Source organism: Clostridium sp. LIBA-8841 (assembly GCF_034439435.1).
GTDB lineage: Bacteria > Bacillota > Clostridia > Clostridiales > Clostridiaceae > Sarcina.
Genome location: NZ_JAPCKJ010000003.1, coordinates 288,358 through 519,043 on the forward strand (window position 1 = coordinate 288,358; position 230,686 = coordinate 519,043).

Here is a 230,686-nt window from a genome sequence, read left to right on the forward strand (position 1 = left end):
TAAAAAAGAAAACAACTCTTTTCATTAGCATAGGAGTTGCCTTATGTATGGTTGGCATTTCTTTGCTTATATCGGTATATCAGCTTATTGAAGATAAGGTAATTTTACCAAATGTTCCTTTAAGAGTTACTGAAATAGTACCATTAATTCCTTTATTTATATTATTGGTACCTGCAATTGGTCTGTTTATCTATTCAGGATTTCAAAGAGAAAAATATAAATATGTAGAAAAAGGAGAATTTGATATAACACTTGATGCTAAGTATTACCTAGAAAATTCTTTATCATTATTTAAACCAAAATTTACATTAGGCTGCATAATAGGTGTTTCTTTATGTGTAATCTCACCATTAATACTATTTATAGGATCAGCTATAAGTGAAAGCACTGCTGTATATTGTACTTCATTAATAATACTAATAGTTGCAATAGCAGTTTTCATATTCACACACATAGGAACCCACAAAAGTGACTTACAGGCTTTATTAAAAATAGGTGACTTTTCTCCTAAAAAGCGTGAAGAAAATAAAGTTGTAGCTGCCGTCGCTTCAGTAGTCTGGCCACTAACTGTATGCATTTACTTAGTAACAAGCTTTGTATTCGGAAATTGGCAAATCTCATGGGTTATATTCCCTGTTGTAGGCATACTTTTTGGAGCATTTTCTGCTGTCTGCTCTATAATTAAAGGTGATTCTAATAAGATTTCTTAGTTATATTAAATAAAAAAACTTATAAATAATACGAAGAGAATGATTAAAGTACTAGCTATAAATACTTAGTTAAATACAAAATTCTCTGAATATATTTATAAGTTTTTTTAAAATATAATCTCTTTATTTAATTTATAAATCTACTTATTGGATACTTATAGCAAATAATGATATAATATATTTATAAACTTAAAAATTTAAGAAAGGCGAAGGTAGTTTCAACAATGGAAATATAATCTATTTTTCAAATTTTAATTACAACAAAAAGCAGTTATTTTTAGCTTTAAAAATGATTTATTTTAAGCTTTTTTTGTTGTGTTTAACTTTATGGAGAGTAGATTATAGTGAGATAGGTATATTTTTGTCTTTTTTATGACTATATGTACTCTCCTGTAATTTATAGGAGGGATTTTTTTATGTCTTTAGCAAGGTTAAATAAAGTAAAAAAATATTATGGCGACAGATTAATTCTAGATATAGATAAACTAGAAATTTTAGATGGTGATAGGATTGGATTAGTTGGAGTTAATGGTGCAGGTAAAACCACACTTATTAAATCTTTACTTGGATTACTCCCTATTGATGAAGGGAATATATTTCTAACTAAAAGCTTTGCTTATATAAGTCAAAGTGAAAATTCTAATGAAGAAACTTTAAATAATAACTTTAAAAATGTCTTTAATGCTCCTTTTGAATACCATGAGTTTTTATCTGGTGGAGAAAAGGTCAAATTTAAGATAGCACAAGCGCTAAGTGAAAATAAACATTTAATTATTGCTGATGAACCAACAGCAAACTTAGATGAACACAGTATTGAAACTCTTGAAAATATGCTGAAAAACTATAATGGTGCACTACTTTTAGTATCTCATGATAGAAGATTTCTAGATTCATTATGTAACACTATTATTGAAATCGAAGATGGAAAAATCAAAGCTTATAAAGGAAATTATTCTAAGTACTTAGAATTAAAATCTTTAGAAAGACAAAGAGCTGAAACTGAGTACACTTCTTATATAAATGAAAAAAAACATCTTGATGATGCTATACTTAATAAACAAAACTTAAAAGATGGTCTTAGAAAAACCCCTAAAAGAATGGGTAATTCTGAAGCTAGACTACACAAAATGGGACCTCAAAGAGCAAAGAAAAATCTAGATAATAATATAAAAGCCTTAAGAAGTAGAATTGATCAACTTGAGGCTAAAGAGAAACCTAAAACCATAAAAGAGATTAAAATTAGAGTTCAAGATAATTTGAAAATAGCTTCTAAAAATCTTATAGAAGCTAAAGATTTTACATTATTTGTAGGTAATAAACTACTACTTAAAGATTCTAAATTTAAGATAAAAAATGGTAAGAAAGTAGCTCTTATTGGTAATAATGGTTGTGGTAAAAGTACCTTACTTAAAAATATTATTTCAAGAGAAAGCAATATAAAAGTCTTAGAAAATGTTGTTATAGGCTACTTTGATCAATCTCAACAAATATTAAAAGATGATGAATCAATACTAAAAAATATCCTTGAAGACTGCTCTTATGATGAAAGCTTTGTGAGAATAAACTTAGATGGTTTTGGTTTTAAAGGAGATACTGTCTTTAAGAAAGTTTCCTCCTTAAGTGGTGGTGAAAAGGTAAAAATAGCACTTTGTAAAATATTATTATCTGATAATAATCTAATCATTTTAGATGAACCAACAAACTATCTTGATATCAAATCTATGGAATCACTAGAAACAGCACTAATGAGCTGTAATAAAACATTGATCATAGTTTCTCATGATAGAAAATTCATCTCTAATGTATGTGATCATATTTTAGAAATAAAAGATAATGTTGTTCATGAATTTTCTGGTACCTATGATGAATATATAAACTTTAAGAATAAACCTAAGTTAGATTTAAAAGAAAGAGAAAATAAAGATAATATTCTTTTACTAGAAACTAGACTTTCTAATGTAATCTCTTTACTTTCAGTAGAAACTGATAGCACTAAAAAAAGTTTATTAGAAAATGAATACTCCGATTTACTTAAAGAATTAAAGAATTTTAAAAGATAAATTAGGTTAGGTCTGGAAAACTATTCAAAATAACCTTTCACTTAGAACAGAATTACTAACTTAAATATATAAAAATACCCTTAACAGAATTAAATTGTTAAGGGTATTTTTTATGTTTTTATAATAAATCGAATAATTTTTTACCATGTGTTTTTAATCACATTCAGTTATTTTATTATGTTTTAAACTAAAGTTGTAGATTTTCAGAAGATAAATTTAATAGGGAGGATGCTTATGAATACAGAAGTTAAGTTAAAAAATGATATTTACTCAGTAGGTGTTATAGATGATAGACCTGTTCCATTTCACAGATTAATATTAGAAAAAGGAACTACATATAATAGTTATTTATTAAATACTAAAAAACCAACAATTATTGATACAGTAGATTTAATATATACAAAAGATTTTTTAAATAATTTGAAAGAAATTATTGATTTAAAAGATATAAGTTACATAGTAATTAACCATACTGAACCTGATCATTCAGGTGCATTAGGTGGACTAGCTAGACAAGCTACTAATGCTAAAATAGTTTGTAGTGAAAAGGCTGTCTATCACCTAAAAGAATTATATAAATTACATGATAGAGAATTCATAGTAGTAAATGATGGATATACCCTTGATATAGGCGGAAAGACATTATTATTTAAAATGACTCCATATCTACACACAGAAGAGACAATGATTACATACTGTATAGAAGACAAAATTTTATTCCCTTGTGATATTTTTAGTACTCATCTTACTGCAAAAGAACATTTCTCAAGTAAGGCAAAAGAAGATATTACTGATGACTTTATAACTTACTATAAGCTTATAATGGCACCACATAGAAAATATGTTAGACCAATGATTGATATAGTAAAAAATTTAGATATAGAAATGATTGCTCCATCTCATGGTTATATACTAGATGAAGATATTCAAAAGTATATTGATATATATGATAAATATAGTAAGGAAACAAAAAAAGGTAAAAAAGCTACTATAGTTTATACTACAATGAGAAATGCAACAAAAAGAATAGCCGAAAAATTCAAAGCTGAATTAGAAAATGAAGATATTGAAGTTGCTATTTTTAATGCAGATAAAACTAATAAAGAAGATATATTAAACTCAATAAAAGAATCAGATGCCATATTATTTGGTACTTCAACTAAATATGGAGATTTAATAGGTTCTATTGAAGATATATTAAAAGAATTACCTAAATTAGATTTAAGTAACAAAATTTTAGGTGCCTTCGGTTCATTTGGCTGGAGTGGTGAACCTATAGAGATAATACAAGATTATTTAAATTCTACAAACGGTAATGTTTTAAATACTTCATCAATAATAAAATCTACTGGTATGATTGATGTTCATTTCCCAGTAAGAATTAGATTCTCATTAAATGAGGAATCAGAAAAAGAAGTTGTAAGAGCTGCTGATTATATCAGTTCAATAATATAATAATTACATTTTAGGAGGAATTAATTATGCAAAAATTTATATGTGATGTATGTGGATATATTTATGATCCTGCAGTAGGAGATCCTGATAATGGTGTAACCCCTGGAACTGCATTTAATGATATTCCAGACGATTGGGTATGTCCTCTTTGTGGAGTAGATAAATCACAATTTTCTGAAACTGAATAGTATTATATTATTAAAGAGACTAATAAATCTCTAGGGTTTATTAGTCTCTTTACTTTATTCGGCTAAACTTAATAAAGCTTCTTTATCTTTAACTATAATAGCCTTATTTCCTTGCAGATTTATTATTCCTGTTTTATCAAATTTTGATAGTTTTCTACTAACAGTTTCTCTAGTTATACCACAATAATTTGCCATTTGCTCTCTATTGAGTGGCAACTTTACATACACTCCTTCTTCAACTTCACAGCCATACTTATACATAAATTCTATTAATACATTAGCTATTCTTACTTCCACATCCTTAGTAGCTAAATTCTGTGCCAAATTTTCTGCTAAGTTTATTCTATTAGCCATTTCCTGTATTATTTTTATTGATATTTCTGGGTTTTCTAAAAGTATTTTATCCAAGCTTTTTTTATTTAATATGCACATTTTACCTGAAGTTATTGCGTAAGCCGAAAAATTACTAATATTACCATCAACAAAAAGATTATTTTCTCCAAAGAAATCCCCTTTAGATAATATATAAACAATCTGTTCTTTTCCTTCTTTAGTAATTTTGCATATTTTTACTTCTCCTTCTCTAATTAAGAAAAGCTTATCTGATATTTCACCTTCTCTACACAAAACATCATCCTCATCAAAAGCTTTATGTTCTGTCATATGAACTATTTTAAATAACTCTTCATCAGATAAGGATGAAAAAATAGCTATATTCCTAGCACAAGGTCCTTTATCAACTGCACAATTACAAATTCTAATCACGACTATATACTCTCCTTTTATCTTTTGGTATTCTATATTAATTTTAACAAATGATACAAATTATTTACAATACATATTTAATTAAATTACTATAAGTTTATATAAATTCATAAAAAAAGTAGCTAGCTAAAAAACTAACTACTTTACTTTTAATATTTTATCAAATTCTAAAATATAATAAATTATTTATCTATTGAAATCTTAAAAATAATTGTTAAAACTCTTCTTCCCCAAAAAATTCAAAGTTAATATTCTCCTCACTAACCCCTAAATTCTTTAAACTAGTATTTATACTCTTCATAAATAAAGTTGGTCCACAAAAGAAAAATTCTCCATTTAAAGGTAAGTTATTTTTAATCCACTCTTCTGTTATGAAACCTTCTTCATCATAATCTTTACCCTTAATATCACTTTTTAATGGATCACTAAAAAACTTGATTTCTTTAAAGTTTTTTATTTTCTTAATTTCTTGTACATCTGAATTTAAAGCCAAGTTTTCTGAATTTAAGACAGCTTCAACAAAATAAACCTCTCTATTTTGATATCTAGCTCCATACAGCATTGATAAAATAGGAGTTATTCCTATCCCTCCTGATAGTAGAACTAAAGGCTTATCACTATCTTCTGTTAATGTAAACTTCCCAAATGGAGGCATTGCTAATATTGTATCTCCCACCTTAATAGATTCATGAAAATATCCACTTACTTTTCCATTAGGTACTTTTTTTATTGTTAATCTATAATAATCCTTTTTTGGATCACCTGATAAGCTATATCTTCTCATTTCTTTTTTTATAACTTCATCATCTGTTTCTATTTTAAGTGGTAAAAATTGACCACATTTGTATTCTTTTAATGTTTCTTTATCAGTGGCTCTTAAATAAAATGATTTTATATCTTTTGCCGCTTCTTCTATTTTAAATATCTCTAATTGTCTAAATCCATTCCAAACATTTTCCATATTATCACCTCATCTACTTTATCCTGAGTTTCTAAGTCATTTTATAAAATAAGCAACAATATATGATTTAATTGAATATTTGATATAAATCCATATACTGTTACTTACAATTAAATTCATAATTTTAACTTCATATTTTTTATTGTATTCTAAGCTTAATAGATAAGTAAGAACTAAATTACTTTAAATTTGTACATCGAAATTCTTAATTTATAGGTTTTATACATTTTTCAGGGTTTAATAAAAATAGAAACTAAAATTATAAACTTATTAAGCTTTAAATATTATACATATTAAGCTATTAATTTGTGCCCATATACTAATAATATGTAATATGAACTTCTTAGTTTCTTACTTCTCTATTACAAGGTTATTATATCCAGAATAATTAATTTGAAATATGATTGGTGTCACATTAAATAAATTATATTTATTAGATATTAAATCTTCTATTTAAAACATAATTTATTTAATAATTAAACATACTAAAATAATATGATTACTATAAAATTTAAGGAGGTCTTAATTATGGAAAAATATATTTGTGATGTTTGTGGATATATTTATGATCCTGCTGTAGGAGATCCTGATCACGGTGTAGCACCTGGTACTGCATTTAAAGATATTCCAGATGATTGGGTATGTCCACTTTGTAAATTAGATAAAACTCATTTTTCTAAAGTTGAATAATATTAAGAGCTATATCAAATCTCAAAACTTATAAATACTCTAATTCTATTTAAAAAGTTTTGAATCATTTGATATAGCTCTTTTACTTTACTCAGCTAAGCTTAATAAGGCTTCTTTATCTTTAATAATAAGCCCCTTATTACCTTTTAATTTTATTATTCCCATCTTATCAAATTTAGAAAGCCTTCTACTTACTGTTTCTCTTGTTATACCACAATAATTTGCTATTTGTTCTCTATTAAGTGGCAATTTTATGTATATCCCTTCTTCTTTTTTCTGACCGTATTTATCCATAAATTCTATTAATACTGTTGCTAGCCTTGCTTCAACATCCTTAGTTGCTAAAGTCTGTGCTAAATTCTCAGCTGAATTTATTCTATTAGCCATTTCTTGTATTATTTTTAATGATATCTCTGGATTTTTTAGAAGTATTTTTTCTAAATTTTCCTTTTTTAAAATACATAACTTTGCATCTGTTATTGCATAAGCTGAAAAATTACTAATGTTATCACTTGTAAAAAGATTATTTTCTCCAAAGAAATCTCCTTTAGATAATATATAAACTATCTGCTCTTTTCCTTCTTTAGTAATTTTACATATCTTTACCCTTCCTTCTCTAATTAGGAAAAGTTTATCTGATTTTTCTCCCTCTCTACATAAAACATCATTTTCTTTAAAGCTTTTATGCTCAGTCATATTGACTATTTTTAATAACTCTTCATGAGATAGTGTTGAAAAAATAGCTATATTCTTAGCACAAGGTTCTTTACATGAGCCACAATTACATGATTTCTCCATACTCTTACCCGCTCCTTATTATTCTTTAACTTATTCTATATCTTTAATATACCTCTAATCAAATAATAGTATCATATCATTCCATTTTGCTCCACCATGTGAAGAATCTGAAACTCCATGATTCTTAAATCCAAACTTCTCATAATAGTGTACTAAATGGTCTTTACAAGTAAGCACCATTCCCTTTTTCCCACGCTCTTTGGATAATTCTATAAGACGATTTAATAGTTTTTCTGCAACGCCATTCTTTCTGAATTCTAGTAGTACATCAAGTCCAAATACAGTTTGGTAATCTCCATTTGGATTATGTAATTTAGTATCATGATACAGTTCATCTGGTAATTCAGGTTTATCTGTAGTGCATCCATTAATAAAACCAATTACCTTTCCATCTTTAACTGCAACAATAAAATTTTCTTTAAAAGCATCAAATCTTTTACGAATATCCTTTTCCTTTGCAGCTTCTGCTACTGGGAAACATTCACCTTCAATAACTATGATTTCTTCTAAGTCTGCTCTATTAGCCTCTCTAATTTCCATAATCATTCTCCTTTTCAGTTTTTACATAACTATATATACATTATAAGAAAATATATTAGAAATTAACAATTTTAATATATAACAAATACCAGGTTGAAAGTAAATATTATACTTTCAACCTGGTATTATTATAAACTAACTTAACTTTATACATGTTTATACACAATACTAATATCTTGGGAATAATATATTATTTTCTTTATGAATGTGTATAAATAAATCTTTTTCTAAGTCATGTAGATTATCATATAATAATTTGAAACTTACACATCCCCACTCTGGAACTTTATAATCATCAGTTACTTCTGCTAATTCTTTTAATATATCACCAGCAGCCTCATGCTCACTAACAATCATTCTTATATCTTCTTCTATTTCTTTCTTTTCTTTTTTATCATTTGTTTGATCATATTTCATCATTAATGGGAATAAAATCTCTTCTTCTTTAAGTAAATGTTCTTCTAATTCACATTTTAATTGTCCAAAAAGTTTATGAACTTTCATTAAAAGCTCTGGTCCATGTGAAAAGTGAACTCTGAATACTTTAACCATTAATGGATCTATCTCTTTTAATAATCTAAAAGTAGTTGCATGATGAGTTTCAACTATATGTTTTATTAACGCTTCTGAAGATTCTTCTCTCCAATCTACATATTGAGAATTTTCAAATTTAAATTCTTTAAACTCTTTATTTAATTCTTCAACAAATTTATCAGTATCAATACCTTTTTTCTTAAGAGCTGATTCTAAGCTCTCACTTCCACCACAGCAATAGTCTAATTCCATATCATTAAATTTTTTAACAACTGCTGGGTAAACAGTAACAACCTCTCCTAAACTAAAGTCTTTTCTAATTAATTTTTCCATAGTACTTTCCTCCTAATTCTTCATTAACATCTTTTTATCTTAAACCTATTTTTCTATACATTCTTTTGGAGTAAATGGACAATATCCTATCTCATCACATTTTTCTCTCATACTCTTCCAAAGATTTTCATCCTTTATAGCTTCTAAAGCTGTTGGATATAAAATATAATTTTCTTTAAATATATGATCCTTAAGTTCAAAGCAAATTTCTTTAGATAAAGATTGCATATTATCTTTAAAGTCTTCAAAATCAAGATATTCAACTACTTTTATTAATTCTTTTAATCTTCTCTTTTTCTCTCTTAATTGATCATGTTCTAATCTCATTATTCTTGTTGGTCCAGTAATTTCTCTTTTTTCTAACTCTGGGAATAACACATCCTCTTCTCTCTTATGATGAAGTTCTGCATCTAAAATACCTTGTACTATTTCTAAAGCCTTTGAGAAATCTTCACTTTCTTTACTGTACTTGTCCATCTTTACTATTTTATTAGTAACTACTTCAAGCTCTTCTAATAAACCTAATATCTTTGTATGCTCTTCAACTAAAGTATCTAAGACATGGCCCCTTGATATATTACTTTTTAACTTTTCAAGTTCATCTTTAAGTATTTCCATATGTATATCACATAAATGTCTTAATTCACTAGGTTCCATTCCATCATCTATTAAGTTTTGCTCTGCAATTGATAGTTCTAATGGATCTATTGCCTTTACAATATCTAATCCTTCTTCTTTTAATTCTGGAGTTATTCCATCTTTGTTTATTCTTCTTAAGAAATCTGTTAACATATTGATTCTTTCAGAATCAATAACCTTTGTTTGTCCATTTTTTAATAATATTTTTTTATTTTCCATATATAAATTTCAATAGCACATTAATTTATGCTAATTACTTCCTCCTATAAAATAAAATTTCCTCGTTACTTATTGGCTTATTGCCTCTCTCTTATGATGCTATTATAATTTCAAAGTACTAATTTGAAATATGACTGGGGTCACATTAGAAAAATTATATAAAAAAACATGTAGAATATTTAATCTACATGCTTTTTTTATTGAATATTATTTATTAATTTAATTACATATTAGAAATTCTAACAACTCTATCTTCACCTGATTTCATATTTTTTATCTTAATACTATTATCTCTCTCCTCTTCGTCACCAATTAAGATTACATTTTCTACTCCTAATTTATTGGCATACTTCATTTTTTTCTTTAAAGAATCCTCTTCAAAATAAATCCATACATTATATTTTTTTTCTTGCAGGTAATTCATAACTTTCAAACTATACTCTATAGTCTCTCCTATAGGTATTATTAAGTAATCTTTATCACTCTCAAAGCTATAATCATCTATAAAACCAATTTCTTTTAAAACAAAAAACAATCTTGTTATTCCTATTGAAATACCCACTCCTGGCAATATATTCTCAGTGTAATTCTCTGCTAGATTATCATATCTCCCTCCTGAACAAATAGATCCATAAGTTTCATTTCCTAATAGCAATGTTTCAAAAACCGTTCCAGTATAATAATCTAACCCTCTTATTATTCTTAAATTTATATCAAACTCACTTTCAGTTACACCTAATAAGTTTAAAGTTGATATAACTATTTTTAATTCTTCTACTCCATCAGTAAAATATTTATTTTTAATATTAAGCCCATCTAACTTATTAAATATATCCTGGCTATTTCCTTTTGTGCTTAATATATTACTTAAATAATTACTTTTTTCTTTGCCAATAAGATCATTTAGTTCTAACTGAAAATTTTCCTCTCCTATTTTGTCAAACTTATCAATTAATATCATTACTTCATTTAAATTTTCAATTTCAAGTTCATTTAATACTCCTTTTAATATTTTTCTATTACTTATTTGAAATTTATAGTCTTTTAATCCAATCTCTTTAAAAGCTTTAAAGGCTAGACTAATAACCCACGCATCATTTCTTAAACTTAAGCTTTCCTTTCCAATAACATCAACATCACATTGGTAAAATTCTCTATATCTTCCCCTTTGATTCCTCTCTCCCCTATAAACCTTACCTATTTGGTATCTTCTAAATGGGAAAGCTAATTCATTATAGTATTGAGCAACATATCTAGCAAAAGGAACTGTTAAATCAAATCTTAATGCTAAGTTATTCTTTCCTTTTTGAAAACTATATACTTGTTTTTCTGTTTCTCCTCCACTTTTAGCAAGTAATACATCTGCCTTTTCTATTATTGGTGTATCTATAGGTAGACATCCATTTTTCTCATAAACATTTGTGATTTTATTTACTATATCATTAAATATTTCTTGTTCTCTTGGTAATAACTCCATAAATCCTGGTAATATACTTGGTTTAATTATATTCTTCTTCATCTTTATCACTCCATTCAAAATCTTATTAATAAAAGTCTACATTTAAAATTTATTTTCAACTAAAACTTACTTTTATTTTTAACTCTATTTTAAGTGAGTGTTGATTTCTAGCTATACCTAAAAATCAATACTAGTTCAAAACAGAGCCTTATCTTTAAATCAATACTGATTTAAAACTGTACATCAATAAGTAATTTACTTAACTAATAATAAAATAAAAAGCCATGTAGGCAAAATATCCTACATGGCTTAATAAATTATGATTACACTTAATTTATCATTACCAGAGTAAGATACAAGCCTACTTGAAATAGACTTGTATCCCATCCGGACCAAGTCTCTAGTAATGATGATGTATTTTATTTTCTTTAATCATATTAAGTGTTCTCATAATTATCCTCCTAAAATTTATTAGTATTATTATATGCTATACTTTAGCATAATTCAATTATTAAATATATTAATGCTATCAAATTTTTATTATAAGTTATATAAAATTTGTATTACCACTTGCTCTTTTAGCTGCACTTATTATAACTATATCTCTACCATTTTGCTTTAACATATTGCTGTCTACACAAATTATTTTTAAATAATCTATGAGACAGCAATATACTTACCATATATTTAATTATTTTTTATATCATCTTTTACAAATTTCAAGTAAAAATCATAAGAAAATTCTTTTTCATTAAGTCTATATTCTTCATCTAAATCAGGACCACAGCTGTTTGAGCCTATACCACTTTGCTTATAATCTATAATTAAATAAGTTGCCTCCTCTTCATTTAACTCAAAATTATGTTCTACATTAGTTAATTGATTTAGAGAAAAGTGTGAAACATTGAAAGCAAAGTCATCTTCTGATAAAACATAAACTTTACTTTTTTCATTATTAATAGATACTTCTCTACAAAAATGATGACTACCATTCTCTTGAGGTCTTATATAATCTTCGTGCATTTCAGAAACTTTTGAATTAAATCTCCCTAAATAGCAAGATGAGTTTTTATCTATATAATTTTCATATGGTCCAAATCCAAAGTAACTTACTTCTTCATAGGACTTGTCTAGCTTAAGTTCCACACCGAATCTTGGTAAATAAGGTGTTTTCATATTTTTATTACCTTTAACATGACACTTAATTAATCCTTCTGAATAAATACTCCATGTTACCTTAATATCTAAGACTCTTTCTCTATATGGTGGTATCAAGCTTAAATCACTAGTTATCTCCACCCTATTTGAAAACTCCTTAATTTCGCTATTATATACTCGTGTAGTAATTTGATTAAAACCAGCTTCAATCCATTGATTTTTAATCTTTCTATCATTATCTGTAGGTGCTCTCCAAATAATAAACTCCATTGGATCACTTATAAATACTTCTCCTAATGATTCAATAAAATCAAAAGTTCCTGTATTCTTATTGTAATTATAATTAAACTCATTATTTATAACTCTAATTTTATTAACTGTTTCTTCTATATAAAACTTTTGTTCATTAATAGTAGTTTTTATAAATTTATTAACAGATGCGATCTTCTCTACTTCATTCTTTATTATAAACTGGTCATGCCCTAGTACAACCCCCTGTTCATAAAGAGAGTTATTATATATTATTTTATACTCAAATAATATAGTGATAATTGCATTTGGTAATCCTGATATATTTAAATCATACCATTTTTCCTCTTTTGCCTTTAAACTTTCTAAACTTATCTTATCTAAGAAAATTATCTCTCCATCTAAAAGTACTTTATAGGTAACATCTAAAAATTCACCAGCATTCTTAAAATCAAGCATATTTTTTAATTTAACTCTTCTATTAACTTGATCAAATTCTAATGCTCTTATAGGTCTATTAATGTTTTTATATTCTAATAATCCAGTATGAGGAGTTCTATCTGGATAAACTAAACCATCAACACAGAAGTTTCCATCATGATTTTTCTCTCCAAAATCTCCTCCATATCCATATGCTTTTTTGCCCTTCATATCCTCTTTAATAAGTATTGCATGATCACACCATTCCCAAACATATGCTCCTGCAAACTGATCATATTTTTGAATCATTTCATCATAATCTTTTAATCCACCAGGACCATTTCCCATAGCGTGGGCATATTCACATAATATTAATGGCTTGTCTATTCCTTTTTCAAAATAATCCTTAATTTCCTCTATACCTATATACATACGACTAATAACATCAATATTAGTAAAATCATTTTTTCTTTCTTTACTAGCATAATATGCACCTTCATAATGAAGTGGACGTGTAGGGTCTAATTCCCTAGCATATTCTAATCCTCTTTCAAAATTACATCCAAATCCTGATTCATTTCCAAGAGACCACATAAAAATACAAGATCTATTCTTAAAAGGAACTATAGATGAATCAACTCTATCAATAATAACCTTCTCATAAACTTCATCATCAGCTATCATATTATAATTATCTAAATATCCTAATCCATATAATTCAACAACTCCATGAATTTCAATATCAGCTTCATTCATAACATAAAAGCCGTACTCATCACATAACTCATAAAAAATTGGAGATTTAGGATAATGAGCAGTTCTTATAGAGTTGACATTACACTCTTTCATTATTTTTAAATCCAAAATCATATCATCATATGTCATAACATATCCTTTAGTTGGATTGCTGTCATGATGATTAACTCCTCTTAACTTTATTGGAGTATTATTAATTTTTAAAATAGAATTCTCTATTTTAATTTCTCTCATACCTATTCTTTCTTTTATAACCTCATGCTCTGTTTCAATTAACAAAGTATATAAATTAGGTATCTCAGCACTCCAAAGTTCTATATCTTTAATATTTATTTCTGCTTTATTATTATCTATATTTCCAGATGAAACTATATTACTTTTAGGATCTAACAAATAATATTTAACTTCTGGATTTTCTATCGTAGATAAAATCTCAATATCTAACTTTCCTTCTTTAACTAAAAAATCTATACTTTGAGTTATTTTATAATCAACAATTCTTGACTTTGCTCTTCTCAATATATACACATCTCTAAAAATTCCAGACATTCTAAATTTGTCTTGATCCTCAAAGTAAGTACCATCACACCATTTTAAAACTAAGACTGTAACTGTATTTTTACCATTTACCAAGAACTCCGTAATATCAAACTCAGATATGCTATGAGATATCTGACTATATCCAACAAACATTCCATTTATCCAAAAATAAAAGCATGAATCAACCCCTTCAAAATTTATATTATAATCATACTTTTCAGGAAGTATCTCAACTTCAAAATCTTTCTTATAAATTCCACATGGATTATTTATAGGAACAAAAGGTGGATCATAAGGAATAGGATATTTAACATTAGTATATTGATTATAATCATATCCATTTAATTGCCAAAGAGAAGGCACATCAATATTGTCTTTAAAACTAATTTCGTTTATATCCTTAAATTCTTTTACTTTTTGTAAGCTATCGAAATAACTAAATTCCCATTTACCATTAAGTAAAAAAAAATTATCTTGCTTACTTCTATCTTTAATATTAAGAGCCTCATCAGTGTTTACAAATGGAATATAATAACTTCTTCTTGGCATCATATTTACATGTAGTTTAGAAATATCTTCATGGTATTCATTTTTTAGTATCATTTTACCCTCCTAATACATTTAGCATCATTATGTACTTATGAATCATAATTATATATTTATGAAACATAACTCCATATAAATCATTTAAAAAAATATTTTTCACCCATAATTTAATATTAATATGTAAATTAATCTTTTAAAATAGTTATAAAGTTCTAAAATATGTTATAATGTTTCTTATTAAATTCAGATTTTTTCAAACACTATAGATAATTAATATATTATTGTATCAAGACTTTATTTATATGTTTGATATAAAAACTTAATATAAAATTAGCTAGTTTTATAGGTTTAGGAGGTACAAATGCAAATACTGTGGAAAAAATATACAAAAGAAAACTTTGAAATGAATGTAGATGAATGTGGTATAGAACAAGGTATCCCAGGCTTAGGCTATAAATATGAAGTATCTAAAAATGCCGTTATACATTATGTAACTAAAGGATATGGTACATTTAAATTTAATGGTAAAGTATATAATTTAAAACAAGGTGATATATTTATACTGCTAAAAGGGATGAATGTTGAATATGTAGCCTCCATAGATGATCCTTGGGAATACTACTGGATAGGATTTAGTGGTTCAAATGCTAATGAATATTTAAATAGAACTTCTATTACTAACTCTTATGTTGCTAATTGTAAATCAAATTCAAAAATCTCCCACATAATATTAAATATGTGTGAAATATCAAAGACTTATAATCCCTCATGTTCCGATGACATACTATTATTAAAGGAACTTTATTCATTATTGTACACACTTATAGAAGAATTCCCAAAGCCTTTTGATTACAAAGATAAAGAATTACATACATATATTCAAGATGCTCTTAATTTCATTAATTCTAATTATATGAATAGTATAACTGTTCAAGAAATTGCTGATTATGTAAACCTAAGTAGAAGCTATTTATATAAAATGTTCATAAAAAACCTTGGAATTTCTCCTCAAAAATATTTAATAAATCTTAGAATGTATAAAGCAACTCTTTTATTAAAAAGCACTAAACTACCTATAGGAGAAGTTGCCAACAGTATAGGATATAGTGATTCCTTATTATTCTCAAAAACTTTTTCAAAGCATTTTTCAATGTCTCCATTACATTACAGAAATAACCAAATGAATAAAGTTAAGTAATAGTTTTATGTTATTTTTTATATAGATATTGATTTTGAACTGACCTTTTAGATTAAAAATCACACAAGTTAAAACAAAATCTAAAAATAGCTGAAAATAATTTCTTATATAAATCTAAAATCAATACTAATTTAAAATCTATCAAAAACTTAAAATATAAAAAGTATAAATGAAGCTTAACTAAAACTTCATTTATACTTTTCTTTAAACCTATTATTAACTTACTCTTGTAATACCATTTTTCAAATCATCAACTATTGCTTCATATTCTGCCTCTGATAAATTATATCTTCTTAATAACATAAAGCTTATTATTACAATAACACATGGAACCAAAGTCTGTATTAAATGAATTCCATTTAAAGTAAATGTAGATTGAGTTGAATCTGCTGTATAACCAATATATGCTAATATGTATCCACATAAGGATCCCCCAATAGCACTAGCAATTTTACTTTTAAATATATTTAAAGAGAATATCATTCCCTCTGATCTCTTTCCTGTCTTCCATTCACCATACTCAACACAATCAGCAACCATTGAAGTTAGAGTTATATATCCTGCTCCATCAAAAATTCCACTTATAAAGTTTATAACTATCATTAAAGGTAATGAAGAATATGATAGTAAAAATATTAAAAATGATCCAGCTGCACCAGCTAATAATCCTAAAAGTGCAGTATTTCTTTTACCTAACTTTTTTGTTAAAAATGGTGACATTACTCCACCTAATATACTTGCTCCCATACCAACTGAACTAACTACTGGAATCATCATTTCTGCATTAAAATTATATTTTACATAATATATAGCTATTGTATTTTTTATTGATCCACTTAGTTCTAACACTAACATTGATAATAAAACTATTCTTAAAGGCTTATTTGTTTTTAATAGATTTATAAATTGTTTAAACCCTTGTTTTTCTTTTTTCTTAGCAGCCTTATCATTAATTTCTCTAATTCCAAAGGCAGTAATCCAAGTAAATATAGTAGCAAAACAAACATATATTATTGTCACAGTTGTCCAACTTCCAATAATTGATACAAGAGGTATAGTAAGTGTTAGAATTATAAAATTACCTACATACGCTATTGTTCTCGCTGATGTAACAATCTTAGTTTTTCCCTCAGAAGATCTTGTAATATTGGCAGATAATGACCAATATGGTATATCCATAGCAGTAAAAGATATGCCCCAAAATATATATGCTATGTATATCCATATAATTTTACCACTATAACTTAAATCTGGTGCTGAAAAGCACATGATTGTTGCTATTCCCATGAAAATAGGAACAACAAACAGATAAGGTCTACTCTTTCCAATTTTAGTATTAGTATTATCAACTATAACCCCCATTATAGGATCTGTTATTGCATCTATAACCCTTGCCACCAGAAATAATGTTCCTATGGCAGCCGCTCCTACTTTAAAACTATCTGTTAAAAAAATTAAAAGATAGGAACTAATCAATGCATATATCATATTATTTCCTAAACTTCCCATACTATAAGTAAGTAAAGTCTTTATAGAAACATCATCACTTTTGTCAATTTGTCTATTTCTTAGTGTATTCAAACCATCACCTCTATATTTTACTAATAAAATCTTTGTAATACCCGTTTAATTAAACCACTTAAAAGAAATCGATTTCTTAATCTTCGTATATATTATTACAAAATTTTGTTAATAATCAAATAGAATTAAGTTTCTAAAATATTGATTTATATTTCCTAATTAAATATAGAGTGTATTTATAAACTTTAAACTCTGAATTATAATATAATTTATATTTTGAATTTATAATGAAATATAAAAAAGGCTGTAGTTTAAAACTACAGCCTATAACAATCTAAAATTATCTTCTATTTTGTTGTTGTTGTTTCTTAGCTCTTCTACAAGCTAAACATCTTGTTGGCTCGTTATCGAATCCTTTTTCTTTGTAGAATTCTTGCTCTCCTACTGTAAATACGAATTCACTTCCGCAATCTCTACATACTAATGTCTTATCTGTCATATTATATTCCTCCTAAAATTAAAGATTCTAAATTGATATAATAATCTCTAATCTACGAGAAACTATTTATCTAATTAAAACTTTTTTCTTTTTTATTAGCATTTCTGCTACTCATTTATAATAACATGCTATTTATTTTTTTGCAATACTTTTTTAAAAAATTATTCAAAAAAATTTTTAATTAATAATTGATAGCTTATATAACTATAATCCTTTTAAATAATGTTGTAATTTAATTATTTACTTTATCAATGTATTTTAAGTTTTTTATTTATAAGTTTAATATCTACTCTACTTTAACTAAATAGTTTTAAATATTACGCTTATTTCACTACCAATACCTATAATACTATTAACATTAACAACCCCATCATGTCCTTCAATAATTTCCTTACTAATAGCCATACCAAGACCTGAAGACTTAATTCCTTCAATAGTATTTTTTCCTCTATAATATCTATTAAAAATATTTTCAAGGTTTTCTTTTGATATTCCTTGTCCATTATCTTTAATATTAATGACTACCTCTTCCTTTATCTTTTCAATTTTAATATTGATAATAGTATCTTTAGAATTATGAACTAATCCATTAATAATAAAATTATTTAATGCTCTCTTTATATACTTCTCATCACATAAAATATTTATATCTTCATCAATATAATCAATCTTTATCTCTCTATCTGAAAACTCTAAAGAATTTAATATATCAATAACTACCTCTCTTGTAATATCTACAATGTTATTCTTTTTCATATTAAAAGGTAAGACTTTATTTCTAAGCTTATAAATTAAAGATAAATCATCTATAAGGCTCTGCATGTACTCTGCTTTATCTTCCATTATTTCACCATATCTTTTTGCCTCTTCAATAGTTATTTCATAATCCTTAGAGGATAATAATTCTGAATATCCCTTTATAGAACTTAAAGGTGTTTTTAAATCATGAGCGATATTAGCAATCCATTGTTCCTTTGCTTCTTCTATTTTTTCTCTCTCAATTTTATTTCTGTTTAAAGCTTCAGAAAGGCTGTGTATATTTTCATCTACATTTTTATATACGAAATCCCTACTTCTTCTCTTAAGAAATTTACCTTCCTTTAATGTCTCAATATCATCCATTATATCTCCAATAGGTTCAACTAATATCTTACTAAAGAAATATCCTATAACTAAAGTTAAGGCTATTGCTAATATTCCCATATAAATAATTTGAAACTTAAAACCTTCATCAGTAAATGTAAATTTGTGACTAAATACTTTATCTATTGGAAAGCCAATAACTAAAGTATTATTAGAATCTACTTCATTAATTTCATCTATAGCTAAAGTGGCTGGGTGGGAATAATTCCAAGGATATGTCTTATAATCAACAATCTCTACCGTTGTGTATTTATTAGGCACACTTTCTGGCTTATTTACTTCAAATATCTGCTTATTATCTTTATCTAAAATCTGCAACCATATATTATTTTTAATTAATAAGTCTTTTCTATTATTATTAATAACATATTTACCATCTAAAAAACTAATATCACCCTTAGTTGCTTCTGTGAATTCATTGACATTAAAGCTTGTATTAAATAATTCTTCTCCAAAAGAAATATTGTTTTTCATTGTAAAAACATTCATTAATCCAAAAATTAAAAACCCTATTTGAAATAAAATTATATTACTTAGAAGAAACATAAATATTAATTTTTTCTTCATTTTACTTTACCACCAACTTATAACCTAACCCCTTAAGAGTTTTTATATATTCAGGATTACTTGAATCGTCCTCAAGCTTTTCTCTTAAATGTCTTATATGAACCATTATAGTATTGTCATTACCATCATAATCATAACCCCAAATCTTTTCACAAAGGGTATTTTTGCTAAATATTTTATTTTTATTTTTAGCTAAAAATAATATAAGAGTATATTCCTTAGCTGTTAAGTTTACTATCTCTCCTGCTTTTTTAACTTCTCCAGCATCTTCATTTATAACAACATCTCCAAATATTATTAATTCACTTTTACTCTTTACTTTGACATAACTACTTCTTCTAATTTGAGCCTTTATTCTTAAAACTACCTCTCTTAAATTAAAAGGTTTTGTAACATAATCATCTCCTCCTGACTCTAATCCTTGAAGTTTATTATTATCCTCATCTTTTGCAGTTAAAAATATTATGGGACAAAATGAAAAGCTTCTAATTTTTTCACAAACCCTATAGCCATCTATATCAGGTAAGCTTACATCTAAAATGATAATATCAGGATTTAAATCCCTTGCCATCAATATTCCATCTATGCCATTAGTGGCTTCATATATATTTTTAAAACCTTCTTTACTTAAAACTTCTCTTAAAAGATCTAATAACTGTTTTTCATCATCTACTAATAAAATTTTCTTATCTAAAAAAATACTTTCATCTATCATCTTATTCCCCATTTTTCTTTTAAACTTCACATTTATTTTATCATAATTTCTTATTGCTAGTTAATGAGGTACTTAGCTTATAAAAACCCTAATCTCTTGATAAATATTCTTAAATAAGCATCCTCAAATTTTAAATTAAACTGCCAAGTCTTCAGAAGTAAACTTTATTAAATCTAGACAAAAGATTAATACTGATAAAATAATTGATAAGATTATTACAAAAACTAATTGCCAATTATTTAAAGTTCCAGATGATACAACTAAGGAATATGTCCATGGTGCAAAGATCCAATAATCACTTTGTACAATGAAAAACCCAGTTATCAAAAAAAATAGCCCTAATACTAAAGGTGCAATCACTGAAATAAAATTTCTTGCTACTACGAAAAGTAATAAGACTATAGGCATAGTTGTTAAAAACACTAAAATAAGATTTATAAGTATTGAAAAATTTATACTTCCACCTAAAAAAACTGTAACTAACATAGTGAAAATTAAAAATGCCAATAGTGAAATTCCTATTAATATAAATATTGTGAATATCTTTGAAATATATATTTTCCATCTCTTTATAGGTAGTGTTAATAATCTCCTCCAACCATTATCAGCATTTTCTATTTTAGTTATGGTACAAACCAAATAAATTATTAATAAATTCAATAGCATCCCTATATAAACCGATGATGATAATCCAAAAACAACTTCCATTATTGCAGTTGAATCTATTTTATCTCTAACCACATTATATAATCCTATTGCTATAGATATTGCTGGCAAAGATGTTATAACCGCTAATAAAAAAAGATTAAACTTTTTAATTTTCAAAAATTCTATTCTTAGTAAATCCATAATACCTCTCCCCTTAATATATTTTCTTAAACTTAAAATACTTGCAGATTATAAAAGCGCCTATTACTATAACTATTGCTGAACCACCCGAAACATAAATAATCTCTTGCCTCTCTTGAGTTATGGAAAACATTGCATAGTTATATGGGTTAAAATATCTTATTGGATTTTCATTATAATATATATTTGATGATAAAATACTTAGCAATGCTGCAATTCCAAATGATATTAATACATTCTTATTTTTTATACTGAAAAATAATTGTATTATCATCACAGCAGAACTTGCTACTAATTGTATTGCCATCATGTTTAAAAAATAGTCCCATGGAATAGCTTCTGGAAAGTTAAATACCTTTCCTACCATAATTAATGCTATTATATTAATTACTAACATCATAATTAATATTATTAAAGCTGTAATATATTTTGAAAATAATATTTGCCACATTTTAATCGGCTTAGTTAAAGTCAATGTCCAACCATTGTTCTTGTATTCTGTTTCAAATAATTGTCCTAAGATAATAGCAGCAAATAAAGGCATAAAATCATTAAAATAAAGTATTCTTTGCTCCTTAATTAATATATTCCAAGATGTTAGTTCCTTTCCAGCAGCATTAGGTAAAAGCCAACTTTCATACCTTACTGACAAATCGAAGACTAAAAGAAATGCTATTCCAATAGGTAAAAGCATCATCATTAATAATAATAAATTTCTTTTTTCCTTTAAAAACTCATTTTTAACTAAAGTGAAAATCATAACTCTTCCTCCTTAGTTAAAGCTAAAAATATATCTTCAAGAGAGTTGCTTTCACAACTTAAATAATTTACATCATAGCCTGCTAATATAATCATTCTGCATATTTTACTAGCTAATACTTTATTACCTGAAACAATTAACTTATCTTCATTCTCATTTACTCTATAATTCTTAGAAGTTAATATTTTTCTTACTTCCTTCTTACAATTTTTAAAATCCTCTAATCCTAAAACTACATTATCTGTGCCTTTTTCTTTTAATTTTTCTAATGTCCCTTGATATATTAATTTTCCCTTATTTATTACACCAACATTATCTGCTATAAGCTCAATTTCGCTTAAAATATGGCTAGATATAATAACTGTAATACCTTTTTCCTTAGGTAGAGATTTTATAAGCTCCCTAATTTCCAAAATTCCTGCTGGATCTAATCCATTAGTTGGTTCATCTAAAATAAGCAACTTAGGGTTTCCAATAAGAGCTTCCGCAATCCCAAGCCTTTGTTTCATCCCTAAAGAAAATTCTCTAACCTTTTTATTTCTCACATCCCATAGTCTTACTGTCTTTAATACTTCTTCTATTGATTTTTTTTCTAGCTTTAATACTCTTCTTACAATGTCTAAATTTTCATATGCCGTTAAATGTCCATAATAAGATGGACTTTCTACCAATGCACCTATCTGACTTAAAATCTCCTCCCTGTTTTTGTTTATATCCATATTTAATATTTTTACCTGCCCTTTAGTAGCCTTTACTAATCCAAGTAAAATCTTCAAAGTAGTAGATTTTCCTGCTCCATTAGATCCTAAGAATCCATAAATCTTTTCTTCCTCTATTTTTAAATTAATATTATCTATTGCCTTAAACCCTTTAAATTCTTTACTTAAATCTATAGTTTCAACTATATAATTTCCCATGTTATTCCTCCTACATTAAACTTCATGAAAATTATATTATTACAAGCTTAAACCCTCTTTTTGTTCACCTTAATTCTTCCTTAATTTTCTAAATTATCATCTAATTTATATCTAGTTAAATAATAAAAAAAGAAAAAAATCTACTTTTTAAAATTCTTCTAGCAAAATCTTATTTAACTAAAAAGACTTTATCTTTACATAATAAAATCTTTAATTAGTTTTAAAAAAATAATATACTTAATAATGACAACATATTAATTAGATTAGATTGAGGAGTTTATATATGAGAAAAAAAGATATACTTGAATTAAAAAAGCGTTTTAAAAAAGATCACTGCACCTTTACTAAAATGTGTGGTTGCTATGTTAATGGAGAAAAACATATTATTTTAAATTTTAGAGAAACTTTTCTAAATTTAGATGAAGATGAATACTTTAAATACTTAGAGATTGCTAAAAAAGTTATGTCTGGAACTATTGGAAATAACATTCTAGAACTTAACTTTCCACTAAATGAGGATCTTGTGAACGAAAGACAGGTTTCTCTTATGCAATTAAAAAATAGTCAATTAAAGGATGATGAACTTCTTAATGATTTTTATAAATTAGTTATAGATAATTATGATTATACAGGTAACTTTTTAATACTTCTTTTCCATGATGCTTATGATGTTATCACTAAAACTAAAGATAATCTTAAGGTAGATGAATCTGAAGAAGTATATGAATACATCCTATGTGCAGTATGTCCAGTTTCCCTTTCAGGTCCTGGTCTTAGATACTTTGAGGAAGAAAACCAAATAAAAGCACGTATTAGAGATTGGGTAGTTGAAGCCCCTGCTAATGGCTTTGTATTCCCTGCGTTTATTGATCGTAGTTCAGATGTTAACTCTGTTATGTACTACACTAAAAATGCCAAGGATACTCACCCAGAATTAATGGAAAATGTCTTAGGCTGTGCCTCAAGACAAACTGCTACTATACAAAAACAAACATTCCAATCAATTATCAAGGATTCTTTTTTAGATGAAGAAAAAGCTGAAAAAGTCTTTATGGAAGTACAAGAAAACTTAAATAATATGATAGAAGAACATAATTCTATGTATGAAGATACTCCAGACAGTGAGCCTATAGCTTTAACAGAGAAAGATATTCAAAGCATATTAATAGAAAGTGGTATTTCTGAAGATGTTACTACTCAGATTGAAAAATCTTATTTAGAAAACTTTGGTGAAGATCTTCCTCTAGCAGAAAGCTTACTTGATACAAAAACACTTAAAGCAAATGAGCAAAGAAAAAAAGAAGAACGTCTTGAAAAACAAGTGGAAGTACTTAAAACTAGACTTGAAGAAGTAAAAAAGGAAGCTGCTATAGATAAAGAAGTTGATAATTTTACAGAAGTTGATGATGATAGCATAGTTTCAGATGAATCTCTAGAAACTGATTCTGAAGAAATTTCAGATATTAATCTAGAAGATGACATTAATAACAATGAATATGATGTTGTGCTTCAAGTAAAACCTGAAAAAATACCTCAAATAAAATCTCAAATAATTGATGGTCAAAAATGTATAGTTATTCCTGTTGATGAGGATGAACAAGCTACAGTCAATGGCTTAGATGATTTAATTTAGATTATCTAAATTAATAAGTAAAATTATATTATTTCTTTTCAGTTCTAATATTAATCTTTTATATTAAAAATAGTAGATAATTTTCGAAAATTATCTACTATTTTATCTTTAATATGTTATATCTTTATCATTACATATCTTGGTTAACTTTTGTATTTGGCTATGTTTTAAACTAGTGTTGATTTTTAGATAGAACTGTAAGACCATCTTAATGAGTAGTTAGTATTGCATCATTTACGTAAGAATAATAGCGTTAAGAAGCTTTTTATGTTTGAGCGGATCGAGTTTAAAAGCTTTAGCTATTATTCTGGAGTAGATGATAGCAATACTTTTCGAAATTAAGTTAGGTCTGAATGGCTAGCTAAAAATCAACATTCACCTAAAACAGAACCTAATATTTTAATCTCATTGATATATTGTAATATTTTAATTTAAGTATAAAATATCTTGTTTTTCTTCTAAATCAAAATATTTTATGTCTTTATTTTTCTTCTCACAATTTAAGTTAATTGCACAAATTCTTCTATTAGTAGAAACAGTATAATAATATGTCAAACTTTCAGAACAAATAGCTGACATGCATAAGGTTTTCTCATAATAAGTTCCCTTATAGTCCCCACTTGGTACATTAACTGCCTTTATGCCATCTGGTATATCTACCGTTGAAAAACAATGAAACATTCTTGTTATTCCATCTATCTCATTTTCTCCTAATGGTGCAAAGTTTTTCATTAATGCAACCTTTATAAATCTTGATGGTGAAGAATAATCTCCTGGTATAACCATTCCTGTAATCTCATATTGATTAAAATTTTCTCCACAAATCACCTTAGATTCAATAGCTTCGTTGTTTACCCAAGAATAATTATTTAAATTCTGTTTATGCCAAACATAATTAGGGCTATTAGTCATAACTCCAATAGTTTTTCTATGAACAGTTAGTCCATCTTCATCTGGCTCAATTATTATTGTTTCTCCACTTCTATCAGAAAATATATAATGAACTGGTATAGGTTCTCCAAAGACATTTTCATCTTTTAAATTTATTTTTTTAACTATCTTAATTATATCTTCTATATTAGAACATCCCCCTAATATATAGCTTATAAAAAATCCTGGATTAATATCTATTGCATCATGAACTTTGTTCCTATCATACTTTGCAAACTGTGGATAATGAAGTAAAGCTCCCATAAGTCCTTTATCATTTACTCCATCAACTAATATTGGCGTTTTTAGTCCTAATATTGCCATTCCAACAAATGGATGTTTAACAAAAACTTTATTCTCCTCTACTGTTTCATTATCTAAATAAATCTCATATCCTTTTGGAACAACAATAATTTTATTTCTATCTAAAGTTCCAAATTGATCATAAGTTCTTCCTAATAAATGTTTGTTATTATTTGTTTTCCATGTAAAACTACTACACCCTAAGTTCATAATTATACTCTCCCTTCAACCTTGTAAATATATTTTTATTTTTTACTTAGTTAAGGTGGCCACCTAACTTATTTTTGATTATAAACATTAGAGCTAGTCCATGGTCAATAATTATTTTTCTGTTTTTAAATATATTTTTACAAAATACTTTACTTCCTTGTTTTTCTTAGGTAAATAAAATTCATATTCTATAAAAACAAAGTTGTCTTTATTACATTTAAAATACTTATTAATACTCAATATATACTTATTAATTTCATCTACTGTTCCATAAAAATCTGTTACAACAAATTTTCCATCTATGTTTTTGCAAACAATTTTATCTTTATTCTTTGATTCGTCTAAAAATTCATCTATACTCTTATTCGACTTTATAAAAAGTATATTTTCTTCTTCAATGATCTCTTTATCATCATGTATCTTATAAAAGTATAAATAAGCCTCATCCTTTAAATCTATTAACCTATTTTCTAATTTAGAGTCATTATCTAAACTTAGAGCACTTTTTAACTTTACTTCATAAAGCTTTAAACTTATATTTTCTATATTCAAATTAGAAAAGTCATACTCATTTTTAAAATTAATTATTCTATTTATTATCTCTCCACTGATATTTAATGATGCCTCTAATTTTTTAAGTTCCAAAACCTTTTGTTCTATTATTTCCTTTTGTCTTTGTATTAGATTATAGTAATCTTCTATTTCTCCACTTTCTATAACCTCCTTTATGTCACTTAATGATATTCCTAAATATTTTATTCCCAAGATTAACCCTAATTGTTCTAAATGTCTCATATCATAAAATCTATAACTATTTTCTTCATTGATCTCTGGTGTTAAAATCCCTATTTTATCATAGTATCTTAAAGTGTCCTTACTTATATTAAATAATCTTGCTACAGTACCTATAGATAGTTTCATATTTGTCACCTCTCATTAATCTTATATATCCAATTATATAGTATGGAGTTACTCAAATGCATATATTTTCAATTGCTTATTGACCTTAGAGTTACTCTATTGTTTATAATTATTAATTGTAGACAACACCTCTTGAAAGGATGATATGATTTATGAAAAATGTAATATATAGAGATATAAAAAAAGAAGATTTAAAAGAAATTGAAGAATTAATTAGAGATGCCTTTGGATTTAACAACTTTATTCATAATAAAGAACTTTTAGATATGATAACAACTCTTTATCTTGAAGAAACCATTGCTGAAAGCTCTTTTATTAAAGTTGCATCTAAAGATGATAAAGTTTTAGGAGTTATATTATGTAATGCCACTAAAGACTCAACTAACTATAATCATCTTTTTATCCATTTAAATCAAGAGAACTTTCCTACTACTCTCCCTATAAAAAATGATAAAGACAAAAATGAAACCAATGAGTTTCTTAAAATAAAAGATGCTTATTATGAACTATTAAAAGGAAAAGAATCTCTTTTTGATAGCTCTATTAATTTATTTATTGTATCCAAAGAAGCTAGAGGACTTGGAATTGGCAAAACTTTGTTAAGCTATTCTCTCAAATATATGAATTCTGTGGGTACTTCTTCTCTCTATTTATTTACAGATACTAGATGTAATTATGGATTTTATGAAAGCCAAGGTTTTAATCGCTTAGAAGAAAAAAATGTTTATATAAAAACTATGGAATCAAATATTAAAACATTCTTATACAGTTATTCCCGTTAGTGATGATGAACAATCTACAGTTAAGGGCTTAGATGATTTAATTTAGCTTCATGTATAAGATTAAACTCTCTATATAAACATATATAAAATTAAACTATCGATATAAAATAGTAGGTAATTTTCCACAAAAAATTATCTACTATTTTTTTATATCCACTATTTGAAAACCTAAAAGTAAATTGCTTCTTCACTGCTTGTAATATAAAGCATAACTGTAAAAATATTCTTGACAATATCATATAACGATATTACACTGATAGTAGAAATATCGATTAACGATATTATTCTTTATAAATGATTATAAAGGGGGGACCTTAGTGCCACGAAAGCAATTTCAAACCTTAACTGAACAAATGTACTATATACTACTCTCTCTACTTCAAGAAAGATGTGGAGTTGATATTATGAATTCAGTACAGGAAATTTCTAATGGACATATTAAACTGGGACCTGGAACACTATACACTCTTCTTAGTAAATTTGAGAAAGAAAAAATAATTATTGAGACCTCAATAGAAGGAAGAAAACGAAGTTACATTATTAGTGATTATGGCAAAGAAGTTTTGCATGCTGAATACAAAAGATTAAATACTTTAGTTAAAGATGGAGAATTGTTTATTCAGGGGGAAAACTATGATAAATAAAGATAAGAAAAGTAAAACTTTTGTATTCTCAACCTATGAATGTACTGCCATTGAAGAATATCTAGAAGAAATGGCACGTGAAGGTTGGTTCTTAGAATCCATAAGTGAATCTAGATTTAAGTTTAATAAGATTAAACCTAAAAATCTAAAATATTCAGTAGAACCTGTTTATCAAGTATCTACATTAGATACTCCAGATTCAAATACAGCTCTTGAATACAGAGAATACTGTGAAGCTACTGGGTGGAAATATATATGTGAAAAAGGAAAATTACAAATATTCTACTCTGAAGAAAACTCTGATTTACTACCAATTCACACAGATCAAAATGAAAAGTTTAAATCTGTTTTCAAATCATCCTTATTTGAAATATCACTTAAATTATTGCTTATATTGCTTTTATCTTTTAATATATATAATTCAGTTTTCAATGGTAATATATCATATATTTTAACATCCAATCTTAGCCTATTGTCAGTAGTCTTACTATTCATATTAATTGTAATGAATACTGTTGAAGTTATATCATTTATTAACTGGAGCATAAAAGCAAAAATAGCAATAAACAATGGGTTCCCTATTCCTTATAATACACTTAAGCAATTTAAAAGAAAAAATGTAATAACTAAAATAATTAATATAAGTATGGTGTTTTTCTTTTTAATTATTTTGCTTATAGACAAAAGTAACTTTTTAGATACCTCTACATCAATACTATTAGCTCTATTGATGATTCTTACAATATTTATAGTAGATAGATTAACTAGAAAATTTCTACAAAAAGCTAAGTATTCAAAAAAAACCAATATTCTTATAAGGTCTGGAAGTATTATTTTATCTTTTTTCTTAGTTATTTTCGTTACATTAAATACTGTTATGGGAATAGCAGGTGATGGCTTTATAGGTGAGAATGATATATCCGAAACTAACTTACCTTTAACATTAAGTGATTTCAAACTATCTAACAGTAAATCTAATGATTTATATATAAATGAAGATAGCAGTATCATAGCAAAAGAAATCTATTACTCTGATTATATAGGTGATAATCATTTAAATTATTCATTATTTGAAAGTGATTATGGTTTTGTAATATCTGCTATGGAAAAATCATCAGTTAAGTTTGAAACTAGATTTGAAAAAAAAGATAATCCTAACTTTGTTATTAAAGAACCTGTAATAATAGATGGCATAAAAATATACTCATTGGATAATAATATAAAATCATTTATTTTTGTTTCAAATAATAAGATTCTTAATATTAACAACTCTCTTGAAAATGTTAGTAATGAAGAGTTTGTAAAAATAATTCTTAAAAATATATTTAATAAAAATATAAACATATCTAATAGTTAAATATTATAAATAATAAAGAGAGTAACTGATTTTGTTTTTACATAAAATCAGTTATTCTCTTTTTATCTTGACTCTAATAAATAACTTTACAAACTTATAAATTTCATATTTTTCTTTTTAAGTTAACATTACCTCTTTTGAAGTTTTATTATTAGGTTATGTTTCAAATTAGTGCTGATTTTTAGATAGAACTATAATACTATATAAAAATCAACACTCAACTAAACATAGTCTATTATTAAAATTCACTATATTATTATACCTTCAAAGTGATCCACTTCATGCTGAATAATCTGTGCAGTAAATCCTGTAAATGTTTCTTTGTGCTTCTTGAAATTTCTATCAAAATATTCTACTTCTATTATTTCATATCTAGTAGTTTTTCTGAAACCAGTTAAAGATAAGCAACTCTCTTCAGTCTCATAACTTTTCTCTTTCTTTAATATAACTGGATTAACCATAGGGACTATAATATTTCCTACACTAAATACAAGTATGCGTTTTTTTACTCCTATCATATTAGCAGCCATACCAACACAACATTCTAAATTTGCTCTTAAAGTATCTATTAAATCATCAATAACCTCTATATCAGCTTGAGTGGCAGGTTCTGATTTTTGCCCTAAAAATAATACATCTCTAACAACTGGTCTTATCATATTTATTCCAACCTTTCTAATTTTCTTTACCTAACAATCTTAATCATATAAAGCTTCATTTCTTATTAAGATCATATCCCTTAAAATTATACTCCATCATAAATAATTTCAAAACAATTTTACTTAAAAATGCATATCTATTAATTTAAATCATCTTTTTTATTTTTAGGTTCTGCTTTAGGTAAAGGTTGATTTTAGCTAGCCCTTCAGACCTACTTAATTTCGCCGAGAGTTTCTATTAAGATGCTCTTACAGTTCTATCTAAAATCAACACTTGTTTAAAACACAGCCTATTTTTATGGACCTATAGAGATTATTTAGAGCTTCTGCATATCCTACGTACTATTAAAGTGGAATTTAGAAAGCATTCCATATGAAACAAAACACAAATACACATCCCCATGCATTATTAGTTTGTCCTTTTACTATAAGCATCCCATAAATAGCTATGGATGTAGTGATTATTTCAACAATACCCCAAAATGATATGCTTAATGGATGAAATAAAATACATATTATAGCACAAACAATGGCGCCAACATTAAACCATTTATTTTTAGATGGATATCTACTGTTCAATTTATCACTAATAACAACATAATTAAATCCTTCAAAAAATCCCCATACTATAATAATTAATATCATTCCTAAAATATTCATTGGAATACTACTCTTTAATACATCATTGGTAAGAATAATGCTGAATGGTCCATAACCTTTATATTGCCCTGATAAAAAAATATATATTAAGTATGGCACAAAACATATAATTGAATATAAAATAGTTTTAATTGTATTTCTTTTCACTAATCCAAAGTCAGAAAATCTTTCCTTTCTAAAAATACATACTACTGTAATTCCTAATCCAGCAATACCAAATTGAACACCTGCATTAAGTAACAAACGTAAAATAATAGAGTTGTTAGAATTTTTTATATACTCCATCATCTGATTTCCAAACACCATATATAATAAAAATGCACCCATTGTTATTAATGCGATAATCCATATATCAGTATCAAGCTTCTTTTGTTCTAAAGTTAAGTTTTTATTACCCATATTACACTTCCATTACAAATAACTAATCTTATTTATATACTTAATTTTTTCAAATATGTTATTTTATCTATGTAGATTTATAAATAATTTAAAGAATTTAAAAATCACTTTAATAAGTATTCTTGTTAATGTAAAATATTATAAAATACATAAATAAAAAATTTTTAAGTTAATTTTAAATTAAGCTATTATATAAAATTTGGAGGATATATTATGAAATATGAAGTTATAATATTTGATGCAGACGAAACCTTATTTGATTTTAAAAAATCTGAAAGAGAAGCTTTTAAAAACACAATGCTTAAATTTGATATAAAATATGATGAAAATTATCATTTGAAAATATATAAAGAAATAAATACTGGCATATGGAAAGAGTTTGAGCAAGGACTTATTACACAAGAAAAATTAAAGATAGAAAGATTTAAAAGATTATCAGATAAGTTAAATATAAAATTTGATGAAATTAATTTTGCTAAATCATATATGGAGCATTTAGCTGATGCATCATTTTTATTTGATGATAGTATAGATCTTATAGAAAATCTAAATAAATCTTATAAACTCTCAATAGTAACTAATGGTCTTACTTCTGTTCAAGATAAGAGAATCAGAAAATCTACTATAGCAAAATATTTTGATACCATAGTAATATCTGAAGAAATACTAATAGCAAAGCCTGATCCTAAAATATTTGAACATACATTAAAACATATGAATTTCTCTGATAAGAGTAAAGTTTTAATGGTAGGAGATAGCCTAACTTCTGATATTCAAGGTGGAATAAACTTTGGTGTAGATACTTGTTGGTACAATCCTAATAAAATAAAAAATGAAACTTCAATCAAACCTACTTATGAAATTTCTAGCTTTGATGAACTAAAATCTTTACTACTTAATTCATAAATAATAGCAAAAAGGTATAGAATTAAATCTAAATCTATACCTTTTAAATATTTATAAAGACTTATTTATTTATGATATGATTATTTTTACATTACCATACGTAGCTTGATTTCTTTATATACAAAATCATTTTGAATTATACTTCTTTTATTGAATTCTCATAATAAAAGAATATTTATTAATCCTATTGACTAACTCCTTAATTTTCTATATCTATTTTACCCTTTTCTACTTTTTCCATATTTTTAGTTGCAGTAGAAAGCATAAGCTTTATTCTGTTTAATTGGTTTACTTCACTGGCACCAGGATCATAATCTATTGGAGTAATATTTAAATAAGGATGTCTTCTTTTAATTTCTCTAATCATGCCTTTTCCATTCACATGGTTTGGTAAACATGCAAAAGGCTGTATACAAATCATGTTACTAACTCCAGACTTCAACAACTCAATAATCTCTGCGGTTAATAACCATCCCTCTCCAGCTTGATTACCAATAGATAAGATATCATCAGTTTCTTTAGCTAATTTTTCAATTCTTTGTGGTATCATGAATTTTTTACTATTACTTAGTGCCTTTCTCATTTGTTCTACATAAAATTCTATGTATTTAGTAGCCAATCTACCACCTAATAAGCTTTTTAAGTTTCCGCCTAGCTTCTCATATTCAAATTTCTGATTATAAGCACAATATAATAGAAAATATACTAAATCTGGTATTATTACTTCTGCTCCTTCTTCCTCTAGTATTTCTATAATATTGTTATTAGCTAAACTGTTATACTTTAAGAAAATTTCTCCCACTACTGCTACCTTTGGCTTAATTACGTTTTTCATTTCCAAGCTATCAAATTCATTTACCATTTCATTTGTAATATTTTTAAACTTCTTAAAGCTTCCACTAGCTATACTATTTTTACATATACCCAACCATTTTAAATAAAGTAAATTTGTTGAATTTTTTATTTTTTCATAAGGCCGTACTCTATTTGTCATGTTTAAAAGCATATCGCCATAAGCTAATGCCATTAATGCTCTATTAATCAATGGCAATGTTATTTTAAACCCTGGATTCTTCTCTATTCCTTGAACACTTAAAGATATAACTGGTATTTTTTCATATCCTGAATCTTTTAATGCTTTTCTTATAAGAGCAATATAGTTGGATGCTCTACAAGTGCCTCCTGTTTGAGAAATCACTACAGAAGTATTGTTTAAATCATACTCCCCAGACTTAAGTGCATTTATAATTTGACCTACTATTACAATGGCAGGATAGCAAGTATCATTATTTACATACTTTAATCCTTCTTCTATTGTCTGTCGATTAACTGTAGGTAATACCTTTAAATTATATCCTGAGCTTTTCAAAGCGGCTTCTAGCAATTCAAAATGTATTGGAGAAAATTGTGGGCAAAGTATTGTATGCTTTTCTCTCATTTCTTTTGTAAATATAATTTTATCATAGGGTTTGGTGATTTTTGAATTTGAATTGGAAACTCTCAACTTATTTATATCATCCATAGCAGCTTTAAGAGAACGTACTCTGATTCTAGCTGCCCCTAAATTATTAACTTCATCTATTTTTAGTAGTGTGTATATTTTACCACAGCCCTCTAATATTTCTTGTACTTGATCTGTAGCAATTGCATCTAATCCACATCCAAAAGAGTTTAATTGGATTAACTCTAAGTTTTCTCTAGTCCCTACAAACTGTGCTGACCTATATGCTCTTGAATGATAAGTCCATTGATCCAGTACTCTTAATGGTCTTGAAAGTTCTACTAAATCTGCTACAGAGTCCTCTGTAAACACCGCTAATCCTTCTTGTGATATCATATCTGCTATACCATGATTTATTTCTAAATCTAAATGATATGGTCTGCCACTTAACACAATCCCTTTTCCACCATTTTTATCTAAGTCTTCTAGAATTTCTAACGCTTTATTTTTTATATCTTTTTTAACATTGTTAACTTCTTCATAAGCTTTATCAACTGCAATGTTTATTTCCTTTTGACTTATATTAAATTCCTTTAATTCATCATATAAGTTCTTTTTCATTGACTTTATATCATTAAAATTCAAAAATGGATCTTTATATATCATGTCTTTGCTTCTCAAAAAGCTAATATTATTTTTAACAACCTCTGGATAAGAATTTACTATGGCACAATTATAGTGATTATCTGCACTTTTACCTTCTAGTCTCTCATAAGAAACGCATGGATAAAATATAAAATTCAAGCCTTTCTTTATAAGACTTGCTATATGTCCATGAGCAATTTTAGCAGGATAACAAAGAGACTCTGATGATATAGTATCAATACCTTCATTGTAAATTTTCTTTGTAGAATTTGGAGATAATACTACTCTAAAACCTAGTTCTGTAAAAAAAGTGTACCAAAAAGGATAGTTTTCATACATATTTAAAACTCTCGGTAGGCCTACTTCTCCTCTTGTTGCTTCTTCTATTGAAAGAGGTGTATATCCAAAAATTCTTTTATATTTATAATCAAATAAATTTGCTGCTTTTTTTGTATTTTTAGTACCTCTTACCCCTCTTTCGCATCTATTCCCTGAAATAAATTTTCTACCATCAGAAAATTTATTTACAGTAAGTAAACAATTATTGCTACATAATCCACAATGCCTAAATTCATTTGACACTCCAAATTTTTCAAGATCAGATTCCCCTAAAATATTAGAAATCTCATTTTCATTATGATTGTCCTTTGCAATAAGAGCAGCTCCGAATGCTCCCATGAGGCCAGCAATATCAGGTCTTACAGCTTCCTTGCCAGTAACTTTCTCAAAGGCTCTTAAAACAGCTTCATTATAGAAAGTTCCTCCTTGAACTATAATTTTTTCTCCAAGATCTTCAGGTTTTCTTATCTTTATAACTTTATAAAGAGCATTTTTAATTACAGAATAAGATAACCCAGAAGATATAGATCCAATATCAGCACCTTCCTTTTGAACTTGCTTAACCTTAGAATTCATAAATACAGTGCATCTTGACCCTAAATCCACTGGACTTTTTGATAATAATCCTTCTTTTGCAAACTCTTCAATGTTCATGTTTAAAGATTGTGCAAACACATCAAGAAAAGAACCACAACCTGATGAACAAGCTTCATTTAATTGAATAGAGTTTATTACTCCATCTTTTATCTTTATGCACTTCATATCTTGACCACCTATATCAAGAATAAAGTCCACATCTTTTAAAAAATGTTTTGCTGCTCTATAATGTGCAATGGTTTCAACTTCTCCAATATCAATATTTAAAGCTGACTTTATAAGAGCCTCTCCATACCCAGTAACAGTAGCTTTAGCAATTTTTATTTTTCCATTAATTTTACTATATATATCTTTTAATATGTTTATAGTAATTTGCATAGGATTACCCTTATTGCTACCATAAAAAGAATATAATATAGCCCCTTCATTATCTATTAATATAGCTTTAGTAGTTGTTGAACCTGCATCTATCCCTAAAAAAGCATCTCCCTCATATGTAGTTATATCCCTTGTCTTTGCTTTGTAACTGTAATGCCTTTGTCTAAATCTTTGTAATTCCTGTTCATTTTCAAATAATGGCTCTAATGTATCTGAAGTAGATATATTGTTATCTAAACTTTCAATAGCTTTTAACAATTGTTCAAAATTTATAATTTTCTCTTTTTTGGATTCAATAGCTGCACCAATAGCTACAAATAATTGAGGGTCTTTTGGAAATAATATTTCCTCCGGCTTTAATTTTAAGGTATCAATAAACCTTTTTCTAAGCTCTGATAAAAAGTATAAAGGACCTCCCAAAAATGCAACCTTTCCCTTTATTGGCTTTCCGCAAGCAAGCCCACTTATAGTCTGGTTTACAACAGCCTGAAATATAGATGCTGCTATATCTTCCTTGGTAGCTCCTTCATTTATAAGAGATTGAATATCTGTTTTTGCAAAAACTCCACACCTTGCAGCAATTGGATAAATTATCTTATAATTTTTAGCTAATTCATTTAATCCTTTAGCATCTGTTTCAAGTAATGTAGCCATCTGGTCTATAAAAGCGCCTGTACCACCAGCACAAACTCCATTCATACGTTGTTCTAGACTACCTTCAAAATATGTTATTTTTGCATCTTCTCCACCTAGCTCTATTACTACATCAGCATTATTTATAAAAACTTCAACAGCTTCTGTACAAGCAATAACCTCTTGAATAAAAGATAACCCTAAAACCTTTGACAGCGATAATCCACTAGATCCTGTTATCATTGCTTTAATGTCATAATCTTTATATTTTTTAAAAACTTCTTTTATAAATGAAGCTGTAGTCTCCTTTATATTAGAATAATGTCTTTCATACTTACTATAAATAATATTGTCATTAGTATCTAACAATACAAGCTTAATAGTAGTTGATCCTATATCAACTCCTAAATGTAATACTTCTTTCATAAACTTCTCACCCTAACATAAATTATTAATATAATTAAAATGATGTTTAATATTTAAACACTATTTTATAGTTCTGCCCTTTTCAAGGCATAATATACCTATTTTGGGTATAAAAAAAGAGAGGTCATAAATATTTAATTACATCTTACGCTTTAGACTACTAAGATTGTCTAACTTAGTAAATATTATAAATTAAACCGATATGATTGTAATTCAACAATGCAAGCCATAGCTATTGGTTTTATTATTTCTGTAATTTTAAATAAGTCATAAATTATTAGTGAGCAACAATAATATATGATAAAAAAATCTATGAATTAACAAAAGAAGAAGTAGAATATATGTTGTAGAAAGAGTCTAACAAAGGATTAATAAAAGAACAAGTGAATAAATCGCTTAGATAATTTAATCATAATTGCAATTTTCCATATAATCAAACTGCAATTTCGTATTAAAAATTATATAAAAACTTCATAAATACATCAAATTAAGGTTTAATATTAAAACGTATAAAATATTTATTTTTTTATATAATATTCGTTATATCATTCTATTTATTAATGTAAAACTTGCATTTTTTTAATCAAACGAAAGATTTCCATCAATTATTTTTATACCAACTTAATTTTTTTTAATTTTAATTTATAAATACATATATTAAATTAATTTTTTTAAAAAATATAAAGCTAATTTTATTTTTTTGTGATATACTATATCCTATAAAATGAAATTTTCATTATTCATTTCTTGCATATATTTAATTCAGCAAAATTTTAAACAAATGACTTTTAAGTTATAAACTACTCAAGGGGGCTATTAAACAAATGAAAAAATTAGGACTAGCATTTCAAATTATACTTGGACTTGTACTAGGTATTATAGTAGGAGCTGTTTTTTATGGTAATCCAGTTGTTACTTCATATTTACAGCCATTTGGAGATATTTTTATAAGATTAATTAAAATGATTGTCATACCTATCGTCTTTTCATCACTTGTTGTTGGTGTTGCTGGCGTTGGAGATGTTAAAAAATTAGGGAAAATCGGCGGAAAAACAATACTTTACTTTGAGATTGTAACTACATTCGCTATTATAATAGGTTTAGTCGTAGCTAATTTATTTCACCCAGGAGACGGAGTAAACATTAGTACTCTTGCAACTACTAATATTGATAAATATATGAGTACAGCAGAAGCTGCATCTAACCATGGATTTATGGATACATTTATAAATATTGTTCCAACTAATATTTTTGAATCTCTTGCAAAGGGAGATTTACTTCCTATTATTTTCTTTTCAGTTATGTTTGGATTAGGTGTAGCTGCAATTGGAGAAAAAGGAAAACCTGTCCTTGCAATATGTCAAGGTATAGCTGATTCAATGTTTTGGATGACTAATCAAATTATGAAGCTTGCACCACTTGGCGTATTTGGATTAATAGGTGTAACAGTTTCTAAATTTGGATTAGCTTCATTAATTCCTTTAGGAAAGTTAATAATTACTGTTTATGGTGCCATGTTCTTCTTTGTATTTTTTGTTCTTGGCTTTATTGCAAAAATGGCTGGAACAAGCATTATATCACTTATAAAACTTTTAAAAGATGAACTTATTTTAGCTTATACTACAGCAAGTTCTGAAGCAGTTTTACCAAAACTTATGGAAAAGATGGAGAGGTTTGGCTGTCCTAAGGCAATTACATCTTTTGTTATTCCAACAGGATATTCATTTAACTTAGATGGATCTACTTTATATCAATCTATTGCAGCACTTTTTATTGCTCAAATATATGGAATTCACTTACCACTTTCTGCTCAAATTAATTTAGTGCTTGTGTTAATGCTTACTTCAAAAGGCATGGCTGGAGTTCCTGGTGCATCTTTTGTAGTACTTTTAGCAACTGTTGGTTCTTTAGGAATTCCAGTAGCAGGAGTTGCGTTTATTGCTGGTATAGATCGTATTGTTGATATGGCTAGAACGCTTGTCAATGTACTTGGAAACTCATTAGCTGTTGTTGTTATATCTAAATGGGAAAAGGAATTTAACGCTGAAGAAGGACAAAAATATATTAAATCAGTTAGTGAAATAGCGTAATTTAAATTTACTGAATTATGATTTTATTTAATTACAAAATAGCCTTAGGCAAGTTATATCAATGCCTAAGGCTATTTTTTCTTATTCACTTATGGTACAGTTCTCTGTAAAAGTTGTCATACCTGATAAAGGGAATGTTAATGTAACTTTAGTTCCTTTACTAATCTCAGAGTCAATACTTATTTTCAATCCCAATTTAGAACAAAGCTTTTTACATATGTATAAACCCATTCCTGTACTTTTACTAAATCTTCTTCCATTCTCACCAGTAAATCCTTTGTCAAAAACTCTATTTATATCTTTATCTACTATTCCTACTCCGTTATCTTCTATAGTTAACATTACTGAATTGCTTGTCTTAGTTGCATAGATACTTATTTCAGGTTCTCTATTACTTGAATACTTTATAGAGTTTGCTATTATTTGATTTAGTATAAACTCAACCCATTTTCCATCACTATATACAACTTCATTAATATCTTTTATATCTATTTTTATTTTCTTATAAATAAAATCTCTATAATTTCTTTTAACTACATTTCTTACTAAGTCATCAAGATTAACTTTTTTTATAATATAATCCTTACTAACATTGTTGCTTCTAGAATAATAAAGTACTTGATCTACAAAACCCTCAACTCTATGAATTTGAAAATCAATTTTATTAGTCACTTCATTTTCATTATTTGCAATTATTAGTTTTGAAGAGGCTATTGGTGTCTTAATTTCATGTACCCATGTTTCTATATATTCTCTATAATCTTCCTGCATCTCTTTATGATATTTTACATTTTCATGCATGTCACGACTTATTTCTCTAAGTATATAGTTTACTTTTTCAGCATGAATAAAATTTGCTTTCTTTATTATCTCTGGGAGTAGATATTTTTTATCCAAGTTTTCTAATACACTATTAATTTCATCATAATAACTTTTACTTTTAATAAATTCTAAAACCACATAAGAAATTAATGGTAAAAACCAAATACAAAATACAAATATAATTATAATGAAATTAACATCTATAGTAATCAAAAATCCTAATAATACAATAAACATTAATATGTTAACTATTAGCACACTTATTTTATCTTTAATAAATTCTCCTATATTCATGGCATTATATATCCTAACCCTCTTCTTGTTTCTATTGGGTTTTCTATACCTATTCCTTCAAGTTTCTTTCTTAGTCTATTAACATTAACTGTTAATGTGCTCTCATCAACAAAATAATTTGATTTCCATAAGTATTCCATAAGGGAATCTCTCTTCACTATGTTTCCCTTATTATTTATTAAATAAGAAAGAATCTTTAGTTCATTTTTAGTCACTTCTACATATTTATCTTCATATTCAACAGTTGCATTTAAAAGATTTAGTTTAAAATTTCTATAACTTAATACACTATTAGTCTTTAAATTTCCATACACTCTTCTTAATATATTATTTATTCTGGATAATAATATTTCTAAATTATAAGGCTTTGTAACAAAATCATCTGCTCCTAAATTCATACTAATTAATTCATCAACTTCACTGTCTCTACTTGTAACTATTATAATTGGAACATCTGAAGTTTTGCGTATTTCTCTACATATGTAATAACCATCAAAAATAGGAAGGTTTATATCTAATAATATAAGGTTTGATTCTTCGTTTTTAATATATTCTATTATATTATTAAACTCTTTAGGAGCTTTTACTTCATATCCATACTTCTTTAAAAACTCTTTTAACTCTTCTCTTATAGCTTCATCATCTTCAATAATAATAATTTTCCTCATAATATTTCTCCATTCTAAAAATAAAATGGGCTGTATCAAAATAACTTTTAATAAAACTTACAAACAATTCTTAGTCAAATCTAGTAATTCTCGTAGTATGTTTGTAAGTTTTATTATTAGGTTTTAGTACAGTCCATTACTAACCAATATAAATTTAAATATTATTTTTCACTATATTTATATATGCTAGATATGTTGTATAAAAATATCCTACATAAACTACAATAAATATTAGAGTTGTCATTAGAGCTGAAAATCTAATATCTATTGGATTAAGGCTACTAATATCCTTATTAACTACCAAAATACCAATAACTGAATGAATTAATGCAAGAATCACTGGTAGGCTAAAATATATGAGCATTTGAATAAAAATTGTCTTATCTATCATATTTTCTGTTGCACCAATTCTTTTTAATGATTTATATCTTTCTATACTATCACTAGCGTCTGATAATTGTTGAATAGCTAACACAGCCATACTAGTTATTAAAAATATTAACCCTAAGTATATTCCAACAAATAATATTGATGTTGTCTTTCTCATATTCAAATCATAAATATTGTCCTTTGAATAGGCATATACATTAGGAAGATTTAAGCTTTCATACTTGCCATGTAAAACGTTATAATCTATTTGGCTATATTTTTTATTGTTTTCTTCTCTATTGTTATCTGAATACATAACATTAAGTACAGATCTATGAATTTCTTTATAATTACTTAAAAAGTTATCGCTTATAACCACAGTTAAAAACTTATGTGGCATAAAAAAAGTTTCAAGGTTTCCTTCTATTACTTTATCATCTTTAACTAAATACTCTTTTCCCTCAATATCAACTTTATTGCTATTCTTTAATCTTTCATCAACTGAATTAATCAGCTCATTATAGTTTGAAATAAGTAAAACCTCATCCTTATCTAAACTCATTTCTTTTTCATCTCTAAGCTTTAACATTTTATTATAATCAGATATCTTAATAAAAGACACTCCAATATCACTAAAATCTTTATCCTTAGTCATTAATAAATTACTTATACTTATACCTAAATCATATTCATTGTAAGCTACATATTCTTCATTTTCACTTGTTTTAAAATTAATTTTATTTAATACCTCTTCTAAGTTTTCTTTTTCACCATTATTTGATACAACTATACTAGCATCAAAGGGTGTTTCTTTATCAATTCTTTCTTCACTTTCTTTTTTAATATTTATCCCTGTTGATAATGTTAGTATAGTAATAAATAACATTAAACATATAAGAGACATTGATATAAAATTGGTATTAATCTTACTATTTATTTGTTTTACTAGGAATATATTTAACCCTTTAAAATATACTTTTTTATTTTTATTTACTATATATAGTATAACACCAGCTAAACTAAAGAAAAATGCTACTGTTCCTATTATTAAAAGGAGAATTGATAACTTAAACATTGGATCTCTTGAATCAAATCCTATCTTTAATATGGATGAATATGAAAACCCAAGTGATACTATCGATAAAACAAATGATAGTAAATATATAGCTGAACTTTTTAATTTTATATTTTCATTTTTTCTACCTACTGTTAATAAATCAATTATTTCATATTTAGAAATAACAAATATATTAAAAATCATAACAAGGGAAAACATTATTCCAAAATATGCTATGGTCTTAACTATTGCATTTATTGAAATAGAAAACATGTATTCATCAATGCCAATATGAAATAACTTTAATGAAAAAATAGATAAGGCTTGTGACATTACTATTCCTAATATAAGGCCAGCAATTAAAGATATAGCTCCTACCATAAAGGTCTCTATTACTAAAATCAGAGATATTTTTCTTTTTCCCATTCCTAAAGTCATGTATATTCCTAATTCTTTTTTACGTCTTTTTATTAAAAAATTATTTGCATATAATATTAAACACCCTAATATTATGGATACTAATATTGATACAGCAGACATAATTTCAGTTAATTTAGATATGTAACTTGCTCCTGAAGATTTTATATCAATAAGTGCCTTTTGTGAATCTATAGCATTAAAACTATAAAACATACAAACGCCTAATATTAATGTTAAGAAATATATAGTATAATCCTTATAACTCTTTTTTATGTTTGCGAAAGCTATCTTAAAATACATTGTTATCATCACCTCCAAGAAGTGATACGACCTCTATAATTTTATTAAAAAATTCTTTTCTACTATCTGTTCCTCTTACTAATTCACTAAAAATTTTTCCATCCTTAATAAAAAATATTCTATGGGCATAGCTTGCTGTAAAGGAATCATGGGTAACCATAAGTATTGTAGTATTTAATTCCTTATTTAAGCATTCAAATTTTTCAAGTAATAATCTTGCTGCCTTTGAATCTAATGCTCCTGTTGGTTCATCAGCCAATACTAAAGATGGACTAGTTACTATGGCTCTTGCTGATGCAACTCTCTGCTTTTCTCCACCTGACATTTCATAAGGATATTTTTCTAAGACTTTTTCAATTTCTAAATATTTAGCTACGGATCTTATTTCCCCATCTATTTCAGAACTTTTTTCTCCCTTTATTGTTAGTGCTAAAGCAATATTCTCATAAGCTGTAAGTGTATCTAATAGATTATAATCTTGAAATATAAATCCTAATTCATTTTTTCTAATATTCTCTAGTTCTTTTGAACTTAACCTAGTAATTTCCTTATTATTTATAATTATTTTTCCTGTAGTAACTTTATCAATAGTTGCCATACAATTAAGCAATGTAGTCTTACCACTCCCTGATGGTCCCATTATTCCAATGAATTCTCCCATATCCACATTAAAACTGATATTATCTATTGCCTTTGTTACATTACCTTTACTCCCATAATACTTCTCAATTTTTTCTACACTCAATATGTTTCTCATCTATAAATCCCCCTTTTAAGTTAGCTAGTGTTCTCCACCTCATGTAACTTATTTTATAGGATTAGATATACTTCCTCAATGAAACTACATTTCATTAATATGACATTTTTGTTATATTCGCATAAGTAATAAAATTTCAATATTAAACATAATTAACCTATCCACTAAAATTGTAGAGAGGTTACTCTTTTCCCTAAAAGCTTTCTTAATAACTCTAATCTCTGTTTTTATATTACACTAAAACAAAATATTGTGGTCTATAATAAGGAGTAATAAAATAAAAAAACAGACATATTATAATGTCTGTTTTTAATTCTATTTCTTATTTATATAATAATTAGAATCAATAAATTATTATTTAAATTATAAAACGTTATAATGATGATAGTAAGTAATATACTTATTATTTAATTAATTATCTAAGAATTTAATCAAGATTATAAGCTAGAATCAAAGTATTGGAATTACTTAAGTTCTTTTATATTTTTATACTTCAAAAATGTTTTTAAATATGGATCATCTTCTCCAACTCCTTTTGAAGATAATTGTATTTCAGTTTCTATATTAGATATAATCTGTCTAATTTCCTCAGCTTTAATTTCAAACCTCGATTTCATTCTAGCATACTCATTTCTACTAATTTCTTCACATTTCCAATCCATATATAGATTATCTGTAACACAAATAATTTTTTCTAATTCCTTGACTTTGGACACCTTACAAGTATCTTTTTTTGAAAAAAGCAGCCAACCATAAAAGATTAACTGCTTTGTAAATGTAGGTATGAAATTGAAAAAATTTAACGCAATGCTTTTAATGGACATTCTTTAACACATTCATAGCACAAGATACATTCCGTAGCATTTACCCTTTTTCGTGACTCCTTATTCACTTCGACATTCATAGGACATACTTTCAAACATTTTCCACAATGAATACATTTATCTTCATCGCAATGAACACGAATAATAGAATAATAACTCATCGGTTTTAAAAATACTGTAACAGGACATATATATTTGCAAAAAGCACGATTATCTTTAAAAGCAAAGGCAATGGATATTCCTACTATGTAATATAGAAGATTACCGCCTATGAAAAGCAAGAATATTATATTCTCTAAATTAGCAATTCTCATTAAAAACAGTCCTATTATCAAAACTAAAGATAAAGCAAATATAATATACCGAATAAATCCCAATTTTTTTCTTGCACTCTTAGGCTGTTTATAGGGTAATAAGTCTAAAATCATCACAGTCCAACAAGCATATCCACACCAACCCCTACCGAAAATCAAAGGACCGAATATTTTTGCAACAGCATAATGTATGGTAGCCGCTTCAAAAACTCCAAGAAATAAATAATACCAAAAACCCTCTATCTGCATATTTTCTTGTTGAATTACCCCAAGATAAATAAGCATATAAAAGCCCACAGCAAATTGAACAAATCGTCTTGCATACTTTTTTTCATTTACGAATAGTACAAGACCAACAGCAATACACGCTCCTATATATGTAAAATTTAACATATAAAACAAATTATCCATAGTAATCCATAATGTTACTGCCAGCATTTCAAATATAAAAAATAAAATAACTGATGCTATATATTTCTTCATTCAATCCCCCAATTCTAAACTCATGTCTACGTTTTTGTTACATTCACATTATAACATTGTAAAAATATTACAACAATGAAAAACAGCATATCTACATTTCTTTTGTTTATACTTTCTACTAAAGCATATTTTCCCTTTATCCTCTTAATTACCTGCACAAGAAAGAAAAATCCTTGTCAAGAACTTGCCACCAACTGTTGTGCGTAGCACATTCTTGATTAGTCTTTTTCTGTTCTTGTATTTTATTTCAGGGGATAAATCACTTCGTACTAAAGTTAAAGCAAATAATCTAACTACATAAATATACATTTTTTATTTCACTAAAAAGTCATCTGTATATACAAATGACTTTTTAATGTGATTATAGATTTTATTTTTTTATTATCTATACATTTATGGTTCATTTGGTCCTAACAATCCATATATTGAATTTTTCTATACTTTTTTAATTTCTAAATATTTAGCTACTGATCTTATTTTCTCATCTATAAATCTCCCTTTTTAGTTGAATCTTCTACTTTATTTCCATACAATACTTTACTTGGATTTATAAATATTAATATAATTGCTACTAAAAAATATAATATCGAATAATATTTTATAAGTTCTATTACTTCTAATGTAGTTATTCCTATAAAAAAATTAAATAATTGATGTATAATAATTTGAATCAATAAATTATTATTTAAATTATAAAATGCTGCCATAATGACACTAATTGATATAATTGCAATCATAAAAAATATGATATATTTTATTAAATTTGTTCCCGTATAACCTACTGTAAACCATATTGGTAAATGCCACATTCCCCACCAAAATCCTATTATTAAAGATGCCTTCAAGGGTGAATGTTTTTTTTGAAGCTCATTTTGAGCAAATCCTCTCCAACCTAATTCTTCTCCTAATGGTCCTGCAAATAAATTCTTTAAAAAATAATATCCTAACATTCCAAAAGATGATATTGTAAAATCCCACTTTATTAAAACACTTCTAGAAGACACCATAAATATAGTCAAGATAGCTATTAATGTTTGCATAATAATAATTAATATAACTATTCTCAATTTTATCTTAATTCTAAATTTGCTTTTTACATAATCTACAAAATTCTTTCTTGAATAAATCCTTTTAAATAATATTATAAATGCAAATGTTGATGACCAAGATGCTATGCACAACATAGCATCAGATATTATTGTTGGTAATCCTAACATCATAGTTAATCCTACTAATAAAAAAAGTGGTAAAAAAATTATATTAGTCAATATAATAAATCTAGGCACCGTTCCCTTTAAACTCTGCTTTATTCCCATAAATAACCCCTCATCTCAAATCAATATTTAGTAACTATAATATAATTACAGTTGCTTATAAAATGAGTTTAAACCTATGGGTAAGTCCTAGGTCAATAATTTTCTATATTATTATTTTATCGGTGCATGTACCTCTAAAAAAACACGCTCAATTCCTTCTTCATAAGTAGTAAGTAGTATGTTAACATAAACTATTCCTAATGGCTCATATCCATTTTCTATTGCAAATTCTCTTAAACTAGCTTCTACCTTATTGTCTATATTTTCTCCACCAGTTGACCATCTTCCATCTTCTATAATAGTATAAATACATTTAGGGTAATAAATAACTTCTTCTCTTCTTTCTATATCACATTCTTCTACTCTTCTTACAATTATGAATCTATCTTCTATTACACCTTTTTCATCAAAACTTATAACTCTTCTCAAAGATTCCAATGTTACTGCCTTTTTTAAGTTATCTACATTATTTTTTAAAATTTCATATTCATCATAGCTAGTAATATACTTTATTTCTCCTTTTATTTCTATAGGTGCCATTTCCTTTATTGTATATACTCCATGATATTTCCTAATATTTTCACAATCTTCTTTTACTAATCTAATCTTTTTTAAAAGAAGCTTTTTGTATTCTATTTCTTCTAATATTACTTGTTCTTTTTCTTCTAATAACAACTCTAAATCCTCAATACTTTTACTTTTTCTTATCTCTTGAATTTTTTTAATCTCAATATCTATTTCCCTATAAAAATTTATAGTTGTAATATCATATATATCAAATTGATTATACTCTCTATATCCATTATCATTATTTTGCTTAGGCTTTACTAACCCCTTTTCCTCATAAAATTTCAATGTATCTCTAGATACACCTAAAAAATTAGCTATTTGTCCAATCGTATACATATTAATATCTCCCTAATATTTTAATCTTTATCTCTCTATAACATTTATTCAAAATCACTGGTTTTCCTTTTAAATAACAATAATTTATTTAATCTTTTTTTCTTTGTTAACATTTATTATGACAACTACTCTTAAAAAATAATAATATATATACTTCTGTAATTGAGTACTTAAATAAGAAAATAGGAAAAAACCTTAAAAGTGATATTTAAAAAATTAGAATGCTTATTAGGGCAAGAATTAGATTGGATTATTGCAAATACTTGTGCTTATCCAGTAAATGAAAGAATTAATAAGTTACTATGTAATTAATTTGATGTAGCAATTTAATTTTGGTATAATATTCTAAAAAACTAGGAGGAAAGTAAAATGTTTGAAAAAAATGCATATGAAGAAGATATAAAATCATTTGAAAAGATACTTTCTACACAAGCAGATAAGTTATTATCTACTGAAGATTTAGCTGTTGTTTATATTGGTCGATCAACATGTCCATACTGCCGTAAGTTTGCTAAAAAATTAAGTGGATTAGCTAATAAAATTAACACAACTATTTATTATGTAAGTAGTGATAATTTTTCAGATAATGAACTTAGCTCATTTAGAGAGAAATATAATATTGTAACTGTACCAGGATTTATTGTTAATAAAAATGGAGAAATAACAGTTCGTTGTGATTCCTCAACTCCAGAAGAGGAAATATTAGATATGTTAAAATAAATAATCGAATAGGAGCTAAATAATTATTTATATGTTTTTTTACTTATAAAAATAGTCTTAGACAAATTATATCAATATCTAAGGCTATTTTTCATGTTCCTTTATAATAGGTTACCCCTATGGAAGGCAAAGGCGTACCTTTCTATTAACTTAAGTCTGTTATTACAAATGCTTCTGATCTCTTTTGTAATTAAAACCTTTAGTCTATATATATTTAAGTGCGTACTTTCATTTTTTCTTTTCAAGTCTATCCTCATTTACAAGTATTTTATTTAAGGCTATAATTAGTTCAATATTAAAAGGATTACTTTCGCCATCCCTAAAAAACATGCTATGCAAATTAAATCTCTTTATTATTAACATCATTAAATACGATTCCAGCTTTTTTTATTGCAATAGTTTGAACTTCACTCACTATTAAACTATGCTCTAGCATTTCATAACATTTATCTAAATCATTTTTCTTAATAATATCTATAAATTCAATAAACTCATTAACCATACGATGCTCATAATTATTTACATTAATTAAAGAACTAGTTCCATCATTCATTAACAATTTGAAACTCTTACAAACATTAGCTGGTGAATCTTGATATATACATCCATTATCCCCTTGAATATTATTTGCAATTGGCGCTTTACAGTCCTTTGCTCCAATACAAACACATTTAAACTTTTTATAGTCTAATATCAATATTCCAGATGTATCTATACCTCTTTCCATATTAGGATAGTATTCAACATTATTTGGCTTTCCAAATAATCCAACTACATAATGAATATTATAAATATTCAAATCCATTAATGCTCCACCAGAAAAGTTTGGATCAAAGGCTGGTAGTACAACACCTTCTTTAAAACTATCGTATCTACTAGAATATTGTGAATAATTACACTGAACTATTTTTATTTCACCTAATTTTGGAAGTAACTCTTTGATTTTTTTATAATTAGGTAAGTATTGATTTGTAATAGCTTCAAAAATAAATAACTTTTTTTCTCTAGCTAATTTATTTAATATTAATGCTTCTTCATAATTTGATGTCATTGGTTTTTCAATAATAACATTTTTATTAGCTTCTAATGCTTTTCTAGAAAATTCAAAATGAAGGTTATTGGGTAATGCAATATATACAGTATCAATATCACTACTTAGCAATTCATCATAATCATAAAATACATCCATAATACCATATCTATTCTTAAGTTCATTTAGATTATCCTTATTGCTTTCTCTACCATAAATTGCTGTTAATTCTAAATCTTCTAACTTTGGTACAATAGTTAAAAAATCCTTAACAATCATTCCTGCTCCAATAATAGCCAGTTTCATTATTAGTCCTCCTATCAATTGATAATTTTATCCTTCTTCAATACTATTATATTTAATATGTCTCTTTGTCTTCGATTCAAATCAATTGTTATCTCCTATTATACTATTTTTAATAAAAAAATCAGCTTATTATGGATATACAGATAGGTTTTATATTTATGAAAGTTTAAAAACAACTTTCATTTTAAATCAAATTTCCAGCTATCTCAGAATTTTTTAAATAAGCTTCTATAGGAGCACTTCTATATCCTGCAACTTTTAGCCAAGATGTTAGCCATGTTAAAAACATCAGAATACTATTCTCTGATTTTGTGAATTCATATATTTCAAATATATCCTGATAACTTTTTCCTGGGTTATCAGACATTACTCTTTGGTTTAGTTGGCTTCCTTCTTGACCAAACTGTGACATCTTTCTATAAGATCCACCAGTTACTATCATTGAATTTGGTACAACAATAAAATCTGGTTGTTCTTCTATTGAAATATCTTTTAATGCTTCAAGTATGTTACTTTTTATTGTTTCAGGTGAACTTCCATCCTGTCCCCATATAATAAATAATGAATCTTTAACTCTAGGTATTTATGAAATTGATTGATAATATCTCCTTATTTGCTTAAATTTTCTACATTTTGCTATTGTATCCTTTAATTCTGTATCTGTAAGTTTTGATCTAACATCTATCATTGCATACACAGATTCAGCTAACCAAACCTTATTTTTACTATCTAAAAATAGCGGAGAATTAAACATATAATCTACAATAAGCAATTCTTCTTGGTTTGAAAACTCACCATCCATAGAAAGTGTATAACCTAAATCTACTTTAAAAGCATTAGGTATATTATCAGTTAAAAAATTTCCTACTGATTCTCTATTTTCATCGGCTGATAATCTATTTGTGCTAGAACTGATTCCCATATCATTTGCTCTTTTATTAAGTTTATTTGCTACTAATTCATAGTATTTAGTTATTGCCATATATAACTCCTATTAATTTAAAATTTATCTTAATTATATTCATTCTCTTAAAAATTTTCTTTAGTACTACTATTCATACAAATTTATTCCTTATCTAATTTATATTTTCTATTAACATTAATAGCTCATAGATATTAAACTTTCTATTTCCTAGTATAGTCACTTCCATTTCTTCATGAGGATATATTGTTGATTCAAAACTAACACCAGGGTCTCCACCATTTATATAATATTTATAAACACCATCATCTCTTTTTACTATCCAGATACCATACCCGTAATATACATCGTTATCAACATATACTTGTGGAGTTAATAATTCATTAGTAATGTCCTTATTTAATAACTTATAGTTCAATAATCCATCCCATAGCTTACTTATATCATTAGCTGTTACAAAAACTCCACCATCTCCTCCTCCAATTATGGGGATTAAAAATATATTAGTTTTTAACATTCCTTCACTGTTTTCTTCGTATCCGTAAGCACAGTTTTTAGGCAACATATCCATACTAAAATATCCACTTGAATTCATTCCTAAAACATCAAAAATATATTCTTTTACAAAATCAATGAATTTCATTCCACTTACTTTTTCAACTATATAGGCTAAAATTACATATCCTCCGTTATTATATTGATACTTTTCACCTGGTTTAAATATACTTTTTTGCATTATCATAAGAGGAAGAAAATCTTTTGGTTCTTTCAACATATACATAGGAGTAATTATTTCAGTAAAATCTTCATAAAAATAATCTGGTAACCCTGAAGTGTGAGTTAATAAATGTTTTACTGTTACATTTTCATCAAAATTATCACAATCTATATACTCTTTTAACAATGAATCAAATTTAAGTTTTCCTTGTTCAACTAACTTGCATATAGAAATTGCTGTTAACAACTTAGCTCCTGATGCTATTCCAAACCTTGTATCAATATTATTAAGCCTCTCATTTGCAATATCCGAAAAACCATAAGCCTTTTTGTAAATTATCCCTTTAGATTTACTTATTTTAATAACACCAGAAAATTCCTTCATACTCTTAATTTTATTTTCAACTAACTCAATTATCATGTTGTTTTTCATACTATCATCACCTTTCAACAGTTAACTTAATAATAAAGATAATATTTTTTATTTGTATAAATATTTATACAAAAATAAAAAACCATCTGTTGCCAAATGATTTTTAGACGTACACAAATAAAATATACTATAATTTTAAATTAAGCATATCCATGATATAATCTAAATTTGGCAACACAATAAAACGTATACAATATACGTAAAAATTCTACTATGTCCTTCAAAAATAGATTACTTAATCATTTCAACACCTCTTCTTTACTTAATAACATTAACATACCATAATTTAGAAAATAATACAATTATTCTTTACTTTATTTTTTAAGTTACGTCTAAAAATTTAATTAAAAATCAACACTTTCCTAAACTAGAACCTTAATTTTAACTTTTTATAAAAAAATATATACTAGCTGTATTAGCTAGTATATTTAATATTACTAACGATATATAAATTTTTATTTGTATCTTTTTAAGCATTTTAATCTATTTTCTAAATAGCTTTTAAATATTTTTATCTTTTAATATAAATTAATTATATGTTCTAAAAGTCTTTGAGCCTTTAAAGCTTCTTCCCCGCTAGTAATAGGCTCTAAATCATTTTCAACACAATCAACAAAGTGATTAACTATATCCTCAAATCCTTTTTGTTTTAAAATGTTAACCCATGCTCCACTAGTAGTTGTTGTTATATTATTGTTACACTCAACTTCTAAAACATTAAGATTTTTAACCCTTTGAATTTTTCCTAAAGAAAGCATCTCTACTTGCTCTAGCTTAGTTCCTGCAAATCTATTCATTGAAGTTGATATTGAAAAACTTTTACTTTTTAATTTATGATTAGCAAAAATTAAGCTTTTATTATCATTTACTAATAATTCATCATAACTTATTTCAACATTTCCATCTGCTAACCATATAGCAGTATCTATGGCATGTATATAATCATCTATTAAAGTTTCACTAAAATGTGTGTCTCTAATAGAGTTTGATGCATGTTTACAAATATTAATTGAAATAATATCACCAGCTTCATCTTTTATTTGCTTGTACATAGGCGCAAATCTTCTATTAAAACCAACCATAAGTTTTAAGTTTTTAATCTTGCTTAATTCTATAAGCTTTTCTCCCTCTTTTACTGTAGATGCTAATGGCTTATCAACATAAACGTGTAATCCTAGTTCCAAAAGTTCCTTAACAACATCATAATGTGATTCAGTTGATGTGTGAACAAATGCAGAATCACACTCTTTAGCTAAATCCTTTATAGACTCAAACTCTTTTATTCTATACTCATTACAAATACGATTTCTTTTTTCTTTATTTGGAGTAAATGCTCCTACAAATTCAAACTTTTCAGTTTTTGATAATATTGGAAGATATGCTTTTTGAGCTATTCCTCCAAGTCCCACCATTCCAACTTTTAATTTTCCCATAATAAATTATACCTCTTACCTTAACAATGTTTTATATTTATTATAGAATTTTAATTTTTAAATTGTCAATTTCGCTCTTTGCCAATATTTTTTATGGAACCATTATCTATTTCATACTTAATCTTTAATAAGAGGTTTAAATTATTTTATATTGTTAAAAATTTTTAAAACAATCTTCTTTTAAAACCTTTATTGGAAAAATATTTATATAATTAAATAACTGTATAAGGGGGTTATGTGTTATGGAATATTTTGTTGATATAACTGAAAAAGATTTGCTAGAATTAAAGCCTTTAAAATCTAATTGCTATTTTTATTTAATCATACACATTCCTGTAAGGGTAAAGTCAAGAAGATTAATTTACATTATTTAAAAGTCCCATTTTCATATTGTCTTTTTCCTAAGATTACACTTATTAAAATAAAAATCAATATAGAGCAAATTACAAAGATTAAATCTCCATTATTAAAGTTATTAGCTAAATCTATCATTCTTTTTTGAGGTAAAACATTTCTTATAAATCCCATAACCTTATTCGTGTTATCAATATTTACTAAACATCCTCCTAAAAGACAAGTTATCATAACTATTATTGATCCACCCATTGATGCTGATACTCTATCTTTAAAAATTGTGGCTATAAACATTCCAAGGCTACTACTTAATATTCCAACTAATAATACTAAAAACATAAATAATGAATAACTTATATCTAAATTCACATTTAAAACCTTCAATATTAAAACTGACCAAATTGTACTTGAAATACTTAAAATTATTATAGAGTATAATATTTGTCCACCAATATATTCAAAGTAAGATATTTTTCCACTTAATACTCTAGTGTAAGTGCCATTTTCTCTATCACTTAAGAAAAAGTCCATTATCATTGTAGTAGCTCCCATAAATAGAAACATTATTAGAAATCCAATTACCTTTCCTTGAACTGTTGTTCTATCATCTACTTTCTCATAAACCTCTCCATTTAATCCTACTTCTAAAGTCTTTCTTATTTCTTCTTTTCCATAAGATATTACATTAGGTTCATCTGAATCAAAGTTTATCTCTGCTAAATAAACTCCTTTTATAAGATCAGTTTTACTTGGAGAGTTCTTCATAAACTCTATTTTCACTTTTTCATTATCATTCATATTAGCTTCTATTATCTCTTTTTCTTCTATAGTAGCTCCTACAACAGCTATTTTACCTTTTATATCATTTGTACTACTAAAATACACCCCTAAGCAAATTATTATTGGCATTACTATAATTACCATTATCATCATTACCTTCTCTTTTGTAAATCTATATAAATTATTTTTTGCTATTAATAAAATATTTCTCATACCCATTACCCCATTATAAATATTTATCAATTTTAAAAGTTCTAGATAGCACTCCAATTAATATTATTGATAGAAGAATATTAACTCCCATTATTATAAAAAGAAGAAAATTATTATTGTCATACATACTATTTAGAAGTCCATCCATAAGCCACTTTACTGGTGATATTCTTGATATCATAGCAGGTACTTCCCCTAAAGCTTCTAAAGAGAAAAATGCTCCACCAATTACACATAAAACAGATTGTACTATATTAAAAACAACATTTACTAATCCAATACTATTCATCACTGTGCATAGAAACATTCCTAATGCATTTGACATAAAAGAAAGTATTATAAATGAAACACATATTAAAACTTCATTTCCGCTATAATCTACTCCAAATAAAAGATTAAAAATTATCATTGTTGTTATAACAGCAAAAGAAGAATAAATTGTTCCACTTATTATTTGTGAAAGATATATTTCTAGATTCTTAACTGGAGTAAACATAGTTCTTACATTTCCTGCTTTTACATCTCCATCAAAGAAATTATATGAACTAGCAAGTCCTGAACTTGTAAATATAAATATCATCATTCCTATTGAATAATATTCATAAGATGATAAGCCTCCACCAAAACTACCTTGGGTTAAATATCCTATAATTGCTGTTAATAATACTGGATATATAAAAAATGTCATAAACATTACTTGTTTTCTACATATCAATTTTAGTTGAAATTTTATCATATTTACCATATTCATATCATTCACCTAATCTCTTAAAGATTTTCCTGTTAATTTTAGAAATACAGTTTCTAAACTTTCTTCTTCTGTTGATATACTTTTAATTTTTACATTTTCTTCAATAAGCTTTAGTATTATTTTATCTAGGTTATTAGAATCCTTCATGGTGCTTATTAATAATGACTCCTTCACTTCAACATTATTTATTCCTTCCATTGAATCAAATATTGTTTTTTCTATATTTTCAATTTCATCTCCAGATATACTATAAACAATACCTTCTTCTATATTGTTTTTTAACTCATCTAAGGTTCCTTCAGCTATTATTACTCCTTCGTCCATAATAAGAACTCTGTCACATATGGCTTCAACCTCTTCCATGTAGTGAGTTGTATATATAATAGTTGTTCCTTTTTCCCTTAACTTCTTAATTGACTCTAAAATATGATTTCTTGATTGTGGATCAATCCCAACTGTAGGTTCATCTAAAATTAAAATCTTTGGTTCATGAGCTAAGGCACAGGCTATATTTAACCTTCTTTTCATACCTCCAGAATAAGTTTTTGGTAAATCCTTTGCCCTATCTAAAAGGCCTACCATACCTAATGCTTCTTCTGATTTTTTTCTTAATTCTTTTCCTTTTAACCCATAAAAACTTGCAAAATATTTTACATTTTCAATTGCACTTATATTTTCAAATATAGCTAAGCTTTGAGGCACAATTCCCATTGCAGATTTATAAGTTAATTTATTCTCTAATATATCTTTATCCATAAACTTTATCTGCCCATCAGTAGCTCTTAATGCTGTTGAAATAATATTTATTGTTGTACTTTTTCCCACTCCATTAGGTCCTAAGAAACCTAATATCTCTCCATCTTTTAGTTCAAATGAAATCCCTTTAACTACATATTTATCATCATATTTTTTCTTTAAACCATTAACCTCTAATATATTCATCAATAACTATCTCCTTATATTAATTTGAATATTTCTTTTTACATTTTTTAGTTTAAAGGTAGGGGTAACTCCTAGGTCAATAGTTTTTTCAAAAAAATAAAAGTGGCATAAATCCACTTTTACTCAACTGGTGCATATACTTCTAAATATTGAATGTTTCCTTTATCTTTATATCCATTAAATAATAAATTTATAAAAGCTACTCCTTTAGCTTTATATCCAAGTTCATTAGCCGTTTCAAAAATAGCAGCTCCCATCTTTTCATCTATATTATCTGTGCTTTCTTCATGGTTTATAGGAATTGCTATTACTATATATAAACACTTTGGATAAGAAATAACTTCTCTTGTCTCATCTACATTCTCATACACTCTCTCATAGAAAACATATCTCTCTTTTGTTATCGCTTCATTATTAAAATAAACTATTCTTGAAATTCCAGATAAACTTACAGCTTTTTTTAATCTTATAGAATAATCATATTTATTTAATATTTCACCATAAGTCTCTGCAACGTCCTTTTTCATATTTATTTCACTTGTTATTACTATTGGCTTCATTTCTCTGATATTCATGTTATTTAAGCTTGTTTTTATAGATTCAAAATTTTCTTTAATACCCTCTATACGTTTTAGAAGTACTTGCTTATACTCTATTTCTTCTTTAAGCTTTTGTTGTTTCTCATCTAATATAGATTCTATTGTATCTAAGCTCTCACTTTTTTTAATTTCTTGTATCTTTTTAACTTCTATATCTATATCTCTATAAAAATTAATTGTTATTACTTCATTAATATCAATAACATTATATTTCCTATATCCATTCTCTTCATCTTGCATTGGATTAATTAGATTTTTCTCTTCATAAAACTTTAAAGTATCCCGTGATATCCCCAAAAACTTTGCAACTTGCCCAATTGTATACATTTTAGCCCCCTATTTTATAATTCAGAAATAATATTTATTAACTAAGTTCAAGAGCATTTATATTATTCTTTTTACATTTACACTTATTTTATATTAATATCTATATATATAATTTCTTTATTACAACTCTTTTCCTTCTATATCACTTCATCATTTTTTCTTTGTTAATATTTGTTACAAAATAATCAAATAAGTATATTGATATAATTTAGTCTTTAATGAAACGGACTTGTTATGAAAAAGAATTTACTTACTGAATTTTACAAATGCCACACATCCAAATTCTTCTGACATAGAGAACCCAACCTTTTTATAAAATGAAATAGTCTTATCTGCTTATCTGTTAAAAGTACTTTTTGCCTAGTATTTTTATATTTATCTAGAATAATTTCTACCAATATTTTTCCTATTCCCTTATTTTGATACTTTCGTAATACTAAAATATCTTGAATATAAATTATGGAATGTCCGTCTCCTACAACCCTTATTAGAGCTACTAATAAAGCCTTGTCCCAAACGGTTATTACTTTTAATGAATTTTCAATTGATTTCATTAATGTATCTATATCTTTAGTATATGAACTCCACCCAACATCATTATATAAATATAATATATCTTTATCTCTTGGAATAAAATCTTCCTTAAAAACTAAGTTTCCCATATTTCCCCCTAATAATAGCTTAATATTTTAATAATGGTGATATATTTCCTAAGTGAAATACATCCAAAATATGAAGTGCTCTTGTGCACGCTGTATAGAGCAGCAATCTATCATCTTCATCCTTATACATTAAGTCACTAGCATTATATATCATAACTACATCAAACTCTAACCCCTTAGCAAGGTATGCTGGAATAACTAAAATATCATTAATATATTCATCATCCTCATTTACAATCATTTTAACGTCAATTTTATTCCTTAAATGATTGTATACTCTATGTGCTTCTTCAATATTTTTTGTTATTATTCCTATGGAATTATGACCATCACCTTTGTAAGCTTGTACCTTTTCAATGATTCTTTCATTTATATCTTCTTCATCTAAAAAGTTAGTTATTTTTGGCCTTTAATTATTCTTTTTACTTATTTTAGTTCTCATCAGATACGCTTTAACATTTATTATTCTAAAAAATCTTTAAATATCTTGAAATTCCTCTTTATGATAATATCAATATTAATAAAACCTCTTTAATATTTAGAATAATATATTTTATTAGCTCCAACTTCTTCATCAAATATAATTTTATCTTTATTCCACCCATTCTTATAGTAAAAACTATTTGCCTTCAAATTATTTTCAAAGCTTTCCAAGTAAATTTTATCATATGTTTTTAAAAGTTCCTCACTAATTCTATTCATAAAATCACTTCCAATTCCTTGTCTATGCATTTCACTATGAACCATTATTAAATCAATGAGATTTTCCTTACATATACATATTCCAACAATCTGATCTTGCAATAAAGCTACTATTGTATCATTTATGTTTTCTAACATATACTCATCTGATGCTCCACTTTCAATAAAGTAGTCTACTGCATCATCTCCAAGAAAAGTTCTATAATTTTTATTGATAATATCTTTTGCAAAATTTTGTAAAAATGTTGCTTCATTTTCTTTAGCTTTACGTAGTTTTAATTCCATTCAAATATTCTCCTTCAAATATCTCGTGTATTAGACCGCTAAGACTATCTTAAATATTTTTTATATAAAATATATCCGTACTTGTGATATGGTTCTCCGTAATAGTAGTAAGTGATGTTTCTTAATGTTCTAATTATATTTATCTATTATCTAAACTAAAATCTATAACCTTACATTATACTTATTTTGGTCAAAACATATTTCATAAAAAATATTAACCTAATCGAAACCGAAAACCCAATATAGTTGTAACCAAAATCGGAATTAAAATAACAATAAACCCTAACAATACAATAACTGTACGAACTTTTTCCTCATCTTTTAAGAATTTACACAACCCTATATATATTAATATTCCAATTAAGCCACCTAAACAATTAAGAATAACATCATCAATATCAGCAGCACCAAGTCCCAAAATAAGCTGAAACATTTCAACAAACAAGGCAATTAAGAATACAATCATTATGCTTATCCATATTTTTTTATTTTTCTTTAATAACTGTAAATAAATTCCTAGAGGGACAAACAATATGATATTTCCAAGTATATTACTTACAACAACAATTGGAGGAACGTTCAGCATACCTGACAAATAGCTGTATATAGTGTGAAATGGTATTACATTAGCGCTTCGAATATACTCTCTGTTTGAGCTGAACAGTTCTAATGGTGAAACATACTTGAAAATCAATGCATAAGAACACAGAAGAGCATACAGCAAAAGAAAAATGCCAAACAGCATAAACGAGTTGAATTTCTTCATATGACTTTACCTCCGTCAAATTCTAATTTCTTTCCTAAATATATAAATATTTTCTATTCATTAAGTCTATATATTAATATTATATTTTTTCTTAATAACAACTCCAATATTCTATAATCTTAATATACTAATAATCTTATCTAAATTATATAATACACATTTAATTAACTACTATAAGAACCACTCTTAACACTAATTATTTCCTGTTACTTATGACACGTTATTTTCATACATAAAAATAGTCTTAACCAAGTAATATCAATAGTTAAGACTATAAACCTCATTTACTTATGATACGGTTCTCCGTATTATAAGTAAGGTTTTTACAATAGTTATTTTATTTTTTTATACTAAAAAAGGTTGTAGTTTAAACTACAACCTATAACAACCTAAAATTATCTTCTATTTTGCTCTTTCTTAGCTCTTCTACAAGATATACATCTTGTTGGCTCATTTTCAAATCCTTTTTCTTTGTAGAATTCTTGTTCTCCTACTGAAAATACAAATTCACTTCCACAATCTCTGCATTTTAATGTTTTATCTGACATAAACATTCCTCCTAAAATTAAAGATTCTAAATTGATATAATAATCTCTAATTTTTGAGAAACTATTTACCTAAATGAAACTTTTTTGTTAGCAACTCTGCTACTATTTTATAATAACATAGTATTTAATTAATTGCAACCTTTTTTCAATTATTTTTTATAAATAATTGAAATTAAAACAATATTTTGTCTTTAACTACATTATCTTTACCTTATTTTAAGTACAGTTTCATTGTTAACAATACTTTCTATATTGAAATATCCAGATTTAATACACTGATTAGAATACTTCTTTACTTATATATTTTACTAATTATCAATTATAATTATATTTATTGAATCTAATTTCCTTAATACTTAAGTATTGCTTATGGTCCTGTACTTTCTGAAATAAATAGCTACTACTCCAGTAATACTAATAACTTTATAAAAAACTCATTTTAGTATGATACGAATCATTGTTAATTATTCTAAAAAAGCTTTTAATAACTCTGAGTAAAAGCTTTCTATTGATTTGTATTGGCTCTTATTTTCTTCATAATAATCTAACTTTTTAATCATACCTTTAATATACCTATATCCTAAGTTATAATCATATTCAATTCTTTTATTAGTGAAATCATCCTTAAAGTATTTTTTGCTTAAATGTATTGCTATGGCTCGTACTATATGTTCATTTACACACTCTTCCCAATCACCATAACCACAGAATGTAGATTTATATTTTTCAAGTTCTTCATATACTCCTTTATGTTCATTCACTAATTCTAAGTTTTTCTCAGTTAGGGGATTTACTATAGGATGACTTAACTCATGAAAAATCAGATTACATATATCATAATCATTAGAAACAAAAATCGTATCTCCTAACCAAATACTTAAATTGAATACAACATTTATATACTTTTCTTCATCCTTTTTTAAATCTAAACCAAAGTTATATTTAGATAAATTACTCATAACAAAATTATAGTTAGTATTTTTCTTTCCTGTAAATTCTTCTATTTTCTTAATAAAATGATATTTTTCTAAAATACTTCTAAAGTATTCTAAATCATCTTTATAGTAGTCTTCAATTCTAGAAAAAAACTCATCAAATTTTGTAGTTTCTTTAAAAGAATTAAATAAAACTCTAAACTCTTCTAAGTTATCTTTTCCCCCACTCATTTCTATATTGAAATCACTCAATTCATACTTAAATTCTGACTCTTTTTCATCATCTAAAGCCAAAGAAAATACCATAGGTCTTCCCAAGAAAAAACCTTTCTGAATCATTTCTTCTAACTTTTTATAAATCTCATGATTAGAGTATTTTTGAAAGTAATCTTTTATATCCCTTATATACTTTTCATTAGAGTGATCTACAAAATCCACATTAAAACCAAACTTTTCACTTAAAATTTCCTTATATCTGCTTGTAAGTAGAATTATATTCATTAGTTCAAGATTTTTATTTACTTCTATCTTTACATCTCTCATAACTTCTCCTATCTACCATTAGAATTTATTTTATGTTAATCTCTATGTCTACATAATATTTCTTTATAGTACTCATTTTTCCTTTTGAGTAACAATAATTTGTTTAATATTTCTTATTTGTTAACACTTATCGTAAAAATATCAACTAAACATAAATAAGAAAGGTATAGAATTTAATCTATACCTTTCTTATTATGCATGTGATAATATTGGAAACATCAACTTTTCTGTTTTAAATGGAGCTTCTTTTTTAGCTCTTATAAATAATGTAGTATCCTCTTCATTTACTAAGTTCTCTTCATAACAAGCTGTATTATTAGGGGTAAATCCTAAAACTATTTTCTTAGTTTCTTCTTTCATTAACATATTAATAACCTTATCTAAATCTATTTCTTGTGTTGAAAATATTTCTTGCACATATAATACATCTTTATCATATTCACATATAACAACAGTATTAAAATTCTCAATATAGTATATATTTTCTTTCATGAAATCTAAACAATAAAACATTATTAGAAAACTATTATTTTTAACATGAAGCTTGGATATAGAAATTCTATTATTAATAATCTCAGTAAAAATATCTTTATCACTTGTATCATTTATATTTAGTTTTCTTACCTTTTCTTTTGATTTTTCTTTAACCCTATTTATTGAATATTGATACTCATTATACTTTTCAAATCCAAACTTAGGATAAAAATCAAGAACACTATCATTTGCATAAAGATGTATGCAATCACATTTATCTTCCCATTCTTCTATGATTTTCTCCATAAGAAATCTACTTAATCCCTTATTCCTAAATTCCTCATCTGTCATAACGGTTCCTATTTGTATATATCTTTTCTCATTTCCTTGAATCATTACGTCCATAATACTTACAGAAACATTAGCAACAACTTTGTTATTGTAAACTAAAGAATATGGTATATAACTTTCACTCCAATAGCCTTCTTTATACCACTTTTCAAAATTAATACCAAATGTTTTTTCAGCCAACTCATTAAAACTATTTCTCAATATTTCATTACCTTTATAATCAACTTTATAAAGATATTTTTTGCCTTGTATATCTATATAACCACTCATACCTCTTCCATCCTTTTCTTTATACTTTACTCTAATATCTTTAATTAATATTTTATTACTATTAATTAAATTATTCGATCTAATAAATTATTCTTAAATAAAAATAAGCCATAAGCTAGATAGCTTATGACTTACTAAATCCTTATTCATTTGACTTCAATGCATCAATCATATTAACTTTTCTTAACTTAACATGCATAAGTATCATAACTATCACTGTGAAAAGTATAGTTATTAACGCTGAAAATATATAACTAGTTATAAATATCTTAGGGTACATCATCATTGTATCAGTTTCTGATGTTCTTATTATAAAGGCATGTAGCATCTTTCCTAGGGCTGAACCTGCCAGTATTCCTAATAAGGTTAATATTATATTCTCTCTTAATATATACATTGTTACTTCATCATCAAAGAATCCAAGAACTTTTATTGTTGATAGTTCTCTTATACGCTCTGATACATTTATATTGTTTAGATTGTATAGTACTACAAAAGCTAGACATCCTGCTGATAAGATTATTACTAACATTACTACGTTCATGTTAGCTGCTGACTCTTCTGTTGTCTTTTCTATTTGTGATGTCATTGTTACATTTACAACATCTTCACATTCCATAAGTTTTGAAGAGATTTCATCTTTATTCATTTTATCTTTATCAAAGTTTAAAAGATCTGTGTTATATACAGGTTTCTTTCCAAATACTTTTTCATAATATGATGGTGACATATACATTGAATGCATAAGGTAATTTTCTGCTATTGCTTCTACTTTAACCTCATGAGGGTTGTTATCATCATCCTTAAATGTTATTGTATCTCCTACAGATACTCCTAAAAGTTTTCCTAACTTTTCATTTATTACAACGCCCTCATTTGGCACCTCATATTTTTCACCTGAAACCCTATCATTTAGCACTATAAACTGATCTAATTCATCTTTATTTTGTGGTACGTAAAGACTAACTGTTTGCTTATTCATGCCTTCCTTACTAAAGGTTACTGACTCTTGGTGCATTCTTAAGTTACTTTCATATCCAGGTAATTCTTTTAAAGTATCGTTATACTTTTGAATCTCTGCCTCAGTAGGATTATCCCCAAAGACTACCATAGTTTCATACTTCCATAACTTATCAAATTGTTTTTCTACCATTCCACTATTTGAATCCTTAAGTCCAAATCCAGTAACAAGAAGTGCCATACATCCAGCAATACCAAAGATAGTCATAAGCATACGCTGTTTATATCTGAAAAGATTTCTAAGAGTTACTTTTTGATTGAAGTTCAATCTTTTCCATAATGGTGTAATTCTTTCTATTAATATCTTCTTACCTAACTTTGGAGCCTTTGATCTCATAAGGTTAGATGGTTTGTTTTTTAATTCAACTCTTACAACAAATAAGGCTGCTCCAACTGTGCATAGTATTGATATTACTAAGGCCTGAATTATATAAGATGGATAGTAATATGTAGTTACTTTTGGTAAGTTATATACACTTTCATAAGCACTACTAATTATATTCGGTAAAATATTACTTCCAACTAATATTCCTAGTATGCATCCTAATATACTTGCTAATGCTGCATATATTACAAATTTTAAAGATATTTTAAAATCACCATATCCTAAAGCCTTCATAGTACCTATTTCTATTCTCTTTTCTTCTACCATCCTTGTCATTGTTGTTAAACAAATTAAGACTGCTACTATAAAGAAAAATACTGGTAACACTGATGCAATGCTATCTAAACTATTAATTGAATCCTTATATCCTGAATATCCTGGATTGTCAGTTCTATCAAATACATAATAGTTACATTCACCTAAATCACTTAAAGTTGACTTTTCTTTTTCTTCAATTTCTTTTCTTCCCTCAGCTAGCTTTTCTTTATTTTCAGCTATGGCTTTTTCACCCTCTGCTAGCTTAGCTTCTGATTCATCTAACTTAGTCTTTGCCTTATTAAGCTCTCTGTCTCCTGTAACTTTTCCCTCTTCAAGAGATTTTTTTCCCTTAGCTAATTCAGCTCTACTATTATCTAATTGCTTTTGAGCTTCTTCAAGCTTAGTTTTTCCAGCATTAAATACTGCTAATTGATTCTCATACTGTGATTTTCCCTCTTGATATTTAGTGATTCCACCTAATAATACTTGTAATTTTGAAGTATTATCATTAATTGATTTAACACTTTCATCTAAGGAAGCAGCAATTCCCATAGCAATATTTTTGTTTTCAGGATTCTTTTCTAATCCTTCTAATGCTCCACTTAACTCACTTGATCCTAAGTTAGCTATTATCCCTTTCCAATACTGAATTTTCTCAGCAGGTATTGGTTCATTTTCTGGAAGGTTTTTAACTGTATTTTTTATATCACTAGAAAGTAAAGTCATTGTTCCAGATAGTTTTTTTAGATTTTCTACCTTACCTTGTAATTCACTTGTACTTTCATCTGGATTAATTCCCTGATTTAAAAATTCTTGTCTACTATTATCAATGGTATCCTTAGCCTTATTTAACTGACTTTCTCCCTCTTGAATATTGGCTTTTTGTTTGTTAATCTCAGCTTGCCCTTCTTCAATTTTCTTTTCACCAGTTAGAATATTTGCTTCTCCAGATTTAATTCCATTTTCAAACTCTAACTTTTTCTCATTATATTGTTTTTTCCCTTCAGCTAACTGTGCTTTTCCATCTTGTAATTCTTTTTCTTTATCTAAAAGCAAGTTTTCATTCTCATTTAACTCTTCATAAGCCTTGTCAAATTCCTTTTGAGCCTCTGCTTTTATTTCTTCAACTCTTTCTACTCCTCTATTAGAATATAAATCTTCAAGGTAATTATTGTTTTCTTCCATTAAATTTTTATACTCATTTCCATAAGCATCAAGACCTTGTACATTCTTAAATCTTACATATATTTCAGTATAAGCATTCATTTTTATGTCAGAGCTATTTAATACTCCAAAATAATCAATAGTTCCTTTTCCAACAGGGGTTGCTCCCCTTGACTCTTTTTCAATATACATTGGGCTTTTTACAATTCCAACAATTTTAAACTTATTCTCCTTAAAGTTCTTCATTGTATCTTCATCAGTGTCAATTACAAACTCATCACCGATTTTTAAGTCCTTATTTAACTTAAATGCTCTTTCATCTAAAGCTATTTCACCACTTTTTTCTGGTAATCTACCTTCTAAAACAACAAAGTTATTTATATTACTTTTTCCATCATACTCCATGAATCTAACTACATTACTCATGTTAGTAAGATTGGCATCTATGCTATGAGTACCATAATAATCTAATATTTTGTCATTATTCTTAAGTAGATTTAAATCTTTATCAGTTAATCCTAAGGTTGATACAATCTTACTATCCATAAGATTTTGACTACTATAGAAACTATTTATAGTTCTATTCATGTCTGGACCTGCTGATTTTATTCCAGAATAAAAGGCAACACCTAAAAAGATAATTACCATTATAGAAAAGAATCTGGCTTTTGATGATAGAATTTCTCTTACTATAGATTTTTTATATGCCTTCATCTAAAACAATTCACTCCTACCATTCTATTTCCTCAACTGAGATTGGATTAGGATTAACCTCAACACTTCTCACTTTTGCATCATTAATCTTAATAACCTTATCAGCCATAGGTGCTATTGCTGAGTTATGAGTTATTATTATAACTGTAGTTCCTATTTTTCTACATGTGTCTTGTAGTATTTTTAAAATTTGCTTACCTGTACTATAATCTAAGGCACCTGTTGGCTCATCACAAAGTAAAAGTTTTGGATTTTTTGCAATGGCTCTAGCAATAGAAACTCTTTGTTGTTCTCCACCAGATAATTGTGCTGGGAAGTTATCTTTTCTATGTCCAAGCCCTACTATCTCTAAAGTTTTATCTACATCTAATGCATTATTTGAAATTTGAGTGGCAAGTTCTACATTCTCTTTTGCAGTTAAGTTTTGTACTAAGTTGTAAAACTGAAATACAAAACCAACGTCATATCTTCTATACTTAGTAAGTTCTCTATTACTAAATTTAGATATATCAGTTTCATCAATAACTATTTTACCTTCATCACAGCTATCCATTCCGCCTAGAATGTTAAGTGTAGTCGATTTTCCTGCACCACTTGGTCCTAAAATAACAACAAACTCTCCTTTATTAATAGAAAAGTTAATGCCATTATTAGCTACAACGGTGTTTTCTCCAATTTTATATCTTTTATATACATCAATTACATCTATATATGCCATCTTATACCTCCAATAACTATCTATTGCATTTTTAAAAAATTACTATATACTTAAAGTTATTAAATAGACACTTTGTTCATTTAATATTACAATAAATAGTATAAATTAAGAAGGATTTATTAACAATAATCACATAAATTCTTAACGTTATTAAATACACATTACAGGTTAATTTGTTCATTTAATAACATTTAACATTAAATTATCCAAACTATATTCTAAGTGAGTGTTGATTTTTATCTTAAGACAAACAACTTCTTAAAATATATAAATTAAAAGGAGATTTATAATATGGCAGGTGTTAAGGGAAATCGTAGAACTTTATATACAAAAAAAGTGATTAAGGAAAGTTTAATAGAATTACTTAAAACTAAAGAAATCCATCAAGTTACTGTTACTGATATATGCAAAAAAGCAGATATTAATAGAGGAACATTCTATACTCATTACAAAGATGCTTTTGATTTACTTCAGTCTATGGAAGATGAATTATTTGATCAAATTTTAAGATACATAAAAGAAATTCCAGTAGAAGAATATAATAGTTTATTACTTCTTAAAGTACTTGAATTAATTAAAGAAAATAAAGATTTATGTAAAGTGCTATTTTGTAATCAAAGAGACAGTAGCATATTGAATCGTATTTTAAATATTGCAAATCAAATAGATATAGGGCAAATAATTAATAATCCTAGTCTAACTAATAAGACAATTGCTAACTACTATATGAGATATTCTGTTGGAGGTTGTATTTCAATTATTGAAACTTGGTTAGAAAATAGTTTACCCGAGTCTCCTAGTGAACTTGTTCAAATAATTAATGGTATAAACCAAGTAAATATTCAAAGCTTTTAATAAACAAAAAAGACCGCACCAAATAACTTAATAGAACTTATAAATACATTCAGAGAATTACTGAATTTTAAGTGAAAGTCTAAATTTTGTTTTAGATTCTTGAACTTATACAATGGAACGTTAGCTACATTGTAGTTATTTTATAAGTTTTATTAATAAGTTTTTATGCGGTCTCTTTTTTTATTTAGGCGCTATTTTAAATTAACACCAACCTAAAGAGCCTTTATTTATAATATCCATATTCACAAAGTAGCTCGTGACAACTATTTACTTCATCGTCTGTAAAAAGTTCACTATACTTACTTTCAACAATAGTAGCTTCCATTGTAAGATCTAAACGGTTTGCCTTTTGTAATTTATCAAATCCATCTGAAACCCTACCTTTACGTAAAATCTCTTGAACTGTTCTTACTCCACCAAACTTTTCTATTGTTAATAAAAGTCTCTTTTGAGTGCAAGCACACTCTTTTTCTGCTATTTCACATTTCTTAATAAGTTCTTTTTCAAACATCTTTTCTAATGACATAATATTTACTCCAAACATATTTTTTTGCATCTAATTATACTATATCATTATAACCACATCAACGTTTAACTTATGCTCAATTATTATTAATAATATATTTTTATCGAAAAACAATAAAATTTTGTTGATTTATCTTCGATTGTGATTTATTATATAGTTATAAATTGAAAGGAGATTTTATCAATGAAAAAATTATTTTATATCTTACCATTTATTTTAGGAATATTTTGCTTTATAGGTTCTTCTTTAGCACCAAGTACAGTATTACCAGATGGATTTCTTTATGAACCATACTTCTTTTTAATACCTATTGGTTATTTATTTATTTTTATAGGAATAATAGCAATTGCTACCAAGGGAATTTTCACTTTATATAAAAAAAAGAAATCCTAAGTTAAGGATTTCTTTTTTTATTTCTTTAGTTTAAATCAAAACTATTACTTATTTTCAATTATCTCTTCTAATTTTTCAATTTCTATGTTTTCGCAATTTAAGTTATTTTTCTTTTTACAATACTTAATGAATATTATAAAACTATGGTTTCTATTTAAATAAAATAAATACTACTTATGTATATATATATACTACCTTGAACAAAATAAAATCGAAATAAACTGAATAAAGGAGTATGTATTAATGAAGAAACTTTTTAAAAATTTATTATTCCCATTATTTTTATTTTCTTTAATCTTAGCACCAGTTAAAGTTCAGGCTTTAGAAAATAAAGAATGTAAAGATATACCTTATAACAAAGCTACTTGTGATTTAAGAATGGCAGAAAGAAGACTTTGGATAGATCATGTTCTATGGACTAGAAGTGATATTGTAAGTGCCTTAGCTTCACTTGAAGATAGCAGTGCTGTATCAGAAAGACTTTTTAAAAACCAAGATGATATTGGAAATTCAATTAAGCCTTACTATGGAGAAGAAGCTGGAAATAAACTTGCCACTCTATTGAGAGAACATATAAAACTTGCCGAACAAGTTGTTGGTGCCGCTAAAAGTGGAAATGAAGCTGATTTTGAAAAATATAATAAGTTATGGTATGAAAATGCTGACCAAATAGCTGATTTTTTAAGTTCCGCTAATCCAAACTATTCAAATAAAACTCTAAAAGATATGCTCCATGAACATTTGGATTTTATTGCAACTCAAGTTGTAGCTAGATTAAATAAAGATTGGAATGCAGACATTACAGCCTTTGACCAAGGTGAAGATCACATGATTAAGTTTGCAGATATACTTACTGATGGAATAATAAAGCAGTTTCCTGAAAAATTTAAATAACTAATAAATACTAAGTATATTTAGGGAGGATTATGTAATAAATTACATAATCCTCAGTAATCTTTATTATTAACCTTAATATAACCTTATAAAATAAACAATCATATTTTTAGACATAATAAATATTTATATATTTTAATGAAGTTTATACTAAAGGTGCTTCAATTTGAGTAGTGAAAAGAAACTGATGAAAATGACCATCATTACAACTAGTTCTTCCACACACCAAATGGACATGCTTATTAGTACCTGGTATTCTAATTGCAGGACCAGTTAAAACACATATTTGGTGAAAATGATCAAGGAAGTCTGTCCTAGTGTTAATTTTGTGAACATGGTTTTTTCCACCATGTATTGGTATAACCTCACCTGTAACTCCTGCAGTACGATGGTTATGTCTATCATCGCCTTCTTCTGCTAATTTAACACTTTGTTCAAATTCATGAACATGTGTCTGTCTTTCTTCATTACAACATCTCATACAACATTTCACACAACATTCGTTATTATCTCTCCAGTCATTATCATCTCTACAGTCATTATAATCTCTTTGACACTTATAATTTTGATAACCCATTTTAAATATCTCCTACATACTATATATTTAAGAAATTCCGCTAAAAAATCTCTTACTATATGTTATGAAAACATTCACTATATTTGTTCTTATATTTTGTAAAGTTATTTAGAATTATGTAGTAATTAGTCATTTAATGGATAAAATCACTACTAATACTAAAAGAACCATACCTAATTTAAGGTATAGTTCTTTTTAAAATAATATTTACATCCAAACATTTAATTCCTTTATAAATCTTCTTCTACTGATAAAATAAAATACTAATTGTAAAATACATATTATAATTAATACTAATGAACACTTTTTCATAAGCAACCAAACAATCTCAGTGTTAGAATTCATTACATATAAGTAATATAAACCTAATCCTCCTCCAAATATTATTGGCATAAAGAAAGTTATTGCAAGCTCTTTGCTTATAATTGATTTTATCTCCTTAGAAAGAACTCCTATTCTATTTAATGAAGTGATTCTCTCTTTTTCTTCTCCAATATCTGATAAGACTTTGTAATATAAAACTATACCATTAGCTATTACAAATAAAATTCCTATGAATATCATCGTAAATAGCATCATACCATTCTCATCTAATCTCATTCTTACTATTTCTTCTTTATAGATTGGTCTATATGCTTCTCTTTCTCCTCTTTCACCCTTTTCATATTTTCCCCATAAGTCTCCTTGATTCCAATAAGAATCATCTAACCCATTCTCATCTTTTAAATATTTAATTACCCCTTGAAATTCCTTGTCTCCGTTTTTTACATTCATTAAATGAAATTTCTTAAAATCTTCTTTTGATACCTTTGACTCTAATATCTCATATTCTTTATCATCAACTATATAGGCTTTTCCAGATCCATAATAGTTAGAATGTCTAATATTAGTAAAAGGCACTCCCTTTTCACACTTTATTTTTTCACCATTAAATTCTAAATTAATATTACTTTGAGATAAACTTTTAAACTCTTCTGTTGATAATATATATCCGTTTAATTCAGAAACCTCTCTAACCTTCTCTAATTCATTTTCATTCATTAAACTAAAAGTAACTGTTTGTGGAGTATAATTCATGGTTTCGTTATATACAGTTGCATATATTACTTCACCAGGCTTTACATCAATATTAGTTCCCATGTGTTTGTTATAATTTGTTTCACTTATAATACTTTGGTTATCATCATAAAGAGAGATTTGATTTTCTTCTTCCGCTCTGAACATAGGCGCTTCAATATATTCTAAAACTTTATAATTTTCTACTTCTCCCTTATTGCTAGCTATAGCCTCTTCAATTTTTTCTTTTGAAACCTTATTATACTTTTCAGTTTCAATAAACATAATGTCATAAGGATTTTCTAAATCTACCATATCTCTTGTTGAAGAATAAACTGAATAACTAAACCCTACAAAGAACATTGATCCTGCTATTAATAAGGAAAGCATATATATTAAATTCTTATATCCTAAAAATCTATGTGATAAATTTGATAATACCAGTAAGTTATTATTATATAATTTAGGAAACTTTGAAAATACAACTTTAATAACCCCAATAAGAGATCCTATTATCATATATGGACATATTAAAGTTAAAAATACAAATACTCCTATCATAAATGATTGTTCTTTAAACATTTCTTTTAATAATGTCTTTGGTAAACAATAGGCAGCTATAGCAAATACTATTAATGATAGAATTCCAACTAATATATTTGACTTTCCAACTTCCTTTTTCTTTGAGGATTTTATAGCATCTATTATAGATACTCTTCTTATATAAAGCATATTGAAGATAAAGTTACCTATAAATATTATTGAAAAAATACCTATGCTAAGTAAAAAACTTTTATAGTTTAATATAAATGGAATATCAGTTCCTACTAAAACTTTATTTAATCCCATATAAAATAGCTTTGAAAATAACGCACCACTTAATACTCCCGTAATTAATGAAGCTATCATTATACCCAAATTCTCTATAAACACTAATTTACTTAAATCTTTTGTTGTCATTCCTAAAGTTAAGTACATTCCAAATTCCTTACCCCTATTTTTAAGAAATGACATGTTTGTATAAGTAATAAAAACTATAGAAAATAAAACTACTCCTAATAATGCCATATTAACCGTTTCATATAATGAACTCTTACCTATCTCAGCTATAATAGCATCATTGAAAATTAAGCTTCCATACATAAAAAGCATTGCTATAATTAAGGCATTAACAAAATAAAATGATATATATTTTGTTAAGTTATGCATAAAGTTTTTTTGTATTATAGAAGAAAATTTCATTAGTTCTCTCCTCCTATAACACTTTGTACTTCTAAAATCTTATCAAAAAACTTTCGCCTGTTTCCATCAGATGTAATTTCCATTTTTATAGTTCCATCTTTAATAAATATAATTCTCTTACAAAAAGATGCTGCAAAAGGATCATGAGTTACCATTAAAACTGTGCTTTCAATTTCTTCATTCATTTTCTTTATGGTTTCCATTATGCTATTAGCTGATCTTGAATCTAAATTTCCTGTTGGTTCGTCTGCAAATATTATAGCTGGATTATTTATTAAAGCTCTTGCAGCTGCAACCCTTTGCTTTTGTCCACCTGAAATATGGTATGGATATTTTTTCTTTAATTCCTCAATATGAAAGAACTTCATAAGCTCATCTACACTTTTTTCCATTTCCTTTGGATTTTTTTTATCCAATATTAAAGGTAGTGCAATATTCTCTTCTAATGTTAAGCTGTCTAAAAGATTAAAATCTTGAAATATATATCCTACATTTTTTCTTCTAAATAAAGCTAATTTATCTTTCTTAAACTTGCTTATATCATTATCTTTAATAACAATCTTTCCTGATGTCGCCTTATCAACTCCTGAAAGTATATTTAATAATGTTGTTTTCCCACTACCACTAGGTCCCATTATTCCAACAAACTCTCCCCTATTTACAGTTAAATTTAATCCCTTTAAAGCATTAACTTCTTTTGCTCCTTTGTATGAACTATAAACCTTAGTTAAATTATTTACCCTTAAAATTTCCATATATATTTACCTCTCTTCTTAAATTCTCTTTTAAGTAAGTCTGAAGAGTTAGCTAAAAATCAATATATCTTAAAACTAACTCTTAACTTATATCCTTATTATAAAAGGAAATCCAAAGTTTTCTAATGGATTCACCTTACATAACCTTACATTTTTGAAAGGTAAATTATTAACTTTTATTGTTCATAAATATTATCCTTACAGTAGTTCCTTCTCTAACCTCTGATTCTATTTTTATCTTATGACCAAGTTTATTAGAGATTAATTTAACCATATACAATCCTATGCCTGTAGCCATTCTTTCCTTTCTACCGTTTTCTCCAGTATAAAAAGGATCAAATATTCTATTTAATGCCTCTTCTTCTATACCTATTCCATAATCCTTAATTATTAATTCACTTTCTTCCGCTCTAATAACTGATGATATCTCTATGCCTTTTGACTCTTTATCCTTTGAATATTTTATTGCATTGGATAATATTTGCTCTATCATATAAGAGCACCACTTTTTATCAGTATAGACATAGATATTTTCATCTATATCCACTTTCGGAAATACACCCTTATATATAAAATCTCTTTTCTTTGAATTAACACAATTAATTGTCAATTCCTTCAAATTATAACTATTAGTAATATAATCTCTTGAAAACTCATCTATCCTCAATACATTTAAACATTCTTCTAAGTTTTTCTTTAAAAGCTTATTTTCTTCACTTATATCTAAAATGCATTGATTGTTTTCTCCACTAATACTACTTTTATCACAAGCTAAATCTATTACTGTTATTGATGTTTTCATATTATGAATCCACTGTGAAAATAAAATTTCTCTATTATTTACTTCTTGTTTCAAAGAATATATTTTATCTAGATAATCCTTATGTATTTCTTTTATTACATTTAATATTTCTTCTTCACTTGCACTTAAATTAGTATTATTGTAATCTGGACTTCTTTGACTATCTGATAAAATTTTTTTAAATCTAATATATTGAATTACTTCTATAACAAAATATATTCCTATTACAAACAAACTTAAGATTAATGGATATATGACTTCACTATTTTCAAATAATAAATAATAAAATAATATAATGACAGATGTATTTATTATTAAAATCATCAAATCTCTTGACTTATTCTTGGCTACTTTAATTATCAAGTCCATTAAACACATAGCCTACACCTCGTTTCGTTACAATAACATCATTTATTGCTAAATCACTAAGCTTCTTTTTAACTCTAGTCATATTAACTGTCAATGTGTTATCATCCACAAAAGTCATATCATCCCAAAGTGCTTCTAGCATTTCTTCTCTTGTTACTACTTTACCTTTATTTTTTAATAATATATTTAAAATCCTATATTCATTTTTTGTTAATTCAAGGACTTCGTCATTATATTTTAATTTCATACTATCATGCATTAATGACAAACCTTCCTCTTCTTCTTTAAAACTCTCTTGATTGTATTCCTTGTTTCTCCTTAATAAAGCATTTATTTTAGCAACTAATATTCCTATTACAAAGGGTTTTGTAACATAATCATCTGCTCCAAATTCCATTCCTCTTATTTGTTCACCTTCATCACTTCTTGCAGAAAGAATTATTACTGGAGTTTTATACTCTTTCCTTATTAATCTTAAAAAATAAAATCCATCAAATTTAGGTAAATTTATATCTAATAGTATTAAATCTGGACTTACTTCCTGAACTGTTTCCATAACATAATCAAAGTCTTGTATTGTACTTACTTCAAAATCATATACTTCTAAATATTCACATATATATTTTTGTAGTTTTAAATCATCTTCAACTAGTAATATTCTCATTCCTACCTCTTTCATTTCCTATTTATTTAGAGAATTATTTAATTTTTGAACTATGTTTTAAACTAGTGTTGATTTTTAAATAGAACTAAAGGACTAGCTAAAAATCAACATTCATCTAAAGCAAAGCCAAATTTTAAAATACACTCTATTTATTTCGACATACCATATAATATTTTTCGCATAAGCTCCTTTTTCCTTCTAAATGAAAATAAGTTATTTAATATTTTCTTATTTGTTAACATTTATCATAAAATTATTAATTAAAGCTTTTCCGAGCATATTTGCATAGCAAATAGTTTTCATACACTAAAAAACCATGTAGGATGTTTTCCTACATGGTTTCTTAGTTTAAGATTTAATTGACTAAATATTCTTTAATTTTTCTTACTATATTTTTTCTTTGTTTAATTAAATCAATTATATTGGCCATTTTTTAAGATTTTTATTTAATATGTTGATTATAATTACCATAATCCAACATAAATTTCAGTAAATTTCTTTTTATCTCTCACTTTCAATAAGATTTTTCATAGTTTCTTTATTCATCGCACCAGGTATATATTTAGTTATATATCCTTCTTTGTTTATTATAAATGTTGATGGAAACGCATTTATACCATATTGATAAACCATAGAACCATTTTCATCAAATACAACAGGGAAACTATAACCTTCTTTTGATAAGAAATCTTTTATATAATTCTCTGATCCTTCTCTTCCTACATTAGGAGATGCTACTCCAAGGATAACTACATCATCTTGATTTTTATTATACTCTTTGTAAAGTTCCTCTATATGTGGCATCTCTCCTCTACATGGTGGACACCATGTTGCCCAGAAATTTATAAATACAGTCTTTCCCTTATACTCACTAAGTGTATGTTTATTTCCATATTGATCATATAAAGTAAAATCTATTGGAGCTATTTTCTGCTGCTCACTCTCACCTTTTTTGTTCTCATTGTTGCTTTCATCCTTGTTTTCATTGGTACTTTCAGCCTTTGTTGTCTGATTTTCATTATAAATTTTTGCTTCTTTATTTACATTTCTAACTCCACCTATAAGCATAATTAATCCAGCTATTATAATGAAAATACCACTTACCTTCTTAATTAAATCCATATGTTTCTTTATACTATCAAACTTTTTAAATAATTTGCTATAGAATAATGATGCTATTATAAATGGCAATATAAAACCAATTGTATAAGTTAATATCAGTAAATTAGATATTACAAAATTTTGTGAACTTGATGCCATAACAAGTACTGATGCCAATATAGGTCCAATACATGGTGTCCATCCAAAGCTAAATGTAAATCCTAATATAAATGCTGATGCTGGAGACATAGACTTATATTCAAAATTTAATCTTTTTTCTCTATTTAGTAGATTTAATTTTATTATTCCTAAATAAAATAATCCCATAAATAATATTATGACTCCACCTAAAATCATTATGATATTCTTATTAGCGTTAAAAAAGGAACCTAAAGCATTTATTGATGATCCTAATATAAAAAATGTAGTAGAAATTCCTAAAGTAAAGAATATTGTATTTTTTATTAAAATACTGCTCTTAAACTTAGAATCTCTCATATCTTCTACACTGCTATTAGATAACATACTCAAATATATCGGTAGTATTGGCAATATACATGGTGAGAAAATCGATAGAATTCCCTCCACGAAAACAATAAAGAAATTGATATTTTCCACTAAACCTTTTCCCCCTTAATAATTATTTATAAATTTTAACTTTATATCAGATTAAAGCTATTTTTAAATTGCTAACTTTTCTTTCAAAAAACTAAAAATAGTACTAAATAAAAGAATCTTTCAAGCCACTATTTAATACTATTTAAACAACTACCCTTCACAAGAAAGATTTAAATTTCCCCAATTTATCATTACTTCTAAAATAGGTAATAATGATAATCCTGATTTACTTAAATAATAGGTTGATTCAACTATGTTATTGCTAGTTTTTTTATCATTAATTATAATGTTATTCTCAATTAGTAAATCTAACTGTTGACTTAACATCTTTTTACTACATCCGTCTAATAATCTTTGTAATTCTCCAAATCTTACTTTTTCCTCTTTAATGCTCCATACTATCTCAGCAACCCATTTTCTACCCAAAATGTTTGACAATGCTTCCACTGGACAATTATACGTATCATTATCTACTTTATACATCTTAACCTCCTAAATTCCTTAAATATCCTATATTAAATTTACATAATATCTATGTAAATTTTATGTATTTTTATCAATATCCTTACACATTATATATGGCCTTGAATTAGCTCTTTGTTAATTTCATATCTATCAAAAATTAACACCATACTAAAACAAAGCCATCTATTTAATAACTAAACTAATTATTTTTTAATTGACTACCTTTTAAATCAACATTCACCTAAAACAGAGGCTAATTATAATGTCTTCTCTATCATTTCTTTTAATGATTCTTTAGGTAAGAAACCTACATTTGTAGTAACTTCTTCTCCATTTTTGAATATTTTTATTGTTGGTATATTCTTAACACCATATTCTGCTGCTTTATCTGAATTTTCATCTATATCTATTTTAACTATTTTTACATTTTTCATTTCACCTTGGACTTCATCTAACACTGGAGCTAACATCTTACAAGGTCCGCACCAAGTTGCAAAGAAATCTACTACAACAATCCCCTCTTCTTTTAATACTTCATTTTCAAATTGATTTTCATTTATATGTTTTACCATTTGTAATACCTCCAAAAAACTTTCTTTTCTTAACTTGTTTTTATTATATCAATCTATATTTTTTTAACAATCAGGCACTTTTTAGTTACCACATTGTTGATTAACTAACCTTTTTAAATCTTTCTTACTTTCTTCCGTCTAAATATGAAACTGCACTTAAAGATGCAATATTACCTTCACCAGCGGATTTTATATACTGATATGGCTTACCAACACAATCACCAGCTGCAAAGCATCCTGGAATATTAGTTTTCATTAATCTATCACATTTTATATGTCCCTCTTCTTCTTGAAGTCCAGGAACCAACTGAGCAGGTGGGATTGCATCCTTTAATAAAAATACTCCATCTGTTTCAATTTCACTCTCTTTAAAAACTATTTTTTCTACACTATTATTACCTGTAATTTTTATAGGTCTTTCATTAACTATTGTTATTTCATCATTTAATTTATAATCATTTTTATATAAAGGAACATAATAAACCTTTGATGCTATTTCACTTACAAAGTTTGCTTCCTGTTCTCCCTCTTCATTCGATGATACTATAACAACTGTTTTTCCTTTATATAAAGGAGCATCACATGTAGCACAATATCCAACTCCCTTACCTAAGAATTCTAATTCTCCCTCTAATGGCTTTGAAAACTCTACTCCAGTTGCTATTATTATAGACTTGGCCTCATAAACATTGTCCTTAGCCATAATGCTGAAATAATCACCCATAGAATAAACTGTATTAACTCTTTCTTCAGTTATTTCAATTCCATTTGTATTAATATGTTCTCTAAAAGCTTCTGCTAACTTTTGTCCATTTGCATTAGGTAATCCTAAATAATTATTTACCTTTGGTGCTCTTCCGATCTTTGGACTAAAGTTTTTAGTACCAAAAATAATAAATGATTTCTTTCTTATTTGTGCATTAAGTGCTGCTGATAATCCAGCTGGTCCACTTCCTATTATTGCTATATCATATCTTTCGTTCATGTAACAACTCTCCTTAATGAATTATTCTTGTTCTTAACTTGTCTTTATTTTATATAATTAGCTTTTTACCTGCAATTAGGCACTTTTTAGTTACTACTCTAATTTCCAAAATATAAAATAAAATACTAATTATTCACCTAGATATTTATAGTTATATAACAATATAAGTACTTGTCTAAATAAATAATATAGTTTTAACAATGACCTCTAAATCATATATTCAAAATTACATTAATTATGATATAATACACATTAAATAAAGGAGGTGTTTTTCTTGAAAGTACATGATACATTCAGCTACAAACTATCTTGCTCCTTGCAAAGATTACCAAAAGTAAGCTATGCTTTGTTTGGAGCCTAAGATATTAAGTTAGCTGAATATTATTTAGGTTCTGTAACACATAGCTTTTTTAGTATTCTTTGCTTTAATACTATTACGTAAGGTAAAGGAGCAAGGAAAATGAAATATGTAAAAGCACAGGATGTGTTACCAGAGGAAATCATTGAAATACTACAAAAATATGTAGATGGAAAGTATCTTTATATTCCAAGAAAAGATGAAAATCAAAAGGCTTGGGGAGAAAATAGTGGCATAAGAGAAAGTCTTAATGCTAGAAACACTGAGATTTTTAAGAAGTATAAAGATGGAATCTCCATAAATACTCTCGCGAAAGAGTACTTTCTTTCAGAGAAAAGTATAAGAAGAATTATAAGTGATAAAAAGAAATTATGCTCATAATCATTACAGAATTAATTATTAGATTGAACCCTTATTTTAAAAGATGTTATTATTTCATTAAAGCATTAGTCAAAGTGATAACATCTAAATTTAAAACAAGCTTTAAAGACAATATGATTATGAATATATTATGTTTTAAATATAGATGATTATTATTACTCTAATCTGAGTGATAATAATCATTTTTTATTTTGAAAAGGAGGTATGTTTTAATGAAACCTTTTATAAAGAAAGAAGATTTTAATTTTATAAGAAAATGTACAACTGATTTACATGGTACTTTAATAAACTGTGTTGACCCTAATATTATAGAAACAAATAAAGCATATATAAATGAAAAAATATTAAATAGATTTATTGATATATCTGATGAAGAAAGAAACTTAATTGATATTAATAAAATAACTGATCCACTACATATTGATAAATATCTAGAAGATTTAAGTGAATATGTATATGGAATGGCACCAGTAAAAAGCACTCAACTTACTAAGTTATTTAGAAAAGAAAAGAAACTAAAGATTCCTGACTTAGACTTTGAAAGTTCAAAAAAAGTATATTTAGGTTGGATTGATGAAGGAAGTCGTAAATTATTTATAGCCTATAATTTAAATGGCAAACTTTCTGGTATATCATGTAAAATACCTAGCTATAATTCAAATAATAATCATATTTGTACCCTATGTAATCATATAGGCACTAATTCTGAAGTAGCTTTTGTATCTGCTGTTTGTAAAACATCTAATCCAGAACAAGGCACTTATAGAAGTATCGGTTTTGATATTTGCTTAGATAGTGAACAGTGCAATGAGAGAATTACATCAAGGTCTAAACTTGAAAAACTTTTAAAGGATGTTAATAACATAAAATAGTGAATTTATAAGGACAGTAGCTAATTTTGCGTAAAAAACAAAATTACCTACTGTTTTTTGTATGAACAGTTGATAATTTTCAAATAATATATTATAAACTTTTAGGATTAGTCTGCTTCTAACTTAATATTTAAATACTATAAGTATTTCTACCCTTTTTTTTAGATTCATAAAGCTTAATATCTGCATTCTCTATTAAATTTTCCATATCTTCAATTGATTTAACCATCTCAGTAGCAATTCCTAAACTTATGGTTACTCTATCTAAAGCTTTAGAATAATTATGAGAGATATTCATGTCATAAATATTTTTCATAAGAAGTTCAACATCATTAATAATATACTTCTTACTCCTAGTTGATATTATAAGAAATTCCTCTCCGCCATATCTAAAGACTAAATCTTTACTTAAAGTCTTTTTTATAGCATTAGAAATTTGTAATATTACATTATCACCTCGTATATGCCCATAGTTATCATTGTATAATTTAAAGAAATCTATATCAATCATTATAGCAGTTATTATTTTTTCTCTTTCTGAGTATTCTAATTTTATTGACCTTAAGTACTCCTTATTATAAACTCCAGTCAGTGGATCAATTTTATTTCTTTCCTCTAACTCTTTATTTAACCTTCTTAATTCTTCCTCTATTTCTTTTTGACTTGAAATATCTCTAACCGAACCTAATAAGCCATGCACTTTTCCTTCTTTATCTATGACAGGAGTTTTTATTGTCTGATAAACTGCAAACTTATCGCTATTTGGTATAGGTACCTTTTCATCAATATATAAAGGCTTCTTTGTTTCTAAAACAAATTTATCATGGTTATTACATGTTTCTAAAAATTCTCTATCTAAAGGAAAGTCTAAATCTGTTTTACCAATTATATTATTAATACCTCTACTATTATAAAATTTTCTACACTCTTCATTTATAATAGTATAATTTAAATCTATATCCTTAAAAAAAACAATTTCTGGAATACTATCTATTAATAATTTAAATAGTCCAACTTTATTGCTGTTATAACTATTATTTATATTTTTAATAAGCATTCCAATAAAAACACCCTTTTTTACGTTAATCAATATTCTAGAGTAATTTTCATTGTTTATGTTAAACTCCTTAAAATATTTACTTTTCTCATTTAATCCAACATCAAATATTTTTTTAACATCTTCTGTACAATTTTTATCAATTTCTTCTATATTTTTAATGTTTAAAACTTTCTTAAAAGTTTTATTTACAAAAACTAAGTTATTGTTTTCGCAAACCCAAGCTAAAATATCAATACTGTCTAAAGAAATAAATAATTCATCCATGGCTTTCTTCCTCTGCTACACTAAAGTTTATTTATAATATATGTATTAAACACATTATTTTTCATTTATATTTATAATTTAAAAATGGTTAATAACATAACACTATTTACTTATAAATATATTTTCCATTTTATTCTTTGTATATATTCTACATAATTATGATAAATTTCTAAAGTAAAATTTTACTTTTAGATATAATAAAAAATATTACTTACTATTAAAATATAAAGATACCCATAGAATAAAAATTCTATGAGTATCTCATTATAATTTTATTTTAGTAAAAACCTTATTTACTTATGGTGTATTCATATCATTATCATTGTCTTTATCTTTACTATATTTGTCATTATCATTGTCTTTATTATCTTTGTCATCGTCTTTATCTTTAATTCTAAAAATTCCCCACATACCGGATTCTATATCCCATCTTATAATACCTGATCTATATAGATAATCCCCTGGTATAGTAGATGCTCCATTTAATAGTTCTATATTAAATACATTTCCTACACTCATAGCTCCTTGAGCTGATATAATATTTGAGAATGGGTCACTTGGTTGTGCTTTCCATTTATGACCATGAAGTACAAAGCAAGTATTTCTAGGTTTATCTCCTGGCATTAGAAGTCTTATAATAACTCTTTCCCCTGGTGAAGCTTCAAATATTGGTGTAGCTGGATCTTTGTGAACATCAGAACTAAATACATCTGCTATAACATGTCCACCCTGTAATCTATTGAAGAATCTTTCTGATCTATAGTTAAATCCTTTTTCACCTCTATCTTCAAAATCTACTGGTTCAGGTTCTTCTCCTTCTTCCCCACCTTCAACTTCTTGATTAGTCATTATTAACTTACCCTCTTCATCTAAAAGTCTTATTCCATTGTGCATAAAAATTACAAATTCTCTAAATTTTTTTCTCTTAGATTCAGCTATAGTTACTTGCTCTCCATAAATATTGTCACTCTCTATTTTTGATCCTTCTGGTTCTATTATTATTGCTCCAAATAAACCATGATATCTGTGATTTCTTATATCTGTAAAAGATGATAATAAGCAAGTTCCGTATTCTTCATCAGCATACCATAAATAAGTTTTACTATCTCCAGGTCTTACAGTTTGTTCTATATTGTTGTATCCTACATTTATACCACTATTAGTTATTGGATTAAATCTTAAGAATTGTGGGCTAATTCCTACTCTCATAGATGGTGTAACTTCTTTATCAACTGGTACTCCTGGAAAATCGTAATATGGTATTGGTTCAGTAAAGCAATTAGTTAATTTTACTTTTATACATTCACCCTTTTTAGCTCTTAATATCAATGGAGTTGGTTCTATTTTACCACTTATTATATCATCCTTGTACTCATATGGTACAAATAATAATCCATCAGGATCATGATCTCCAAAATTATTATATTTGATATCTTTTTGTATAGCTGCTATATGAAACTCTCTTACTTTTTTACCTTTGCAGTAATCTATTTCATTATAACAATCCTCTGAATAGCTTATAGGAATTAATTTTTCAGTTTTCTTTTTGTAAACCCTTATTATTCCCCATAATCCTAGCCAAAGATCATCTTGACCTCCAAAATAGTAAATATAATCTCCTGCTTTATAGTCATCTGTTATTCTTATATTAAATGCCTCTGATATTCCCATTGTTTGAGCTTGAACTAATGGTGACTTTTTATCTGTTATTTCTTTTCTCCATTTCATTCCATTTATATTAAATGCATGTTGTTCTTCTTGGGCTCCATCTAATAATCTTATTACAATTTCTTCTCCAGGATAGGTTTCTAATATTGGTGTTACTGGATCTTCATGAATTCTAGAACTAAATACATAAGCTGAATCATCATCATTTAGCTTTTTCCCTTTTAGTCTTTCTCTTAATGGCTCACATTTATAATTTATACCCATAACACCTGGGTCATCATGTGATCCTGGGAATGGAGGTTTGTTTAATGGATTTCCTTTCTTATCAAATAGTAATGCAAAATCATGAACAAATAATCCGAACTCTCTAAAAGTTCTACCTGAAGGAGTTTTTATCACTGCTTTTGTTCCATATTTTAGTGGTTTACCTGTTTTAGGATCATAATATTTTGATCCTTCCGGCTCTATTATAAGAGCTGCAAAAACTCCATGTTGTTGATGTGAATTTGGATTAAAATGATCATGGAAAAAACAAGCATTTAATTCTTCATTAGCATAGTATCTTTCTACTAAGGTTTCTCCATAAAAAACAGAATTAATATAATTGTATCCATTTGCACCACCGTCTGAAGCGGTAACGTCAAATTTAACTAAGTGTATATGAAATCCTGCATTATCAGTTAAAGTTTTTAGTTGGAATTCTGTTTCTGGCAATGTTTCTGGTAAAAAATTAGTAGTTCTAACTTCTATACAATCACCCTTATTAGCTCTTATGACTAATGGTTCTACATCAATACATCTACTTTCTACTCCATCTACATATTTCTTAGCTAACTTTTCTTTATTTTCATTTGTTACCTTGCATCCTGTATATCTTTCTATTTGTTCCTTTGTAACATAAAATCTTCCATATGGGTCATTCCAACCAGCATTGTTATATACTAATTTTGCTTCTAATAAAAATAGTTCAAATACAACATCTGCTTTTTTACATGAACAATTATCTTTTTTATCTGGACAAGGTTGAGTATATAAAGCTCCTCTATCAAAATTTTCTGTAAAGTTAGCTCGCTCCATAGGAGTTGGACATATTTTATTTCCACTCTCTTGATTTAGTATTCCTAGAGGTGGTTGCTTTGGTCTCTCCTTAAATTTTCCATCTATGAAATTCGGATATCCTGGATGACATGCGTCTTTTTTAAGAGGTGGTTTTCTATCAGGAAGTGGCTTTAACTCTTTTATAATAGTTCCATCCGGATATCGTGCAGGTATAATATCCCCATTTTCAAGTACTACATCTTTACCTGTTTCTAATCTATCAAATACTCTCCATAAACTCCACATTCCTTCATGGAAGTGAGGATATAAATGGCAGTGCCATATATGATCTCCTATAGATCCAGCTAAACTTCCTGCTCCGTGTAACATATCTAGGGTGTAACTTTCTTGAGGACTTATTGATATAGAATCTATTATTGTTGAATCTGGATTATCTGGCTCTAATCTCCATTGATGTGTGTGAAGATGGAATACATGTGTTTCCTTTACACCTCCGTGTATAAGTCTAAACTTGGAAGGATCTCCTTTATATGCTCTTGGTATAAAAGTTGCTGGATCACCGTAAGTCCAAGAACTCATAGAAACATCTTCTCCATCTACAATATGCCCGGTATGATGTGCTATATCTATTTCATTAATATTATCATCGGAATCACAAGGATTGCAATACTTGAAACCTTTATCTTTCTCTGGTATAAAACCAGCTCTATTTACCATAGGTTCTGATCTGTAACTTATAGCAGTTACCCCCATTGGTTGCTTAGTATGAGGATCTATTATTTGGCCTCCAAATCTATTTACCATTTCAAGTTCATCGTGAAAATATACTGCATATTCTCTAAAGTCTGGCTTATTCGGATTGTGTATATCAGCAAATATACCACTTTTTAGTTCATTTCCATCTACAGGATCTGTCCACCATGATCCCTTAGTTTCTACTATAAGTGCTCCAAATAAACCGTGTATATTAGTTCCTTTTTCACTGAATCTAGTATCGCCCATATCACTAAAGTAGAATATACCTTCTCTATCTGCGTACCATTCATAAGTTATCTCTTCACCAGGGCCAACTGTGGAATCATCATTGTAACCTACCCTAGCACCATCAGATAATATACTTTTGTACTTAAGCCCTTGCATATGAATTGATAATCTTCTTGGTTCATTATGCTTAAACTTTATTTTTATAGTATCTCCAACATTTGCTCTTATTGTAAGAGGCTGAACTTCCTCTGTGGGTTGTGGGAGTGGATCTCCCTTTTCATCTTTTCTATAGAAATTTTCTAAAGCTTTCCTTTTTACCTCCTTCTTATGCTCTTTTAATATATACATCAATCCATTTTTATCATGGTCACCAAAAAAATCATATACAATTGGTATAGATAGTACTGTAACATTAAAGGTTCTGGTTTTGCGTTCAGCATTATCGTTTTTCATTTTAATTACCCCTTTGTTTACATATTTTTATACTATATAATATTACATAATAGTATAATTGGTAACCTTTTTATCCTTTTGTTTATTAATTTTAGAACATGATTTTATTTCAATTTAACTATAATCATATTATAAATACTTAAAAGAGTAATTCTAATTCTGAATTTAATATATACTACTTTAAATAAACTAAAACTGAAATATAATGACTAAAAATTCATTTAGTAAACCACTAGTTTTTAAGGTTAACTAAAATTAGGTTGGCTAAAATAATTCCTTAAAGTATAAAACAAAAGAAAATTATTCTTAAAATATAATTTTTCATAAATTACAATAATAAAATTATCCATAATATTCAAAAGATGTATCCATAAATTTGAATACACCTTTTCATGTCTAGTATCAAAATAAATTTTAATTTCTCTCTTACACTGACTTATTGTACATTTCAATAAAATCTATTGTTTTTTTATGTTGAATCCTATAATACGCGATACTTCCTACTATGCACCATATTATTAAGGCTATTATAGATTCTTTAGTTAATGCTGCTGGCGAAATTGGTAAAAGTAATAACATGACAAATATTATACTTATAACTACACCTATTATTGCTATTATTTTATTCTTTTTATTTTCAGCTTTTTTTATCCCTATTAAAGACACATAAAGATATGCAACTGAAGCCCCTAATGATGACATATCTACTATCCAAATTATTGCTTCTCTACCAAACCAAGGTGCTATTAAGCTAACTATTGTTATAAAGATTATGGCATTTCCAAAAACTCCATTATTGTTTACCTCACCAATTTTCGAAGGAAGTATTTTATAATTAGCTATAGATCCCAATAATTTTGAACTACAAATCATAAAACCATTTATTCCACTCCATACTGCCGCAGTTAAAGCTATAATCAATAATAAGAAAGCGCCCTTGCCTAATGTACTTAATACTGCACTTCCCGCTGCCCACTCTAAACCACTTGCTTGTTCAGGTGAATAAGCTAAGGCTGTTATAATATTCAATACATTATAAATTAATGCTCCTATTACTAGAGAAACAATTGCAACTCTTGATGCTTTTTTCTTAGAAAAATTTAATTCCCTACTTAATTGTGGAATGGCATCAAATCCTATAAATGCAAAAGGTGTTATTGCAAATACTTTTAATACTTGGCTTAAGTCAAAGGAGTATGTTTCAATATATGTCTTAACAAAATTAGTTCTATCTCCTTTAATTAACATTCCTACTCCAACAACTAATATCATTAATATTAAACTAAAAATTATTACATTTTGAACTTTACTTGTTTTCTTTATCCCCTTTAAATTTAATGAAGCAAATGCAATTATTATTATACTGGACATTAATATTTCTCCTAAGTAAACATCATATCCAGCAATATTATATAAATAGCCAAACTCTAAAACCCCACCAAATATCTTTTTGATTACAAGTGGAAAGGCAGTGGCATTTAACGGAATCATTGTAAAATACGCAAGTGTTAAAAACCACCCCACAATAAAACCATGTTTCTTACCTAAATTATTATATGTATAAGAAAATTCTCCACCTTCTTCATCATGAGTTTTCATCATTATTAAATAGTTTTTTTCAATGATTATTATACATATAACACCAAGTGCAAGTCCTAAAAATGTATTTACTACTCCTGATTCTTTTAAAAATTTTGTTCCAGGCAACATAAAAGAACCCCAGCCTATTATTGCACCTAATACTATTGAAAATATATCTATTTTACTCAATTTATTTTCTCTCATAATTATCTCCATTCTTAACTAATCTAATTAAATATAAAAAATAAAATTTTCTAAAAGAAAAAAGCTATAATTAGTTTTTGTTTTAAATTAACCAATTATAGCTTTTTCAAACTACTTAGATTCTTGATAATTATAATTGCAGCTCTTATTCATTAATAGCTTTTTATAAACGATATTTCCTAAAATTCCACCTACTACTAAGAAAACAAAGAATATCCAACCTGATAAAGATAGGTTAGCTATTGGTGTATAAAGAGCTCCTACATTACAACCATTTGATAATCTTGTTCCAAATCCCATAGCAAAACCACCAACAATATATATTAAAGCTTCTTTTCCACTTATTGATAATCCCGCCTTAAAAGTCGCAGTAAAACTTCCTGCCAAAAGTAATGCAACAAGTGTTCCTAATATTATACCAATGTTTTGTACATTCATTCCATTTGAGAAAAATGGTGCCGTAAACATTTCTATTGGTTTACCAGCAAAACTAGCTACACTTTCTGGAGAAACTCCAAATGCTACAAGTAATCTACCAAACCAGAATCCATAAGGAGTAGATGCTCCCCATCCAGCTTTAGTTACACCCATTAATAATGTGAATATACCTCCAATTACAACTGCTCCCATTCCAAGAGTCCATGGTCTTACAAATAACTTTTCATAAGTATTGTGGCTAAATAATTTAAATGGCTCTTTGTCTTCATGAATTTTTTCTTGAAGAATTTCTGTATCTACGCCCAAATAAGTATTTTGAGCTTTTCTTTTTTCTTCATATATTTTCGCAACCCAAATTGCTATACCTGCAAAAACAATTGTTACTATTATTGCTCCTAAATATCCTTCTAATCCGTCCCATTTAAATAAGTCTGGTAAAAATACTCCATTAGCAAATGTCTCAGTTGATATTAGTGAATTCTTTATCCAATCAATACTTTGAAGTGGGAATCCTACATATACACCCATTCCAAAGAATATTAGAGTTATTAAAGCACGTGGTAATCCTGTTACTACATCAGTAAGAACCCCCGATGCACAACAACTAGAAAATGCCATACCAAAACCAAATATTATTCCACCTAGTATAAGTCCTAAATTGATAGGATTAACCCATAAATCATATTGTGTTGGATCTTGTCCTATAAAAAAGCAAACACTTACTATTGCAGTTCCTACAAATAATATCATCAATTTTCTCATTAATTTTGTAGATCCTGCTCTATAACTTCTATTTACCCCTCCTGCAAATCCAAAAAGTGATCTTGTAAGAGCATAACCTAATCCTAAACCTGCTAGTAGTCTAAAAAATAACATTGGACTACCAAGATTAATCTTTCCTATCATTAAAATTGCAGCAAGTAGCACAAATCCAATAATATATTCCGTATACTTTTTCATTTAAATTTCCCCCATTAATTTCTTTTAATTAGCAAACACTATTTAATATTATTATTTCAGCTATGGTGTTTTATTTGTTTTTACTAAAACACCATAGATTTTTTATAAATTTAATTAAAGTTATATTCTGTAACTATAGGCTCTCTATCATTAACCTTATCATTATAATATTCATAGAAGCTTATTCCCATAAATCCACCAGATACATTGTAGATATTATTAAATCCTAAATGTTGTAATGCTAAGCATGCATTGTAACTTCTTTGAGCACTTCTACAATGTAAGTAAACTGGTATGTCAGTTGGTATTTCATCTAATCTATCTCTTATTTCACTTAGTGGAATGTTTTTAGCTCCTTTAATATGACCCACTTTATATTCATCAACTTCCCTAACGTCAATTATATATGCTCCATTTTCCACTAAATCTCTCACTTCATGTACATAAACTTGTTTAAATGCTCCTTCTAAAAGATTTGAAGCAACTAATGCAGCATGATTTACAACGTCCTTAGCTGTTCCAAATGGTGGTGCATAGCAAAGTTCTAAATCTTTTAAATCTTCTACAGTTCCACCCATTTTTATTAATGTTGCTATTATATCTATTCTCTTATCTGCATTTCCTTTACCAATTGATTGTGCTCCTAAAATTCTTCCTGTTGGAACTTCAAATATTAATTTAAAGTGTAACGGCTCACTACCTGGCATTAATCCTACCTTATCTTGAGGTATAACTCTTACAACTTCATAGTTTAAATTTAAATTTAAAGCTTTTATCTGACTTTCTGTTAATCCTGTTGAAGCTCCATTATAATCAAATACTTTAATACATGATGATCCAATATATCCACTATTTCTTGATGATCTTCCATGGATATGATCTGCAACAGCTCTTGCTTGCTTTTGAGCTGGTCCTGCTAATGGTAATTTTGTTATTGAGTTAGTTAATGCATTATAAACTTCAACAGCATCTCCAACCGCATATATATCCATATCATTTGTCAAGTAATTTTGATTAACTTTTATTGCACCAGTTGTCCCTATTTCTAATCCAGCCTCTCTTGCTAAATCAGTTTCTGGAGTAACACCTATTGCCATAACTACAGCATCTGAAGTTATTTTCTCTCCTGATTCTAATACTACAGTATCTTTTTCAAAAGAGCTTACCTTGTCTCCAACAATTAGGTTTATGCCTTTATCATATATTTCCTTATGCAAAACTTGAACCATATCATAGTCAAAAGGTTTCATTATTTGATCCATTGCTTCAATTAATGTTACATTATATCCAGCTTCACTTAAGTTTTCAGCAACTTCAACACCAATAAAGCCTCCACCTATTACCGATATATTCTTGCTACTACTATCTTTTATAAAAGAATTTAATTTTGCTATATCAACAACATTTCTCACTGTGAATATGTTTACATTTTCAACACCTTTAATCGGTGGTACTATAGCCTTCGCACCTGGTGAAAGAACCAACTTATCATAGCTTTCAGTGTATTCTTTTCCACTTACAACATTTCTTACAGTTACTTCTTTAGCTTTTCTATTAATTGAAGTTACTTCTGTATAAATCCTTGCATCAATTCTGTATTGACTATAAAATTTTTCAGGAATCATAAGAACTAAATCCTCATGATTTGCAACTTTTCCACTTAAATGATATGGTAAGCAGCAATTTGAAAATGAAACGTGTGGTCCTCTTTCAAACATTATTATTTCACTATTTTCATCTAATCTTCTAAGCCTTGCTGCTGTTGAAGCTCCCCCTGCAACGCCGCCAACAATAACTATCTTTTTACCCATTATTATTTTCCAACCTTTCCCTAACAAATAACTTATAATTTAAATTGTTAAATTTTTATCTTAAAAAAATATACTTAATCAAGACATCGTAGTAATAATATCACACAAAACATCATCACACATAATAAAACTATGTTATGTATAATAACAGTTTGTTATATACATTATTTAATAAACAAACTTCTTTTAATATTAAAATATTGTTATTATTTTTATATACCTATACATATTTAAAAGTAAATTGTTTTCATGTAAAATTAATTTTATACATAAAATAGATTTATTACTATATAGTCTATAAATTAGCTACTTAAAATAATATTTAGGATGTGAGAATATGAATTTGACGTATCTTCGTTCCTTTTATACCACAGTTAAATGCAATAGTATCTCTAAAGCTGCAAAACAATTGCATTTAACTCAACCTGGTGTTAGTATGCAAATTCAAAAACTTGAAAATGAAACTAACTTTAAATTGTTGAATAGAAGTAACACTGGAGTAAGTCTAACTGAAGCTGGAGAAATTATCTTTGAATTTGCTGATTCTATGCTATCTATAGAGGATAATTTACAAAAGAAATTAAATGAATTAAAAAATGTTAAATCTAAATTAATTATTTCTTGTTGTAAAAGTTTAGGTGAGCATGTTATGCCTTGCAGTATATATACATTCAAAGAAATACATTATAATACTGATATTTCTATGGAAATAGATAATACTTCAAATATTCTAAAAAAACTATCTAATCATGAAACAAATATGGGAATTATACAAGGTAAGCCTAATCCTAATAATGATTTTGAAATACTACCTTTAATGCCAGATAAACTTGTTTTAGTTGGTGGAAAGGATACTACTATTAAATCTCTTAATATTGATGAGCTTTATAAATTACCTTTAATAGTAAGAGAGGAAGGTTCTGCAAATAGACTACTATTAGAAACTATATTAAAAGACAATGGAATTAATATTGATAACTTAAATTCTGTTTTATCTCTTAATTCCCCTCAGTCAATAAAATCCTCTATTGCTTTTGGACAAGGGTACTCTTTCTTGCCTGAAATATCAATAACTCATGAATTAAGATGTGGTTCATTTAAGAAAATTAGTTTAGAAAATATAGACATGCCTTTTAAGTATTATATTGTATTTAGAAAAAATTATAAATTAAATTATTATGAGCAGAAATTTGTAGATTTTTTAACTTCTAAAAAAAGATGCTTTTGTTATTAAATAACACTAAACTAACCACTATATAAAAAAATAGTAGCCTCCTCTCCCAATTGGAAGGCTACTATTTTTATAAACTAAAAATTTAATTATACCAGTTACCTAATAAAACTAAAATTTTATAAAGTAGAGTGTTAGAGCACTTTACTTTTTTATTACAATCTAAGATGCTATTTATATATCTTCTTCTAATTCCAAAGTTAAGTACATATAATCTCCATCTGATATGATTTCTCCATGTTTAACTCTTAATTCCTCTTTAAAAAGTGGTCCTGCTATAACCGTAGTATGAAATTCTCCAGCCTCACCGCAAGGATCAATTCCTCTTTTCTCTAACTCTCTCATATAATCAAAAGTAAGAGTTCTTCCTAAATCTTCTTTCCTCATTCCTTTATTTAGATTAATGGTAACAATCTTAGTTACAAATCCTAAATTAATGAATTCTTCAACTACTTCCTTATGACTTTTTCTCCAAAGAGGCATACCAAGTTCAAGACCTACACCACTAGTAACTATTTCATGCCAACACTCCTCTTCTGGCACATCAATATCTCCTGTTACAAGTACCTCTGCACCTAAATCTTTTGCTTCTTTTAATTTTTCCACAAAAACTTTTTCATAGTTTTTCCAATTTGTAGCTGCTGTAAAAAGAGGTAGTCCAATTGCTTCTGCTTGTGCCTTAAGCACAGATGGAAAAAGACTATGAGCTCTTGATCTCTCTCCATCTTCCTCCATCATTACAATAATACCTACGGCTGTTCCTTCTTGCATTGCTTTATATAAAGCTAATGTACTATCTTTCCCTCCACTATATGAGGCTATAAACTTTTTATCTTTTGCACCATTATTCCATTTTTTCATATCATATTAACGCTACTGAATATAAAATAGATATATCTTTATTTATCCAGTAGCTTCTCCTTTCTTATAAAAAAGTGATTTTACAGTTCACTACTATAACTTGTAAATTCACTTAATTCATTTCATCCTTTATTAGTTATATAGAAAAATTTATATTCTCTAATAATTACTTATAAAATCATAAACCTCTTCATCTTCCCATTGAGAAATTTTTATATTACCAAGTTCCTTACTCTTTTCAGGGAACTTTAAAAAGTTCTTTAATTCTCCTTTATGCTCTTCTCTATCTATTCTCGTTTTGCTAATCAAGATTTTTTGAACACAAGGTTTGCTATTTGCATCTGATGGTAACATCATTAAAGCTAATCCACCAATATATTTATTTTTATTTAAGTTTGGTTTTATCATATTTATATAAGCTATACCATCATGTTTGCTTTGCAAATTAAAAAATATTAGTTTTTCTGAAATTATGTAGCTTCCTTTAAAGGATTTAACTACTTCTCCCATAGAAAGGATTTTAAATATTACCTCTTCATTTCTAAACTCAATTCTTCCTTCATGAATTCCCCCTTCTTTTCCTATGTTAGTTATTAAGAAATATGCATAATATATTTTCTCAAATATTTCTTCATCAATCCCCTGATTATTTTCTAAATTATCAATATCCATTGCAGTTAAAGTTCTATTTAAAAATTTATCTAAACTCAAATCATATATTTTACATATATACATTAAGGTTTCTATTGACGGAAAAGCCTCTCCAGATTTGTATTTTGAAAGTAAATCCTCTGAAACACCTATTTTCTTTGCTAATCTCTTTTGAGTTCCTTCCAGTTGAATAAGTTTCTTTAAATTATAAACAAAAACTTTTGAAGTTTTATCATATATAGTGTTTTTTAAAACCTTAACCTTATTAATGTCATGCTTTTCTTCTCTATCTTCATTTTTTATGGATTCTATTTTAACTTCAATATCTTCTTCTATTTTTTTAATTTCATCTAATTCCTTTTTCAAATGCATCCCTCCAAAAATTTATTATTCCACTAAACTTTCTTTTCTCTTTTATTAAAGCTATTGTATGCTTAATAATTCGCACAAAAATATACCTAATTGAATTTCATTCAACTTAATATCATAAACTTTTCAAGTAAGTTTTATATTCATATATAAATATTGTAATAAATAAATACCTATATTACCATAATAACAAAGTTATTAAGAACATTTATTTCTTAATCTATTCCTATAAAAGTGTTGATTTTTTAGTCATAAATTTAAGATTATTTTCCCTAAGATCTGAAATTTACAGAATCTTTCCTTACTGTTTAGAGATAAGTATATGACCCTATTCTAAACTAAAAAATCAACACTTCTTTTACCCATATAAGGTTGTTTAAATGTAATAAACATACTTATTAACTAAAGGACTAGAACTACTCAAATTTTTATAAAACATTAAATTATAATAAATATGCTTATTACCTATATGAGACATTATAAGGAGAGGTTTACGTATGAGTAATTTAAATAAAACAAAAATTAAAGCAATTTTATTTGATTCAGGTAGAGTTTTGAACCAGTCTTCTACTGGTCATTGGTTTATAACACCTAACTTTTTCAAATACGTGGACAGACATAAATTTGATTCTATAAAAAAATCTAGACAAAAAGAAGCCTTTTCTAAGGCTTATGAATATATAGACAAGCAGAAGTTTATTCTTACTGAAAGTGATGAATATACTCACTTTTTAGAATTTTATAAAATTTTTTCTGATAATCTTCCTGAATTAGGATTAATTAAGGATGATATTAAATCAATAACAAATGATTATGTATACAATTATGAAAAATATACCTTCTTTGAAGATGTGCCTAGTACTCTTCAAAAACTAAGTCAATCATATAAACTAGCAATAGTATCAGATGCTTGGCCATCTTTAGAAGGCATATTTATAAACATGAATTTAAGAAAATATTTCTCTTCATTTATAATTTCTTCTCAAAAAGGAATAACTAAGCCAAATGAACTTATGTTTAGACTAGCTTTACAAGAACTTAATGTTCAACCTGAGGAATCAATATTTATTGATTATAATCCTAAAAATTGTGAAGCTGCTATGAAGTTTGGTATTACTCCAATAATATTATGTAGAGATCTTAAATCCTACATTTTCACAAAAATAAAATATAGAAATATCTTAGTAGTAAGAAATTTAAATGATATTTACGACATACTGAATTAAGTTAATCCCCCGGTTAACTTAAACTTTTAATATACATTTATACAAAATCCTAAAAGGAGCTATATAAAATATTTAATATAGCTCCTTTTTATGTGTTTATTATTATAGAAGGGTTTTAGCTTTTTTTGTCTAGTTCACTATACTTATATTTAATGCTATATCCTAGTTAACATTCTATTCTATCCATCTTTTTTTTAATATTTCTTTTATAAATTCTAAATTTTCCTTACCTATAGTCTTTTCTATCTCTTTCTCTATAATCAATTTAAGCTCATTATTTTTTTTGCAATATTCTACTCCCATTTCAGTAAGTTCTGTATATTTACTATTACTTTCTGTCTTTTTAAACTTTAAATAGCCTCTACTCTCTAATTTCTTTGCACATTTAAACATTGCCTGTCTTGAAACATTCGCCTGCCTAGCAACCTCTGCAATAGATATTTTCCCCATACTAATTTTAGCCAAAAGCATTGCCTCTGTATGAGAAATTTCCTCTTTATTTTCTTTTAACCATCTATCTTCAACTTCTCTTCTAAGAACTATATGTTTTTCACTTACTAAGTCTATTATATTTAACTCTTTATTCATTACCTCACCTATTTATAATAATTTTATTTATTATCTTTTTTACTTATTCGTACTTTAATACATTTTATCACATTAAGATTTGCATTTTAATCTTTCATTTAAATTTACATAATTCAATATAAAATTCCCTACTATGTAGTTTAATCTCTAAATAATTATTTAACCTAAATTTATAATCCTGATACCCCAAGTCAACTTAGTTGACTTTTTCTTTTCTTTATTGTTATAATATAGCTTGTCAACTTAGTTGACTTTATTTTTTTACCTAGGAGGATTTTTTTATGGGAAACACTAAATTTCAAAAATTTACTTTTACATTAATGATGTGTTTTGGCATGGTACTTTGTATGACAGTATATAATATGATTTTAAATGATGGACTAAATTCAAGCTTGCTTTCAAACTTATTTAAAGACTTTTGGTTTGGATTCATTGTAGCACTTTTTTTAGATGTTTTTGTAGTGAGTAAACTTGCTAAACCTCTTGCCTTTAAAATAGTTAAACCAACTGAAAATACACATCCTCTTAAAATTGTTATAGCTATATCTACTTGTATGGTTATAGGAATGGTTTTATTAATGTCTCTTTATGGCTCTATAGTTGTTGCTGGCTTCAATTTAGAAGCAATAAAAATATACCCTTACTGTATTGCAAGAAATTTTATTATAGCATTACCACTTAATTTATTAATAATATCTCCTTTAGTTAGATTTTCTTTTGGAAAAGTTTTTGCTATTAAGTAAAACTCTAAACCTAACTAAAAAAGCAACATGTATCATAAGCTCTTGATACATGTTGCTATATCTTATTTATCTTAAATTTTTTCTCAATTATGCCTTTAAACTTCCTTTTTATTAAAATTTTAAGAATGTTTAAATGCATGATATATATTATAAATTAATATTATTGATAAATTTTGCAAATAAAAAATAATTTAAACTATTCATCACTACATACGCAGAAAGAATTTTGAACTTTTATATACTCTTCTGGAGTTAAAGAAAGTATATATTTATCAAAGTGATCTTCACTACAGAAATATCCTACTTTATTTTCTATATAATTTTCCTTTGGTTCTTTTTCTAAATCTTTTCCACAATATAAACACTTTTTCATTTTGCTCACTCTCCTTATACCATATAAAACCTTTAGTTATTGTATAATCTTATGTTTTTCTTTATTATCTTTTTTTACTAAATATAATCTTAATTACCTCAAATTAAAGATATCACTTATATTATTAAGAAAAATTTCTCTTATAATATTAATTATTACACAATCATATCACCAATTCCACTTCTATCTAAAGTTTTATTTTCATATATTCTTTTTAACTCAGTAAAATTTTCAGACCAAACCAATAAATCTGAATTGGTAATCCATTGGTCACATGCTCCCCTTACACCTAGAGCCTTAAATTTCTCTGATAAACTTTTCTCTATAGAATTCGTAACATTACCAACAGAAATATTACAAAGTCCTCTATTAGTCTTACTATTTTCAATATTTAAAGTTTCAGTAATACCTATTTCATTGTGTGTCTTTAATAAGACTTCAATAATAGATCTTATATTATTCATAATTATATTTATATCTGATGATTCCTGACAAAGTTTTATATTTTCCTCTATATCCTTAGCTATTTTAGGTAATTTAGAAAATTCATAGCCATACCATTTTAAATAACCTGGATAATAAGTCTTATTATATAAATATGTTATCCTTATTATATTTTCAATTACCCTATTTAAGCATATCTTTCCACCAATTTCATCTCCTCTAGCAAAACATAAAGGAATTAACTCTAAGTATGATATTTCATCCCAACAATATAAAAGTTTATATTTCCATATCTCATCATCATAATATTTAAATTTTTCTCTTACATTTGTAATTTCACCTATTTTATCCTCAAAAATATTTCCTCTTGTAAGTTCCAATAGCTTTTGTTCTGGAATGCATAACCATTCCAGATCTGATAAACTGTATTCACCATGCTTTTTCTTAATTCCAAATTGAATCTTCATATGCCTTTCCACTGTAGTTATTCCAATATGATGAAATGAATTCTTCTTTGTAGGCACTGTTACTAATGCTCTATAATCCTTATCATAAACATATCTTGTATAGTATCCCTTATATGATATAGGTAACTTATCTAACAGCATTTTATCTATATCTACTGCATACTTATCATAATCATCATTACTAAGCCATATATGACATCTTGGCCCCCATTCATGGTCTCTGGATAATTCATCATCATTTCCTAAAACATCTGATCCATATCCTATAAGCCCAGCAGCATATTTCTCTTTTATCATAGGAAATTCATCCTCAATCAGTGGCTTCACTACTTCAAAATAAAACTTTTCATTTAATTCCAAACCTTTCATATCTACTCCTCATTTCCCTTATAATCCCTTTAACTTTTCATTATATATTCTACAAATCCTGAATCCTCATTTTCTTGTTCCTTAATTATTTTAAACCCATTATTTATATAAAATTTAACTGCTTTTTCATTCATTTTATAAACAGCTAAACTTATATTTTTATATCTAAGCTTAACAAAATCAAGTAACTTACTACCTATTCCTAATCCTTGACTTTCAACATCGACAAATAAAGCACCTATAAACTCCTTATTGATTATACTTATAAAACCTTTTATTTTTTTATCCTCATAATAAACAAAGGTTTCAGCCATTGGGATATAAACTTCCTTTACAACATTATAATTCTTTTCCCAATATTCTTTTTCAATAAAATCATGAGCTTTTATTGTACTTTCAAGCCATATTCTCATAATCTCATCTATTTCTTCTCTTCTAAGTTCTTTTATCTCTACCATTATTTTCTCTTCCATATAATATTTCTCACCTTTCAATAATCTACTATTTTAACTTAATTATATAACGTTCTTTATTTTCATTTATTTTTCTACAAGACTCTGCAACTCCTTGTGTATAAGCTAAACTTAAATTATCTATTGTTTCAACCTTTTCTGCATGTAATTTTAAACTCTCTCCCAAATAATTCATTTAAATCATTTCCCTCTTTTTCTTATAGTTTACTATGGTTACATAGTATCAACAAAATAAAAATATTTAAATATTATGAGAATTTAAAATTAATTTTGGTCATAAAGGATACTTTGACATTTTTTAATATAAAAAAAGCCATATAAATTATCATTTCTGAACATAAAAAAAATAACAAAAATAATGTATTATATTTTTACTACATTGTTTTTGTTATTCATAGTAACTATTCTTTATTTCAAAAATATTCTAGTCATTAATTTATCTATTGCCAAATCTCCAAATACTCTTTTTAATATTTTACATAATACACAGTCAATATTTACGGAATACTGACTTTTAGGCTTTTTCTTAGAAATTATTTTTGATACAACTCTTGCCACCTTTATTGGTGGTGGTGCATTGGTAATTAATTTAGTAAAGCTTTTTTTAAATAACATAAATTCTTCTTTGTAAGCTCCAGCACATTCTGATTTTGATGCCTTCTCAAGTGTTTTCATAGCTGGATCTATAAATTCAGTATCAATAAATGAAGGTTGTATTTTCACCACTTTAATTCCACTTTTCGCACTTTCCATTCTAAAACCATCAATCATACCTTCTAATGCATGCTTTGAAGCTGGATAGAAGGACATCATTGGTGTGGAAACCACTCCTACTAAAGAAGATGTTACAATAATATGTCCATATCCTTGCTTTCTCATTTGAGGCATAACAGCCTTAATAGTTCTTACTACTCCGAATAAGTTAACATCAAACTCTGCTTTTGCAGCATCTATATCTATAGTTTCTACTGCTCCTGCACAAGCATATCCTTAATTAGCAAAGACCACATCAATCCTACTTTCGTTTTTGATTATGGTTTCTACTGCTTTTTGTACTGATTCTTCATCTCTGATATCTAAATGCATTAACTTACCACCAATTTTTTCAAGCTCTTTCATTCTCTCTACTCTTCTTGCAGTACAATATACAGTATTCCCTTCTTCTAATAATAATTTAGCTGTTGCATAACCTATTCCAGAGCTTGCTCCTGTAATTAAGATAACTTTTTTCATTATTTCTACACTCCTATTTACAGTTATTACAACTATGTAATCCTTCTAATTTATTTTTATACTTAACTATATTTATTTCATCTTTAGTGTTTATACTTTTATTGTTAAAGCTTTATTCTTTAACAATAAAAATATTGATGATACTATAAGTGATATTCCTAATAACACTAGAAATAGCCATCCTTTATTTATTTTATATACATATGATGAAATTAATGGACCTACTGCATAGCCTAAAGATTCTGATGCTCCAACAAATCCAAAAACTATTCCCTTTATATTCTCATCTTCTCCAAATTCCATTAATGAATTTTGAAGTGATGCATTTAAAAATGTTGCTCCTAAAAAATAAATGATTATTACAATGGTAAATAAGGTTATACCTCTTATAAAAGATAATGCAAATAAAGATAGATTCATAACTATAAAGGATAAAAACAATTGTCTTTTCACTCCTATTTTATCGCTAGTCCATCCACCTAAAGGAGCAAATAAGCCAAAAACAAATAAGTAAATTGAAATTATTGATGAAGTATAAAATATTGTTCCTCCTAAAACATCTTGACCATAAAAAGGAAACATAGAGCCTATGCATCCATATATAAAATCACCTAAAAAGGCTACTGAACTTAATAAGATTATTTTAGGTGCCAGTTTATTTTCTTTAATATCCTCTACTATAACCCTTATTCTACACCCCAGTTTTCCCTTTGACTTTTTGCACTTATCCATGATCTTTTCCGACTTATTAATTTTAAATACCGTAAATATAAGTGAAATTATTATTCCTATTGATGATACATAAAAAACCATATTATAGTTATTTATATTAGATACTATAAATCCTCCTATAATAGCTCCAATAGCACCTCCAAGAGTAAAGACCGCTGAGGCATATCCTGTACATTCTCCTCGCTTTTCTTCATCTAAAGATCTTGAAAGTATAGAATAATTTGCTGGTGCTGACATTCCTAAAACTGCCCCTTGAATTATATATATACTCCCTGCTAAAATCTTTGTATGAAAAATGGTATATGCAAAAGGAATACAAGACATTAAAACAAGAGCAACTATAAGTAATAACTTATCTCCTATGGCATCTGAAACCATACCAAAAGGAACCTGAGCTAATGCCTTACTCACTCCATAAAGTGACATTATTATTCCTATTAATAATGTGCCTATTCCAAGTGAATCAAAATAAAGAGATATTATTGGTATCATAAAACTATAACTTATACCAAATATAAATCTTAAAATACAAAAATTTAATAGCTCCTTCTTCTTAAATAAAACATTATTTCTTATGTCCATGGCAAACTCCTTAAATTGAGTTTTTCTTTAGTATCCTTCATACTTTAAATTATTATTCAATCCTATATCTTAACTTTATTAAAGAATATTATATATAAAGCTGTAACTAAGACTGAAACTATTAGTAAACCTAAAAATAGATAATTTTTATTAATTTCATAAATATATGCTGAAATAAGTGGTCCTAAGGCATAACCTAAAGATTCTGATGAACCAACAAAACCAAAAACAAAGCCTTTTACTATGTGATTGTCCCCAAATTCTGAAAGAGAACTTTGAAGAGCTGCGTTTAAAAAAGTAGCTCCTAAAAAATACATTATTATAACTACTGTAAAAACTGGTATACTTCTAATTATTATTAAAGAAAGTAATGTTAAATTCATTACGGTAAAAGATAAAAATAGTTGCTTCTTATTTCCTATCTTATCACTAACATATCCTGCTATTGGAGCTCCTAAGCCAAATACCAAAAGATAAACTGATATTATTGATGAGGTATAAGAAACCGATGCTCCTAAAACATCTTGTCCATAAAAGTGAAAAAGTGCTATAACACAAGAATATATATAGTCTCCTAGAAAGGCTATTGATCCAAGAACTAAAACCTTGTGCATAAGACCCTTTCTTCTTAACTCTCCTAATATACAGGTTAAACCTACTTTATTTCCTCCACATGCTTTACTTACTTTCACCTTAGTTATCTTTAAGGAAATATAAATTAAAGTAATAAATACTCCAAAGGAAGCTAAGTAAAATACAGTATTATAATCATTTAACTGCGTTACAATATATCCTGCGATTGCTGCACCTATTCCTCCACTAAAGGTGAAAACTGCTGATGCAAAACCTGTACACTCTCCTCTTCTTCTAGAATCTAATGACCTAGCTAGTATAGAATAAGTAGCCGGAGCCGCCATACCTAAAACTGCTCCCTGTATTACATATAAAGCTCCTACCGCTAATGTATTATTAGTTAAGGTATATCCAATTGGAACAAATGCCATTAGACCAATGCTCAGTTTTAAACTTAACTTATCCCCCATCCTATCTGAAATAATTCCAAAAGGCATTTGTGCTAGTGTCTTACTAACACCGTATAAAGACATAACAGTACCTATTACAACAGTCTCCATACCTATAGAATCAAAAAACAATGGAATTATGGGAATCATAAGACTGTAGCTTATCCCAAAAATAAATCTATATGTGCAAAAACTTCTTAATTCTGTTTTTCTGAAAAACACACTATTTTCTATTCTCATCTCTTCTCCTACTTACTTAACAAAGTTTATATTATTTATTCTATTCTTCGCCTTCTTCATTTATTAAAATATGTAATCTAAAATTAATAAAAAAAGCATTTAGGTATAATCTCCTAAATGCTTTAAACTTATTATTTATTTTATAGAGTTTTTATTTTATTAATCCGTATATATAATTAACTAAAGAAATTCAATAATTATTTTAAATCATAAATTTATTTAGTTAGTAGCAACCATTTCATTCTTCATTGTATTTTTCTCAAAGATTTTAAAGAATGGATAATAAAGTACCATACTTACTGGTATAAGTAAAAATACAAAAAGAACATTCATAGCATCTAAAGATGATAAATATGCTTGTGCAAAAAATGGTGTAAATGATGGATCTACTATGTATCCTGGTGTTATAAACCCAGTTAATTGAGCAAAATATGTTAAGCCACAAGTAACTATTGGCGTTAAAATAAATGGTATGGCAAGTATTGGATTAAATACTATTGGTCCTCCAAATATTATTGGCTCATTAATTCCACAAATACCTGGTACTAATGATAATCTACCTAATGACTTTAAATGTATAGATTTACTCTTACACATTAGTAGAACTAAACCTAAGGTATTTCCAGCTCCCCCCATTATAGCTATTCTAAACATCTGAAGATTCATAAGTGCTGTTGGATCTTGTCCTGCCGCTATAAGCTCACTATTAATTCCAGTGTTAGTTATTCCAAGTGAAAATAGTATTGGAAATATTATTGATGTTCCATTAATTCCAAATAACCAAAGAATATTTCCAAAAGTTATTATAAATAAGAATCCCCCAATATTATCTACAACTGATAAAGCTGGTGTTAATATGCTCATTATTGCCTCAGGAATATTTTTACCTATCATAGAAACTAAGATAATATTTAACCCATATATTATTACTATGTTAGCTAACACTGGAAGTATAGAGTTGACAAAAGATGTTACTGCTGGTGGAACTGAACTTGGGAATTTCATTTTTAATCCCTTTAACTCTATAAATCTTGTTATTTCAACTGACAAAATTGATATTATTATTCCTACAAATAATCCATCTGCCCCTAAAAATTGAGTACTTATTCCTCCCTCAATAGCAGGAGCTGCAACCATAAGAAAAATAGAAGTTGATATTAATCCTACTATTGGTGCATTTAACTTATATTCCTTTGCCAATGAATAAGAAATTCCGAAAACACTTAGAAGACCAAATATCCCCATTGTCATATTAAAAGGTGCTGTTAATAAAGCATAATTTTCAGTGGAAAAGTTTTTCCAATTAATTAAGAATTTAATAAGTATATTTGATGTATTCACATCTACTAAATCCATAGTTATTGGTGGATTAGCTATTATTAAAAATAAAGCTCCAACAACTATAAGTGCAAGAGGCATCATCATTCCTGCTGATATGGCTCTTAAATGTATTTGGTTCCCTAATTTCGCTCCTAAAGGAGACAGTTTTTCATCTAATTTAGCTAAAAATTTGTTTTCCATCTTAAGTTATCCCCTTATAAAATTTTAATCCTTAATCTCGTATACACTTGTCCTATTAAATAAAACTCAAAATTCTTCCTCAAAGAATTTTTTGAATTGAGAGATGTTAATTTATCTCTCAATTAGTCCTACCCCTTAAAGAGATTTATCTTTTAATTAATATTGAAATCCATTATATTTAAATGCTGATTCAACGGCATCTTCTGCTTTATAAACCTTAAGTATTTCTTCATATCTTTCTTTATAGTCATTATCTACATTCATTTGAGGTATAACTTTACTTGCTTCATGTAAAAAATGGAATGAATCTCTTCCCATTTCAGCGCCTCTAACTGTGTGCTTATCTAAAGCGTAATCAGGAATTTCTGGAACTTCTCCCATTGCAAAGCCTTTAATAACTATATTTTTAAGTAAATCACTTGATCTATCTTTTTCACATGCACAAAGATATCTAATAGCATGTATGAAGAATATAGGTCTATCTCCATCTGCATAGTCAAACTCTTTTCTCATAGTATTTAAATTATTTATTAAAATTGGTGCATTAGTATCTCCCATTCCAATATCTTCAACAGTGATTGTTATAAGTCTTCTCCAAAGTTTATCCTCCATTTGAGGTGAAGTTATGTACATTTCATAAGCAAATTTACAAGCTTCTTCAACAAGCCCTCTTCTTATTGATTTTTGAAGGGAAGATATAACCTCGTCTCCTCTTAAACCATTTCTTGTTCTTATATTTGCCCATGGATCTTGAATGAATTTTTTACTCATAATAACTCTCCTATCTAAAATAAGTATTTAAATATGTTATAATTTATCTTAAAAAACAGTACTTCATAGAGGTGATTTTATGACATTTTTTTATTCTACTGATAAATACAATCTAAATGAACTTGAAATAAATATTCTAAATTACTTAGAAAAAAATATAAATGACATAAAAAATATAAGTATTAGAAAACTAGCTAAAGAAAACTTTACTTCTACTGCAACTATTTATAAGCTTATAAAAAAACTAGGTTTTGATGGTTATGCTGATATGATTTATGCTCTCCATTACGACAATTTAAATAAAAGTTTAGGAAGAAAATCTAATAGTCCTTATGAAGCTATTGAAAATTCCCTAAATCCATATAAAGAAAACTTTTTAAAACTTCTTAATAAGTATAAAGATAAGCAAATAGTCGTAACAGGTATGGGCTTTTCTCAAATTGTTGCCGATTATATATCGGAATCCTTATTTTTAAAAGGATTTAATATAACTTCAAAACTTCACATACAATTTTTAAATAAAGATAATGCTAATAAACTCTTATTAATAATAATTTCCCAATCTGGTGATACACCTAGACTTGTTGAATTAGCAACTAAAGCTAAAGAAAACAATTTAGAAATTATAAGCTTTACAGGCTCTGAGAACAATAAAATAAGTAGCTTATCTAATCTTTCTATAAAGACTAGGACTAATCCTAAATTTAAAGTAGAAAGCAACTTTTTCTCTGGTGAATGTATTATCGCTATTGAACTTCTAACACAAACTCTATAAAGATTTCTATGCCTATACTTTACTTTATAAAATACAATTATAAAATAGTTTTAACGTCTTTAAAAACATGTTATAAAAATTTAAAACATTGTATTTATTAATTTTACTCTTGTGGTTTTTATAAAGAATAAATTTATTGATTTAACAAAAGCTATTTATTAATAAAAGCCACAGGAGGATTTATAATGAAAATATTTAAAAGATTTTTCTTAATTTTATTAGTTGTTATAAATTGCATAGTTACCATTTCCCCTACTATTACCAAAGCATTTACTCTCCTAAATTCTAATCTTCTTCTAAATTCTAAATCCTCATTAACTCTATTAAATAAAGATAATGTTCCCTATATAAAAAATTCTATAATTCCCAAGTCACTTTATGTAATAATGGAAAGCCAAATGAGTAATGCAGAAAAAACCATGATTGCAACCCTCCAAGGACTTATTTCCAATAAGACAGATACTCAAATTTATATCCTTCCTTCAAGTGAAAGTGACTATAAAATCTGGCTAGAAAATTTTAAAAAAGAATATAAAATTAAAAATATTAAAATTGAAGACCCATGGGAATTATTGAACATTTTTAAACAATATATTAAAGGATATGTACTATATAGTAATTACAGATCACCTTCAATTAACAATGCATGTACTCTTGCTTCATTAAAAAATGCTTTAGCTATTGATGAATCTATAGAATCTAGGTTAAATGAACATGGAATTACTAATTTAATTGATGATTGTAGGAATACAGATAAATACTGGGCTTTTAATAACTTATGGAATTCTGGGTTAAACCATTCAACAGTTATACAGTTATCTCCAGATAAAACCACTGCCCTAAGAGATTATGCAATAATGTCTAAATCTCTTATATTCTATGAAGACATTAATAGTACAGATTTAAGAGATAAAATTTTTAGTTCTATGGAGGATAATGGATGTATATTAGGTTGGGGACCTGATGAACACGGAAATGTTTCACTTTCTTCAAAGTATGGAATTGATATGATTGCTGCTGATTGGTCTTATAATCTTTCTGTTTTAAGCTCTTTTCCTATAAAGGATCTAACTCAAAAAAATGTAAAAGAAATAAAGCAAGAAGATGGATTTCATTATGTAACCTTTATTATGTCCGATGGAGATAATCAACAGTGGCTACTTGGAAGCAATTATAATAATAAAAATTGGTTTGGTTCTCCTTATAGAGGTAAATTTAATTTAGGATGGTCAATAAGCCAATCACTTTACTACTTAGCTCCTACTGTTTTTGAAGAATACTATAAAAGTGCTAAAAATTCAATTTGTAATGACAACTTTGTTGTTTCTCCATCTGGGAATGGATATATATATCCAAGTAAGTTTCCATCTAATAAATTAGATAACTACACAACCCGATTAAATAATTATATGAAAAAAGTTGATCAGAATTATGTATTAATACTTGATGATGATGCCTTTTATAAAAAAGATCTATGGAATAAATACACTACTAAATCAAACATAAATGGACTTTTTTATCTTAATTATTATAAAAATAATAGTTATGGAGGGAAAATAATATGGTCAAATGATAAACCTGTAGTTTCTTGTCGTGATTTACTTTGGGAAGGATTAGAGAATGAAGATGAACTTATCTCTAACATAAATAATAGAGTTCTTGCAGGTCATACTAAGATAAATGATCCTAACTCCTACACATTTGTATATGTTCATGTATGGAGTAATACTATGGACAATGTCTATGATGTAGTAAATAAATTAACTAAGAATCCTAAAGTTAAGGTGGTAACTCCAACTGATTTTATGAAGTTAATAAATAAAAACTTAAATAAAGTTGATCAATAAACTAAAAAGACTATGACTTTTATTTAAAGTCATAGTCTTTCTACTTATTTTTTATAAATTAATTCACCTGAATAAATCTTATTTGTTCTAATTCCAGGCTTAATTTCTCCATTTATTGAGAATATATTATCACCATCTAGTATTAATGCTTCTCCACATGGGGCATTAAATGGTACATCTCCAATTGATTTCCACTCATTATTCTTTGAGTTATAAACTAATATTTTTGTATTCCAAGAGAAATCCTGAGGATCTCTTCCAAAATACTCTTTCTTAAATTCAGCTAAACTCTCATCTTTTAAAGTATTTAAATTCTTAACGGCATCATCATAAACAGCCTTATTAAATCCACCTATAACAAGCATTTCATCATCATTTAATTTTACTGAATTAGCACCTAAAAGTGAAATTTCTTCATTTCCAATCTTAACATTAGCTACTTGGCTCCATGAATTATCCTTAATGCTATACTTATAACCATCTGTATAAGCTGTTTTATCTCCACCACTAAATACATATATATCATCACCTAGTAATTGAGCAACTGATTGATTTCTAGTAGCTTCTCCAGGAATTTCTTTTAATTCTTCAGTTTTCCCTGTTTCAATATTAAATTTATATACCTTATTACTAGCTTTTCCATTTTGCTTTCCAAGACCTAAATAAATATCCTTGTCTTTTTTAACAGCAAAACCATCACTAAATGTAAAAGGTAAATCTCCTACGTGTTTTAAATTAATCTCTCCCTTTTCATCAGTTGTAATAAGAGAAACATTATTACCTTCATCCTCATTAGGACTTCCACCTACATAATAAATCCCTTCTTCAGCAGTTATTGAACTTCCATAACCAATTTCATAATCTAATACTGTATGATTTACTTGTTTTAAGTTTCCATTTTCATTTTTTAAAACATATATATCTGGATAAAGCTTTTTAGCTCCTCCTTTAACTACTGGCTCATCTGGGAAGTTAGCTCCTCCTCCAACAACTATATAATCTTTTGTTTTACCATAAAGTAATCCTGCTGTTCCTATATTTTTACTTTGTCCTTTTTGAGCCTCTAACTCACCATCAACAGTCCACTTAATTGAAGTAATCTCTTTATTTTTATTATTAGCCTCACTAGGTTTATTTCCACACCCTGCTAAAACAAGCGGTAGCGTAAGTAATACTCCATACTTCCATATCTTTTTCATAATCCTTTACCCCTTTCAAAATAAAAAAATTAAACTTTAAATAAATTAATTCTTAATTATTAGAGCCACTCTCTAAATATTTCAAATTCATTTCTGTGTAAGACATTTCTTCACTTGGTGTTCCTTCATATAAAACTCCGATGTTTCCATTGCTTAATTCTGTTAAACAAGAATAAGCATAGTAACCTGGTTTAATTAACTTATTGTATTTCCAATCAAATTCATATTTAGGTTCACCATTTTCATATGTTCCTACTTGATTGATTAATCCTACCCTTACAGTACCATTTACTCTATCTCTTGTACTTGAGTTTGGATTTGAGAAAATAACAGCATCTTTTCCATCCACTTTTTTACTGTAACTTATAACACTTAGTTGACAATATGGCTCTAAAACACTTGTATCCTTCTCTACTGTCTCATCCCAAGTAGCTCCACCATCAAAACTTGTTGCAATATTTAAATATCCAGTTAAATTTCTCATAAATAATTTTAATTGTCCATTTGGCATTTCAATAGCTTGACATTCAGTCAATTGGTGTGATTCATCTGATAAAGTTTTAGAATTTATTATTTTTTCATTTTCTAATTTTCTATTATCATTTGGAGATTCTCCCATTGTCCAGTTTTTACCACTATCATCACTATATATAACAGCACTAGATTGTTTACCCTTTTCATTTGTATAATAAACAGGCACTACTAGTCTTCCTTTATGCTCTCCATTCTTTATTTGTATTCCTCTACCTGGAGCTATTCCTAAGAACTTCATCCAATCCTTTTTGACTTGGAAATTAATATTCTCTGGTTCACTCCAAGTCTTTCCGTCGTCATCACTATATACAAGATTTATATAGCTTGTACCTGTTGATTTTAAAGGTGATGTACTGGAATTTATATTATCTATTTTGGTTCCATCTTTAAATAAATCTCCTAGATTATTTGTTGTATACCCTGTCTTATTACCATCTTTATCATAGACTGCATTTTCTCTTACAGTAAATTCTTTACCTGATGAATCATAAAGACACAAGTATTCTTTTCCATCAATATTCTTAAATCCACTTCCTAATTTAGCATTCCAAAAACCATATCCTGAAGGGAAATGTGTTACTAATAAGAATATTCTTCCCGTTTCATCATCTTGAATTAAAGTTGTATCTATAACGGATGATCTATCTGGATAATCCATTATTATTTTTCCTTTATCCCAAGTTTTCCCTCCATCTTCACTTCTTCTAACAGCAGTATCAATATCATTACGAGGTGCATCTGCTCCACCTTGTCTTCTAGCATCTATAGAAGCTATTAAAGTACCATCCTTTGTTTTGAATAGAGCTGGTATTCTATAATTGTTAGAATTTAAGAATCCCTTATAAAATAAATCTATAGGATCAGTTTTAATAGCTCCATCTACAAGCACTTCATCTTTATGCTTAGTCTCTCCAGTTTTATTTATTAAATAATCATCACTTACAGGTTCCTTATATATATTCATAAAATCTATATTCCCTTTAAAATTATATTCATTAGATTGTCCATATCTATCAGTCTTTCCAATAAAAGCACTATCTAAATTTTCTATATTATTTAAAAACTTAGTATTACTATCTTCAATATCTCTTACTAACTTTCCATTAATAAAAAGTTTATACCCTTTGTTCTTTTCAACCTTTAAAGCAACAGTATTATCCCCTTCATTTAAGGGTTCATCTTTATAAATATGTACTAAATTTTCAGTACCACTTTGTGTATCTCCTTCATTTCTTTGATTTCTAACCTCAAAACCAACTCTTGAATTAGTAACGTAAAAATTAAAATATCCATTTTTTGTTTTGCTATTACTTATTCCTAATAAGCTTTGTATTTTAGAATCTTTTAAATTGAATTTTACTAAAATAGTACCTTGATCTAAGCTTTTATATTTTTCTAAATCTCCAGTAATATTTAAAGCATTAGATTTCTCTAGATTGATGTTCTTATATTCTCCTAGAGAATTTAAAGTTTCCTCATTGTTTACATTAACCTCATACCCACTATTATTTCCTTCTGAGTTTAAAGTACTTCCTTTAACTAATACATAATTACCACTACTTATAACCATAGCAGCCGCTAAACTTAAAGTTATCCCTTTGTAATTCATTTTACATCCTCCCATAAATAATTTTTTATTATTTTGAAATAGCATTAATTTTTAATGCTAAAACACACGAAGTAAAATTTTTTCTTATTGTTTCTATAATTTGTGGATTTATCTTTTAGAATATATTAAGTGTTATTTTTATGATAGTTACTTATTTTAATAAAAAGATTTTTTCTCTTAATTCTCTTTAAATCTTTTAAGAATATAATTTTTGAAATGCAACGACTAAAATTTGATTACTAGAATGTTTAATAAAAATTATTAAATACTAAATAGATATTTAATTAATCCCTTCTTAGGACACTAAAACATAATTTAAGTTTTTCTTATAAAATCAATTCTCCTAAAAAACTTTGTTATTTTTGAAAAATGTTTTCAAAATAAGATTTTTTTGAAAATATTTTTCTTATATTCCATATTGTAATCCTTTTCTAAAGAAATTTCAATACAATAAAGATATTTTTATGGTAAGTTTTTCTATTAATTTTTCACAAATTTGCTGTTAATCTTTATATCCCTCTGTTTAAATTTAATTTTAGTATAAGAAGTACCTATCAATTTACTCTGAAAATTAAAGATTTTAGCCTTTAAAGCAATATTTTTCTTATTAAATTCTATACACAAGAAAATTTTTTTCACTAAATTATATTTTCGAAAATAATTTTCTTAAATTTAACTATCAATTTTAACTTGAATTTAAAGTTTTAAGAATTAAATATGAATATGTTAAGCTTCTCATAAAGATAATTTAATATAGCCATAGAGTAAAATAATGCTCTATTTAATTTTGTCCTAAAGTAACTCCAACTGACTTTATGAAATTAATAGATAAAATGGATCAATAAACTAAAAAGACTATGACTTTTATTTAAAGTCATAGTCTTTCTTATTTCAATTAGTACCTTTATTAGTCGCAACCACAATCCCCTCCACTATCGCATCCACAATCACCCCAAGAATCATTACAATCGCAGTTATCCCAACCATTATTGCAATCACAATCATTCCAATTATAATCACTTGAACTATTTATAAAATAACTATCTCTTCTATTATTAGAAGGTTCCCCTGAATTATTTCCTCCTAAGACCACTATCTTTAATAAACTTGCAATTGCACATGAAGCAATAAATACAAATATTACACCTAATAATATTTCCATAAAATCTCTCCTTATTTTTCATAATCTATATTAGAATCAAATTTTGTACTTAAAACCTACAGCTCTTTTTGATAAACTATCATATATAACTTCAACTTTTCTATTTAATCTTATTGGTTGAAAGCCTTTAGAATCTAAAAAGACTTTAGTAAAAATTCTATCTATCCTCCTATTCTAATACAGCTAATAAAAAAGTTAATTTTCTCTATAAACCCCTCACTTAAATTAGAATATTCCTGTTTAATTAAATTTCTCACCTCTTCTACAGATGCATCTAATGGAAGTGTATTTGCTCCTTCAGCTATATTTCCTATGGCTATATTAGCCTTTGCATAATCTCCTATTGCTACATCTGATGCTATTGCACTTGCACCTACTGCATATTTTCCTATAGATAGTGAACCTATTGAAAATACCCCTATGGATATTGCTCCAATTGAAAATGTACCTATAGAAATGGCTCCTACTGATAATAATATTCCTATTGCTAAAACTGCCAAACTGATTAACCCCATAGATATAAATCCCAAACTCAAAACTCCAAAAGAGATAAATCCTAAAGATATGATCCCATATGATATACTTCCTATAGCAACTATCCCCTTTGCCTTCTTCAAACCTCTTCCTAAGTTAATATGCACAAGTGGTAATCCAAATAATCTCCTTTTACTCTTATATTCATACTCCAATGAACCTCTGTTAAAGTTAATAATTACCTGTGTTTCTTTATTACCTACTTTTTCTGCTTCTTGTTTTTCTCCATTATTTATTTCTTTCCTTTTAAGAGTATCAAAATCATCGCTCTCTTTAACCAAACTATCTATGGTTACATTATATAGTTCAGAAAGTATTATTAGCTTATTTAAATCTGGTGTTGATTGTCCAGATTCCCACTTTGAAATCGCTTGTCTTGATATTCCTAATTTCTCTGCTAATTCTTCTTGAGATAATCCATTCTTCTTTCTTATTAATTGTAATTTTTCAGCTAGCTTCATACTCTTCACCTCCATAGAAAAACTATACAAAATTCATATATATTAATCTACCAACTAGCAATTTCTTTTTGTCAACCATAGGTTGCATCCCTGTATTAATCAACTTTTAGCTATAATATGGCTTCCATTTTCTAAGCATTAATTAAACTCTGAATTATTATCTATTAAACCTATATCCCTAGCTTATATCTCTCTTTAAATTACCTTATTATACCATATATTTAAAAACCTATATAATATTATTCTCTCTTGTTATTAAACCACTTCTTAAAATATTAACTATTATAATTTCATAACTAAAAAAGGATTATGGTTTTGTTATAAACCATAATCCTTTTTATCTATTTTTTATTATTTATTCTTATAAAAGGTTCTTCTACTTTAGTATCTATCAATTTGTCATAAGCTTTAACTTTTCTATAAGCATTTCCCCAAGTTTCATTTCTCCTATAATCACGTATCTTGTCTAAATCAAATTCAGCCACAATTATACCTTCTTCTAAAGAATTAGCTTTAACTATGTTATTATCAATATAATTTCCACTCTCATCAAAAACTATAGGACTATATGCACAAGAATTCCCCCATTTTTCTCCTGGATAATTAGCCATAGCAACTCCCACCATATTTTCAAAGGCTCTGGTTGATAATTGATTTATTCTAGCTGGATTCATATCACAAGCATTAGGCACAAGGATAATTTCTGTTCCTTTAAGCATTAGTACTCTAGCGCTCTCTGGGAATTCCCTGTCATAACAAATCATAATACCTAATTTAACACCATTAAAATCACAAACCTTAAATTCTTCTCCCCCTTGAAGCAAAGCTTCTAATGAAAAATCACAGGTATGAACCTTTGAATATTTCATTAAAATTTCTCCAGTTTTATCAATTACTAAAGCGGTATTTTGCGGAGCCTTTTTTCCTTTTGAAAGATAGGTAATAACAACTCCAATTTTCAACTTTTTAGCAACTTCTCTAAATGATTTGACATAATTACTCTCTTCATCAATAGCTTCTTCAAGCCATTTTTTTCTTTCCTCTTCATAGCTTTCATCAAAAGGATTGTCAAAGGCATCTTCATATGGTGGGTTATATCCATTTGACCACATCTCTGGGAAAAGCACTATATCTACCCCCAGTTCTTTTCCCTTTCTCACATATTCTAATCCTAACTTTAAATTCATATCTATACTATTTGCAAAAGCTTTTTCTTGCACTAATCCAATTTTAAAACTTTTCATAAATTACCTCTCACCCATTAAATTAACACTTAATTTTCTATATTTTCTTTCTGGATAATGAATTTATCCTAATCATTAAAGACATCATCTATACCTACATAATTTATATTTATAAAATCACTTCAATTAAAATAAGCTCATTTGAACTTTTTCATATCTACTTTTATAATCTTTAATTATGTCATCCATCTTATATAGAAGTTCATATTTTTCACACTCTTCTTTAAATACTTTCCAAAGCTTTGAAGATTTCATAGATGGGCACTCATATTTTTCTCCATAAGTAGCAACATATTTTTTAACCATCTCATCATTTCCATAGATTTCTCTTAATTTATTATAATAATACTCTCTTTGATTTTGTCTTAAAGTAACTCCAAGCCCATAAGAAAATACAAATTTTGCTCCACATTCATAAGCTTTTCTAATAATATTAATAATATTTTCTTCACTATCATTTATGAAAGGAAGGATTGGCATAAGAAGTACTCCAACATATATTCCATTATCACTTAATTCTTTTATAGCCTTAAATCTCTCACTACTAAGACTTACATTAGGCTCTATCTTTTTACATAAGTTATCATCATATGTTGTAATAGTAATTTTTATTAATACCTCTGAATGTTCTTGTATCTTTTTTAAAATGTCTATATCTCTTGTAATTAAGCTGCTCTTTGTGGCAATGCTTATGCCAAAATTATATTTATCTACTAATTTAAGTGCTTCTCTAGTAAGCAAATATTTTTTTTCAAAAGGATTATAAGGATCACTCATTGCTCCTATTCCTATTACTCCTTTTTTCTTTTTACTCTTTAAATCTTTTTCTATTATTTCTGTAGATTTTTCCTTAGCTCTTACTCTATCAAAATCTATTATATTATAACAATTACTCCTTGAATCACAATATATACATCCATGACAACATCCTTTATATATGTTCATGTTGTAATTAAGCCCAAACCATGAATTATTCTCCACATAGCCCGATATAATTTTTTTAGCTGGTATATACTCCATAAATTCTTCTCCTTCTTTTAATCATAATCTAAACTAAAAGCTGAATTTTATATTATATATCTTATTTTAATTATATTCTTATTAAAAGTCCTTGTGTTTATAGATAAAAAATAATTTCTCCTTTTAAATTAGTCCTATTTTAGGTGAATATTGATTTAAATTAAATATAAAAAGAGAATCACAACAAACTATTATGATTCTCTCCATATTATTAAAAATTACTATTCAATTCTATAATCCTACAACTTCTTTAATTTGATGCATAACTCCATCTTCATCATTGCTCTTAGCTACAAATCTTGAAACCTTTTTTAATTTTTCATGAGCATTATCCATTGCATAACTATGATACGCACTATCCATCATCTCTAAATCATTTAAGTAATCTCCAAAAACCATAGTCTCTTCAAACTTAATATCTAATAGATTTTGTATTTTTCTTATTGCAGCTCCTTTATTAACTCCTTTTGCCATTATATCTAACCATAAATAGGCAGCTACAGTTACTTGAAGCTTGTCCTTATATTTATCAAAATGATTTAAACTGTTATTTTCTGCTCCCTCAAAATCACACATAGTAACTTTTAAGATTGTATCATCAACTTTTTCTAAATCTTCTACTATTTCAAATCTATCGTAATACTTTCTTACTTCTACTAAAAATTTCTCATCATCACAATCAACATAAGCTGATTTTTTCCCACATAAAACAACATGAGCATTTTCTACAGTTTTTCCAACTCTAATAAGCTCATTTGCCATTTCTCTATCTAGTTCATTTACCACAATTTCTTTTCCTTTATAAACAACAAAAGTTCCATTTTCGGATATAAATAACATTTCTTCTTTTATATCTGAAAACTTGTTAATCAAATTATAGTATTGTCTTCCACTAGCTGCTGCAAAAAGTATGTCCCTTTTTTTAAGCTCATTAAAAACATCATAAAAGTCTTTGCTTAACTCCTTATTGCTATTTAATAATGTTCCATCCATATCAGATGCAATAAATCTTATGTTTTTCTTATTCATCTTCATTTCCTCCTAAGTAAAAAAGAAATATGCATTTAGCATATCTCCGCTCTCTACAAGTTTTTCCCAAGTTTTTGTTATTTGGTTAACCCATTCCAAATAAAAATCAAGCAAATTATATTATATCATTTTTAATGTTTTGTTCCTCTTCTCAAAACTCATTTATAAGACAATAAAAGTGCCTTAAATAAAAAAAAGTACTATTTTTCTAATTAAATAGCACTTTTTTAAAATAATTTAATTTCCACTAAAAATATTGTTTTTTCTGTATATTTATAACTAAAGTTCCAGTTATATATAGAATTTCACTTGAATTATTATGAATATCTCATAAAATATAGTAATAACCTCTTTTGATAATTCTTTATGCACTTAACTACTCAAGATTTATAATATAAAATATTATTAGCTAATATTTATAAATAAAAATATCTAATAACTCAATAAAATTTAATTTCAAAGTAATAAACTTTTTAGTTGATATTACTAACTAAAGTCCAACGACCTCTTTAATTTGGTACATAACTCCATCTTCATCATTATTCTTCTCAGTTATGAATCTTGAAACCTTCTTTAAGTCTTCATGAGCATTTTCCATGGCATAGCTATGATATGCACTTTTCATCATTTCTAAGTCGTTTAAGTAATCTCCAAATACCATAGTCTCATCAAATCCTATATTTAAAAGTTCTTGAATTTCTTTTATGGCAACTCCCTTATTAACTCCACCAGCAGTTACATCAAGCCATATATCTCCTGCTATTGCTACCTGAAGCTCTTTCTCATATTTTTTAAAATATTTATAACTATTTTTCTCTGATCCATTAAAATCACACATAGTAACTTTTAAAACTGTATCATCAACTTTTTCTAAGTCCTCTACTATTTCACATCTTTCATAGTATTTTCTAACTTCTTCTAAGAATCTCTCATCATCACATTCAACATAAGCTGAATTTTTACCACATAAAACAACATTTGAATTTTCTATGGTTCTTCCTATTCTTATAAGTTCATTAGCTACTTCTCTATCTAATCCGTTAACTACAAGCTCTTTTCCTTTATAAACAACAAAAGTTCCATTTTCAGCTATAAATAGCATGTCCTCTTTTATCTTGTCAAATTCTTTTGCTAGAGTATAATATTGTCTTCCACTTGCTGCTGCAAAAAGTATATCCCTCTTCTTTAGTTCCTCAAAAACTTCATAAAATTCTGGGCTTACTTCCTTGTTACTATTTAATAAAGTTCCATCCATATCTGTTGCTATAAATTTTATCATATATATATCCTCCTAAGTAAAAAAAAGTATAAACTAAATTAACTACAAAATAAAAATTAATATATTATAGATATTTCTCTCTCTTTTAGTAATTTTAAAATTTCTTCATTTGGTTTTTTATCACTTATTATAAAATCTACATCTTCACATTTTGTAAAACTACAAACACCATCTGTATAAAATTTTTCATTTTCTGCAACTAAATAAGTTTTTAAACTAGCTTTAATTATAGCATTTTTCATGCTGGCCTCTTCTAAATTAAAATTGCTTATAAAGTCTTCTACTAAATTTATTCCACCAACACCTACAAATGATTTATGAAATCTATAATTTTTAACATCCTCAACAGCTCTACCTCCTACGGTTCCCCCTAAATTTTTATTATACATACCACCTATGCATATAACATCTATGGAAGGATGTGAATCAAAAAGTATTGCTATTCTATTCATATTTGTTACTACAGTTATGTGCTTTTTAGTATTTAAAAGCATATTTGCAATTGAGTAATTTGTAGTAGATGCATCTAAAAATATAAAATCTCCATCTTCAATTTCATTTAAAGCAAGTTTTGCTATGGCATCTTTTTCGCCTAAATTTTTCATAAGTCTAGGCATGATACTATCATCATGAACAGTTTGTCTTTCTAATATAGCTCCACCATAAGTTCTTTTAAGTAATCCTTCTTGTTCAAGCTTTTGAAGATCTTTTCTAATCATGCCTTCAGTGACATCAAATCTCTCACTTAAATCTTTAACAAAAACTTTTCCATCTCTTTTTAATATTCTTAAAGTCTCCTCTAATCGTTCCTCCATGAACATAGTCTTACTCTCCTTTTTACCTAATTAAACTCCAATTTATATAAATCTCTTAATCAAATCGCTTTTATTATTATTTGTTATTATTTAATATCATTCTCTTCTCATTTATTATTATATGATATTATTTACTATGAATCAATAATAAAAGGGAATATATCAAAACTCAATGACCAAACCTATCAATATTATGAAGAAAATATCTGGATAAACTTTAGAATTTAAGCTATTATGCAGAATATTTTACGTTAAGAAAAGAAGCTATTTGACCAGCGGGAGTTCTTCCCCTTAGTAAAATCTTCGGAGTAATTGCTATATAGATGACTCCAATGTAACTAAAGTTCCATTGGATAAGTTCAAGAATCCAAATTAAAATTTGGACTTTCACTTAAAATCCAGTAATTCTCGGAATATATTTTTAAGTTTTTTGAGTTATTTTGATATATTCCCTTATTTTAGTTATAAAAATAATAATAAACTAACTGCCATAACAATCATTCCTGCAACTAATCCGTATATTGAAAGATGATGCTCTCCATATTTCCTTGCTGTTGGTAATAACTCATCTAAAGATATAAACACCATTATTCCAGCTACTGCAGCCAATAATATTCCTAAAGTCATATCATTAAAAATATTTCTAAGTAATGTATATCCTATTATGGCACCTATAGGTTCAGACATTCCTGATAGGAAGGAATATAGAAAAGCTTTCTTTTTATCACCAGTAGCATAGTAAATAGGTACCGAAACTGATATTCCTTCTGGTATGTTGTGTATTGCTATTGCAATTGTTATTGGAATAGCTAAACTTGCTCCATTAAGTGCTGAAACAAAAGTAGCTAATCCTTCTGGGAAGTTGTGTATAGCTATTGCTAAAGCCGTAACTAGCCCTGTTCTCATAAGAGCTTTATCTTTAAAAGATTCATTTTTAGAATCCTCATATATTAAATTTGAAGATACATTACCTTCATCTATATCCTCAATACTTCTTGCTTCATGGGGATTTTCTTCTTCAGGTACAAACTTATCTATTAAAGCAATTATTGCTATTCCTGCAAAAAATGAAATAACAGTAACTAAACTACCGGCTTTAAGCCCCATAGCTCCAACAAGTGAGTTTTTTGCCTCTTGAAATATTTCTATCATAGAAACGTAAATCATAACACCAGCAGAAAAACCAAGACTTATACAAAGAAATTTTTTATTTGTTTTCTTTGCAAAAAATGCTATACAGCTTCCTATTCCAGTAGCTAAACTAGCTAATAAAGTTAATAAAAAAGCTAAAAGTATATTATTCATTTCTCTTCCCCCTCTCATATTCAATTGATAATTATTATCAATTATAACTTGTAATTTACCATTTGTCCATACAATTCTATTATTTTATAAAAGTTTTATGTTCAAATTCCTCTCATTTCTCTTTAAAATACTATATGCAAATTAATATATTAACTCTATTAAAATATCAATACTTAGCTATGTTTTAAACTAGTATTAATTTTTAGATAGAACTATAAGACCATCTTAATGAGCAGTTAATACATGCTGTTCTTTTAGGAAGCACCTTTTTATTTCATTCAAAGGTGTAAGTTCAAAATACAAAATTAAAAATTTTGATTTTCACTTAAAATTAAGTTAGATCTGAGTGGCTAGCTAAAAATCAACATTCATCTAAAACAGAGCCTAAAAAAACAAAAGGCATCATAGCTTTTTAAGCTACAACACCTTTTTATCTAAATTTTTAATTATTCAATTTATAAGATTTAGATTTTATTAAACATGAATTTTTCCGCTATCTTGTATTTCCTCTTCATTTATTTTAATACCTTTTTTCTTTAATCTATTGTTAGTAACATTTCCAAATATACAATATATAGCAGCCATTGTTGGAACTCCTACTAACATTCCAATAAGTCCAAAGGCACTACCACCAATCATAATTGCAAGTAAAACCCATAGAGATGATAACCCTACTGATCCCCCTACAACTCTTGGATAGATTAAATCTCCTTCAACTCTTTGAAGACATAATATAAATATAATAAACCAGATTGCTTTTATTGGGCTTATTATAAGTATTAAGAAGAATGAAGGAATTGTTCCTATAAATGCTCCTAAAATAGGTATTAAACTTGTTGTACCAACAAGAACACTTATTAAGAAAGCATATGGTATTCTTAATAATGACATACCTAGGAAACATAGTGTTCCTATAATTAAAGCCTCAGTACATTGTCCAATAATAAATCCTGAAAATACTTTATTGACAGTTTGTCCAACTCCTAATATTTTCTCTACAATATCTCTTTTAATATATGCATACATAACTTTTTTAAGTTGACATATTAATTTTTCTTTACTTGAAAGCATATATATTGCTAATACAAAGGCTAAACAGAAATCAATAATAGCTGTTGTTACATCAACTGTTATACTAACAATATAAGATGCAAGTCCACCAAATAAATGGGTAACTGTTTTTAATATTTCTTGCCAAGCATTCATAACTTGATCCCAAACCTTACTTAAAATTACTGTTGAATCAGCATAATTGTTCATAGTAATTTCAAAGGATTTTAAATAACCTGGAATACTGTTTGTAAGTTTAATAATGCTTGAAGTGATTTCAGGTACAACAAATAATATTATTGCAGTTATAGCACTTACTAAAACTATTATTGTAACTGTAATGGCTAAAGGTCTTTTGGCATTTCTAACCCACGATTTTTTACTATTATCTAATTTCTTAAATAATTTTCTTTCAAAAAATTTCATAGGTATGTTTAAAATAAAAGCTATTGCTATACCTAAAATTAATGGTCTTATAAGATTTGTAATATATCCCAACCCACCAAAAATTGTGGAATATTTCATAAATACAAAAGCTAAAACTATACCATAGGTAACTACAATTAACGCTCCTTTTAACTTTTTATCATTAGAAAACATGTCATCACATCCTTATTTATGGTCTTATTATATTTTCTTATAATAACCCAATGATTGTATATCATAAAAATTGCTTAGTTTTTTCTAATATATCATATTGTTAACTTTCTGTTAAGACAATATTAAGTTTTATTTCTTCTAAAATATGTTTTCAAATTTATATATATACTAAAAACTTATTTTCCCGTACGCTTTAAATACATTTTTACAAATAAATTAGGTGTATAAGCAGCTAATTTCATATACATATACATGTTTCTTCCATATCTATTTGTTCTTGAAGTTGCCTTCTTTAAAGCTTTTTTCACACTCTCATCTCTAAGCACTTTTAAAGTGTCTTCCTTTGTTTTACTATTTAAAAACCCCAATACTTGATACATTATATGTTCAGCAGTAAACTCTTTTTCTATAATATCTTTTAAATTTCTCTCTAGTTTTTTTTCTTCAATAAACTTAGATACATCCTTCATTGACTTTATTACTGTTATATTTTTATATATATCAGGATTATTTGTTAAAGAATCCTCTCTTTGATAATAAAATACTAGACTATCCTCTATTCCTCTAACTTTTTCTGAACTTAAAAGTGCTTTAAATATAAAGTTTAAATCTTCTGCACCATGAGCTCCTTCTAAAAATCTAAGATTATTCCTCTTTAAAAACTCTTTATTATAAATAAGACTTCCTGTCCAAAGTCTTACTTTATTATCCTTATAAGCATAAAAAACATCCTTACCTGACTTTTCTTTTCCAAACTCAAAACTTTGTTCTCTATTTATATTTACACTGTCATCTTCTTTTATCCTTTTGTGATCAAAAAATACTATATCAGGTTCATTAAAAAGATTCCTTTCTAAAATTTGAACTAAGTTGTTTTCCGCAAAGTCATCTGAATCTAAAAATAAAAGATACTTTCCTCTTGAATACTTAATTCCAATGTTTCTAGCAACACTTTGCCCCCTATTTTTTTCGCATCTAATAACTTTATGAGCTATCTTAAACTTCTTTAAGCATGCCTCACTGACTTCACATGTATTATCTGTTGATCCATCATCAACAACTATAACCTCAAAGTTATTTGATGTCTGCCTTTCTAAAAACATAAGATTTTTCTCTATATATTTTTCTGAATTGTACGCAGGAATTATTATACTTAAAAACTTATCACTCATTACTGTCATTTTTCTTCAACTCCATTATAGTCTTAAATTATGTCCATTAGCCTTTTTAAATTTTATATCCCCTAATACTTAATACTCTTTAAATAAATTGTTTTAAAACTAACCTTATTAAAAATTAATATTTTCTAAATAAAAAACTATAAAATTAATTTCTATATGCTAATTTAACTTATTAAAGTAAAATTTTTCTTAATTTATCAGTGGCATAATCAATAGCGACCTCTGTATTCCCGTTATTTTTTCCTCCACCTTGAGCTGCAAACTGATTTCCGCCACCTCTTCCATCAATTAAAGTTATTGTATCTTTTAGAATTTCATTCATATTAGCTTTTTTAATATCTTTAGAACTATTAAAGATTAAGTTGACTCTATCACCATTTCTTACTGCAAATAAAACTATAGAATTATATTCATCAGTTATTTTATTTGCTAATTTTCCTATGTGCTTAATATCATCACCTTCAAAAATTTCATTAACTAAAGTGATATCACCAATTCTCTCTGACTTACTTAACATTTCTTTTATCTTATAATCGCCTATTTCAGCTTTAATCTTTCTATTTTCATCTAGAAGATTTCTATTATTATCTAAAAGATTTTTAACAGCATTTAATGTATCACCTTCTCCTGATTTTAGGAGTTTACATATTTCACCTAAGATTTCATCTTTCATAAAGAAATCAGAAACAGCTCTTTTTCCAGCTACATACTCTATTCTTGTAGCATTTTTATGCTTTTCCCATCTTCTTATTTTTATAATCTGAAGATCTCTTGTATTGCTTGGATGAACTCCACAACAAGCATTTAAGTCTAATCCTACAATTTCAACTATTCTGATTTCCTCATCTGTTTTTGGCAAAGCTCTTCTTGTTTTAATCTTTTTAAGCTCTTTTTTAGTTGGAGCATAACTCTTAACCTCTAAACTTTCAAAGATTAATCTATTAGCTTCTTTTTCAGCTTCTCTTATAGTCTTTTCATCTAAAAAACCTACAATATCAACTGTACTTACTTCTTCACCTAAATGGAATCCACAAGTATTTGCTCCAAATAAATCGTAAAAACAACCTGAAAGAAGATGTTGACCTAAATGTTGTTGCATTCCATCTAATCTTCTTTCCCAATCTAATTCACATTGTAGATTTTTTAATTTTTTAGGCTCTTTCTCTAAAACGTGATATACCTTTCCAGCCTCTTCATAAACATCAAGAACCTTAATTCCTCCAATAAGCCCTAAATCACCTGGTTGGCCACCCCCACCTGGAAAGAAGGCTGTTTGATCTAAGACAACATGAAAATTTCCATCTACCTCTTTAACTTCAAGAATTTCTCCTTTAAAGTCTTTTATGTACTGATTTTCATAATAAAGCTTTATCATTTTATCTTTACACCTCGATTACTTCTTTAATAATAGATGAGTTCTAACTTAAACATATTTTCTAACACATAAAATTACCTCTAAATTTTACAATTTTAAATACATAATAGCATAAATCATATATTGATAATGCCATCGTATTACTCCACTTTTAAAGTCTAAAGCACTAAAATATATTTTTAATTTTAAGTTCCTTAAAATATTTTAGAAACCCCTCTTATTTAAATTAAACTCTAAAATAAATTATATCATTTATTTACTAAATTAAAACTTACAAAATCCAAAAAGAATTTTAATAATTATATTAACTTATAAACTGATTAAAAGCCAGAGAATTTCTAAAAATCTAGAAAATCTCTGGCTCTTTTTATTAAACTTATTTCAAATCTATTTTAATAGCATCTCCACCAGGTTCATTGCTACTTCTATCTAAGAATACAACAGTATAATCATTTTCTTTTAATTCTTTAGGAAATTCTATATAAAACTCATTTCCACTTACATGTTTAATCTTATCTGCATATCCCATTTCTTTATTTCCTATAGGCTCAATTTTTTCTCCTGTTTCATTATTTATAATATAGTTTGGTGCTCCATATATTGAATACTTAGATTCATAATATACTCTTGTTCCATTTTCAATATTTTCTATTTTATTAATCTTAGAATAAACTTCTCCATTATCTAATTTTACTTCACTTTCTCCAGTTAAGTTTAACTCTGATTTAAGTTCTTTAGGGAAAGTAACTTCACCAGAAGAAGTTTCCTCATTCATATCATTTCTCTGGATATATGGAATTATGGTTAAGCTCTCACTCTCCTCATTAACTTCTTTTAAATTGTAAGTATAGAACATCTTAGAGTTTCCATTTTCATCACTGTGTCCAATTCCACGCCCCCCTTTTGCATATAAATATTTTCCTTTATCATCAAAAATTACAAGGTCTAAATCACTATAATCATATGGCTCTTTTGTTTGTATCACTTGTAAAACTGTATTTATAGGAGTTTGTATCAATTTAGTTAATATTGTATCATTTAAATCTTTTCCTAAGTTTATGTTAAGGTCTTGTTCCTTTATATTTTCTTTAACTAAATCATCACTTATAGGTATATCAAAATTCCACTTTCCTTTCACTTTAACATCCTCAGTAACAGTTCCTAGACTACTTATATCTATACTTAAATTAAAATTATTAGGAATCTTTATGTCTCCTCCTAACATATTCTTTTTAAATTCTTCTGGAGCAAGCCTTTCAGTTGCTACAGAATATCTTTTGCTACCAACATATGTGAAATCATCTATCTTTATTCCTCCACCACTAAATCCAGAGTTTAACCATTTATTATTTACTTCTAGCTTAACATCTAATAAATCTAGACCATCCTCTAAAGACTTATCTGATTGAATAGTATAAAAAATTTCTAAGTCTATAGTGTCATAAACAATTTTATTTATTGTTACTCTATATCCATTGCTCTCTTTAGTAACATCTAAATCTGAAGCATATTTATCATAATTTTCATATATTTCACCATTAAATATTTCAAATATCTTTCCTATAACAGGAATGTTTTGTGCATAGGTTGGCATTGTTACTCCAAATATTAAAGTTCCAACTATACAAGCTGCACATATCCCTGAAACTTTCTTATAATTTCTTTTTCTCTTTCCTAAATTATTAATAGCTTCATCCATTTTCTTATTAATATCCTCTGGTATTTTACTATTTTCCATTTTCAATTTATTTTTAACTTCCCTATCAAATAAATCATCTATATTTTTCATTAATTAAACCCTCCATTAAAGTTAAGTTCATTGAACCTCAAAACTTTTTATCAACCTTATAAAAATTGATTTTTTACCATAATATTTTTAAGTTCCAAGAAAAACACCTCTAGTATTTTTATGTTATATAGAACTTCTAAGTTTTTCTCTTGCTCTAGCAAGTCTTGATCTTACAGTTCCCTCTGCTACATTTAACATTTCTGATATCTCCTTTGTAGACATATCCTCAAAATAATATAATACTGTAGTTATCCTTAACTCTTCACTTAATGAATTAACTACAGAGGTTAACTCAATATTTCCATAATCATCACTATAAGATTCTTCATTTTCTAACTTGTCTAAAAATACTGTTTTTTTATTTCTTCTTAATATAAGATTGCACTCATTTATTAAAACTCTTATTATCCAAGTTTTAAAAAACTCATCTTTTTTTAAAGTTCCAATCTTTTCATAAGATTTTATTATGGTATTTTGAAGTGCGTCCTCAATATCTTCCTTATTATTTAAAATTCCTCTAGCAACCCTATAAATGCTTAATCTATTTTCATCTATAAGACTTAGAAAGGCATCCTTATCCCCTTTTTTTGCTTGAGAAACCATTGAAGTTTTTCTGTGTTCTAAAAATGATAATAACTCCACAACTTTCCTCCTAAAATGTAATAACTTAGCTAAGCTTTATACTTATTAGATGGTTTAACTAGTAAAAATGCTCCCTACAAAAATAATTTTTATTATGTCTATGTTTTAAACTAGCTAAAAATCAACATTCATCTAAAACATAGTCTTTATTATAAATATTTTAAATACCACTCAGACAATATTTACTCATATTTAACATATTGCCTACATATTTCTTGTTTGTTTATTATTAATTTCTTATAATAAAAATATAAAACTCTAAACCAATATCTTAATTCAACATTAATTATTGGCCATACTTCTACACCATATTAATTAGCCTTAATATGCTTTTATAAACCATATTAAAATACATAGAAGTATCTATTTAAATAACAGGAAAATTTATTTTAAACTTAAAGAAAAGAGATGTTTAATATGAAAAGAAAACTAATTATAAGTGTAATAATAGGAACTTTAATAGCATCAAGTTTTGTTTTAGCTGGATGCGGAAATTTAAATAATACAGATGCTAATACTCAGACTTCTCAATCACAAGCAATAAATCAAGATAATTCTAATGCATCACAAAGTGAAAATAATGCTACAGAAGAATCAAAAGATAAGACTGATACTAATAAAGAAAATAATTCTTCTGACAATGATAAAGCTACTAATAATTCAACTAACTCTCCCAAAAAATCTAGTGAATCAAGTAGTTCTCAATCATCTAAAAATAATGATAAAATTAATAAGAACACTAATGATGATAAAACTTCAAATAAATCTGATAATTCCTCTGATTCTTCTAAAGAAAATTCTAAGGATAACGCTTCCCCTTCAAATAATGGAGAAGAAAATAATTCTAAAGTACCTCTAAAAGATTTGGCTGATAAAATCGCTGATTTAGAATTAGGTGGAAATGTACAATATATAACTCCAGTAAAAGCAATAGGTTCTGGTGAAAATTTATCTTATGAAGAAGATCCAAATAGTAGTCTTTTCTTCTGTTCTGATACTAAATTTGATAGCAAAAATTTAAAATATGGAACTTTAGTAAATCTCTTTGGCTACAATGAAAAAACAGATACCTATTCATTTATTGTAAGTAGTTATGAATTTTTGAAAAATGGTGGTAGTGGAACAATAGACCATGGAACAATCTCCTCATCTGGGAAAATAGAATCTGGAAATTTAAATTGATAATTTACACATTGTTTTTCATAAAAAAAGCATTATATGACTTAAAGTCATATAATGCTTTTTTTATATTTTAATAATTTTGATCATATTGAAGTCTATATCTAAACTTTTCAAGTCTATAATGTCCTTCTTTGTCTAACTCTTTAAGATTATATTTATGATTATATCCCATTTTTTTATAAAAATCACATGCTGTAATTGATGATGGAATTTCAATTCGTCTTGCTCTTAAGAAATATTCATCCTTTTCTAAAGTCTCTATGATTTTTCTACCTATTCCTTTTCCATGTAATTCAGGTAAAACAAAAATAGTTAATAATATGCTCTCATCATCTTTTCCCCAAAAACTTGAAATTGCACCACAGCCAACTATTTTATTTTTTAAAACAGCAACATACATATGTGAATTCTTTGCTATATATAAAACTTTATTTTCATTATAATGAGAAGCTAACTTTTTCATACTTTCTTCGGAATAATCCTTTATATTAACTTCTAAAAAGTTTCTTTCAATCAATTTAGAAACTTCACTTCCATCTTTTTGCTCAAATCTACGTATTTTCAAATCATCCATTAAACAATTCACCTAGCTTCCTAACTTAATATTACCCTATTTAAAAAAATATATATTAATTGAGCTTATTTTTAAGCTAACTCAATTTCAAGCTTAAAATAAAAAACTCTCCTAAGAATCCCATTTAATAAACTTACTTGAAAGTTTCAAAATGAACTCTTGTTTCTAATAAATTCTCATCACTACTTACTCTTAAAGGTTGATCTGGATATCCAATTGATATTATTGAATCAATAGCATACTCAGTTGGTATATTTAAGATCCCCTTTATGTATTCCTCAGTTGAAGTATTTTCATCAAATTCTCTTTCTCTAACTTGAATCCAACAAGAGCCTAATCCTAAATCATGACTTTCAAGTTGAATTAAAGTAGCTGTTATGGCAGCATCCTCTATCCATACATCTGGTGTAATCTTTGTATTAGCCATTACAACAATAGCTAAATTTGCATTCTTTACAAAAATACTTTCATTCCTAGTTCTACATTTGGAAAGTTTTTCTAGAACTTCTTTATTCTTAATAACTAAAAGCTCACAAGGCTTTCTATTTTTAGATGAAGGTGCTAAAAGTCCAGCTTTTAAAATTGATTCTATTTTTTCCTTTTCTACTTCAATATTCTTATACTTTCTCACACTTCTTCTTGTTTTTAATAATTCAAGCATACTTGTTCCCCCTAAAAATTCTCTATTCCTATATTTTATTAATTAACTTTACCCTTTAAATATTCTTCTTTAGATAAATTGTAATAAAGAGCTTTAACTTTTCTTTGATCTAAAAGCTCTAAAACTTTTTCTTTAGTGAATTTATACTTAAATCCACTCTTTTCACAAACTCTTTTTGAATTTAAATTTTCTTCATAATGACAGCACCAAATCAAATCTAAGTTTAATTTATTAAATCCATAATCCATTAATACCCCAACTGCCTCTGGCATTATTCCTTGACCCCAATATTTAGGATTTAAAACATATCCAACTTCTCTTTGGTTTAATTCATCTAGTCTCTCATCTGGTTTTCTATGATGAAGCCCTATACTACCTATGACCTTATTTTCATTTTTTAATTCAATAGCATATACTTCTTCGCTTTTAATAAAGTGTTCTAATATTACTTTACTATCTTCTATGCTCTTATGAACTGGCCATCCTGCTCTTGGACCAACAAGTTCACTACTTGCATACTCATACAAATCCTTTAAATCATTTTCTTTCCACGGTCTTAAAACAAACCGGCTACTTTCTAATAAATTCATAAAATATCCCCCCTTTTATGATAAAACTTATTATACACCTTTTCTCTTTCTTGTAAACTTTATGAAACTAATAATTTTATGCTACAACTTAAATATACATGCTAAATTCATTAACACACCTTATGAACGATAATAATTTATTTATTTAAAGCTATTCTGATAAAAATCTTTATAATCTTTAACTATATAATTTATGGCCATAATACCTTTAATTTCATAGGAAATTAAAGAAAAAAGTATCAATAATAAACTTTGACTATAGAAAAAAATTGTTGTAAACTTATAAATAAAATCTAAGGATAAGGGTGGTTCTATTGGCACTTATTATTTTGGGAATATATATTTTGGTAAATATAATTCTACTTCATAGAACAAAAAAAATTAGAAAAGGTAAAAAGGCTGTTACCATAAGAATAATGAGCCTTGTTTCTATAATAATGTTTTTATTATCACTACTAATACTTTTATTTGGCGCCATGTCTTATTTACATGATAAGAACCTAATAAATATAGTAGTGCCAGCAATTTATTGCCTTATTTTAATTTTTATATCTTATAAATTCATATGTTTTTACATAATAGATGACGCTATAATCTATGGATATAATTACTACATGTTTAAGGATATACAGAAGATAGAGATTAGAAAAGCAAAAAACAAATTTATTGTAACAATATACATAACAGGAGCCACTACATTATATTTTAAATTAGACTATTTAAAAAAGAAGACGCTTTTAAATGCTCTTCATGGTAAGGTCCTATGTATAAATTTATAAATAAAGCCTATATAAACATACTGAAATTTAATATGTTTATATAGACTTTTTATTTCTAACTTACTCCTAAACTTACATTATAAAATTTTAATCTAGGTTCAACAAATTTTTCTTCTCTAAAGTTGTAATTGCAGAAATAATATAAAAATCTTGCTAATTGAATTTCTGCCATATTAAGTGTCTTAATGGCAGCTAAAGCCTGCTCTCTTGTATCATCCTTAAAAGCATCATAAATTAATTCTTTTGCATATTCTGAACTTTCATTACCTAAATATCTACAATAGTCATCAAAACTAAGGTTACTATTCTTATAATATATATCTAAAACTCTCTGTTTATCATCTTCCTTAAATACTTTATCTCCTTCATCCTTTAATATATATGAAAATATTTCGCCATGAGTAGGTACCCCTTTTAAAAGTATATTCTCATCCTTATCTTTATTTTCATCTAAAAGAAGAGTTATATCTTTATCACCCTTTATCCAATCTTGAGCAAGATTTTCAAATCTACGATGATTAGAAAAATTTCCTTTTCCTATTTTATTTATATCAAATTTTTTTAATATGCTCATTATCTTATCATTTGGCCTCGCAATATGATGTGTTACATGATGAGGTTCACTCATATCAGCTAAGTAATGACAAGCAAAACTTAAATACTTCATGCACTTTCTTCTCTTCCCCATATCTCTATATTTTAGAGCTTTTCTACCAAAGAATATAAACTTACACATTGCAGTTTTTCCTTTGCCAATTCTTCCGAAATAATTATCCTTATGCTCTCCATGATAGAAATGGAAGGAGAATAAAGTTAGTGCTGATCTAATCATTATATCTGGTTTTCTAGAATATGATGGTCTAATCCAACCAAAGCTTTTACTAACATTGTAATTTAACTCAAGTATATCCATACACCATTTAAGCACCTTAGAAAAGCTCTTATTATCAAGATATAAATTATTATCACTAAGTACCATTCTATTAGCCTGTTCTAATAACATATCATGGGTGTTAGATTTTTTTAAAGATTTTTTCATAACCTTAGGCATTTTCTTTACTATCTTTTTCATGTTATCCATGATTGTCGCCTCCCACCTTAATACAATTATATCACCAGCAACAAAAAATATTTAACGTTAAAAAAGGTAGTAAAAGTCAAATTTAGACCTCTACTACCTATTAAAGAGAATTATCTACTTCCCTTGTACATTATTTCTTTCAACAAATCTTCTTATTCTCTTTACAGCCTCCATAATATCTTCCATTGAAGCTGCATAACAGGCTCTTATAAATCCTTCCCCACAATCTCCAAAAGCATTCCCTGGAACAGCTAATACCTTCTCTTCAAGAAGAAGTTTTTCACAGAACTCATCTGAACTCATTCCAGTTGATTTAATACATGGGAATACATATAAGGCACCTAATGGTTCAAAGCAATCTAATCCCATGCTTCTAAACCCTTCAACTAACACTCTTCTTCTTCTATTGTACTCTCTTGCCATTTCAGCTACACTCTCATCACCATTTTTAAGAGCCTCAATAGCAGCATACTGTGCTGTTGTTGGCGAACACATTATTGCATATTGATGTATCTTTTTCATAGCGTCAATTAAAATTTTATGAGCACAAACATATCCAAGTCTCCATCCAGTCATAGCATAAGCTTTAGAAAACCCATTTATAACAATAGTTTTTTCTTTTACTTCTGGGAAACTAGCTATAGAAACATGATCTTCATCATATGATAATTCTGCATATATTTCGTCTGAAATAATTATTACATCTTTATCTTTTAAAACCTCAACAATTCCTGCAAGCTCTTCTTTATTCATTATTGCCCCAGTTGGATTATTAGGGAAAGGAATTATTACAACCTTTGTCTTTTCAGTTATAGCTTCCTCTAGAAGTTCTGGTGTTAATTTAAAATCATCCTCTGCTCTTAAATCTATTGTTTTAGCAGTGGCTCCTGTGAATGCTGTACATCCCTTATAAGCTACAAAGCTTGGCTCAGGTATTATAACTTCATCCCCAGGGCCAACTAAAGCTCTAAGGGCTAAGTCTATTCCTTCACTTCCCCCAACAGTAACAAGTATTTCATCCTTTGGATTATATCTAAGAGAAAATCTTCTATTTAAATACTTTGCTATTTCCTCTCTTAATTCTATAAATCCTGCATTTGATGAATAGTGAGTATGCCCTTGTTCTAGAGAATATATTCCTGCCTCTCTAACATTCCAAGGTGTTACAAAATCAGGTTCCCCAACACCTAAAGAAATAACATCCTCCATTTCGTTTATTAAATCAAAATATTTTCTAATACCTGAAGGTGGCATATTTTTCACATTGTCTAATATCATATTCTCTAGCATCATATAAATAACATCTCCCTATCATCTGTTTTCTTTTCTCTAAATATTGTTCCATGATCTTTATACTTTTTAAGTACAAAGTGAGTTGCTGTTCCTGTTACGCATTCCTGAATTGCAAGTTTATCTGAAACAAACATTGCAACTTCTTTCATTGTTTTTCCCTCTACGATAACAGTTAAATCAAATCCACCTGAAGACATTAAATAACAAGCTTTAACCTGTGGAAATTGGTATATTCTTTCCGCAACCTTATCAAAGCCAACACCTCTTTGAGGAGTTATCTGTACTTCTATTAATGCTGTAACTGTCTCTCTTCCTGTATTCTCCCAATTTATAAGTGTAGTATATCCTGCAATTATACTTCTTTCTTCATAGTCTCTTATAGCATCTCTAACCTCTTCAACTGTCTTTCCTGTCATAACAGCTATTTCTTGGTCTGTATATCTACTATTTTTCTCTAAAACTTCTAAAATTTCTTCCATGACCATTGGCCCCCTTTGTTATTTATCTTTATTTAAACTATTTAATATATTTAGCATTTTTAACTACTATCAAAATTAATATAACTTAATAGTTATTTTTTATTTACTATATATTTTCAGCTTAATATATATTTTTTAAATAAATAAAAAAGTTCCCTCATCCCTAAAAAGGGACGAAGGAACTACTTCGCGGTACCACCCTAATAAGTAAAATTACTTTTACTCACCTCAGTTAGAAATCTTTAATAGTATGGTCAAAACTAAATAAATTTATGTTCCAATTATTAATAAATTTCTATCCTCTTTAACGGGAGGAACTCGTCTTAATCTAATTAAAAGTTTTAACTCATCCTAAAACTTAAGATAAGTTCACTAAACCTTCTACTTCAACTTTTAGTTCTCAATAAGAAACTCCAAGACTGCTTCAACTAAGCTTTCTTACTAAATTCACACCAAACTTTAGCTCTCTGAAAAGTACACTTAATTTACTCTTTCTTTTCACTGCTTCTAATCATTTTTCATTTTTCTATATTATATACATAAAATTTATTAAATTCAATATTTTTTTCAATATTTTTTTATAATCTCACATATATATTATTCTTTTCCTCTTAAAATTTTTATTAATGAAGCCTTTTTGCCATAATGTAAAGTTCCTTTTTTATATAACTTACTACTAAAGAATCCAACTAAAATTATGAATCCAACATTAATAATAGTAGTTATTAAAACTTCCATAAAGGTAACTTTTGATAAAACTATTCTCTCAAACATTATTAAAGGTGACGCAAATGGAATATAACTAAATACCTTTGCTAATGTTGATTCAATATTAAACATACAATTCATTGCAAGTAGGAAAACCCCAACAAATATTAAAGTTATAGCTCCCATAGAAGAGTTTACATCCTGAGCGCTTGTAGCAAGTGAAGCTACTGCAGCATATAGCATTGAGAATGTTAAATATCCTAAAAGGAAATATGCTATGAATGCAAATATTATACTAGCATTTAAATTTAATGAACTTAAAACATCTAAGCTTACCCCTGACGTTTTAAGCATTATGAGACCAAAACCTAAAAACACAGCTATTTGGGTTAATCCTACGGCACATACCCCTAAAACTTTTCCAAAGAAAAGCTCCATAGGTTTAGCCATTGTTATTAATGTTTCCATTATTCTATTACTCTTTTCTTCTATAACTGAGTTAGCAACCATAGAACCAAAAGTAAGAGTTATTATATATATTCCAAATACAAGTGCATAAACCAATACCATTCTCTCTTGAGAAGCATTTCCTGTCTGAACAACATCTAATTGAGCTGGTGTCATTATATTAGCATATTCATCTGGAGTTAAATTGAATTTCTTTATTGAGAACATAAACTTAGTATCGTTTAAAATTGTATTAACCTTCTTCGTTAAAGAATCACTAGGTAATTCATTTACATACAGTTTCCCTGTGACTTCTTGTCCTGTTGAAATTTCAAGTAAAGCCTTATAATCTGACTTTCCATTTTCAATCTCGTTCTTAACTTTATCTACTTCTCCACTATTACTAGTTAAAGTAATTTCAAAGTTATCATCATTCAACCTATCTAAAGTATCTTTATTTAAGAAACTGTTATCTGCTTCTGTACTTACCATTATTAAATCTTTGGATCCCTCACCTTTAAATAAACCTACTATCTTATCCATGTTAAAAAATCCAAGCATTAATATTAAAGTAATTATTGTTGATATTATAAGTCCTTTATTCTTAATGGTCTCTTTATAGGTAAAACTAAAAATGCTCCAAAACTTTTTCATATTAATCACCTAACCTTTCTATGAAAATATCATTTAAAGATGGTCTTTCAAAATAAAAACCTCTTATATCTAAATTTGTGTTAGTGATTTTTCTTAAAAGTTCTTTTCCTTTTTCTAAATCTTTAAGATTTATTCTATAACTTCCTTTTTTGAACTCTAAAGAATCAAACCCTAATTCTTTTAAGAAGTCTTGAAGTTCTTTTTCTCCTTCTACTACAAGTCCTTTAATTCCATACTCTTCTTTTATCTTATTAAGATTTCCTTGAAGTATTGTTTCACCTTTTTTAAGCATTATAATGTCGTCACAAAAGGCTTCAACATCGGCCATTCTATGGCTACTAAAAATTAAAGTTTTTCCTTTAGCTAGTAATTCTCTTATTACAGTTTTAAATAACTCTACATTTACAGGGTCTAATCCACTAAATGGCTCATCTAAGATTATTACCTCAGGATCATGCATTACTGCAACTATTAATTGTATCTTCTGTTTATTTCCTTTTGATAATGTTTCAACTTTTTTATTTAAGTAATCACTGATTTCAAATTTTTCAAGCCAATACTCTATGCTTTTTAAAGCATCCTTTTTCTTCATTCCATAAAGTGAAGCAAAATACATAAGTTGACTTTTTACTGTGTACTTAAGATAAAGACCTCTCTCCTCCGGTAAATAGCCAAAAGCATTTTCATCAAAACTTAATTTTTTGTTATCAACCAAAACTTTTCCAGTATCACTTGGAAGTATGCCAAGTAATATCCTTATTGCAGTAGTCTTTCCTGCTCCATTTCTTCCCAATAAACCTAAAGCCTTTCCTTTTTCAATTACAAAACTTAAATCTTTTAAGGCTTGTACTTCACCAAAGGTTTTGCTTATATTTTGAGCCTCAATTCTCACTTGAAGTCCCCCTTTTTGTTAAAATAATCTGTTAAAATTTAGTATCACTTAAGATATTACCATTTTTTCTCTTATTTTGAAATATAATTACACCTTAATTTTTACTTAAAAACTAAAATCAGTAAAAGTGCTACTGAACTTATTAATAAACTTAATATTAATACTGTTAAAGTTTTTATTTCTAATCTATCAGAAATACCCTGATAAGTTAAAAGTAAAATTTATAATAGGTAATTTAGTATTAATAAAAAATTGTGGTCATTTTATTCATACTGATTTCCCTGATGAATACTTGAAAAATATTATAGAATTCATAAAAAAATAAAAGGTCTTAATTGACCTTTTATTTGATAATATTAAAAATTTCTTCTTCTATTTCTTTATCGTACTTATTACTTCTCAAATCATTTACTAAATTCTCTTTTTCCTCTGGATTATGGTTTATTTTTTTATCTACAACCCTAGGAAATTCTATGTAACTTTTTACTATTTGCCCATTTTCTATTTTTAAAATTGAAGGCACTCTTCTAGCACCTGATAATTCTTCTAAAAGCTCTTCATTTCCTTCTCTATCCCAGAACTTTATGTTTATATTCTTATTGTTCTCACTTAATTTAATTAAAAATGGAATTGCTGAGGCAGCATCTTTACATCTAGTTATTGAAAATACAGCTATATCAACTTTATCCTTAATGCTATCTATCTCTTTTATTTTCTCTTTGCAAACTGCAACTCTATTAAAAAATTCTTTAATCATTTCTCTTTCTTCGTCTGTAGCAGTTCTTAAATATTCTTCATAAGTTAATCCACTTTTCATATCTAACATGATTTCACCTCATATATATTTTGTCTTATTCTTTATATTAATATATTAAAAATAATTTAATATTAAATGTGCTTCTTTACTATTGAATTACATAAAAAATAACCAATTAAAACGCCTACTATACTTATAACCCAATTATCTATTCCAATATATATTACAGGAACAGAAATTAATCCAAAACTTAATATGAATTGTAATATTGGAACTATAAAATAAGCTAAAGAACCTACTGCTATACAACCTAGTCTATTATTGAATTTACCTTTTAAAAATACAGGATAAAATCCTAATGGCATAAATAAAATTATTCTAATTATTATCCATTTAATAATAAAGCCTATAGTTACTCCATTATTCATTAATTCTATATAATTTTTAAATGGCATTAAATCAACTTGAAAATTTATATCTGAGCTTCCTCTAATCTCTATAGGGAATATATACCAACCCACTAGAAATATAAGATAATTAGAAAATAAAAATTTATATAATTCCTTTTTCCAGTCTATTTCATACTTAATTCCTTTTACTTTATAATAAATTAAAACTCCTCCTCTAATTATTATATACATAGGTACAGCGACAATAATTAAAGCAAGTAATCTTATATAATCAAACCTCATAAATACTAAATGAGTAAAAAAAGCTAAAAGTATTATTAGTGAAATACCGACTGTATATAGTAATGGTTTAATTCCTTTCTCCACTACAGTTTCCAACTCTTCTTTTATTTCATTTACTTCTCCAAATCTTTCTAAGGCGATTTTAATACTCTCTTTTTCACTAAATCCTTCTAACTTTAGCTCTTCTACAGATTCTGTTAGATGACTTCTCATAGTTTCTTTAATTTCTTTATTTTCTTTTGAAATCCCATCAATGTGCTTGTATAAAGAATCAATATAACTATCTATTTCTCTCATTTTACTCTCCCCCCAAAAAAACATTCATAACACTTTTTAAAAATTCCCATTCAACCTTTTTTTCCTTAAGATACTTGATTCCTTCTTCTGTAATTTTAAAATACCTTCTTCTTCCACCACCACTTTTACAATCACCCCAATATGATATTACAAGACCAGCTTTTTCTAATCTTTTTAAAACAACATATAAAGTTCCGTCTTTAACTTTAAAGACTTCCTTACTATTCTCTCTAATTAATTTTGAAATTTCATATCCATATAAATCTTTTTCTTGTAAAAGTGATAATACTATACTTTCTACATGTCCTTTTATGATTTCTTTATTTAGTTCCAATATTATCCCTCCTTAGTATAATTATACCATAAAGTACTATATAGTATAGATTACTTTATTGTATAATTAATAAAAAAAGCTAAATCAGTATCTTATACTAATTTAGCTTTTTAATTTTAAATTTATCTTATCTTTTCTATCTCTACACATTTAAAGCTACTATTCTCATAAAGCTTTAATGCTTTTTCATTCCATTTAGCAACATGTAATTTTATTATTTCTATCCCCATATTCTGCATATTATTAATTGCATATAATAATATTTTTTTACCATACCCTTTTCTTTGATATTTGGGATTTACTATTAAATCATCAATTTCACCATCTATTATTGAAATTGAACCAATTAATTCCTCATTTTCTCTTAAAACAAATATTTTATCTTTTTTATCTTCTAATTGCTCAATTGAAGAATAAAAATAATATGGCTCTATATCTAAAGACTTTCTCATCTCATAAAAACATTCATTATATATATTTTTATATTCTTCAAAAAATTCTTCTCTAAAAGGAACTAGGTTTATATCTGTTTTAACCTCTCCTCCTATATATTCCATACCATAAGCTATAACTTCCATTTTCCTCTCAACTCCTTTAAATTAAATCTTAATTTACATAAACTTAAATACAAAAAGGAGCTGTATTACAACTAAAAAATACAACTCCTTTAAAAGATTAACTATTAACTTTATCTAATTTTAGACTCTTCTCTAACTTTCTAAGAGTTATTTGATGAAGATAATATCTATACATCTGAATTATTTCTAAATGATTATACTCACTTAATTCATCAATAGTAGTTTTATTATTACCATTGAAAAGTAATCCTAAGGAATATTTTAGATAAACATTACAATAAACTTCAAAGTATATAAATTCATATTTGTATTTTTGTTCATCATAATCATACTTAGGATCTCTACATAGAACCTTTGCTTCTTCTGAAATGTTTGACCATACTTTTACAAACTCATTATAATCCTCTGGAAACTTTTCTTTTTTAAAAAACTCTTGAAATTCCTTTTCCGCTAATTCTCTTAAACACTTTAAATGTCTAACCTCTCCGTATAAATTCTCTGATACGGACATTCTAAGCTTTAAAGTTTCTTTTAAATTTCCTTGAATTTGATCATCTGTAGTTGCTAAAATACTTTTTATTATTCTCTGTAAGTTTTCTACTCTCTCTTCCATAACCATAATCCCCTTTTACCCTTATAATAAAATTTATATTTAACTTTCATATTTCATTACCCTCTTAAAATATAAAAGTTATGAACTAATAAATAAAAAGCTATGTTTTAAAATAGTGTTCGTCATTAGCCAAGCCTAAAAAGCTAGCTAAAGATTAACATTAATATAAAACAGAGCCAAAAAATATTTTACTTTAAACTACTCTAAATTCTCTCTTTTCTCAGTAGAATTTCTAAATAAAGTTTTTAAACTCTCTTGATCATTACAGCATAAGGCCCTTTTTATCTTCTCTAACTCTCTTTGAAAGGATTCTATTCTATTTATTAAGTTTTCTTTATTCCCTAAAAACAATTGACTCCATAACTCTTCATTTATCTTTGCAATTCTAGTTAATTCTCTATAGCTATCCCCTACAAACTTTCCTGTATCAATGCCTAAATCATCGCTATTAACTAAAGATACTGCAATAGCATGTGGTAATTGACTTGTAAAAGCAATTATTTCATCATGTATTTTAGGAGAAATCCTTTTTACATTAGAAAATCCCATTTTAAAGGCTAGGTCTTCTATTAATTTTAAGCTTTCTTCCTTATTCTCATTAACAGGAGTTATTATAAAGTTAGCCTTTTGAAATACTTCTGCTGAAGCATATTCAAAGCCTCTTTTTTCTCTTCCTGCCATGGGATGAGAGAATACAAAATCAATTCCTTCTGGTAATATTTCTAATACACTTTCTATAAAGCATTCCTTTATCCCAGTAACATCAGTAATAATTAAGTTTTCTTTGAATTCACTTTTATAGATATTTATAAAATTTATAATATCCTTAGGATAAATACAAAGAATAATCAAGTCTGTATTCCTGATTATTTCTTTTGACTCTTCTGACTTAAATAAGGCTCCTTCTTTTATTATTCCAAGGCTTTTTGTCTTAAGCAACGAATCCCTATTTACATCAATTCCATAAATATCGAATTCCTTGTAATCTTTTAAAGACAAAGCATAAGAACCCCCAATAACTCCAAGTCCTACTATGGTTATATTCATACCTACATTGCTTTAATCTATTAAATTAAAGCAATAATTCACCCCCTTGTAGAAATTGCTTACATAAAACCTTAAGTAAAATAAATTACAAATTTATATATACCCCAAATAAATATGTAATAAAACAAATAATAAAATTTAAAATGTTACTAAAAGATCATAAAGTTTATGAATTTTATATAGTTATTAAAGAATAAAAACATGTGTAAAACCAAATTAGTTGTTTTCTTAATAGTATTTTTGTAAAACCTAAAAATTCTCTTATAGCCTATATTAAAATTCTCAACTTTATATAATACAATGATAACTCTTTTACCTTAAATATTCCCTCTATTTCTTTTAATTTAATGTAAACTTATTCTGAATCTAGATATAACTAAGTTTTTAATACTATAATTAGTCTTAAAATTCATATTCTAGTAAAGCTTTATTTCTAATTATAAAAAAAGGCACATCCTATATATTGATTGTGCCTTTTTTATAATTAATACATCTTTATGCTTTTATTAATCTATTTAATATTTAAAATACATCTCTTTCCATAAGTTTTATAACATTGATTGCATGACACACACTTAGGATTTTTTAAATCTCCTGAAGACCATTTATTTATTAAGTCTGGCTCTGCTGTTAAAGGTCTTGAAAGTGAAAAATATTCTATATTTGTATCGTTTAATAACTCTTCCATAACATCAAAGTGTCTATTACCACCTGATAAAATTACAGGTTTGTTTATTCTTTCAGCTAGCTTTATAGCATATTCTTTAAAATAAGATTCTCTTTCCTTTGAAACAGCCACTTTAGTTCTTGCTGGTCCTAAGTTATTTTTCATAACTTCTTCTATGGATTCATTTCCTCCAGTAACCTCAATAGCATCAATTCCTAATTCAGCTAATCTTTCAGCTACATATAGACTATCCTCTATAGTTAATCCACCTTCCTTTACATAGTCTGAAGAATTTAGCTTTATTAGTATTGGGAAATTATCTCCAACTTTTTCCCTCATTGCTTTAAATATTTCAAAAACAAATCTACCTCTATTTTCTATACTTCCCCCATACTCATCTATTCTTTTATTATAATAAGGAGATAAGAATTGACTTACTAAATACCCATGTCCTCCATGTATCTCAACTCCATCAAATCCTGATTTTTTAACTCTTAATGCTGCTTCTGCATATGCATTAACTAAATACTTTATATTTTCCTTAGTCATTTCTTTTGATAAAGTTTCTGTAACTTCATTCCTAGTAGTAGAAGGTCCCCATATAACTCTTTCTCCTACATTAAATTCAGTCATAAATCCACCATATACTATTTGCATTATTATATTAGATCCAAGTCTATGAATTTTATCTGTAAATTTCTTATATTCTGGTATAAAAGAATCATCATATATTCCCATCATTCCTGGATTAGGTTGTTCGTTCTCTGTTACAAAAGCATATCCTGTTACTATTGTCCCTACTCCACCTCTAGCCAATTCTTCATATATTTCTGATAATTCATTTGTCATATGACCTTTCTCATCAGCTAACGCTGTCCATAATGCTCCTCTTAAAAATCTATTTTTCATGTTAATTGTTCCTAAGTTAGTTTTATCAAATAATGTTTTCATACTTTCCTCCTAAAAATAAAACTAAATTTTATTTTTTATATTAATAAACTCCGTTTTTCTTTTATGAGAATCATATTTTATAAGCTTATAAATTTTTTCCTCAATCTATGAACATAGTATATAAAATTAATATTATTTATGTAAGTACGCACTTTTTAGTAAGTGGCCTTTTATATTTATTTGAGTTATAAAAATCATTAATATATAATGTTATCATTAGATTTTAAAATAGAAACAAATTTTGGAGATGATAACTTTGTTGAAATATAAAGATAAAAACTATGTCTGCCTATTAGATTTAGCAATGGAACTTATACGCGGCAAATGGAAGGCAGTTATTTTGTGTCACTTAAATAAAGGCGAAAAAAGATTCCTTGAACTTCAGAGAATCACGTGTGGAATAAGCCATAAAGTGTTAACTGAAAAACTTAAGGAATTAGAAGAAGATGAACTTGTCAAAAAGATAGTTTACGATGAGAATCCTCCAAGAGTTGAATATTATCTAAGTGAAAAAGGAAAAGAGCTTGCACCAGTCTTAGAATGTTTGGAAGATTGGTCTAGAAAATACTTTGGCAACTTAGAAACTCCTTCAAAGTAAAACTTTGAAGGAGCTTATTTTTATTTAATATGATTTTTTAATGCATTCATTGCCATAACATATCCGTATTCGCCAAATCCACTTATCTGACCAATACAAGCAGGTGCTGTAACTGATTTATGTCTAAACTCTTCTCTTTTATGGATATTGCTTAAATGCACTTCAACAGTTGGTATTTTAACACCTTTTAAAGCATCATAAATTGCTATACTATAATGAGTATAGGCCCCAGGGTTTATAATTATTCCATCATACTTTTCAAAATATGCATTATGAATGAAATTTATTATTTCACCTTCTATGTTGCTTTGAAAACAGCTTATGTTTAGTCCTAAGCTTTTTCCTTCTTCTTCTATATAACTAATAACCTGATTAAAATCTTTAGCACCATAAATATCTTTTTCTCTAATCCCTAAAAGATTTAAATTAGGTCCATTTATAACCATTATTTTCATAATATCTTTAACCAAACTAATCTAGTTTTTTCTGTTGGTTAAAATTCACCTACTTTCTATTTAGAAGTTTCTACTTATACGTGAATAATATTAAAACCACTATATTTTCTTTTCCATAACAAAATTTTCAAGTAATTCATTTCCTCGTTTAACTTGCTGAGATTTTATTACTTTATAGCCTTTATCCCTGAAAAAATTTTTAGCTGTTATAGATGCTTCGGTACTCATAATACTAACCCCTGACTTTTTAGCATAGTTTTCTAAAGAATCCACTATCTTAGTAGCTACTCCTTTTCTTTGATAATCCTTATGAACATAAAGCCTATCTAAATACCCAGTGTCAGTAATATCTCCAAAGCCTATAATCAAATCATCTTCACAAGCAACTACAGTAAAATTTTTCAAAAATGACTTATTCCATAATTCCGAATTTATATTTTTCGTAGCCCATACATTTAATTGAGCCTCTGTATAATCTCTTTTATTGACTGTATGGACAGTCTCATAAAATAAATTTATAATTTCTCTGCAATCCTCTGGCTTATAATTCCTAATATACATAACAGATTCTCCTAAGAACCATTATTAATTTTCCAAACTTAATTCAGAAATAGCCCTAACTATACCTCTAACAGCATCTTCAACACTTCCATCATTTATAATTTCTATATCATTATACTTTTTGTATAAATCAATTCTTTCTCTATATAAATTAGTAAGTCTTTCTTTTCCAGCCCATAAAAGTGGTCTTCCTTCTGTATCTATATCTTCCATAATTAAATCCAAAGGTCTGTTTATAAAAACAGTTACAAACTCTTTAAAATTGCTCATATTTTCTTCCTTTGTGATTATACCACCACCTGAAGATATAACTACATTTTTTAAAGTTGATAAAAGCTCACAACTTTTACTTTCTAAATCTCTAAAAACCTCTTCTCCTTGAGCAAAAAGCTCCTTAATTTCTTTTCCTGTACTTTTTTCTATGAATTCATCAATATCTATAAAATTCATTTTTAATGCCTTTGAAAGCTCTCTACCTATAGTTGTTTTTCCTGATCCAGGCATTCCAATTAAAAGTACTCCTCTTTTTTTCATATATTAATCCCCTTTTCTCAATGTTTTTCTTTCCCTAAACTAATATTTTATATTTATAATTAATTTATATCACATTTAACTAATTTTGGGATTTAATTTAACACTTTTTTATTACAAAATTAACCTTAAGAATTTTATAATTTAAAATATAATATTATCTCTAAATTATTTATTTTAAAATTTACATTTTAAATCCTCATAAATTTCTTCCTCAGTACTCTTATTTACACTTATGCCATTCCATATTTCCTCAGCCTTAACGCCTTGTCCAACTAACATAAACAAACCATCAACTGTTTTAAGTCCATGCTTTTTCGCAAGCTTTAAAAATTTAGTTTCTAAAGGATTATAAACTATATCTATAGCAACTTTAAAGTTTTTTATCACTTCCTCAGATACTGCTACTGAATCAATATTAGGATACATACCACAAGGAGTTGTATTTACTAAAGCAAATTCTCCTTTAACTTCTTCTAATTCTTCATAGCTCATAAATTGAATTTTAAACCCCTTAAATTTTTCAATGGCTTTATGTTTATCTCTAGAAAGTAAAACTATTTTGCTAGCCTTGTTATCTTCTAAATATTTTAAGATACTTCTGGCAGCGCCACCCGCTCCAAGGACAAAAAAGCTATTTCCCTCAATATTAATTTCTGCTCTCTCTAGCATTTTTCCAAAACCATAATAATCTGTATTATATCCGTAGGATTTTCCTTCTTTTATTAATATTGTATTTACTGCTCCTATAGCATCTGCTTCCTTTGAAATAAAATCTAATTGTTTCATTACAACTTCCTTATAAGGTATTGTAACATTACATCCAGTTACCCCTAAAGTTTTTAAACTTTCTAATATTCTATCTTTGTATTCCTGTTTTACAGAAAAAAGATTATATAGTCCATCTATATTGTTATCTTTAAAAACTTTATTGTGTATACTTGGTGAAAGACTATGTCCTAACTTTTCACCTATTAATCCAAAGACTTTCAAAAAATCACCCCGCTTCATCTATATTAAGAAATTATAAAATCTAACTTTTTCTTATATACTTAGTCAATATCATAAAAGTTTAACTAAAAAAGATTTTATCTTATCATATTTCACCTTGTTTATTACTATATAAAACTCCATAATTAATTCATAATTCTATGTTTAACTAAAATTGAAAAAACTTATAAATTAATTAAGTCAATTAATCTTTTTACATCCCCTGTCAAAAGATTAATGATAATTTTAAGTTTTATCGTTTAAATATCCAAAACCAAATACACAAGTTCATGCAAGACACCTAGTTACCCTGCTAGGTGTCTTTTATATTTTATAAATTGTTTTAATAGGAATATGTAACTAAAAAAAATATACACTAATTAACAGTGCTATATTTTATATTTTTTTTACTTTATAAAATATAATTGAAAAGATAAATTCCATAACGGCCAAAAATGCCTTTATAGCAAAATTACTAGTAGTTAATATAAATATAAAAGTTATTAATATTAATAACTTCAAAAATCTAATCAAAGCTTTAATTTCCAAATTTAATACCTTCTTTATTCTTATAATAATTATTTAATAATAATTATTATTCTACTCCTTTAATTTTTCTTATATGGGATATTAAAGAAAAATTTATTCTTTATTAAAACAAATGGATGTCATGTAAATTTGACACCCATTATTTATAAACAAACTAAAACTCAGCTCTTTTATAACACCCTAAAATTCTGTAGTCACTTATGGAATCCCTTAAATAATTTAGGATATCTTTTATGGATTCATCATTTATATTTCCATCTATATCAATATAAAATAAATAACTAAAAGTTCCATCTCCTATAGGTCTAGACTCAATTTTTCTCATATTCACTTTATTTTCTGAGAATATCTTTAATTTATCATAAAGAGAGCCAACCTTATTAGGAAGAGAAAAACTTATTGTCATTTTATCACATAACTCATTACTCTCTAGTTCTCTACCTATAATTATAAATCTTGTGTAATTTTCCTTAACATTATTTATACTTGCCTTTAAAACTTCAAGATCATATATATCAGCAGCTCTTTTACTTCCAATTGCACTTTTACTTTTATCTCCACATTCACTTACATACTTTGCACTTATAGCCGTGTTATAATAAGGTATCTTCTTACATCCTTTTAAACTTTTTAAAAACTCACTACTTTGTTCAAAGCCTTGTAAATGGGAATATATCTCCTTAATATCCTTAAGCTGTGCTCCTCTAATTCCTATTAGATTATGCTCTATTCTTAAATTTTTTTCTCCAACAATATGAAAACCATATTTATTTAATAAATCATATATATCTGTAATAGATCCTGTTGAAGAGTTTTCTATTGGTAATACTCCATAATCTATTCTTCTAAATTTTAAGGCTTCAAAGACATCTTCAAACTCTTCAAAACTAAATGTTCCATATTCTTCTCCAAAATATTCAATTAAAGCCTCTTCACTAAAAGATCCCTTTTCTCCTTGAAATCCAATGTTTATTTTATTTCCTTTACTGAGTGGAATTTCTCTCATACCAATTTTATGTTGTTGATACTCCTTACTTATATCCATTAAGGCATGAAGCATTTCTTCTGCATAAGGTAAAAGTTCTTTATTCTCTACTCTCTTTAGGTTTTTCTCTATGACTTGATTTTCTCTATCTTTATGAAAAATAGCCATATTGTTTTCTTGCTTATAACTTGCAACATCTAAAACAACATTCATTCGTTCTTCAAAAAGTCTCATAAGCTCTTTATCTATTGCATCAATTTTATCCCTACACTGAGCTAATTTATCACTCAAAACTTCCACCTCTCTTCTTAAAAATTATCTTATCTCATTAATTCTAAAATTGAAAGGGCAGCAATAGCTTCTATAACAACTAACGCTCTTTGAACTATACAAGGATCATGTCTTCCCGTTACACTTAAAGTTTCACACTCCATATTTTTAATGTTTATACTTCTTTGTTCCTTTGAAATTGAAGGAGTTGGTTTTATAACAACCTTAAATATAACTGGCATTCCATTAGAAATCCCTCCAGTTATTCCACCATTATTATTAGAATATGTTTTAACATTTCCATCTTCTATGAAGTATTCATCATTGGCTTCAGAGCCTTTCATATTGGCAAAATCAAATCCTTTTCCAAACTCGATTCCTTTTACAGCAGGAACTGAAAAAGCTAAATGAGCTATAGTACTCTCTAAGGAATCAAAAAATGGATTTCCTACTCCAGCATCTAAGCCCACTATTCCACACTCAACAATCCCCCCAATAGAATCGCCTTCCATTCTATATGAAGTAATTTCTTCTTTAATCTCTTCTATCTTGTTACTATCTATTACTGGAAGTTCTTTATTAAGTAACACTTCTAAATCTTCTTTGCTTAATCTTAATGAGTCAAAAGAAGAATCTTTTACCTTTCCAACTTGTTTAATATGAGAACCAATAAACACTTCTTTTTCTTTAAGAATTTCCTTTGCTAAGGCTCCAGCAAAAACTAAGGGTGCAGTTATTCTTCCTGAGAAATGGCCGCCTCCTCTATAGTCATTGAATCCTTTATATCTAACGTACCCTGGAAAATCTGCATGTCCTGGTCTCATAACATCTTTTATTTTAGAATAATCTCTTGATCTCTTATCTGTATTTCTTATTATCATGGAAATAGGAGCTCCAGTAGTCATTCCATTAAATATTCCACTTAATATTTCCGGTTTATCTCCTTCTTTTCTTTGAGTTGATAAATTATTTCTTCCCGGTGCTCTTCTTTCCATGTCTTTTTCTATATTTTCAACATTAATTTTAATCCCAGGCTCTATTCCATCTACAACTATTCCTATTCCTTCTCCATGAGATTCACCGAATATAGATAACTTTATCTTATTGCCCCAAACTCCGCCCATTGGTTTGCTATTAGGGTTCTATCCTCCCCCTAATAACTCCCTCCTTTCAATCTATGATATTTTATAATTATATTTCAAATAAATTAAAACTTTTAATTTTCACTTAATATTCCGCCTAACATCTTAAAATCCTCCCAAAAACCAGGATAAGATTTTTTAACACAATCAGGTTCCTCTATAATAACTTTATCATTACATCTAGTTGAAGCAATAGCTAAACTCATAGCTATTCTATGGTCTTTGTGACTATAAACAACTCCACCATTTAACTCTTTAACTCCATTTATTATAAGCCCATCTTCTAGCTCTCTTATATTTGCTCCTAACTTATTAAGCTCTGTGCATATTGCATTTAACCTGTCACACTCCTTAATTCTGAGCCTTTCTCCATTTATAACTCTAGTTTCTCCTTCACTTAAAGCTGCAACCACAGTTAAAACAGGAATTATATCTGGACATTGAGAAGCATCTATAATAGTACTTTTTAAATTTCCTCCAACTATTTTCAATGCTAATTCTTCTAAATACTCATTATTAACTTCTTTAGGATTATTATTTATGCAATTTCCTTCTAAATTACATTGCTTATTATGTTTTCTTTCTATAAAATCATCTTTTAATATATTACATCCCATTCTCTCTAAAATCTCAATACACTCTTTATCCCCTTGATAAGAATTTAGATCTAAATCAAGACATTCAACATTATTACCTAAGGCCCCTGCTGAAAAATAGAAAGCAGCCTGAGAATAGTCACCTTCAACTTTATAATCCATAGGCTTGTAATTTTGATTCCCTTTTATTAAAAACTCTTTGTAATCTCTATTTTCTATTATTACACCGAACTTTTCTATCATATCTAAAGTTAAGTCTATATACCCCTTAGATTCAAGTTCTGTAGTTATTATTATCTTTGAATCTTCTTTTAATAAAGGAAGGGTAAATAATAAACCACTTATAAATTGAGAACTTATATTTCCCTTAACTCTAAATTCTCCACCTTTTAAAGCACCATCTATCTTTAAATCAAGTTCTCCTTCTTTATAAGAATACTGAATTCCTTGCTCTTCAAATATTTCATAATAAGTCTTTAATGGTCTTTTTCCCAAGTTTCCTCTTCCTATAAAATTAACCTTATTCTCTTCGATTAAAGATATAGGCACCAAAAATCTTAAAGTTGAACCTGATTCATTACAATCAATAATTTTTTCCTTAAAAGATTTAAAAATCTTTTCTCCATTTATAATTAGTTTATCTTTTTCTACTTGAATATCTGCTCCTAAGGATTTCATTCCTTCCATAGTAGCAATAATATCTTCTGAAAAATCTATATTAGTAATAATACTTTCTCCTTTACTTAAAGAGGCACAAATGATAGCTCTATGAGCCCTGCTCTTTGAAGGAGGTATTTTAACCTTCCCCTTTAACTTACTAGGAGTTATAATTACCTTTTTCACCTTTACCCACTCCCTATACTTAATTTTCAGTCACATTGTAATCTAATATTGATTTAACCTAATATTAATTTTTAGATAGAACTGTAAGACCATCTTAATGAGTAATTAGAGTTTCATTATCTATGAAAGAATAATAGCGTTAAGAGGCTTCTTTTGTTCGACGCGGAATCTAAAAGGAATACAATCTCAGTTAGTTCGATTGCATAAGTTCAAGATACCAAATTAAAAATTTGGACTTTCACTTAACCCTTAGCTATTATTCTCGAATAGATAATAGAAACTCTTTACGAAATTAAGCTAGGTCTGAAGGGCTAGCTTAAAATTAATATTCACCTAAAACATACCGCTTTATTCAAAGAATTCAACAGTTGTATTGTATATATAGCTTTCTCCAATATCTTTTAAAAGAATAACATTTAAGCTTCCATTTAAGTTCTTCTTATCTAACTTAATAGCCTCTCTTGCTAATCCATTATCTTCAATATTTACGTCAGTTCCTAACCCATATTTTTTTAGTAACTTTTCAATTCTTTCAGCTGTTCCTTTTTTAGTAAGTTCCTTTTCTTCAGCAATCTTACTTATCATGTTCATTCCTATGGCAACAGCTTCCCCATGAGAATAAGTTTCATAGTTATAAATTTGCTCTATAGCATGCCCTAAAGTATGACCAAAATTTAAAACCATTCTCTCTCCTAAATCCTTCTCATCATTTTCAACAACTTCTCTTTTTATATCGCAACATTCATAAATAATATCGCCTATATTTTCTTTTAAATCCTCTTTGTTCTCAAAACCTTCTAACTTTTCAAATAGCTCTTTACTTTTTATACATCCATACTTTATTACTTCTCCAAGACCATCATTAAAATACTTTTCTGGAAGAGTTCCAAGCATATTTGGATCTATTAATACTAATTTAGGATGATAGAAGCTTCCTACTAAGTTCTTTCCTCTTTCTAAGTCAACAGCAACCTTCCCTCCAACACTTGAGTCAACCTGAGCTAATAATGATGTAGGTATTTGTATAAAATCAATTCCTCTTAAGAAGGTTGATGCCACAAATCCAGCTAAATCTCCAACGACTCCCCCACCTAAGGCTATAATTAAATCGCTTCTTGTTAGCTTTAAATCTAAAAGTTCATTATATATACCTGGTAATGTGTCAAAAGACTTACTCTTTTCTCCTGGTTTAACAGAAATAATTTTAATTTCGAACCCTTCATTTTCTATATTAGTTTTTATACTTTCTCCATATATATCATTTAGATTATCATCTGTTATAATAGCTACTTTCTTTCCATCAAATACAGTCTTTATGTATTCTCCAAAATAATCTTTTAAATCCTTTTGAATAACTATATCGTAACTTTTCTCTTCTAAATTAACTCTTAAAACTTTCATTTTTCTCACTCCAAACACTTTAATTTTTAGCTATGTTTTAAAAGCCAAAGCACCTTTAATCTTACCCTGTAAACATTAAAAACCAAATATTAAATTGTATTGCCTAATTAACTATAAATTTAATGGGAGTAAAAACTCCCACTAAATTAAATGCTCTTTTATAATTCTCTACCAACAGCATTTGCTATAGCTCTTAAATCATCTAAAAGCTTACCGTATTCTTCTGGCTTAACTGATTGCTGTCCATCACATAATGCATTAGCTGGATCATTGTGAACCTCTATTATTAATCCATCAGCTCCAACAGCTATTGCCGCTTTTGATAGTGGTTCTACCATCCATGCCTTTCCCGCTGCATGGCTTGGGTCAACAATTACTGGTAGATGACTTAATTTTTTAATAGCAGGTATAGCACTTAAGTCTAAAGTATTTCTTGTGTAAGTCTCAAATGTTCTAATTCCTCTTTCACAAAGAATTACATTTTCATTTCCACCAGCCATAATGTATTCTGCTGACATTATTAATTCTTCTATTGTTGCCGATAATCCTCTTTTTAAAAGAATAGGCTTATTTGTCTTTCCAAGCTCCTTTAAAAGATCAAAGTTTTGCATATTTCTTGCTCCAACTTGAATAACATCAACATCCTGAACAAACTTTTCTATCATATTAGTTGACATTATCTCTGTAACTATTGGAAGTCCTGTTTTTTCCTTAGCTTTTTTAAGAAGCTCTAATCCTTCAAGCTCTAATCCTTGGAAACTATATGGTGAAGTTCTTGGTTTAAATGCGCCACCTCTTAAGAAACCTGCTCCCAGTTCCTTAACTTCCTTGGCTATCTCTGTAATTTGTTCTTCACTTTCAACAGAACAAGGACCAGCTATTAAGGCTATTTTCTTTCCACCAATTTTATTTCCTAAGACATCAATTATTGAGTTATCTGGATGGAATAATCTATTTGCCTTTTTGAAAGGCTCTTGAACATGCATTATTCTTTCTACATTTTTATTAGCTTCTAATTTAGATGGATCAATTTTACTTGTATCTCCAACCAAACCGACTACACACATTTCTTTTCCAGAAATCCTTTGAGCCTCGACTCCAAGTGATTCAATCTTGTTTATCAATTTTAAAATCTCCTCTTCCTTTGTTCTTGGTTTTAATATAACTATCATAATTCGCCCTCCTTTTTATTTTAACCTTTTTATTTAAAATAGTCTAAATCTAAAAGCTCAACTATTTAATAACCTTTTATTATTAAAATTTAGTTATAAAAAAATAGAACCCATTTTTAATGAGTTCTATCCAATAAATTATAATACGATATTACTATAATATTACTATCTATTAAATTAATTATACAAACCCATTAGTCAAAAGATTATAGTTTTTTTTGCACATAAAATATCCAGCACTAAAATAAAAGCCCCAGCTAGAGTAAAAGCTATAAAATTGTGCTACTAATCCTCTTACTAATAAATTTAGCATAACATCCTCCTAAAAATTTTTTAAACAGTTGTTTCCAAACTTTTTTTAAATTTATTATACACTTTGTAATTTCAAAGTCAATAATATAAAACTTTTTTAAGTTTTAATTTTATGATATGTTGATATAAAAATATAGTTCTATATTTTTAATCAGTAAAGAAAATACTTTCATATAATCAAATACATAATTCTAAAAAAATATTCTTTTAAAAATATATTACTCAACTCTAATTAAATTATTCATTTAAAAAACTTATTATAAAATAAATTAAAAATTAAGTCTATATTTTAAACTAGTGTTGATTTTCAGATAGAACTGTAAGACCATCTTAATGAGCAGCTAGTATTGCATCATATACGTAAGAATAATAGCGTTAAGAAGCTTTTTCTGTTTGAGCGTAGCGAGTTTAAAAGCTTTAGCTATTATTCTGGAGTAGATGATAGCAATACTTTGCGAAATTAAGTTAGGTCTGAAAGTATAGCTAAAAATCAACATTCACCTAAAACAAAGCCCAAATTAAAAGAAGTAGTATGAGTTTAAATTTCATACTACTTCTAAAATTTACTTCAATCTAAAATATTAATTTTTTTAATTATCTTTCAGTTCTAATAGTTAATGATTCTTTAGATGAAATCTCTCCATTAGAATATTTAGCTGCAATCTTAAAGTTGTAAATAGTATGTCTGTTCAATTTCTTGAAAGTATATTCAACTTCATCAGCACCTATTTCTGCAACTTTTTTACCGTCTTGGTAAAGAACGTATCCTTCTAATCCATAAGTTGTTTCTGGAGCTTCCCAAGCCACAGATACAGTCTTCTTATCTTTGTTAGTAATCTCAAAGTTTCTTACAGGGTTAACAACAACCTCTTCTTCAACTTGTGGATCTCCTACCTTAACTTTTACTGAATTTGAAGAAATCTTATTTCCGTCAACAGTAACATCAACTTGAACATTAACAAAGCCTTCAGCCACACCAGTCATTATTCCATTTTCAATAGTTAAAGCTTCTGGGTTTGAAATCTTATATTCAACCTCAGCTTCTTCTAAGTTAACAGTTGCTCCATTATTCATTAATGCATTAACTGCAAATGGTACACTTTGACCTATTTCTAATTCATGCTCTACTGTATTTAAGTTTACATGAGCTAATTCAGGTGATTCAATTGAATCATCTATTTCTTTAACATAAAGATTATCTAATATTACCTCTTTAAATCCTTTACCTTTTTCTAATGTGATGTAGTAATCTCCATCAAAATCACCAGTTGTGAATTTATGAGTTACTGACTTAGTCTTAGTGAAAACATCTTGTGCATAGCTTGCACCAGTAGCCTCTAAAGGAATACTTACAACTTTCTCACCATCTCTAGTCTTAATATTCACAGTATATCCTGGAGCAGCATTTTCTAATGAATATAGGAATCCAAATTCATAAGTCTTATTTGGCTCCAATTGGAATGATGAAACGTCTGTAGTTAACATTTCTCCTGTTTCATCTGGTTGTTGATTAGACTTTAATGAGAATCTTCCATCAAGAACCCAATTCATTCTTTGATTAGCACCTATAGATATATCTTTCTCTGCTAAATGAGATCTATTTGAGTGTCCTCTTCCTGGTGCTAAATAGAATGGTGATATTCCTTCATCTACGTTTTCAAAGTCTTCATAGAATACATATCCATCTCTATTTGTTTTACCTGGATGATCCCAAATTCTGAAGTCATCAACTATTACAACAGAGTCAGCAGCACCTTCTGAAGCCTTCAAGTAAACCTCAGCTGAATTTACTCCCTTAGGAACAGTAAATTCTACTTCCATTCTTACGAAAGTATCATCTATATACTTAACACCTTCTCCTTGTCTTCTCTTACCACCACTTGTTATTACGTTAGTAACCTCTTCGCCACCAACATTAACTCCTAGTGTAACTTCTCTATTATTATCATTCTTAACCCATGCAGAAACTGAATAAGTTGTACCTTCTTCTAATCCGCTTATACTTTGTGAAATCTTAGCATCAGCACCTTCATTTCCACTTATTTTAAGAACATCGTTACCTAATCTCTTTTGAACATTTTCGTTTTCAATAGTGATGTGGTCTGTATTGTCAGCTGTAGATTCTTTATTCCACTTATCAAAAGTCTGAGAATCAAATCCTGGATCAGCTATTTCAGAACCATATCCCCAATCATCTATTCTTGCCTCTTCAACTGGAGCTTTAGTTACTATATAAGGAGTATCTTGTTTAACTTCTAAAGTAACTTTTCCATCTACAACTGGTACTTCCTTAACTAAAGTTCTTCCTAAATCTGATAATTCATATAAATAAACTTTATTATCTGAAGTCCATCCTTCTGGTAAAGTCCATTCTGAAGTAGTTCCTAATGGATTCCAATGATAAATTTTTTCACTGTTTACTTCATCAATTGGATTCCAAGGTAAGAATAATTGAGTATCACCTATTCCTGTACTTCCAATTGAATTTTCTGGAGTAGTAGCTACTAGTCTACCATCTCTATAGTAGTTTATATTAGCACCCTCTCTAACTGATTTAACTCCATTTTCAAATAATACTTCATTTTCTTCCATTTTAACAATTGGGAAATGTTGTAGATACTTAGTTGGTAATACTTGATTGTAGAATACCTCAGTACCATAAGCTCCTTCTATATCATGCCTAGTTCCCCATCCACCTGATAATAAATGTTTATTACCTTTTACTAATGGATCTGCTAAGAATGAATCTTGAGTATCATTTTTCATAAATCTCATTATCTTACTTGCATTACCCTTATTTGGATATGCAGGGTCTCCACCCCAGTGAGTCCATGGAACATGTTGCTCTAATGGTCCATTCATTTCTGTTGCAATCATAATTCCATATTCATTTATCTTTTCTCCTAATTGATGAGCATTCCATCCATTACCTGTATAAACGTCAACGTAAATCCAACCTAAGTTTGGTGCATCTTCCATTAACATATCAAGTCTTCTGAATAATTCACCAGTCATTATATCTTCTCTTTGATTAACATAATAAGCTTGGTCTAACCATCCCCATCCAGGAGCATTCTCATTAACTAACTCAGTTGGATATTCAAAAGCATCCATTACATATTCTGTAGCATTTATATGAACACCTATTTGAGCATTATACTTCTTACCTTCATCTATAAGAGTATTAAAATCTTCCTTACCACCTTGTCTCATACCAATATGTCCGCCGTAGTCTGGGTGAGAGTCATCATGTCCTTCTCCTTGATATCCTTTATGAAGAACTAATTGACCAAATCCATCTGTGTAGTTAGACAGCTTCTTAATTGTATCTAAAGATCTTAAGAATGGATTTTGAGTATATCCAATGTTAAAATCAATATATGACATTTGATTCTTTATGTCTTCTCCACCTACAGGAATCTTCATATTTTCTCTATATTGAATAGCACCATCTTGCCAATCAACTTGACCATCTTCATTTTCATCTCTAGCAATTATAACCTCTGACCATGGCATTTCACCTTGATATAACTTACTTCCTTGAGCTGTTTCATCTTGAAGAACTTCCTTGTAAGTCCAAGTACCATTTGATATTCCAGTTTTCTTATAATTTGTATTGTCTGGAAGAGTATCATTTTCAGTTGTTAAAACAACCCTATTTCCACCTTCAATAGTATTATTATTTACAGTAACAGCAAACTTATCATCATTTATAAATGCATAAGTTTTTCCTTTAACTCCTGGTCTTGCTTTAGCAACATCTGTGAATTCTTCATTAATGTTATTCCAGTCACCAGTTGTTAATACAGATGCAGTTTTACCATTATTTAAACTGCTTACTGAAGCTAAGCTGTGATTTGGGAAGTTTAAAGTTTGAAGTTTAACTTCTCCCTCTTGAATATCTATAACTTCCATTCTTAACTTATTTCCATCAACAGTCATCTTTAATGTAATAGTCATTCCAATATCTTCAAAGTTTAATGTGTAAGTAGCTTCATTATTTGCAAATTCACTAGTTACCTTTGGAATTCTCTTCTCACCATTAATTTCAACCATATATTGAGCCTCTAAATCATCTACAGCTGCTCCAGCTAGAACATCTTCTGTTCCCTTCCACTCGTATCTAACAACTGTTGGGAATCTATTGTCTAAAACAACCTTCATATCATCTGACTCTATTACTTGTTCTTCAAGTGGTCCTACTTCAGGTGCCATTAATCCACCCAACTCTTCAACAACAAGGTTGTCTAAAGTGACCGTTTTATTTCCATACCATCCTGTTAAACCTATCTTTCCTTTAGCATCAGGCAAGTTTGATACAGCAACTTGTCCTATTTTTTCTTCATCTATCCACATAGTTATGTTAGTATCTTCAACTTTTAATTTAATTCTATAAGTCTTACCAGCTTCTAATGAGAATGAACCTGGGAATGCTCCATATTTGCCATCTCCAGTTTTCCATACCCAAGAACCAGCATCATAACAAACAGCTCCCCACTCAGTTTCTGATACATATCTAAATAATAACCCTATTCTTCCACCATCATTGTTAACAGTAAAGTCTGTTTCATAAGTAAAGTTTTTAACATCTGGTGAATTCATGTCAACAGCTGTAGCTACTCCATTCATAGGAATTTGAGCTGTTCCACCCTCATATGTTGGAGTTCCACTTCCCTTTACTAATTTCCAATCTCCTCTTGTTTCCTCTGTTTCAAAATCAGTTTCATAATATGCTAAATCTGAACTTACAGTTACATTAGCTATTGCTTTTATATCAGTATCGGCTACTGTTCCTTCTACTTGAAATGTGCCTGGCTTTGAATAACTTTCCTTAGGGATATAGTTCCAAGCAACTTCCTTAATACTAGACATTCCATTCTCATGGTTAACTGTAACACTTGATGGTAAAGTAGGTTTAACTCTTGGATAAGTTTCTACATTTGTCTCATTTATTGAAACAATAGGTCCCTTATCAACTGTCATAGGAGCGTATTTCATATAGTCATATTTAGTAGTTTTAGAACCACCCCAACCTCTATATCCAACTTTACCAGCTTGTACTGGTACTATATCTGTTTCTTCATCAAATATTTTTTCAAATTCTCCACCATTAACTGAAACATTAACAGTTACATGTTTTTCAACAAAGCTAGCTTTAACTATTACTTCATCTCCGACTTCTAACTTAGGTCCTGAAATATCTTTCCATTGAGATGCATTTTCTATAACCCAACCAGTACCTGAATTATAGTTAATCATTCCATAATTTGATTCAGTAGCTCTAAATAATATTCCTGTTTGAGAACCTCCAACTATGAATTTAGTTTCTAATTCACCATTCTTTATATTAGGTGATTGATCCTCTATTACTCTAGTTTCACCACTATTAGTGAATGATAAAAATCCATCTGATACACTAGTAGTTGCTTTTCCTTTTAAAGTTGTCCATGTAATACCTTCTGGTCTATCATAGTTTTGAATATATGGTTCTACATCTTCATCACTATGAGTTACAGTTTCAGCAACTTCATTTTTAACCTCATTACCTGCTTCATTTACAGGTGTAGCAAGTGCTGAAATTGGTAATTGTCCAATAATAACTGCCGCAGCTATTATGGCAGCGATTTTTTTATTCATACATCTTCTACCCATGTTATACTCCCCCTATACAATTTAAATGTTTACATAAACAATTTTATACTTATTTCACATTTATTAACATGTACATTTTCTACTTTGTTATGTAATTTATTTACAAAAGTTTTATTTATCATTAAGTTTTTTGTAAATGCAAAAAAAGCTGTCTATTCCTTAGACAACTCTTCTTTATATGATAATATACTACTTAAAAATACACTTATACAAACTACGCTTGTTACTGATATTAAAATAGAAATTACTTTTGCTAAAAATATATTTGGTACTATATCTCCATATCCAATAGTAGCAAATGTTATTATTGTGTAATAGAATAAATCAAATTTTCCTTGAACATTTGTGAATGCCTCTGGATTTACACTACCTACTAAACATACCATAAGATATAGGTTTAAAATTAGCATAAATAATATTAATATTGCTGCAACTATTATTCTTTTAAATAAACTTTCTTCTTTTGCTCCTTTTACATTAATAGGGTTAACCATTAGAGTTATTAGTGTTTTCATATTTAAATAATAACATATAATCATTCCAATTAAGCCTAATGCTAAATTCTCTGTAAAAGCTTTAGGAAATACAATTGAAACTGCTAAATAAGTACTGATTAAAAAATAACTTATTAAAAAATCAATTTTTAAATTTTTATTTTCAACCTTGATTATAAAACTTTGAATTTTCAAACTTATATATAATATGTACCCAATGGCATAGTGGACAATTATTAATGCTATTAAAACTAATATAACCTTCAATCCACCTTCAAAAATCTTATTTTCAAACTTAACATTTCTTGCTATACCTGTATATATACTTACAAAAGATGTTATCCCACCAAAAACTATTAATGTAACTTGTATGATTTTAGAAAAGAAAGATTTTTCCTTAAGAACTCCCTTATAACTACTATTTATTCCTTTAAGGAGTTCTACAATTGACTTTTTAGTATCTTTTTTCATCCTTCTATTTCTAACAGCAAGTATTATTATACTAATTACAGTAACAAAAACAATTATAAATTCTCCCATGAACGCTCTCCCATACATCATAAAATTTTATAAACTAACTATTATAATTATATATTTACTTTAATCAATATAACAAACATAAATTGATTGAATAAAAAAGAACTATCCTAATGGATAGTTCTTTTTAAGGGATTAATTGTTGACTATAAGTAAAAATATATTTTTATAAAGTATTAAAAATTAATTATGCGTATTAATTATATTGTATATTCAGAAATTATTTTTATTATTTATTGAAAGCTTTGTTATAATCTTCGATGAATTTCTTCATTCCAGCATCAGTTAAAGGATGTTTTATCATTTGAACTATAACATTATATGGTATTGTTGCAATATCTGATCCTGCCATAGCTGAGTCTAAAACATGCATTGGATTTCTAACACTTGCAGATATTATTTCAGTATCTATACCATGTAAGCTAAACATTTCAGCTATTTGAGTTATAACTTCTATACCTGGATTTCCTATATCATCAAGTCTTCCTAAGAATGGGCTTACAAATGATGCTCCTGCTCTAGCTGCTAATAAAGCTTGTAATGGTGAGAATATTAAAGTAACATTTGTTCTTATTCCTTCACTAGCTAATATTCTTACAGCTTTTAAGCCTTCTTCGCACATTGGTATTTTTATAACTATATTTTTATGTAATTTAGCTAAATCTCTTCCTTCTTTAACCATTTCATCGCACTCTAAAGCCATAACTTCAGCACTTATTGGCCCATCAACTATGCTACAGATTTCTTCAATTACTTCTTTTATGTTTCTACCTTCTCTAGCTATTAATGAAGGATTAGTTGTTACTCCAGCTAAAACTCCTAATTTACTAGCTTTTCTTATTTCTTCTACATTAGCAGTATCAATGAATATTTTCATTTCATTTCTCCTTTTCATTGCTTTACAAATATTAATTTGAATTTCATACTTTTATTTAATCGTTTCCACAGATAGATATTAACATCACACAAAAAAATATTCAATAATTTTATTTAAAATTTACAATTTATTAATTTATTTTTTCTAAATATTATGCTATAATATAATATTTTATAAAATTAATATATTCTATTGCATAATTAGAGTATTCCCTATGTAATCTTTATCATGTAAAGCATATACAAATAATATAATTAATTTTCTTAATTTTATTTTGTATTTTTAATAAACTTTCTAATATATTATTATCATGGTAATTAAGAATATTCTTTATAATAATAAAAATTTCATTGTAACACTGAAATTAAAATTATAGGTTACTTTATATTCTATATAATGACTATGTTTTGAATCAGTGTTGATTTTTAAATAAGTCTAAAGTACTATCTTAAAATTAATATTCACCTAAAACATAGCCAATAAATTAAAAAAAGCTACTTAAGATTACATCTTAAGTAGCTTTTTATTGCTATTATTCAAAATATCTTTTTAATAATCCTTGGAATGCTCTTCCGTGTCTAGCTTCATCTTTACACATTTCATGAACTGTGTCATGGATTGCATCTAAGTTTAATGCTTTAGCTAAAGTAGCTAAGTCTTTTTTACCTTGGCAAGCACCTTGTTCTGCATTTACTCTTGCTATTAAGTTAGCTTTTGTATCAGCTTCAACAACTTCTCCTAACATTTCTGCAAATTTAGCAGCATGTTCAGCTTCTTCGAAAGCTATTCTCTTATAAGCTTCTGCAACTTCTGGGAATCCTTCTCTATCAGCTTGTCTTGACATAGCTAAGTACATTCCTATTTCTGTACATTCTCCAGTAAAGTTAGCTTGTAATCCTTCGATTATTCTTTCATCTACACCTTTAGCAACTCCGATTCTATGTTCATCAGCGAAATCTAAATCTCCACTTTGTTCTACGAATTTATCAGAACCAGCTCCACAGATTGGACATTTTTCTGGTGCTTTTTCTCCTTCATAAACATATCCACAAATTGTACAAACAAATTTTTTCATAATAAAAACCTCCTAAAATATGTACTCATATAATTTAGTTCCTAGATTATTAAGAAAATTATCTCTTTAAATATCTTTCTTTATAATCTACAAACTATATTTGTTAATTTTTTCTTAACCTTTGTTAATATTATATAATAATTGTTATTTGTTATCAATATATTTTAAATAATTTATACTTTTAATAAAAAATAATATCCAATTATCTTTTTGTATTATAATATAGTAAATACAATTATGATTTATAATATGAAATCATTTATATTTTATCACTTCCATTTTCTGATTAATGACTCTGGTTATTTTTAGCTTATATTTATAAAAAATAAAAAAGAGAGCCGTTGTGAACTAACTCTCTTTATCTCTTAATAAACTATATCTTTTTAATTTAGTCTTATATAGAAATTAATTTAAACTTACACAAATTAAAATTGCTTCACTACCTTACTGCTTTTCCGAAAGGCATAAGTGATAATTTAGCTAATTTTAGTGATTGTATAGCAAATGGAATTCCAACTATTGTAATTGCAAACAGTGCTGCACTTATTAAATTACCAATTGCTAGAGTAAACCCTCCAAAAATCAACCATAATATATTTAATAATAAATTTCCCGCACCATCATCTACTGTTACGACTTCTTTTCCAAATGGAGCAAATTGTAATCCTGCTAATTTAAAACATTGTAGTCCTACAGGTATTCCTATTATAGTTATGCACCACACACATCCCCAGAATAACCATCCTATAGCATTAAAAAATCCACCAAATATCATCCAAAGTATATTCCCTAAACAGCTCAATATATATTCTCCTTCCTAAATTTATTTACTTTATTATATAAAAAATTCTTCTTTTAGCTAATATTTTATTTAATAAGTATTTTAAATAAAATATCATCTTTTTTAAATTACTTCAACTATTCAAAGCATATAATATCAATAATTTAAGAAATATTAACTTAAAAATTTCTTAAATTATTTCCTTTATTTCTATGATTATAAATTTAATATTACCCTATTTTTATTTTATTGAACTATTTATTTTAATTTAAGTAATTTTTCTAAAAAAATTTTTATTTTTTTGTTGACATTTATCTTTTATGTATATATAATAAGTATTGTCAACAGGACATGCCGAAGTGGCGGAACTGGCAGACGCACAGGACTTAAAATCCTGCGGTGCTAACACACCGTACCGGTTCGATTCCGGTCTTCGGCACCAAAACTCTTAAACCTAGTTTAAGAGTTTTTTTATTTTGAAAAAAACTAATAATGAGTCCAAACACAAAAGCTCTATTAGAGTATTTTTTTATTAGATATAGCTAAAACAAACTAATTTCACTGCTGTTAGATTGTTTAACTATATCTAATATTTTTTTCTAATAAAGCCTTTTAAATTCAAATCATCTAATTATACAATGAGAAAATCTTCATTTCCTATTTCACACTAAAAAATTTTTTCTTATATTTAATTAATTTACATAAGTATATTATAATTTAAATCTACAAATTTATATATTTTACTGAAATAACTAACTTATTTTGCTGTTCCTATATCTGTTCTAAAATACATACCATCAAAATTAATTTTAGCTATGTTTTTATATGCATTTTCTTTTGCTTCCTCTAAAGTTTCTCCCTTACCAATAACTGATAATACTCTTCCACCACTTGTTACTAAAGAATCTTCTTGAATTTTTGCTCCTGCTATAAAATACTCTCCTTTAATACTTTCATCAATGTTTATTTCATAACCTTTTTCATAATCTTCAGGATATCCCTTTGAAGCAAGAACAACATTTACACAATATCCATTGTTCCACTTAAGCTCAGTTTGATCTAATTTTTCATCTAAGGCATTTTCTATTATTTCTAATAAATCACTTTCCATTAAAGATAAAACACTTTGTGTTTCTGGATCTCCCATTCTAACATTATATTCTAAAAGTTTAGGTCCATCCTCTGTTATCATTATTCCAAAGAAGATGACTCCTTTAAAATCAAATCCCTCTTCTCTTATTCCAACTAAGGTTTTATCTAATATATTTTTATAAAAATCAGCTAAAACATCCTCAGTAACATACTTGTTAGGGCAAACTACTCCCATTCCCCCTGTATTTTTACCTTTGTTTCCATCAAATATCTGTTTATGATCCTTAGCAGATAAAAATGGTAGTATTACCTTTCCATCTGTTGCCGAAAGTATAGAAGCCTCTACTCCTTGTAAAAATTCTTCTACAACTATTTTCTTTCCAGCTCCATTAAATACATCATCTATCATAAATAAATTTAAGGTTTCTATTGCCTCATCCTTATTTTCGCATATTACAACCCCTTTACCAGCAGCCAAACCATCTGCTTTTATAACTCTTGGATATTTGCAGTTTTCTAGATAACTTTTAGCTTCATCATAATTATAAAAAACTTCATAATCAGCTGTTTTCACACCATATTTTTTCATAAAATCCTTTGAAAAGCTCTTGCTACCTTCAAGCATAGCTCCCGCCTTATCAGGACCAAATATTTTTAGACCTGCTTCCTTAAATGTATCAACTATGCCATTAATAAGTGGCTCCTCTGGCCCAACAATAGTTAAATCAATATTATTGCTTTTAGCAAACTCTAAAAGTTCTTCTATATTAGTAATATCTATATTTTCACACTTATCTTCCTTAGCAGTTCCTCCATTACCAGGAGCAACATAAATCTTATCTACTCTAGAACTCTTTCCTAATTTCCATGCTAAAGCATGTTCTCTTCCACCTGATCCAACTAAAAGTATCTTCATATATAAAAGGTAATATAAATTAAACTTATTTTCTACATAGCTATTAGAATATCTAAATTAACTATTCCTAAAAAAAACAAATTAACTATATAACCTAATTCACCTCCCAAAATATATTTTAATTTTATATTCCTAATTGCTTTAAATTACAGTTTATAAAATAAATTTTTACAAATTTATTTAGCCATAGATTAAATAATTCACTTAAGCATTTTAGCTTTAAATTATTTAACTATGGCTAAGTAATTATTTTTACTTTATTTTAGCTTTAAACATTAAGCTAAAACTTATCTTATTTCTAATGTTTAAAATGTCTAATGCCTGTAAATACCATACTTATTCCATGTTCATTACAAGCTTCTATTGATTCTCCATCTCTCATAGAACCACCTGGTTGAATTATTGCCTTTATTCCATTTCTAGCAGCTTCATCAACACAATCTCTAAATGGGAAGAAAGCATCTGAAGCTAGTACAGCTCCACCTTTTCCTCTTTCTAAAGCTTCTTTAGTAGCCCAAATTCTATTAACTTGTCCACCACCAATACCAGTAGCAACACCATTCTTCACAACTACTATGGCATTAGATTTTACATATTTAACAACCTTCATTCCGAAAACCATGTCTCTTAATTCCATTTCTGTTGGCTGTTTTTCTGTTACAACTTTATACTCATCAGCAAGCTTATTATCTTCTCCTTGAACTAATATGCCACCGTCTACTGTTACCATATAATTTTTAGCTTGAGGAGTATTATTACATTTTATAACTCTTAAATTTTTCTTAGTTCTTAAAACCTCTAAAGCATCTTCATCGAACTCAGGTGCCGCTACAACCTCTAAGAAAATTTTAACCATTTCTTCTGCTGTAGCCTTATCTATCTTTCTATTTACAGCAACTATTCCACCAAATATTGAAACTGGATCTGCATCATAAGCTTTTAAATAAACTTCCTTAGAGTTTTCCCCTACAGCTACTCCACAAGGTGTGTTATGCTTTAACGCACAGCAAGCTGGTTCTTCAAATTCACATGCAACTTTCCATGCTATATCTAAATCTTTTATGTTGTTATAAGATAAAGCCTTTCCATTTAGAATATCAAAGCTATTCATAGCACCATCGAATTCTGTTGAACTATAGTAAGCAGCTCCTTGGTGAGGGTTTTCTCCATATCTAAGATCTTGTATCTTCTTATATGAAACTGAAAGATATTCTGGATGCTCTTCTTCGCCTTCTAACAAGAAATTAGAAATTGCAGCATCGTAAGCACTCATTAAGTTAAATACCTTTCCTGCAAGAGTTTTTCTTAATTTAAATGAAACTTCGTTATTTTCCTTAATTTCATTTATTACTTTTTCATAATCTTTTTTATCTGAAAGAACCACTACATCTCTAAAATTCTTAGCTGCCGCTCTTAACATTGTTGGTCCACCGATATCAATAAACTCAACCTTTTCTTCAAAGCTTAAATCTTCTCTAACTTTTTCAAAGAAAGGATATAAATTAACAACTACATAATCAATTGTGTTTATTTCTCTCTCTTCTAAAGTTTTCATATGCTCTTCATTATCCCTTATTGCTAATATTCCAGCATGAACTAAAGGATGTAGAGTCTTTACTCTTCCATCTAACATCTCTGGGAAGTCTGTTATTTCACTTATTTCTTTAACCTCTATGTTATTTTCCTTTAAATATCTATAAGTTCCACCACTTGAGATTATTTCTACATCTCTATCTCTTAAAAATTTTGCAAGTTCTAAAACTCCACCTTTATCAAAAACACTTATTAAAGCTCTCTTTTTCATGAAAAGACCTCCCTAGTTTAATATTTTTACTCTTCCATTATTAATTTCTATTTTTTCTTCACATAAGTACTTAACAATCTTAGGTAGTAATATATGTTCTTTCTCTAACACCTTTTTTTGAAGACTTTCTGGAGTGTCTTCAAAATCAACTTGAACTATTTCTTGTTCAATAATAGCCCCTCCATCAACTTCATCATTAACAAAGTGAACTGTACAACCAGAATATTTTACTCCTTTTTCTATAGCTGCTTTATGTACATTTATTCCATACATCTTGTTTCCACAGAAAGAAGGAATAAGAGATGGGTGGATGTTGATTATCCTATTCCCATACTCTTCTAAAAGCTTTCCTTTTAATATTGAAAGATAACCAGCTAATACTATTAGATCAATATTATTTTCTTTAGCAAGTCTTAATATCTCATCTGAAGTATTCTCTCCAAACTCTTTTTTAGAAACAACCGAAGTTTTTATCCCTTGTTTTTCAGCTCTTTCTAAAGCAAAAATTCCATCCTTACTTCCAATAACCAAAGAAACTTCTCCATTTATATTTCCATTTTCTATATTATCTAAAATTGATTGAAGATTAGATCCACTGCCAGAAGCTAATATAGCTATTTTATACAAACTCCTTCACCTCCAGCATTTATATACCCAATCTCAAAAGCTTTTTCTCCATCTTCTGAAAGTTCTTTTAAAATTCCTTCAACCTCTGATTCATCAACACATAAAACAAATCCTATTCCCATGTTGAAAGTATTGTACATTTCTTCTTCACGAACTCCAAGCTCCATAACTTTTCTAAATATTTCTGGAATCTCATAGCTATTTTTATTTATTACTATACTAAGTCCCGCGCCACTTAACATCCTTGGAAGATTTTCATAAAATCCTCCACCAGTTACGTGAGCCATTCCCTTGATATTAAACTTTTCTATAAGTCTTAATACAGGTTTAACGTAAATCTTTGTAGGAGTTAATAACTCTTCCCATACAGCTTTTCCATTAAACTCTTGATCTAAATTTTCGAACACCTTTCTTATAAGAGAATATCCATTTGAATGAACTCCTGAAGAAGCAATTCCTATAAGCTTGTCACCAGCTTTTATATCCTTACCATTTATTATTTTATCCTTGTCTACTATTCCTACTGCAAAACCAGCAATATCATAGTCACCTTCTTTATACATACCTGGCATTTCAGCGGTCTCTCCTCCAATTAAAGAACAGTCAGATTGAAGACATCCTTCAGCTACTCCCTTTACCAAATCAGAAGAAACCTCTGCTTCAAGCTTCCCACAAGCTATATAATCTAAGAAGAATAAAGGTTTAGCTCCATGGCATAAGATATCATTAACACACATTGCAACGCAGTCTATTCCAACAGTGTCAAACTTTCTTTTCTTGCAAGCAATATCAAGTTTTGTTCCAACTCCATCTGTTCCTGAAACTAAAACTGGTTTTTTGTATCCTTCTGGAAGTTCAACCATACCAGCAAAAGATCCTAATCCATTTAATACATACTCACTCATTGTTTTTTGAGCATATTCTTTTATAAGCTTTACTGATCTATATCCTTCTTCAATATTTACTCCTGCTTCTTTGTAAGTTAACATCTAATTCTCCACCCTTTCAAGATTATCCTCTAAAGCTTCCATAGGCGCTGCGACTGGATAAACTCCATTGAAACATCCTACACAGAAATTTCTTCTTCCTTCAAAGCTTTCGTACATTCCTTCTAAACTTAAATATCCTAGAGAATCACAACCTATCATTTCTCTAATTTCTTCTACACTTCTATTGGCTCCAATTAATTGACTTCTATATGGTGTATCAATTCCAAAGTAACATGGATATTTAACCATTGGTGATGCAACTAAAAAGTGAACTTCTTTAGCACCTGCTCTTCTTAGAGACTCGACTAAATGTTTTGAAGTTGTTCCTCTAACAATAGAATCATCTATTAAAACAACTCTTTTACCATTTACATTAACCTTTAAAGGATTAAGCTTTACAGCCACAGCTCTTTCTCTAATTTCCTGTGATGGTGATATAAAAGTTCTTCCTACATATCTATTTTTCACAAATCCTACATCATAAGGAATTCCTGAAGCTTTGGCATACCCCATAGCCGCCGGTATTCCTGAATCTGGAACAGCTACTACAATATCAGCCTCAATTGGATGCTCCTTAAATAATATTTCCCCTTGGTTGACTCTTGTAGTTTGAACATCTAAACCATCTATAACTGAATCTGGTCTTGCAAAGTATATGTATTCAAAAGCACAAGTTTGACAAACAGTGTTTTCTGAATATCTGTAACTCTTAATACCATTTTCATCAATAACTACAATTTCTCCTGGTTTTATATCTCTCACAAACTCTGCTCCAATTGTATCTAAAGCACAGCTTTCTGAAGTTAATATATATCCCTCTTCAAACTTTCCTAAGCATAAAGGCCTTATTCCGTGAGGATCCCTTATTCCTATAAGCTTATTTTTTGTCATTATTACCATAGCGAAAGAACCCTTTACTGCCGATATAGCATCTATAACTGCTCTCTCAATCCCATTATTATTAGCTCTTTTAGCAATCAAACTTATAAGTACTTCAGAATCAACGCTAGTATGGAATACTTGTCCCCCATCCTCTAAAAGGCTTCTTATTACATCAGCATTAACTAAATTGCCATTATGAGCAGTAGATATAGGACCAAGCTTAGTATTACTAACTAGAGGTTGTGCATTCTCAACAGTCTTAGCTCCAGCTGTAGAATACCTAACATGCCCTATTGATATATGACCATTAATTTCTCTTAATTCTTCTAAATCTTTAGCTTCAAAGGCTTCAGTTAAAACCCCTAATCCCTTATGAACCTTTATATCATCTCCATTTGCTACTGCAATACCAGCACTTTCCTGACCTCTGTGTTGAAGAGCATAAAGTCCATAATAGTTTATAGAAGCAACATCTATTGGTTTATTTGCGAAAACTCCAAAAACTCCGCATTCATCCTTAAATTTATCGTTTTGTGGATCCATAATATCAAAATTTGGCTTCACCATATTTTCTACTCCTCTTACTTAATTACTTATATAAACTTACCCTCTTAATCTACTTAAAACTTCTTTATATCCGTTAATGACATTTCCCATGTCTCTTCTGAATCTGTCTTTATCCATTTTTTCTCCAGTTGTAGCATCCCAGAATCTACAAGTATCTGGTGAAATCTCATCAGCTAATAATATCTCTCCATTACATCTTCCAAACTCTAGTTTGAAATCTATTAAGTTTATATTTTGCTTTTTAAAAGCTTCCTTTAAAACGTCATTTACTTTAGCAGTTATTTCATAGATTTTATTTAATTCTTCAAAAGTTGTAGCTCCAATTCCTACAGCATGATAATCATTTATTAATGGATCTCCTAAAGAATCATCTTTATATGATAATTCAAAAACAGTAGTTTTTAATTCATATCCTTCTTCAAGACCTAATCTCTTAGCCATACTTCCTGCAGCAACATTTCTAACTATTACTTCTAAAGGAACTATTTCAACCTTCTTACATAATTGATCTCTATCATTTAACTTCTCAATGAAGTGAGTCTTTATTCCTTCTTTATTTAACATCTCAAATATAAGACTAGTAATTTCGTTATTTAAAATACCTTTGCTTTCAATCTCTGCTTTCTTTTCTCCATTAAATGCTGTAGCATCATCCTTGTAGTGAACAATTACCATATCATCTTTATCTGTTGCATATATTTTTTTAGCTTTTCCTTCATATAACATTTCTAATTGATTAACCATTATAACTCTACTCCTTCTCCATTTTCTTCTATAAATTTGTGTTTCATGTCAATTCTAAATTGAACTAGTTTTTCTCTTAGTTCTGGATATTTTAATGAAAGCATTTGAACTGCTAACATACCTGCATTGTAACTATTATTTATTCCTACAGTTGCTACTGGAATTGATTTTGGCATTTGAACTATTGATAATAATGCATCCATTCCTTCTACTGCCGCTCTTACTGGAACTCCTATTACAGGAAGTATAGTATGAGAAGCTATAACTCCTGGAAGATGAGCCGCTAACCCTGCTCCTGCTATAATTACTTCACAGCCTTCTTTTTCAATTTTTTCTAAAGTTTCAAGAAGTTTTTCTGGAACCCTATGAGCTGATAAAACATAAGCTTTATACTCAACTCCAAATTCTTTAAGAGCATTTGCCGCTCCCTTCATAACATCTATATCTGACTTACTTCCGAAAAATATTGCTACCTTCATTAAAATTTCCTCCCTATACTTTTAAGTTTTTATAGTTTTGATTTTTAGCTAGCCCTTCAAACTTAATTATTTCTTAAAGTAATTAACACCTGACTTGAATAGTTGTTGGTCGAATTGTCCTAGTATATTTCTGTATAGATTATCTCCAATTCTTTCTGAATGGCCCATTTTACCTAGGATTCTTCCATCTCTACTTGTTATTCCTTCTATTGCTAAGCTTGAACCATTTGGATTATATGGCATATTCATAGTTGCATTGCCTTCTAAGTCAACATACTGAGTAGCTATTTGATTGTTTTCTGCTAACTCCTTTAACAAGTCTTCTGGTGCAACAAATCTTCCTTCTCCATGTGATATTGGAATATTGTGAATTTCTCCAAGTGAAACCTCATTAAACCAAGGAGATTTCTTAGAAGTAATCTTAGTTCTAACCATAGATGACATATGTCTATTTATATTGTTGTAAGTTAATGTTGCCATATCTTCTTCAATATCAATTATTTCTCCATATGGAAGAAGTCCTAACTTAATTAAAGCTTGGAAGCCATTACAAATACCTAATATCAATCCATCTCTTTCATTTAAAAGTTTCATAACTGAATCCTTTATTTTAGGATTTCTAAATATTGTAGCTATAAACTTAGCTGATCCATCAGGCTCATCCCCTGCTGAGAATCCACCTGGTAACATAATTATTTGAGCTTCATCAATTTCTCTTTTAAGCATGTCTATTGAGTCAATCAAAGCTTCTTTATTTAAATTTCTAATAACAACCTCATGAACCTCAGCACCCTCTTTTTCAAAGGCTCTTCTACAATCATATTCACAGTTAGTTCCTGGGAATACTGGAATAACTACTCTTGGTTTTTCTACTATTGTTATTTTTGATTTAAGTTTTTCTTTTCCTATATGCACTTGTCCATTATCTAAAATATCTGCCCCATCTTCACTATTGCTTATTAAATCTGAAACACATCCCTCTTCATTTTCTATTTTAGATTTAAATACATCCTCAAGTTTTTCTTCATAACATTTTTCTAACTCTCTTAATGAAACCTCAAAATCATATTCCTCACACTTTATAACATCAGCCACGATTGTGCTTCCTATAACCTTATGATTAGTTCCCTTAAATTCCTCTTCAAGGTTAACCCCGTCCTTAACCTCTAAGATTAAACTTCCATAATTAAATCCAAAAAGCTCTTCTTGAGAAACATTATTTAATTCTGCCCCAATTTTATTTCCTAATGACATCTTAGTAATTCCTTCTGATACTCCTCCAAACTTAAGAGAATATGCTGAAATTACTTTTTCTTGTCCTATTAATTCATAAAGCTTTTCTAAGTTATTTTTGAATTCTTCCATATTTAAAGTTCCATCTTCTAATCTTTCACTCTTCACAAGAACTAAAGTTGATCCTATATTCTTAAACTCAGGTGAAATAACTCTTGAAGCATTTTCAAGTCCTACTGCAAATGAAACTAAAGTTGGTGGAACATTTAAGTCTCCAAAACTTCCTGACATTGAATCTTTTCCACCAATTGCTGGTAATCCTAAATCCATTTGAGCTTTATAAGCTCCTAGTAAAGCTGCAAAAGGCTTACCCCATTTTTCTTTATCCTTTAATAACTTTTCAAAGTATTCTTGGAAGGTTAATCTAACCTTTTTATAATCTCCTCCCATAGCAGCTATTTTTGTTACTGATTCAATAACTGAATAAAATGCCATGTGGAATGGGCTCCATACTCCTAAATAAGGATTAAATCCATATGTCATTAGGGAAGCTTCTTTACTTTCTCCTCCTAAAACCGGAATCTTAGCAGCCATCCCCTCTGCTGGTGTTAATTGATATTTTCCACCTAGAGGCATAAGAACTGTTCCTCCGCCTATAGTTGAATCAAATCTCTCAATTAATCCTTTTTGACTACAAATATTTAAATTTCTTAGTGATTTTAACCATTCTTCTTTAACATCACAATTTTTAACTTCGTATGGATAATCACTTGGTGATTTTACCTTTAAAGAAATCTCTTGTTTTGCCCCATTTGTATCTAAAAAAGTCCTCTTTATATCAACAATTGTTTTGTCTTTCCACATCATTCTCAATCTATCTGTATCTGTAACTTCCGCTACAATTGTAGATTCTAGATTTTCTTCTTCTGAAAGTTCTATAAATCTCTTGGCATTCTTAGCTTCAACAACAACTGCCATTCTTTCTTGAGATTCTGATATTGCAAGTTCTGTTCCATCTAGTCCCGCATATTTTTTAGGAACCTTATTTAAATCTATATCAATACCTCTACATAATTCTCCAATGGCTACTGATACTCCACCAGCTCCGAAATCATTACATCTCTTTATCATTTGAGCTACTTCTTTATTTCTAAAAAGTCTCTGAATTTTTCTCTCTGTTGGAGCATTCCCCTTTTGAACCTCTGCTCCACATTGATTTATTGATTCCTCTGTATGTTCCTTTGAAGAACCAGTGGCTCCTCCAATACCATCTCTTCCTGTTCTTCCTCCAAGAAGTATTACAATATCTCCCTTTGAAGGTTCAAGTCTTACAACATTCTCTTTTGGTGCAGCTGCTATTACTGCTCCAACTTCCATTCTCTTAGCAGCATAATTTGGATGATAAATCTCTGCTACTTGTCCTGTTGCAAGTCCAATTTGATTTCCATATGAACTATATCCATGTGCAGCTCCTAAGGTTATTTTTCTTTGAGGTAACTTTCCCTTTAAAGTTTCTTCAATTCCAGCTGTTGGATCTGCTGCGCCTGTAACTCTCATAGCTTGGTAGACATAACTTCTTCCTGAAAGTGGATCTCTAATAGCTCCTCCTAAACAAGTTGCCGCGCCTCCAAAAGGCTCTATTTCCGTTGGGTGATTATGTGTCTCATTTTTAAACATTAAAAGATATTTTTCAGTTCCATTATTTGTTTCTATCTCTATGTTTATAGAACAAGCATTTATTTCATCTGAAACATCTAAGTCATCAAGTTTTCCTCTTTTTCTTAGTTCTTTCATTGCTATAGTAGCTAAATCCATTAATTTAATATCTCTAGTCTCTAACTTATCTTCATAAACATACGCTCTTGAATTTCTATAATCTTCATAAGCTTTTTTAATAGGTTCTGAATATTGACCTTCTTCTATTTCAACATCTCTAATTATTGTTTCAAAAGTTGTATGTCTACAATGATCTGACCAATAAGTATCAATAACTTTAATCTCAGTTATTGTTGGATTTCTATCTTCTGATTTAAAATAATCTCTTATCATTTTTAAATCTTCTAAACTCATAGCTAAAGAATTTTCTATATGAAAGTTTTTAAGTTCCTCCTCAGTTAGATTCAAAAATCCATTTAAAACTTCAACGCCCTTAGGTTCATCTAAGTTATCTTCTAAAACTTTTGATAATGGATCTACTTCTCTTGAATCAACAGGATTAATATAATAAGCTTTTATCCTATCTATCTCTTCATCATTTAAATCACCTTTTAAAACAATGATTTTTGATGATTTAACAGGAACTTTTGCTTCCTCAGTAAGAAGCATTATACACTCTGAAGCTGAATCAGCTCTTTGATCATACTGTCCTGGTAAATATTCAACACCAAAAGCATTTTCATCTTGTCCTATTTCAAAATTTTCTTCATAAACTCTATCTACTGGAGCTTCTGACAAAATAGTATTTACAGTCCTTATATACTGCTCTTCTTCCATATTTCCTAGTATGTACTTATTTAAAACTCTTATATCCTCTAAAGCTTCGACTCTTAAGTTATCTTTAAAATCTTTAAGTAATATCTGACTTTCAACATTAAAACCAGCCTTTTTTTCTACAAATACCATTCTAATACCAGACATTTTAATCCCCCATTCAAAACACGAACATTATTTATGATTAAATATTAATCATTCGTTAAATAGAGAATATCATTATAAATACGTATTGTCAATAATTAAATTTATTTAAACGTTCGGTTTTTAATATATTTAATCATCTTTTTATCATTTATATTCCAAAATAATTCGTATTTAATCATAAAAATAGAGATATATTAAAAGTTTAGAATAATCTTCCTTTTAATATATCTCCAATATTTTTAATCTTCTCTTAAAAGATTTATATCTTTTCCCTCTAGAATCTTATTCATATTTCTTATAGAACACATTTTCCCACACATTGTACAACTATCTTTATGTTCAGGATTCGATTCTTTTCTATACCTAATTGCTTTTTCACTGTCTATGGCTAAAGAAAACATCTCATCCCAATCTAATCTTTTCCTAGCCTCACTCATTTTATTATCCCTCTCTCTTACTCCTAGGATTCCTTTTGCTATATCTGCCGCATGTGCTGCTATCTTTGAAGCAACTATTCCCTCCCTTACATCTTCTAAATTAGGAAGTCTTAAATGTTCTGCTGGTGTTACATAGCAAAGAAAATCTGCTCCATAAGAAGCTGCCATAGCTCCTCCTATGGAACTCGTTATATGATCATACCCTGGTGCTATATCAGTTACTATTGGGCCTAAAACATAAAATGGTGCTCCATGGCATAATTTTTTCTCTAATAAAACATTAGCTTCTATTTCATTCATTGCCATATGCCCAGGTCCCTCTATTATTACTTGAATATTTCTTTCCCAAGCTCTTTTTGTCAACTCTCCAAGAGTAATTAACTCTTTTATTTGTATAGCATCAGTTGAATCAGCTATTGAACCAGGTCTACAAGCATCACCTAAACTTAAGGTTAAATCATACTTTTCACATATATCTAATAATCTATCAAAATATTCATAGAAAGGGTTTTCTCTATTATTTAATTCCATCCATGCAAAAAGGAGAGATCCTCCTCTAGAAACTATATTAGTCAATCTTTTATTTCTTCTAAAAGTTTCAACTGCTTCTCTATTTAATCCAGCATGTATAGTAACAAAATCTACTCCATCTTTTGCATGTTTCTCTACAACCTCAAAAAATTCATCAATAGTTATATCCTTAAGTTCTTTATCATAGAACCCAACTACATCATACATTGGTACAGTTCCTATCATAGCTGTAGATATCTCAACAAGTCTTTTCCTAAAATCATAAGTTTTACCATAGTTACTTAAATCCATTATGGATTCTGCATTCATTTCTATGGCTTTTTTAACCTTTTCTAACTCTAATTCTATATTGGCATAATCCTTTGAAATTCCTAGATTAACATTTATTTTAGTTCTTAACCCTTGTCCAACACCTTCTGCACTTATGCTCTTATGTTTTTTATTAGCTGGTATTACAACTTTTCCCTCAGCCATTAAATTCATTAAAGTTTGAACATTAATACCTTCTTTTTCTGCAACCACTTGCATTTCCTTTGTTATTATGCCTCTTTTAGCAGCATCCATTTGAGTTGTGTAATTCATATTAGTTCTCCTTATTTTAATTTTTTAACTGCGCAGTTAAATTAATATAGGATCCTAGTTTTTTATAAAAAATAAAAGCTTGCCATAAGGCAAGCTTAATAAACACTTATATAGATATACTTATACAAATTTTTAGCATAAATATAAATAAACAACAGTTTATGCTTCCCTACGGTAGTACTAACTACATCAGGTTTTAAGGGTTAGATAGCTATTATCCTCTCAGCATATAAAATGCACCCCTAGCACTTACGATTAAATATTTACTTTTTTTCTAAATTATACTATTAAAATTTTATAATTTCAAGTAAATTTATAAAAACAAGTAATTATGCACTAAAATTTAGTAATTGTTTAAACTTATTATAGGTTTCATCATCAACTTTTTGCAAGTCACTTATCTAGCTAACCATCCTCCATCAACAGCTAAAATATGTCCATCCATATAATCTGATGCTCTACTTGCTAAGAATATTACAGCTCCCATCAAATCAAAAGGCTCTCCCCATCTACCTGCTGGTATCCTTGATAATATCTCTGAATTTCTACTAGCATTTAAAGTTAATTCTTCTGTATTAGCCGTTTTTATATAGCCTGGTGCAATAGCATTTACATTTACTCCAAATTCAGCTAGTTCATTAGCAAAGGATTTTGTTAGTCCTGCTACTGCATGCTTACTTGCAGTATAAGCTGGAACATATTTACCTCCTTGGAATGAAAGCATTGAAGCTATATTTATTATTTTACCATGTCTATTTTTTACCATAGTTTTTGCTATCTCTTTACTTAAATAATAAACACTATTTAAGTTAACATCTAAGACGAATTGCCAATCTTCATCAGTATATTCAAATAAACTATTTCTTTTTATGGTACCTGCATTATTAACTAAAATATCTATTTTCCCAAAAAGCTTTTTACTCTCTTCAATAACTTTTATAACATCAGTTTTCTCTTCTAAATCAGCTTGAATAAATTCAACCCTTCTTCTTTCTTTTTCTATTAATTTTCTTGTTTCATCTAAATCTTTTTCACTATGAACCACTATACACAAATCCGCTCCAGCCTTTGCTAAAGCAACAGAAATAGCCTGTCCTATACCTTTATTTCCACCAGTAACCATAGCTACCTTTCCATGTAATGAAAAATAATCCATTGAAAAATCACTTAAACTATTCACAATCTCAACCCCTTTGAAAGTTTTAAAACTTATTCATATTTTATACTACCTCTTACAGAAAACATTTTCAACTTCTTGTGAATATAATTAAAATTAATAAAATAAAAAAGCTTTAGAATAAGTTGTTATCTCATTCTAAAACTTTCTTATATTCCGTCTTTTTAATATATTATAATTTAAATCTTATCTACAAATTAATCAAAAATATTTAGAAACCTGTGTGACCAAATCCGCCACCTCTATTTACACTTTTGAATTTTGAAACATCATCAGTTTCTATAAAGTTAGCCTTATAATATTTAGCTAAAACCATTTGGGCAATTCTATTTCCTTTTTTTATATATATACTTCCATATGGATTTCCATTCTTATCTAAATAAATATATGTTTTTAATAACTTTTTATAAGCTCTCTTTCCTTCTTCTTCATAAGAACTTAAATCATGTCCTTTCGACTCTAAATATTCACTTAATCTTACCTCTGTATAATTATTTTTTAAGTCATCTAATATACTTATATCATTAGCTATTTCATAAGGAAGATTAGCTATATTATAATTATTCTCTAAAATTACTGATATATTGCTAACTGAATCAGCATCAATAGTTCCTATTGAGTTTGAAATTTTCAGATTTGTTCTTAAAGAAAGTCCACTTCTAGCTCTAATTTGAAGTTCCATATTATCAGGAATTGCAAACTTTAAATCTAATGGAATTGCCACTTTTTCAAAAGGTCTTATAACCATATCTTTAGCTGCAAAAACATCTGCTCCAGCGGCTAATGGTGTCTCATATTTAGGAGTCTCTCCACCATTTTGATATTCAATATAAACATCTCTAATTCTTTGTTCACCAGCCATTAAACTCACCTCCATCTTTAGTAAAAGTATATTTTACTTTCTATATATTCACAAACACTTAAATTCTTTAAATTCTCAAAGCAGAGGCTTTTTATTAACATTTTATTAATATATTTTCCTTTAGCTTACATTTGCAACATTTTACTTATATTAATTCATAATTAACTATAAATTTTTAAATATATACTTTATCTTAAGTGAATAAAAATAGTATTTTTTATTACTTTCATCTTAATATACAAAATAAAAGAGAACAGACTTTAAATTAATTCTGCTCTTCTATCTTGTAATATTTAATTTTAAAAATTATTTCTATTTGAATTATAGATACCAATTCCAGCAATCGCTCCTATTATACCAATAATTATTAATCCAGATATTTTAAATACATAGGCTCCTAAGTAATAAACAACTACAATCAATATAAGAGCTATAATAACATGAACAATCCATTCTCTCTTAGGATTCATTTTAAAAGCTCCAAAAATTTTGTCTGATAATTTATATTTTTTATCAATAAATCCATATATAACTGCAAAAAAAATTGCTGACACAACAAATACCAATGCTTCTAATATGTTTTGTATTAAAAGAATTTTATCCATACTCTCGTTCCTTTCAATTGATCTTTAATAGCTATATTATACCATTTAACACAACTTTAAGTGAACTCTACTATGATTAAAAATTAAATAACTAATTAAATATCTAATTTATTTTTTAGTTGAATACTCAATTTTTATATAAAATAATAAAAAGTTAAATAGATTAAAGTTCTTATATCTACTTAACTTTTTTAATAATAAATGATATATAATTTAATTTTTAAATGTAGCAATAATAATCCCGATGAAAATTCCATTTATAATTGCTATTACTAAATTGCCTATTCCATAACTCATATTGAAATATTTAAAGACTACATAACTTAAAAATAAAACTAGCACAGTAACACAAATCACTATTAAATCATAAATTAATTTTTCCTTAAAACTTTTATGCCCCCATAAAATTCTATTTCTATTATCTCTAATTTCATAAAGAAACCATAAAACTATAATTATTCCAATTAAAGTGCTTCCATGTTGTAATAAACTATATCCATAAACATTATAATCTCCTAAAGTTAACACCTTTTTTTGAAGAAAAGAAATATGTTCAACAAAAAAACCTGTTTTATGAGTAAAAGCATCCCATATTATATGAGTTACCATTCCTAATAAAGCTGAATATATAAAAACAAGCCCCTCTTTCCAAGAATGTAAACCAAATTGTTCTGTTCTCAAGTATCCATACCATCCATCAAATGGTCTTGGTAAATGACTTATTAATGGGCTCTTTATAAAATTTTGAAAAAAATAAGCTAATAAAATACATAGGGGTAAATTTAATATAAAAAAGCCTAAAATCTCATGTCCTAAATTACCATAAGGTCTAAAATTTAAAAAGTATAAAAAATCAGGTGCCATACTCCCTAAAACTAAAGCTGTAAAATTAAATCTCTTATTTTTCAAGCAAAGCACAGCTGCTGGATGTGCCAGCGTAAAAGGCATACCTAGTCCCCCCTCATATGTTAAATGTTATCCTATTATAACACATAAAGAGTGTCCTAAAAATGATTAATAATTTGCTTTCAATCTATTAATATCCAATTGAATTGTTTTTATACTTATTTTAAAACTGCCTCCTTCTTCCTAAACACATAATAATATCTATAGCTATTATAATTATAAAAAATCAAATTCTATATACTAATTCCTTTGATTAAATCATTAAAAAGAAAAATATAACATTAGAAGGTAACAGAATCAATTCTTTTTCTCTAGTCAATTTCATTTTTAATTTAGACTATGTTTTAAATGAATCTTAATATGTGATACCTCTCTGAAAATAGGTTATAAGTAAAGAACATGGGTATTATGTAACGAAAGACTAAATAATATTTTAACATGAAAATTTATGATATACTTAAGTGAAAAATATGATGATAATCCGAAGCATTAAAACTAAAATTTAGAAAGGTGGAATTAAGATGTTAAATAAAATAAAATCATATTATCAATATGATGAAGAGGAAAATAATGAGCAATTCCTAAGGAACTTTGAATATAAAGGAGACGAAATATTCGCCTGTGACACTTGCGAAACTGAAATATCAGAAGAGGAATATAAGCGTAATAACGGTACATGTGATAAGTGTAACGCTGATATCTATGAATATTAGTTACTTTACATTCCAATCAAATTACCTGTTAAAAAGATTTAAAGGCAGTCCAATGGACTCCCTTTAGTTTATGTATAACATTAGTTTAAAACAGAGCCTTAATTTAAAACGCCTATAATTTCTTCACCATATTTATTAACTTTTACTTTACCAAAGCCCCTAACTTTTAAAAGTTCCTCCTTAGTTTTTGGCATTTTATTCAAAATATCTTCTAGTGTTTCATCATTAAAAATATAATATGCTGGTAATTTTTCTTTTATTGCAAAGGAAATTCTAACTTTCTTAAGCTTATTTTTTAATTCCTCGTTATTGTTATGTTCGATTATATCTTTGCTTTTTAAATTATTTTCTTTTTTAAAATAATCATCATCTTCTTCAAGATACTCCTTAATAAATTGATTTTTATTATTACTTTCTAATTTTTCTTCTAAACCTTCTTTTTCAATAAAATCAACTTCACTTAAAGAATATTTTTTATAATAATCAAACTTAATAGGTTTATTGTTTTCAACTAGAAAGTTTCCTATTGAATACATAAGCTCATCAAAATTTATACCATCCTTTAATTTTTTATGATACTGAAGTTTTGAATTTATAAAAGATGTTAACTGATCATATTTTATTATTTGAGATTTTATTTCTTTTGGCGCCTTATATTTATTTATAACACTTTTTGAATTTGCAATAACTACACATGAATAAACTGGCACTTTTTTAATTATTTTATTTTTCTTTAAGTATTCAGTTAATATTCTAACATGTCTTTCATTTTGTGCTACTGGACTATATATTCCCTCTTTTTTATAAACTTTTCCTGTTTTATTTTTAAAGTATCTTATAAACTCTCCTGATTCATTTATACTTATATCTCCAGTTAATTTTTTAGTTTCTAGAACTAAAATAAAACTTTTAGTTATTAGGACATAATCCATTTGAGCTACTGCTTCTCCGTCTTCTATCCTAATATCATGCAAAGCTAACATAGGGATAAAGGAATTTTTTATTTCATAACTAACATTTTTCTCTCCCTCTATTCCATAGTTTAAATGCATAATATCTCTATCTATAAAATTCTTTTTTTCACTTTTCACTTTACAACTTAACTCTTTTAAGTCTTCTAATTGTCTATTGTATTCACTAAATTCCTTAAGCCATATAGGACCTTTTATAGATGAAATTCCCAAAAAAGTTCCTTCAACATAAGCAACCCTCATCCTAATTGTTCATTCATATTGTAGCATATTTTGTAATATTTTGTTAATATTTCATTATTTATCTAAATAAAAAGTGTTAGATATATTTTAATAACAAATACATCTAACACTCAAAAAATTTTTCATATAAATGAATTAAGTTTTTAACTTTTTTTAATTCTACAATCAACTGCAATTATTTTTTACAAGTCTTGATTGATATTTCTCCTGAATTTAAGCAGTCTAATTCACCATTTTTATACTGAACAACTAAAGCACCTTCATTACTAATATCAATAGCCTTGGCCTTATTTAACCTGTTATTCTTTAAGAAACTTACTTCTTTTCCTAAGACAAAAGATAAAACCTTATACTCTTCCATTATACTTTTATCCTCTAAATTATCACACATGTAAAGAAGCTCATTTAATATTTCAGCAACTAACTGATTTCTTGTAATATTAGGCTCTTCTCCCTTAAATATAGATCCTGCAACATCTTTAATATCATCTGGAAAATCAGCTTCCTTGGTTTTAAAATTTATTCCTATTCCAACAACAACATTCTCAACTCTTCCACTTTCAAAATTACCAGTTGCCTCTGTTAATATTCCACAAATCTTTTTCCCATCTAGGAATATATCATTAACCCATTTTATCTTTGGTCTCTTATTTGTTAGATTTTCTATTGCTCTACAAACTGACACAGCTGCAGAGGTTGTTATATGTATAGCCTTTGAGAGTTCTATATTAGGTCTTAAAATAACACTCATATATATACCCTTATTAGATGGTGAGAAAAACTTTCTTTGAAATCTTCCTCTTCCTGCTGTTTGTTCTTCTGAAATTAAAACTGTTCCATGAGGTATGTCATCATCCATTAAAATTTTTTTAGCCTCTTGGTTAGTTGAATCTATAGTTTTATATACTCTTATATAATTTTCATTATATTTGGGGTTTAAAAAAATCTTTATTCCCTCTACTGACAATAAATCATTATCCTTAGTTAATTGATATCCTCTATTAGTTACAGCAGTAATATTATATCCTTCTCCTCTTAAAGCGTTTATGGCCTTCCATACAGCTGCGCGAGAAACTGATAAATATTTAGCTAGCTCCTCTCCTGATATGCTAGTCTCCCTATTTTCTTCTAGAATCTTTAATACTGACTCTTTAACTGACACTAAGCCTGCCTCCTGTTTCTATTTAAAAATTAATTTTTCCTGTAATAAATTTTTCACTAAATTTATTCTTATATATTCAAAGAAAATCTTTATTTTATAAAAGATTGATAATACTAACTCTCTTTATTACTAATTAATACTTACCTTGATTATATTTTTTATACTCTCTATTGGCAACCTTTTTAATAATTAAAGTCTACAATTCTAATTAATCCTTGTTAAAAATTAGGAAGCACATTTTCGCTTTACTCAAATGTATAAGTTCAAAATACAAAATTAAAAATTTTGATTTTCACTTAAAATTATGTAGGTCTAAAGGGCTAGCTAAAAATCAACATTCACCTAAAACATATAAAAAAAGACCTTATAAAGTTGTAAACATGAGAAACTATATTAAATCTTAAGAACATATATTTAAGATTTATACTTTAAGTAATCATAAATCTAAGTCCCTAAATCAACTTAAGTCTTCTAAAATCAAAGAAGTTTTAAGTTTTAGGGCCCTAGAAAGTAATCCTAATCAAATTTAAATCTTAGTATAAATATCTTAGTCCTAAATAATATAATTTTCTTTTACACTTTAATAGGTCTTTAAATCTTTTTTATCTATCTGTTCTAAGTGTTAATGATTCCTTAGTTGATAGTTCATCATTGACATACTTAGCAGCTATTTTGAAGTTGTAAATTGTATGTCTATTTAATCCCTTAAATGTATAACTAGTGTCATCTGCATCTACTTCTCCAACTTTTTTACCATCTTTATAAAGAACATAACCTGTTAATCCTTCAGCATTCTCTGGTGCCTTCCACTCTACAGTTACATCTTTCTTATTTATAGTTGTAGCTCTAAAGTTATTTACAGGAGATACAACTATACTATCTAATGATTTAACAAGATGAGTAGTAGTATCTTGAATTTCTTGTCCACTTGGATGAAGTGATCTAACCTTGACTTCATAGTTACCAGCCTCTTCTGGAGTCCATTCAAATACGGGATCTTGACTTTCTTCTCTTGATAAAGTCCATTCTGCTTCTCCATCTTTTCTAGTATAGAATTTAAAAGTATAGTATCCTGGATCATATTCTGTATTAGCTGTAAATGTTACTTTTTCTCCTTGGAATGATTCATTTACGTCTTTATTTAGTTCTATACCAAATCCTTCTCCATTTTCAAATAAACCTAATTCTTCAAGTACATCTATTATATCTTTTCCATCAACAAGTAACTCTGGAACTTTAGAATCATCTATGTTGAAATTTTGTTTTCCATAGTTATTAAATAAAGCTATAAAATCTTCAATAGTGACAGTTCCATTTTGATCAAAATCAGGTGAATTTCCTTCGGTGTTTTGAATTTCCTTATCTAAATAGCTCATAACAATATTAACATCATGCATATCAATTGCTCCATCTTCGTTTGCATCTCCTGCTATAGTTCTTAAATTTGGAGCAAAGTAACTATCTGTATCTAGATTAACTTGTCTACCAACTAATTCTCCATTTACATATTTTCCCCCTTTAATATTACCTATAACATTAAAGTGTCCTGGCATTTCAGCAATAATTTTATATTCGCCATCTGTAATTGGAAGATTAAATGAATATAATCTATCATATCTATAAGTTTTTTCATTATCAGTATCATATCTATTGCCTTTACTATCTAAAGCATATATTTCTATATCTGTTGAACCCAAACCAGTCATTGCTATAGATCCATAAACTAAAGTTTCTTTAGTGTCTACTGATTTGATAAAATCTTTAACAGTTTTACTCTCTACTTTTACGTCTTGTCCATTAGAATTTTGGAAAGTAGCATCACTACATGCAAAAGCATTGTTTGTAAATTCACCTATACTTACAAAAAAGTCCTCATTAATTCCTCTTATATCAGATAACTTGTAAGTTATATCAAATAAATCTAAATCACCAGTTATTCCAACAACCTTATCACCAGTTATTTCAAAGCTTATTTTGTAACTAGTCTTTGTATCATAATCTGAAGCTACTTTTTCAAAGTTTATATCAATTTCATTATTATTTTTTTCTAATTCTGCCTTTAATGCTTCTGAAGGTTGTATATCAGCAACATCATAAATAGCATTTCCAAAATCATAAAGAACAAAAGTACCCTTTGCTACATCTTCAACATTATTAAATGCTAAAGCAGCTTTAACTTCTTCTCCTGTCTTTGCATAATCTTTATCTAATTTAAATTCTAAATAACTTTCTCCCTCATTTATAAAAATATAAGGTTCTGATTTAGAAGCAACTTTACCTGGATTAATAGATCTACCTTCTAATACGAAAGGTCCCTTTTCTAAATCAGCTTTTTCTATACCAGCCAATAAGAAATCTCCATCTTCTTTAGCCCAAGCTCCTAAAGGTGAAAGCATTCCACCACCTGTTACATAAGTGAATAAAGGATTATTTACCTCAGATTGATCTAAGTAATCCATACCATACTTTGTTTTTAGTTCTTCAACTATTCCATTACTTATATTTCCTTCAACCCATAAAGCCTCATAGTTATTTCCATCAGCCCAAGCCTTAGTTGAATACATATCTTCAGTAACCTCAGTTACTCCTGGTTCAAAATTTAATGACATTTTATTTTCTTCAGCATCGTTTATTATTGCCATAGGTAGTGAACCTTTGAATGTAGTTCCATCTGGTCTTACGGCAACTAACTCTAACTCATAAATACCATTTTCAAGTAAAATATGCTCATTAGTTATATTTCCATCTTTAAGCTTTTGGATTCTTCCATTTGGAACCAATGCACTTATAAGGACCTGACTACCTGTTGGCATCCATGAAGCATCCATATCTCCACCAGCATATCCTAAATACTCTCCACTTTCTTTATATTTAACAAATCCATATATTTGAGAAACAGGTTCATTTATTTGAATTCCAACCTCTATATCTGCATACAGATTTGATTGTGTTTCATCTCTATTGAATAAATCTGATGAAGTCATAGATGTAAGTCCTTCAGCGAATCCACCCATCATACTTGGATAAAATAATTGATCAAATCCTGAATTTTTATATGATACAGAGAATGGCATTTGATAATCTTTTTGACTATTTTCTTCAACAATAACTATATAACCTTCGTATATTCCAGTTTCAGCACTTCCTGGCATATTCAGAGTTGCATCTACTGTTACACTAGAATTAGGCTCTACAGTAATAGTATCTTCCATATTAACAGTAACCCCATTAGTTACCGCATCTTTCGCTCTATCACTTTCTGAATACTTAACACTTACATTATAAGTCTTTTCACTATCTGAATTATTTTCTATTGTTATAGGAATTATTTTAGATTTATCACTGGGCTTCTCTTCCTCTTTAGAATATTTTCCAAAGAAAAGTAAGCCTGTTTTATTAACAAGTTCTCTATTATCAACTCCGTCATAAACTATATTTTCAGCAGTTATATGAGTATCATCATAAACCGCTTCATAAGCATTGATTCTTCCTGCTCCTTGTTGATGAACACTATATTCATCACCTCTAAATTGATTTAGATTTTCTGATGTATTCATCATTACAGCTTTAACATCTTCTGGCTTATAATCTGGATTTTCTTGAAGTATAAGCGCAGCCACACCAGCTATATGTGGAGCTGCCATTGATGTTCCACTCATTCTTCCATAAGCAACTGAATAATCATCTACTTCTGTATTCTTATCATTCATATACTCTGGAACTGTAGAGAATATTTGACTTCCTGGAGCCACAATGTCTGGTCTTATTTCATCCGTTGTAAGAACTGGCCCAGCTGAGCTAAATTCAGTAATCTCATCTCCTTTAAGTTCTTTATCTGAAAGTTTATTTAATGATAAAGTTATAGTTCCTTCATCAGATAAATTAGCTTTTATTATTTCTCCCTCAGCTTGGTTTACAGCTATTGCATTTGCAGCCTTACTCTCTCCTTGATTAGGAATTTCATTAGCAGTAGTGTTATTCATTATAATTACATACTCTGCACCAGCATTTTTTGCATTTGTAGCCTTCTCGACAAATGTAATATCTCCTCTATCCACTAGGGCTACCTTTCCTGTTAAATCTTTCCCATTAAAGTCTTCTGCATAGCCTAAGTTACAATAAACAGCTTCATACTCTTTATTATGAGAACTTTCTATAGATTTTGAAAAATCTGTTATAACTTGATTGGCAGTTGTTAGTTTTATTCCTTCTCCAACCTCTAACTCATAATCAGCTACGATTAAAGGTGTTGTTGAAGCTCCCACTGCTATTGGTAACTGAGCAGTACCAGGAGAACCTACCGTTACAGGATTTGGACCTGAATTACCATTAGATATTGCAGTTACAACCCCTGCTAAAGAAGCATTATTAACAGCTGTTACTAACGGGTCAAATGGAGTCCCACTAGGACTTCCTAAAGACATATTAATTACATCCATTCCATCTTTAACAGACTTTTCTACAGCCGCTATTATTCCTGAAGTAGCTCCAGAACCATATTTACCAAGAACTCTATATGAATAAAGCTCTACATCAGGTGCTACTCCTTTAACTGCCATCTTATTTTCTGTATTTTCAGCCTGTCCTGCTATTGTTCCAGATACGTGAGTTCCATGAGCTGTATAATAAGCATTTCCCCTGGAATCAAACTCTGGTTCTCCACTCTCTTGCCAATCCTCATAGGTAGTTTCCATTGGATCTGCATCTCCACCTATGAAGTCCCATCCAATAACATTGTCCATATCTTGAGAATTAGCATCTCCATCTTCAGCTCTAAATCCTTTATATACATTAGTTAAGTCTGGATGATTGTAGTCTATTCCTGTATCTAAAACACCAACCTTAACTCCTTTTCCTGTTACATTTTCTTTGTGTAACTCATCTACTCCAATATGAGGAATACTATCTGCCATTTTTCCCTCTGGCTTATTAGTTATTCCTTCACTATTAGTTTCAACCTTTTCAGGTAAATCTACTTGTACTTCTACATCTGGATGTATTCTTTTTACTACTGAACAATTAAGTAGATTTTTTACTTCTGATCCTGGTATTGTTAAACTAACCCCATTGAATACTTCTTTATAAGAATATTCTATAGATGTATTACCTTTTGAGTTGTATTTTTTAGGCATAGAATTTAAAAATCCCTCAAAAACTTGATGATCTCTCTCAACTTTATCTTGGGCAAACATCTTTGCTTCTCCACTTTTATTAAACTCCTCTGCCTTTGGTGGACTTACAAATTCAACTATTACAGAAATATTTTCATCTGTTTTTGTATCAACACCATCAATAATTTTTTTCTCAACAACCTCAGCATCATCCTTTTTTAGATATGAAGAATCTAGTTTATATTCTCTAGTAATTTTAGAGTCATTACCATTTTCCTCTCTAACCGTAGCATAAGAAACTACCGGACTAACATTAGCGGCTAAGACCAATGCTAAAGAAAGCCCACACATGGACTTTACTTTCCTTTTAATCATAAAATTTCCCCCTCTTCATTTAAATCACTGATAACAATTACATAATATTTTTTCATTTTATTTAATAAACCCCAAACATAAAATGAATATTTTTATCATTTTATCAATGTAAATTCGATTATAATGTAACTCCATTCTTTTGTAAATATATTACATTTATTTTCTTAATAATATAAATTTATTATTTTTTAACTTGATCAAGTTAATTTTTTATTTATCTTTAGTAATATTTTTTCATGTAGAAAATAATATTCTTTGAAATTTATAGAAAAATAAGACTCTGTTTTAAACTAGTATTGATTTTTAGCTAGATCTGAAGAGTTATCCCCAAACCAATGTTCACATAAAACAGCGCCAAAAATAAAAAGGCTAGTAAACTTTAAAAGTTACTAACCTTTTTATAAAAATTATTAAAATTCTATTGTTGAAATTCTTCTTAATGCTTCTAAAACATCACTATTAATATTTATTGATGCTTCTCCTAATACAGCATAAACATTTCTTGCCTTTTCTAAAATATGTTTTATATCTTCATTTTCTTCGTATCTCTTATAAACTGCCACAAAATCAAAAATTATTGCAGAGGCTCTTTGGATATTATCTCTTAAATTATCTTTAAATCCTGGTGTACCTAAAGCATACTCATTTGAAAAAACTTTTGGCTCATCTAAATATATTTCTAACTTTTCTTTTACTAAAGCCATAGCATTTGAATATTCCTCTTTACAAGTTGAAACTATGCCCTTATTAATTTCTATATTTTTTTCCATCAAAATCATCTCCTTACTTATTTCCTTTGTACTCTTTACCTATAATAATTAGTATTTCTATCTTTTTTAATTATATAAAAAGATAATATAATTTTTATATTTTGATCCTAATCGGCAATAAAATATTAAAAGTTATTTAGATTAACTTTAATTCCCATTAGTAATATGATTATATCTTACAAAAGAAAAAAAGGAAATATTTATTTAAATTTTAATTAATTTTTTGTTAATGTGCACAAAAATATATGTTTTCATAGAGATTCTCTAATTAATAAATTTCAAAAATAAATGGTATCATATAAATCAATGTTATTAATCTTCTATTGTTAATATTAAAATTTTAAATAAGTTAAAACAACGAGACCTAAGCACCTAGTATAAAAATTTATTCTTTTTAACATACATTCCCTTTTATTATGAGATATAATTTAAATAAAAAAATACTTAGGTGGTGTTTAAGATGAACTATATTAAGGATATAAAAAATTATATTCCATTTAATGAACAAGAAAAAAAAGATAAAGAATTATTTTTAAAATGCTTAAATGATTTTGATGATATATTAACAAGAAATAATACAATTACCCATTTAACTAGTTCTGCCTTTGCAGTAAATAAAGATAGAAATAAGTTTTTGATGATTCATCATAATATATATAATTCATGGGCATGGACTGGCGGTCATTCAGATGGAGATGAAGATCAACTTCAAGTTGCTTTAAAAGAATTAAAAGAAGAAACTGGTGTTAAGGATGCTAAACCTCTTCTAGAGAAAGCTTTTGCACTAGATGTTTTGACTGTAAATGGTCATATAAAAAGAGGTGAATATGTATCATCTCACCTACATCTAAATCTTACTTATTTAATTGAATGCTCTGAAAATGAATCACTTACTCTTAAGGAAGATGAAAATAGTGGTGTTATGTGGATTCCTTTTGATAAAATAAAAGATTATTGTAGTGAACCTCACATGATTCCAATATATGAAAAGCTAATAAGCAAACTAGAAACTCAAACTAAATTTTAAGATAAAAAAATTAAAGCTATGTCTTAAATTCATATGTATTTTTAGATAATATCTAAAAATCCTATTTATTTAAGACATAGCTTTTAAACTACTAAATTCATTTTTAAGTTTAATTATTTATTATAAAAATTATGCAACCTTTTTAATATCCTCTTTTTGATTTCCTCGTGCATCCCATTTCTTTAAGACATAAGCTGATAAAAATGCAGCTATTAACATAACCCATATTAATGAACTTGGGAAGAATAATACTAACAAAAGTAAAGTAACTACAGCATTTCTTAAAACCGCACTTGTAAATGCAGTTGTAATTATAGTAACTGTGACAACTGGGTCAATTGAGAATATGGCTGAAAGAGCATATCCCATTGAAACTCCTGAAAATATTACTGGAAATATGTGTCCACCTCTCCATCCAGTAGATAAACAAACCTCTGTTAGGAACAATTTCACTAAACTAATTAATATAAGAATCCATACTGATAAAGTACTCCATTCCTTAACCAATTCTTTTACTTCATGTTCTCCTGAAAATAGTGTATATGGTAATAGTGTACCAACTATACCTAAAATTAGTCCTCCAATTAATGCTCTTATTATCTTATAGTTTTTTAAGGGTAAAAAAACTTTATGTAGAATTTTCCCATATAATCCATATAATAATGCCATTAAAATTCCACAAACTATTAATGGTATTATTGATACTACTTCACCAATTCCAAGACTAAAATTTCCAAAGTGAACTATAAAAGATGGTCTATTATCAATTTGCGATAATAGAATTAAAACAGCAAATCCAGCAGCTGTTGTAATTGAATAAATTATTGTTTTAATATTCTTTCTTACTTTAGAATCATCATCTTCTATTAAAGGTGTTAGTCCTATTAATGGTGCATGAAATATAAGTCCTAATGCAGCTTCCATACTAAATTGTGTTACTACACTATCGTATTTTTGTAACTCTTTGTCCTTAACAGTCCATTTTAAAACATCTCCAACTAAAGTAGAAAGTCCTCCTATAATATTAACAAGAGCAGCTTCTGGTCCTAAACTTGCTCCAAAAAATAAGGTAATTAAGGCTGATACACAGGCCTTTGGAACATTTTTATAATCTACTCTCTTGGTTTCTTTGAATTCTGCCATAACTTCTGGCATAAGTTTTGGATATTCCCCTAAATATTTTTGACATAATCCTACTAAAATTCCACCAATACTACATACTAATATTGTCCAGTATGGAAAATTAAATTTTCCAGGTAATTCATTCCATATAAAATGTATTCCTAAACTAACAATAGATAAAAAAAGCCAACTGACAGCTCCTACTATTCCTCCTAGAAATACACCATAAAGAATTAAAATTCCTAAACTAAAATATTTTTTCATTCCTAAAGTTTCTCCTTAACTAATCCTTTGTTTTGTAACATTTAATCCTCTTTATTTATAATACCACATATTAATCCTAATAATGCAAGTACTACATAATACACATCACTTGATATTCTTAGTCCAAAAAGCTCATATACCGCATTTATAAACATACGATCAAAATTAAATATACTTAATATCCAAGCAATTAATAAACCCCATAATAATCCACCTAACACTTAATTCACTCCCTATATTTACTAATATAAAAACGTCAATATTTCAAAATATGACTTATTAATCCTATCAAAGCAAAAATAACATAATAAAGATCTTTTGATACCTCTATATCAAAAACCTCATGTATTGAATTTATTACCATACTATCAAAATCAAATAAACTTAAAATCCATGCAACAAATAGACCTCCCAATAATCCACTTAACATACTCTCCTCCTTTGAAACATTAATTAACTTTAATCCTTTTAACTTAATATATTTTCTTAACTTAAATTTGATTACTTATTGAAAGTTGATTTTTAAATTAATAAAAAGAATGGACTTAATTTAGAAAAATTTGATTTCTAAATTAAGTCCATAATCTTGCTATTTCATTGGGTTTTTAGAAGTTGATGTCCATTGGTTATCTCCTGCAGTCTTTGGTTGCCTATCCTTCGCAGGAACCATGTTAGGATCAACAGTTGTTGATGTCCATTGATTATTTGTTGCTGATTTTAATTTTTTTTCCATAATTATTTTACCTCTTTCTATTTCTATTGAAGCTTAATTTTAAATAAAAATACTTCAAAAATATCTTTTGTAATTATAAATTTTTCATCCTAGGTATTTATTAGAAACTTTAATTGACTTATTTTAAACTTTTGATATATAATATATAAAAACTGAATCATTAAAAGCTTTGATTAGGAGTAGTAATATTACTTCATAGCCTAAAGAGAGTTGTGGTTTGCTGTGACACAATGGTATGAAAATATGAACTTGCCTATGAGCATATGTGTGAAAAAAAGCACATACGGGAAATCCCGTTATAATATCGAGTGAGGAAAAGAAATTTTCCTAATAAGAGTGGTACCGCGAATATCCTTTCGTCTCTTAATATTTTAAGAGACAAAGGTTTTTTTTTGTTTGTTTTTATTTGATTCTGGTAAATAATATTAATTATATAAACTTAGAGGAGGATTAGTTAATGGGTAACTACAGTACTGCCATAGATAAGAAATGGCAAGATAAGTGGTCTGAATCAGGCCTTTATAAATTTGATCCAAATAAAGAAGGTGAGAAACTTTATGTTTTAGAGATGTTCTCATACCCTTCAGGTAGCCAATTACATGCAGGTCACTGGTTTAACTATGGACCTGTTGATTCATGGGCTAGATTTAAGAGAATGCAAGGATACAATGTATTCCAACCTATGGGATTCGATGCTTTTGGTTTACCAGCTGAAAACTTTGCTATAAAAACAGGAATTCACCCACAAGATTCTACAATCAAAAATATAGCTAAAATGGAAGAACAATTAAAAGCTATGGGAGCTATGTTTAACTGGGATAATGAGGTCGTAACTTGTTCACCAGAATACTACAAATGGACTCAATGGTTATTCTTAAAATTATATGAAAAAGGATTAGCTTATAGAAAAAAAGCTCCTGTAAACTGGTGTCCATCATGTCAAACAGTTCTTGCTAACGAGCAAGTTGTTGATGGTGAATGTGAAAGATGTTCAACAGAGGTTACTAAGAAAGATCTTACTCAATGGTTCTTTAAAATAACTGATTATGCTGATGAATTATTAGATAAATTAGACGGTTTAGATTGGCCTGAAAAAACAGTTTCTATGCAAAAGCACTGGATAGGAAGATCTACTGGTTCTCAAGTTAATTTCAAAGTTAAAGATAGTGATTTAAGCTTTGATGTATTTACAACAAGAGTTGATACTTTATGTGGAGTTAGTTACGTTGTTTTAGCTCCAGAAAACCCATTAGTAGATCAAATAGTTTCAGAAGACCAAAGAGAAGCTGTTGAAAATTACAAGGAAGAAGCTAAAAAACAGTCTGATATAGAAAGACAATCTATCTCAAGAGAAAAAACTGGTGTATTTACTGGTTCTTATGCTATTCACCCACTAACAGGTAAGGAAGTTCCTATCTGGGTTGGAGATTATGTTTTAGCTACTTATGGCACTGGTGCTGTTATGGCCGTTCCAGCTCATGATGAAAGAGACTTTGCTTTCGCTGAAAAATTCAATCTTCCAATAAACAGGGTTATAGCTGCTAAAGATGGTAGCGAAACTGAGCTTCCATTCTGCGAACATGGTATATTAGTTAATTCAGGAGAATTTGATGGATTAACTACAGCTGAAGCTAAAGAAAAAATAGTTGAAAAACTAGCTTCAATGGATCTTGGAGAAAAGAAAGTTAACTTCAGATTAAGAGACTGGTTAGTTTCAAGACAAAGATATTGGGGAGCTCCAATTCCTATAGTTTATTGTGAAGAGTGTGGTATAGTTCCTGTACCTGAAAGTCAATTACCAGTTCAATTACCATACGACGTTGAGTTTGCTCCAGACGGAAAATCTCCACTAGCTAAGAGTGAGTCATTTGTTAACACAACTTGTCCTCACTGTGGAAAACCAGCTAAAAGAGAGACTGATACTTTAGATACTTTCGTATGTTCATCATGGTACTACTTAAGATACCCTGATAATAAAAACACAGAGGCTCCATTTAATCCTGAGCTAATCAACAAGATCTTACCTGTTGATAAATATGTTGGTGGACCTGAGCATGCTTGTATGCACCTTCTTTATGCAAGATTTATAACTAAAGCATTAAGAGATATGGGATACTTAAACTTTGATGAGCCATTTACTTCATTAACTCACCAAGGATTAATCTTAGGACCAGATGGATTAAAAATGAGTAAATCTAAAGGAAATACAATCTCTCCTGATGATTACATCCAAGAATATGGTGCAGACGTATTTAGAATGTATCTAATGTTTGGTTTTGCTTACACTGAAGGTGGAGCTTGGAGTGATGATGGAATCAAATCTGTAAACAGATTCGTTGAAAGAATTGAAAGAATCATAGACACTGCTAGAGAAGCTATAAACAAAGGTGAAAATAATAAAACTACAATAGATAAGGCTGAAAAAGAGCTTAACTACTGGAGACACAATACTATAAAATCTGTTACAGATGATACAGATAAACTTCAATTTAACACAGCAATAGCTAGAATGATGGAATTCATAAATGCTTTATCTAAATACACTCAAGAAAAAGAAATGAATCTTGATTTCTTAAAAGAAGTTGTTTCTGATTATTTAAGATTATTAGCACCATTTGCACCTCACTTTAGTGAAGAACAATGGAACTTACTTGAAAATTCATACTCAATCTTCAATGAAGCATGGCCAAAATTTGACCCTAAAGCTTTAGTTAAAGATGAAGTTGAAATAGCTATTCAAGTTAACGGAAAAATCAAAAACAAAATAATGGTTTCTTCTGATTTAGATGAAGAAGGAATCAAGGCTGCTGCTTTAGCCGATGAGAAAATCGTAGCTGCAACTGAAGGAAAAACAGTTGTTAAAGTAATAGTTATAAAAGGTAGACTTGTAAATATAGTTGTTAAGTAATATAATATTAACGTTGCAAATTTTTTGATTAATTGAAAATTACTAATTAACCTTAATAATTAACACTTTTTAACATCAAGTTATATATTATATTATAAAAAGGTATCTAAACGCTGAGATTTGACTCCGTTTAGATACCTTTATCTTTTACATTGTTATGTGATAATTATTTTTATCAATTTTTAATTCTTTTTCAAAAACCTTATAATATTCTGATTCATATCCTCTTAAATCAATATTATCCATTAATTTCATATTCTTAACAATATTATTATCTATTGCCTCTAAAAACTCTACTTTATTTCTAATTAGTTCTGTTTCTTTTGCAACATCATAATAAGTATAACCAAAAACTCTTTTTTCGTGAATTAGTTGATTGTTATCACAACTTATACTGCCACCATCTCTAAATTGACCCCTTATCTCAATTGGAGAACTTATTTTTATATCTCCAACTAAATTAACCTTTGAATCTTTTCCTAAAATATCAAGGCCAATTCCACTTTTATTTTTCAAATCAAAATTATTTAAATTTACTTGTCCATTTTCAACTTTTAATCCATTTCCATTGTCTTGATTATTTTCTATTCTACAATTATTTATATTAATATCTTTTCCATCTGAAATACTAACTGCTCTATTAAAGTTAGATCTTATCAAAACGTTTTCTAAAGTTATATTATCTCCTGAAATATTAATAAGATTATTCTTACCACTATCTCCCTCATTTTCATCATTACATATTATCTTTAAATTTTTTAATACTATTCCATCTCCCTGTAGTGTAAAAAAATCTCTATTAAGATTTTCAGCTAATTTAGGAACATAGAAACTGTGCCCTTGTCCATCTATTACAAGATTCGAAGTCTTTATATCTATTCCACTTGAAATCAAATTGCTTAAATCAATATCTTTTGACAGTTTTATTTCTTCTAAGTTCCCATCATTTATTATTTTTAAGAAGCTTTCTGTATCTCCAACGGTCTTTTCTATTCTAAAAATATCACTATATTTTTTATTGTCATTTATACTTTGATTTATTATTGCATTATCTTTATTATTTTCTTTTAAATTAACTTCTTTACCTAAAACTACGCTACTAGAGAGGTTATTTACTACTATAGCAGTTGCTATTATCTTTGCGACTTTTTTATGTGCCATATTAAACTCACCTCTTCTTAAATATTTTTTATAATTCTATTATGCACTAATTATATCATTTTTTGTATAGGTTTTCAAAAAATAAATTATAGATTTTTTTGACATATCATAGATTTTTTTTAACTCTACTAAAATCTTGTGAATTATTTATGTATATTTACTATTTTCAAGAATCTCTCTCATAAATAATTAATTTAATATTATGCAAAATTAAATATTTTTCTTTTTATTAATCCAATATAATCAAAAATTTAATCTAAAATATATAATTTATATTAAATTATATGTTCTGTTCAAATTTATAAAGTTAAAATTTAGAAACAAAAAGGTTATAATATGTTTTTAAAAGCAAGAATCTATGAACACTTAACTTCTTAAATACCATTCAAGAAGTTCTTTTAAGATTTTTAATAAAACATAATTATAACCTTACTAAATAAACTATTTACTTTTCTTACTACCTTTTACTAGTTCAATAAATTATAGACCTATCTAAAAATCAACGTAATTTAAAGCATAGTATTAATGATTAAGAACTTTTTATAGAACTTTTCCAAACTCTTTAAGCACTTTTAAGACTTCTTTTTCCTCTATAGGCGAAAAATATTCTATATATTTACTATGATTAAATCTAGTAAATAAATCTTTTGACATATCCATCCACTCTTCTAATATATAGACCCACATTATTTCACTTGTTGGACAGCTTAATATAAATGATTCAACCCCAAAGAAACTATATTCTTCTATGTCATGAAGTTTTGTTAAGCTAACATAATCCTCAACCACTTTTTTAGTTAATTTATATTCGTATATATCAACATAGAAAAAATCAAATTGTTCTCCTTTTGCTTTAAATCCATCCCCTTTTATAATCTTAATCTTAGGATTTTCCCCAAAGCTTTCTAAATATAGATCGATTATCTCTTGACTCATTTCATAAACAACGATTTCTTTTACATCATCTTTTTTAGCTATTTCTTGAACAAAATATCCTAAACCCAATCCAAGAACTCCAACCTTGCCTTCTGCTCTTTTTATACTTTCAAAAGCACCTTGAATCTCATGAGGTGAAATTCTCATCCAAAGCTTTTCACCTTCAAAAAGCTCTATTGGATTTTCATTTATATGTTCTTTATGCTCATATAAATATCCATCAAATTCACTTTTATCACTATATTTAATAGTAAAATTACCTTTTTTATTTTCTTTTATTTTATTTTTATATTCTCTTATTTTGTCTTCACAATAATTTAGCGTATATGGTACCATAATTTTTCCCTTCCTAAACTACCTAAGGATAATTTATTTTTATAAAAATAATCCTTACTTACTTTATATTAACTATATATTTAGTATATCTTCATATTTTATTTAACTATTTTATTTTAATTTGATAAAGAGAACTTCTCAACCTGTTTTTTATAAAAATTTTCATATTATTACAAAAACATAATAATTATCATCTATTTTTCTTATATTTATATGTAATTCTCCTCTATTTTTCTTATCTTTATATAAAAGTAAGTTCTATCAATTAAATTCCTACTAAAATAGTCTTGATTTATTTTATGTAAAATTATATAATTTAATCAATCAATATTAATTATTAATTAATTGAATTTAAGTAGGTGATTAAATGAAAAAGGTAGCAATGAGCGATGACGCTTATGTTGAATTTAAAGAGTTTCTAAAAGCTAATGATATAGATAGTGATGTTATTAGAATAAACTTTGGTGGAAACGGCCCTATGGGTCCTATGTTTTCTGTAACTGCTGGAGAAAAAAATGAAGGCGATGAAGTTGAAGTAATAAAAGATTTAACTTTTGTTATTGATCCTTCTTTAATAGATGTCTTCTTAGGATTCTCAATACTTTCTGATGAGGAAAACTTCGGTGAAGGATTAACTCTTGATCCTCTAATGAGCGATTATGAAGGTGGAAGTTGCAGCGGAAATTGTGGTAGCTGTGGTAGCTGTCACTAATTATAATATTTCAATTTAGTGTGATATTATTTTAAAATATATTAATAATAAGTTGTATAAAGCAATTTTTGCTTTAAATTAAAATTTAGGAGGAAATAGATATGTCAGTTGTTAAAATGAGTAATGAAGCTTATACTGAGTTCAAATCTTTTCTACAAGAAAACGGCATAGAAAAGTTTGACATAAGAATAAATCTAGCAGGAGTTGGCTGAGGAGGCCCAGTATTTAATATTGTTCTGGATGAACAATCAGATAATGATGAAGTTGTTAAAATTGAAGATATAACATTCTTTATTGATAAAGAACTTGTTAAAGATTTTGAAGGATTTGTTCTACTTTCTTCTGAGGAAAATGATGGCAGAGGATTATCTTTAAAACCAGTTAAAGAAAGCGAAGGCGGATGTTCTTCTTGCTCAAGCTGTCATTAATTTTTTAAATATAGAACTGTAGCATTAGTGAGTTAAATTTCACTAGCTACAGTTCTTTTTTTAACAAATTTTATATTCATTAAATCATTTTCATTTTTTTACTTTTATGGTTGTTTATGTATAAAATAAGTATTATAATTTAATAAAAGCTTTTATTTTAAGGGGGAGAGATAATGAATACAACTCTAATTAAAGTAACTCCAACTAAAGAACAAAGAAAATACCAAGAAGATGAATTAATAGCTTTCTTAGACATTCACTCTAATACATTTACAGCAAATTGTGGGAATAATGATGAAGCTCCTTCTTTGTTTAAAAAAGAAACTTCATTTAACACAGATAACTGGGCAGAAAACTTATTTAAATTTGGATTTAAAAAAGTTATTTTAACAGCTAAGCTTAATAATGGTATTTGTTTATGGCAAAGCAACTGTTCAAAAGTTAATATAAATAATCCTTATTTTGAAAATAGTTGTGAGGATTTGGTAAAAAAAGTTAGTAAATCTTGCAAAAAGTTTGGACTTAAATTTGGTATTCATCTTACTTTAAAAGATTATCTCACTTTGAACTTAACTCCTGAAGAATATGATAATTACTATATTTCGCAATTAAAAGAACTTATGACTAATTATTCTCCTATAAGCGAAGTTATTATGGATATGACTTCCTTAGATGAGTCCTATGAATCACTTAACTTTGAGAGATACTTTAAAATTATCAAAGAAATAAATCCTAAATGTATGATCTCTAGTCCTATAGGCCCTGATGTACGTTGGATGTATTACTCTGATGTAAAAGCATTAAAAACATCTTTCTACTCTTCTGTAAATTTAGATCTTTTAAAAGAAGATTTAAACAATGAAGAGGTAAGAAATGGAGATATTCACGGTGACACTTGGATTGTTGGGGAAAGTATTTACTCTTTATCTGATTGTGTAAACCACAAAGAAAATGCATTATCTATTTTAAAGCACGTTTATAACAATTCTTTAGGAAGAAATACTAATCTAATATTAGTTTTATCTCCTAATACAGATGGCTTATTAAATGGTAATGACATCCGTACACTTTCTGATTTTTCAAAATATATAAAAGAGACTTTTTCTAATAATCTTATTAAAGGCTCTTCTATATTGGCTACAAACTCATCATCTAGTGATAGCTATAACCTAATTGACGATTATAAGAAATCCTATTGGATAGCTAATGAAAATGCAGTAAATCCTTATATAGAAATAGATTTTAAAACTGTTACTGAATTTAATATTTTAGAAATAAGAGAATGGATTGCCGAAGGTCAAAACGTAGAAGAATTTAAAGTTTATGCTTATAACAATGGCTGGTTTGAACTTTACAATGGCTCTTCTATAGGATATAGACACATAGCTAAACTTAATAATATCAAAACTGATAAAATTAAGATTTCATTTACTAAATATAAAAATCCACCTATGATTAATCATATTGGTGCATATATTGGATAACTCTTAATAAATAATGTTCTTATTAAATGTAGTAAAACGTTAAATATATTCTAAAATAGAGCTTTATACTTTTTAAAGAAAGAGATATGTATTTTAAAATACATATCTCTTTTAAGTTTATGCTCCATTTTAAACTAGTGTTGATTTTTAACTAGAACTGCAAGACAATCTTAATGAGCAATTAGTATTGCAGTTCCTCATAGCTAGAAACTCTAAGATTCCAAATTGCCCAAACTATTATGAAAAGTTTCTACGTAAGAATAATAACGTTAAGATGCTTTTTCTGTTTGAGCATAATCAAAAAGAAATATAATCTCACTATATATAGTTGCATCACATAAGTTCAAGGTTCAAAATTAAAACTTTTACTTAACCTTCAACCTAAAATAAAGTCTAAGTTTGAAATAACTTTTTGTAAACCTAATTAAGTAAAGTTGTATTAAGTATAAAATTCCATTAAAATTAATCTTATAACATAATTACAACATTTTGTATTTTACTGGAGGCGTAATAAAAATGAAAACAGCTTATGACTTTATAATTGCTTTAATATTAGCATTTGTATTAGTAATGATGAAACAATACATTCTTGCATTGCTTGTTGTATTAATCTATGCTTTATACAAATATAATAAGAAAAAGCCATACATTTTAGCTTATAAGGGTAATGTTGCCTTTAAAAATGGTGAAAGGGAAAAATCCTTAGAACTTTATAAAAAAGCTTGTACATATAAAAATACTAGTGATAGCATAAGACTTCAATATGCATACCTTACACTTTATTTAGGTAATTTAGATGAAGCAACTAAGCTTTTACAGGCTATTGACTATGATAAATTACCTGAAAGATTAAGAGCTTCTTATACAATGACAGACTCTCTTATAACTTGGAAAAATGGAGACTTAAAGAAAGCTATTGAAAATCTAAGAAAACTTCACACTGAGTATGAAAATACTACAGTTTATGAAACATTAGGATATTTCTTAGTTTTAGATAAAGATTACGATGAAGCACTACAATATAATCTTTTAGCTTATGAATATGATTCTGATAATGTTGTTATAACTGATAATTTAGCTGAATCATACTATTTTACTGGTAATGTAGAAAAGGCTAAAGAACTTTATAAAAAGCTTTTAGAAAATGATCCTGGTATTCCAGAGCCATACTATTATTATGGGCTTATTCTTAAAGATGAAGGAGATATAGAAGGAGCTTTAGAGGTTTTTGACAAAGCTTTAACTAAAAGAGAGTCTTATTTCTCAGTACTTAACAAAGATAAAATAAGAGCTGCAATAGCAGAGTTAAAAATATAGTAAAAAAAGCATTAGATCAAATCTAATGCTTTTTTTAACCTTATTTTCTTAAAGCTCTATTGAATTTTTCTTCTATAAATTCTCTTGAATTCTTTATCTCAACTCTATAGTCACCAGTACCTGTGTACCAGAACTCAGTAACAAATCTTCTTACTCCCATGTTATATGATTCTTTTATTATACTTTCAAAATCAACATGTCCAGTTCCAAATGGAATTTCTCTAAACTTACCTGGTTTTGTTTCCTTAAGATGAACAGCCATTATGTGACCTTTACCAATTCTTAAATCTTCAATAACATTTTTATTATATTTAGTAGCAGCATTAGTTATATTTCCGCAGTCAGGATAAACCCCTAAGTATGGTGAATCAACCTTTTTAACATAACTCATAGCTTTTTCAACTGTGTTCATAAACTCAGTTTCCATAGTTTCGAAAGCTAAAATTATTCCTGATCTGGCAGCCATTTCAACAGCTTTTTTTAGATTTTCATAGAATAATTTTCTTGTTTCTTCACTACCCTCTTCATAATAAACATCATACCCTGCTAATTGAATTATCCTAATTCCTAAATCATCAGCTAACTCTATAGCCTTCTCCATTATTCTCATACCACGATTTCTAGTTGTTTCATCTGCACTCCCTATAGGATATTTTCTATGTCCACTAAGACACATAGTTCTTATTGGAAGACCAACTTCATACATAAGGTCTACTAAAACCTTTCTTTCTTCTTTTGTCATATCAAGTCTTTTTAACTTTTCATCAGTTTCATCTATGCTCATTTCTAAAAAATCAAAATTATTATCTTTTGCACATTGAAGTTTTTCTCTCCAAGTAAGTGTATTTGGCATAGCTTTCTCATATAATCCAATAAAATATTCCTTCATTTTAATCAACTCCTTTTCTTAAGCTCCTGTTTGTCCATAGTAAGAATTTGGACCATGCTTTCTTGAAAAGTGTTTATTTAATAAATCATCAGACATACTATCTACATTTTTATTTGCTAATATTTCTGTATTGTATGCCATCATTGCTACTTCTTCTAGAACAACAGCATTATGAACAGCCTCTTTAGCATCCTTTCCCCAAGTAAAAGGACCATGATTTTTAACAAGTACTGCTGGAATATTCTCTGGATTCATGTCCTTGAATCTTTCAACAATTACAACTCCTGTATTATATTCATAATTTCCTTCAATCTCTTCTCTAGTCATGTCTCTTGTACAAGGAATTTCATCAGCAAAATAGTCTGCCTGAGTTGTTCCATATGGTTTTATTCCTCTTCCTGCTTGTGCAAATATTGTTGCCCATCTAGAATGGGTATGAACTATTCCTCCTATATTCTTAAACTCCTTGTAAAGTTTCAAATGAGTACCTGTATCTGATGAAGGTTTATATTTTCCTTCAACAACATTTCCTCCTAAATCAACCACAACCATATCTTCTGGTTTCATTGTGTCATACTCAACTCCTGATGGTTTAATTACAACAAGTCCTTTTTCTCTATCTATGGCAGAAACATTGCCCCATGTAAATGTTACTAAATTATATTTTGGAAGAAGCATATTAGCTTCGTAAACTTCTTTTTTTAAGTTCTCTAACATATAAAAGATCCTCCTTAGACTCTTAATAACCCTTATAGCAAAATTTGTTTTTCAGTATTTAGTATTAATTCGCTTAATAAACTTTAAAATAAAGCTCTCTTATTAATTAACAAACTAAAATAAACTTATTATCTTTTATTAATCAGTAACAATATATAGGGCAGCTTGTCCAAGCTCTCTATTTGCAGATATTATTATATCTCTATCATCTTCATTTAAAACGGCAACATTACTTGGTCCAACCCCTGACTCAATAACTACAGTTTCAAATTCTAATTTTTCTTTATCAGTACATTGAATATAAAATAAATCTTTATCGCATCTTCTATAACCACCTATTATAGTTGGAACTCCTCTTAGCTTACCACCCCAAACAACATGTCCAAAATCCATTTCTTTTGGATACTCATAAATAATTTTATATTCATCTCCATACTTTTTATTTATTCTGAAATGTTTACCATGGAATTCTTCAATAGTAACTAATTCATCTTCACCATCTTCATCTATATCTACAACAGCTACATCACTTGTAGGTCTATTCATTATTTTTTCAATAATCCATTCCTCATTATCACTTTGAGGTGGTGTTACTCTAAATACTCCTTCTTGAGATGTTACTAAACCAACCATTTTTCCATCATGATATGCTCTACAATATCCATGATTTTTAGTTAATCCGTCTTTTATAACCTTAAGCTCAATAGGATTATTTAAATCTTCTGAAATTTCTCCTACATATATCTTACCTGGATCGCTCCAATCATCTTTAAATTGCTTACTATTACATAAAACTGCTCCTAAGAAATACAACTTTCCATTAGCTTCTAAAATATCGAAACGATGTAGATATGGTAGCTTAAATAATGTTTTTATTTCCCACTTTCCATTTTCATATCTTCCCCATACTATCTCAGCATCTTCTGATTGAAATGTAGGGAAAAATCTTTGAACTGCTAGAAAATCGCCATTTTTTCCTGGGATAGGAATTATAGACATTGTTCCTCCTGGACCATCCCAAACAGTTGATTGTTTAAAATCATCGCCCTCATACATGAAGCAAGGACCTTCTCCTTCAGTTGCTATAAGTATTTTTCTATCTCCATCAATAACAGTACTACTTGTTGCATAACATCTATGTAAGTCAGTTAAAAACTTCTTTTCTATTTTCATCTTATATTCCTCCTAGATTATAAATAATTAAAATAAAGTCTCATTTATAACATAGTACCTATCTCTTAACCCTCTAAGAAATAAGTACTATATCATAACTTTTATATTTATTTATTTACTATATTTTCTACAATCTTTTCTTCAATTTCTTTTTCTGATAAAAGATTTTTAAGTCCTATAACAATAGTTCCTGAAGCCTTTGCTTTATCAAAATTTCCTTTTAATGCATCTGAACAGAATACTACATCATAACTTGAAGCTTCTGTTTTTGCTGCTCCTATACTTGTATGATGAATTGATACAGGAATATTTAACTTTTTAAATATCTTCTCTATTTTCATTTTTATAATTTGACTTGATCCCATTCCATTTCCACATGCTGCTATTACTTTTAACATAAATATCTCCTCCTAATTAACACCAATTATTTTTATCTATATATTTTAATTTTGATCTATTTTATTTTGATAGTTAGTACTTAACAGTGGTACTAACTATAAATTGATTTGAAGCTAATTTTGTACTTTTTCCTTTTCTTTGTCTTCTAAATATCCTTCATAATCTTCAACTAACTTAAAATAACCCTTTTTATTTTTAAAATATTGAATTTGAGGTATTAAAAGCATTCCTACTACTGCTATTCCAACCCCTACATAAGCAAACTTGTCCATAAGAACTCCAACTACTGGCCATAATGTATCCCAATCAAAGTTTCCATGCCATCCTCCAAATTGAGCTAATCCAAAATAGTAAGCAGCAAATGCTCCACCTAAAACCTGTATAACTCCTGAAACGAATGGAATTATCATGGCAGCCTTCAATCCACCTTTTCTGTTAGCAAACACTGCAAATGTAGCATTATCAAAGAATAATGGTACGAATCCACTTATTATAAGTACTGGACTTTGGAAAACTACAAGTCCTATTATTGCTATAAATTGACCTACTGCTCCAAATAAGAATCCAATAGTGACTGCATTTGGATGTCCAAATCCATAAGTTGCTGCACAATCTACAGCTGGTACTGATCCTGGAAGTATTTTATTTGAAATACCTTGGAATGATTCAGTAAGTTCTGAAACGAACATTCTAACACCCATTTGTAATATACTTAAGTAAACTGCAAAGTTAAGTGATTTTTCTAGTATATAAAATAAGAAATTTGTATTTTGATCAAATCCCTTATCGATTGTATGCATTAAATCTGGTCCTAGTATTCCCATAATTATTCCGAAGAAAACAGTCATTAATATGCCAGTTGCTACAACGTTATCACTAAATATAGATAAGAATCCTGGAAGTTCTAAATCCTCAATACTCTTTTTACTATTTCCTATTTTTCCAGCTATTTTATCAGTTATCCAAACTCCTAACATTTGTTGATGACCTATTGCAAATCCACCACCTTCAGTAAGATCTTGGCATGGTTCAACTGTAAGATTAGAAAATACTGCCCAGTATGTTCCAAGAAGTAATCCTAGCATTACTACTACTCCCATATTACTTAAATTTGGGAAACATAAAAATACTAACCATAAAGCTGTAGCTGATTGTTGTACCATTACATGCCCTGTAATAAATACTGTACGAACCTTTGTAAATTTTCTAAGTAATACAAGTACTAAGTTGAATAAGAATGCTATAAGTAAAACTACCATCATCATAGAAAAAGATTTTCCTATATTCCCTATAGCCTCTTGAGCCGCTGTTTGTCCAAAATAAGGATCTATAACTGCCGCCTGTAAATTAAATCTATCTTTAAGGCCCGCAAGAATTGGACGGAAGTTACTAACAAGTCCACCTGCTGCAACATTTAAAATTAAATAACCGACTGTTGCCTTTATAAATCCTGCCAAAGCATCATAAAAAGGTCTCTTAAGTAATAAGTAACCAATAAGAACTATAAATCCAATGAAAAATGCAGGTTTTGTCAGAATGTTATTTTGGAAAAACTCCCAAATGCAGATTATAAAATCCATAATACTTCTCCTCCCATATCCCTTTTCTTAACTTGTTCTAATATTATTTAAACTGTTTTAATTTATAACTTAACTGAAAACTAAATCAAATTAGTCTTACCTATTTACTATAGTTTCTACAGTACTTTAGTTTAAAACCTACCTAAAGCACTGTAGAAACTTCAAAACTTGTTTTTTCAAAATCTCTTATACTAATTTTTTAAGATCCTCAACTGATTGAGCTTCTAAAAGCTTTTCTACAGTTTCTTCATCTGAAATTAACTCAACCATTTTAGTTAAATTCTTTAAATGTACTTCATTATCTACTGAAGCTAAAACAAAGAATAATTGAGCATCATACTCTTCACCCTCACCAAAACTTACAGGAGTATTCGTTTTCATAAAACATATAGCTGTTTCATTAACTCCATGTTCTTCTTGTGCATGTGGTATAGCAATCTTTGGTGCAATCACTATATATGGTCCATGTTTTTTAATACTCTTTATTATTAAATCCGCATATTCTTTTTCGATAACTTTTTCTTTTTCTAAGGGAGCGCATGCAGCCTTAACTGCATCTTCCCAATTATCAAAGCCATCATGAAAAGAATATCTACCTTTTTCTATTAATTCTTTTAACATGATTATTTCCTCCACTCTTAAATCTTATAGGAATGAGTTATATGGTAAGTTTATATCTACAGAGAAACAATCATCGAATCCTCTTGGATAATGATATTCTCTCTTATCCTTATCTTCTGGGAATGTAAACTTTCCACCTACTTGCCATATAAATGGTATAAATTTATATTGTAATCTATATTTTTTCATGTCGTATAATGCTAAGATTTCATTTGTATCAGCTTGGAAGTTTGACCATATATCATGATGGAATGGTATTACTACTTGAGTATTTAATGCTTCAGCCATTCTTAAAATATCTACTGATGTCATTTTATCTGTAATACCTCTTGGATTTTCTCCATATGAGCCAAGGGCAACATCTATTTTATAATCATTTCCATGCTTAGCATAATAATTTGAATAATGTGAATCTCCACTATGATAAAGATTTCCTCCTGGAGTTTCTATTAAATAGTTAACAGCCTTATAATCCATATCTACTGGCATCTTTCCTCTTAAATCTCCTTCTGGAGGAGCTGTTATTAAAGCTGTTCTATCGAAAGATTCTAAAGCATGTAATTGAATATCTTTTATTTTTATTACATCTCCAGGTTTAACAACTATACATCTTTCCTTTGGCACTCCCCATCCTATCCATTTATCAACACATGCTTGTGGTCCTATAAATGGAACATCTTCTGAACAATTTTTTAAAACTGCAGCTGCAACATTTATATCTATATGATCGTTATGATCATGTGTTGATATTATTGCATCAACATTCTTTATTGCAAATGGATCTAATACAAAAGGTGCAACTCTTAAATTAGGTTGTAGTTTCTTACCTCCACACATTCTTGCCATTTGATGCTCTGGATTTATGTAAGGATTCTTCTTTGTTCTTTTTCCACTTCCGCACCAAAAGTCTATACATATGTTTGTATTCCCTTGAGTTTTAAGCCATATACCTGTACAACCAAGCCACCACATAGAAAATGTTCCTGGTTTAACCACTTCATTTTCTATCTCTTCATTTAACCAAGTTCCCCATTCTGGAAATGTATTTAAAATCCATGATTCTCTTGTTATTTCATTTACTTTACTCATAATTATACCTCCACCCATTTGATTGTTTTGAACGTTTATTAAGTTTGTTCAATCACTTTATGATTAAATTATATACTGTAATTGTTTTCCTTGCAAGTATTTTCTGATTGTTTTTGTTATTTTTCTGTTTTTTTGTGCCATCAATCAAATAATTTCTAATTTTTATGTTCATTTTGATTATTTTTCATTCTATTTACGTTGATTTATACTATTCTTTTATGTACAATTATTATAAATAGTAATATGAAATTTAATGTTAGCTATAATAAACTTCAGTATTTAATTATTAAACTTAAATATAACTTCATATTTTTTAAAATTACTATCTACAAATTTTAGTACTTTTTTAAATCATCTATATATAATTTTATTTTAGATTTATAATATTCGGAGAGATATTTATAGAAAATAATACCAAACAATATCGATTAGGAGGCATTTATAATGAAAAACGCAAAAGGCTTTGTTTTTAAAAGACAACAAGCAATATTAAAATATTTAAAAGAAAATAAATTTGCTAAAACAGAAGAATTAGCTACTTTATTAAAAACATCTAATATAACAATAAGAAGAGATTTTCAAAACCTAGAAAAAGAAGGAGTTATAAGAAGAAAATATGGTGGTGCTGAACTTATTGAAGGAGCTTTGAGCGAAGATCCTTATTTCAATCATAGTAATGTTGAAAGAGAAAAAATTAAAGATTCTATAGCTAAAAAAGCTGCTGAATTTATAGAAGACGGCGATAGTATATTCATAAACTCCAGTTCAACTGCAATAAAACTCTTAGAATATATAGAAGATAAAAGAGTTATGGTAATTACAAACAATGGTAAAATCTTAGGTATGAATTTATCGCCTAATGTAGAGATAATACTTACAGGCGGTGAAGTATATGGAAGAAAGCAATCTATGGTTGGTGATATAGCCACTCAGATAATTTCTAAAATAACTGCAACTAAATGTTTTATAGGAGTTAGTGGTATAAATGCTAATACAGGAATTAGTACATCTGTTCTCCAGGAAACCACAGTAAATATGAAGATGCTAGAAAATTGTAATGGCCCAACTTTCGTCTTAGCAGATAACTCAAAAATAGGGATACATCATAATTTTTCTAGTGGAGATATTTCTAAAGTTAATTATGTAATCACAAATGAGATAGAAGATGATACGTCTGAACTTGAAAAATTAAGAGAAAAAGGAGTAAAAATAATATTCTCATAAAATAATATTTCAATATTTTTTTCTTATTAAAATTTATAAAACTTAACTAAAAAAGATAAAAGCAAATTAATTACTTTTATCTTTTTTCATTACTTAAATTTAATACATAAAATATTAAGTTATTATTGTATCCTTGCATCCATTAGATATAGATTTATCTTTCAACTGATTCATATAATCATCTCTTGGACTTATTCTACCATGAGCTTCTATGCCCTCTTCTCTAACACCAAACTGTCTATACTTTATAAGTTTATACCTACATTTATCACCAATTATTTTAGACACAACATCCACTGTTTTTTCACTATCTAAACCTGGTGCTATAACAGTTCTAACCTCATACATCTTATTTAAATCTAATATTCTTTTTAAATTCTCTAGTACTAATTTATTTGATGATTTAGTTAACCATATACTTTCTTCTTCATCAATAGACTTAACATCTAACATAAATTTATCTGTAAATTCTATAATCTCATGATTTAATTCAGTATTTCCATTAGTGTCAACAAAACATGTTAATCCCATCTTTTTAACTTCTTTAAAAAGTTTTATTAAAAAATCTGAGTTTAGAGTACATTCTCCTCCACTAACAGTTATTCCTCTTATAAAAAACCTATCATTTTCTATCTTTTTTATAAGTTCTTCTACTGAATAATCCTTAACCTTTGGAGAAGACATATGCTCACATATTTTTATGCACTTATCGCAAGCAACACACTCCTCTTCATCCCAAATAACTTTTCCATCTTTAATTGATAATGCTCCTACTTCACAATTTTCAACACACTTTCCACAAGCTATACATTTATTGATAGTCTCAGGATTGTGGCAATATAGACATTGAAAATTACATCCTTGAAAAAATATAACCATTCTATTTCCTGGTCCATCGACACAAGAAAAAGGAATTATTTTATTTACTAAAGCCATAATATCACTTACTTTCTAAGTTTTCTTTCAAAGGCATGGCAATTATTCTTAGCTCCCATAGCAAAGACATCTGTATTATTAAGAACAGCCTCTCCTCTTTCAAGCTTTTCAACCTCTGAACGCTTTGCTAAATATCCTGTAACCCTTATTACATCTGCTCCACTACCATAAACAGACATATATCTTATTCCTGAATTAAAAGCTCCTTTTATAATATCAACTAAAGCTTCAGGATGCTCATTATAAGTATCTTCAAATACAAATATGTCTCCTATTCCATTACAAAAATACTTATGGAATGGTGCTGATTGCATTATATGCTTAAATAATTCTGGTTCTTCTCCAACTGGTATTCTACATCCTGGTGATACCATTTGATCTAAATCTATTCCTACTTGTGCATGAAGAACATAGTGTCCTCCAAAACAATTTACATGCTTTGCTTCATGCTGTGATACTATTTTATTTAATTTTTCTATTATGCTTAATCCAAGCTTATTAGCTTTTTCTGAATATCCAAATCTATCATTTTGTTTTTCTGCTCCTAATAAGCTATTTACAGCCTCTGCTAATCCTACTACACCAAACATTCCTGTAAATAGTTTTTTCTGAATAAAACCTTCTTTTACTAAGAAATTAGATGTAAAGAACTGAGTTTCCTCAACTAAAAATCTTATTCTTTCATCTATATACTCAATCATCTTGGTACTAACATAAGGTAATACATTCTCTAAAAAGTCATCTACTGAACTAGCTTTTTTAGCTACTTCATTTAATTTTATTCTTACAAGGGTATATCCACCTCCACCAATATGAAATCCATTATAACAACTTGCTATTGCATATCTATCAGTCCCAAAACTTTTTACATCCATTTTATGATTTGCAAAACTTGGCTTAGCTGTACTCAAAGCAACTCTAGCACAAAGATTCATAAAATCTTCTGGAGTATTTTCAACATCATACTTCATAGTTAAATTTGGAACTGCACATTGAAGTTCATCCATAACTTCTAATATTAATCTACCTGCTACTGTTTCTCTTGGCCCTATATTGGCATGTACAAAAGAATCAGTTAAGGTTCTATCTATATGCTGTAAAAATAGTTTAATTGCTTTTTTAGCTTCTTTCTCATCTTCTATAAATGGGTCTAAAAGCTCGTCTAAATTTCCAAGATAAACTGGAAATGTAGTTATTGAAGGTACATGCTTATAAAAAATTAATAGATTATTTGTAGCCTCCCATATATCTTCTGGAGCTGAAAGTTTTAAAAACTCACATCCCTTTTCCATTAATAAAGAATAATCTGGAATTATATATCTAGGTCTAAATGGTGCATTCCCCTCGAAAAGCGTACATATGCACCCATCATCTATTAATTTTTTTGTTTCTTCATCAACGTTTAAAACCTCAATTGTATTTTCTGCATAAGCAGCTAAGTTTTTAATTTGTTGGTGATATGTTAATGAATTATCCTTTAGTATTTCTAAGACTCTTTCCATCTCTTCCCCTCCTGTAAAACATATATATAAATTTATTATACCGTTTTTATGTAAGCGTGTACAATCCTCTAAGTAATATATAATCACTAACAAGTTTTATTTAATCCATAATTTAAAATTAAAGCTCCTTTATTCAATGAAATTCTATTCATTGAACAAAGAAGCTTTAATTATTTAACCTGACTGTTAAGTTCATCTACTGTTATAGTCTTGCAACCTCTTTCTTTTAATGAAGATATTATTTTTATTATCATTGAATCTTCATCAAAACTATAGATTTCGTCATTATTTTCAGTATCATTTTTATCATTTATACTTCCTAAAAATTTATATGGATGTATGAAAAATCCTGTGAAAATCTCATCTCCGCAGTTTCTAATTCTTTTTGCTACAGCTTCTCCATTATCTTTTACATATCCTAAAGGAGCTGGAACATATAATGTTGATTTATTGCTAAGACTAATTAATGGATTTAAGTTCCAATAGCCTGCATAAGGTTCAAACATAATTGGGAAATATTGTTCTATTATTTTTTGTTGCTTTCTATCATCCTTATAATGAGGACTTTCAAAGAAACCTATTGGTATGTTTAATGTATTCGAAGTTCTTAAAGAGGATTCCACTACATTTAGTATCTCACTATCTTTATTATTAACATTCCACTTTAATTCCACTCCAACTCCACTTATTTCTTTATTATGTTGATGTGTATATCCATGAAGCCCTATTACTGCTCCTCTATTTATCAAATGGTCTAACATATTTATAAAATGAACATTCTCAAAGCTATTATCCTTAAGAAGATCATTATCAATCCCCTCTTTAGGATTTATGTATCTTGGTATCCATGCTATGTGAAAAACTATATCATTAGCCTTAAAATAATCACCTAAATACTTCATCTTTTCTATGTTATTATCTTTTAAAAAAACACCACCTGCTGCTACATCCTCCATTCTGATTACAGCTGCTTTTCCTGCTTCCACTTTATATTTTGAATCTATATTAGGATTTTCTCCTTCAAAAAAGTATATTGAATTCTTATTTTTGTACCAATCATCTCTTAAATCAAGAAGTTCTTTAAAATCATTTATAGATAAATATTTCTTATTATTTTCTTCTAAAACTTCTCCTCTTAATCCTAAAAATTCATTACCTTTTAAAATTTCTTCCTTTTCTAAGTCTATGTAATTATTACTTTTTTTACTTAAAACTTTATTTCTATCTATGTATGCTTGTCCATTTTTTACCATATCATCTATTGAAATATAATATCTTAAGTTCTTTTCATATATCTTATCTTCAAAAGTTAATAAATTATTATCTAGAAAAATCTTCAATCCATCTACTTTAACTACAGACCTATTTTTTTCACCTTCTACAGTTAAATATTTTTTATCTTCTCTTTTAATTGCGCAATCAAAAGTTATTTTATCTCCCTTTACTTCAATATTAGTTATAGCATTTTCTCTAAATCTCATTATTTTCAAAGATATTACCACTAATGAAATTATTACGATCATTAATAATACCCAAAGCACATTTTTAACCTTCTCTTTCACCCAATCCCTCCTTTATGAAGTTTATTTATATATAATAATCACTAGCCCCCAACTAAATTCTTATATAAAAATTTAATAGCTATTGCTTATTTAAATAAATATAATTATTTAAGTATCTAAAAATTAATATAGCACATATTGATTTCCAATTAAATCAATATGTGCTATATTTTATTTATTTATCTAGCCCAATCATGAAGATTATCCTTCATTTCTTGTAATCCGTCCATAATTGTATATTTTTCACCTTTTTCTTTTTCTAAATGTTTAACAGTTCCGAAAGCTCTATTAAGACTTAATTCTTCCTTACCGGTTAAAACCCAAAGAGTTCTATAATTTATAGGCTTAACCTCTAAGTCTTTCTCTCCAGCGCCATCTGTGAAATACACAAGTATATGATTTCTCATATTATTTTCTTTTATATATCTGAAGACAGGTGAAAATTTAGTTGAGCCATTTTTTTTACTTCTTGGTTTTATGTCCTTTATTCCTCTTAAGTCATATATTCTTCTTATTTCATCATCACATTCAATAATTTTTATTTCAGCACTCTTATTTTTAACAATCCCTAAGACTTCAACTATTATATTCTCAAATTCTTTATCAGAAATTGAGGCTGAAACATCTATGGCTATTAATATTTTTGGAATGGAATTAGGTAATTTCCCTCTTAAGTCTAACCTTTCTGGAAGACGTCTATCTTTTCTAGTTATTGTCTTTTTATAACTTCCTCTAGTTGTAGGAAGTATATTTTTTAAAAATTCACTCCATTTGATTTCAGGCTTCTCCTTCATTAAAAGAATTATCTTTTCTAAATCCTTAGGAGCCTTTCCCTTATAAGCATTTATGGCAGTCTTTTTAGTTGTTCCCTCTAAACTATCTAAACTTACTGAAACCTCTTCCCATACTTCATGAGATCCTTCTTGATCTACTAAATCTCCTGCTTCTCCATCCTTATCAGTAATACCATATTTTTTTCTTCTCTCAATAGCTTTTTGAATTTCTTCAGCATACTTTTCCATAGGCATGTCTGGTTTTAAATCTATATTATACTCTAGATTTACATAATCCAATCTCTTACTATATGGCGGTAAATTCTTTATATATTGATTTATTGCTATATCCATAGCTATACTAACAGCTAACTTTGAATATTTTCTACTTAAAGCTTTTTCTCTAGCATAGTGCGACATCATTATATGATAAACCTCATGCTTTAAAAGCGCCTGAACCTCTTTCAAATCACATTCTAATACTATTCTTGGGTTAAACATCATAGTAAAATAACTCATCTCAGGCTTAGTAGCTATAGGCCATTTTATATCAGTTCTTATTTCCCTTTTGACATGAATTAAGAATTGACCGAAAAATGAGTTTTCTTTGTCATAAAGAGAGATTATAACTTTTTCTATTAATCCCCAAAACTCTCTTTTAAAATCTTCTGTTAAGGGTTTATTTTCCTCCTCAGCTTCCATAACTATATTAAGAAGCTTTCTTCTAGTTCTTTCAAAATCCATAAGATTTCACCACCTAGCTATATATATCAAAGAATGCTTCTAAGAACTTATCCTCATTTAATAATCTACCGTATAAAGTTTCTGAATGGTCACTTTTTATTTCTTTCATTATTCCAAGTCTTAAGTCTTTTGGATAACAAGATAATAAATCTGAAAATACTTCTAATTCTTTATTATACTCTTTTAATCCTTCAAGATAGTATAAAGCACTCTTAGCTATAATATACATTCTTGAGTGATTTTCACTCATTATTCTTTCTCTAACATTAAAACCTAAAACATCACTTTCAAATATTTCTTCATTTGAAATAATAGGCTTATTAAGATTACTTATATATGATATGAATTCTTGTGCTATAGTTGAGCCTACATTTCCTTTTAAAGCACTATAAAGTATTTCCTTAGAGAAACTCTTCTTATTTGCTAAATAAACTCTATAGGCCTTAGAAACCCTTTCCCAACTTCTTGGAGTAGCTTTTATAGTCTCTAAAGAATTAGGTGTATGGAAATACTCTGGAAATGTTGATAAAAACTCTATTATATGTTCATGTATATTTCCTTCTCCCATAGCCCAACTCATCCATTCCTTAAGATTTGAGCTAATATCAATCCAAACAAATCTATCTTCTTGAGCTAGGTCCATTTCAATAACTTGATAATCACTATCTTCATAATTATCATATTTATTTGATGGGTTCATAGCAGCTAATATGTACACATCTTCACTTAATTTATATCCATTTATCTCTCTATTTAATATAAGATTCATAAGCTCTTGTTGAACAGCATGCTCACATCTATTTAACTCGTCAATAAATAAAAGAATCTTTTCTCCTTTTTCAATATGCTCATCAATTTCCATAAGCTTAACATGTGTAGCATATCTTGTTACACTTCTTTTTACTATTTCTCCTTCAAAGACAATCTCCTTCTTCTCAACCATTGGAAGGCCACCAATCTCTCCTTCTTTAAGAAGATTTCCATCTATAGTAACTAAATGATAATTATTTACTTTACTAAGCTCTTTTGCTAAAGAAGTTTTACCTATACCACTTTCTCCAATTAAAAGAGGTACCTCTCCTGTCATAAGAACTAAATTAACTGTGCTTAATGCTTCTTTAAAATCCACCTTGGTCGTCCCTTCTTTCTCCTAATATATCCGTAAAAACTTACCTTCTAACCTCGTATAAAAATTCTAATACATTTTTCAAAATTTCTTAATAATTCTATTTTAACTTTTTTATTTTAACTATATTTTAAACTAATGTTGATTTTTAGATAGATAGCATACTATCTACTAATATTATTTTTGCTCTTTTACTTCCATACTCTTTAATAAATTCTACCTTATTCATTTCTAAAACTTCTAAATCTATAAAATCTAAAAGATATTTTTCATCTACATCTTCTTCAGCAACTTTTTTCATAAGAATTTCAACAACCATATCAATATCTATACTTTCATAAAGATATTTAACAACATTTATATTATCTCCTATGAACATCTCTAAATCTTCATAAGTATAATTAGGTAAGAAATTTATCGACTCTGCATCCTCTTTAACAGCAGCTCTCATAGCCTCTAAAGTTGGATTTTTTATAAACTTAATTGCTGACCAATGATTTTTTACTGCAATTAGTTGTACTTCTTCTGAAGGATCTTCAATATACTTTATAGCATCATAATCTCTTGAAACAGCTATTTGTTTTAACTTTTCTGAAGGATTCTTCACAAATTGTATAGCCCATCCTTTTGTTTTAACAGCTTCTTCTATTACTTTTTCTGATGGATTGCTAATAAGTTTTAAAGCATTCCATAAAGATTTAACTGCTAATATACATAATTCCTCTGATGGTTCTTTTACATATTCTATAGTAGTTGGATTCCTTCTTATAGCTTCCTCTTTACACTTTTCACATTGATTTTCAATGTATTGAATTGTAAATGGATTCTTCTTAATAGCCTCTAATTGAACTTGTTCAGAAGGATTTTCTATCTCTTTTATATATAAAGGATTTTCCTTAACCTTTTTTAATTCTAAATTATCCATAGTATTCATAAACACACATCCTCAAGTTTATTTTATCCATCTCAATAAAATCTCAATATATTTTAATAATAAATTTAATCTTAAAACAATCTTATCTCAATTACTAATATAAATTTAATTAATATATTTTATTATATAATAATTATTATTAAATATAAAGACCCCTACATACAAAAATACCACCTTAAAGCTAAGGAGGTATTTTAAATTATTTTAATTTAAATATTATACTTATCTATATCTCTTTGAACAGCTTGTAATAATTTATTGAGTTCCCAAACTTCTCCCTCTTCAATAAGTTTATTTAAACTTATTTGATATCTAGAAGCTTCTGCTACCTTTCCTATTGAAATAAGGGTTAAAATACTATTCATTATATTTGTTATAATATCTGATTTAACTTCAAACAAAGTTTGAGCATCCTTTATTTCATCTTTTATTTCAAGCATTTCTTCATCTAAAGTAAATGCTGCATCTGCTGCACGCTTTAATTTTAACTGTATATCTTTTGGCAGATTCTTTTTATATTTGTAATTTAAAGAATGTTCGATTGTAGCCCAGAAATTCATAGCCAAAGTCCTTATTTGAAACTCAGCAAGTATATCTTTTTGCCCTTCTGCCATATTTATAGGGTATCTTATAACAACATGATAGCTTCTATAGCCACTTGGCTTTACATTGCTAACATAGTCCTTTTCATAAAGAACCTGCATATCTCTTCTCTTCCTTATAATATTGACAACAGTATCTATATCATCAACAAACTGGCACATTATCCTTATACCTGCAATATCCTCCATCTCATATTGAATTCTATCTACAGGAATATTATACTTATTTGCCTTCTCTAATATACTAGATACTTCCTTTACCCTTCCAGTTACAAATTCTATTGGAGAATACTCATTTTTTCTTCTAAATTCTTTTCTAATACTTCTTAACTTTACCTTTAATTCACTTACCGCTTGATCATAAGGAGTTAAAAAGTCTTTCCAATTTTGTATAGCCATAGAACCACCTATTTCCTAACTCTCTTAGAGAGATTATTTAACTCTCCTCGCTCATTATACCAAAAAAAGTATTAAAACTAAATATTTCGAAGTTTTAATTTATCTAAAATTAAGAAATTGTCCAAGAAAAATTCTGATTAATTCTTGATCTATTTAATGTAAAATATAAATTTTAATCTAATATTTTTATAGGATTAAAATCTATAAAATCACAACTTGTAAGCTTATACTCTATTCCATCTCTCTCTTCATTTAATAGCTTACCTTTAAGAGCCATACCATGAAGATGTCCATATATAACCTTATCCACACCAAATTCTTTAAATATCTCCATAAAAGCTGAATCCTCAAACTTTTCATTTGTAGGAGGATAATGTATCATACATATTATCTTTTCATATCCTGCTTTTTTAGCTTCTTCTAAAGATAATCTTAATCTTATTTGCTCTCTATCAAAAATCTTTTTATCTTTTTGGGTAAATTTATCAGACCCCTCACAAATCCATCCTCTAGTTCCACATATAGCCCAATCTTTATATATAAAAAAATTATTTTGAATAAATTTTGTATTTTCATACATTTTATTTAACTTTGAGATACTTCCCCACCAATAATCATGATTTCCCTTAATTATTATTTTTTTGCCTGGAAGTGAATTTATCCAGTCTAAATCATCTTTACTCTCATCAGCCTTCATTGACCAAGAAATATCTCCTGCTATTAAAACAGTGTCTTCCTCAGTAATTTTATTTTCCCAATTTTCCTTTATCTTCTCATGATGATTACGCCATTTCTCACCAAAGATATCCATTGGTTTATCTGTATTAAGTGCTAAATGCAAATCTGAGATAGCATATAACGCCATATTTCATCACCTTTCATATTTCTATTTTACCTTATAGCCACTTATAGTTATTAAAGAAAACCTTCTTTAACATACTAAAATAAATTAGCTAAATATAACCTATCTTTTAACTAAGCCTCTTTTATCAGTAATTTATTATACACTCTTATTAATTATATATACAAGTTTCTAAAAGTACTAACCTATTTTTATTTACTAAGAAAACCTATTAAAAAATTACTATTAACTCAAATAATATTATGTAATCTTCATCAGCTATTTTTATAATTAAGCTAGTTCTCAAGGACTAGCTAAAAATCAACACTCACCTAAAACAGAGCCTCTTATTAATTGATTTCAAATTAAAAGGAGTGTATTTAGAATATCCCCCAATTAACTTTAATTGGGGGATATACTCTAATACACTCCTCTTTAAAAGGTACTATGCTAAAACTATTTTATTGTAGTTTTTCTTACCTCTTTTAATTAATACTTCACCATTTTCAAAGTCAGCTTCTTCCAATGTCTTTTTGAAATCAGCAACTTTTTCTCCATTTAATGATAATCCACCTTGCTTAACAAGTCTCTTTCCTTCAGCCTTTGATGGAACTATTTCAGCTTCAACTAAAATATCTAAAAGTTCATTTCCTAACTTATCTTTTCCCATTTCATAAGTTGGAACATTACTCATGTCTCCACCTTTTCCAAATAAAGCTTCAGCAGCTTGTTGAGCCTTTGCAGCTTCTTCTTCACCATGTATAAGTTTAGTTACTTCAAATGCTAAAACTTTTTTAGCTTCATTTATTTGTGATCCTTCTAAACTTGAAAGTCTTCTAACTTCATCCATTGGAACAAATGTTAATAATTTTAAGCATTTTTCAACGTCTGCGTCATTAACATTTCTCCAGTATTGGTAAAACTCGTATGGAGAAGTTTTCTCTGCATCTAACCATAATGCACCATTAACTGTTTTACCCATCTTTTGTCCTTCTGAGTTAGTTAATAATGTACAAGTCATAGCATATGCACTCTCTTGTGATTTCTTTCTTACAAGTTCAACACCAGCTATCATGTTTGACCATTGATCGTCTCCACCTAGCTCCATTTTACAATTGTATTTTTTATTTAAAACGTAGAAATCATATCCTTGCATTAACATGTAGTTAAATTCTAAGAATGAAAGTCCTCTTTCAAGTCTTTGTTTAAAGCACTCTGCTGAAAGCATTCTGTTAACTGAGAAGTGAACTCCAACTTCTCTTAAGAATTCAACATAGTTTTGATTTAATAGCCAATCAGCATTATTAACAAGTATAGCCTTATCATCTGAAAAATCTATGAATTTCTCCATTTGCTTTTTGATACAAGCAACATTGTGCGCTATAGTCTCGTTAGTCATCATTTTTCTCATGTCAGTTTTACCACTTGGATCTCCAATTGTAGCAGTACCACCACCTATTAAAGCTATTGGTCTATGACCTGCTTTTTGCATATGAGCCATGAACATCATCGCTATAAAATGTCCTACATGTAAACTATCAGCTGTTGGGTCAAATCCTATATAAAAAGTAACTTTTTCCTTTTCTAAAAGTTCTCTTGTTTCAGCTTCATGAGTAAACTGTTTTATGTACCCACGTTCCATTAACGTATCCAATACATTAGCCATTTGTTTATCCCTCCAAAAAAATTTTAATCCAGCTCACTGGCTGGTGCTATATTTAGCATATCATATAGTATATAGTATATCCTTTATTATATTAATTCTCAATTGATTTTAAAAAAAATAAGAACTATAACTTTTAATTATAGTTCTTATTCTACTTATAGTATTAAATATTTTATAAATACTACAATAATCTATATAAAACAAATTATTTTCTAAACTAGCTAATCTTTACGCCACATACTTTTTTATATTTTCAGACATTCTTTCTATATCACCATGAACAGTTACAAATACGTTTACATCTAATTCTCTACTCATAAGTTCTATTCTCTCTAAATAACTTTCTAATTCTTCTAAATTTACATCCTCTAAAATATTCGCTATGCTATCAATATATATGCTTTCAATATCATAATCTCTAGAGACTATTCCTTGTAAGAAACCATAAAACTGTTCATAGCTATTTACACAGTAATTGTTCATAGGTATAAGCCTAACCTTTTTGTTTAATTGAAGCATTCTTTTATTATCATCGTCAATAAATATAATACTTCCTTTTGATTTTTCAATCTCCTCATTAGCTAGCTTAACTAAATTTTTGCTTTTTCCAGCACCTCTTTGGTTAAAGAATAATTGAATCATCTTTACCACCCCTTAATAATAATTTTAATCAGGTAAAAACTTCCTTTATATATAATATTCAGAACTTTTTAAAATTATTAACCTATTGTGCTATATTTATTAAATATAAATTTAGTTATATTTTCCTCATTAATCTCTATAACTCTTACATTGTTAGTAAAGCTTTCTTTTATTTCTTTTCCTCCTAAGTTATAATTCATTTCTCCATCTCTACTATCTAAACTTATTATTTTTTCATATATCCACATATTCCTTTTTACATATCCTAAACGCCCATCTTTATATCTTTTTACAATTTCACCTGGGCAGTATATAGTTAAGTCCTTATTTCCTAGTACAATTTCAATTATTTTATTATATTGAGAATAATCTCTATAAATCATAATATTTCTTATAGTGTCAACTATTAAAGCTACGGGATATTCATTAGGTACTATCTCTCTTATTTTTTTCTCAGCATTCTTCATCATATCTAAAATATTTCCTCTTATTATAAAGGTTTGTCCATTACCTAATAAACTTCTTATCTTTATCATATTATGTGGCACATATAGATTATTTACATCAGAGAATACTAATAACCCTCCTAATGTACACATTGATTTTCCAGAAATACTATTTTTATAAATTATATTGCTACTACTTAATAAAAATTCTCTATTTTCCTTTGAAACCTTAATGCCCTTTAAGTGAAAATATCTATTTACAAGTTCTTCATTTAAAAATTCTATGTTGCTATTAACAATTGGGCAGGTCTCTAAATTAAAGCTTATTCCCTTTTGAAACTCAGAAAGAAGCTCCTGTTTCCTCATAATATCAGTGGTTGATCCCCTTCTTATATAAAAAGCTCCATTTTCTCTAATTTGATATGGCTTTTGATAACTATTAAAGATTACTATTACTAATAATCTCTTACCATCTAAAAAGCATTCCTCTAAACTAACAGGTACTGGTGGCTCAATTCTTGATGCTACTACTTGTTGAACTCTTTCCTCTGAAAGATAATCAGCCTCAACTCCAACAATCCTTTTTGTCTTATCTTCAACCCCAATTATTATATAGCCTCTTCCCCCTCTAGAATTTGCTATAGCGCATATATCCTTAGCCAATTCCTTTTTTGCACTTTCTGTGAAAAGCTCTATTTTTAGCTTAAAGTCTAACTTTTCATATTCATTTTTCTTTATCAAATTTCTTAACTTATTTTTATCCATAACAACCCTCTTCTTAATAAGCTCTGTTTACGACCTAATACTTTAAATAAAATATAGCACAAATTTAAAACCCATAGAACATTATATTCCATGGGTTCATTTTAATTCCTTATATTATAATTATTTTAGAGTGTATTTCCTGTAATTGTTGTTCCATCAATTTCAACATTAACATTAACCTCTAAATTAGTTATAGTTATAGGGTCTTTTAATAAAACTTCATCAGGGTATTTTCTATAGAATAAGTTTCCAACATTAACAATATCTATTCCACTTTCTTTAAAATTACCAAACAGGATTTCTAAATATTGCTTTATTGTAGCTCCTTCTTCTAACTCTAAGATATTTATTACCTTCTCATTAACAATAAGTCTTGATTGTGATTCACCAATTGAACATTTAATTTTTATATCTTTATGTAGAACTATATTTTCTCCATCATAACTTAAGGATGTTTTAGTACGAGCATTAGATATATTTAATGTTACAAATGTATTTGGATCTTGTGGATTCATAACTTCTAAAGTTCCATCTTTTAATTCTCCTATTAAAATATTATAGCTCATTCCTTCTTCAGCAGTTATTCGTCTTACTAAAACTTCATTTTTTAGTAAAGCACCTCCACTTAATTCTAATTTTTTCTCATTCATATCATCTCTTATACTTAAGGCACCTAAAACCATTAAATTTCCATAATTGGTTCTAGTTTCTAAATAATCATTAGCATCAATAGCTATAACTCTAGAACTCCTGTTAGATTTTTGAACTAACTCATCAATAAAAACTCCTAAATATTCTTCATCTACAGTAACATCATTTAAAAGTTCTTCAGGAGAACCAAATAAAACAAACATATATGGTCTAATCATAAATTCTTGATTCTTATTTATAATATCTATGTATTTTCTTATACCATTTTTTGCTGCTTTTTCTGTGAATATATATCCTTTACATTGAGTAAAATCCAACTTACTACTAGAATACATATTTATCTCTTTCATAGCTTCTAAAACTGTTTTTCCAGAACCCTTATACAGAACTCTTCTACCCTTATCTGAACTTTCGTTTGAACTTCTATAAGGTTTTACACAATCTAAATATATATATATATTTCCTACTTCACTTTCATCAAATATAATACTTGTTACAAAGGTAACCTTATTTATATCTTTATAATTATAGCAACCAATAAACATGACTGACATAATTATTATACTTAGTAAACTAGCTATAACTTTCTTTAGGTTCATTTTTACCATCCTTGCTAACTATATCTTTTGATATTTCATCTAATCTTCCTCTAGTAATGATATCCTTAAACTTATAACTATTTAAGGTTCCTAGTGGGAATAAGTATGGATACTTGGAACTTCTTAGGTTTGCCAAATGAGATATTAGTACAACACTTATTAAGACAATACCCGGAACTCCAAAAAGTGCGGCTAAAACTACTATTCCTATACTCCATACAGAAACCGGACCATAAAGCTTTGGAATTAAGAAATAACAAACTGCGGCTAATGCCACAACTACAATTGTTACTCTTGAAGCAATACCTGCTCCTACAGCAGCATCTCCTAAAATCAATCCTGAAACTAAACTCATGGAAGTTCCTATAGGTTGAGGTAACCTTAATCCTGCTTCTTTTATTATTTGAAATAATAACATCATTATTATAACCTCTGCCACTATAGGAAACGGAACTCCTGCCCTAGCAACAGCTAACCTAAAAATAAATAAACTAGGTAATACAGAAAAATGATGCGTAACTAATGCAACATAAATTCCTGGTAAAAACATAGCAATAAAAAAGGCAATCCATCTTAAAATTCTAGTAAAACTAGTAAAATACCTATTTAAATAATAATCATCTGGTGTTTGAAAGTTCTCTATAAAAAAGAATGGTACTGTAAGAACGAAAGGTGTACCATCAACTATTATTGCAATTCTTCCTTCTAGCAACTTAGCCGCAACCTCATCTGCTTTTTCTGTATATCCAACTGTATCAAATAAAGTCCTATCCTCTCTAAGCTTAGCTTCAATATAATTTGTATCCAATATAAAATTATAATCTAGGTTTTTTATCTTTTCTCTTATTTCATCAACCAACTCTTTTGGAGCCTTATTTTTTATATAAGATATGCATACTACTGTTTGAGTATCTTTTCCTACATATAATGGTTCAAATTTCAAATTATGATTTTTTATTCTTCTTCTTAATAAAGTAACATTATCAACAAAGGCCTCATTGAATCCTTCTCTTGGTCCTTTTATTACTGCCTCTGTTATTGGAATTCCAACACTTCTTCTCGTATATCCCTTTGTTTCACAATATATTACCTTATCGTAATTTTTAAATATTATTACTACATCTCCAGATAAGACATGTAGTAATGTATCATTTTTATCCTTAGACCAGTTTGTTATGTTTATATCTATAACCTTAGTCATAACATCATACTCATTATTTATGCCATCTTTTACTAAGGTTAATGGCTTTACTATGTACTCACTAATAAATTGAGTAGAACATAAAACATCCATAAAAACAATTGTGGCTGGTCCTAAAGCAGTATCCACCTCCCTATATTTAACATCAAAGCTGTCTTTTAATTTTTCCTTTAGAAATTCTAATTCTTTTTGCATTTTATTTATCACCCAAAAATATTATCCGCTAGTATTATGTTTAATATTCATTATTTTGAGAATACTAAACTTTGAAATTATAAAAGAAATGAGGTGATGTCTTTGGGAAAGCTAACTGCAAGGCATTTTATATTTTTTATTGTTGCCGCAATAAGTACATCTTTAGTGAACTATACATCATTATTTATAAAAATAGGGGGAAGAGATTCTTGGATTTTCACTATAGTATCTGGAGTTGTTTTCTTCTTTGTAGCTTTCTATATTTTTAATATAATATCTAAAATAAACTACTATGATTTTAAGGAGACTTGCTACATTGTTCTTGGCAAAACCTTTGGCAACATTTATATATTAATATTTTCTTTAACTTTAATATTGGTATGTATAGAATCAGCTTCTGTTAGTTCTACTTCTATAAACGTTAATATTTTTCTTGAAACACCAACATGGTATTGTTTATTTTTCTTTATAATTACCGTGTTTCTAATAGGGAAAAACAGATTTAATAGCATACTTATAATATGTATAGTCTCAATAAGTATTGTAATAGCAATAAATTTAATGTTAGCATTGCTAAACATTCAATATATAGACTACACATTACTTCTTCCTATATTTAAAGATAGAAGAATTTCAGAATATACGCTTTGTGCCTTAAGCCAACTAGGCTCTTTATCAAGTTTGGCTATAGTACTCCCTATCATTCCAAGAATAGACGATAAGGAGAATCTAAAAAAAGTCTCAATGAACACAATATTTTTAACATGTGTTGCTTGTGCTTTATTTGTTACAATGCTTATAGCAACATTTGGTTCTTTGAGAGCATCAAACATATTCTATCCTCAGTTCGTTCAAGCTCAAAGAATTTATTTTGGAGGTTTCGTAGAGAATGGTAATGTTTTTGTTATGATTTCTTCTATATTATCCTGGGTTGTTAAATATCTAATAACCATATTTTCTTTATATACAATTTGGAAAGATAGAGTAAAATATAAGCGTAATTTTATAGCACTAATTTCTTTAATAGTATATGGATTTTCTTTCTTTATGTCTAAGAATATATACATTCTATTTATACTGTTAAAGTACTACCAATACATACTTTTAGGGGTGTTCTTTATATGCCCAATTATCATATATACAATAGCTAATTTTAAGCGCCAGAAATTTAAGTATTTGGAATAAAAAAGTATTGTATTCTTTTTTCTATATGATATAATTTATATATAAAATAAAATTTAGTAGATATGTACTTTATTTCTGTCCTGTAAAATTTAGTTTTATAGTATAGATTTTAAACGTACCTAGTAAATTTTACAGGAGGTAAAAGAAATGGAAGATAAGAATTTAGTTTGTAAAGACTGTGGAAAGGATTTCGTATTCACTGTAGGAGAGCAAGAGTTCTTCAAAGAAAAAGGATTCGAAAACGATCCAGTTAGATGCCCAGCTTGCAGAAAAGCAAGAAAAGCTCAAAAAATGAATAGATAATTGATAATTAACGCAAGTTTATTCATAAATTAAAAAGTTCTGCATTCTGCAGAACTTTTTTCATTTCTAGTTCATAAAATTAATCTTATTTGGAAATATTATATAAAGCAATCTAACTTATGATTTATATACCTACTTTAATATAATTGTTTTTCTACTTTTTTGTTAAAGTACACATTCATAATTAGATTTAATAAGCTTAAAAAACTTCTTGTTAAATTCCGTTTAATTTAGCATTAAAAATTCCATAGGATACATATTATTACTTTATTTTTTAAATATTTAAAGTTTCAATTTAATTATATATATTTTATTTTAAACTATATACTCAAATTTTTAATATATTATAGATAGATTTAGCTTTTTATGGTATATTTATGAGTATATAAAAATGAGAGAAAAGGGATGATAAACAATGTCAAATGCTGAACACTCATCAAATTTTATAAGAAACATAATAATAGATGATTTAGATAGCAAAAAACATGATACAATAATAACTCGTTTTCCACCTGAGCCTAATGGATATCTACATATAGGTCATGCAAAGTCTATAGTTTTAAACTTTGAATTAGGAAAAGAGTTCAATGGAAGAACTAACCTAAGATTTGACGATACTAATCCTACTAAAGAGGATACTGAATACGTTGAATCAATAAAAGAAGATGTTAACTGGTTAGGCTATAACTGGAGTGAACTACATTTCGCATCAAACTACTTTGATGAAATGTACAAAAGAGCTATACTTTTAATCAAAAAAGGTAAAGCTTACGTTTGTGATTTAACTCCAGAAGAAATTAAAGAATATAGAGGTACACTTACTGAGCCTGGTAAGGAAAGTCCATATAGAAATAGATCTGTTGAAGAAAACTTAGATTTATTCGAAAGAATGAGAAAAGGCGAATTTGAAGATGGTTCTAAAGTTTTAAGAGCTAAAATAGATATGAGTTCACCTAATATAAACTTCAGAGATCCTATAATCTATAGAATAGCTCATGCTAGCCACCATAACACTGGTGATAAGTGGTGCATCTACCCTATGTATGATTTTGCTCATCCATTAGAGGATGCTATAGAAGGAATAACTCACTCTATTTGTACTTTAGAGTTTGCTGATCACAGACCACTATATGATTGGTTCGTTGAAGAATGTGAAATGGAAAGTGTTCCAAGACAAATTGAGTTTGCAAGACTTAACATCACAAATACTGTTATGAGTAAAAGAAAATTAAAGCAATTAGTTGATGAAGGTATAGTTGATGGATGGGATGACCCAAGAATGCCTACTGTTGCTGGACTTAGAAGAAGAGGTTATACTCCTAAGTCAATAAGAAACTTCTGTAAAGCTATAGGTGTTGCTAAAGCAGATTCTACAGTTGATTCTCAAATGCTTGAGCATTTCATAAGAGAAGATCTTCAAGAAACTGCTCCAAGAGCTATGGCTGTTATAAACCCACTTAAATTAGTTATAACAAACTATCCTGAAGGAGAATCAGAGGTTCTTGAAATAGAAAACAATCCTAAAGATGAATCTGCAGGAAAAAGAGCTGTTACATTCTCAAGAGAACTTTATATTGAAAGAGAAGATTTCATGGAAAATCCTCCAAAGAAATATTTCAGATTATTCCCAGGAAACGAAGTAAGATTAAAAGGTGCTTATTTTGTAAAATGTAACGAAGTTATAAAAGACGAAAATGGAGAAGTTACAGAAATCCACTGTACTTATGATCCAGAAACTAAGAGTGGAACTGGATTCACTGGAAGAAAAGTTAAAGGAACAATCCACTGGGTTGATGCTAATAACTGTATCCCGGCTGAATTTAGATTATATGAACCATTAATCTTAGATGATTGTGAAGAAAATGAAGGAAAGCACTTCCTTGAGCAAATAAATCCTAATTCATTAACTGTATGTAATGGATTCATTGAGCCAAGTGCTAAAGTTGCTAAACCTCAAGATAAATATCAATTATTTAGACATGGTTACTTCAATGTTGACCCTAACTTTACAAGTGATGATAATTTAGTATTTAATAGAATAGTTTCATTAAAGAGTTCATTTAAATTAAAATAATAAAAAGACCACATTTGTGGTCTTTTTTATTACTTATTAATTATATATAAAATAATTCAATAGAAATTTATATTACTTTCTCTTAAAATTATTTTATAATTATATATATACTTATTCAAAATTTTAAAACATAAATATGTAACATAAGATATAAATTTAGGAGGTAACTATGCTTGAATTCGTAAATAAAACTGTAATTAATTACCCTGTTGAAGAGGTATTTGCAATATTCATAAAAACTGCTAAAAGAGATTTTCCAAAACTTGATATAAAAAACCCAATAGGAACATCAACCAAAAGAGAGATTGGTAATTATTCTAAGAAAAAAGCTGAGGCTACAATAACAATAACTGACTTTAAGGAAAATGAAGTCTATTCTATTAAAACAGTAACAGATACTAGTGAATACTCTTCTACTTATATATTTGAAAAAATAGATGATTCTAGTTGTAGACTTACATTAAAAGAAGAACAAACGGTGTCAGGAATATTTGGTATGCTAAATAATGTTATGCATAAATTTTTATATAAAAAAAGTATTAGAACAAGATTTCAATACTTTGTTCAAGGATTAAATGAGGAACTTAAAAGAAGAAAAGAAAATATTGAACGTAGTACAAAAAAAACTGATTAATTATTATTAACTGAGTTAAAGTATTATCTTTGCTCAGTTATTTTAATCTTTAGTTATATTTTACATGAATATGGATTCTTACCTATATTTTCAGATTCAACTTAATTTCAACTGAAAATCTCTACTTTTAATTTGGCATATCGAACTTATATAATGTAACATAATTAGATTGTATTTTTATAAAAATAAGCAAAAACTTCTTAACTCTATTTATTACTCTTACTTATATAAAATTTAATTTAATTCAGAGAGAATTTACACAAACTCTGAATTTTAGTGGAGTTTCTCTAATTCTTAATACACTACAATTCTACTCTTTAAGTAATTCAATTATTAAATAAAAAAGTTTATTGAAAATTATTATCATTTATTATTGACATCTTTATATTCTTATTGTATTATAATGACATAAACTAATTGAAATTGATTTTCATTAACAATTAAAAAGATTTAATTTATGAGGTGATATATATGAAAAAATTAAACATTATTTATTGGTCAGGAACAGGAAATACAGAAACTATGGCTAATCTTATAGCAGAAGGAGCTAAAGAAAATGGTTTAGATGTAAAACTTCTAAATGTTTCAGATGCTTCTACAAAGGATGTTGAAGAATGTGATGTATTAGCTTTAGGATCACCAGCTATGGGATGTGAAGTAATAGAAGAAGGAGAAATGGATCCATTTGTTGAAGAAATTTCAGGACTTGTATCTGGAAAGCCTACTCTTTTATTCGGTTCATATGACTGGGGAACTGGTGAATGGATGGATAATTGGAAAGATAGAATGGAAGATTACGGCGCAAGTATAATTAATACAATAATCGTTAATAATAATCCTGAAGGGCAAGATATAGATAAATGTAAAGATGCTGGTAAGGCACTTTAATTAAATTAGACTTATTTAAAAGAAAGGTGGAAGTAAGTAAATGAATACTAAATTTATTAATCTCTTAGAAACTCTTAACAACGAAAAATACATGAGATCTTTTATATCATATTTAATTTCTCCTGTAATAACAGGGATTAAACCTTCTTCCACCATTACTCTTTCAAAACAAGGTCATAATTTATTTAAACTTTGGAACATGTATGGTGAAGATTTCTTAAATGATCTTCAACTAAAATATGTTTTGCTTAGAGAAACTAACAATGCAAAAGTTATTCTTATCTATGATGAGATAAACTTAATGAATACAATATATAGAACGTCTTCAATGGATTTTCTAGAAAAACTCGGCTATAATTTAGAAATGAGTTTAGATGATATTTTAAATCATTTAATTAATAGATACTCTACTTTTCATTGTCCACATGAATTAGGAATATTTTTAGGCATTCCTGTTGAAGATGTAAAATGTTTCATGGAATGCTCTGAAAGTAAATGCTTACTTTGTGGTTATTGGAAAGTATACGAAGAAGAAAAAAAAGCTCAAAGGATTTTTGAACTTTATGATAGTTCAAAAGAAATTGTAATGAATCATTTACTTGCAGGTAAAGATTTAAAAGAAGTTTATAACTTGATGAATAATGTATATAAATTTAACATTTAACTCTCATTGCTAAAAAACCACTCAGATTTCTGCCATTTTCTGAGTGGTTTTATTTTTAGTTTTAGCTCTATTTTAAAATAGTATCTATTTAAAATATCTCTTAAAATCTTTAGAGAATTTATTATATGTTGATTTGAAAATTTATCATAATAATCTTAAATAAATAATAAGTATATTATTAATTGCTTGTGAACTTATATCCTACACCTCTTATGGTTTGAATATACTGTGGGTTTTTGTCATCACTTTCAATCTTTTTACGTAAATGTCTAATATGAACATCAACAGTTCTTGTTTCTCCTATGTATTCATAACCCCATATTTTATCTAGTAAAAGCTCTCTTGTTAAGATATTACCTTTATTCTTTATAAGAAGCTTTAAAAGTTCAAACTCTTTTAGAGTTAATTCCACATTCTTTGATTCTTTTGTTACTTCCCTTGTTTGGAAGTTAACTACAATATCTCCAAATTTGGTTATATTCTCTTCCTTCTTAACATTACTTCTTCTAAGTAAAGCTTTTATTCTAGCCATAAGTTCTCTAATCGAAAATGGCTTTGTTATATAGTCATCTGCTCCAAGTTCTAAGCCTAAAACTTTATCAAACTCTTCACCTTTTGCTGTAATCATCATTACTGGAATGTCTGCAGTTTCTTCATTTCTTCTAATTTCTTTACAAACCTCTAATCCATCAATTTCTGGTAGCATTAAATCTAAAAGTATTAAATCAAATTTACTTTCTTTTATAATTTTTAGCGCTTCAGTTCCATTAACAGCTACTGCTGTATCATATCCTTCTTTTTTTAAGTTAAATTTTATAAGTTCTCTAATATGTTCCTCATCATCTACTATTAGGACTTTTTTGTTAGTCATACTCTGTCCCTCCTTTACCCAAAACACTACCCTATTTTATAGCTTATCACAATATTGAAAACAAAAAAAGATATACCATTACATGATATATCTTTAGATTATTATCCTAGTTCAGTCATATCACCTTTTATGGCGTAAACTATGTTCTCACAAACATTTGTTATGTGATCACCTATTCTCTCTAAATATCTAGCAACAAATATTAACTTAACCCCTTGGTTTATATTATTAGGATCCTTATGCATTGCTGATAATAAATTTACATATACATCGTTATATAAATCATCAACAATATTATCCTCTAATGCTGCATCATAAGCTAATTTTGTTTCATTGCTGTCTAAAGCATTCTTAGCATCTTTTAACATATTTAAACAAACTGATTTCATTTTAGGTATGCCGACCATACCTGTAATATGATCTTCACTATCTATTTTTATTGTTTCCATAGCTATGTTAACTGAATAGTCTCCTACTCTTTCAAGATCAGTAACTATAGTTGATAAAGCATATATATTTCTTAAATCCTTAGCCATTGGTTGTT

General features: G+C 27.7%; 200 protein-coding genes, 1 tRNA gene, 3 pseudogenes, 1 riboswitch and 2 other annotated features (2 of these 207 running past the window's edge). Of the genes and pseudogenes, 41 read left to right on the top strand and 163 right to left on the bottom strand.

Annotated elements, in window-relative coordinates:
* From OIF33_RS09865 to rd (OIF33_RS09880), 4 genes are all read left to right on the top strand, one after another.
* Positions 1-710, top strand: partial view of a permease prefix domain 1-containing protein gene (locus tag OIF33_RS09865; protein ID WP_322504078.1) — the 3' portion only. The gene continues 274 nt to the left of window position 1, outside the view; the window shows 710 of its 984 coding nt (coding positions 275-984); its start codon lies beyond the left edge, outside the window; its stop codon occupies positions 708-710.
* 416 nt (positions 711-1,126) lie between these two features.
* Positions 1,127-2,770: an ABC-F type ribosomal protection protein CplR gene (gene cplR / locus OIF33_RS09870; RefSeq protein WP_322504079.1), complete on the top strand. Its 1,644-nt coding sequence runs from the start codon at positions 1,127-1,129 to the stop codon at positions 2,768-2,770.
* 234 nt (positions 2,771-3,004) lie between these two features.
* Positions 3,005-4,225 (top strand): FprA family A-type flavoprotein, encoded by a 1,221-nt coding sequence (locus OIF33_RS09875; RefSeq protein ID WP_322504080.1) that lies wholly within the window; start codon positions 3,005-3,007, stop codon positions 4,223-4,225.
* Between the two features lie 26 nt (positions 4,226-4,251).
* A complete protein-coding gene (gene rd, locus OIF33_RS09880) occupies positions 4,252-4,413 on the top strand; it encodes a rubredoxin (RefSeq protein ID WP_322504081.1) in 162 nt (53 codons plus the stop codon).
* A gap of 54 nt (positions 4,414-4,467) precedes the next feature.
* On the opposite strand, the gene OIF33_RS09885 is transcribed toward rd (OIF33_RS09880), so the two are convergent.
* Together OIF33_RS09885 and OIF33_RS09890 are read right to left on the bottom strand one after the other, a co-directional pair.
* A complete protein-coding gene (locus tag OIF33_RS09885; protein WP_322504082.1) occupies positions 4,468-5,178 on the bottom strand; it encodes a Crp/Fnr family transcriptional regulator in 711 nt (236 codons plus the stop codon).
* A gap of 214 nt (positions 5,179-5,392) precedes the next feature.
* Complete coding sequence (locus OIF33_RS09890) at positions 5,393-6,139, bottom strand: FAD-binding oxidoreductase (protein WP_322504083.1); 747 nt, start codon at positions 6,137-6,139, stop codon at positions 5,393-5,395.
* Between the two features lie 528 nt (positions 6,140-6,667).
* Between OIF33_RS09890 and rd (OIF33_RS09895) the strand changes: the two genes are divergently transcribed.
* Complete coding sequence (gene rd, locus OIF33_RS09895; protein WP_322504084.1) at positions 6,668-6,829, top strand: rubredoxin; 162 nt, start codon at positions 6,668-6,670, stop codon at positions 6,827-6,829.
* A gap of 87 nt (positions 6,830-6,916) precedes the next feature.
* On the opposite strand, the gene OIF33_RS09900 is transcribed toward rd (OIF33_RS09895), so the two are convergent.
* From OIF33_RS09900 to OIF33_RS09925, 6 genes are all read right to left on the bottom strand, one after another.
* The gene (locus OIF33_RS09900) at positions 6,917-7,627 is read right to left on the bottom strand and encodes a Crp/Fnr family transcriptional regulator (protein WP_322504085.1); all 711 of its coding nucleotides are present in this window, start codon (positions 7,625-7,627) and stop codon (positions 6,917-6,919) included.
* Positions 7,628-7,681: 54 nt separating this feature from the next.
* Positions 7,682-8,167, bottom strand: coding sequence for a GNAT family N-acetyltransferase (locus tag OIF33_RS09905; protein WP_322504086.1), 486 nt, complete (start codon positions 8,165-8,167; stop codon positions 7,682-7,684).
* 168 nt (positions 8,168-8,335) lie between these two features.
* Positions 8,336-9,034, bottom strand: coding sequence for an iron-sulfur cluster repair di-iron protein (ric, locus tag OIF33_RS09910; protein ID WP_322504087.1), 699 nt, complete (start codon positions 9,032-9,034; stop codon positions 8,336-8,338).
* 45 nt (positions 9,035-9,079) lie between these two features.
* On the bottom strand, positions 9,080-9,892 hold the full coding sequence (locus tag OIF33_RS09915; RefSeq protein ID WP_322504088.1) for a DUF438 domain-containing protein: 813 nt from the start codon (positions 9,890-9,892) through the stop codon (positions 9,080-9,082).
* A 223-nt stretch (positions 9,893-10,115) separates the two neighbouring features.
* Positions 10,116-11,411 carry a histidine--tRNA ligase gene (hisS, locus tag OIF33_RS09920; protein WP_322504089.1) on the bottom strand — a complete coding sequence of 432 codons (1,296 nt, stop codon included), beginning with the start codon at positions 11,409-11,411 and terminating at the stop codon, positions 10,116-10,118.
* 627 nt (positions 11,412-12,038) lie between these two features.
* A complete protein-coding gene (locus OIF33_RS09925; protein ID WP_322504090.1) occupies positions 12,039-15,077 on the bottom strand; it encodes a glycoside hydrolase family 2 TIM barrel-domain containing protein in 3,039 nt (1,012 codons plus the stop codon).
* Positions 15,078-15,381: 304 nt separating this feature from the next.
* On the opposite strand from OIF33_RS09925, the gene OIF33_RS09930 reads away from it, so the two are divergent.
* Positions 15,382-16,218, top strand: coding sequence for an AraC family transcriptional regulator (locus OIF33_RS09930; RefSeq protein WP_322504091.1), 837 nt, complete (start codon positions 15,382-15,384; stop codon positions 16,216-16,218).
* A 216-nt stretch (positions 16,219-16,434) separates the two neighbouring features.
* On the opposite strand, the gene OIF33_RS09935 is transcribed toward OIF33_RS09930, so the two are convergent.
* The 7 genes from OIF33_RS09935 to OIF33_RS09965 form a co-directional block, all read right to left on the bottom strand.
* Complete coding sequence (locus tag OIF33_RS09935; RefSeq protein ID WP_322504092.1) at positions 16,435-17,799, bottom strand: glycoside-pentoside-hexuronide (GPH):cation symporter; 1,365 nt, start codon at positions 17,797-17,799, stop codon at positions 16,435-16,437.
* Positions 17,800-18,079: 280 nt separating this feature from the next.
* A complete protein-coding gene (locus OIF33_RS09940) occupies positions 18,080-18,238 on the bottom strand; it encodes a zinc-ribbon domain-containing protein (RefSeq protein ID WP_322504093.1) in 159 nt (52 codons plus the stop codon).
* A 300-nt stretch (positions 18,239-18,538) separates the two neighbouring features.
* A complete protein-coding gene (locus OIF33_RS09945; protein ID WP_322504094.1) occupies positions 18,539-19,948 on the bottom strand; it encodes a HAMP domain-containing sensor histidine kinase in 1,410 nt (469 codons plus the stop codon).
* Between the two features lies 1 nt (position 19,949).
* Positions 19,950-20,663 carry a response regulator transcription factor gene (locus tag OIF33_RS09950; RefSeq protein WP_322504095.1) on the bottom strand — a complete coding sequence of 238 codons (714 nt, stop codon included), beginning with the start codon at positions 20,661-20,663 and terminating at the stop codon, positions 19,950-19,952.
* 135 nt (positions 20,664-20,798) lie between these two features.
* Positions 20,799-21,512, bottom strand: coding sequence for an ABC transporter permease (locus OIF33_RS09955; protein ID WP_322504096.1), 714 nt, complete (start codon positions 21,510-21,512; stop codon positions 20,799-20,801).
* A gap of 13 nt (positions 21,513-21,525) precedes the next feature.
* Positions 21,526-22,272 (bottom strand): ABC transporter permease, encoded by a 747-nt coding sequence (locus OIF33_RS09960; protein ID WP_322504097.1) that lies wholly within the window; start codon positions 22,270-22,272, stop codon positions 21,526-21,528.
* Positions 22,269-23,189, bottom strand: coding sequence for an ABC transporter ATP-binding protein (locus OIF33_RS09965; protein WP_322504098.1), 921 nt, complete (start codon positions 23,187-23,189; stop codon positions 22,269-22,271). Before OIF33_RS09965 ends, OIF33_RS09960 begins: the two co-directional genes overlap by 4 nt.
* A gap of 283 nt (positions 23,190-23,472) precedes the next feature.
* On the opposite strand from OIF33_RS09965, the gene OIF33_RS09970 reads away from it, so the two are divergent.
* Positions 23,473-24,822, top strand: a complete 1,350-nt coding sequence (locus OIF33_RS09970; RefSeq protein ID WP_322504099.1) for a DUF4317 domain-containing protein — start codon at positions 23,473-23,475, stop codon at positions 24,820-24,822.
* A gap of 426 nt (positions 24,823-25,248) precedes the next feature.
* On the opposite strand, the gene OIF33_RS09975 is transcribed toward OIF33_RS09970, so the two are convergent.
* Both OIF33_RS09975 and OIF33_RS09980 read right to left on the bottom strand, forming a co-directional pair.
* The gene (locus tag OIF33_RS09975) at positions 25,249-26,265 is read right to left on the bottom strand and encodes a linear amide C-N hydrolase (RefSeq protein ID WP_322504100.1); all 1,017 of its coding nucleotides are present in this window, start codon (positions 26,263-26,265) and stop codon (positions 25,249-25,251) included.
* Positions 26,266-26,376: 111 nt separating this feature from the next.
* Positions 26,377-27,186: a MerR family transcriptional regulator gene (locus tag OIF33_RS09980; RefSeq protein ID WP_322504101.1), complete on the bottom strand. Its 810-nt coding sequence runs from the start codon at positions 27,184-27,186 to the stop codon at positions 26,377-26,379.
* Between the two features lie 152 nt (positions 27,187-27,338).
* Here OIF33_RS09980 and OIF33_RS09985 point away from each other — a divergent pair, with 152 nt between their 5' ends.
* From OIF33_RS09985 to OIF33_RS09995, 3 genes are all read left to right on the top strand, one after another.
* Positions 27,339-27,968, top strand: a complete 630-nt coding sequence (locus OIF33_RS09985) for a GNAT family N-acetyltransferase (protein WP_322504102.1) — start codon at positions 27,339-27,341, stop codon at positions 27,966-27,968.
* Between the two features lie 317 nt (positions 27,969-28,285).
* The gene (locus tag OIF33_RS09990) at positions 28,286-28,612 is read left to right on the top strand and encodes a PadR family transcriptional regulator (RefSeq protein WP_322504103.1); all 327 of its coding nucleotides are present in this window, start codon (positions 28,286-28,288) and stop codon (positions 28,610-28,612) included.
* Complete coding sequence (locus OIF33_RS09995) at positions 28,602-29,969, top strand: DUF2812 domain-containing protein (RefSeq protein ID WP_322504104.1); 1,368 nt, start codon at positions 28,602-28,604, stop codon at positions 29,967-29,969. The genes OIF33_RS09990 and OIF33_RS09995 overlap by 11 nt, the downstream gene beginning before the upstream one ends.
* A gap of 248 nt (positions 29,970-30,217) precedes the next feature.
* Here the strand turns inward: OIF33_RS09995 and OIF33_RS10000 are convergent, their stop codons facing one another.
* Together OIF33_RS10000 and OIF33_RS10005 are read right to left on the bottom strand one after the other, a co-directional pair.
* Complete coding sequence (locus OIF33_RS10000) at positions 30,218-30,628, bottom strand: peptide deformylase (RefSeq protein WP_322504105.1); 411 nt, start codon at positions 30,626-30,628, stop codon at positions 30,218-30,220.
* A 357-nt stretch (positions 30,629-30,985) separates the two neighbouring features.
* On the bottom strand, positions 30,986-31,687 hold the full coding sequence (locus OIF33_RS10005) for a hypothetical protein (protein WP_322504106.1): 702 nt from the start codon (positions 31,685-31,687) through the stop codon (positions 30,986-30,988).
* Between the two features lie 213 nt (positions 31,688-31,900).
* Here OIF33_RS10005 and OIF33_RS10010 point away from each other — a divergent pair, with 213 nt between their 5' ends.
* Positions 31,901-32,593: a YjjG family noncanonical pyrimidine nucleotidase gene (locus OIF33_RS10010; protein WP_322504107.1), complete on the top strand. Its 693-nt coding sequence runs from the start codon at positions 31,901-31,903 to the stop codon at positions 32,591-32,593.
* A gap of 199 nt (positions 32,594-32,792) precedes the next feature.
* Here OIF33_RS10010 and OIF33_RS10015 read toward each other — a convergent pair whose 3' ends face one another.
* Complete coding sequence (locus OIF33_RS10015; RefSeq protein WP_322504108.1) at positions 32,793-37,052, bottom strand: acyl-CoA dehydratase activase-related protein; 4,260 nt, start codon at positions 37,050-37,052, stop codon at positions 32,793-32,795.
* An 824-nt stretch (positions 37,053-37,876) separates the two neighbouring features.
* On the opposite strand from OIF33_RS10015, the gene OIF33_RS10020 reads away from it, so the two are divergent.
* The gene (locus tag OIF33_RS10020; RefSeq protein ID WP_322504109.1) at positions 37,877-39,142 is read left to right on the top strand and encodes a cation:dicarboxylate symporter family transporter; all 1,266 of its coding nucleotides are present in this window, start codon (positions 37,877-37,879) and stop codon (positions 39,140-39,142) included.
* Between the two features lie 81 nt (positions 39,143-39,223).
* Here OIF33_RS10020 and OIF33_RS10025 read toward each other — a convergent pair whose 3' ends face one another.
* The 8 genes from OIF33_RS10025 to OIF33_RS10060 all read right to left on the bottom strand — a co-directional run bounded on the left by OIF33_RS10025 (position 39,224) and on the right by OIF33_RS10060 (position 47,672).
* Complete coding sequence (locus OIF33_RS10025) at positions 39,224-40,258, bottom strand: sensor histidine kinase (protein ID WP_322504110.1); 1,035 nt, start codon at positions 40,256-40,258, stop codon at positions 39,224-39,226.
* Positions 40,255-40,926 (bottom strand): response regulator transcription factor, encoded by a 672-nt coding sequence (locus OIF33_RS10030; protein ID WP_322504111.1) that lies wholly within the window; start codon positions 40,924-40,926, stop codon positions 40,255-40,257. The genes OIF33_RS10025 and OIF33_RS10030 overlap by 4 nt, the downstream gene beginning before the upstream one ends.
* A 154-nt stretch (positions 40,927-41,080) precedes the next feature.
* On the bottom strand, positions 41,081-43,072 hold the full coding sequence (locus OIF33_RS10035; RefSeq protein ID WP_322504112.1) for an ABC transporter permease: 1,992 nt from the start codon (positions 43,070-43,072) through the stop codon (positions 41,081-41,083).
* A complete protein-coding gene (locus tag OIF33_RS10040; protein WP_322504113.1) occupies positions 43,062-43,829 on the bottom strand; it encodes an ABC transporter ATP-binding protein in 768 nt (255 codons plus the stop codon). The genes OIF33_RS10035 and OIF33_RS10040 overlap by 11 nt, the downstream gene beginning before the upstream one ends.
* Before the next feature lie 464 nt (positions 43,830-44,293).
* Positions 44,294-44,545 (bottom strand): hypothetical protein, encoded by a 252-nt coding sequence (locus tag OIF33_RS10045; RefSeq protein WP_322504114.1) that lies wholly within the window; start codon positions 44,543-44,545, stop codon positions 44,294-44,296.
* A gap of 83 nt (positions 44,546-44,628) precedes the next feature.
* Positions 44,629-45,450 carry a 4Fe-4S binding protein gene (locus OIF33_RS10050; RefSeq protein WP_322504115.1) on the bottom strand — a complete coding sequence of 274 codons (822 nt, stop codon included), beginning with the start codon at positions 45,448-45,450 and terminating at the stop codon, positions 44,629-44,631.
* Positions 45,451-45,935: 485 nt separating this feature from the next.
* The gene (locus OIF33_RS10055; RefSeq protein WP_322504116.1) at positions 45,936-46,766 is read right to left on the bottom strand and encodes a type II CAAX endopeptidase family protein; all 831 of its coding nucleotides are present in this window, start codon (positions 46,764-46,766) and stop codon (positions 45,936-45,938) included.
* A gap of 111 nt (positions 46,767-46,877) precedes the next feature.
* Positions 46,878-47,672, bottom strand: coding sequence for a MerR family transcriptional regulator (locus OIF33_RS10060; RefSeq protein ID WP_322504117.1), 795 nt, complete (start codon positions 47,670-47,672; stop codon positions 46,878-46,880).
* Positions 47,673-48,041: 369 nt separating this feature from the next.
* Here OIF33_RS10060 and OIF33_RS10065 point away from each other — a divergent pair, with 369 nt between their 5' ends.
* The gene (locus OIF33_RS10065; RefSeq protein WP_322504118.1) at positions 48,042-48,392 is read left to right on the top strand and encodes a thioredoxin domain-containing protein; all 351 of its coding nucleotides are present in this window, start codon (positions 48,042-48,044) and stop codon (positions 48,390-48,392) included.
* A 340-nt stretch (positions 48,393-48,732) separates the two neighbouring features.
* Here the strand turns inward: OIF33_RS10065 and OIF33_RS10070 are convergent, their stop codons facing one another.
* The 18 genes from OIF33_RS10070 to OIF33_RS10155 form a co-directional block, all read right to left on the bottom strand.
* Complete coding sequence (locus OIF33_RS10070; protein WP_322504119.1) at positions 48,733-49,728, bottom strand: Gfo/Idh/MocA family oxidoreductase; 996 nt, start codon at positions 49,726-49,728, stop codon at positions 48,733-48,735.
* A 184-nt stretch (positions 49,729-49,912) separates the two neighbouring features.
* Positions 49,913-50,140, bottom strand: a complete 228-nt coding sequence (locus OIF33_RS10075; protein ID WP_322504120.1) for a hypothetical protein — start codon at positions 50,138-50,140, stop codon at positions 49,913-49,915.
* A gap of 171 nt (positions 50,141-50,311) precedes the next feature.
* Complete coding sequence (locus tag OIF33_RS10080; RefSeq protein WP_322504121.1) at positions 50,312-50,710, bottom strand: DUF6602 domain-containing protein; 399 nt, start codon at positions 50,708-50,710, stop codon at positions 50,312-50,314.
* A 94-nt stretch (positions 50,711-50,804) separates the two neighbouring features.
* On the bottom strand, positions 50,805-51,800 hold the full coding sequence (locus tag OIF33_RS10085) for a serine hydrolase domain-containing protein (RefSeq protein WP_322504122.1): 996 nt from the start codon (positions 51,798-51,800) through the stop codon (positions 50,805-50,807).
* A gap of 518 nt (positions 51,801-52,318) precedes the next feature.
* Complete coding sequence (locus OIF33_RS10090; protein ID WP_322504123.1) at positions 52,319-53,233, bottom strand: Gfo/Idh/MocA family oxidoreductase; 915 nt, start codon at positions 53,231-53,233, stop codon at positions 52,319-52,321.
* A 366-nt stretch (positions 53,234-53,599) separates the two neighbouring features.
* The gene (locus tag OIF33_RS10095; RefSeq protein WP_322504124.1) at positions 53,600-54,580 is read right to left on the bottom strand and encodes an ABC transporter permease; all 981 of its coding nucleotides are present in this window, start codon (positions 54,578-54,580) and stop codon (positions 53,600-53,602) included.
* Between the two features lie 13 nt (positions 54,581-54,593).
* Positions 54,594-55,331 (bottom strand): ABC transporter permease, encoded by a 738-nt coding sequence (locus tag OIF33_RS10100; RefSeq protein WP_322504125.1) that lies wholly within the window; start codon positions 55,329-55,331, stop codon positions 54,594-54,596.
* A 9-nt stretch (positions 55,332-55,340) separates the two neighbouring features.
* Positions 55,341-56,276 (bottom strand): ABC transporter ATP-binding protein, encoded by a 936-nt coding sequence (locus tag OIF33_RS10105; RefSeq protein WP_322504126.1) that lies wholly within the window; start codon positions 56,274-56,276, stop codon positions 55,341-55,343.
* 116 nt (positions 56,277-56,392) lie between these two features.
* Positions 56,393-57,199, bottom strand: a complete 807-nt coding sequence (locus OIF33_RS10110; protein ID WP_322504127.1) for a MerR family transcriptional regulator — start codon at positions 57,197-57,199, stop codon at positions 56,393-56,395.
* Between the two features lie 260 nt (positions 57,200-57,459).
* Entirely contained in the window at positions 57,460-57,861 is a 402-nt protein-coding gene (locus tag OIF33_RS10115; RefSeq protein WP_322504128.1) for a GNAT family N-acetyltransferase, read from the bottom strand.
* 19 nt (positions 57,862-57,880) lie between these two features.
* Positions 57,881-58,102 carry an ATP-binding domain-containing protein gene (locus tag OIF33_RS10120; RefSeq protein ID WP_322504129.1) on the bottom strand — a complete coding sequence of 74 codons (222 nt, stop codon included), beginning with the start codon at positions 58,100-58,102 and terminating at the stop codon, positions 57,881-57,883.
* Positions 58,103-58,392: 290 nt separating this feature from the next.
* The gene (locus tag OIF33_RS10125; RefSeq protein WP_322504130.1) at positions 58,393-58,848 is read right to left on the bottom strand and encodes a GNAT family N-acetyltransferase; all 456 of its coding nucleotides are present in this window, start codon (positions 58,846-58,848) and stop codon (positions 58,393-58,395) included.
* Positions 58,849-59,062: 214 nt separating this feature from the next.
* On the bottom strand, positions 59,063-59,614 hold the full coding sequence (locus tag OIF33_RS10130; RefSeq protein WP_322504131.1) for a VanZ family protein: 552 nt from the start codon (positions 59,612-59,614) through the stop codon (positions 59,063-59,065).
* A gap of 395 nt (positions 59,615-60,009) precedes the next feature.
* Complete coding sequence (locus OIF33_RS10135) at positions 60,010-60,162, bottom strand: zinc-ribbon domain-containing protein (RefSeq protein ID WP_003479686.1); 153 nt, start codon at positions 60,160-60,162, stop codon at positions 60,010-60,012.
* A gap of 464 nt (positions 60,163-60,626) precedes the next feature.
* Positions 60,627-61,640 (bottom strand): DUF4932 domain-containing protein, encoded by a 1,014-nt coding sequence (locus tag OIF33_RS10140; protein WP_322504132.1) that lies wholly within the window; start codon positions 61,638-61,640, stop codon positions 60,627-60,629.
* A gap of 192 nt (positions 61,641-61,832) precedes the next feature.
* Positions 61,833-62,735 carry a GNAT family N-acetyltransferase gene (locus tag OIF33_RS10145; protein WP_322504133.1) on the bottom strand — a complete coding sequence of 301 codons (903 nt, stop codon included), beginning with the start codon at positions 62,733-62,735 and terminating at the stop codon, positions 61,833-61,835.
* Positions 62,736-62,877: 142 nt separating this feature from the next.
* Entirely contained in the window at positions 62,878-66,276 is a 3,399-nt protein-coding gene (locus tag OIF33_RS10150) for an FtsX-like permease family protein (protein ID WP_322504134.1), read from the bottom strand.
* A gap of 16 nt (positions 66,277-66,292) precedes the next feature.
* Positions 66,293-66,994, bottom strand: a complete 702-nt coding sequence (locus OIF33_RS10155) for an ABC transporter ATP-binding protein (protein ID WP_322504135.1) — start codon at positions 66,992-66,994, stop codon at positions 66,293-66,295.
* 291 nt (positions 66,995-67,285) lie between these two features.
* On the opposite strand from OIF33_RS10155, the gene OIF33_RS10160 reads away from it, so the two are divergent.
* On the top strand, positions 67,286-67,849 hold the full coding sequence (locus tag OIF33_RS10160; protein WP_322504136.1) for a TetR/AcrR family transcriptional regulator: 564 nt from the start codon (positions 67,286-67,288) through the stop codon (positions 67,847-67,849).
* Between the two features lie 223 nt (positions 67,850-68,072).
* Here OIF33_RS10160 and OIF33_RS10165 read toward each other — a convergent pair whose 3' ends face one another.
* The gene (locus tag OIF33_RS10165; protein WP_322504137.1) at positions 68,073-68,375 is read right to left on the bottom strand and encodes a hypothetical protein; all 303 of its coding nucleotides are present in this window, start codon (positions 68,373-68,375) and stop codon (positions 68,073-68,075) included.
* A gap of 183 nt (positions 68,376-68,558) precedes the next feature.
* Here OIF33_RS10165 and OIF33_RS10170 point away from each other — a divergent pair, with 183 nt between their 5' ends.
* Together OIF33_RS10170 and OIF33_RS10175 are read left to right on the top strand one after the other, a co-directional pair.
* Positions 68,559-68,768: a DUF3955 domain-containing protein gene (locus OIF33_RS10170; RefSeq protein WP_322504138.1), complete on the top strand. Its 210-nt coding sequence runs from the start codon at positions 68,559-68,561 to the stop codon at positions 68,766-68,768.
* Positions 68,769-69,011: 243 nt separating this feature from the next.
* The gene (locus tag OIF33_RS10175) at positions 69,012-69,662 is read left to right on the top strand and encodes a glycosyltransferase (RefSeq protein WP_322504139.1); all 651 of its coding nucleotides are present in this window, start codon (positions 69,012-69,014) and stop codon (positions 69,660-69,662) included.
* A 145-nt stretch (positions 69,663-69,807) separates the two neighbouring features.
* On the opposite strand, the gene OIF33_RS10180 is transcribed toward OIF33_RS10175, so the two are convergent.
* From OIF33_RS10180 to OIF33_RS10220, 9 genes and pseudogenes are all read right to left on the bottom strand, one after another.
* A complete protein-coding gene (locus tag OIF33_RS10180; RefSeq protein ID WP_322504321.1) occupies positions 69,808-70,143 on the bottom strand; it encodes a YmaF family protein in 336 nt (111 codons plus the stop codon).
* A 303-nt stretch (positions 70,144-70,446) separates the two neighbouring features.
* Positions 70,447-72,537 carry an ABC transporter permease gene (locus OIF33_RS10185; protein ID WP_322504140.1) on the bottom strand — a complete coding sequence of 697 codons (2,091 nt, stop codon included), beginning with the start codon at positions 72,535-72,537 and terminating at the stop codon, positions 70,447-70,449.
* Entirely contained in the window at positions 72,537-73,292 is a 756-nt protein-coding gene (locus OIF33_RS10190) for an ABC transporter ATP-binding protein (RefSeq protein WP_322504141.1), read from the bottom strand. The genes OIF33_RS10185 and OIF33_RS10190 overlap by 1 nt, the downstream gene beginning before the upstream one ends.
* Positions 73,293-73,461: 169 nt before the next feature.
* Positions 73,462-74,472: a sensor histidine kinase gene (locus tag OIF33_RS10195; RefSeq protein WP_322504142.1), complete on the bottom strand. Its 1,011-nt coding sequence runs from the start codon at positions 74,470-74,472 to the stop codon at positions 73,462-73,464.
* The gene (locus OIF33_RS10200) at positions 74,447-75,127 is read right to left on the bottom strand and encodes a response regulator transcription factor (protein ID WP_322504143.1); all 681 of its coding nucleotides are present in this window, start codon (positions 75,125-75,127) and stop codon (positions 74,447-74,449) included. The genes OIF33_RS10195 and OIF33_RS10200 overlap by 26 nt, the downstream gene beginning before the upstream one ends.
* Positions 75,128-75,628: 501 nt before the next feature.
* A complete protein-coding gene (locus OIF33_RS10205) occupies positions 75,629-76,846 on the bottom strand; it encodes a cytochrome c biogenesis protein/redoxin (RefSeq protein WP_322504144.1) in 1,218 nt (405 codons plus the stop codon).
* 150 nt (positions 76,847-76,996) lie between these two features.
* Positions 76,997-77,329, bottom strand: a complete 333-nt coding sequence (locus OIF33_RS10210) for a helix-turn-helix domain-containing protein (RefSeq protein WP_322504145.1) — start codon at positions 77,327-77,329, stop codon at positions 76,997-76,999.
* A 239-nt stretch (positions 77,330-77,568) separates the two neighbouring features.
* A pseudogene (gene trxA, locus OIF33_RS10215) lies at positions 77,569-77,910 on the bottom strand (thioredoxin); the annotation flags it as partial.
* Positions 77,911-78,007: 97 nt separating this feature from the next.
* Entirely contained in the window at positions 78,008-78,868 is an 861-nt protein-coding gene (locus OIF33_RS10220; RefSeq protein ID WP_322504146.1) for an NAD(P)/FAD-dependent oxidoreductase, read from the bottom strand.
* Between the two features lie 460 nt (positions 78,869-79,328).
* Here OIF33_RS10220 and OIF33_RS10225 point away from each other — a divergent pair, with 460 nt between their 5' ends.
* Positions 79,329-79,607: a CD3324 family protein gene (locus tag OIF33_RS10225; RefSeq protein WP_322504147.1), complete on the top strand. Its 279-nt coding sequence runs from the start codon at positions 79,329-79,331 to the stop codon at positions 79,605-79,607.
* Between the two features lie 212 nt (positions 79,608-79,819).
* A complete protein-coding gene (locus OIF33_RS10230) occupies positions 79,820-80,479 on the top strand; it encodes a FusB/FusC family EF-G-binding protein (RefSeq protein WP_322504148.1) in 660 nt (219 codons plus the stop codon).
* Between the two features lie 130 nt (positions 80,480-80,609).
* Here the strand turns inward: OIF33_RS10230 and OIF33_RS10235 are convergent, their stop codons facing one another.
* From OIF33_RS10235 to OIF33_RS10255, 5 genes are all read right to left on the bottom strand, one after another.
* Positions 80,610-81,803 (bottom strand): diguanylate cyclase, encoded by a 1,194-nt coding sequence (locus tag OIF33_RS10235; protein WP_322504149.1) that lies wholly within the window; start codon positions 81,801-81,803, stop codon positions 80,610-80,612.
* Positions 81,804-82,100: 297 nt separating this feature from the next.
* Complete coding sequence (locus OIF33_RS10240) at positions 82,101-85,967, bottom strand: multicopper oxidase domain-containing protein (RefSeq protein ID WP_322504150.1); 3,867 nt, start codon at positions 85,965-85,967, stop codon at positions 82,101-82,103.
* A gap of 426 nt (positions 85,968-86,393) precedes the next feature.
* Entirely contained in the window at positions 86,394-87,752 is a 1,359-nt protein-coding gene (locus tag OIF33_RS10245) for an APC family permease (RefSeq protein WP_322504151.1), read from the bottom strand.
* Between the two features lie 111 nt (positions 87,753-87,863).
* Positions 87,864-89,150 (bottom strand): YeeE/YedE family protein, encoded by a 1,287-nt coding sequence (locus tag OIF33_RS10250; protein WP_322504152.1) that lies wholly within the window; start codon positions 89,148-89,150, stop codon positions 87,864-87,866.
* Between the two features lie 110 nt (positions 89,151-89,260).
* A complete protein-coding gene (locus tag OIF33_RS10255) occupies positions 89,261-90,961 on the bottom strand; it encodes an FAD-dependent oxidoreductase (protein ID WP_322504153.1) in 1,701 nt (566 codons plus the stop codon).
* Positions 90,962-91,298: 337 nt separating this feature from the next.
* Here OIF33_RS10255 and OIF33_RS10260 point away from each other — a divergent pair, with 337 nt between their 5' ends.
* Positions 91,299-92,195 carry a LysR family transcriptional regulator gene (locus OIF33_RS10260; protein WP_322504154.1) on the top strand — a complete coding sequence of 299 codons (897 nt, stop codon included), beginning with the start codon at positions 91,299-91,301 and terminating at the stop codon, positions 92,193-92,195.
* Between the two features lie 171 nt (positions 92,196-92,366).
* Here OIF33_RS10260 and OIF33_RS10265 read toward each other — a convergent pair whose 3' ends face one another.
* Both OIF33_RS10265 and OIF33_RS10270 read right to left on the bottom strand, forming a co-directional pair.
* Positions 92,367-93,053: a diphthine--ammonia ligase gene (locus tag OIF33_RS10265; protein WP_322504155.1), complete on the bottom strand. Its 687-nt coding sequence runs from the start codon at positions 93,051-93,053 to the stop codon at positions 92,367-92,369.
* Between the two features lie 159 nt (positions 93,054-93,212).
* Entirely contained in the window at positions 93,213-94,070 is an 858-nt protein-coding gene (locus OIF33_RS10270; RefSeq protein WP_322504156.1) for a helix-turn-helix transcriptional regulator, read from the bottom strand.
* A gap of 500 nt (positions 94,071-94,570) precedes the next feature.
* Here OIF33_RS10270 and OIF33_RS10275 point away from each other — a divergent pair, with 500 nt between their 5' ends.
* On the top strand, positions 94,571-95,299 hold the full coding sequence (locus OIF33_RS10275) for an HAD-IA family hydrolase (RefSeq protein ID WP_322504157.1): 729 nt from the start codon (positions 94,571-94,573) through the stop codon (positions 95,297-95,299).
* 174 nt (positions 95,300-95,473) lie between these two features.
* On the opposite strand, the gene OIF33_RS10280 is transcribed toward OIF33_RS10275, so the two are convergent.
* Positions 95,474-95,887, bottom strand: a complete 414-nt coding sequence (locus OIF33_RS10280) for a MarR family transcriptional regulator (protein ID WP_322504158.1) — start codon at positions 95,885-95,887, stop codon at positions 95,474-95,476.
* A 281-nt stretch (positions 95,888-96,168) separates the two neighbouring features.
* Between OIF33_RS10280 and OIF33_RS10285 the strand changes: the two genes are divergently transcribed.
* A complete protein-coding gene (locus OIF33_RS10285) occupies positions 96,169-96,630 on the top strand; it encodes a DUF2798 domain-containing protein (RefSeq protein WP_322504159.1) in 462 nt (153 codons plus the stop codon).
* A 196-nt stretch (positions 96,631-96,826) separates the two neighbouring features.
* Here OIF33_RS10285 and OIF33_RS10290 read toward each other — a convergent pair whose 3' ends face one another.
* The 9 genes and pseudogenes from OIF33_RS10290 to OIF33_RS10330 all read right to left on the bottom strand — a co-directional run bounded on the left by OIF33_RS10290 (position 96,827) and on the right by OIF33_RS10330 (position 104,857).
* Positions 96,827-97,003 carry a hypothetical protein gene (locus OIF33_RS10290; RefSeq protein WP_322504160.1) on the bottom strand — a complete coding sequence of 59 codons (177 nt, stop codon included), beginning with the start codon at positions 97,001-97,003 and terminating at the stop codon, positions 96,827-96,829.
* A 155-nt stretch (positions 97,004-97,158) separates the two neighbouring features.
* The gene (locus tag OIF33_RS10295) at positions 97,159-98,283 is read right to left on the bottom strand and encodes a DUF4037 domain-containing protein (protein WP_322504161.1); all 1,125 of its coding nucleotides are present in this window, start codon (positions 98,281-98,283) and stop codon (positions 97,159-97,161) included.
* Positions 98,284-98,312: 29 nt separating this feature from the next.
* Positions 98,313-98,756 (bottom strand): N-acetyltransferase, encoded by a 444-nt coding sequence (locus OIF33_RS10300; protein ID WP_322504162.1) that lies wholly within the window; start codon positions 98,754-98,756, stop codon positions 98,313-98,315.
* A 52-nt stretch (positions 98,757-98,808) separates the two neighbouring features.
* Positions 98,809-98,931 (bottom strand): annotated as a pseudogene (locus tag OIF33_RS10305) (NAD-dependent malic enzyme); the annotation flags it as partial.
* A gap of 233 nt (positions 98,932-99,164) precedes the next feature.
* Positions 99,165-99,989 (bottom strand): annotated as a pseudogene (locus OIF33_RS10310) (SDR family oxidoreductase).
* A gap of 90 nt (positions 99,990-100,079) precedes the next feature.
* Positions 100,080-101,303, bottom strand: a complete 1,224-nt coding sequence (locus tag OIF33_RS10315) for an MFS transporter (protein ID WP_322504163.1) — start codon at positions 101,301-101,303, stop codon at positions 100,080-100,082.
* A gap of 62 nt (positions 101,304-101,365) precedes the next feature.
* On the bottom strand, positions 101,366-102,565 hold the full coding sequence (locus OIF33_RS10320; RefSeq protein ID WP_322504164.1) for an MFS transporter: 1,200 nt from the start codon (positions 102,563-102,565) through the stop codon (positions 101,366-101,368).
* Between the two features lie 219 nt (positions 102,566-102,784).
* The gene (locus OIF33_RS10325; RefSeq protein WP_322504165.1) at positions 102,785-104,086 is read right to left on the bottom strand and encodes a PTS sugar transporter subunit IIC; all 1,302 of its coding nucleotides are present in this window, start codon (positions 104,084-104,086) and stop codon (positions 102,785-102,787) included.
* A gap of 156 nt (positions 104,087-104,242) precedes the next feature.
* Positions 104,243-104,857 (bottom strand): hypothetical protein, encoded by a 615-nt coding sequence (locus OIF33_RS10330; RefSeq protein ID WP_322504166.1) that lies wholly within the window; start codon positions 104,855-104,857, stop codon positions 104,243-104,245.
* Between the two features lie 79 nt (positions 104,858-104,936).
* On the opposite strand from OIF33_RS10330, the gene OIF33_RS10335 reads away from it, so the two are divergent.
* Positions 104,937-105,632, top strand: a complete 696-nt coding sequence (locus OIF33_RS10335) for a MurR/RpiR family transcriptional regulator (protein ID WP_322504167.1) — start codon at positions 104,937-104,939, stop codon at positions 105,630-105,632.
* A 182-nt stretch (positions 105,633-105,814) separates the two neighbouring features.
* A complete protein-coding gene (locus OIF33_RS10340; RefSeq protein ID WP_416173355.1) occupies positions 105,815-107,479 on the top strand; it encodes a GxGYxYP domain-containing protein in 1,665 nt (554 codons plus the stop codon).
* 44 nt (positions 107,480-107,523) lie between these two features.
* Here the strand turns inward: OIF33_RS10340 and OIF33_RS10345 are convergent, their stop codons facing one another.
* The 15 genes from OIF33_RS10345 to OIF33_RS10415 form a co-directional block, all read right to left on the bottom strand.
* Positions 107,524-108,678, bottom strand: coding sequence for a cyclically-permuted mutarotase family protein (locus OIF33_RS10345; protein ID WP_322504169.1), 1,155 nt, complete (start codon positions 108,676-108,678; stop codon positions 107,524-107,526).
* A 52-nt stretch (positions 108,679-108,730) separates the two neighbouring features.
* A complete protein-coding gene (locus OIF33_RS10350; protein ID WP_322504170.1) occupies positions 108,731-110,821 on the bottom strand; it encodes a sialidase family protein in 2,091 nt (696 codons plus the stop codon).
* Between the two features lie 907 nt (positions 110,822-111,728).
* The gene (locus OIF33_RS10355) at positions 111,729-111,983 is read right to left on the bottom strand and encodes a hypothetical protein (protein ID WP_322504171.1); all 255 of its coding nucleotides are present in this window, start codon (positions 111,981-111,983) and stop codon (positions 111,729-111,731) included.
* Positions 111,984-112,144: 161 nt separating this feature from the next.
* A complete protein-coding gene (locus OIF33_RS10360) occupies positions 112,145-112,978 on the bottom strand; it encodes a helix-turn-helix transcriptional regulator (protein ID WP_322504172.1) in 834 nt (277 codons plus the stop codon).
* Positions 112,979-113,319: 341 nt separating this feature from the next.
* Positions 113,320-114,222, bottom strand: a complete 903-nt coding sequence (locus OIF33_RS10365) for a carbon-nitrogen hydrolase family protein (protein WP_322504173.1) — start codon at positions 114,220-114,222, stop codon at positions 113,320-113,322.
* 126 nt (positions 114,223-114,348) lie between these two features.
* A complete protein-coding gene (locus tag OIF33_RS10370) occupies positions 114,349-115,242 on the bottom strand; it encodes an SPL family radical SAM protein (protein ID WP_322504174.1) in 894 nt (297 codons plus the stop codon).
* Between the two features lie 231 nt (positions 115,243-115,473).
* On the bottom strand, positions 115,474-116,271 hold the full coding sequence (locus OIF33_RS10375; protein WP_322504175.1) for an HAD family hydrolase: 798 nt from the start codon (positions 116,269-116,271) through the stop codon (positions 115,474-115,476).
* Between the two features lie 490 nt (positions 116,272-116,761).
* The gene (locus OIF33_RS10380) at positions 116,762-117,550 is read right to left on the bottom strand and encodes an HAD family hydrolase (RefSeq protein WP_322504176.1); all 789 of its coding nucleotides are present in this window, start codon (positions 117,548-117,550) and stop codon (positions 116,762-116,764) included.
* 56 nt (positions 117,551-117,606) lie between these two features.
* On the bottom strand, positions 117,607-118,371 hold the full coding sequence (locus OIF33_RS10385) for a DeoR/GlpR family DNA-binding transcription regulator (RefSeq protein ID WP_322504177.1): 765 nt from the start codon (positions 118,369-118,371) through the stop codon (positions 117,607-117,609).
* Positions 118,372-118,827: 456 nt separating this feature from the next.
* The gene (gene zupT, locus OIF33_RS10390) at positions 118,828-119,670 is read right to left on the bottom strand and encodes a zinc transporter ZupT (RefSeq protein WP_322504178.1); all 843 of its coding nucleotides are present in this window, start codon (positions 119,668-119,670) and stop codon (positions 118,828-118,830) included.
* Positions 119,671-120,144: 474 nt separating this feature from the next.
* Entirely contained in the window at positions 120,145-121,320 is a 1,176-nt protein-coding gene (locus OIF33_RS10395; protein WP_322504179.1) for an AI-2E family transporter, read from the bottom strand.
* Positions 121,321-121,496: 176 nt separating this feature from the next.
* Positions 121,497-122,501 (bottom strand): glycosyltransferase family A protein, encoded by a 1,005-nt coding sequence (locus tag OIF33_RS10400; RefSeq protein WP_322504180.1) that lies wholly within the window; start codon positions 122,499-122,501, stop codon positions 121,497-121,499.
* A 172-nt stretch (positions 122,502-122,673) separates the two neighbouring features.
* Positions 122,674-123,876 (bottom strand): alanyl-tRNA editing protein, encoded by a 1,203-nt coding sequence (locus OIF33_RS10405; protein ID WP_322504181.1) that lies wholly within the window; start codon positions 123,874-123,876, stop codon positions 122,674-122,676.
* A 376-nt stretch (positions 123,877-124,252) separates the two neighbouring features.
* The gene (locus OIF33_RS10410) at positions 124,253-125,665 is read right to left on the bottom strand and encodes a DUF4179 domain-containing protein (RefSeq protein WP_322504182.1); all 1,413 of its coding nucleotides are present in this window, start codon (positions 125,663-125,665) and stop codon (positions 124,253-124,255) included.
* A 123-nt stretch (positions 125,666-125,788) separates the two neighbouring features.
* Positions 125,789-126,307 (bottom strand): RNA polymerase sigma factor, encoded by a 519-nt coding sequence (locus OIF33_RS10415; RefSeq protein WP_322504183.1) that lies wholly within the window; start codon positions 126,305-126,307, stop codon positions 125,789-125,791.
* 417 nt (positions 126,308-126,724) lie between these two features.
* Between OIF33_RS10415 and OIF33_RS10420 the strand changes: the two genes are divergently transcribed.
* On the top strand, positions 126,725-127,489 hold the full coding sequence (locus OIF33_RS10420) for a hypothetical protein (RefSeq protein WP_322504184.1): 765 nt from the start codon (positions 126,725-126,727) through the stop codon (positions 127,487-127,489).
* 70 nt (positions 127,490-127,559) lie between these two features.
* Here the strand turns inward: OIF33_RS10420 and OIF33_RS10425 are convergent, their stop codons facing one another.
* The 3 genes from OIF33_RS10425 to OIF33_RS10435 all read right to left on the bottom strand — a co-directional run bounded on the left by OIF33_RS10425 (position 127,560) and on the right by OIF33_RS10435 (position 129,314).
* Positions 127,560-128,063: a GNAT family N-acetyltransferase gene (locus tag OIF33_RS10425; RefSeq protein WP_322504185.1), complete on the bottom strand. Its 504-nt coding sequence runs from the start codon at positions 128,061-128,063 to the stop codon at positions 127,560-127,562.
* 133 nt (positions 128,064-128,196) lie between these two features.
* Positions 128,197-128,724, bottom strand: coding sequence for a nitroreductase family protein (locus OIF33_RS10430; protein WP_322504186.1), 528 nt, complete (start codon positions 128,722-128,724; stop codon positions 128,197-128,199).
* A gap of 38 nt (positions 128,725-128,762) precedes the next feature.
* Entirely contained in the window at positions 128,763-129,314 is a 552-nt protein-coding gene (locus OIF33_RS10435; protein ID WP_322504187.1) for a GNAT family N-acetyltransferase, read from the bottom strand.
* Positions 129,315-129,619: 305 nt separating this feature from the next.
* On the opposite strand from OIF33_RS10435, the gene OIF33_RS10440 reads away from it, so the two are divergent.
* Positions 129,620-130,093 (top strand): hypothetical protein, encoded by a 474-nt coding sequence (locus OIF33_RS10440; RefSeq protein ID WP_322504188.1) that lies wholly within the window; start codon positions 129,620-129,622, stop codon positions 130,091-130,093.
* Positions 130,094-130,148: 55 nt separating this feature from the next.
* Here OIF33_RS10440 and OIF33_RS10445 read toward each other — a convergent pair whose 3' ends face one another.
* The 12 genes from OIF33_RS10445 to OIF33_RS10500 all read right to left on the bottom strand — a co-directional run bounded on the left by OIF33_RS10445 (position 130,149) and on the right by OIF33_RS10500 (position 141,583).
* The gene (locus tag OIF33_RS10445) at positions 130,149-131,174 is read right to left on the bottom strand and encodes a zinc dependent phospholipase C family protein (RefSeq protein WP_322504189.1); all 1,026 of its coding nucleotides are present in this window, start codon (positions 131,172-131,174) and stop codon (positions 130,149-130,151) included.
* A 114-nt stretch (positions 131,175-131,288) separates the two neighbouring features.
* Complete coding sequence (locus tag OIF33_RS10450) at positions 131,289-132,467, bottom strand: aminotransferase class I/II-fold pyridoxal phosphate-dependent enzyme (protein ID WP_322504190.1); 1,179 nt, start codon at positions 132,465-132,467, stop codon at positions 131,289-131,291.
* Complete coding sequence (locus tag OIF33_RS10455; RefSeq protein ID WP_322504191.1) at positions 132,464-132,946, bottom strand: Lrp/AsnC family transcriptional regulator; 483 nt, start codon at positions 132,944-132,946, stop codon at positions 132,464-132,466. Before OIF33_RS10455 ends, OIF33_RS10450 begins: the two co-directional genes overlap by 4 nt.
* A gap of 166 nt (positions 132,947-133,112) precedes the next feature.
* Positions 133,113-133,457: a binding site (T-box leader), on the bottom strand.
* Between the two features lie 86 nt (positions 133,458-133,543).
* The gene (locus tag OIF33_RS10460) at positions 133,544-134,755 is read right to left on the bottom strand and encodes an ABC transporter permease (protein ID WP_322504192.1); all 1,212 of its coding nucleotides are present in this window, start codon (positions 134,753-134,755) and stop codon (positions 133,544-133,546) included.
* A 1-nt stretch (position 134,756) separates the two neighbouring features.
* Positions 134,757-135,647, bottom strand: a complete 891-nt coding sequence (locus tag OIF33_RS10465) for an ABC transporter ATP-binding protein (protein ID WP_322504193.1) — start codon at positions 135,645-135,647, stop codon at positions 134,757-134,759.
* 343 nt (positions 135,648-135,990) lie between these two features.
* The gene (locus OIF33_RS10470; protein WP_322504194.1) at positions 135,991-136,473 is read right to left on the bottom strand and encodes a thioredoxin family protein; all 483 of its coding nucleotides are present in this window, start codon (positions 136,471-136,473) and stop codon (positions 135,991-135,993) included.
* Positions 136,474-136,535: 62 nt separating this feature from the next.
* On the bottom strand, positions 136,536-137,393 hold the full coding sequence (locus OIF33_RS10475; protein WP_322504195.1) for a permease prefix domain 1-containing protein: 858 nt from the start codon (positions 137,391-137,393) through the stop codon (positions 136,536-136,538).
* 1 nt (position 137,394) lies between these two features.
* Complete coding sequence (locus OIF33_RS10480; RefSeq protein ID WP_322504196.1) at positions 137,395-137,727, bottom strand: PadR family transcriptional regulator; 333 nt, start codon at positions 137,725-137,727, stop codon at positions 137,395-137,397.
* Between the two features lie 122 nt (positions 137,728-137,849).
* Positions 137,850-138,305 carry a GNAT family N-acetyltransferase gene (locus OIF33_RS10485; protein ID WP_322504197.1) on the bottom strand — a complete coding sequence of 152 codons (456 nt, stop codon included), beginning with the start codon at positions 138,303-138,305 and terminating at the stop codon, positions 137,850-137,852.
* Between the two features lie 97 nt (positions 138,306-138,402).
* Complete coding sequence (locus OIF33_RS10490; RefSeq protein WP_322504198.1) at positions 138,403-138,918, bottom strand: hypothetical protein; 516 nt, start codon at positions 138,916-138,918, stop codon at positions 138,403-138,405.
* 198 nt (positions 138,919-139,116) lie between these two features.
* Positions 139,117-139,965 (bottom strand): prephenate dehydrogenase, encoded by an 849-nt coding sequence (locus OIF33_RS10495; RefSeq protein WP_322504199.1) that lies wholly within the window; start codon positions 139,963-139,965, stop codon positions 139,117-139,119.
* A gap of 511 nt (positions 139,966-140,476) precedes the next feature.
* Positions 140,477-141,583 carry an NADH:flavin oxidoreductase gene (locus OIF33_RS10500; RefSeq protein WP_322504200.1) on the bottom strand — a complete coding sequence of 369 codons (1,107 nt, stop codon included), beginning with the start codon at positions 141,581-141,583 and terminating at the stop codon, positions 140,477-140,479.
* Between the two features lie 256 nt (positions 141,584-141,839).
* On the opposite strand from OIF33_RS10500, the gene OIF33_RS10505 reads away from it, so the two are divergent.
* Positions 141,840-142,181 carry a helix-turn-helix domain-containing protein gene (locus tag OIF33_RS10505; protein ID WP_322504322.1) on the top strand — a complete coding sequence of 114 codons (342 nt, stop codon included), beginning with the start codon at positions 141,840-141,842 and terminating at the stop codon, positions 142,179-142,181.
* A gap of 20 nt (positions 142,182-142,201) precedes the next feature.
* Here OIF33_RS10505 and aroQ read toward each other — a convergent pair whose 3' ends face one another.
* From aroQ to OIF33_RS10580, 15 genes are all read right to left on the bottom strand, one after another.
* Positions 142,202-142,636, bottom strand: a complete 435-nt coding sequence (aroQ, locus tag OIF33_RS10510; protein WP_322504201.1) for a type II 3-dehydroquinate dehydratase — start codon at positions 142,634-142,636, stop codon at positions 142,202-142,204.
* A gap of 99 nt (positions 142,637-142,735) precedes the next feature.
* Complete coding sequence (locus tag OIF33_RS10515) at positions 142,736-143,197, bottom strand: GNAT family N-acetyltransferase (RefSeq protein ID WP_322504202.1); 462 nt, start codon at positions 143,195-143,197, stop codon at positions 142,736-142,738.
* A 24-nt stretch (positions 143,198-143,221) separates the two neighbouring features.
* Complete coding sequence (locus OIF33_RS10520) at positions 143,222-143,731, bottom strand: shikimate kinase (protein WP_322504203.1); 510 nt, start codon at positions 143,729-143,731, stop codon at positions 143,222-143,224.
* 174 nt (positions 143,732-143,905) lie between these two features.
* On the bottom strand, positions 143,906-144,721 hold the full coding sequence (gene aroE / locus OIF33_RS10525; protein WP_322504204.1) for a shikimate dehydrogenase: 816 nt from the start codon (positions 144,719-144,721) through the stop codon (positions 143,906-143,908).
* 700 nt (positions 144,722-145,421) lie between these two features.
* On the bottom strand, positions 145,422-146,543 hold the full coding sequence (locus OIF33_RS10530; protein WP_322504205.1) for a chorismate mutase: 1,122 nt from the start codon (positions 146,541-146,543) through the stop codon (positions 145,422-145,424).
* A gap of 29 nt (positions 146,544-146,572) precedes the next feature.
* Positions 146,573-147,646 carry a chorismate synthase gene (gene aroC, locus OIF33_RS10535; RefSeq protein ID WP_322504206.1) on the bottom strand — a complete coding sequence of 358 codons (1,074 nt, stop codon included), beginning with the start codon at positions 147,644-147,646 and terminating at the stop codon, positions 146,573-146,575.
* Between the two features lie 92 nt (positions 147,647-147,738).
* Positions 147,739-149,103: a 3-phosphoshikimate 1-carboxyvinyltransferase gene (aroA, locus tag OIF33_RS10540; protein WP_322504207.1), complete on the bottom strand. Its 1,365-nt coding sequence runs from the start codon at positions 149,101-149,103 to the stop codon at positions 147,739-147,741.
* 348 nt (positions 149,104-149,451) lie between these two features.
* Positions 149,452-150,504: a 3-dehydroquinate synthase gene (aroB, locus tag OIF33_RS10545; RefSeq protein ID WP_322504208.1), complete on the bottom strand. Its 1,053-nt coding sequence runs from the start codon at positions 150,502-150,504 to the stop codon at positions 149,452-149,454.
* Between the two features lie 158 nt (positions 150,505-150,662).
* Positions 150,663-151,676, bottom strand: coding sequence for a 3-deoxy-7-phosphoheptulonate synthase (gene aroF / locus OIF33_RS10550; RefSeq protein ID WP_322504209.1), 1,014 nt, complete (start codon positions 151,674-151,676; stop codon positions 150,663-150,665).
* Positions 151,677-151,857: 181 nt separating this feature from the next.
* On the bottom strand, positions 151,858-151,989 hold the full coding sequence (locus tag OIF33_RS10555; RefSeq protein WP_322504210.1) for a hypothetical protein: 132 nt from the start codon (positions 151,987-151,989) through the stop codon (positions 151,858-151,860).
* Positions 151,990-152,582: 593 nt separating this feature from the next.
* Positions 152,583-157,640, bottom strand: a complete 5,058-nt coding sequence (locus OIF33_RS10560) for an endo-alpha-N-acetylgalactosaminidase family protein (protein WP_322504211.1) — start codon at positions 157,638-157,640, stop codon at positions 152,583-152,585.
* A gap of 152 nt (positions 157,641-157,792) precedes the next feature.
* Positions 157,793-158,674, bottom strand: coding sequence for a potassium channel family protein (locus tag OIF33_RS10565; RefSeq protein ID WP_322504212.1), 882 nt, complete (start codon positions 158,672-158,674; stop codon positions 157,793-157,795).
* A 226-nt stretch (positions 158,675-158,900) separates the two neighbouring features.
* Complete coding sequence (fsa, locus tag OIF33_RS10570) at positions 158,901-159,548, bottom strand: fructose-6-phosphate aldolase (protein WP_322504213.1); 648 nt, start codon at positions 159,546-159,548, stop codon at positions 158,901-158,903.
* A 532-nt stretch (positions 159,549-160,080) separates the two neighbouring features.
* Positions 160,081-160,623, bottom strand: coding sequence for an NADH peroxidase (locus OIF33_RS10575; protein ID WP_322504214.1), 543 nt, complete (start codon positions 160,621-160,623; stop codon positions 160,081-160,083).
* 439 nt (positions 160,624-161,062) lie between these two features.
* Positions 161,063-161,425, bottom strand: a complete 363-nt coding sequence (locus OIF33_RS10580) for a YccF domain-containing protein (protein WP_322504215.1) — start codon at positions 161,423-161,425, stop codon at positions 161,063-161,065.
* Between the two features lie 332 nt (positions 161,426-161,757).
* Between OIF33_RS10580 and OIF33_RS10585 the strand changes: the two genes are divergently transcribed.
* Positions 161,758-161,846: transfer RNA gene (locus OIF33_RS10585), tRNA-Leu, on the top strand.
* Positions 161,847-162,161: 315 nt separating this feature from the next.
* Here OIF33_RS10585 and purD read toward each other — a convergent pair.
* The 13 genes from purD to OIF33_RS10650 all read right to left on the bottom strand — a co-directional run bounded on the left by purD (position 162,162) and on the right by OIF33_RS10650 (position 178,516).
* The gene (gene purD, locus OIF33_RS10590; protein ID WP_322504216.1) at positions 162,162-163,412 is read right to left on the bottom strand and encodes a phosphoribosylamine--glycine ligase; all 1,251 of its coding nucleotides are present in this window, start codon (positions 163,410-163,412) and stop codon (positions 162,162-162,164) included.
* A 298-nt stretch (positions 163,413-163,710) separates the two neighbouring features.
* Positions 163,711-165,216 carry a bifunctional phosphoribosylaminoimidazolecarboxamide formyltransferase/IMP cyclohydrolase gene (gene purH / locus OIF33_RS10595; RefSeq protein ID WP_322504217.1) on the bottom strand — a complete coding sequence of 502 codons (1,506 nt, stop codon included), beginning with the start codon at positions 165,214-165,216 and terminating at the stop codon, positions 163,711-163,713.
* A gap of 12 nt (positions 165,217-165,228) precedes the next feature.
* Positions 165,229-165,843 (bottom strand): phosphoribosylglycinamide formyltransferase, encoded by a 615-nt coding sequence (purN, locus tag OIF33_RS10600; protein WP_322504218.1) that lies wholly within the window; start codon positions 165,841-165,843, stop codon positions 165,229-165,231.
* Positions 165,831-166,832, bottom strand: coding sequence for a phosphoribosylformylglycinamidine cyclo-ligase (gene purM / locus OIF33_RS10605; RefSeq protein ID WP_322504219.1), 1,002 nt, complete (start codon positions 166,830-166,832; stop codon positions 165,831-165,833). Before purM ends, purN begins: the two co-directional genes overlap by 13 nt.
* Positions 166,833-168,281 carry an amidophosphoribosyltransferase gene (gene purF, locus OIF33_RS10610; protein ID WP_322504220.1) on the bottom strand — a complete coding sequence of 483 codons (1,449 nt, stop codon included), beginning with the start codon at positions 168,279-168,281 and terminating at the stop codon, positions 166,833-166,835. It abuts the gene before it with no gap.
* Positions 168,282-168,317: 36 nt separating this feature from the next.
* Positions 168,318-169,025: a phosphoribosylaminoimidazolesuccinocarboxamide synthase gene (gene purC / locus OIF33_RS10615; RefSeq protein ID WP_322504221.1), complete on the bottom strand. Its 708-nt coding sequence runs from the start codon at positions 169,023-169,025 to the stop codon at positions 168,318-168,320.
* A complete protein-coding gene (gene purE / locus OIF33_RS10620) occupies positions 169,025-169,504 on the bottom strand; it encodes a 5-(carboxyamino)imidazole ribonucleotide mutase (RefSeq protein WP_322504222.1) in 480 nt (159 codons plus the stop codon). The genes purC and purE overlap by 1 nt, the downstream gene beginning before the upstream one ends.
* 66 nt (positions 169,505-169,570) lie before the next feature.
* Positions 169,571-173,374: a phosphoribosylformylglycinamidine synthase gene (locus OIF33_RS10625; RefSeq protein WP_322504223.1), complete on the bottom strand. Its 3,804-nt coding sequence runs from the start codon at positions 173,372-173,374 to the stop codon at positions 169,571-169,573.
* A 239-nt stretch (positions 173,375-173,613) separates the two neighbouring features.
* Positions 173,614-174,924, bottom strand: coding sequence for a phosphomethylpyrimidine synthase ThiC (gene thiC / locus OIF33_RS10630; RefSeq protein WP_322504224.1), 1,311 nt, complete (start codon positions 174,922-174,924; stop codon positions 173,614-173,616).
* A gap of 149 nt (positions 174,925-175,073) precedes the next feature.
* Positions 175,074-175,178, bottom strand: a riboswitch (TPP riboswitch).
* Between the two features lie 143 nt (positions 175,179-175,321).
* Positions 175,322-176,107, bottom strand: a complete 786-nt coding sequence (kduD, locus tag OIF33_RS10635) for a 2-dehydro-3-deoxy-D-gluconate 5-dehydrogenase KduD (RefSeq protein ID WP_322504323.1) — start codon at positions 176,105-176,107, stop codon at positions 175,322-175,324.
* 205 nt (positions 176,108-176,312) lie between these two features.
* Positions 176,313-176,963 (bottom strand): aminotransferase, encoded by a 651-nt coding sequence (locus tag OIF33_RS10640; protein ID WP_322504225.1) that lies wholly within the window; start codon positions 176,961-176,963, stop codon positions 176,313-176,315.
* 299 nt (positions 176,964-177,262) lie between these two features.
* Positions 177,263-177,568, bottom strand: coding sequence for a hypothetical protein (locus OIF33_RS10645; RefSeq protein ID WP_322504226.1), 306 nt, complete (start codon positions 177,566-177,568; stop codon positions 177,263-177,265).
* A 213-nt stretch (positions 177,569-177,781) separates the two neighbouring features.
* A complete protein-coding gene (locus tag OIF33_RS10650; protein ID WP_322504227.1) occupies positions 177,782-178,516 on the bottom strand; it encodes a DUF4184 family protein in 735 nt (244 codons plus the stop codon).
* Between the two features lie 479 nt (positions 178,517-178,995).
* Here OIF33_RS10650 and OIF33_RS10655 point away from each other — a divergent pair, with 479 nt between their 5' ends.
* Positions 178,996-179,187: a hypothetical protein gene (locus OIF33_RS10655; protein WP_322504228.1), complete on the top strand. Its 192-nt coding sequence runs from the start codon at positions 178,996-178,998 to the stop codon at positions 179,185-179,187.
* Between the two features lie 98 nt (positions 179,188-179,285).
* On the opposite strand, the gene OIF33_RS10660 is transcribed toward OIF33_RS10655, so the two are convergent.
* The 4 genes from OIF33_RS10660 to OIF33_RS10675 form a co-directional block, all read right to left on the bottom strand.
* Positions 179,286-180,401, bottom strand: a complete 1,116-nt coding sequence (locus tag OIF33_RS10660; RefSeq protein ID WP_322504229.1) for an NERD domain-containing protein — start codon at positions 180,399-180,401, stop codon at positions 179,286-179,288.
* Between the two features lie 175 nt (positions 180,402-180,576).
* Positions 180,577-181,563: a biotin--[acetyl-CoA-carboxylase] ligase gene (locus tag OIF33_RS10665; RefSeq protein ID WP_322504230.1), complete on the bottom strand. Its 987-nt coding sequence runs from the start codon at positions 181,561-181,563 to the stop codon at positions 180,577-180,579.
* A 602-nt stretch (positions 181,564-182,165) separates the two neighbouring features.
* Positions 182,166-187,049, bottom strand: a complete 4,884-nt coding sequence (locus OIF33_RS10670; RefSeq protein WP_322504231.1) for a S8 family serine peptidase — start codon at positions 187,047-187,049, stop codon at positions 182,166-182,168.
* Between the two features lie 410 nt (positions 187,050-187,459).
* Positions 187,460-187,819 carry a hypothetical protein gene (locus OIF33_RS10675; protein WP_322504232.1) on the bottom strand — a complete coding sequence of 120 codons (360 nt, stop codon included), beginning with the start codon at positions 187,817-187,819 and terminating at the stop codon, positions 187,460-187,462.
* Positions 187,820-188,279: 460 nt separating this feature from the next.
* On the opposite strand from OIF33_RS10675, the gene OIF33_RS10680 reads away from it, so the two are divergent.
* The gene (locus OIF33_RS10680; protein ID WP_322504233.1) at positions 188,280-188,846 is read left to right on the top strand and encodes an NUDIX hydrolase; all 567 of its coding nucleotides are present in this window, start codon (positions 188,280-188,282) and stop codon (positions 188,844-188,846) included.
* 129 nt (positions 188,847-188,975) lie between these two features.
* Here OIF33_RS10680 and OIF33_RS10685 read toward each other — a convergent pair whose 3' ends face one another.
* The 4 genes from OIF33_RS10685 to OIF33_RS10700 all read right to left on the bottom strand — a co-directional run bounded on the left by OIF33_RS10685 (position 188,976) and on the right by OIF33_RS10700 (position 190,965).
* Positions 188,976-190,232: a chloride channel protein gene (locus tag OIF33_RS10685; RefSeq protein ID WP_322504234.1), complete on the bottom strand. Its 1,257-nt coding sequence runs from the start codon at positions 190,230-190,232 to the stop codon at positions 188,976-188,978.
* A 41-nt stretch (positions 190,233-190,273) separates the two neighbouring features.
* A complete protein-coding gene (locus tag OIF33_RS10690) occupies positions 190,274-190,453 on the bottom strand; it encodes a hypothetical protein (RefSeq protein WP_322504235.1) in 180 nt (59 codons plus the stop codon).
* Positions 190,454-190,488: 35 nt separating this feature from the next.
* Positions 190,489-190,662, bottom strand: a complete 174-nt coding sequence (locus OIF33_RS10695) for a hypothetical protein (protein WP_322504236.1) — start codon at positions 190,660-190,662, stop codon at positions 190,489-190,491.
* A gap of 159 nt (positions 190,663-190,821) precedes the next feature.
* Positions 190,822-190,965: a hypothetical protein gene (locus OIF33_RS10700; RefSeq protein ID WP_322504237.1), complete on the bottom strand. Its 144-nt coding sequence runs from the start codon at positions 190,963-190,965 to the stop codon at positions 190,822-190,824.
* 160 nt (positions 190,966-191,125) lie between these two features.
* Positions 191,126-191,332 (top strand) — a binding site (T-box leader).
* Positions 191,333-191,422: 90 nt separating this feature from the next.
* Here OIF33_RS10700 and leuS point away from each other — a divergent pair.
* Positions 191,423-193,873, top strand: a complete 2,451-nt coding sequence (leuS, locus tag OIF33_RS10705) for a leucine--tRNA ligase (RefSeq protein WP_322504238.1) — start codon at positions 191,423-191,425, stop codon at positions 193,871-193,873.
* 147 nt (positions 193,874-194,020) lie between these two features.
* On the opposite strand, the gene OIF33_RS10710 is transcribed toward leuS, so the two are convergent.
* On the bottom strand, positions 194,021-195,034 hold the full coding sequence (locus tag OIF33_RS10710; RefSeq protein WP_322504239.1) for a pectate lyase-like adhesive domain-containing protein: 1,014 nt from the start codon (positions 195,032-195,034) through the stop codon (positions 194,021-194,023).
* Between the two features lie 540 nt (positions 195,035-195,574).
* Complete coding sequence (locus OIF33_RS10715) at positions 195,575-196,306, bottom strand: hypothetical protein (RefSeq protein WP_322504240.1); 732 nt, start codon at positions 196,304-196,306, stop codon at positions 195,575-195,577.
* Positions 196,307-196,673: 367 nt separating this feature from the next.
* On the opposite strand from OIF33_RS10715, the gene OIF33_RS10720 reads away from it, so the two are divergent.
* The 4 genes from OIF33_RS10720 (at position 196,674) to OIF33_RS10735 (ending at position 200,247) form a co-directional block, all read left to right on the top strand.
* Entirely contained in the window at positions 196,674-197,018 is a 345-nt protein-coding gene (locus OIF33_RS10720) for a HesB-like protein (RefSeq protein WP_322504241.1), read from the top strand.
* Between the two features lie 101 nt (positions 197,019-197,119).
* Positions 197,120-197,446 (top strand): HesB-like protein, encoded by a 327-nt coding sequence (locus OIF33_RS10725; protein WP_322504242.1) that lies wholly within the window; start codon positions 197,120-197,122, stop codon positions 197,444-197,446.
* A gap of 173 nt (positions 197,447-197,619) precedes the next feature.
* Positions 197,620-198,930: an alpha-L-fucosidase gene (locus OIF33_RS10730; RefSeq protein WP_322504243.1), complete on the top strand. Its 1,311-nt coding sequence runs from the start codon at positions 197,620-197,622 to the stop codon at positions 198,928-198,930.
* A 516-nt stretch (positions 198,931-199,446) separates the two neighbouring features.
* A complete protein-coding gene (locus OIF33_RS10735; RefSeq protein WP_322504244.1) occupies positions 199,447-200,247 on the top strand; it encodes a tetratricopeptide repeat protein in 801 nt (266 codons plus the stop codon).
* A gap of 40 nt (positions 200,248-200,287) precedes the next feature.
* Here OIF33_RS10735 and OIF33_RS10740 read toward each other — a convergent pair whose 3' ends face one another.
* From OIF33_RS10740 to ulaG, 7 genes are all read right to left on the bottom strand, one after another.
* Positions 200,288-201,136, bottom strand: coding sequence for an L-ribulose-5-phosphate 3-epimerase (locus OIF33_RS10740; RefSeq protein ID WP_322504245.1), 849 nt, complete (start codon positions 201,134-201,136; stop codon positions 200,288-200,290).
* An 18-nt stretch (positions 201,137-201,154) separates the two neighbouring features.
* The gene (araD, locus tag OIF33_RS10745; RefSeq protein WP_322504246.1) at positions 201,155-201,853 is read right to left on the bottom strand and encodes an L-ribulose-5-phosphate 4-epimerase; all 699 of its coding nucleotides are present in this window, start codon (positions 201,851-201,853) and stop codon (positions 201,155-201,157) included.
* Positions 201,854-201,991: 138 nt separating this feature from the next.
* Complete coding sequence (locus OIF33_RS10750) at positions 201,992-203,026, bottom strand: hypothetical protein (RefSeq protein WP_322504247.1); 1,035 nt, start codon at positions 203,024-203,026, stop codon at positions 201,992-201,994.
* A gap of 107 nt (positions 203,027-203,133) precedes the next feature.
* On the bottom strand, positions 203,134-203,424 hold the full coding sequence (locus OIF33_RS10755; RefSeq protein WP_003457096.1) for a PTS sugar transporter subunit IIB: 291 nt from the start codon (positions 203,422-203,424) through the stop codon (positions 203,134-203,136).
* 114 nt (positions 203,425-203,538) lie between these two features.
* Positions 203,539-205,005 carry a PTS ascorbate transporter subunit IIC gene (locus tag OIF33_RS10760; protein ID WP_322504248.1) on the bottom strand — a complete coding sequence of 489 codons (1,467 nt, stop codon included), beginning with the start codon at positions 205,003-205,005 and terminating at the stop codon, positions 203,539-203,541.
* Positions 205,006-205,191: 186 nt separating this feature from the next.
* A complete protein-coding gene (locus tag OIF33_RS10765; RefSeq protein ID WP_322504249.1) occupies positions 205,192-205,626 on the bottom strand; it encodes a PTS sugar transporter subunit IIA in 435 nt (144 codons plus the stop codon).
* A gap of 24 nt (positions 205,627-205,650) precedes the next feature.
* Positions 205,651-206,715, bottom strand: coding sequence for an L-ascorbate 6-phosphate lactonase (gene ulaG, locus OIF33_RS10770; protein WP_061426562.1), 1,065 nt, complete (start codon positions 206,713-206,715; stop codon positions 205,651-205,653).
* A gap of 444 nt (positions 206,716-207,159) precedes the next feature.
* On the opposite strand from ulaG, the gene OIF33_RS10775 reads away from it, so the two are divergent.
* Positions 207,160-207,939 (top strand): DeoR/GlpR family DNA-binding transcription regulator, encoded by a 780-nt coding sequence (locus OIF33_RS10775; protein WP_322504250.1) that lies wholly within the window; start codon positions 207,160-207,162, stop codon positions 207,937-207,939.
* 114 nt (positions 207,940-208,053) lie between these two features.
* Here OIF33_RS10775 and OIF33_RS10780 read toward each other — a convergent pair whose 3' ends face one another.
* From OIF33_RS10780 to OIF33_RS10840, 13 genes are all read right to left on the bottom strand, one after another.
* Positions 208,054-208,875 carry a YjjW family glycine radical enzyme activase gene (locus OIF33_RS10780; protein ID WP_322504251.1) on the bottom strand — a complete coding sequence of 274 codons (822 nt, stop codon included), beginning with the start codon at positions 208,873-208,875 and terminating at the stop codon, positions 208,054-208,056.
* A gap of 8 nt (positions 208,876-208,883) precedes the next feature.
* On the bottom strand, positions 208,884-210,377 hold the full coding sequence (locus tag OIF33_RS10785; protein WP_322504252.1) for a YjjI family glycine radical enzyme: 1,494 nt from the start codon (positions 210,375-210,377) through the stop codon (positions 208,884-208,886).
* A 170-nt stretch (positions 210,378-210,547) separates the two neighbouring features.
* Complete coding sequence (locus OIF33_RS10790) at positions 210,548-211,939, bottom strand: DUF2334 domain-containing protein (RefSeq protein ID WP_322504253.1); 1,392 nt, start codon at positions 211,937-211,939, stop codon at positions 210,548-210,550.
* Between the two features lie 179 nt (positions 211,940-212,118).
* Complete coding sequence (locus tag OIF33_RS10795; RefSeq protein ID WP_322504254.1) at positions 212,119-213,456, bottom strand: VWA-like domain-containing protein; 1,338 nt, start codon at positions 213,454-213,456, stop codon at positions 212,119-212,121.
* 13 nt (positions 213,457-213,469) lie between these two features.
* Complete coding sequence (locus tag OIF33_RS10800; RefSeq protein ID WP_322504255.1) at positions 213,470-214,585, bottom strand: ATP-binding protein; 1,116 nt, start codon at positions 214,583-214,585, stop codon at positions 213,470-213,472.
* Positions 214,586-214,730: 145 nt separating this feature from the next.
* Positions 214,731-215,516: a hypothetical protein gene (locus OIF33_RS10805; protein ID WP_322504256.1), complete on the bottom strand. Its 786-nt coding sequence runs from the start codon at positions 215,514-215,516 to the stop codon at positions 214,731-214,733.
* 209 nt (positions 215,517-215,725) lie between these two features.
* Positions 215,726-216,517, bottom strand: a complete 792-nt coding sequence (locus OIF33_RS10810) for a GTP pyrophosphokinase family protein (RefSeq protein WP_322504257.1) — start codon at positions 216,515-216,517, stop codon at positions 215,726-215,728.
* 172 nt (positions 216,518-216,689) lie between these two features.
* Positions 216,690-217,382, bottom strand: a complete 693-nt coding sequence (locus tag OIF33_RS10815) for a metallophosphoesterase (RefSeq protein ID WP_322504258.1) — start codon at positions 217,380-217,382, stop codon at positions 216,690-216,692.
* 421 nt (positions 217,383-217,803) lie between these two features.
* Positions 217,804-219,024: a tyrosine--tRNA ligase gene (tyrS, locus tag OIF33_RS10820; protein WP_322504259.1), complete on the bottom strand. Its 1,221-nt coding sequence runs from the start codon at positions 219,022-219,024 to the stop codon at positions 217,804-217,806.
* A gap of 228 nt (positions 219,025-219,252) precedes the next feature.
* Positions 219,253-219,666 carry a hypothetical protein gene (locus tag OIF33_RS10825; RefSeq protein WP_322504260.1) on the bottom strand — a complete coding sequence of 138 codons (414 nt, stop codon included), beginning with the start codon at positions 219,664-219,666 and terminating at the stop codon, positions 219,253-219,255.
* Between the two features lie 77 nt (positions 219,667-219,743).
* On the bottom strand, positions 219,744-220,877 hold the full coding sequence (locus OIF33_RS10830; RefSeq protein WP_322504261.1) for a helix-turn-helix domain-containing protein: 1,134 nt from the start codon (positions 220,875-220,877) through the stop codon (positions 219,744-219,746).
* Positions 220,878-221,002: 125 nt separating this feature from the next.
* Positions 221,003-222,127 carry a Ger(x)C family spore germination protein gene (locus OIF33_RS10835; protein WP_322504262.1) on the bottom strand — a complete coding sequence of 375 codons (1,125 nt, stop codon included), beginning with the start codon at positions 222,125-222,127 and terminating at the stop codon, positions 221,003-221,005.
* The gene (locus tag OIF33_RS10840; RefSeq protein ID WP_322504263.1) at positions 222,102-223,523 is read right to left on the bottom strand and encodes a spore germination protein; all 1,422 of its coding nucleotides are present in this window, start codon (positions 223,521-223,523) and stop codon (positions 222,102-222,104) included. The genes OIF33_RS10835 and OIF33_RS10840 overlap by 26 nt, the downstream gene beginning before the upstream one ends.
* Before the next feature lie 96 nt (positions 223,524-223,619).
* On the opposite strand from OIF33_RS10840, the gene OIF33_RS10845 reads away from it, so the two are divergent.
* The 6 genes from OIF33_RS10845 (at position 223,620) to OIF33_RS10870 (ending at position 229,271) form a co-directional block, all read left to right on the top strand.
* Positions 223,620-224,708: a GerAB/ArcD/ProY family transporter gene (locus OIF33_RS10845; protein ID WP_322504264.1), complete on the top strand. Its 1,089-nt coding sequence runs from the start codon at positions 223,620-223,622 to the stop codon at positions 224,706-224,708.
* 147 nt (positions 224,709-224,855) lie between these two features.
* On the top strand, positions 224,856-225,011 hold the full coding sequence (locus OIF33_RS10850) for a zinc-ribbon domain-containing protein (protein ID WP_300348435.1): 156 nt from the start codon (positions 224,856-224,858) through the stop codon (positions 225,009-225,011).
* 415 nt (positions 225,012-225,426) lie between these two features.
* Positions 225,427-227,085: a glutamine--tRNA ligase/YqeY domain fusion protein gene (locus OIF33_RS10855; RefSeq protein WP_322504265.1), complete on the top strand. Its 1,659-nt coding sequence runs from the start codon at positions 225,427-225,429 to the stop codon at positions 227,083-227,085.
* 169 nt (positions 227,086-227,254) lie between these two features.
* Entirely contained in the window at positions 227,255-227,719 is a 465-nt protein-coding gene (locus tag OIF33_RS10860) for a DUF3284 domain-containing protein (protein WP_322504266.1), read from the top strand.
* A 471-nt stretch (positions 227,720-228,190) separates the two neighbouring features.
* Positions 228,191-228,607, top strand: coding sequence for a flavodoxin (locus tag OIF33_RS10865; protein ID WP_322504267.1), 417 nt, complete (start codon positions 228,191-228,193; stop codon positions 228,605-228,607).
* A 40-nt stretch (positions 228,608-228,647) separates the two neighbouring features.
* Positions 228,648-229,271, top strand: coding sequence for a DUF3793 family protein (locus tag OIF33_RS10870; RefSeq protein WP_322504268.1), 624 nt, complete (start codon positions 228,648-228,650; stop codon positions 229,269-229,271).
* 178 nt (positions 229,272-229,449) lie between these two features.
* Here OIF33_RS10870 and OIF33_RS10875 read toward each other — a convergent pair whose 3' ends face one another.
* Positions 229,450-230,142 carry a response regulator transcription factor gene (locus tag OIF33_RS10875; RefSeq protein ID WP_322504269.1) on the bottom strand — a complete coding sequence of 231 codons (693 nt, stop codon included), beginning with the start codon at positions 230,140-230,142 and terminating at the stop codon, positions 229,450-229,452.
* Between the two features lie 101 nt (positions 230,143-230,243).
* On the bottom strand, positions 230,244-230,686 hold the 3' portion of the coding sequence (gene phoU / locus OIF33_RS10880) for a phosphate signaling complex protein PhoU (protein WP_322504270.1). 211 nt of this gene lie beyond the right edge of the window; only the last 443 of its 654 coding nucleotides appear in the window; its start codon lies beyond the right edge, outside the window — the gene reads right to left on this strand; the stop codon is at positions 230,244-230,246.

What these genes read in the sequence shown, in the direction of transcription:
- cplR (WP_322504079.1), top strand. Translation starts at nt 1,127, where the DNA reads ATGTCTTTAGCAAGGTTAAATAAAGTAAAAAAATATTATGGCGACAGA.
- OIF33_RS09875 (WP_322504080.1), top strand. Translation starts at nt 3,005, where the DNA reads ATGAATACAGAAGTTAAGTTAAAAAATGATATTTACTCAGTAGGTGTT.
- rd (WP_322504081.1), top strand. Translation starts at nt 4,252, where the DNA reads ATGCAAAAATTTATATGTGATGTATGTGGATATATTTATGATCCTGCA.
- OIF33_RS09890 (WP_322504083.1), bottom strand. Translation starts at nt 6,139, where the DNA reads ATGGAAAATGTTTGGAATGGATTTAGACAATTAGAGATATTTAAAATA.
- rd (WP_322504084.1), top strand. Translation starts at nt 6,668, where the DNA reads ATGGAAAAATATATTTGTGATGTTTGTGGATATATTTATGATCCTGCT.
- OIF33_RS09900 (WP_322504085.1), bottom strand. Translation starts at nt 7,627, where the DNA reads ATGGAGAAATCATGTAATTGTGGCTCATGTAAAGAACCTTGTGCTAAG.
- OIF33_RS09905 (WP_322504086.1), bottom strand. Translation starts at nt 8,167, where the DNA reads ATGGAAATTAGAGAGGCTAATAGAGCAGACTTAGAAGAAATCATAGTT.
- ric (WP_322504087.1), bottom strand. Translation starts at nt 9,034, where the DNA reads ATGGAAAAATTAATTAGAAAAGACTTTAGTTTAGGAGAGGTTGTTACT.
- OIF33_RS09915 (WP_322504088.1), bottom strand. Translation starts at nt 9,892, where the DNA reads ATGGAAAATAAAAAAATATTATTAAAAAATGGACAAACAAAGGTTATT.
- hisS (WP_322504089.1), bottom strand. Translation starts at nt 11,411, where the DNA reads ATGAAGAAGAATATAATTAAACCAAGTATATTACCAGGATTTATGGAG.
- OIF33_RS09925 (WP_322504090.1), bottom strand. Translation starts at nt 15,077, where the DNA reads ATGATACTAAAAAATGAATACCATGAAGATATTTCTAAACTACATGTA.
- OIF33_RS09930 (WP_322504091.1), top strand. Translation starts at nt 15,382, where the DNA reads ATGCAAATACTGTGGAAAAAATATACAAAAGAAAACTTTGAAATGAAT.
- OIF33_RS09940 (WP_322504093.1), bottom strand. Translation starts at nt 18,238, where the DNA reads ATGACAGATAAGACATTAGTATGTAGAGATTGCGGAAGTGAATTCGTA.
- OIF33_RS09945 (WP_322504094.1), bottom strand. Translation starts at nt 19,948, where the DNA reads ATGAAGAAAAAATTAATATTTATGTTTCTTCTAAGTAATATAATTTTA.
- OIF33_RS09950 (WP_322504095.1), bottom strand. Translation starts at nt 20,663, where the DNA reads ATGATAGATGAAAGTATTTTTTTAGATAAGAAAATTTTATTAGTAGAT.
- OIF33_RS09955 (WP_322504096.1), bottom strand. Translation starts at nt 21,512, where the DNA reads ATGGATTTACTAAGAATAGAATTTTTGAAAATTAAAAAGTTTAATCTT.
- OIF33_RS09960 (WP_322504097.1), bottom strand. Translation starts at nt 22,272, where the DNA reads ATGATTTTCACTTTAGTTAAAAATGAGTTTTTAAAGGAAAAAAGAAAT.
- OIF33_RS09965 (WP_322504098.1), bottom strand. Translation starts at nt 23,189, where the DNA reads ATGGGAAATTATATAGTTGAAACTATAGATTTAAGTAAAGAATTTAAA.
- OIF33_RS09970 (WP_322504099.1), top strand. Translation starts at nt 23,473, where the DNA reads ATGAGAAAAAAAGATATACTTGAATTAAAAAAGCGTTTTAAAAAAGAT.
- OIF33_RS09975 (WP_322504100.1), bottom strand. Translation starts at nt 26,265, where the DNA reads ATGAACTTAGGGTGTAGTAGTTTTACATGGAAAACAAATAATAACAAA.
- OIF33_RS09980 (WP_322504101.1), bottom strand. Translation starts at nt 27,186, where the DNA reads ATGAAACTATCTATAGGTACTGTAGCAAGATTATTTAATATAAGTAAG.
- OIF33_RS09985 (WP_322504102.1), top strand. Translation starts at nt 27,339, where the DNA reads ATGAAAAATGTAATATATAGAGATATAAAAAAAGAAGATTTAAAAGAA.
- OIF33_RS09995 (WP_322504104.1), top strand. Translation starts at nt 28,602, where the DNA reads ATGATAAATAAAGATAAGAAAAGTAAAACTTTTGTATTCTCAACCTAT.
- OIF33_RS10000 (WP_322504105.1), bottom strand. Translation starts at nt 30,628, where the DNA reads ATGATAAGACCAGTTGTTAGAGATGTATTATTTTTAGGGCAAAAATCA.
- OIF33_RS10005 (WP_322504106.1), bottom strand. Translation starts at nt 31,687, where the DNA reads ATGGGTAATAAAAACTTAACTTTAGAACAAAAGAAGCTTGATACTGAT.
- OIF33_RS10010 (WP_322504107.1), top strand. Translation starts at nt 31,901, where the DNA reads ATGAAATATGAAGTTATAATATTTGATGCAGACGAAACCTTATTTGAT.
- OIF33_RS10015 (WP_322504108.1), bottom strand. Translation starts at nt 37,052, where the DNA reads ATGAAAGAAGTATTACATTTAGGAGTTGATATAGGATCAACTACTATT.
- OIF33_RS10020 (WP_322504109.1), top strand. Translation starts at nt 37,877, where the DNA reads ATGAAAAAATTAGGACTAGCATTTCAAATTATACTTGGACTTGTACTA.
- OIF33_RS10025 (WP_322504110.1), bottom strand. Translation starts at nt 40,258, where the DNA reads ATGAATATAGGAGAATTTATTAAAGATAAAATAAGTGTGCTAATAGTT.
- OIF33_RS10030 (WP_322504111.1), bottom strand. Translation starts at nt 40,926, where the DNA reads ATGAGGAAAATTATTATTATTGAAGATGATGAAGCTATAAGAGAAGAG.
- OIF33_RS10035 (WP_322504112.1), bottom strand. Translation starts at nt 43,072, where the DNA reads ATGTATTTTAAGATAGCTTTCGCAAACATAAAAAAGAGTTATAAGGAT.
- OIF33_RS10040 (WP_322504113.1), bottom strand. Translation starts at nt 43,829, where the DNA reads ATGAGAAACATATTGAGTGTAGAAAAAATTGAGAAGTATTATGGGAGT.
- OIF33_RS10050 (WP_322504115.1), bottom strand. Translation starts at nt 45,450, where the DNA reads ATGAAGAAATATATAGCATCAGTTATTTTATTTTTTATATTTGAAATG.
- OIF33_RS10055 (WP_322504116.1), bottom strand. Translation starts at nt 46,766, where the DNA reads ATGGGAATAAAGCAGAGTTTAAAGGGAACGGTGCCTAGATTTATTATA.
- OIF33_RS10060 (WP_322504117.1), bottom strand. Translation starts at nt 47,672, where the DNA reads ATGTATACGATTGGACAAATAGCTAATTTTTTAGGTGTATCTAGAGAT.
- OIF33_RS10065 (WP_322504118.1), top strand. Translation starts at nt 48,042, where the DNA reads ATGTTTGAAAAAAATGCATATGAAGAAGATATAAAATCATTTGAAAAG.
- OIF33_RS10070 (WP_322504119.1), bottom strand. Translation starts at nt 49,728, where the DNA reads ATGAAACTGGCTATTATTGGAGCAGGAATGATTGTTAAGGATTTTTTA.
- OIF33_RS10075 (WP_322504120.1), bottom strand. Translation starts at nt 50,140, where the DNA reads ATGTCACAGTTTGGTCAAGAAGGAAGCCAACTAAACCAAAGAGTAATG.
- OIF33_RS10080 (WP_322504121.1), bottom strand. Translation starts at nt 50,710, where the DNA reads ATGGCAATAACTAAATACTATGAATTAGTAGCAAATAAACTTAATAAA.
- OIF33_RS10085 (WP_322504122.1), bottom strand. Translation starts at nt 51,800, where the DNA reads ATGAAAAACAACATGATAATTGAGTTAGTTGAAAATAAAATTAAGAGT.
- OIF33_RS10090 (WP_322504123.1), bottom strand. Translation starts at nt 53,233, where the DNA reads ATGGGAAAATTAAAAGTTGGAATGGTGGGACTTGGAGGAATAGCTCAA.
- OIF33_RS10095 (WP_322504124.1), bottom strand. Translation starts at nt 54,580, where the DNA reads ATGAGAAATATTTTATTAATAGCAAAAAATAATTTATATAGATTTACA.
- OIF33_RS10100 (WP_322504125.1), bottom strand. Translation starts at nt 55,331, where the DNA reads ATGAATATGGTAAATATGATAAAATTTCAACTAAAATTGATATGTAGA.
- OIF33_RS10110 (WP_322504127.1), bottom strand. Translation starts at nt 57,199, where the DNA reads ATGTATACAATTGGGCAAGTTGCAAAGTTTTTGGGGATATCACGGGAT.
- OIF33_RS10115 (WP_322504128.1), bottom strand. Translation starts at nt 57,861, where the DNA reads ATGGGAAACTTAGTTTTTAAGGAAGATTTTATTCCAAGAGATAAAGAT.
- OIF33_RS10120 (WP_322504129.1), bottom strand. Translation starts at nt 58,102, where the DNA reads ATGATTGTAAATGAGGATGATGAATATATTAATGATATTTTAGTTATT.
- OIF33_RS10125 (WP_322504130.1), bottom strand. Translation starts at nt 58,848, where the DNA reads ATGGAATTAAAACTACGTAAAGCTAAAGAAAATGAAGCAACATTTTTA.
- OIF33_RS10130 (WP_322504131.1), bottom strand. Translation starts at nt 59,614, where the DNA reads ATGAAGAAATTCAACTCGTTTATGCTGTTTGGCATTTTTCTTTTGCTG.
- OIF33_RS10135 (WP_003479686.1), bottom strand. Translation starts at nt 60,162, where the DNA reads ATGTCAGATAAAACATTAAAATGCAGAGATTGTGGAAGTGAATTTGTA.
- OIF33_RS10140 (WP_322504132.1), bottom strand. Translation starts at nt 61,640, where the DNA reads ATGAGAGATGTAAAGATAGAAGTAAATAAAAATCTTGAACTAATGAAT.
- OIF33_RS10145 (WP_322504133.1), bottom strand. Translation starts at nt 62,735, where the DNA reads ATGAGTGGTTATATAGATATACAAGGCAAAAAATATCTTTATAAAGTT.
- OIF33_RS10150 (WP_322504134.1), bottom strand. Translation starts at nt 66,276, where the DNA reads ATGAAGGCATATAAAAAATCTATAGTAAGAGAAATTCTATCATCAAAA.
- OIF33_RS10155 (WP_322504135.1), bottom strand. Translation starts at nt 66,994, where the DNA reads ATGGCATATATAGATGTAATTGATGTATATAAAAGATATAAAATTGGA.
- OIF33_RS10160 (WP_322504136.1), top strand. Translation starts at nt 67,286, where the DNA reads ATGGCAGGTGTTAAGGGAAATCGTAGAACTTTATATACAAAAAAAGTG.
- OIF33_RS10165 (WP_322504137.1), bottom strand. Translation starts at nt 68,375, where the DNA reads ATGTCATTAGAAAAGATGTTTGAAAAAGAACTTATTAAGAAATGTGAA.
- OIF33_RS10170 (WP_322504138.1), top strand. Translation starts at nt 68,559, where the DNA reads ATGAAAAAATTATTTTATATCTTACCATTTATTTTAGGAATATTTTGC.
- OIF33_RS10175 (WP_322504139.1), top strand. Translation starts at nt 69,012, where the DNA reads ATGAAGAAACTTTTTAAAAATTTATTATTCCCATTATTTTTATTTTCT.
- OIF33_RS10180 (WP_322504321.1), bottom strand. Translation starts at nt 70,143, where the DNA reads ATGAGATGTTGTAATGAAGAAAGACAGACACATGTTCATGAATTTGAA.
- OIF33_RS10185 (WP_322504140.1), bottom strand. Translation starts at nt 72,537, where the DNA reads ATGAAATTTTCTTCTATAATACAAAAAAACTTTATGCATAACTTAACA.
- OIF33_RS10190 (WP_322504141.1), bottom strand. Translation starts at nt 73,292, where the DNA reads ATGGAAATTTTAAGGGTAAATAATTTAACTAAGGTTTATAGTTCATAC.
- OIF33_RS10195 (WP_322504142.1), bottom strand. Translation starts at nt 74,472, where the DNA reads ATGTGTTTAATGGACTTGATAATTAAAGTAGCCAAGAATAAGTCAAGA.
- OIF33_RS10200 (WP_322504143.1), bottom strand. Translation starts at nt 75,127, where the DNA reads ATGAGAATATTACTAGTTGAAGATGATTTAAAACTACAAAAATATATA.
- OIF33_RS10210 (WP_322504145.1), bottom strand. Translation starts at nt 77,329, where the DNA reads ATGTATAAAGTAGATAATGATACGTATAATTGTCCAGTGGAAGCATTG.
- OIF33_RS10220 (WP_322504146.1), bottom strand. Translation starts at nt 78,868, where the DNA reads ATGAACGAAAGATATGATATAGCAATAATAGGAAGTGGACCAGCTGGA.
- OIF33_RS10225 (WP_322504147.1), top strand. Translation starts at nt 79,329, where the DNA reads ATGAAATATGTAAAAGCACAGGATGTGTTACCAGAGGAAATCATTGAA.
- OIF33_RS10230 (WP_322504148.1), top strand. Translation starts at nt 79,820, where the DNA reads ATGAAACCTTTTATAAAGAAAGAAGATTTTAATTTTATAAGAAAATGT.
- OIF33_RS10235 (WP_322504149.1), bottom strand. Translation starts at nt 81,803, where the DNA reads ATGGATGAATTATTTATTTCTTTAGACAGTATTGATATTTTAGCTTGG.
- OIF33_RS10240 (WP_322504150.1), bottom strand. Translation starts at nt 85,967, where the DNA reads ATGAAAAACGATAATGCTGAACGCAAAACCAGAACCTTTAATGTTACA.
- OIF33_RS10245 (WP_322504151.1), bottom strand. Translation starts at nt 87,752, where the DNA reads ATGAGAGAAAATAAATTGAGTAAAATAGATATATTTTCAATAGTATTA.
- OIF33_RS10250 (WP_322504152.1), bottom strand. Translation starts at nt 89,150, where the DNA reads ATGAAAAAGTATACGGAATATATTATTGGATTTGTGCTACTTGCTGCA.
- OIF33_RS10255 (WP_322504153.1), bottom strand. Translation starts at nt 90,961, where the DNA reads ATGGGTAAAAAGATAGTTATTGTTGGCGGCGTTGCAGGGGGAGCTTCA.
- OIF33_RS10260 (WP_322504154.1), top strand. Translation starts at nt 91,299, where the DNA reads ATGAATTTGACGTATCTTCGTTCCTTTTATACCACAGTTAAATGCAAT.
- OIF33_RS10265 (WP_322504155.1), bottom strand. Translation starts at nt 93,053, where the DNA reads ATGAAAAAATGGAATAATGGTGCAAAAGATAAAAAGTTTATAGCCTCA.
- OIF33_RS10275 (WP_322504157.1), top strand. Translation starts at nt 94,571, where the DNA reads ATGAGTAATTTAAATAAAACAAAAATTAAAGCAATTTTATTTGATTCA.
- OIF33_RS10280 (WP_322504158.1), bottom strand. Translation starts at nt 95,887, where the DNA reads ATGAATAAAGAGTTAAATATAATAGACTTAGTAAGTGAAAAACATATA.
- OIF33_RS10285 (WP_322504159.1), top strand. Translation starts at nt 96,169, where the DNA reads ATGGGAAACACTAAATTTCAAAAATTTACTTTTACATTAATGATGTGT.
- OIF33_RS10290 (WP_322504160.1), bottom strand. Translation starts at nt 97,003, where the DNA reads ATGAAAAAGTGTTTATATTGTGGAAAAGATTTAGAAAAAGAACCAAAG.
- OIF33_RS10295 (WP_322504161.1), bottom strand. Translation starts at nt 98,283, where the DNA reads ATGAAAGGTTTGGAATTAAATGAAAAGTTTTATTTTGAAGTAGTGAAG.
- OIF33_RS10300 (WP_322504162.1), bottom strand. Translation starts at nt 98,756, where the DNA reads ATGGAAGAGAAAATAATGGTAGAGATAAAAGAACTTAGAAGAGAAGAA.
- OIF33_RS10315 (WP_322504163.1), bottom strand. Translation starts at nt 101,303, where the DNA reads ATGGACATAAGAAATAATGTTTTATTTAAGAAGAAGGAGCTATTAAAT.
- OIF33_RS10320 (WP_322504164.1), bottom strand. Translation starts at nt 102,565, where the DNA reads ATGAGAATAGAAAATAGTGTGTTTTTCAGAAAAACAGAATTAAGAAGT.
- OIF33_RS10325 (WP_322504165.1), bottom strand. Translation starts at nt 104,086, where the DNA reads ATGGAAAACAAATTTTTAGCTAAATTAGATGAAAAACTGTCTCCTTTA.
- OIF33_RS10330 (WP_322504166.1), bottom strand. Translation starts at nt 104,857, where the DNA reads ATGAGTAAAAAATTCATTCAAGATCCATGGGCAAATATAAGAACAAGA.
- OIF33_RS10335 (WP_322504167.1), top strand. Translation starts at nt 104,937, where the DNA reads ATGACATTTTTTTATTCTACTGATAAATACAATCTAAATGAACTTGAA.
- OIF33_RS10345 (WP_322504169.1), bottom strand. Translation starts at nt 108,678, where the DNA reads ATGAAAAAGATATGGAAGTATGGAGTATTACTTACGCTACCGCTTGTT.
- OIF33_RS10350 (WP_322504170.1), bottom strand. Translation starts at nt 110,821, where the DNA reads ATGAATTACAAAGGGATAACTTTAAGTTTAGCGGCTGCTATGGTTATA.
- OIF33_RS10355 (WP_322504171.1), bottom strand. Translation starts at nt 111,983, where the DNA reads ATGGAAATATTATTAGGTGTAATATTTGTATTTATTGCTTCATGTGCA.
- OIF33_RS10360 (WP_322504172.1), bottom strand. Translation starts at nt 112,978, where the DNA reads ATGAAGCTAGCTGAAAAATTACAATTAATAAGAAAGAAGAATGGATTA.
- OIF33_RS10365 (WP_322504173.1), bottom strand. Translation starts at nt 114,222, where the DNA reads ATGAAAAGTTTTAAAATTGGATTAGTGCAAGAAAAAGCTTTTGCAAAT.
- OIF33_RS10370 (WP_322504174.1), bottom strand. Translation starts at nt 115,242, where the DNA reads ATGGAGTATATACCAGCTAAAAAAATTATATCGGGCTATGTGGAGAAT.
- OIF33_RS10375 (WP_322504175.1), bottom strand. Translation starts at nt 116,271, where the DNA reads ATGAATAAGAAAAACATAAGATTTATTGCATCTGATATGGATGGAACA.
- OIF33_RS10380 (WP_322504176.1), bottom strand. Translation starts at nt 117,550, where the DNA reads ATGATAAAATTTATAGCAACAGATATGGATGGAACTTTATTAAATAGT.
- OIF33_RS10385 (WP_322504177.1), bottom strand. Translation starts at nt 118,371, where the DNA reads ATGTTCATGGAGGAACGATTAGAGGAGACTTTAAGAATATTAAAAAGA.
- zupT (WP_322504178.1), bottom strand. Translation starts at nt 119,670, where the DNA reads ATGAATAATATACTTTTAGCTTTTTTATTAACTTTATTAGCTAGTTTA.
- OIF33_RS10395 (WP_322504179.1), bottom strand. Translation starts at nt 121,320, where the DNA reads ATGTTTTCTAATGATAAAAAGTTAAAAGGAGCGTTAATTGTAGTTACC.
- OIF33_RS10400 (WP_322504180.1), bottom strand. Translation starts at nt 122,501, where the DNA reads ATGACAGTAATGAGTGATAAGTTTTTAAGTATAATAATTCCTGCGTAC.
- OIF33_RS10405 (WP_322504181.1), bottom strand. Translation starts at nt 123,876, where the DNA reads ATGATAAAGCTTTATTATGAAAATCAGTACATAAAAGACTTTAAAGGA.
- OIF33_RS10410 (WP_322504182.1), bottom strand. Translation starts at nt 125,665, where the DNA reads ATGAAAAATATAGATGATTTATTTGATAGGGAAGTTAAAAATAAATTG.
- OIF33_RS10420 (WP_322504184.1), top strand. Translation starts at nt 126,725, where the DNA reads ATGAAAAGAAAACTAATTATAAGTGTAATAATAGGAACTTTAATAGCA.
- OIF33_RS10425 (WP_322504185.1), bottom strand. Translation starts at nt 128,063, where the DNA reads ATGGATGATTTGAAAATACGTAGATTTGAGCAAAAAGATGGAAGTGAA.
- OIF33_RS10430 (WP_322504186.1), bottom strand. Translation starts at nt 128,724, where the DNA reads ATGCTTGAATTATTAAAAACAAGAAGAAGTGTGAGAAAGTATAAGAAT.
- OIF33_RS10435 (WP_322504187.1), bottom strand. Translation starts at nt 129,314, where the DNA reads ATGAATTTATTAGAAAGTAGCCGGTTTGTTTTAAGACCGTGGAAAGAA.
- OIF33_RS10445 (WP_322504189.1), bottom strand. Translation starts at nt 131,174, where the DNA reads ATGGATAACATGAAAAAGATAGTAAAGAAAATGCCTAAGGTTATGAAA.
- OIF33_RS10450 (WP_322504190.1), bottom strand. Translation starts at nt 132,467, where the DNA reads ATGATGCTAGAGAATATGATATTAGACAATGTGAAAAATATGCCACCT.
- OIF33_RS10455 (WP_322504191.1), bottom strand. Translation starts at nt 132,946, where the DNA reads ATGGAAGAAATTTTAGAAGTTTTAGAGAAAAATAGTAGATATACAGAC.
- OIF33_RS10460 (WP_322504192.1), bottom strand. Translation starts at nt 134,755, where the DNA reads ATGAAAAAGTTTTGGAGCATTTTTAGTTTTACCTATAAAGAGACCATT.
- OIF33_RS10470 (WP_322504194.1), bottom strand. Translation starts at nt 136,473, where the DNA reads ATGTTAGATATGAAAAGTGGATTAACTTATGAAGAATATTTAAGAACT.
- OIF33_RS10475 (WP_322504195.1), bottom strand. Translation starts at nt 137,393, where the DNA reads ATGAGAGAAATAGATAGTTATATTGATTCTTTATACAAGCACATTGAT.
- OIF33_RS10485 (WP_322504197.1), bottom strand. Translation starts at nt 138,305, where the DNA reads ATGGAAGTTATAGCTTATGGTATGGAATATATAGGAGGAGAGGTTAAA.
- OIF33_RS10490 (WP_322504198.1), bottom strand. Translation starts at nt 138,918, where the DNA reads ATGGAAGAGAGAGTAGAAAACTTACAGAGAATAATAAAAAGTATTTTA.
- OIF33_RS10495 (WP_322504199.1), bottom strand. Translation starts at nt 139,965, where the DNA reads ATGAATATAACCATAGTAGGACTTGGAGTTATTGGGGGTTCTTATGCT.
- OIF33_RS10500 (WP_322504200.1), bottom strand. Translation starts at nt 141,583, where the DNA reads ATGAAAACATTATTTGATAAAACTAACTTAGGAACAATTAACATGAAA.
- aroQ (WP_322504201.1), bottom strand. Translation starts at nt 142,636, where the DNA reads ATGAAAATAATGGTTATAAATGGACCTAATTTAAATCTTTTAGGGATT.
- OIF33_RS10515 (WP_322504202.1), bottom strand. Translation starts at nt 143,197, where the DNA reads ATGTATATTAGGAATTATAAGCCAGAGGATTGCAGAGAAATTATAAAT.
- OIF33_RS10520 (WP_322504203.1), bottom strand. Translation starts at nt 143,731, where the DNA reads ATGAAAAAAAGAGGAGTACTTTTAATTGGAATGCCTGGATCAGGAAAA.
- aroC (WP_322504206.1), bottom strand. Translation starts at nt 147,646, where the DNA reads ATGGGCGGAGTTTGGGGCAATAAGATAAAGTTATCTATATTCGGTGAA.
- aroB (WP_322504208.1), bottom strand. Translation starts at nt 150,504, where the DNA reads ATGAAAGTTTTAAGAGTTAATTTAGAAGAGAAAAGTTACGATATAGTT.
- aroF (WP_322504209.1), bottom strand. Translation starts at nt 151,676, where the DNA reads ATGATAGTTATATTAAAACCAAGAACAAAGGAAGAGGAGATTTTAAAA.
- OIF33_RS10555 (WP_322504210.1), bottom strand. Translation starts at nt 151,989, where the DNA reads ATGCTAAATTTATTAGTAAGAGGATTAGTAGCACAATTTTATAGCTTT.
- OIF33_RS10560 (WP_322504211.1), bottom strand. Translation starts at nt 157,640, where the DNA reads ATGGGTAGAAGATGTATGAATAAAAAAATCGCTGCCATAATAGCTGCG.
- OIF33_RS10565 (WP_322504212.1), bottom strand. Translation starts at nt 158,674, where the DNA reads ATGGGAGAATTTATAATTGTTTTTGTTACTGTAATTAGTATAATAATA.
- fsa (WP_322504213.1), bottom strand. Translation starts at nt 159,548, where the DNA reads ATGAAAATATTCATTGATACTGCTAATGTAGAAGAAATAAGAAAAGCT.
- OIF33_RS10575 (WP_322504214.1), bottom strand. Translation starts at nt 160,623, where the DNA reads ATGAAAAAATTTGTTTGTACAATTTGTGGATATGTTTATGAAGGAGAA.
- purD (WP_322504216.1), bottom strand. Translation starts at nt 163,412, where the DNA reads ATGAAGATACTTTTAGTTGGATCAGGTGGAAGAGAACATGCTTTAGCA.
- purH (WP_322504217.1), bottom strand. Translation starts at nt 165,216, where the DNA reads ATGAAAAAGAGAGCTTTAATAAGTGTTTTTGATAAAGGTGGAGTTTTA.
- purM (WP_322504219.1), bottom strand. Translation starts at nt 166,832, where the DNA reads ATGTTAACTTACAAAGAAGCAGGAGTAAATATTGAAGAAGGATATAGA.
- purF (WP_322504220.1), bottom strand. Translation starts at nt 168,281, where the DNA reads ATGGTGAAGCCAAATTTTGATATTATGGATCCACAAAACGATAAATTT.
- purC (WP_322504221.1), bottom strand. Translation starts at nt 169,025, where the DNA reads ATGGTTAATCAATTAGAAATGTTATATGAAGGAAAAGCTAAAAAAATA.
- purE (WP_322504222.1), bottom strand. Translation starts at nt 169,504, where the DNA reads ATGAAGGTAGCAATATTTTTCGGAAGTAAGTCAGATATAGATGTTATG.
- OIF33_RS10625 (WP_322504223.1), bottom strand. Translation starts at nt 173,374, where the DNA reads ATGTCTGGTATTAGAATGGTATTTGTAGAAAAAAAGGCTGGTTTTAAT.
- thiC (WP_322504224.1), bottom strand. Translation starts at nt 174,924, where the DNA reads ATGAATTACACAACTCAAATGGATGCTGCTAAAAGAGGCATAATAACA.
- OIF33_RS10640 (WP_322504225.1), bottom strand. Translation starts at nt 176,963, where the DNA reads ATGGCTGGTGAACAAAGAATTAGAGATGTTTATATTGAATATCAAAAT.
- OIF33_RS10645 (WP_322504226.1), bottom strand. Translation starts at nt 177,568, where the DNA reads ATGGATAAAATTCTTTTAATACAAAACATATTAGAAGCATTGGTATTT.
- OIF33_RS10650 (WP_322504227.1), bottom strand. Translation starts at nt 178,516, where the DNA reads ATGCCTTTTACGCTGGCACATCCAGCAGCTGTGCTTTGCTTGAAAAAT.
- OIF33_RS10655 (WP_322504228.1), top strand. Translation starts at nt 178,996, where the DNA reads ATGTTAAATAAAATAAAATCATATTATCAATATGATGAAGAGGAAAAT.
- OIF33_RS10660 (WP_322504229.1), bottom strand. Translation starts at nt 180,401, where the DNA reads ATGAGGGTTGCTTATGTTGAAGGAACTTTTTTGGGAATTTCATCTATA.
- OIF33_RS10670 (WP_322504231.1), bottom strand. Translation starts at nt 187,049, where the DNA reads ATGATTAAAAGGAAAGTAAAGTCCATGTGTGGGCTTTCTTTAGCATTG.
- OIF33_RS10675 (WP_322504232.1), bottom strand. Translation starts at nt 187,819, where the DNA reads ATGGAAAAAAATATAGAAATTAATAAGGGCATAGTTTCAACTTGTAAA.
- OIF33_RS10680 (WP_322504233.1), top strand. Translation starts at nt 188,280, where the DNA reads ATGAACTATATTAAGGATATAAAAAATTATATTCCATTTAATGAACAA.
- OIF33_RS10685 (WP_322504234.1), bottom strand. Translation starts at nt 190,232, where the DNA reads ATGAAAAAATATTTTAGTTTAGGAATTTTAATTCTTTATGGTGTATTT.
- OIF33_RS10695 (WP_322504236.1), bottom strand. Translation starts at nt 190,662, where the DNA reads ATGTTAAGTGGATTATTGGGAGGTCTATTTGTTGCATGGATTTTAAGT.
- OIF33_RS10700 (WP_322504237.1), bottom strand. Translation starts at nt 190,965, where the DNA reads ATGGAAAAAAAATTAAAATCAGCAACAAATAATCAATGGACATCAACA.
- leuS (WP_322504238.1), top strand. Translation starts at nt 191,423, where the DNA reads ATGGGTAACTACAGTACTGCCATAGATAAGAAATGGCAAGATAAGTGG.
- OIF33_RS10710 (WP_322504239.1), bottom strand. Translation starts at nt 195,034, where the DNA reads ATGGCACATAAAAAAGTCGCAAAGATAATAGCAACTGCTATAGTAGTA.
- OIF33_RS10715 (WP_322504240.1), bottom strand. Translation starts at nt 196,306, where the DNA reads ATGGTACCATATACGCTAAATTATTGTGAAGACAAAATAAGAGAATAT.
- OIF33_RS10720 (WP_322504241.1), top strand. Translation starts at nt 196,674, where the DNA reads ATGAAAAAGGTAGCAATGAGCGATGACGCTTATGTTGAATTTAAAGAG.
- OIF33_RS10730 (WP_322504243.1), top strand. Translation starts at nt 197,620, where the DNA reads ATGAATACAACTCTAATTAAAGTAACTCCAACTAAAGAACAAAGAAAA.
- OIF33_RS10735 (WP_322504244.1), top strand. Translation starts at nt 199,447, where the DNA reads ATGAAAACAGCTTATGACTTTATAATTGCTTTAATATTAGCATTTGTA.
- OIF33_RS10740 (WP_322504245.1), bottom strand. Translation starts at nt 201,136, where the DNA reads ATGAAGGAATATTTTATTGGATTATATGAGAAAGCTATGCCAAATACA.
- araD (WP_322504246.1), bottom strand. Translation starts at nt 201,853, where the DNA reads ATGTTAGAGAACTTAAAAAAAGAAGTTTACGAAGCTAATATGCTTCTT.
- OIF33_RS10750 (WP_322504247.1), bottom strand. Translation starts at nt 203,026, where the DNA reads ATGAAAATAGAAAAGAAGTTTTTAACTGACTTACATAGATGTTATGCA.
- OIF33_RS10755 (WP_003457096.1), bottom strand. Translation starts at nt 203,424, where the DNA reads ATGTTAAAAGTAATAGCAGCATGTGGAAATGGAATGGGATCAAGTCAA.
- OIF33_RS10760 (WP_322504248.1), bottom strand. Translation starts at nt 205,005, where the DNA reads ATGGATTTTATAATCTGCATTTGGGAGTTTTTCCAAAATAACATTCTG.
- OIF33_RS10765 (WP_322504249.1), bottom strand. Translation starts at nt 205,626, where the DNA reads ATGTTAAAAGAATTAATAGAAAAAGGTAGATATTCTTTTCATGATGGC.
- ulaG (WP_061426562.1), bottom strand. Translation starts at nt 206,715, where the DNA reads ATGAGTAAAGTAAATGAAATAACAAGAGAATCATGGATTTTAAATACA.
- OIF33_RS10775 (WP_322504250.1), top strand. Translation starts at nt 207,160, where the DNA reads ATGAAAAACGCAAAAGGCTTTGTTTTTAAAAGACAACAAGCAATATTA.
- OIF33_RS10780 (WP_322504251.1), bottom strand. Translation starts at nt 208,875, where the DNA reads ATGGCTTTAGTAAATAAAATAATTCCTTTTTCTTGTGTCGATGGACCA.
- OIF33_RS10785 (WP_322504252.1), bottom strand. Translation starts at nt 210,377, where the DNA reads ATGGAAAGAGTCTTAGAAATACTAAAGGATAATTCATTAACATATCAC.
- OIF33_RS10795 (WP_322504254.1), bottom strand. Translation starts at nt 213,456, where the DNA reads ATGGATTTTGAAAGAACTAGAAGAAAGCTTCTTAATATAGTTATGGAA.
- OIF33_RS10805 (WP_322504256.1), bottom strand. Translation starts at nt 215,516, where the DNA reads ATGAATACTATGGATAATTTAGAATTAAAAAAGGTTAAGGAAAATCCT.
- OIF33_RS10810 (WP_322504257.1), bottom strand. Translation starts at nt 216,517, where the DNA reads ATGGCTATACAAAATTGGAAAGACTTTTTAACTCCTTATGATCAAGCG.
- OIF33_RS10815 (WP_322504258.1), bottom strand. Translation starts at nt 217,382, where the DNA reads ATGGCGTTATATGCTATCTCAGATTTGCATTTAGCACTTAATACAGAT.
- tyrS (WP_322504259.1), bottom strand. Translation starts at nt 219,024, where the DNA reads ATGGCTAATGTATTGGATACGTTAATGGAACGTGGGTACATAAAACAG.
- OIF33_RS10825 (WP_322504260.1), bottom strand. Translation starts at nt 219,666, where the DNA reads ATGATTCAATTATTCTTTAACCAAAGAGGTGCTGGAAAAAGCAAAAAT.
- OIF33_RS10830 (WP_322504261.1), bottom strand. Translation starts at nt 220,877, where the DNA reads ATGGATAAAAATAAGTTAAGAAATTTGATAAAGAAAAATGAATATGAA.
- OIF33_RS10835 (WP_322504262.1), bottom strand. Translation starts at nt 222,127, where the DNA reads ATGAACCTAAAGAAAGTTATAGCTAGTTTACTAAGTATAATAATTATG.
- OIF33_RS10840 (WP_322504263.1), bottom strand. Translation starts at nt 223,523, where the DNA reads ATGCAAAAAGAATTAGAATTTCTAAAGGAAAAATTAAAAGACAGCTTT.
- OIF33_RS10845 (WP_322504264.1), top strand. Translation starts at nt 223,620, where the DNA reads ATGTCTTTGGGAAAGCTAACTGCAAGGCATTTTATATTTTTTATTGTT.
- OIF33_RS10850 (WP_300348435.1), top strand. Translation starts at nt 224,856, where the DNA reads ATGGAAGATAAGAATTTAGTTTGTAAAGACTGTGGAAAGGATTTCGTA.
- OIF33_RS10855 (WP_322504265.1), top strand. Translation starts at nt 225,427, where the DNA reads ATGTCAAATGCTGAACACTCATCAAATTTTATAAGAAACATAATAATA.
- OIF33_RS10860 (WP_322504266.1), top strand. Translation starts at nt 227,255, where the DNA reads ATGCTTGAATTCGTAAATAAAACTGTAATTAATTACCCTGTTGAAGAG.
- OIF33_RS10865 (WP_322504267.1), top strand. Translation starts at nt 228,191, where the DNA reads ATGAAAAAATTAAACATTATTTATTGGTCAGGAACAGGAAATACAGAA.
- OIF33_RS10870 (WP_322504268.1), top strand. Translation starts at nt 228,648, where the DNA reads ATGAATACTAAATTTATTAATCTCTTAGAAACTCTTAACAACGAAAAA.
- OIF33_RS10875 (WP_322504269.1), bottom strand. Translation starts at nt 230,142, where the DNA reads ATGACTAACAAAAAAGTCCTAATAGTAGATGATGAGGAACATATTAGA.